This is a genomic window from Sorangium sp. So ce295 (genome assembly GCF_051527405.1).
Classification (GTDB): domain Bacteria; phylum Myxococcota_A; class Polyangia; order Polyangiales; family Polyangiaceae; genus Sorangium; species Sorangium cellulosum_B.
The window spans coordinates 10,386,231-10,616,916 of record NZ_CP150324.1 but is presented as its reverse complement, the minus strand read 5'-3'; the positions used below and the strand labels follow the sequence as shown (position 1 = coordinate 10,616,916).

At 71.1% G+C, this 230,686-nt stretch carries 172 protein-coding genes and 1 pseudogene (2 of these 173 only partly in view); 103 read left to right on the top strand and 70 right to left on the bottom strand.

What is annotated here, in order from left to right; genetic code table 11:
* Window positions 1-529, top strand: the 3' portion of a protein-coding gene (locus WMF11_RS40255) for a zinc metalloprotease (RefSeq protein ID WP_437545068.1). Its footprint begins 380 nt before the window's first position; 529 of the gene's 909 nt are visible here — the last part of the coding sequence; its start codon lies off the left edge, out of view; the stop codon is at window positions 527-529.
* A 75-nt stretch (window positions 530-604) separates the two neighbouring features.
* On the opposite strand, the gene WMF11_RS40250 is transcribed toward WMF11_RS40255, so the two are convergent.
* From WMF11_RS40250 to WMF11_RS40225, 6 genes are all read right to left on the bottom strand, one after another.
* Entirely contained in the window at window positions 605-1,372 is a 768-nt protein-coding gene (locus tag WMF11_RS40250; protein WP_437545067.1) for a hypothetical protein, read from the bottom strand.
* Between the two features lie 393 nt (window positions 1,373-1,765).
* Window positions 1,766-2,602, bottom strand: coding sequence for a CPBP family glutamic-type intramembrane protease (locus WMF11_RS40245; RefSeq protein ID WP_437904449.1), 837 nt, complete (start codon window positions 2,600-2,602; stop codon window positions 1,766-1,768).
* Entirely contained in the window at window positions 2,584-3,735 is a 1,152-nt protein-coding gene (locus WMF11_RS40240; RefSeq protein ID WP_437974576.1) for a peptidase MA family metallohydrolase, read from the bottom strand. The genes WMF11_RS40245 and WMF11_RS40240 overlap by 19 nt, the downstream gene beginning before the upstream one ends.
* Window positions 3,732-4,664 carry a hypothetical protein gene (locus WMF11_RS40235; protein WP_437974575.1) on the bottom strand — a complete coding sequence of 311 codons (933 nt, stop codon included), beginning with the start codon at window positions 4,662-4,664 and terminating at the stop codon, window positions 3,732-3,734. Before WMF11_RS40235 ends, WMF11_RS40240 begins: the two co-directional genes overlap by 4 nt.
* 58 nt (window positions 4,665-4,722) lie before the next feature.
* Window positions 4,723-5,721, bottom strand: coding sequence for an NAD-dependent epimerase/dehydratase family protein (locus WMF11_RS40230; protein WP_437545063.1), 999 nt, complete (start codon window positions 5,719-5,721; stop codon window positions 4,723-4,725).
* Between the two features lie 94 nt (window positions 5,722-5,815).
* Entirely contained in the window at window positions 5,816-6,952 is a 1,137-nt protein-coding gene (locus WMF11_RS40225) for a hypothetical protein (RefSeq protein ID WP_437904445.1), read from the bottom strand.
* Between the two features lie 210 nt (window positions 6,953-7,162).
* On the opposite strand from WMF11_RS40225, the gene WMF11_RS40220 reads away from it, so the two are divergent.
* On the top strand, window positions 7,163-9,406 hold the full coding sequence (locus tag WMF11_RS40220) for a cyclic nucleotide-binding domain-containing protein (RefSeq protein WP_437904444.1): 2,244 nt from the start codon (window positions 7,163-7,165) through the stop codon (window positions 9,404-9,406).
* A 76-nt stretch (window positions 9,407-9,482) separates the two neighbouring features.
* Here the strand turns inward: WMF11_RS40220 and WMF11_RS40215 are convergent, their stop codons facing one another.
* Both WMF11_RS40215 and WMF11_RS40210 read right to left on the bottom strand, forming a co-directional pair.
* The gene (locus tag WMF11_RS40215; protein ID WP_437904443.1) at window positions 9,483-11,174 is read right to left on the bottom strand and encodes a serine/threonine protein kinase; all 1,692 of its coding nucleotides are present in this window, start codon (window positions 11,172-11,174) and stop codon (window positions 9,483-9,485) included.
* 85 nt (window positions 11,175-11,259) lie between these two features.
* Window positions 11,260-12,228: a serine/threonine-protein kinase gene (locus WMF11_RS40210; protein WP_437545059.1), complete on the bottom strand. Its 969-nt coding sequence runs from the start codon at window positions 12,226-12,228 to the stop codon at window positions 11,260-11,262.
* 454 nt (window positions 12,229-12,682) lie between these two features.
* Here WMF11_RS40210 and WMF11_RS40205 point away from each other — a divergent pair, with 454 nt between their 5' ends.
* Window positions 12,683-13,393, top strand: coding sequence for a helix-turn-helix domain-containing protein (locus WMF11_RS40205; RefSeq protein ID WP_437974574.1), 711 nt, complete (start codon window positions 12,683-12,685; stop codon window positions 13,391-13,393).
* Between the two features lie 57 nt (window positions 13,394-13,450).
* Entirely contained in the window at window positions 13,451-13,969 is a 519-nt protein-coding gene (locus WMF11_RS40200; protein WP_437974573.1) for a hypothetical protein, read from the top strand.
* A 322-nt stretch (window positions 13,970-14,291) separates the two neighbouring features.
* Here the strand turns inward: WMF11_RS40200 and WMF11_RS40195 are convergent, their stop codons facing one another.
* Entirely contained in the window at window positions 14,292-16,112 is a 1,821-nt protein-coding gene (locus WMF11_RS40195; protein ID WP_437974572.1) for a PE-PGRS family protein, read from the bottom strand.
* Window positions 16,113-16,359: 247 nt separating this feature from the next.
* Between WMF11_RS40195 and WMF11_RS40190 the strand changes: the two genes are divergently transcribed.
* Both WMF11_RS40190 and WMF11_RS40185 read left to right on the top strand, forming a co-directional pair.
* Entirely contained in the window at window positions 16,360-17,490 is a 1,131-nt protein-coding gene (locus tag WMF11_RS40190) for a vWA domain-containing protein (protein WP_437974571.1), read from the top strand.
* A 301-nt stretch (window positions 17,491-17,791) separates the two neighbouring features.
* Window positions 17,792-20,065, top strand: coding sequence for a hypothetical protein (locus WMF11_RS40185; RefSeq protein ID WP_437974570.1), 2,274 nt, complete (start codon window positions 17,792-17,794; stop codon window positions 20,063-20,065).
* A gap of 135 nt (window positions 20,066-20,200) precedes the next feature.
* Here WMF11_RS40185 and WMF11_RS40180 read toward each other — a convergent pair whose 3' ends face one another.
* Window positions 20,201-21,037, bottom strand: a complete 837-nt coding sequence (locus WMF11_RS40180) for a ferredoxin--NADP reductase (RefSeq protein ID WP_437974569.1) — start codon at window positions 21,035-21,037, stop codon at window positions 20,201-20,203.
* Here WMF11_RS40180 and WMF11_RS40175 point away from each other — a divergent pair.
* The 3 genes from WMF11_RS40175 to WMF11_RS40165 all read left to right on the top strand — a co-directional run bounded on the left by WMF11_RS40175 (window position 21,036) and on the right by WMF11_RS40165 (window position 26,330).
* A complete protein-coding gene (locus tag WMF11_RS40175; RefSeq protein ID WP_437545052.1) occupies window positions 21,036-21,275 on the top strand; it encodes a hypothetical protein in 240 nt (79 codons plus the stop codon). The two genes, WMF11_RS40180 and WMF11_RS40175, sit on opposite strands and share 2 nt — an antisense overlap.
* Before the next feature lie 182 nt (window positions 21,276-21,457).
* Window positions 21,458-25,495 carry a hypothetical protein gene (locus WMF11_RS40170; protein WP_437974568.1) on the top strand — a complete coding sequence of 1,346 codons (4,038 nt, stop codon included), beginning with the start codon at window positions 21,458-21,460 and terminating at the stop codon, window positions 25,493-25,495.
* Between the two features lie 94 nt (window positions 25,496-25,589).
* On the top strand, window positions 25,590-26,330 hold the full coding sequence (locus WMF11_RS40165) for a Crp/Fnr family transcriptional regulator (RefSeq protein WP_437545050.1): 741 nt from the start codon (window positions 25,590-25,592) through the stop codon (window positions 26,328-26,330).
* Between the two features lie 119 nt (window positions 26,331-26,449).
* On the opposite strand, the gene WMF11_RS40160 is transcribed toward WMF11_RS40165, so the two are convergent.
* Window positions 26,450-27,097, bottom strand: coding sequence for a sigma-70 family RNA polymerase sigma factor (locus tag WMF11_RS40160; RefSeq protein ID WP_437974567.1), 648 nt, complete (start codon window positions 27,095-27,097; stop codon window positions 26,450-26,452).
* Window positions 27,094-27,720 (bottom strand): cupin domain-containing protein, encoded by a 627-nt coding sequence (locus tag WMF11_RS40155; protein WP_437974566.1) that lies wholly within the window; start codon window positions 27,718-27,720, stop codon window positions 27,094-27,096. Before WMF11_RS40155 ends, WMF11_RS40160 begins: the two co-directional genes overlap by 4 nt.
* Before the next feature lie 216 nt (window positions 27,721-27,936).
* On the opposite strand from WMF11_RS40155, the gene WMF11_RS40150 reads away from it, so the two are divergent.
* From WMF11_RS40150 to WMF11_RS40130, 5 genes are all read left to right on the top strand, one after another.
* A complete protein-coding gene (locus tag WMF11_RS40150; protein ID WP_012239792.1) occupies window positions 27,937-28,248 on the top strand; it encodes a hypothetical protein in 312 nt (103 codons plus the stop codon).
* A gap of 168 nt (window positions 28,249-28,416) precedes the next feature.
* Window positions 28,417-28,797, top strand: a complete 381-nt coding sequence (locus tag WMF11_RS40145; protein ID WP_012239791.1) for a dihydroneopterin aldolase — start codon at window positions 28,417-28,419, stop codon at window positions 28,795-28,797.
* A 43-nt stretch (window positions 28,798-28,840) separates the two neighbouring features.
* Entirely contained in the window at window positions 28,841-29,560 is a 720-nt protein-coding gene (locus tag WMF11_RS40140) for a molybdopterin-dependent oxidoreductase (protein ID WP_437904434.1), read from the top strand.
* 34 nt (window positions 29,561-29,594) lie between these two features.
* Complete coding sequence (locus WMF11_RS40135; RefSeq protein WP_437904433.1) at window positions 29,595-29,984, top strand: YidH family protein; 390 nt, start codon at window positions 29,595-29,597, stop codon at window positions 29,982-29,984.
* 186 nt (window positions 29,985-30,170) lie between these two features.
* Complete coding sequence (locus WMF11_RS40130; RefSeq protein ID WP_437974565.1) at window positions 30,171-31,241, top strand: hypothetical protein; 1,071 nt, start codon at window positions 30,171-30,173, stop codon at window positions 31,239-31,241.
* 637 nt (window positions 31,242-31,878) lie between these two features.
* On the opposite strand, the gene WMF11_RS40125 is transcribed toward WMF11_RS40130, so the two are convergent.
* Entirely contained in the window at window positions 31,879-32,592 is a 714-nt protein-coding gene (locus WMF11_RS40125) for a hypothetical protein (RefSeq protein WP_437974564.1), read from the bottom strand.
* 268 nt (window positions 32,593-32,860) lie between these two features.
* Between WMF11_RS40125 and WMF11_RS40120 the strand changes: the two genes are divergently transcribed.
* A complete protein-coding gene (locus WMF11_RS40120; protein ID WP_437974563.1) occupies window positions 32,861-33,076 on the top strand; it encodes a hypothetical protein in 216 nt (71 codons plus the stop codon).
* 343 nt (window positions 33,077-33,419) lie between these two features.
* Complete coding sequence (locus tag WMF11_RS40115; protein ID WP_437974562.1) at window positions 33,420-33,962, top strand: hypothetical protein; 543 nt, start codon at window positions 33,420-33,422, stop codon at window positions 33,960-33,962.
* 33 nt (window positions 33,963-33,995) lie between these two features.
* On the opposite strand, the gene WMF11_RS40110 is transcribed toward WMF11_RS40115, so the two are convergent.
* From WMF11_RS40110 to WMF11_RS40085, 6 genes are all read right to left on the bottom strand, one after another.
* Window positions 33,996-35,084 carry an AAA family ATPase gene (locus WMF11_RS40110; RefSeq protein WP_437904430.1) on the bottom strand — a complete coding sequence of 363 codons (1,089 nt, stop codon included), beginning with the start codon at window positions 35,082-35,084 and terminating at the stop codon, window positions 33,996-33,998.
* A 36-nt stretch (window positions 35,085-35,120) separates the two neighbouring features.
* A complete protein-coding gene (locus tag WMF11_RS40105; RefSeq protein WP_437974561.1) occupies window positions 35,121-39,080 on the bottom strand; it encodes an AAA family ATPase in 3,960 nt (1,319 codons plus the stop codon).
* Between the two features lie 191 nt (window positions 39,081-39,271).
* On the bottom strand, window positions 39,272-40,297 hold the full coding sequence (locus tag WMF11_RS40100) for an MvdD family ATP-grasp ribosomal peptide maturase (RefSeq protein WP_437974560.1): 1,026 nt from the start codon (window positions 40,295-40,297) through the stop codon (window positions 39,272-39,274).
* Window positions 40,294-41,286 carry an MvdC family ATP-grasp ribosomal peptide maturase gene (locus tag WMF11_RS40095; RefSeq protein ID WP_437974559.1) on the bottom strand — a complete coding sequence of 331 codons (993 nt, stop codon included), beginning with the start codon at window positions 41,284-41,286 and terminating at the stop codon, window positions 40,294-40,296. Before WMF11_RS40095 ends, WMF11_RS40100 begins: the two co-directional genes overlap by 4 nt.
* 51 nt (window positions 41,287-41,337) lie before the next feature.
* Window positions 41,338-41,574, bottom strand: coding sequence for a microviridin/marinostatin family tricyclic proteinase inhibitor (locus WMF11_RS40090; protein ID WP_437545041.1), 237 nt, complete (start codon window positions 41,572-41,574; stop codon window positions 41,338-41,340).
* Window positions 41,575-41,942: 368 nt separating this feature from the next.
* A complete protein-coding gene (locus WMF11_RS40085; protein ID WP_437974558.1) occupies window positions 41,943-42,161 on the bottom strand; it encodes a microviridin/marinostatin family tricyclic proteinase inhibitor in 219 nt (72 codons plus the stop codon).
* A 173-nt stretch (window positions 42,162-42,334) separates the two neighbouring features.
* Between WMF11_RS40085 and WMF11_RS40080 the strand changes: the two genes are divergently transcribed.
* From WMF11_RS40080 to WMF11_RS40060, 5 genes are all read left to right on the top strand, one after another.
* Entirely contained in the window at window positions 42,335-43,504 is a 1,170-nt protein-coding gene (locus WMF11_RS40080; protein ID WP_437974557.1) for an HlyD family secretion protein, read from the top strand.
* Window positions 43,501-46,437 carry an ATP-binding cassette domain-containing protein gene (locus WMF11_RS40075; protein ID WP_437974556.1) on the top strand — a complete coding sequence of 979 codons (2,937 nt, stop codon included), beginning with the start codon at window positions 43,501-43,503 and terminating at the stop codon, window positions 46,435-46,437. The genes WMF11_RS40080 and WMF11_RS40075 overlap by 4 nt, the downstream gene beginning before the upstream one ends.
* Window positions 46,434-48,692 (top strand): ATP-binding cassette domain-containing protein, encoded by a 2,259-nt coding sequence (locus WMF11_RS40070; RefSeq protein WP_437974555.1) that lies wholly within the window; start codon window positions 46,434-46,436, stop codon window positions 48,690-48,692. Before WMF11_RS40075 ends, WMF11_RS40070 begins: the two co-directional genes overlap by 4 nt.
* A 348-nt stretch (window positions 48,693-49,040) precedes the next feature.
* Complete coding sequence (gene treZ / locus WMF11_RS40065) at window positions 49,041-50,987, top strand: malto-oligosyltrehalose trehalohydrolase (protein WP_437974554.1); 1,947 nt, start codon at window positions 49,041-49,043, stop codon at window positions 50,985-50,987.
* Window positions 50,977-53,049 carry an amylo-alpha-1,6-glucosidase gene (locus tag WMF11_RS40060; protein WP_437974553.1) on the top strand — a complete coding sequence of 691 codons (2,073 nt, stop codon included), beginning with the start codon at window positions 50,977-50,979 and terminating at the stop codon, window positions 53,047-53,049. Before treZ ends, WMF11_RS40060 begins: the two co-directional genes overlap by 11 nt.
* A gap of 139 nt (window positions 53,050-53,188) precedes the next feature.
* Here the strand turns inward: WMF11_RS40060 and WMF11_RS40055 are convergent, their stop codons facing one another.
* From WMF11_RS40055 to WMF11_RS40045, 3 genes are all read right to left on the bottom strand, one after another.
* Window positions 53,189-54,406: a cytochrome P450 family protein gene (locus WMF11_RS40055; protein WP_437974552.1), complete on the bottom strand. Its 1,218-nt coding sequence runs from the start codon at window positions 54,404-54,406 to the stop codon at window positions 53,189-53,191.
* A gap of 176 nt (window positions 54,407-54,582) precedes the next feature.
* On the bottom strand, window positions 54,583-55,842 hold the full coding sequence (locus WMF11_RS40050) for a metallophosphoesterase family protein (protein ID WP_437974551.1): 1,260 nt from the start codon (window positions 55,840-55,842) through the stop codon (window positions 54,583-54,585).
* Between the two features lie 231 nt (window positions 55,843-56,073).
* Complete coding sequence (locus tag WMF11_RS40045; RefSeq protein ID WP_437974550.1) at window positions 56,074-73,932, bottom strand: protein kinase domain-containing protein; 17,859 nt, start codon at window positions 73,930-73,932, stop codon at window positions 56,074-56,076.
* Between the two features lie 16 nt (window positions 73,933-73,948).
* Between WMF11_RS40045 and WMF11_RS40040 the strand changes: the two genes are divergently transcribed.
* Together WMF11_RS40040 and WMF11_RS40035 are read left to right on the top strand one after the other, a co-directional pair.
* Entirely contained in the window at window positions 73,949-74,107 is a 159-nt protein-coding gene (locus tag WMF11_RS40040) for a hypothetical protein (protein WP_437974549.1), read from the top strand.
* Window positions 74,108-74,613: 506 nt separating this feature from the next.
* On the top strand, window positions 74,614-75,741 hold the full coding sequence (locus tag WMF11_RS40035; RefSeq protein ID WP_437974548.1) for a DUF4419 domain-containing protein: 1,128 nt from the start codon (window positions 74,614-74,616) through the stop codon (window positions 75,739-75,741).
* A 31-nt stretch (window positions 75,742-75,772) separates the two neighbouring features.
* Here the strand turns inward: WMF11_RS40035 and WMF11_RS40030 are convergent, their stop codons facing one another.
* The gene (locus tag WMF11_RS40030) at window positions 75,773-78,118 is read right to left on the bottom strand and encodes an AAA family ATPase (RefSeq protein WP_437974547.1); all 2,346 of its coding nucleotides are present in this window, start codon (window positions 78,116-78,118) and stop codon (window positions 75,773-75,775) included.
* Between the two features lie 512 nt (window positions 78,119-78,630).
* Between WMF11_RS40030 and WMF11_RS40025 the strand changes: the two genes are divergently transcribed.
* Window positions 78,631-80,301, top strand: a complete 1,671-nt coding sequence (locus WMF11_RS40025; protein ID WP_437974546.1) for a hypothetical protein — start codon at window positions 78,631-78,633, stop codon at window positions 80,299-80,301.
* 64 nt (window positions 80,302-80,365) lie between these two features.
* Here the strand turns inward: WMF11_RS40025 and WMF11_RS40020 are convergent, their stop codons facing one another.
* The gene (locus WMF11_RS40020) at window positions 80,366-80,911 is read right to left on the bottom strand and encodes a hypothetical protein (protein ID WP_437545026.1); all 546 of its coding nucleotides are present in this window, start codon (window positions 80,909-80,911) and stop codon (window positions 80,366-80,368) included.
* A 256-nt stretch (window positions 80,912-81,167) separates the two neighbouring features.
* On the opposite strand from WMF11_RS40020, the gene WMF11_RS40015 reads away from it, so the two are divergent.
* Entirely contained in the window at window positions 81,168-83,678 is a 2,511-nt protein-coding gene (locus WMF11_RS40015) for a PAS domain-containing protein (RefSeq protein WP_437974545.1), read from the top strand.
* Window positions 83,679-83,700: 22 nt separating this feature from the next.
* Here the strand turns inward: WMF11_RS40015 and argF are convergent, their stop codons facing one another.
* From argF to WMF11_RS40000, 3 genes are all read right to left on the bottom strand, one after another.
* Window positions 83,701-84,636 carry an ornithine carbamoyltransferase gene (gene argF, locus WMF11_RS40010; RefSeq protein WP_437545024.1) on the bottom strand — a complete coding sequence of 312 codons (936 nt, stop codon included), beginning with the start codon at window positions 84,634-84,636 and terminating at the stop codon, window positions 83,701-83,703.
* Between the two features lie 144 nt (window positions 84,637-84,780).
* Complete coding sequence (gene rtcA, locus WMF11_RS40005; protein WP_437904412.1) at window positions 84,781-85,800, bottom strand: RNA 3'-terminal phosphate cyclase; 1,020 nt, start codon at window positions 85,798-85,800, stop codon at window positions 84,781-84,783.
* Between the two features lie 52 nt (window positions 85,801-85,852).
* Window positions 85,853-87,079 (bottom strand): RtcB family protein, encoded by a 1,227-nt coding sequence (locus WMF11_RS40000; protein WP_437904411.1) that lies wholly within the window; start codon window positions 87,077-87,079, stop codon window positions 85,853-85,855.
* Between the two features lie 131 nt (window positions 87,080-87,210).
* Here WMF11_RS40000 and rtcR point away from each other — a divergent pair, with 131 nt between their 5' ends.
* The 5 genes from rtcR (at window position 87,211) to WMF11_RS39975 (ending at window position 94,643) form a co-directional block, all read left to right on the top strand.
* On the top strand, window positions 87,211-88,842 hold the full coding sequence (rtcR, locus tag WMF11_RS39995; protein ID WP_437974544.1) for an RNA repair transcriptional activator RtcR: 1,632 nt from the start codon (window positions 87,211-87,213) through the stop codon (window positions 88,840-88,842).
* A gap of 483 nt (window positions 88,843-89,325) precedes the next feature.
* A complete protein-coding gene (locus WMF11_RS39990; protein WP_437974543.1) occupies window positions 89,326-92,478 on the top strand; it encodes a hypothetical protein in 3,153 nt (1,050 codons plus the stop codon).
* Between the two features lie 14 nt (window positions 92,479-92,492).
* Window positions 92,493-93,551 (top strand): formylglycine-generating enzyme family protein, encoded by a 1,059-nt coding sequence (locus tag WMF11_RS39985; RefSeq protein ID WP_437974542.1) that lies wholly within the window; start codon window positions 92,493-92,495, stop codon window positions 93,549-93,551.
* A 59-nt stretch (window positions 93,552-93,610) separates the two neighbouring features.
* Window positions 93,611-93,949, top strand: coding sequence for an RNA repair transcriptional activator RtcR family protein (locus tag WMF11_RS39980; protein WP_437974541.1), 339 nt, complete (start codon window positions 93,611-93,613; stop codon window positions 93,947-93,949).
* A 79-nt stretch (window positions 93,950-94,028) separates the two neighbouring features.
* Window positions 94,029-94,643 carry a glutathione S-transferase family protein gene (locus WMF11_RS39975; protein ID WP_437974540.1) on the top strand — a complete coding sequence of 205 codons (615 nt, stop codon included), beginning with the start codon at window positions 94,029-94,031 and terminating at the stop codon, window positions 94,641-94,643.
* Here the strand turns inward: WMF11_RS39975 and WMF11_RS39970 are convergent.
* Window positions 94,562-95,191: a M16 family metallopeptidase gene (locus WMF11_RS39970; protein ID WP_437974539.1), complete on the bottom strand. Its 630-nt coding sequence runs from the start codon at window positions 95,189-95,191 to the stop codon at window positions 94,562-94,564. The genes WMF11_RS39975 and WMF11_RS39970 overlap by 82 nt on opposite strands.
* A 479-nt stretch (window positions 95,192-95,670) precedes the next feature.
* Here WMF11_RS39970 and WMF11_RS39965 point away from each other — a divergent pair, with 479 nt between their 5' ends.
* The 3 genes from WMF11_RS39965 to WMF11_RS39955 all read left to right on the top strand — a co-directional run bounded on the left by WMF11_RS39965 (window position 95,671) and on the right by WMF11_RS39955 (window position 99,678).
* Window positions 95,671-96,996, top strand: a complete 1,326-nt coding sequence (locus tag WMF11_RS39965) for a GDSL-type esterase/lipase family protein (protein ID WP_437974538.1) — start codon at window positions 95,671-95,673, stop codon at window positions 96,994-96,996.
* Between the two features lie 240 nt (window positions 96,997-97,236).
* Window positions 97,237-97,833, top strand: coding sequence for a TIGR00725 family protein (locus tag WMF11_RS39960; RefSeq protein WP_437545014.1), 597 nt, complete (start codon window positions 97,237-97,239; stop codon window positions 97,831-97,833).
* A 72-nt stretch (window positions 97,834-97,905) separates the two neighbouring features.
* On the top strand, window positions 97,906-99,678 hold the full coding sequence (locus tag WMF11_RS39955) for a serine/threonine protein kinase (protein ID WP_437974537.1): 1,773 nt from the start codon (window positions 97,906-97,908) through the stop codon (window positions 99,676-99,678).
* Window positions 99,679-99,714: 36 nt separating this feature from the next.
* Here the strand turns inward: WMF11_RS39955 and WMF11_RS39950 are convergent, their stop codons facing one another.
* Together WMF11_RS39950 and WMF11_RS39945 are read right to left on the bottom strand one after the other, a co-directional pair.
* Entirely contained in the window at window positions 99,715-100,494 is a 780-nt protein-coding gene (locus WMF11_RS39950) for a nucleotidyltransferase domain-containing protein (RefSeq protein WP_437974536.1), read from the bottom strand.
* Window positions 100,491-101,828 (bottom strand): DNA polymerase beta superfamily protein, encoded by a 1,338-nt coding sequence (locus WMF11_RS39945; RefSeq protein WP_437974535.1) that lies wholly within the window; start codon window positions 101,826-101,828, stop codon window positions 100,491-100,493. Before WMF11_RS39945 ends, WMF11_RS39950 begins: the two co-directional genes overlap by 4 nt.
* 293 nt (window positions 101,829-102,121) lie before the next feature.
* On the opposite strand from WMF11_RS39945, the gene WMF11_RS39940 reads away from it, so the two are divergent.
* Window positions 102,122-103,042, top strand: coding sequence for a transposase (locus tag WMF11_RS39940; protein WP_437974534.1), 921 nt, complete (start codon window positions 102,122-102,124; stop codon window positions 103,040-103,042).
* A 444-nt stretch (window positions 103,043-103,486) separates the two neighbouring features.
* On the opposite strand, the gene WMF11_RS39935 is transcribed toward WMF11_RS39940, so the two are convergent.
* The gene (locus tag WMF11_RS39935; protein WP_437974533.1) at window positions 103,487-105,013 is read right to left on the bottom strand and encodes a hypothetical protein; all 1,527 of its coding nucleotides are present in this window, start codon (window positions 105,011-105,013) and stop codon (window positions 103,487-103,489) included.
* Between the two features lie 60 nt (window positions 105,014-105,073).
* On the bottom strand, window positions 105,074-105,259 hold the full coding sequence (locus WMF11_RS39930) for a hypothetical protein (RefSeq protein WP_437974532.1): 186 nt from the start codon (window positions 105,257-105,259) through the stop codon (window positions 105,074-105,076).
* 528 nt (window positions 105,260-105,787) lie between these two features.
* On the opposite strand from WMF11_RS39930, the gene WMF11_RS39925 reads away from it, so the two are divergent.
* From WMF11_RS39925 to WMF11_RS39915, 3 genes are all read left to right on the top strand, one after another.
* Window positions 105,788-106,768: a TOMM precursor leader peptide-binding protein gene (locus WMF11_RS39925; RefSeq protein ID WP_437904398.1), complete on the top strand. Its 981-nt coding sequence runs from the start codon at window positions 105,788-105,790 to the stop codon at window positions 106,766-106,768.
* A complete protein-coding gene (locus WMF11_RS39920; protein WP_437974531.1) occupies window positions 106,765-108,156 on the top strand; it encodes a YcaO-like family protein in 1,392 nt (463 codons plus the stop codon). Before WMF11_RS39925 ends, WMF11_RS39920 begins: the two co-directional genes overlap by 4 nt.
* Before the next feature lie 123 nt (window positions 108,157-108,279).
* A complete protein-coding gene (locus WMF11_RS39915) occupies window positions 108,280-109,110 on the top strand; it encodes a SagB/ThcOx family dehydrogenase (RefSeq protein WP_437974530.1) in 831 nt (276 codons plus the stop codon).
* On the opposite strand, the gene WMF11_RS39910 is transcribed toward WMF11_RS39915, so the two are convergent.
* Window positions 109,111-110,004, bottom strand: coding sequence for an SDR family oxidoreductase (locus WMF11_RS39910; protein ID WP_437974529.1), 894 nt, complete (start codon window positions 110,002-110,004; stop codon window positions 109,111-109,113).
* A gap of 99 nt (window positions 110,005-110,103) precedes the next feature.
* Between WMF11_RS39910 and WMF11_RS39905 the strand changes: the two genes are divergently transcribed.
* The 7 genes from WMF11_RS39905 to WMF11_RS39875 all read left to right on the top strand — a co-directional run bounded on the left by WMF11_RS39905 (window position 110,104) and on the right by WMF11_RS39875 (window position 118,416).
* On the top strand, window positions 110,104-111,015 hold the full coding sequence (locus tag WMF11_RS39905) for a LysR substrate-binding domain-containing protein (protein ID WP_437974528.1): 912 nt from the start codon (window positions 110,104-110,106) through the stop codon (window positions 111,013-111,015).
* A 186-nt stretch (window positions 111,016-111,201) separates the two neighbouring features.
* Window positions 111,202-112,335, top strand: a complete 1,134-nt coding sequence (locus tag WMF11_RS39900) for a PAS domain-containing protein (RefSeq protein WP_437974527.1) — start codon at window positions 111,202-111,204, stop codon at window positions 112,333-112,335.
* A 232-nt stretch (window positions 112,336-112,567) separates the two neighbouring features.
* Window positions 112,568-113,212, top strand: coding sequence for a DUF2267 domain-containing protein (locus WMF11_RS39895; RefSeq protein WP_437904390.1), 645 nt, complete (start codon window positions 112,568-112,570; stop codon window positions 113,210-113,212).
* 250 nt (window positions 113,213-113,462) lie between these two features.
* Entirely contained in the window at window positions 113,463-113,762 is a 300-nt protein-coding gene (locus WMF11_RS39890) for a hypothetical protein (RefSeq protein ID WP_437904388.1), read from the top strand.
* A 35-nt stretch (window positions 113,763-113,797) separates the two neighbouring features.
* The gene (locus WMF11_RS39885) at window positions 113,798-114,535 is read left to right on the top strand and encodes a phytanoyl-CoA dioxygenase family protein (RefSeq protein ID WP_437904386.1); all 738 of its coding nucleotides are present in this window, start codon (window positions 113,798-113,800) and stop codon (window positions 114,533-114,535) included.
* A 112-nt stretch (window positions 114,536-114,647) separates the two neighbouring features.
* Window positions 114,648-117,398 (top strand): hypothetical protein, encoded by a 2,751-nt coding sequence (locus tag WMF11_RS39880; RefSeq protein ID WP_437974526.1) that lies wholly within the window; start codon window positions 114,648-114,650, stop codon window positions 117,396-117,398.
* Between the two features lie 145 nt (window positions 117,399-117,543).
* Window positions 117,544-118,416: a DNA-formamidopyrimidine glycosylase family protein gene (locus tag WMF11_RS39875; protein WP_437974525.1), complete on the top strand. Its 873-nt coding sequence runs from the start codon at window positions 117,544-117,546 to the stop codon at window positions 118,414-118,416.
* 13 nt (window positions 118,417-118,429) lie between these two features.
* On the opposite strand, the gene WMF11_RS39870 is transcribed toward WMF11_RS39875, so the two are convergent.
* Window positions 118,430-120,466, bottom strand: a complete 2,037-nt coding sequence (locus tag WMF11_RS39870) for a hypothetical protein (protein WP_437974524.1) — start codon at window positions 120,464-120,466, stop codon at window positions 118,430-118,432.
* A gap of 422 nt (window positions 120,467-120,888) precedes the next feature.
* Between WMF11_RS39870 and WMF11_RS39865 the strand changes: the two genes are divergently transcribed.
* The gene (locus WMF11_RS39865; protein ID WP_437904380.1) at window positions 120,889-121,179 is read left to right on the top strand and encodes a hypothetical protein; all 291 of its coding nucleotides are present in this window, start codon (window positions 120,889-120,891) and stop codon (window positions 121,177-121,179) included.
* 119 nt (window positions 121,180-121,298) lie between these two features.
* Window positions 121,299-121,751, top strand: a complete 453-nt coding sequence (locus WMF11_RS39860) for a LamG domain-containing protein (protein ID WP_437974523.1) — start codon at window positions 121,299-121,301, stop codon at window positions 121,749-121,751.
* A 182-nt stretch (window positions 121,752-121,933) separates the two neighbouring features.
* Here the strand turns inward: WMF11_RS39860 and WMF11_RS39855 are convergent, their stop codons facing one another.
* A complete protein-coding gene (locus tag WMF11_RS39855) occupies window positions 121,934-122,335 on the bottom strand; it encodes a hypothetical protein (RefSeq protein WP_437904376.1) in 402 nt (133 codons plus the stop codon).
* A gap of 873 nt (window positions 122,336-123,208) precedes the next feature.
* Here WMF11_RS39855 and WMF11_RS39850 point away from each other — a divergent pair.
* The 3 genes from WMF11_RS39850 (at window position 123,209) to WMF11_RS39840 (ending at window position 129,270) form a co-directional block, all read left to right on the top strand.
* A complete protein-coding gene (locus WMF11_RS39850; RefSeq protein ID WP_437974522.1) occupies window positions 123,209-127,171 on the top strand; it encodes a serine/threonine-protein kinase in 3,963 nt (1,320 codons plus the stop codon).
* Window positions 127,172-127,444: 273 nt separating this feature from the next.
* On the top strand, window positions 127,445-128,245 hold the full coding sequence (locus WMF11_RS39845) for a hypothetical protein (RefSeq protein WP_437974521.1): 801 nt from the start codon (window positions 127,445-127,447) through the stop codon (window positions 128,243-128,245).
* 122 nt (window positions 128,246-128,367) lie between these two features.
* Window positions 128,368-129,270 (top strand): LysR family transcriptional regulator, encoded by a 903-nt coding sequence (locus WMF11_RS39840; protein ID WP_437974520.1) that lies wholly within the window; start codon window positions 128,368-128,370, stop codon window positions 129,268-129,270.
* Here WMF11_RS39840 and WMF11_RS39835 read toward each other — a convergent pair.
* Entirely contained in the window at window positions 129,251-129,568 is a 318-nt protein-coding gene (locus tag WMF11_RS39835) for a putative quinol monooxygenase (RefSeq protein WP_437904368.1), read from the bottom strand. The two genes, WMF11_RS39840 and WMF11_RS39835, sit on opposite strands and share 20 nt — an antisense overlap.
* 507 nt (window positions 129,569-130,075) lie before the next feature.
* Between WMF11_RS39835 and WMF11_RS39830 the strand changes: the two genes are divergently transcribed.
* The 3 genes from WMF11_RS39830 to WMF11_RS39820 all read left to right on the top strand — a co-directional run bounded on the left by WMF11_RS39830 (window position 130,076) and on the right by WMF11_RS39820 (window position 132,021).
* The gene (locus tag WMF11_RS39830) at window positions 130,076-130,402 is read left to right on the top strand and encodes a hypothetical protein (protein WP_437974519.1); all 327 of its coding nucleotides are present in this window, start codon (window positions 130,076-130,078) and stop codon (window positions 130,400-130,402) included.
* A 554-nt stretch (window positions 130,403-130,956) separates the two neighbouring features.
* Window positions 130,957-131,196: an MbtH family protein gene (locus WMF11_RS39825; protein WP_012239717.1), complete on the top strand. Its 240-nt coding sequence runs from the start codon at window positions 130,957-130,959 to the stop codon at window positions 131,194-131,196.
* Between the two features lie 270 nt (window positions 131,197-131,466).
* Entirely contained in the window at window positions 131,467-132,021 is a 555-nt protein-coding gene (locus WMF11_RS39820) for a hypothetical protein (protein WP_437974518.1), read from the top strand.
* Between the two features lie 42 nt (window positions 132,022-132,063).
* On the opposite strand, the gene WMF11_RS39815 is transcribed toward WMF11_RS39820, so the two are convergent.
* Window positions 132,064-132,906, bottom strand: a complete 843-nt coding sequence (locus WMF11_RS39815) for a PfkB family carbohydrate kinase (RefSeq protein ID WP_437974517.1) — start codon at window positions 132,904-132,906, stop codon at window positions 132,064-132,066.
* Between the two features lie 517 nt (window positions 132,907-133,423).
* Between WMF11_RS39815 and WMF11_RS39810 the strand changes: the two genes are divergently transcribed.
* Together WMF11_RS39810 and WMF11_RS39805 are read left to right on the top strand one after the other, a co-directional pair.
* Complete coding sequence (locus WMF11_RS39810) at window positions 133,424-137,227, top strand: M23 family metallopeptidase (RefSeq protein ID WP_437974516.1); 3,804 nt, start codon at window positions 133,424-133,426, stop codon at window positions 137,225-137,227.
* Between the two features lie 213 nt (window positions 137,228-137,440).
* A complete protein-coding gene (locus WMF11_RS39805; RefSeq protein ID WP_437974515.1) occupies window positions 137,441-138,916 on the top strand; it encodes an ATP-binding protein in 1,476 nt (491 codons plus the stop codon).
* 80 nt (window positions 138,917-138,996) lie between these two features.
* Here WMF11_RS39805 and WMF11_RS39800 read toward each other — a convergent pair whose 3' ends face one another.
* Window positions 138,997-139,899, bottom strand: coding sequence for an MBL fold metallo-hydrolase (locus tag WMF11_RS39800; RefSeq protein ID WP_437974514.1), 903 nt, complete (start codon window positions 139,897-139,899; stop codon window positions 138,997-138,999).
* Window positions 139,896-141,080, bottom strand: a complete 1,185-nt coding sequence (locus WMF11_RS39795) for an acetyl-CoA C-acyltransferase (protein ID WP_437911072.1) — start codon at window positions 141,078-141,080, stop codon at window positions 139,896-139,898. Before WMF11_RS39795 ends, WMF11_RS39800 begins: the two co-directional genes overlap by 4 nt.
* A gap of 602 nt (window positions 141,081-141,682) precedes the next feature.
* Between WMF11_RS39795 and WMF11_RS39790 the strand changes: the two genes are divergently transcribed.
* Window positions 141,683-142,270 (top strand): peroxiredoxin, encoded by a 588-nt coding sequence (locus WMF11_RS39790; RefSeq protein WP_437974513.1) that lies wholly within the window; start codon window positions 141,683-141,685, stop codon window positions 142,268-142,270.
* A 261-nt stretch (window positions 142,271-142,531) separates the two neighbouring features.
* Window positions 142,532-144,685: a glucan endo-1,3-beta-D-glucosidase gene (locus WMF11_RS39785; protein WP_437974512.1), complete on the top strand. Its 2,154-nt coding sequence runs from the start codon at window positions 142,532-142,534 to the stop codon at window positions 144,683-144,685.
* Between the two features lie 214 nt (window positions 144,686-144,899).
* Here WMF11_RS39785 and WMF11_RS39780 read toward each other — a convergent pair whose 3' ends face one another.
* The 5 genes from WMF11_RS39780 to WMF11_RS39760 form a co-directional block, all read right to left on the bottom strand.
* A complete protein-coding gene (locus tag WMF11_RS39780) occupies window positions 144,900-146,645 on the bottom strand; it encodes a class II glutamine amidotransferase (RefSeq protein ID WP_437904356.1) in 1,746 nt (581 codons plus the stop codon).
* 23 nt (window positions 146,646-146,668) lie between these two features.
* Entirely contained in the window at window positions 146,669-147,700 is a 1,032-nt protein-coding gene (locus tag WMF11_RS39775; protein ID WP_437974511.1) for an alpha-E domain-containing protein, read from the bottom strand.
* Window positions 147,697-149,325, bottom strand: coding sequence for a circularly permuted type 2 ATP-grasp protein (locus tag WMF11_RS39770; protein ID WP_437904354.1), 1,629 nt, complete (start codon window positions 149,323-149,325; stop codon window positions 147,697-147,699). The genes WMF11_RS39775 and WMF11_RS39770 overlap by 4 nt, the downstream gene beginning before the upstream one ends.
* Window positions 149,326-149,378: 53 nt before the next feature.
* Window positions 149,379-149,846, bottom strand: a complete 468-nt coding sequence (locus WMF11_RS39765) for a response regulator (protein WP_012239707.1) — start codon at window positions 149,844-149,846, stop codon at window positions 149,379-149,381.
* Window positions 149,847-150,172: 326 nt separating this feature from the next.
* A complete protein-coding gene (locus WMF11_RS39760) occupies window positions 150,173-152,071 on the bottom strand; it encodes a chloride channel protein (RefSeq protein ID WP_437904353.1) in 1,899 nt (632 codons plus the stop codon).
* 273 nt (window positions 152,072-152,344) lie between these two features.
* Here WMF11_RS39760 and WMF11_RS39755 point away from each other — a divergent pair, with 273 nt between their 5' ends.
* Entirely contained in the window at window positions 152,345-152,713 is a 369-nt protein-coding gene (locus tag WMF11_RS39755) for a hypothetical protein (protein ID WP_437544954.1), read from the top strand.
* 99 nt (window positions 152,714-152,812) lie between these two features.
* Window positions 152,813-153,199, top strand: coding sequence for a hypothetical protein (locus tag WMF11_RS39750; RefSeq protein ID WP_437904352.1), 387 nt, complete (start codon window positions 152,813-152,815; stop codon window positions 153,197-153,199).
* Window positions 153,200-153,242: 43 nt separating this feature from the next.
* Here WMF11_RS39750 and WMF11_RS39745 read toward each other — a convergent pair whose 3' ends face one another.
* Window positions 153,243-153,947: a hypothetical protein gene (locus WMF11_RS39745; RefSeq protein WP_437974510.1), complete on the bottom strand. Its 705-nt coding sequence runs from the start codon at window positions 153,945-153,947 to the stop codon at window positions 153,243-153,245.
* 465 nt (window positions 153,948-154,412) lie between these two features.
* Here WMF11_RS39745 and glgC point away from each other — a divergent pair, with 465 nt between their 5' ends.
* From glgC to WMF11_RS39720, 5 genes are all read left to right on the top strand, one after another.
* Entirely contained in the window at window positions 154,413-155,681 is a 1,269-nt protein-coding gene (gene glgC, locus WMF11_RS39740; RefSeq protein WP_437544951.1) for a glucose-1-phosphate adenylyltransferase, read from the top strand.
* 197 nt (window positions 155,682-155,878) lie between these two features.
* Window positions 155,879-156,574: a metallophosphoesterase gene (locus WMF11_RS39735; RefSeq protein ID WP_012239701.1), complete on the top strand. Its 696-nt coding sequence runs from the start codon at window positions 155,879-155,881 to the stop codon at window positions 156,572-156,574.
* Window positions 156,575-156,697: 123 nt separating this feature from the next.
* Window positions 156,698-157,651 (top strand): 50S ribosomal protein L11 methyltransferase, encoded by a 954-nt coding sequence (locus WMF11_RS39730; RefSeq protein ID WP_437904350.1) that lies wholly within the window; start codon window positions 156,698-156,700, stop codon window positions 157,649-157,651.
* Entirely contained in the window at window positions 157,648-158,406 is a 759-nt protein-coding gene (locus WMF11_RS39725; protein ID WP_437904349.1) for an RsmE family RNA methyltransferase, read from the top strand. Before WMF11_RS39730 ends, WMF11_RS39725 begins: the two co-directional genes overlap by 4 nt.
* A complete protein-coding gene (locus WMF11_RS39720) occupies window positions 158,406-159,380 on the top strand; it encodes an alpha/beta hydrolase (RefSeq protein WP_437974509.1) in 975 nt (324 codons plus the stop codon). The genes WMF11_RS39725 and WMF11_RS39720 overlap by 1 nt, the downstream gene beginning before the upstream one ends.
* Before the next feature lie 9 nt (window positions 159,381-159,389).
* Here the strand turns inward: WMF11_RS39720 and WMF11_RS39715 are convergent, their stop codons facing one another.
* Together WMF11_RS39715 and WMF11_RS39710 are read right to left on the bottom strand one after the other, a co-directional pair.
* Complete coding sequence (locus tag WMF11_RS39715; protein ID WP_437974508.1) at window positions 159,390-159,512, bottom strand: hypothetical protein; 123 nt, start codon at window positions 159,510-159,512, stop codon at window positions 159,390-159,392.
* 16 nt (window positions 159,513-159,528) lie between these two features.
* Window positions 159,529-160,725, bottom strand: coding sequence for an endo-1,4-beta-xylanase (locus WMF11_RS39710; protein ID WP_437974507.1), 1,197 nt, complete (start codon window positions 160,723-160,725; stop codon window positions 159,529-159,531).
* A 400-nt stretch (window positions 160,726-161,125) separates the two neighbouring features.
* Here WMF11_RS39710 and WMF11_RS39705 point away from each other — a divergent pair, with 400 nt between their 5' ends.
* Complete coding sequence (locus WMF11_RS39705) at window positions 161,126-161,560, top strand: hypothetical protein (RefSeq protein WP_437904345.1); 435 nt, start codon at window positions 161,126-161,128, stop codon at window positions 161,558-161,560.
* Between the two features lie 75 nt (window positions 161,561-161,635).
* On the opposite strand, the gene WMF11_RS39700 is transcribed toward WMF11_RS39705, so the two are convergent.
* Window positions 161,636-165,685, bottom strand: coding sequence for a serine/threonine-protein kinase (locus tag WMF11_RS39700; RefSeq protein ID WP_437974506.1), 4,050 nt, complete (start codon window positions 165,683-165,685; stop codon window positions 161,636-161,638).
* Window positions 165,686-166,182: 497 nt separating this feature from the next.
* Between WMF11_RS39700 and WMF11_RS39695 the strand changes: the two genes are divergently transcribed.
* Complete coding sequence (locus WMF11_RS39695) at window positions 166,183-166,437, top strand: hypothetical protein (protein WP_437904343.1); 255 nt, start codon at window positions 166,183-166,185, stop codon at window positions 166,435-166,437.
* A gap of 164 nt (window positions 166,438-166,601) precedes the next feature.
* Here WMF11_RS39695 and WMF11_RS39690 read toward each other — a convergent pair whose 3' ends face one another.
* Together WMF11_RS39690 and WMF11_RS39685 are read right to left on the bottom strand one after the other, a co-directional pair.
* Window positions 166,602-167,774 (bottom strand): hypothetical protein, encoded by a 1,173-nt coding sequence (locus tag WMF11_RS39690; protein WP_437974505.1) that lies wholly within the window; start codon window positions 167,772-167,774, stop codon window positions 166,602-166,604.
* 62 nt (window positions 167,775-167,836) lie between these two features.
* Entirely contained in the window at window positions 167,837-168,157 is a 321-nt protein-coding gene (locus WMF11_RS39685) for a hypothetical protein (protein WP_437974504.1), read from the bottom strand.
* A 143-nt stretch (window positions 168,158-168,300) separates the two neighbouring features.
* On the opposite strand from WMF11_RS39685, the gene WMF11_RS39680 reads away from it, so the two are divergent.
* On the top strand, window positions 168,301-170,655 hold the full coding sequence (locus tag WMF11_RS39680; RefSeq protein ID WP_437974503.1) for a DUF3160 domain-containing protein: 2,355 nt from the start codon (window positions 168,301-168,303) through the stop codon (window positions 170,653-170,655).
* A gap of 66 nt (window positions 170,656-170,721) precedes the next feature.
* On the opposite strand, the gene WMF11_RS39675 is transcribed toward WMF11_RS39680, so the two are convergent.
* Window positions 170,722-171,192, bottom strand: coding sequence for an SRPBCC family protein (locus WMF11_RS39675; protein ID WP_437974502.1), 471 nt, complete (start codon window positions 171,190-171,192; stop codon window positions 170,722-170,724).
* Window positions 171,189-171,809, bottom strand: a complete 621-nt coding sequence (locus WMF11_RS39670) for a TetR/AcrR family transcriptional regulator (protein ID WP_437974501.1) — start codon at window positions 171,807-171,809, stop codon at window positions 171,189-171,191. Before WMF11_RS39670 ends, WMF11_RS39675 begins: the two co-directional genes overlap by 4 nt.
* Window positions 171,810-172,350: 541 nt before the next feature.
* On the opposite strand from WMF11_RS39670, the gene WMF11_RS39665 reads away from it, so the two are divergent.
* Both WMF11_RS39665 and WMF11_RS39660 read left to right on the top strand, forming a co-directional pair.
* Window positions 172,351-172,974: a hypothetical protein gene (locus tag WMF11_RS39665; RefSeq protein WP_437974500.1), complete on the top strand. Its 624-nt coding sequence runs from the start codon at window positions 172,351-172,353 to the stop codon at window positions 172,972-172,974.
* A 345-nt stretch (window positions 172,975-173,319) separates the two neighbouring features.
* A complete protein-coding gene (locus tag WMF11_RS39660; protein WP_437974499.1) occupies window positions 173,320-173,709 on the top strand; it encodes a hypothetical protein in 390 nt (129 codons plus the stop codon).
* 85 nt (window positions 173,710-173,794) lie between these two features.
* Here the strand turns inward: WMF11_RS39660 and WMF11_RS39655 are convergent, their stop codons facing one another.
* The 4 genes from WMF11_RS39655 to WMF11_RS39640 all read right to left on the bottom strand — a co-directional run bounded on the left by WMF11_RS39655 (window position 173,795) and on the right by WMF11_RS39640 (window position 176,154).
* On the bottom strand, window positions 173,795-174,082 hold the full coding sequence (locus WMF11_RS39655; RefSeq protein ID WP_437974498.1) for a hypothetical protein: 288 nt from the start codon (window positions 174,080-174,082) through the stop codon (window positions 173,795-173,797).
* A 27-nt stretch (window positions 174,083-174,109) separates the two neighbouring features.
* Window positions 174,110-174,721: an IS21-like element helper ATPase IstB gene (gene istB, locus WMF11_RS39650; protein ID WP_437974497.1), complete on the bottom strand. Its 612-nt coding sequence runs from the start codon at window positions 174,719-174,721 to the stop codon at window positions 174,110-174,112.
* 102 nt (window positions 174,722-174,823) lie between these two features.
* Window positions 174,824-175,084, bottom strand: coding sequence for a hypothetical protein (locus WMF11_RS39645; RefSeq protein WP_437974496.1), 261 nt, complete (start codon window positions 175,082-175,084; stop codon window positions 174,824-174,826).
* A gap of 5 nt (window positions 175,085-175,089) precedes the next feature.
* Window positions 175,090-176,154, bottom strand: a complete 1,065-nt coding sequence (locus WMF11_RS39640) for a ParB/RepB/Spo0J family partition protein (protein ID WP_437974495.1) — start codon at window positions 176,152-176,154, stop codon at window positions 175,090-175,092.
* A 1,181-nt stretch (window positions 176,155-177,335) separates the two neighbouring features.
* On the opposite strand from WMF11_RS39640, the pseudogene WMF11_RS39635 reads away from it, so the two are divergent.
* From WMF11_RS39635 to WMF11_RS39575, 13 genes and pseudogenes are all read left to right on the top strand, one after another.
* Window positions 177,336-177,548 (top strand): annotated as a pseudogene (locus WMF11_RS39635) (hypothetical protein); the annotation flags it as partial.
* 228 nt (window positions 177,549-177,776) lie between these two features.
* Window positions 177,777-178,418, top strand: a complete 642-nt coding sequence (locus tag WMF11_RS39630; protein ID WP_437974494.1) for a hypothetical protein — start codon at window positions 177,777-177,779, stop codon at window positions 178,416-178,418.
* Window positions 178,303-179,469, top strand: a complete 1,167-nt coding sequence (locus WMF11_RS39625) for a cytochrome P450 (protein ID WP_437979382.1) — start codon at window positions 178,303-178,305, stop codon at window positions 179,467-179,469. Before WMF11_RS39630 ends, WMF11_RS39625 begins: the two co-directional genes overlap by 116 nt.
* A 212-nt stretch (window positions 179,470-179,681) precedes the next feature.
* Window positions 179,682-180,011 (top strand): hypothetical protein, encoded by a 330-nt coding sequence (locus WMF11_RS39620; protein WP_437974493.1) that lies wholly within the window; start codon window positions 179,682-179,684, stop codon window positions 180,009-180,011.
* 4 nt (window positions 180,012-180,015) lie between these two features.
* Complete coding sequence (locus WMF11_RS39615; protein ID WP_437974492.1) at window positions 180,016-180,249, top strand: carboxymuconolactone decarboxylase family protein; 234 nt, start codon at window positions 180,016-180,018, stop codon at window positions 180,247-180,249.
* A 145-nt stretch (window positions 180,250-180,394) separates the two neighbouring features.
* Window positions 180,395-181,360 (top strand): L-histidine N(alpha)-methyltransferase, encoded by a 966-nt coding sequence (egtD, locus tag WMF11_RS39610; RefSeq protein ID WP_437974491.1) that lies wholly within the window; start codon window positions 180,395-180,397, stop codon window positions 181,358-181,360.
* The gene (locus WMF11_RS39605) at window positions 181,357-182,646 is read left to right on the top strand and encodes an SUMF1/EgtB/PvdO family nonheme iron enzyme (RefSeq protein WP_437974490.1); all 1,290 of its coding nucleotides are present in this window, start codon (window positions 181,357-181,359) and stop codon (window positions 182,644-182,646) included. The genes egtD and WMF11_RS39605 overlap by 4 nt, the downstream gene beginning before the upstream one ends.
* A complete protein-coding gene (locus WMF11_RS39600) occupies window positions 182,643-183,437 on the top strand; it encodes an ATP-binding cassette domain-containing protein (RefSeq protein WP_437904324.1) in 795 nt (264 codons plus the stop codon). Before WMF11_RS39605 ends, WMF11_RS39600 begins: the two co-directional genes overlap by 4 nt.
* Window positions 183,434-184,954, top strand: coding sequence for a glycine betaine ABC transporter substrate-binding protein (locus WMF11_RS39595; protein ID WP_437974489.1), 1,521 nt, complete (start codon window positions 183,434-183,436; stop codon window positions 184,952-184,954). Before WMF11_RS39600 ends, WMF11_RS39595 begins: the two co-directional genes overlap by 4 nt.
* Window positions 184,955-185,139: 185 nt before the next feature.
* Complete coding sequence (locus WMF11_RS39590; RefSeq protein ID WP_437974488.1) at window positions 185,140-185,484, top strand: hypothetical protein; 345 nt, start codon at window positions 185,140-185,142, stop codon at window positions 185,482-185,484.
* 1,363 nt (window positions 185,485-186,847) lie between these two features.
* Window positions 186,848-188,059 (top strand): saccharopine dehydrogenase family protein, encoded by a 1,212-nt coding sequence (locus WMF11_RS39585; protein ID WP_437974487.1) that lies wholly within the window; start codon window positions 186,848-186,850, stop codon window positions 188,057-188,059.
* 107 nt (window positions 188,060-188,166) lie between these two features.
* The gene (locus tag WMF11_RS39580; RefSeq protein ID WP_437974486.1) at window positions 188,167-189,525 is read left to right on the top strand and encodes an acetoacetate decarboxylase family protein; all 1,359 of its coding nucleotides are present in this window, start codon (window positions 188,167-188,169) and stop codon (window positions 189,523-189,525) included.
* Window positions 189,522-191,111 carry an FAD-dependent oxidoreductase gene (locus WMF11_RS39575; protein ID WP_437974485.1) on the top strand — a complete coding sequence of 530 codons (1,590 nt, stop codon included), beginning with the start codon at window positions 189,522-189,524 and terminating at the stop codon, window positions 191,109-191,111. The genes WMF11_RS39580 and WMF11_RS39575 overlap by 4 nt, the downstream gene beginning before the upstream one ends.
* Window positions 191,112-191,310: 199 nt before the next feature.
* On the opposite strand, the gene WMF11_RS39570 is transcribed toward WMF11_RS39575, so the two are convergent.
* The gene (locus tag WMF11_RS39570; RefSeq protein ID WP_437974484.1) at window positions 191,311-191,883 is read right to left on the bottom strand and encodes a GxxExxY protein; all 573 of its coding nucleotides are present in this window, start codon (window positions 191,881-191,883) and stop codon (window positions 191,311-191,313) included.
* Window positions 191,884-191,977: 94 nt separating this feature from the next.
* Between WMF11_RS39570 and WMF11_RS39565 the strand changes: the two genes are divergently transcribed.
* From WMF11_RS39565 to WMF11_RS39555, 3 genes are all read left to right on the top strand, one after another.
* On the top strand, window positions 191,978-192,460 hold the full coding sequence (locus WMF11_RS39565; RefSeq protein WP_437974483.1) for a DUF6444 domain-containing protein: 483 nt from the start codon (window positions 191,978-191,980) through the stop codon (window positions 192,458-192,460).
* A gap of 68 nt (window positions 192,461-192,528) precedes the next feature.
* Window positions 192,529-193,167, top strand: coding sequence for a DUF1294 domain-containing protein (locus WMF11_RS39560; protein WP_437974482.1), 639 nt, complete (start codon window positions 192,529-192,531; stop codon window positions 193,165-193,167).
* 538 nt (window positions 193,168-193,705) lie between these two features.
* Entirely contained in the window at window positions 193,706-195,025 is a 1,320-nt protein-coding gene (locus tag WMF11_RS39555) for a peptidylglycine alpha-amidating monooxygenase (RefSeq protein WP_437974481.1), read from the top strand.
* Between the two features lie 274 nt (window positions 195,026-195,299).
* On the opposite strand, the gene WMF11_RS39550 is transcribed toward WMF11_RS39555, so the two are convergent.
* The gene (locus WMF11_RS39550; protein WP_437904319.1) at window positions 195,300-195,848 is read right to left on the bottom strand and encodes a TetR/AcrR family transcriptional regulator; all 549 of its coding nucleotides are present in this window, start codon (window positions 195,846-195,848) and stop codon (window positions 195,300-195,302) included.
* Between the two features lie 298 nt (window positions 195,849-196,146).
* On the opposite strand from WMF11_RS39550, the gene WMF11_RS39545 reads away from it, so the two are divergent.
* The 4 genes from WMF11_RS39545 to WMF11_RS39530 all read left to right on the top strand — a co-directional run bounded on the left by WMF11_RS39545 (window position 196,147) and on the right by WMF11_RS39530 (window position 199,093).
* Complete coding sequence (locus tag WMF11_RS39545; protein WP_437974480.1) at window positions 196,147-197,217, top strand: NAD-dependent epimerase/dehydratase family protein; 1,071 nt, start codon at window positions 196,147-196,149, stop codon at window positions 197,215-197,217.
* Window positions 197,217-197,822: a hypothetical protein gene (locus WMF11_RS39540; protein ID WP_437974479.1), complete on the top strand. Its 606-nt coding sequence runs from the start codon at window positions 197,217-197,219 to the stop codon at window positions 197,820-197,822. The genes WMF11_RS39545 and WMF11_RS39540 overlap by 1 nt, the downstream gene beginning before the upstream one ends.
* Complete coding sequence (locus WMF11_RS39535; protein WP_437974478.1) at window positions 197,819-198,754, top strand: MBL fold metallo-hydrolase; 936 nt, start codon at window positions 197,819-197,821, stop codon at window positions 198,752-198,754. The genes WMF11_RS39540 and WMF11_RS39535 overlap by 4 nt, the downstream gene beginning before the upstream one ends.
* A 234-nt stretch (window positions 198,755-198,988) precedes the next feature.
* Complete coding sequence (locus WMF11_RS39530; protein ID WP_437974477.1) at window positions 198,989-199,093, top strand: DUF4215 domain-containing protein; 105 nt, start codon at window positions 198,989-198,991, stop codon at window positions 199,091-199,093.
* 45 nt (window positions 199,094-199,138) lie between these two features.
* Here the strand turns inward: WMF11_RS39530 and WMF11_RS39525 are convergent, their stop codons facing one another.
* From WMF11_RS39525 to WMF11_RS39510, 4 genes are all read right to left on the bottom strand, one after another.
* Window positions 199,139-200,068, bottom strand: a complete 930-nt coding sequence (locus WMF11_RS39525) for a hypothetical protein (RefSeq protein WP_437904313.1) — start codon at window positions 200,066-200,068, stop codon at window positions 199,139-199,141.
* 133 nt (window positions 200,069-200,201) lie between these two features.
* The gene (locus WMF11_RS39520) at window positions 200,202-200,663 is read right to left on the bottom strand and encodes a hypothetical protein (RefSeq protein WP_437974476.1); all 462 of its coding nucleotides are present in this window, start codon (window positions 200,661-200,663) and stop codon (window positions 200,202-200,204) included.
* Entirely contained in the window at window positions 200,660-201,397 is a 738-nt protein-coding gene (locus WMF11_RS39515; protein ID WP_437974475.1) for a hypothetical protein, read from the bottom strand. The genes WMF11_RS39520 and WMF11_RS39515 overlap by 4 nt, the downstream gene beginning before the upstream one ends.
* Entirely contained in the window at window positions 201,394-204,003 is a 2,610-nt protein-coding gene (locus tag WMF11_RS39510; RefSeq protein WP_437974474.1) for a TonB family protein, read from the bottom strand. Before WMF11_RS39510 ends, WMF11_RS39515 begins: the two co-directional genes overlap by 4 nt.
* Window positions 204,004-204,189: 186 nt before the next feature.
* Here WMF11_RS39510 and WMF11_RS39505 point away from each other — a divergent pair, with 186 nt between their 5' ends.
* The 8 genes from WMF11_RS39505 (at window position 204,190) to WMF11_RS39470 (ending at window position 210,980) form a co-directional block, all read left to right on the top strand.
* On the top strand, window positions 204,190-204,606 hold the full coding sequence (locus WMF11_RS39505) for a hypothetical protein (RefSeq protein ID WP_437974473.1): 417 nt from the start codon (window positions 204,190-204,192) through the stop codon (window positions 204,604-204,606).
* 326 nt (window positions 204,607-204,932) lie between these two features.
* Entirely contained in the window at window positions 204,933-205,703 is a 771-nt protein-coding gene (locus WMF11_RS39500; protein WP_437974472.1) for a hypothetical protein, read from the top strand.
* Window positions 205,704-205,798: 95 nt separating this feature from the next.
* A complete protein-coding gene (locus WMF11_RS39495) occupies window positions 205,799-206,284 on the top strand; it encodes a hypothetical protein (RefSeq protein WP_437974471.1) in 486 nt (161 codons plus the stop codon).
* A gap of 143 nt (window positions 206,285-206,427) precedes the next feature.
* Window positions 206,428-207,237, top strand: a complete 810-nt coding sequence (locus WMF11_RS39490; RefSeq protein ID WP_012239668.1) for a ParA family protein — start codon at window positions 206,428-206,430, stop codon at window positions 207,235-207,237.
* Window positions 207,212-208,045 (top strand): hypothetical protein, encoded by an 834-nt coding sequence (locus tag WMF11_RS39485; protein WP_437544912.1) that lies wholly within the window; start codon window positions 207,212-207,214, stop codon window positions 208,043-208,045. Before WMF11_RS39490 ends, WMF11_RS39485 begins: the two co-directional genes overlap by 26 nt.
* Window positions 208,042-208,959, top strand: coding sequence for a hypothetical protein (locus WMF11_RS39480; protein WP_437904306.1), 918 nt, complete (start codon window positions 208,042-208,044; stop codon window positions 208,957-208,959). The genes WMF11_RS39485 and WMF11_RS39480 overlap by 4 nt, the downstream gene beginning before the upstream one ends.
* Window positions 208,956-210,263 (top strand): hypothetical protein, encoded by a 1,308-nt coding sequence (locus WMF11_RS39475; protein WP_437974470.1) that lies wholly within the window; start codon window positions 208,956-208,958, stop codon window positions 210,261-210,263. Before WMF11_RS39480 ends, WMF11_RS39475 begins: the two co-directional genes overlap by 4 nt.
* A 111-nt stretch (window positions 210,264-210,374) precedes the next feature.
* Window positions 210,375-210,980: an HAD family hydrolase gene (locus WMF11_RS39470; RefSeq protein WP_437974469.1), complete on the top strand. Its 606-nt coding sequence runs from the start codon at window positions 210,375-210,377 to the stop codon at window positions 210,978-210,980.
* A gap of 57 nt (window positions 210,981-211,037) precedes the next feature.
* Here WMF11_RS39470 and WMF11_RS39465 read toward each other — a convergent pair whose 3' ends face one another.
* The 4 genes from WMF11_RS39465 to WMF11_RS39450 form a co-directional block, all read right to left on the bottom strand.
* Window positions 211,038-212,435: an MFS transporter gene (locus tag WMF11_RS39465; protein WP_437974468.1), complete on the bottom strand. Its 1,398-nt coding sequence runs from the start codon at window positions 212,433-212,435 to the stop codon at window positions 211,038-211,040.
* Window positions 212,436-212,758: 323 nt separating this feature from the next.
* Entirely contained in the window at window positions 212,759-214,564 is a 1,806-nt protein-coding gene (locus WMF11_RS39460) for a fatty acyl-AMP ligase (RefSeq protein ID WP_437974467.1), read from the bottom strand.
* Window positions 214,561-214,827, bottom strand: coding sequence for an acyl carrier protein (locus WMF11_RS39455; RefSeq protein WP_012239660.1), 267 nt, complete (start codon window positions 214,825-214,827; stop codon window positions 214,561-214,563). Before WMF11_RS39455 ends, WMF11_RS39460 begins: the two co-directional genes overlap by 4 nt.
* A 104-nt stretch (window positions 214,828-214,931) precedes the next feature.
* Window positions 214,932-215,921, bottom strand: a complete 990-nt coding sequence (locus WMF11_RS39450) for a helical backbone metal receptor (protein WP_437974466.1) — start codon at window positions 215,919-215,921, stop codon at window positions 214,932-214,934.
* A 171-nt stretch (window positions 215,922-216,092) separates the two neighbouring features.
* Here WMF11_RS39450 and WMF11_RS39445 point away from each other — a divergent pair, with 171 nt between their 5' ends.
* Window positions 216,093-217,445: a serine/threonine-protein kinase gene (locus tag WMF11_RS39445; RefSeq protein ID WP_437904300.1), complete on the top strand. Its 1,353-nt coding sequence runs from the start codon at window positions 216,093-216,095 to the stop codon at window positions 217,443-217,445.
* A gap of 220 nt (window positions 217,446-217,665) precedes the next feature.
* On the opposite strand, the gene WMF11_RS39440 is transcribed toward WMF11_RS39445, so the two are convergent.
* Window positions 217,666-218,265: a DUF2231 domain-containing protein gene (locus WMF11_RS39440; RefSeq protein WP_437904298.1), complete on the bottom strand. Its 600-nt coding sequence runs from the start codon at window positions 218,263-218,265 to the stop codon at window positions 217,666-217,668.
* A gap of 477 nt (window positions 218,266-218,742) precedes the next feature.
* Between WMF11_RS39440 and priA the strand changes: the two genes are divergently transcribed.
* A complete protein-coding gene (gene priA / locus WMF11_RS39435; RefSeq protein WP_437974465.1) occupies window positions 218,743-221,229 on the top strand; it encodes a replication restart helicase PriA in 2,487 nt (828 codons plus the stop codon).
* 48 nt (window positions 221,230-221,277) lie between these two features.
* Here priA and WMF11_RS39430 read toward each other — a convergent pair whose 3' ends face one another.
* Window positions 221,278-221,859 carry a hypothetical protein gene (locus WMF11_RS39430; protein ID WP_437974464.1) on the bottom strand — a complete coding sequence of 194 codons (582 nt, stop codon included), beginning with the start codon at window positions 221,857-221,859 and terminating at the stop codon, window positions 221,278-221,280.
* Between the two features lie 349 nt (window positions 221,860-222,208).
* Here WMF11_RS39430 and WMF11_RS39425 point away from each other — a divergent pair, with 349 nt between their 5' ends.
* Window positions 222,209-222,655, top strand: a complete 447-nt coding sequence (locus tag WMF11_RS39425; RefSeq protein ID WP_437544900.1) for a helix-turn-helix domain-containing protein — start codon at window positions 222,209-222,211, stop codon at window positions 222,653-222,655.
* Between the two features lie 12 nt (window positions 222,656-222,667).
* Here the strand turns inward: WMF11_RS39425 and WMF11_RS39420 are convergent, their stop codons facing one another.
* Window positions 222,668-223,309: an RNA polymerase sigma factor gene (locus WMF11_RS39420; RefSeq protein WP_437974463.1), complete on the bottom strand. Its 642-nt coding sequence runs from the start codon at window positions 223,307-223,309 to the stop codon at window positions 222,668-222,670.
* 515 nt (window positions 223,310-223,824) lie between these two features.
* Here WMF11_RS39420 and WMF11_RS39415 point away from each other — a divergent pair.
* The 4 genes from WMF11_RS39415 to WMF11_RS39400 all read left to right on the top strand — a co-directional run bounded on the left by WMF11_RS39415 (window position 223,825) and on the right by WMF11_RS39400 (window position 229,342).
* Window positions 223,825-224,742 (top strand): prephenate dehydratase, encoded by a 918-nt coding sequence (locus WMF11_RS39415; RefSeq protein WP_437904294.1) that lies wholly within the window; start codon window positions 223,825-223,827, stop codon window positions 224,740-224,742.
* A 291-nt stretch (window positions 224,743-225,033) separates the two neighbouring features.
* Entirely contained in the window at window positions 225,034-227,127 is a 2,094-nt protein-coding gene (locus tag WMF11_RS39410; protein ID WP_437904293.1) for a PPC domain-containing protein, read from the top strand.
* Window positions 227,128-227,553: 426 nt separating this feature from the next.
* Window positions 227,554-228,660, top strand: a complete 1,107-nt coding sequence (locus WMF11_RS39405; RefSeq protein ID WP_437974462.1) for a hypothetical protein — start codon at window positions 227,554-227,556, stop codon at window positions 228,658-228,660.
* Window positions 228,661-228,778: 118 nt separating this feature from the next.
* On the top strand, window positions 228,779-229,342 hold the full coding sequence (locus WMF11_RS39400) for a DinB family protein (protein ID WP_437974461.1): 564 nt from the start codon (window positions 228,779-228,781) through the stop codon (window positions 229,340-229,342).
* Between the two features lie 32 nt (window positions 229,343-229,374).
* On the opposite strand, the gene WMF11_RS39395 is transcribed toward WMF11_RS39400, so the two are convergent.
* On the bottom strand, window positions 229,375-230,686 hold the 3' portion of the coding sequence (locus tag WMF11_RS39395; RefSeq protein ID WP_437974460.1) for a bifunctional metallophosphatase/5'-nucleotidase. It continues 773 nt past the right edge of the window; the window shows 1,312 of its 2,085 coding nt (coding positions 774-2,085); its start codon lies off the right edge, out of view — the gene reads right to left on this strand; it ends in the stop codon at window positions 229,375-229,377.

The following is a 230,686-nucleotide window of genomic DNA, read 5'->3' as shown; positions in this document are numbered from 1 at the left end:
CAGCTTCACGCTGGCCTCCGTCGATCGGACGAGGAACGCGACCTGGTACACCATGTCGTCGGGCTCTTCGGCCGAGCGGCAGGCCAAGGCAGCGCTCCGCATTGGTGGGCCAGACCACCTCAATCTCTACACGGCCAATCCGGGCGGCGGTCTGCTGGGCTGGGCGACGTTCCCCTCGAGCTACGCGGCCCGTCCGACCGACGACGGCGTCGTCCTGCTCCATTCCACGTTACCCGGCGGCAATGCGGCGCCGTACAACGAGGGAGATACGGGGACACATGAGGTCGGTCACTGGCTCGGCCTCTTCCACACGTTCGAAGGCGGCTGCCACAAGAGCGGTGATGGCGTCGCGGACACGGCGTCGGAGCGCAGCGCCGCGTATGGCTGCCCGCTGAACAGGGACAGCTGCCGGGGAGGTGGGCTCGACCCGGTCCAGAACTTCATGGATTACACCGACGACTCCTGCATGGATGGGTTCACTGCAGGGCAGGCCGATCGCATGTCGGCGCACTGGGACACGTATCGTTGATCGGTGGGTGATGTGACGGCGGGCGGCGGGCGACTCCGCCGCTCGCCGGCCGGACAGGCGTCCGGCAGAGATCGATCACATCGACTTGATCTGGGCCCGGCGCTCGAAGCTCCGGCTCTCGGTGAGGACGCGCGGCGCGGGCTCGGCAGGCGCCGGCCCCGCGCTCGAGTCCCTGTCTCCCTGCGCCAGGCGCTGCTGGCGGCGGGTGCCGGCCTGTACGCCGAAGTACACGCCGAGGAACGTCACGACGCCCCAGCCGAGCAGGCCGACGGCGATGAGGCCGGTCTGGCGCGACGCATCGCCCCCGAGCTGGCTGATCTCCTCCATCGGCGCCGACAGCTTGCTCACCTCCTTCATCGGCTCGCGCAGCGTCGCGACCTGCTCCATCGGCTGCTTCAGCCCGGCGACGTCGCGCATCGGCGCGTCCAGGGCGGCGACGTCGCGCATCGGTGCGTTCAGGGCGGCGACGTCCGTGAGCGGGCCGCGGATGCCTACGAGGCTCTCGTTCATCGCGGCGATGGTGGCCTCCATCTGGCTCAGCCGATCCATCGACTCCTTGAGGCGCGCGGTCTCCCGCATGCTCTGCTGCATTGCGTCCATCGACCCCTTGAGCTCGGCCAGCCGCTCCATCGCCGCCTGCATCTCGGCGAGCTTCTCCATCGGCTGACGCAGCTCGGCGAGCTGATCGATGCTCTCCTGCGAGCTCCGCAGCGTCTGATTCGAATCCTCGATCGTCGCGCGGGTCCGCCGCATCTCCTCCGTCGTTGCCTGGATGGAGCGCGTGTTCGTGTCGATCATCGTCGCCATGCCGCAGCCCGTCGACACGAGCGCGAGCAGCATCATCGGCGCAATCCGAAGGATCCTTCCGCAGTGCATACCTGATCGTTGGTTCCTCGAAGGCGGCGCGTCAATGTGTGCTTGACGCGGTGCGCTGAAATATGACATAGCCGTGTCCGAGGGGTGAGGCGCTGTGGGACATCGCGCGCGTTCGCCCGCGATCCGCTTGCGCGGCACGTGCTCTCACGGCGCTGTGAAATGTCGGTGTCGGTCCGGTGGATGTGACGCGCCGAGCGCTGGAAACCCGACGCAGGCGGTGGGAAGGGGAGAGGCCGAGTGCGCAGCTGCGATGGACGCGGCGCCGCCAGCGCCGATGTCCGGAGCTACAACGCGGGTGCGTCGCGCTTCATGCCAGCGCGGCGGCGAGAGCTCCGTGGCGGCCGCGCGGGGCGGGGGCGCTCACCGCGCTGGACGGTCAGGCGGCGGGGCGCCGGCGCGGAGGGTGAGCGCGGCGAGGATCGCGAGCACGGCCGCGCCGAGCCAGGCGGGCGGGCCGGAGGCCTGCGTCCCCGCGGCGAGGGCGCCGTCGATCCACGTCGCGTCGAGCAGGGCGCCGCGCAGACCTGCGCCCGCGAGCGCGGTGAAGCTCGCGTGGACGGCGACCGCCGCGAACACGCCGCGGCCGCGCAGGAAGAGCGCCGCGGCGAGCGCGCCGAGCGCGGTCGCGAGGGCGAAGCTCGACGGGGACGCGCCCGGCGCGAGCCCGAGCGCGGCGCCGTGCGCGAGGGCGGAGAAGACCAGCGCGGGGCGGGGCGAGAGGCCGGCGCGCGCCGCGGCGGCGAACGGGATGCCGGTGAGCAGGAGCTCGTCGCGGACAGCGAGGGCGATGGCGCGCGCCAGGGCGAAGCCGAGGCTCGCCGAGGGCGCCCCGGCCTCGACCGTCACCCACCCCAGCACCGCGGAGACGCCGAGCGTGATCAGCACGGCGAGCGCGCCCAGCGCAGCGCCGAGCCCGACGCGACGGGCCAGGCGCGCGCGGCGGCCTGGGCCCTCCGGCTCCAGAGGGTCGGTCCACTGCACGCCGGCCCGCGCCGCGACGACGTCGGCGATGACCGCGCCGGCGAGCGCCGCCGCGAGCGGGCTCGACGACAGGAGCACGGACACGATCTGCAGGGCCGCGGCGAGGCCGATGAGCCAGGCCGCGCCGAGCGCGAGCTCCGTCAGGCGGCGCTGCGGTCCGGGGGGATCGCGCCGAGGAGGGGCCTGCTCCGTGGTGTTCAATGGAGCGTGTGCCACTGGCCGTTGTGCTCCACCTTCGGGACGTCCGCGTCGCCGTCGACCTCGTTGCGGTGACGCGCGCCCAGGGTGGCGACGAGCTGCACCGTGGACGGGCGCGCGGGCCGGTGGCGTACCTCCGACGCCGCGCGGAGCCGGCGGCGCGGCGCGGGAGGCGGCGGCGACCTCCGGCCGCGGAGCCGCTGCACGGCCAGCCGGCCGGAGACCAGCAGCCCGATCGCCAGCAGCGAGCCGGCCAGCACCGGGACGAAGCCGTAGCGGCGCGCGACGTTGGCGCGCCACGCGAGCTCGATCTCGCGGCCCGTCGAGACATAGGCGGCCCCGAGCGCGGCCTCGAGCGGCACGCCGCCGCGCACCTGAGCCAGCGCGCGCACGAAGCCCTGCCGCCGCTCGTCCTCGACGAGGAAGCGGACGATGTCGGCCGCCTGCGCGTAGGGCAGCGAGCCGGCCGTGTCCTCGGCGCCCGTCAGGTTCGCCTCGAGCTCGTCGAGCGGGAGGAGGCGCCCCCGGAGCGCGGCGACCGAGAGCTCCTGCGCGCGACGAGCGCCGCGGTCTCCGGCCACGTGGGCGGCGAACCCCTCGTGGAACCAGCGCGGGACGACGGCGCCGCCCGTCACCTCATCCAGGGCGAGGTGCGCGAGCGCGTGACGGAAGGATGCCTCGAGATCGGGCGCCTCGGCGCCGAGCCGCGGAGAGGCGCTCAGGACGGCGAGCCGCAGCGCGCCGAACGAGATCGCCGTCACGCGGCCAGCGAGGCCCCCGGGGACGAGATCGTCGAGCTCGGCGGGCACATCCGCGATCCGGACCTTCACCGGCGCGGTCAGCACGTCGCGGCCGAGCAGGGCGCCGAGCTCGGCGCGCAGGTCGCCGGCGCGGGCGATCAGCGGGCGGACACGGTCGCGGGTGGACGGGTGATAGGCGAACTCGATCCAGCCGAGATCCTCGGTGTGGTACGCCGGAGGCGGCGGCGGCACGGGAAGATCGGCGCTGCCGTCGCGCGGCGCGGCGGGCGCGTCGTAGACGCGGGGCGCGGCGCCGGCGAGCCGCGCGGGCGCGGCGATGATCGCGACGCAGAGGAGCGCGGCGAGCCTCAGCCCGAGCCCCGCTGGTCTGCGCCGGGAGGAGCGCGTCATGGCGCGATCCGGCCCCGGAGGTGCACGGTGTCGCCGTCATCGCCGCCCGTCTGGGCCAGCACCAGCACGACGATCCCGGTCGCGACGACGCCAGCGAGCGGCCCCCAGAACCAGGGGGAGCTCCACGTCGAGCGCCGCTCCGACGGCTCCGACGAGCTGGCGCCGCCGCCCGCGGACCCCGACGCCGCCTGGGCGACGTCGGCGCGAGGCCCGCGAGGTCCCGAGGCGCCGCGCGGCGATGAGGCGGGCGCGGTCGGCGTCGCAGCGGGACCCGCCGCGCCTCCGCGCCGTTCGTCTCCCGCGAGCAGCGCGCGCACGGCCGCGCCCGCGCCCGGCCAGCCGAAGATCGCCCCGGCGGGGGCGGCCGCGCCGTCGGCGGTCCGCTGGACCGTGGCGCCGAGCTCGAGCGGCGCGTAACTCGCGCCCGCGACCCGGAGCACGCGCGCCACGGGGTGGCCGTGCGCCGTGCTCACCGCGACGACGAGCGCCGCGCCCGCGCCCGCGCCGAGCGACGCAAGCAGCCCGCGCGCGACCGGCTCGGACTCGGCGCGCCCGGCGGAGCGGCGCACCTCCGCGAGCTCCTTCACGGCGGCCGGCGCGTCCGCTTGCGGCGGATCGCCGGCGAGCACCTGCGCTGTCGCCTCGTCGATCGGCGGGCGGAGCGCGGGGTCGCCGTAGATCGCGCGGGCGAGCGAGCGAGCCGCCTCGGCGCTCGCGTCGTCCACCGCCACCACGACGGCGCCGCGCAGGGCCGACCGTGCGGCGGGCGCCTCCGGCGCGCCGCGCGCAGCCTGCGCCGCCGCGCTGCCCGCGTCCGGCGCCGCCGCGGCGGCTCCGTCTCGAGGCGGCTCCTGGGCTTGCGCGGGCGCCGCCGTGAGGCCGAGCGCCATCGCGACGAGGCCCGGGGCGACCGGCGGACAGCGGGACATGCATTCACGGTACGGAGGCCGCGGGCGAGCGTCAAACGGGGCGCGGCGCGGCGTCACGTCACAGCCAGCCGTGCTCGCGGTACCAGGCGACCGCGCGGCGCGTCCCCTCCGCCCAGCTCACCTCGGGCGCCCAGCCGAGCTCCCTGCGGGCGTCGCTCGAGTCGCAGACCCAGTGCGACGCGGAGAGCTCGTTCAGCTTGTCGCGCGTGAGCATCACGGCCTTGCCGGTGAGGCGGCCGAGCCCCTCGCTCGCGAGCGCTGCGCCGCGCACGAGCGAGAACGGGACGCCGAGACGGACGAGCGCCCGCGCGCCGAGCGCCGCCTCCACGTCCGCCAGCATGTCGCGCCACACATACACGCTTCCGTCGTCGATGAAGTAAGCGCGGCCGCTCGGCACGTCGCTCTCGATCGCCCGGATGCACGCGGCGGCCGCGTCGGAGGCGTAGATGACGCTGAGCGTGTTCCTGCCGTCGCCGAGCATCGGGAGGAAGCGGCGCGAGACGCTCTGGAAGAACGCGAACGACTCCTGGTCGCGCGGGCCGTAGATCATCGGGGGGCGCACGACGACCACGGGCAACGCGCCCTTCTCGGCGAGGACCAGCCGCTCGGCCTCGAGCTTCGAGCGCCCGTAGCGCGTCACCGGGGCCGGGCGCGCGTCGGCGGCGATGGGGCGCCCGTCCAGGCTCGGGCCGATGGCGGCGAGGCTCGAGACGAACACGAACCGCCGAATCGCCCCCGCCGGCGCCGCCTTCGCCGCGTCGAGCAGGTTCCGCGTGCCGTCGACGTTGATCCGGAAGAACTCCGCCTCATCGCGCGCCTTGACCAGCCCGGCCGAGTGCACGATCGCGTCGACCCCCGGCGGGCCGACGACCGCGCGGCGGACGCTCTCCGCGTCCTCGACGGCGCCGTACGCGAGCTCGACCCCGCGCAGCGACGACAGGAACCTCGTGTCCGACGAGCGCCGCACCAGGGCGACGACGCTGTGCCCCTGCTCCACGAGCTGCTCGGCGACGTGCGAGCCGAGGAACCCGCTCGCGCCCGTGACCAGCACCCTCATCGATCCGCTCCTCCTTTCCGGTCCCGGCGCCCGCCGACGGCTCGACGTGGCGCCGGCGCTGGCGCCCACGTCGCACAGCCGGCGCGCGCGTCCATCACAGCGCCCGCTCGTAGACGCGGTATTTCTTGTGGACCCGGCCGCCCATCAGCCGGATGCCCGCGTTGATGGCGGCGTTGTCCTCCAGCGTCCACCCCAGCTCGCCGCCCTCCATGCCGAGCAGATGCGCCGCGCGGTTCATCTCGACGTAGAGGAAGGCGCTGAGCCCGGCGTAGCGCCGCACGTGGCGCCACTTCTTGCGGATGCCGAGCACGACGAGGCGCCCGCGCTTCGGGCCGCGCACGCGCAGCCGCCACAGCAGCTTGAAGATGCCGCCCGGGAGGAGCTTGCCGTGGAAGTCCTTGATCAGCTGGTTGAGGTCGGGCAGCCCGAGCGACACGGCGGCCGGCTCGCCGTCGATGAACGTGATCTTGGTGAGCTCGGGCATCAGGATGAGCCGCACGTCCTTCGCCCACTTGACGAGCTCCTTCTCGGTCATCGGGACGAAGCCCCAGTTGTCGCTCCAGGCGTCGTTGTAGACGTCCATGAGGATCCGGATGTCGCGGAGCAGGTTCTTCGGATCGCCGCAGCGCGTGTGCACCTCCGGCATCGCCAGGACCTCGGCGTGAGCCCTCTGCGCCCGGGCGGGGACGTTGCCGACCTCGTAGCCCCACGCGTAGAGGTCCTTCACCTTCTCGAGCCCCGCTTGCTCGATGAGCCGGCCCTGGTGCGGCCGGTGGTAGGGCATCATCATCACCGGCGGGAGCTCGAAGCCCTCGATGAGACAGCCGATCTCCTCGTTGGTCGAGAGCGAGTAGGGGCCCCGCATGCGCTTCATGCCGCGCGCGCGCAGCCAGCCCGCGGCCTCGGCGAGCAGCGCCCCGGCCGTCTCGGCGTCGTCGATCGTATCGATGAACCCGAACGAGCCGGTCTCGTCGCGGTGGACCCGGAGGTGCTCGTGATCGACCTGCGCGGTGATCCGGCCCGCTGGCCGGCCGTCCTTGTACGCCACCCACGCCGTCCCCTCGGCGTGCTCGAAGAACGGGTTCTTCTTCTTGTCGAGCCGATCGGAGATGTCCAAGTCGAGCGGGCGGATATAGTTGGGCTCACCCTCGTAGACGGTGTCGACCACGTTCAGGAAGTCCTTGAGGACCTTCTTGTCGCCCTTCCGGAGCTCGCGGATCTCGATAGCCATAGGGCTTGAGCCCGTACCTTCCGAGACGCGGCGCTGCAAGGGGCTCGCACCGACGTGGTCTCGGCCCGATCGCGGAGCGCCGCGCCCCGCGCGCCGCGCCGAGCCCTCGGCTTCGCGCGCGCCGCGCTGATCGCACGACGCCGCGCGCGCGAAGCCGGTAAGCTCTCGCGGAGGGCCTGTCCGGCCCCCGGCAACTCAGGTGGACGCAGCATGATGACCCCGAAGGAGTTCCAGAGGCAGTTCAAGCGGCTGCTGATGAGCCGTGTGGAGGGCATGGACTGGGAAGACAAGCTCGCCCGGGTCCGCCAGTACCTGCGCCAGCTCGAGGCGCGCCAGAGCCCGGAGGAGGAGTCGGCCGAGCTCTCGCCGTCGCTGGAGCTCATCCCGTTCGAGCCCGGCAAGCGGCCTGTCGACGAGGCGCTCTATCCGGGGCACGGGTGCAGCGAGCGCGTCGGCTGCATCAACACCTCCGGCGACCCGTCGGAGCTCGGCGACGAGGTGTGGCTGCTCTACCGGCTGCGCGACATCTACGCGTTCGTCGCCCCCTTCGAGCGCCCGTTCGAGGTGACCATGTCGGCGTGGTTCCTCCCCGCGAGCCCCGACGGCGGCGAGCCGTGCCCGGTGCCCGGCCTCATGGACGTGCCGCTCAGCCCGCAGATCGTCTCGACCTCGTCCTACCCCGTCCCGAAGCTCGAGCCCGCCCCGTGGAACTCGTTCCATCAGACGGTCTACGTGGCCACCATCGTGCCGGCGCGGCAGCTCGTGCCGCACCCCCCCGGCGAGGCGACCGGCGGCGGCTATTTCTGGGGCGACCTGCCCGAGTCGTTCCGGCGGCGCGTCACCGACGGCTTCGAGCCGTTCACGTTCGCGAGCCTGTTCCGGCAGCAGCTCCGCGTCGAGATCAAGCTCAGCGAGGCGGGCAGGACAGTCGCCTCCGAGTCGACGGACATCGAGATCTTCGACACCGGCCGCTTCGGCTCGCTCTACGCGCGCCTGCTCGACCGGCTGGTCAAGGCAGACACGGAGATCCAGCAGCGGGCGCTCGGGGCCGACGAGCTCCACGTCGGCTATCACCCGTGGTTCCCCGTGCTGACCATCGGCATGGACAAGGCGCTCCTGTACCTCCGGGCCATCCATCAGGACCTCGAGCAGCACCGGCGCAACCTCCCGGACCCCCGCTGGCTGCTCCGGGTGGGCCTCTACCTCGAGCTGCTCACGTGCCTCGGCATCTTCGAGGCCGTGAAGCACGACTACCCGGACATGCTCTCGCCGGGGGAGCGCGAGGCCTTCGAGGAGGGCGCGGCGTTCGCGCCGATCCGCGCGTCGATCGACGTCGCGGCGTGGGCGCAGGTCTGGGACATGCGGCACATCGCGCCGCGCGCGGCCGGCTTCTTCGCGGCCGGGCCCGTGAGCCTGACGAACCTGATGCGCAAGCAGAAGGCCACGCTCGCCTTCCTGCACGCCCACCACGCGGACCTGCAGAAGGCGATCGAGCTCGCCGGCCCCAACCTGTGGAACGCGCAGGAGACGTGGCACCGGGTGTTCCGCGACGCGGAGCGGGCCGTGCTCAAGAACAACGTGCTCGCGTTCCCGGAGCTCGCGCACCTCGATCCGCGGTGGCGCGACTTCGCGCTCTGGCACCAGCGGGGGGACATGCGGCTCTTCGGGCTCAACCTGATGCCCGAGGCGCTGACGGGGCTCTTCGGCGACCAGGACGGCATCTTCCCCGCGGCGTGCCGGCAGTACCGGAAGTCGATGAACGACGTCGCCCGGTGGGCCGCCGAGCGGAACCTCATGGATTACACGGGCGACGAGTGCATCCCGCGGAACGCGAGCCTGCTCGAGGCGTACATGGAGAAGAACCCGTCGCACCTCGCCGCGCTGCAGCGGCGCGACGGCCACGGGGCCGCGCCGTCGATCGAGCTCGAGGAGCCGAGCAAGGCGGCGCGGGAGGCGAGCGCCGAGGACCTCATGCTGCTGCTCCGGCGGACGCCGGTCTTCAAGCCGCTGCTCGATCGCGAGCTCCGCAAGCTCGCCACGAAGGCGCGCCGGATCGAGTACGGGCCGCTCGACCGGATCGTGCTGCAGGGGCAGCGGGACTCGTCGATGTTCGTCGTCGCGTCCGGCGCCGTCGAGGTCCTGGTGCGGCACGCCGACGGGCAGGACGCGACGGTCGCCGCGCTCGAGAAGGGCGCCGTCTTCGGGGAGTTCGCGCTGCTCACGGGCGAGGAGCGCACCGCGACGGTGCGCGCCGTCGACGAGGTGGTGCTCTACCAGATCACGAAGGAGGCCCTGCAGCCGATCATCGAGGCGCGCCCGCAGCTCGTGATCGAGCTGAGCTTGCTCATGGCGTCACGCCAGGCCCACCTGCGCGACGCGGCCGAGCGCTACCTCGAGGCCGAGGAGAAGGTGCGGAGCCTCGCCGGGCGCATCCGGCGGTTCGTCCTCGGCTGAGCGCGCTCGGCCCTTCGCGGCCGGCCTCGCGCTCGGCCCTTCGTAGCCGGCCGGCGTCGCTCGGCCCCCCTCGCGCTCAGCCCTTCAGGAGCCACGCGACGGCGTCGGCCTCCGCGGTGAAGAACGAGTACTCGGGCAGCCCCATGGCGGCCGACAGGCGGGAGATCTGCATCTTCGACAGCGCGCTGTTCACGAGGTTCGCCGCCTTGCGCATGCCGTGCTCGACGGCGTAGGCCATGGTCTGCTCGACGTACGGGCTCACCTCGGGCTTCTGCGGGGGGAAGTCCGCGATGTCGGCGAGCACGTACCAGGGCTTCCCGAGGTTGAGCAGCGTCGCCGCCTTCTGGCGGAACTCGTCGAGGTACGCCTTGCCCTCGTCGATGTCCCAGAACCCCCACACCTTCACGTGGAGGACCCCCGTCGACGTGTCGGGCCTGATGTTGAAGCGCCGCTGCGGGGCGCGATCGCGCTTCGACGTGAGCTCGGACCTCCTCGACGGCTCGCTCCCGGAGAGGCCCGTCCGGCCCGGCGGGTCCAGGGGGGGCGGCGTCCGGGGTCGGGTCTCCGCGGACTTCGAGGCGGCCGACGGCGCGGGCGGCGCGGAAGAAAACGAGGGAGGGACGGAGCGCGAGGGCGGATTGGGCGCCGACGGCGTGACGGAGCGCGAGAGCGGGCTGGGGTAGGAGGCCGGACCGGGGCGCGAGGGAGGCGTCTTCGACGACAGCTCCGGCACGGTGACGGTCGGCACCTCGGCGAAGCCCTTCGCCGTGCCGGGCTTCGAGGGCAGCGTCGGGTCGGTCGGGCTCGGGTTCGCGCTCGGCGCGGGCGCCGTCGGCTCCGGCAGGAGGATGACGCGCGAGGCCCGCGGGAGGGCGACGTCGAGCGCGGCGGCGAGCGCGCTGACCGCGACGGACGCGCGCTCGAAGCGGTCCTCGGCCTTGAGCGCCGTCGCCTTGAGGAACCAGCCGTCGAACTCCTTCGGCAGCGCCGCCGAGGACCGCCGCGCCGCGCGCGCGCTGGGCGCCTCCATCGCGCCGCGCAGGAGCTCCCCCGCGAGCATGTACGGGGACGCGGTCGCCTCGGCCTCCTGGGCCCAGTACGACTCGCCGACGAGGAGCGCGTACGCGACGTGCCCGAGGGCGTAGATGTCGGCGCGCGGGCCGACGTTGCGCTCGGCGCGGATCTGCTCCGGCGCCATGTACACGGGCGTGCCGAGCATCTGCCGCGTCAGCGTGGAGGCGTGGTGCTGCTCGATGACCTTGGCGATCCCGAAGTCGAGGATCTTCACGCACGGCGAGCCGTCGTCGCGGACCGTGACGAACAGGTTGTCCGGCTTGAGGTCGCGGTGGACGATGCTCGCCGCGTGCGTCTTGTCGAGCGCGAGCGCGGCCTGGAACAGGTAGAGCGCGACGTCCTCGGCGGGGAGGGCGCCGCGCTTCTTGACGAGGCTGCCGAGCTCCTCGCCGCGGAGCAGCTCCATGACGAGGAACGGGGTGCCGGTCTCCTCGTCGACCCCGGCGTCCGAGGTCCTGACGATGTGGTCGCTCTCGATGACGCCGGTGATGCGGGCCTCGAGGGAGAAGCGGGCGCGCAGCTCCTCGCTGTCGAGCAGGCTGGGCAGCATCACCTTGAGCGCGCGGCGCGTCGCGGTGACGTCGTCCATCACCTCGTAGACGGCGCCCATGCCGCCCGCCTTGATGACGCGCAGCACCTGGTAACGGTTGCGAAACCGCGTATTCGGCTGCAACAGGCCGGGCGAGGAGCTCATCCTGCGGCCCTCGGTTCAGGCATGGTTTGCACCACGCTACCAGCGCCGCTTCCCGCGTCGCAAGGCGGTCGGGTGAGGAACGTGCTCAGCGCGGGATCGCGCCTCCGGCGGCAGGCTCGCCTCTGGATCGATCGGCGTGGTCGAGGTGCGGCTCCAGCGCGCTCCAAAGCGAGCGGACGTCCTGGAAGCGCTCCTCGGGGGCCACGGCGAGCGCCCGCGCGACCCACGCGTCCACCTCGGGGAGCAGGTCGGGACGGAAGGCGTGCAAGCTCGGCCGCGGGCCGCGGGCGGCGGCGAGCAGGATGTCGACCCGGCTCGCGCCGGCGAACGGCAAGCGCCCCGCGAGCGCGCGGAAGAGCACCGCGCCGAGCGAATAGATGTCGATCCGGTGGTCGATCTCCTGGGGCCTGCCCTTCCATACCTCGGGCGCGATGTAGCTGGGCGAGCCGGGGATCGCGCCCTCGCGGGTGAGGGGGTCGGCCTGCATGACCTTGACAAGACCGAAATCGAGCAAGCGCACGCGCCCCCGTGCCGCCGTGCCGGCGCGGGCCGGCGCGCTCCCGCGGTGAGGGGAGGTGGAGGAAGGAACGCCCGTGTCGTGGTCGAGGACGAAGATGTTCGCGGGCTTCAGATCGCGGTGGACGATGCCGCGCGCGTGCGCGGCGTCGAGGGTGTCGACGATAGGGCGGAACAGCTCGCGGATCTCGTCGAGCGGGAGCCGCTGGTTCCGCGCCTCCAGCTGGCGCAGCGCCGTCTCGAGATCGCTGCCCTTCAGGAACTCCATGACGATGTAGAGGGTGCCGTCGGGCGCCTCGCTGAACGCGAAGACGTGCGTCGCGCTGGTGCCGGCCAGCTCCCCCATGGCGCGGGCCTCGCGCCGCAGGCGGGCCTTCAGGGCGGGATCGCTGGCGAACTCGGGCCGCAGGTACTTGACGGCGACGTGCGCGCCGGTTTCCTGGTCCAGGGCGCGGTAGACCACGCCGTGGCCTCCCTGACCGACCACCTCGATCAGCGTGTACCGGCCGTCGATCACGTCGTCGATGTCGTGGTCCATCGGCAAGCCCTCGGTGCTTGAGCGCGCTGCGTCAGCGTGCCGCACCGCGAGCCCAGGTTGTAGCCGCTTCGGCGCGCTGGCGGTAGGGACGGTTGGGCGCCGACCTGACGCGCCGGCCGGGGGCGGACCGGAGGCGGAGAGGGGCGGGGAAGCGCGGGCGCCGGGGGACGCGGTCCGCGGGTAGGCGCCTTCGGGGGAAGAGGCCTGCGGGGAGCGAGCCTGCGGGGAGCGAGCCTGCGGCGAAGCGCGCTTGGAGGAGGCGCGACCCTGCGCGAGAGGGCGAACGCGCCGAGGGGGGAAGTGAATGCGACAGGGACGTCACGGATCGGGTTCAGGCGATATCCTAGGAGTGACGGAAATTGCCTGATGATTGATCTCACTCATCATGACGCAGCGACGAATTTGGTTGGTTTGCCGACCCTGAGATCCCGTGTAGAGTGGCGCCCATCCTCCGATGAGAGCCGTCCGACAGAACAGCGACCCTCCCCGGGTGAACGGCGCGCTGCCGGTCGCGCTCGACGTGCAGCCGGCCAGGCCCGGCGCGCAGGAGCAGGAGCTGGAGGAGGAGTGGACCTATGAGGTCGCTCACCACGACTCGCCGCCGGATCTCACGCATGTCGTCGGGGAGAACCTTCGGCGTTTGAGGACGCGGCGCGGCCTCTCGCTGGAGCGGCTCTCGAAGATCTCCGGCGTGAGCCGTGCGATGCTCGGCCAGGTCGAGCTCGGCCGCAGCGCGCCCACGATCAACGTCGTCTGGAAGATCGCCCGCGCGCTCGGCGTGCCGTTCTCGGCGCTCGTCAGCGCTCGCTCGGCGAGCGGCCCCATGCTGCTGCGCGGGGATCGCGCGAAGCGGCTGACATCGCACGACGGCAAGTTCACCTCGCGCGCGCTCTTCCCGTTCGATGCGCCGCGAACGGTGGAGTTTTACGAGCTCTGCCTGGCCCCGCTCGGCGTCGAGAATGCCGATCCCCACCCGCCCGGGACGACCGAGAACATCGTGGTCTGTCAGGGGACCGTTGAAATCAGCGTCGACGGACAGCGGTTTCTGCTCGCGACGGGCGACGCGCTCGTGTTCCAGGCGGATGTCCCGCACGTCTACCGCAACCCGGCGAACGTCGACTCGCTGATGTACCTGGTGATGACGTATTCGCTGCCGGCGCCCTGAGGCGGGGCGCGCTCCTCGCCGAGGAACGGGGGAGGGCGGAGCCGCGCGAGGACGCCGGTGAGCGCCGACGCTCCGCTGCTCCGAGGAGGTTTGCGGCCGCGCTACTTGGTCATGGCGGGGGTGCACATCATCATGGGCATCCCGCCGCACATCATCATCATCGGCATCCCGGCCGACATCATCTTCGTCATGGCCTCGCAGCGCTCCTTCAGCATGTCCATCGACATGCCCTCGGGCGGCATCATCTTGCAGATCATTCCGTCCTTGGTCATCTCACACGACATCTTGCACATCATGGGCATGCCCATGCCCATCATGCCGGGCATCATGCCCATCATCGGCATGCCCATGCCCATCATGCCGGGCATCATCGGCATGCTCATGCCCATCATGCCGGGCATCATGGGCATCATCGGCATGCCCATGCCCATCATGCCGGGCATCATGGATGCGCCAGCGGCCATCTCCGGCGTCGACATCATGGGGTACATCGTCTGCGGCATCATGGGCATCTGCATTGCAGTGGTCATGGGGGCTCCTGTCGTCAGCGCTCGTTGCTCCGGGGAGCCGTTCTAGCCGGTCGGCGTGCCGTCGCAACGCGTTGACACGGGCGCCTGTCGCTTTGCTCCAGTCTAGCGGAGGCGCCTCCACGGCGTTGGAGGCGCCGGCGCCCTGGGCGGACGAGTATCCACGATAGCGACGGCCGCTCCGCCAGGAGCGCGCTGGAGCGAGGACTGGCAGGCTCGTCTGCTCCGGGAGCGATCGAGTCCAGATCGCCTTCAGGGGTCACGTCGCCGTCGACACGGCCGGCGACAACGTGCTTGCCGCCAGGGGCGCAAGCGCCATCGACTTCGGAGCACACGTGTGGGAAATGGCTTCTCGAGCTCAGCAGCGCTGATCAGTTGATCTGCAGGTTCGCGGCCGCCTCACCGTCTTGTCCCGCGCCCGCGGCGCCGCCGCTCGGGGTCGTGCCGCCAGCGCCGCCGTACCCGGGGGCGCCGGTCGAGCAGCTGTTGTCTCCGAACGTGAAGCCGACGCTCGCGGCTCGCGCCAGGCAGGCGCTCGGGCCACCGCCCCCGCCCGCGCCCGGGCCGCCGTCGCCGCCATTGCCACCCCTGCCGCCGACGCCGCCGTTGCCGGCGTCATCAGGACCGGGGCCGCCAGGGCCGCCGTTCCCTCCGAACTGCGGCGCTCCTCCGTTGCCGCCGCGGCCGCCGTTGCCGCCCTTTTCGGTCGTGATCTCGTTGCGGGAGACGACCACCCGTCCGGCCGCCGCGAAGATACCAAAGCTCCCGCCTCCACCGCGGCCAGCCTGGCCGCTGCGGCCTCCGAGCCCGCCGCATCCGCCGCTGCCGCCGCCACCGCCGCGATCATCAGGGAATACCGAGCACGAGCCGCCGCCGCCGCCGCCCGCGCCGCCGCCGCCGCCGCCGTTCGTTCCCTGCTGCCCGTTGGTGCCGTTCGCAGGCTGGTAGACGCCCGAGGCGATGCGCCCGAGATTCGCGCCCCCTGTTCCCGGCGTCCCTTGCGATCCTGCCATGCCCGGTGCGCCATTTTGTTCTGGCGAGGTGCGCGTCGAGCAGCTTCTCGACGCGATGCCCCCCGCGCCGCCCGCCGCGCCCTGGCTGCCCAGATGGCCCGCCGCTCCGGTGTTCGGGCCATGTCCGCCATATCCACCTTTGCCGCCAGGCTCGTCGCAGGTGGGCGCCGGGCCGGCATTGCCGCGGCCGCTGCAGTTGTGGCAGCCCTGCTCTCCCGAATTCCCCGCCGTCGCCGTCCCCACCATGTGCGCCGCCCCGTTCGTCCCCGCGGCGCCGGCCTGGCCCTCCTCCACGTTGATCTGGTTGAACCGCACGAAGAGATCCGCCGTCCCCCCGCCGAGGCGCACTCCATAGGTGCTCGCGCCGGCCGACGACGGGCTCAGCGCTTCTATCGAGAGGCCCTCGATGTGCGTCGGCTGCGTGATCGACGGCGCGTGGAACACCGTGCCTGTCGCGCGCACGGTGGTGGTCACCGAGGGCGTCCTCCGGAACTTGAAGTCAGCGTTGGCGTGATCGAACCCACCGTAGATGCTGATGCCGGACACGACCGTGATTGCCTCCTGGTACAGCTCGCCCGACAGGCAGATGGCCGGCACCGCGCCCTCCTGCGCCACCTGGATGGCCTTGGCGATCGTCTCCACCGGCGCGTCGCGCGTCCCGCTGCTGGCGTCGTCGCCCGTGCTCGCCGAGACGTAGATGCATTGCTCGACGAGCCCGTCGCCGCCGTCGCAGTTGTCGTCGATGAACTCGGCGTCGATCGGATCCTCGCCCGCCTCTCCCGCAGCGGTCGGCGTACACGCGTATTCACAGCCGCACTCGTCCCCCGTGAGGGGATTGCCGTCCACGTCGTGTGTGCCCGGCAAGCACCCCAGCGCGCATCGATCCGTGCCCCCGCCGCCGCCGCCGCCCGCCTCTTCGCTGCCCCCCTCTCCACCCGACCCGCCCTCACCCCCACCCGAGCTGCCCTCACTCCCGCCCGAGCCGCTCGTGGCGGCGGCGCTGCTCGATGACGCTGTCGTGGTGCTGCTGCTCACGGAGGACTCGCCGCCCGCGCCCGAGCCGCCTCCCGTGCCCGCGACCGGACCGATGGGGCCGTCGATCGAGCTGCTCTCCGCGCAGCCGATCGCCGAGAGCAATGCGAGCAGAGATGCCGTCTCGAGGAAGAATTGTGCGCGCATGCTTAATTCTGCACCTTCGCGCGCTTCTCGAAAAGACTTTGTCTTGCTCGTTCCCAACCATCATGGGGCTGTGTGCCACATTGCGGCTGGCATCAACAGCGCCTCCGCCCACGCCGTTATGTGCTGCGCCGGCGCGTGCCAGCTCACGATTCCGCGATTCGCCCCTCGCGCCTGTCACCGTCTCCGGTACTCTGTGTCTGCGTACCTTCCCGCTTCCGCGCCGTCCTCGCCGTCCTCTGTTCATCCCATGCGCCTCGAATCGCTCCACCCCACCTCGCTCGCTTCCATGGTTGGGCTCGCCGTGGCCATGGGGCTCCATGGCGCGTGTGCACCGGACTCAGGAGCTGGCCTTGTCTCGTCCTCTTCCTCTTCGGACGGAGCTGGCTCGGGCGGGACCTTTGATCCGGATGGCGGGCTGTCGACCGACGCGCCTGTCGAAGCCCTGGATCCGGACGCCGCGTGTGGCCTTGTCACCGAGGAGGCGATCGCGGTCCCGCTCAATCTCTACATCATGATGGACAAGTCGTCCTCGATGGCGGGCGACAAGTGGACAAGCGCGAAGGCCGGCCTGACGGCGTTCGTCAACAGCGCGAGGTTCGCCGGCGTGCGCGTGGCGCTGCGCTTCTTTCCGCGGGTGGCGGACGACGTGCCGGCCTGCGACCACGAGGCGTACGGGGAGCCGCTGGTCCCGTTCGGTCCGCTCCCCGACAACGCGGGCGCCATCGTCGCGGCCATCGAGGCCGAGTCGCCGAACGGAGCGAGCACGCCCGTCTATCCGGCGCTGGGCGGCGCGCTGCTCCAGGGCATCGACGTGGCGAAGAACCACCCCGGCGAGGCCTCGGCGGTGCTGCTCGTCACCGATGGGCAGCCCCAGGGGCCGGCGGCCCAGTGCGCCGGGGTGAACCCGGAAGACCCGGACGCCATCGCGGATCTCGCGGCGGCGGGCGCGCGCTACGGCACCCCCGTGCGCACCTTCGTGATCGGGCTCCCGGGCGTGAACCAGAGCTTCGCCAACCAGGTGGCGGCCGCGGGAGGCACCGACGCCGCCGTCCTCGTCGGGGCGACCAACATCGCCGTCGAGTTCCAGGACGCGCTCGCGAAGGTCACGGGGCAGGCGCTCCCGTGCGAGTTCGAGGTCCCTTCCCAGGTGGCCGGCGGACAGGTCGCGTTCGACGACGTCAACGTCCTCTTCGGGCTCGACGGCGCATCGCAGGAGATCTTGCCGCAGCGCCCCGGCTGCGACGGCCCGGGCTGGCGCTACGACGACCCGGCCTCTCCCGCGGCCCTCGTGCTGTGCCCCGCTACCTGCGAGGCCGCCAGGGGCGCTTCCATCGCGAAGATCCAGATCCTCCTCGGCTGCGAGACCGTGATCCTCTGACCGAGCGCAGCAGAAGGACCGCGCGATCTCGAAGGAGGGAGGGCGAGCTGCCGGTGTCGTGGAGATGACGGCGGGAGCGACGGAGAGGCCCAGGAACCCGCGGCGCAGACGCGAAGCGTCATGGGTGAGGCGGCTCACCACGCTGACGGCGTGGAGGCGCGGATCGTGGGGCCGGCACGAAGGCGTCGGACCGGCGCGCGCGGGCGGCGCCCGGCGGCGCCCAGCGCGGTGAGCGCCGCCTTGCAACTCTGCACTGCGCTTTGTGGACTCCGGGCCCCCAGAGCCGTAAGAGGACGGAACCATGACGAAGGAGTCCTCCCTCGCCGCCGCAGTCTCGCCGCGGCACGCCGCCCCCGCCGCGCTCCATCCCGCCCTGGTGCTGAGCGCCTACCTCGAGCCGCTCGTGCGCGGCCGGCGGGTCGCGGTGGTGGGTGACGCCACCATCGGCCTCGCCGACCGGCTGCTCCAGCGCGGAGCCCGCCTCGTCCATGCCTACGACCCGGACGCCGCGCGCGTCGCCGAGAAGCTCGCGCGGACGGCGCCCACCCGGCAGCCGCACCCGAACGTCGCCGTGTTCGAAGGCGACCTCGGCGTGCGCGACGGCGCCTTCGACACCCTCGTCATCCCCGATCTCTCGCTCTTCGGCGATCCCGCCGAGGTCGTCCGGCGCGCCCGACGCCTCACCGCCGCGAGCGGCGTCGCCGTCATCGCGTCGCCGAACCCGGAGGCCGCGCGGGGCCTGCTCCCCGCGGGCGCGCGCCGCGGCGCGGCGCCCGGCTACTACGCGCTCTACGACCTCGTGGCGCTCCAGTTCAAGCAGGTGCGGATGGTCGGCCAGGCGCCGTTCGTCGGCTACACGGTCGCGGAGTTCGCGCCGAAGGGCGAGCCCGAGGTCAGCGTGGACACGTCGATCCTCGACGCGTCCGAGGAGCCCGAGTGGTTCATCGCCGTGGCCGGCGAGCGCCTGCCCAGGCTCGACGCGTTCGCCGTGATCGAGCTGCCGTTCGCCGACTTCCCGGGCGCGAGCGCCGGCGCGTCGCCCGAGGCGCTCACCGAGGCCGAGGGCCGCGCTCAGCGGCTCGGGGGCGAGCTCGCGGAGCTGCGCACCCGGCACCAGCGCGACCGCGAGGACGCCGGGGTCCGCGCCGAGAGCGCGGTCGCCACGGCCGCGCGCCTCGCCGAGGCGGAGGCGGAGCTCGATGCCAGGGCGGCGCGCCTCCGCGACGTCGAGGCCAGGGCGGGCGACGCCCACGTCCGGGCCGAGCGCCTGTCGCACCAGATCCGCGACATGGAGGAGGAGCTCCGCAGCCAGCGCGATCGCGCGACCCGGCTCACCAAGCAGCTCGACGACGAGAAGCGGGTGCGGACCAAGGTCGAGCTCGAGCTCGGCATGATCCGCAACAAGCCGGAGATCGCCGGCGCCCGCGACCGCCTCGACGCCGTGACTGCCGACCTCGAGGCCGCGCGCGCCCGGATCGCCGAGCTCGAGGCGCGGCCCGCCGTGGCGGCGCCCGACCCGGCGCTCGCGGCGCGCGTGGAGGAGCTCGAGGCCGCCGCCGCGGGGGCGCGGCGGGAGCTCTCGAAGCTCACGTCGGAGCGAGACACGGCGCGCAGGCGCGCGCAGGAGAGCGAGCGCGCGCTGGAGGAGGCGCGGCGCGCGGGGGGGAGGGTCGAGGAGCTGGAGGCCGCCCGCGCCGAGCTCGCGCGCGACCGCGACCGGCAGAAGGAGCGGGCCGACCGGAACGAGCGCGAGAGCCGCGCGCTGGAGGACCAGCGGAGCGCCCTCGACGCGCGCAGGCTGCTGCTCGAGGCGCGGATCGTGGAGCTCGAGCAGACCGTCGTCGCGCTGGAGCAGCGGGCGTCGGAGCTCGAGAAGCGCGACGCAGGCGAGGCGGCGGCCGCGGAGATCGCGGGCCTCGAGGAGGCGCTGCGCGACCGGGGCCACGTCATCGCGTCGCTCATGGCGCAGCTGCGCGAGAGCGAGCGGGTGGGCAAGGAGCTCGTCGACGAGCTCGGGACGGTCTTCGCGTCGGCGCCGGCCGACGACGGCGGGCCGGGCCAGGCGGCGGACGGCGGGCAGGGCGGAGCGCTCGGGGGGCCGGGCGGGCCGGGCGGCGCGGTGGAGGCGCTGCGGCAGCAGCTCGACGCGCTGGCGCGGAGCGCCGCCGCGAGCGAGGCCGATCTGCGCGCCGCGGGATGGAAGATCGCGCAGCTCGAGCGCGAGCTGACCGAGGCGCGCGACACGGCCGGCTCTCCGCCGGCGCTCCACGAGGAGCTCGAGCAGGCGCTCGTCGCCGCGCAGGCGGAGATCGCCGCGCTGCGCCGGGCGGCGGAGCGGGACGACGTGGCGGTGGCGCGCGAGGACGTGGCGGTGGCGCGCGAGGACGTGGCGGTGGCGCGCGAGGACGTGGCGGTGGCGCGCGAGGACGAGGACGTGGCGGTAGTGCGCGAGGACGTGGCTGGCGCGCGCGGGGATGTGGCCGTCGTGCGCGACGATGTCGGCGTGCCGCCCGAGGTGATCGAGCAGACCGTGCTCCTCCAGCAGGTCGCCAGCGCTGTCGAAGCGATTGTGTGAGCCGCGGTCTGGACCGAGGCGGGCGGTGGCCCCGGTCCAGATCCGACTGCGCGGCGTGCGCGCCGCATCGACCCGCGCGTCAGCCGTGACGCCGACGCGGGGTCCCGGGCGCAGCCCGACGCGCGGCGCGCGACGTCACGCCGGGCCGGACACGTTCGTGCTCTCGGCCGGCGACGCGCTGGCGAGCGGGGAGCGCTTCTCGCCCGCGAAGGCCTTCTCCACGAGGTAGTCGCCCGGCTCGCCGCTGTTGCCCTCCTCGAAGCCGCGCGACTCCAGGAGCGCGGCGGTGTCGGCGAGCATCTCCGAGCTGCCGCAGAGCATCAGCCGGTCGTGCGCGGGGTCGAGCGCGGGCAGCGCCAGATCGGCGAAGATGCGGCCGGACTCGATGAGCGCCGTGATCCGGCCCTCGGTCTTGAACGCCTCGCGGGTGACGGACGGGTAGTAGCGGAGCTTGGGCCGCACGATCTCGCCGAGCAGCTCGTCCGCCGCGAGCTCGTGCTCGAGGTAGCGCGCATAGGCGAGGTCCTGCGCGCGGCGGCACGTGTGCGTGATGACCACGCGCTCGAAGCGCTCGTACGTCTCGGGGTCCTTGACGACGCTGAGGAACGGCGCGAGGCCGGTCCCGGTCGCGAGGAGCCACAGGGTCCGGCCCGGCCGCAGGTTGCCGATCGTGAGCGTGCCCGTCGCGCGCTTGCCGACGAGGATCGTCTCGCCGACGGCGATGTGCTGCAGGCGCGACGTCAGCGGGCCGTTCGGCACCTTGATCGAGAAGAACTCGAGCGTCTCCTCGTGGTTTGCGCTCGCGAGGGAGTACGCGCGGACGAGCGGCTTGCCCGCGACCAGGAGCCCCATCATGCAGAACTGCCCGTTCGCGAAGCGGAAGCTCGGCGAGCGGGTGGTCTTGAGCGTAAAGAGCTTGTCCGTCCAGTGGTGGACCTCAAGCACCGTCTCTTCTGTGTAACCGGGTACCATGTCGTTCATCCTTGTCGGTGCGAAAGCATCGCGGCGAGGTGGTTCGAAAGAGCGCGCTCCCCGATCAAGACAGCGGGGCGGCGCCGCGGTGCGCGAGCGCGCCGAGCTCTACCGCAAGGTCGTCTTCCATGAGTTCGCCGCTTCACATAGCAATGATGCAAATGATAATCAAGATCAGCATCGACCCATGGGGCCGTCCACGTTGTCGCGCACGATCTCGTGGCGCGTCGTCCTCTAGGGGCGACGGCGCTCCTTGACGATGCCCCTGGAGCCGCGGGCCACACGCCGTGGAGACCGCATGCTGCGGGTCGGGCGGCGACGGCGGGCCGGGCGGGGCGCTCACGGGCCGGGCGGGTCAGGAGCGCTGCGCCGCGCGGCGTCTCTGTGCGCACGCGGTCGCTCGCGCTAAGGACCGGGCCGATGCGCGCTCCTCGCCCCCTCTCCACGCTCGCCCGGCTCGCCGGCGCCGCCGCCCTGGCCCTCGCGCTCGGCGCCTGCGGCGCGGTCACCGCGTCCGGCGCGAAAGACCCCATCGCCTCGCTCCGCGACGCCGGCGCGCATTCGGCCGACGGCGAGGTCGTCGGCCGCTGGCTCCTCGGAGAGCTCCTGGTCCCGGGCGGCACGCCCGCCGGCGCCAGGGAGGCGCGCAAGCGCCTCGAGGGGATCGGCGCGAAATCGATGCTCGCGTCGCTCGGGCGCGCGATCGACGACGAGGGGCACGGCCGCAACGCGCGCGCGGCGGCGGCCTACCTCGATGCGCTGGACGCGGCCCGGGTGAGCGCGCACCCCGACGCCCCGCTCGTGGGCTGGTTCGCCGCGAACCGCCTGCTCGGCCTGCGCTCCAGCGTCGCGGGCCTCTGGAAGAAGTCCCGCGAGGTCGTCCTGCGCGCCATCGACCACCCGGGCAAGCTGGGCTGGCGCGCGCGCGGAGAGCTCGTCGAGTGGTGGAGCCTCGACGGGCTGCCCGACGAGGCCGCCGCGGCGCGCCCGGACGGCGCCGCCGGGACCGCCGGCGACGCCGGCGACGTCAGCCGCGCGGCGCCCGCCGTGCCGCTCATCGACCACGCGGCGCGCCGCTACGGGTGCATCGAGAACGCCCGCTTCGCCGGCCCGTTCGGCCACCTGGCCGCGAGCGACCACCGCGTCCACTACGAGGCGGAGCGCGCCGGCCCCTGGCCGCCCGTGTTCCCGCGCGATCCCCACCGCAGAGGCCCGCCGCGCGTGCTCGGCGCCGAGCGCCGCGGCTGCCAGCTCTCGGCCGTCGCGCCGGAGGGGCCCGGCGAGGGCGGGGCCAGGGGAGGCATCTTCTACGTCGAGACCTTCATCGACCTGCCCGCCGAGCGCGAGATGCTCATCGCCGTCCAGGGGGCCTACGCCATCCTCGTCGACGACGTCGAGGTGCTGACGCGCGACACGAAGCAGTGGGGGATCTGGCCCCGCTTCGGCGCCCGCCTGCGCCTCGGCCCCGGCCGGCACCGCATCCTCGCCCGCGTCGGGGGGCGCGACACCTCCATCCGCCTGCTCGCGCCCGACGGCACGCCCCTCGGCGTGGCCACGTCCGCCGATCCGACGCCGCCCTATTCGCTCGTCGCGCCCGAGGTCCTGCCAGATCCCAACCCCATCGAGCCGTTCCTCACGGCGCTCGGCGTGCCGCCGCAGCCCGCGCCGAAGGTGGCGCGCGCGCTCGGCCTGCGCGGCGCGCCCCCCGCCGACCGCGACGTGGGCGATCCGATCGCCCGGTACCTCGCGGCGACCATCGCGCACCTCGAGGGCCAGGACGACGTGAGCGCCGTGCTGATCGAGCCGCTCGTGGCCGATCCTGCGCGCGCCACCGGCCCCGCGCTCGCGGCCCAGGCGGTCTTCCTCGAGAAGGACCCGATCTTCCCGGCGTCCGACGGGCAAGATCTCGTGAAGGACGTGCGCGCGCGCGCCGCGGAGAAGGACCCGGAGCTCTGGTACCCCCGCCTCTGGCTCGCGCTCGAGGAGGCCGACAAGGTCGGCCTGTCCGAGATGACCCGCACGATCGAGGCCCTCGCCGACCGCTTCCGGGAGGTGCCCGACCTCCTGAAGACGCTCGCCGGGATGTACTCGCGCCTCGGCTGGCGCGTCGAGCACGTCCGCACCGTGAAGGAGGCCGCCGCGCGCTTCCCGGACGACATCGAGGTGCTGGGCGCCCTCCTCCGGATCCACGACGGCGACGGGCACATCGCGCAGGCCGACGCCCTCGCCGCGCGCATCCGGGAGCTCGATCCCGACGCGGAGATCGAGCTGGAGAGGGCGATCGATCGCCGCGACTACGCGGCGGCGATCAAGGAGCTCCAGCGCCTCGGCTCCGCCCGCAAGGACCGCAAGGACATCGCCGCGCGCATCGCCGATCTCCTGACCCGCGCGGGCAAGCGCGCCGAGTCGTTCGAGCAGCTCGAGCGCGCGCTCGCGAAGTCGCCGGACGACGCCGACGCGCGCCTGGCGCTGGCGGACGCGCGCTTCGCGCGGGGAGAGCGCGACGCGCTCCAGAAGGCGCTCATCGAGGCGATCCGCACCGGCGCCGACACCTCGGGCCTGCGCGACGCGATCGAGCTGCTCGACGGCACGACGGAGCTCAGCCCGTACCGGCTCGACTCGAAGAAGGTGATCGCCGAGCACGAGGCCTCGGGCGAGGTCATGCCGGGCACGGCTGCGCGCGTGCTCGACTATGCGGCCATGTGGGTGCACGAGGACGGCTCGGCGCGGATGCTCCAGCACGAGATCATCCGGATCCAGTCGCGGGAGGCCATCCAGGAGCACGCCGAGCAGCGCATGCCCGAGGGGCTCGTGCTCAAGCTCCGCACGGTCAAGCGCGACGGGTCGATCCACGAGCCGGAGTTCATCCAGGACAAGCCGACCGTGACGATGCCCCACCTCGAGGTGGGCGACTACATCGAGGTGGAGAACCTGTTCGTGCTGCGCGGCGACGGGCAGGGGGGCCTCACGTTCCAGGGCCCGCGCTGGTTCTTCCGCGAGGAGAAGGTCCCCTACTGGCGGAGCGAGTTCATCGTCGTGTCGCCGAAGAGCCGGCCGCTCGACGTGGAGGCCTCCGGCCCCGTCCCGGCGCCCGAGATCGTCGAGTCCGGCGCGCTCGTCACCCGCCGCTACCGGGTCGACAAGAGCCCCGCGCTCCCGGAGGAGCCGGCGAGCGCGCCGATCTCGGAGTTCCTTCCGAACATCCGCATCGGCTGGGGCATCCGCCTGGACAGCACGATCGCGCGCATGGTCGACGCGGCCGCCGACGAGACGCCGCGCGATCCGCGGCTCGTGCGCATCGCGCGGGCGATCGCGCGCACGCCGCTCGCCGCGGGCGGCGGCGAGCAGGGGAAGGCCGCCGGCGCCGCGCAGGACGCGCGCGGCGAGGGCGGCGGAGCGGCGCCGTCGAAGGACGAGCAGGCGCGCCGGATCTACCGGTGGGTGCTCGCCAACGTGGAGCCGGGGCGCGAGGACGACGGCCGCCGCGTCGTCATCGGCAAGAGCGGCAACCGGACCGAGGCGTTCCTCTACCTGTGCCGCCTGGTCGGCATCGACGCCGGCTACGGCGTCGTGAGCGACCGGCTCACCGCGCCGCCGCGCGGGCCCATGAGCGAGGCCGAGACGTTCAACGCGCTCGCCGTCCGCCTCGACACCGGGGACAAGCCCGGCGCTGGCGCGGTCCGCTGGATGTTCGTGCGCGACAAGTTCGCGCCGTACGGCTACCTGCCGAGCTCCCTCCGCGGGCAGCCGGCGATCGTGCTGAAGCCGGGGACGCCGCGCGAGGTGACGCCCTCGTCCGGCGCGCACGACGGCGTGGTCACGGAGGGCGTCGCCGAGGTGGCGAGGGACGGCTCGGCCTCGCTGACGATCGAGCAGCGCTACGAGGGCAAGCTCGCGATCGCGCTGCGCTCGGCGCTGGAGTCGCTCCCCGACGCCCAGCTCAGGGACGCCGTCGAGTCGCGCCTCCTGCCGCAGATGGTGCCGGGGGCGCGGCTCCAGGCGATCGAGATCAAGGAGCTGGGCGAGATCGATCGGCCGCTCACGCTGAAGATGAAGATCGCCGCCGCGAGCTTCGCGCGCGCGCAGGGTGGGGAGCTGGTCATCACGCCGCCCTTCGGCGTGCGCGTGGCCAGCCTCGCCAGCCTGCCGGTCCGCGAGACGCCGCTCTACCTGTCGGAGCAGATCGCGACGCGCTCGGAGGTGCGGCTCCGCGTCAAGCTCCCCGCGGGCGCGCGCTTGGTCACGAAGCTCGCTCCGTCGAAGGCGGACGACGAGGGGCGCGCCGTGCGTGTGAACGATCGCATGGACGGGGGCGCGCTGGTCCTCGATCGCTTCCTCGAGCTGCCCGCGGGCCGCGTGCAGCCCGATGCCTATACGAAGTTCCAGCAGTTCGCCCGCGCGGCGGACAGCGCGCTCGACCGGGACATCGTCGTGCAGCTCGACCGCGACGGACGCTGAGCGCTGCGCTCCGTTCGCCCTGCGCCGGGCCTCGGTCGCAGGGGATTCCTGTGTGTCAACCCACGCGGGATGGATTACTCTTTTGTTCCCTACCGTGAGCGATCTGGATTCCCAGTACGCGCAGGATGCTGGCCGCCAGCCCACGGATCCCGTGAAGGCTCGGGTGGCGCGCGCCTTCCGGCTCTGCTCGCTGTTCGCGCAGGTGGATCGCGAGGTGCGGGAGGCGGTCACGGACGCCGCGGTGCTCGAGGTGGTGGCGTCCGACGCGGCGATCTTCGAGCAGGGGGCCCCCGCGGACACGCTGGTGGTGCTCGGCCGGGGGCGCGCGCGCGTCGAGCGCGTCAACGAGGCGGGGGCCGCGTTCCCGCTCAGCTACCGCGGCACGGGCGACGTGCTCGGCGAGTCGTGCCTCGGCGGGCTGGAGACGCGGACGGAGCGGGCGATCGCGATGGATGAGGCCGAGGTGGTCCGGGTGCCGCTCGCGCTCGTCCGCGAGCTCTGCGCCCAGCACCCGGGGCTCGGTGGCGCGGTGTTCGCGCTGCTCGTCGCGCGGCAGCGGGAGACCGAGGACCGGATCGAGTCGATGCTCTTCAAGAACGTGGGAGGGCGCCTCGCCGAGTTCCTCCTGCACGCGGCGGAGCGGTGGGGCGTGCCGACGCCGCGCGGGACGCTGATCTCGGCGCCGATCACGCACGCGGAGATCGCCCAGGTGATCGGGTCGACGCGCGAGACGGTGACGCTGACGCTCGGGGCGTTCCGGAAGGAGGGGGTGCTCGACGCGGCGGGGCGGCGCCTCATCGTCAAGGACCGCGAGGCGCTCGCGCGTAAACGCTAGGGGCGGTCACCCGCTGCGGATACGGGCCCATCTCGACGTTTTCGGTGCTCAGCGCACTGGAGTGCGCTTCCGCGCCGAAAACGCCGATCTGGACCCGTCTCCTGTGCGGGTGACCGCCCCTAGGGTAGGCGTGCAGCGGAGCTGGGGAAGATGTCAGCGCGCGGCGGCTCCTGGAGCGCGGCGCGCAGCTTTTCCAGCGCGCGCGAGAGGCGGGATTTGACGGTGCCCACCGGCACCGCGAGGCGCTCGCCGATCTCCACGAGGGAGAGCCCCTCGAAATAGGCGAGCTCGAGCACCGTGCGCTGGTCCTCCTGGAGCGCTGCCACGACGCGCCTCACGCGGGCGCAGTCGGAGCCGAGCGCCGGGTCGGGGCCGCCGAGGTCGGCCGGGGCGTCGTTCTCCTCGCCGTCCGCGACCAGGCGGAGCTGCCTCGCCGATCGGAGCCGATCGAGCGCGCGGCTGCGCAGCCGCATCATGAGCCAGGTGCGGGCCGACCCGCGGAGCGGCTCGTAGGTGTGGGCCTTTCGCCAGACCTCCAGGCAGCAGTCGTGGACGAGATCCTCGGCTTCGGCGGGGCTCCCGAGCACCCGCTGGGCGAGCGCGAGGAGCGCGGGCGCGTACCGGTCGTAGAGGGCGGCGAGGGCCTCCCGGTCGCCGCCGGCGATGCGGACGACGAGCTCCTCGTCGCTGCCCGGCGCGGACGGGGCCGCGACGTGAGCCGGCGGCGCCTCGTGAGCGGGCGCGGGCCCGGTGCTCGCGGCGATCAAAGCGCCACCTCGATGCCGCCCTCGCCGACGATCGCGCACAGGCACGGCGCGTCGCCGACGACGGTCGGGATGGCGTGGATCGAGCCGGCGGGGCTGTGGAGCTCCTCCCCGGCGCGGACGACGCGCCCGTCGTCCACGGCGAAGGCGCCCTCGAAGACGAGGATGCGCTCGTCGCCCAGGTGACGGTGGCGCGGGATGCTCCCGCCCGGCTCGAGGCAGACGAGGATCGCGCTCGTGGTCGCGCGGCGCGGGCCGGTCGCGAGCGGCAGGACGCGCATGCCCGGCAGCACGGCGTTCATCGCCTCCGGCTCCGACAGCGCGTGGAGGGCGCGCCGGGCGTCGTCCGGCGCGACGTCGGTGAGGGCGGCGAGGCGCGGCGCCATCGGGGTGAACCGCTCCAGGCGATCCACCGAGGCGAAGAGCCGCGCGCGCAGGCGGCCCTCCGCCGGGACCGGCGGCAGCGCCAGGGCGACGGCCGCGACGGCGGCCTCCGCGTCGGCGAGCCGGCGCGCGCAGTCGCTGCAGGCGCCGAGGTGCGCTTCGACCTCGGCGTCGCGCGCCCGTCCCGCGCGGGCGAGGAGCGCGTCCTCCAACGGATCATCGAGGTGTCCAGCGAGCATCATCGGCGCCGCTCCTTCGAGGCGAGGTTGTGCCCCTGGATGAGTACGCGGAGGAAGGGGAAGCGGTTCCAGCGGACGTGGCTGGACGCCCCGGACGCGCGCCGGTGACGGCCGAGGGGCCGGCGCGCTCCGCGCCGGCGCGCGCGCCGTTCCCAGTTGACGTGGCGCACGAAGCGTCGATACGCCTTCGCGAGTCGACCCCGCAGGAAAGGACCGCTCATGCCGAAGCTCAGCTCCGGGACAGCCATCGCCGTCGCATTTCTTTTCGGTTGCTCCGCGTCGTACGTCGCGCCGCGCTTCCTGGTGCCGCCGGTGCAGGCGGGGACCGATCCGCCCCGGTGGGAGATTCGATGCGTGGACGTGGAGACCGCGCGCGTCAGCGACAGTCAGGTGATCGAGGTGACCACGACGTCCGGATGGAACCCGGTCCTCAAGCGGTTCGGGCAGGAAGGCTGGGAGCCGGTGCAGTTCCTGCGCAGCGAGATGACCGCGAAGATCGAAGCCGTGTGCTTCAAGCGGCCTCTCCTCTGACGCACGTGGCGCGGAGGAGCCGCGCGCCTCGGGGGCGGTCGCGCCGGGAAGGCCGCCCGCGCCGCCGAGACGGCCGCCGCGCGCCGGGAGGGCCGCGGCGAGCGGGCGAGCCTGCTGCCTGGCATTCTTGCGGCGGAAGCCGGCCGGAAGGCGTGCTAGGGGGCGCCGATGGAGTCCGCGATCCAGACGTACCGGATCCGCCTTGACGGCATCCGCTTTCGCGCCAAGCACGGCGTGTCTCGCGCCGAGCGCGACCTGCCCCAGGATTTCGTCGTGTGCCTGGAGGTGGAGCTCCCGGTCTCGCTGTTGCCTCGAGCGGACACGCGCGCGCGCGTCTTCGATTACGACAGGCTCGCGAGCCTCGTCGTCGAATCGGGCACGAGCGCGTCGTACAAGCTGCTCGAGACGCTCGCCGAGCGCATCATCGAGCGCGTGCTCGACGACACGCCGGCCCTCCTCGTGACCGTTCAGGTCAAGAAGTTCGGCCCCCCGACGTCGGTGTCGGTGGATGCCGCCTCCGTGGAGCTCTCGGGCCGCAAGGTCGGATGAGCTCGCTCTTGCAGGCGTCCAGAGCTCTCGCCATGGTCACGTCATGGGGGACGACGCGGGGCGGCGGGCGAGGTCGTTGATCGAGCGCAAGCAGGCGTTCGCCGCGCGGCAGGCGGCGCGCGGCAAGGGCGCCTTCGACGGGCTCGCCCCGATGGGCAGCGGGCCGCCGAACCGGCACGGGATGCCGAGGCTGCCGGTCGGGCAGCGCGAGGTGACGAGCTGGCCGGTGCTCGATCTCGGCGATACGCCGGACATCCCGACCGACCGCTGGCAGCTCGAGATCGACGGGCTCTGCGAGGCGCCGCGGACCTACTCCTGGGAAGAGTTCATGGCGCTGCCGCAGACGCTCGACGTGTCCGACTTCCACTGCGTGACCACCTGGAGCCGCCTGGACAACCACTGGATCGGCGTCCGGTTCGCCGCCCTCGCGGAGCGCGCGCGCCCGCTCGCGGACGCGCGCTTCGTGCTGATCGAGGCGAGCGACATCGCGCCCGGCACGCAGACCCCCTACACGACGAACCTGCCGCTCGAGGAGGCCATGCTGCCCGACGTGCTGCTCGTCCACACCTGGGAGGGCAAGCCGCTGCCGCGCGAGCACGGGGGCCCGGTGCGGATGATCACGCCGCAGCTCTACTCCTGGAAGGGCGCGAAGTGGATCCGGCGGATCACGTTCACCGCGGCCGATCAGCCGGGGTTCTGGGAGGTCCGCGGCTACTCGAACACGGCGTACCCGTGGTTCGACGATCGGTACGGCCGACGCTGAAGCGGGCGCCGCGCGACGAGGAGGGCGAGCCAGCATGCCGGGCGAGGAGAGCGTGAAGCGCACGGAGGCCTACGCGAGGGAGCACCTGGCCAACGAGCGGACGCACCTCGCCTACGTGCGCACGGCGATCGCGCTGCTCGGCTTCGGCATCACGCTCAACCGGGTCAGCCTCTACTTCCTGGAGGCGGGGCCGCCGGCCGCGCCGGGAGGGCCGCGGTCGTTGCTGCGCGAGGTCGTGGGCGTCGGCGCGGGGATGGTCGTGCTCGGGATGGCGCTCATCGCGTGGGCCGCGATGCGTTACCTGCGCGTCGCTCGCGCCATCGATCGCGGGGAGTACCGCCCCGACCGGACGGCGATCCTGATCTTCACGGCGGCGCTGTTCCTGGCCGGCGCGGCGAGCATCGCCTGGCTGTTCGCCTCGTGAGCCGGACGCAGTGCGCGTGCCCTGCTGGAAGGCTGCCTCGCCAGCGGCGCATTCTGGCGAAAACTTGCGTGACGGCCGCGGGCCCGACGCGGCATAGTGCGCGCCTCGGATGACAGGCAAACGACACCCCGGCGGATTGGGGCCGCCAGGGTGCCGCGCCTCAGCCTCGTGCCGGAGGACTGGAGCATGGGTAGGCCCATCGCGCCTTGGTTTGTTGGTTCCATTCTTCTCATCGGCCCAGCGACGTTCTTTGCATGTGGTGATGGGCCCTATATAGGCGGAAAGTGCGCGACCACGGATCACTGTCAGTCGGACGTGCAGTACATTCCAGGCGCGATCTGCGTCGATGAGCACTGCGTATGCGGCGACCCGGGTAAGGTCATCTGCTGCGCGCTCGGCGAGGAGAAGCCGGGTTGCTTCGAAGAGTGCCGCACCTGCGACGAGTGCGCGGAGGGCACGGCAGAGTGCTCCGGGGTGCCCGTGCCGCCCGGCCGCTGCGAGGGCGACGACGAGTGCCCCGGCCCGCCGGACCCGCGGTGCGGCGCGGGGAGGTGCGTGGACGGCGCGTGCGCGGTGGAGATCCACGACGGGCCGCTGGCGTCGCAGATCCGGGGCGACTGCAAGGTAGAGCAGTGCACGACCGATGGCCGTGTGGTCAGCGTGTCGGCTCACGACGTCTACGATGATGGCAACCAATGCACACTCGACGTCTGCGAGGTCGATGCGCCGCAGCATCTCCTGTTGAACGATGTCACCTGCCCCGCCTCGGGCGAGGGGCGGTGCCACGAAGGCGCCTGCGTGCAGTGCTTCGCTGAAGATCCCGCGCTGGCCTGTCCCGGCGGGCTCGCGTGTGATGGCGTCTGGTGCGTTCCGGGGCACTGCGAGAACGATGAGCAAGACGTGGGCCTCGGAGAGACCGGTTTCAACTGCGGTGGCCCGTGCCGCCCTTGTCAGGCGGGCGACCGCTGTCGCGCCGCCGCGGACTGCATGAGCGGTGTGTGCACGAGCGGGAGCTGCATGATCCCGAACTGCAGCGACGGGGTGAAGAACGGCCGCGAGTCCGGCGTCGACTGCGGCACGATCGCGTGCCCGCGTTGCGAGCCGGGCGGGGGCTGCAAGACCGGCGCGGACTGCAAGAGCGGGGTGTGCTGGGCCGGCGTCTGCGAGGCCCCCACCTGCACGGACGGCGTGAAGAACGGCGACGAGGCCGGCATCGACTGCGGCGGCGAGGGGTGCGCCGGGCCGTGTCCGGCGTGAGCGCGTCGGGCACCCTTCCGGGGAGCCATCGACAGGAAGGCGGCAATCGAGCGCTGTGCGGCTGGGGCGGGCGGTGCGTCTGGGTAGGCTGCGCGCTGCGGAGGGACCCATGTCGAAGCGCTTGGTTTCGCGGCTGGCCGGCGAGCCATTTGTCGTGCTAGCCCGCTGCGGCGAGGTGCTATCCGCCGCCTGTCTCCGCGACGAGCGCCTTCCGAGGACCTGCTGCGCCTGAAGTTTTCGGCGGCGGCACTGCGCAAGTGCCGAAGCCTGGCCGCCACCGCGCCGTCACGCCCGTTCCAAGGACATCTGGTGCGCGCGCCGGCCCTCGTCCCGCTGCCGCCCGACTTGACGCCCCGCGTCCCACACCTCGCGACCGTGTGTCATGGCGCGCACGGTTCCGGCTCCGAACGTCCCAGGGATCCCTGGCATGAACCTCGATTTCCCGCAGTAGAGTCAATCGGCGTCCCGTTCGCCCTCGTAGTTATCCCAGCCCTCGGGCGGTTCCGTTGCATTCGATGCTATGAGGGCCGCGCGGGCTGTCGCTTCAATGTCCTCCGGAACGACTTTCGATGGTTCCCACGTCGCGATCAATTCGCGCAACCTGAGAACGTAAGGCTCGCCCGCGATATAGGGCCGGTTATCCTCGTTTTCCGGTCGTCGCTTTGCGTCGGCGATGATCGCTAGATAGCCGTCGAGGGCCCGCAATGACTCCGCTCGTGATGGTATTCGCGGCGCCTTCGCCATTACCCGCGGTGCCGCTAGCGCTATGGTGACCTCCGCGAACCCGACCATGCCACAGAGGGCGTCCTGCGCTTCTTGGGGCACATCGACTTGCGTTGCGTTGTTCGGCTTGCTCTTGTCCGTCATTGAGTTTCCACCCGCGCATCCCGTTGCCATGATGACGACGCTGATAGCGATCGAGTGGTATGGCCGATGGATCGAGGGTATCGACCCATTCCTGTGCCATCTGCCACGCGACCGGAGCGTATTGCTCGATTAGCTGGTCGATCGTTGCTTGGTCAGCAGTCGCAGGATCCACGCCGCTGCTTTCGATGAATCCGGCGACGGCATAGCCCGCGTATTCCGAAACAAGCAATGTGCGGCTTGCTTCGTTGGGGTCGGCATTCTCCAGGTCGTCGATCGCGGCTTGTTCCTCGGGCGTGAATTCTGATCCGTCGGTCTGCTCGCCATTGTCGCCTGCATTGTCATCCGACGAATCCCCGCCCGCAAGGCTCCCACCATCATCCCCGTCCCCGGGACCGATTCGGATCACGCATGCCGGAATCAGTGCCGAAAACATCGCGGCGAGAATGCCTACGGCCCCGATTATCTGGAATGAGCGTCGACCCATGGCGAAACCTCCATGCAAGGGAAACGAGGCCACCACGGCACAAGGCCGAACGGAACGAAGCGACCGGCGATCCCGCGACGTGGAAGGGCTGTGCCGTCTCGCACGGTAGCGCCGACCGCCCCGAGGGCTGGACCCTGCGCCCGAGGGCTGAGACCGGCTTCAACTGCGGTGGCTGGTGCCGGCCCTGCCAGGCGGGGGAGCGCTCGAAAACCTTACTCCCGCCGGCGCCCGCCGGCCCGCCGCGAAGCGGCGCGGCGAGGCCGCGGCGATGCGCGATCGGCTCTGGACGCTCCTGGTCCGGCGCCACGCGGACCTGCGGAAGATTGGCTATTACTTCCACGGCGACGCGTTCGAGGACGTCACTCCGAAGCTCCAGTCGCGGATCGTCAAGGGCGCGGTGGAGGAGGAGGTCGACGAGGAGGAAGGCGACGAGGAGGCCGGCGACGACGACGTCGACGAGGAGCCCGCGGAGGTGTGGCCGTGAACGGCTCGCGACCTGAGATCATGGTTCCTCTCGCCTCATAGCCCATCGCCGCGGGGGGCCGCTCTCCGCCGCCCGCCGCGAGAACGCTCCGCCGCCTGCCTCCGCGGCGAGCGCCTCCCAAGAGCCAGCTGCCCTGCTCGACGCCGCGGAGGCGGCGCCGCTGCTTGGCGCCTGAGAGCACTCGCGCCTCGCAGGCCGGCGCGCGACGGGCGCAACCTCTGGACGGTACGACCCGCGTCCATCGGGACGTCCCCGCCCGAATCCCGGTTGACGTCCAATTTCACCATCAGTAGGACGGCTCGCGTCGTCGCGTCGCTCGTCCGCTGGGGAAAGGGGAGGTACCATGGGCACGAGAAGCTGGCAGAAGATCCCATGGGCGGTCGTGGTCGTCCTCCCGCTCCTCGCCGCACCGGCGCGCGCAGGAGCTCCCGAGATCAGCGCCGGTGCGAGCATCGGGTGGATTGAGATCGGCGACGATTATCGCCCCTCGGTGGGTCCACAAGCGGCGATATCGTGGCGCTTCGAGCGAGACTTCGTGTTCACGGTCCACGACCTGTGCACCATCCACCTGGGGCCCCAGCACGGCGGGCTCGGTGTCTACAATCAGACGTCACTCGACGTCGGCGTTGCGTGGGACGAAGGCAATTTCAGTCTGGGGCCATCGGTCGGGCTCTTCGACATGCCGTCGTGCGGCGCCGCCTGGTGCGGGCGCGTCGCCGGGGTGGCGATAGGCGGGCATGCGCAGGTCAACTCGTACTTCGCAGGGCCGCTGGGCTGGTCGACGAGCGCCCATGTGCAGTGGCTCGGCGGGGAGAGTCCTGTGCTTCCGGGCCAGGTGGCCTTCGTCGTCGTCGCCGGTCCCGTGCTTCGATGGATCATCGAATGAACACGAGCAGACCTCTGTCGTTGATGGCGGACGTCATTCGTCCTCCGCCGCGCCGCTCGCCAGCACCGTCTCTCCACCCTCCTTGCCAAGCTCGATGAGCCGGCAGGGCGTCGCCTTCCGGATCCGCTCCGCCAGCGGGCGGGAGTGCGTCGTGATCCACAGCTGGCTCCGGGATGCCGCGTGCACAAGGAGATCCCCGAGGGGCCCGAGCAGATCCGGATGCAGGCTCGTCTCCGGCTCGTTCAGCGCCATCAGCAGCGGAGGCCTCGGGCTCAGCAGCGCCGCCAGGAGGCAGAGATAGCGCGCCGTGCCGTCCGAGAACTCGCGGGCGTCGAGCGGCCGCGACATCCCTGGCAACCGGAGCTCGACGCGGAACCGCCCCTGCGTCGAGGAGACCTCGAGGGACGCGCCAGGGAACGCGCTGGAGACGGCGTCCTTCAAGGCGACCCTGTCGCCGATATCGAGGATCGTCGCCAGCGCCGCGGCCAGATCGTGGCCATCGGTGCTGAGCACAGGCGTCCGCACCCCGACCTGCTCGACCCGCAACGGCGCGCCGGAGTCGGTGCGGAAGTGGTGATAGAACCGGAAGTTCATCAGCTGTTGCCGCACCACCGAGAGCAACGGAAAGCGGTGCGGCTCCACCACCTGCGCCAGCACCGACTCCGAGCCCCAGAGCGAGAAGGGAAAGGTCACGCGGTGGCCGTCTGCGTCGCGCGCGAAGGCCGAGCCCGCGGCCCGCTCCAGCATCGGCAGGCGGCGGCGCTTGTCGAGCAGCCAGAGGTTCTCTTCCTTGATGTCCGGGTCCAGCTCGAACGGCCCTCCCGGCGGCGGCGTCAGCCCGCACTGGAGCTCGTAGACGAGCTGATCCAGCCGCACCCGCAGCGTCATCCGCACCGGGCCTTTGCTGCGCTGGCCGGCCCAGAGCACCGAGGGCATCCCCCCCTCCTCGGCCAGCGTGCGCGCAAAGGTCCCGCTCGCCGCGGAGCCGAGCAGCACCATGGTGCGATAGAGGTTGGTCTTGCCGACGCCGTTCGGTCCGACGATGACGTTGACCTGCGCGAGGGGGAGGGTCAGCTCGCGGATCGAGCGGTATCCCGCGACGTGGAGCTCCTGGACCGTCATCGCGCCCAGGATAGCCCATCGCGGTGACCGGCCTTGCTACCGCAGGCGGTGCTCGCGGAGCACGTCGGCCGGCACCGCCTCGCGCGCGAGCTCGCAGAGCCGCGCGTGGTGCGTGAAGAACAGCACCTGCGTCGTCCCCGCGAGCTCGCCGAGCACCGCGAGGGCAGCCCGGGCGCGGTCGTCGTCGAAGTGGATCAGGATGTCGTCCAGGATGAGCGGCATCGGCTCGCCCGTCCGCGCGTGGTGCTCGAGGCTCGCGAGGCGCAGCGCGAGGTAGAGCTGGTCGCGCGTGCCGTCGCTCAGGCCCGTCACGTCGACCTCGCGCTGCACCGGCGCCCTCGCGGGCTCCGCCGCTGCGTCCGCGGGCGCCTTCGCGGGCTCCGCCGCTGCATTCGCCGGCGCGTTCGCGGGCTCTACCGCTGCGTCCGCGGGCGCCTTCGCGGGCTCCGCCGCGCCGTCCGGCGCGGGCGCCCTCGCGGCCGCCGCCCCGCCGACCCCCGCGCCGGACGCCGCCGCGCGGACGCAGCGGAGGATCGCCTGCTCGCTCTCGTCGTAGCCCACCCGGAGGCCGGCGAAGGCGCCCAGCGTCAGGCGGTGGAAGAGCGCGCTCGCGCGCGCCAGGATCGGGCCCTGGTTGCGCTCGCGGTAGCGCTCGATCTCGCGCTCGAGCAGCACCGCGGCGAGGCGCGCCCGCACGTAGCGGCGCACCTCGCCGCGCAGGTGCGAGAGGCAGATCTGCGCCTCCGCGGCGGCCTCCGCGGCGCCCACCGTCGCCCGGAGGTGCTCGCGCTCCTGCTCCAGGCTCCCGAGCGCCCTGTCGATCCGGCGCCGCTCGTCCTCGAGCGCCGCGAGGCGCTCCTCCGCCCGGTCGAGCTCGAGCGCGAGCGCGTCCCGCTCCACCCCGGCGGTCTCCTGCTCGAGCGCGGCGATGCCCGCGCCCTCGCCCGCCTCGAGGAGCTTGCCCTCGTTCTCGACGAGCTCGCGGTCGAGCCGGCGCGCCTCGCGCGAGCGCTCCTCCGCCAGGGAGAGCGCGGCGACGTCGTCGGCGTCGTCACCGCCGCGCGGGACGCCCGCCGCCTCGAAGAGCTTGGCGAGGCGCGCCTCGGCGGCCGCGCGGCGCGCGTCCTGCTGATCCAGCTCGCGGCGCTTGTCGGCCAGGCTCCGCGCGATCTCGCCGCGCTCGCGGAGGTCGGCGCGCGCCTTGTGGTGGCGCTTGATCAGCTGATCGGCGGCCTGATCCGCCGGCAGCGGGGCGAGATCCGGCGCGTGCCGGGACGCGAGCTCCGCGACGTCGGCCCCGAAGGTCCGGGCGTCGCGCTCCATGCCGCGCACCCGGCGGCGCTCGTGGGCGGCGCTGTCCGCCTTGCGGAACAGCGCGCCGAGCTCGTCGAGGATCGCCGTGGCCTCGTCCGCGGAGGCGTCGCCGGGCAGGCCGAGCGGCCGCACGCCCTCGGCCCACTCGGCCCGCCACGCCTCGAGCGCCCGCGTGTGCTGCGCCTGCTCGCGCTCGAGGTCCTCGATCTCGCGCTCGAGCTCCTTGCGCTCCCGCAGGAGCTCCTTGCGCTCCCGGGCCGCGCCCTCGATGGCCGCGAGCTCCTGCTCCGCGGCCTCGACGAGCGCCGGGAGGCGCGCCGGCGCGTCCTCCGGCGCTCCGGCGGCGTCGCCGCGCGAGCCCGCGCCGGGCGCGTCGCCGCGCGAGGCGCCCGGCGCGGCGCGGGCGCCCTGGAGCGCCGCGTGGAGCTCGGCGGCGTGCGCCTGCATCCGGGCCCGCAGCGCCTCGGCCTCGGCCTCCGCGGCGCGCAGCCGGTCGACCGTGGCGGTCAAGGCCGCGTAGCGGCCGAGCCAGCCGCGCATCTCCTCGGGGGAGCGCGGGGCGACGCCCGCGGGCCGCCACAGATCGAGCCACGCGGCCTCGGCCTCCTCGGCCCGGCGCGCCAGCGCGGCGCGCTCCGCGGCGAGCTGCGCCTGGTCGGCCTGGGCCCGCGCCTCGTCCGCGAGCAGCCGCGCCAGGCGGGCGACCCGGTCGGCCTCGCGGCGCAGCCGATCGGCGAGGGCGTCGGCGGCGCGGACCAGGTCGGCGTAGTCGTCGGGCTTCCCCCGGGCGGCCGGCGGCTCGTCGCGCGCGGCGAGCGACGGCCTGCGCCGCCCCCCGGGCGAGGCGGGCGCGTCCGCGCCGAGGTCGAAGAGCGAGGCGGTGTGGATCGACGCGGCCGCCGCGCGGGCGCCCGCCTTCGCCTGGAGGGCGCGCACCAGCGCCTTGAAGGCGGCGTCCCGGCGCTCGCGCGCCTCCGCGAGGTCGGCCTCCGTGGGGACGGCGCCGGCGCGCTGGAGCGCGTCGATCTCGCGGGCGCTCTCGCGGAGGCGCGCCTCGATCTCGGCGGCGCGCTCGCCGAGCCGCTCGCGCTCCCGGGCGAGCGCGCCCCACTGCGCGGCCGCCTGGTCGACCGTCTCGGGGAGCGGGACGGGCAGGGCGCTCGCCTCGGCCGCGGAGAGCGGCCAGCCTTCGGGCGCGCCGCCCGCGTCGAGGCCCGCCCGCCGCGCTGCATCGTCGACGTCGAGGCGCGCCCGCCGCGCTGCCGCGAGGCCGAGCCGATCGCGCTGCGCATCGGCGTCGCGGGCGAGCTGCGCCGCCGCGGCGGCGGCCTCGCGGAGCCGGTGCTCGAGGTCGCCCTGCTTCTGCGCGCGAGAGAGCGCGCCTCGGAGCGGGGCGGGGTCCTCGCCCGGCGGCAGCTCGGCCAGCCTGCGCGCGCAGGCGTCGCGCCGCGCGCGGTGCGCGGAGAGCAGCCGCTCCACCTCGCGCGGCTTGGCCTCGGCGGCGCCGCGCTCGCGGGCGAGCTTCTTGATGCGCGCCTCGGTCGCGACGTCGACGCGCATCGCCTCCAGCCGCTCGGGGTCGTCGCCGCCGGCGAGCGAGGCGTCCCGCCCGAGCCTGCGGAGGATCGCGCGCGCGTCCTCCTCGACGCCGTGGAGCTCCGCCCGGACGCGCGGCAGGTCGACGGCGGCCTTGCGGTGGCTGCCGAGCCGGGTCACGAGGCCGTCGATCGCGCCCGCGTCGAGGTCGGCGAGCGACGCGGGGACCTCCAGCGCGGCGTGGCGGGCCTCGAGCTCCGCGATGTCGGCGCGGAGCCGCGAGGCCTGGGCGCTCGCGTCGGCGGCGCGATCCTGGGCGTCCTCGCGGTCGCGCTGCGCGCTCTCGGGCAGCAGGACGACGTGGCCGAGGGCGGCGCGCCGGCCGAGGATCGCGCGCCGCGCCTCCAGCAGCGGGAGCACCCGGAGCGCGCGCCGGAGCCGCTTGTCGGTCGACCGGAGCGCGCGCAGCTCCGCGTCGACGCGCTCCTGCTCGGCCCGCTGCTCGTCGATCTCCTGCCGCTTGCGCGTCCAGTCCGCGGGCGGGTGAGCGGCGCTCCTGGCCCCGTTGCGGGCCGCCTCGAAGGCCTTGATCGCCTCGTTGAGGGGGCGGGTCCTCGCCTGGGGTGTGAAGATCTCGTCCGCCTCCTGGCGCAGCGTGGCGAGCAGCTGATGCAGCCCCGGCCCGCCGAGCCCCGCGCCGAACAGGCTCTGACCGACGTCGCCCTTGCCCTGGAGCAGGGCCTCGGCGCCCTGGCGGAGCGTCTCGTGGGTGAGCCCGAAGGAGGTCCGGAACAGCTCCTCCGTCACGCCGCCGAGCACCGGCGCGAGCGCGGCGTCGTCGAGGGGGTTGTCGTCCGGGTCGCGGAGCGTCTTCACGCGCCCCTTGCGGCGGACGAGCGCGAGCGCGGCGTCGCCCCTGCCCGCGAGCCGGCCGCCGACGCGGAGATCGGTGTTGTGGTGCAGGTGGGCGTCGGGCGTGATGTGCGGGATGCCGTAGAGCAGGCCGCGGATCGCCCGGAGCGCGGTGCTCTTCCCGGCCTCGTTGGGGCCGTAGACGACGTGGAGGCCCGGCGACGGCGAGGAGAAGTCGAGCCGGAGATCCGTGAAGGGGCCGAACGCGAGGAGGTGGAGCTCTAGGATCTTCACGAGATCGCTTGCCGGGCGCAGGGGCGGTGCCCTCCCCTGAACGGATAGCAAGTGCGGAACCTCCGGGCGTTGTCAAGCCGCACCGCGCGGCGCAGGGGCGCGTTGCGCGGCGCCCGTCCGTCCGATGAGGGAGCGGCAGGCGGGCGGGCGGACGGCACCGAGCGTCCGCTCAGCGGCGCTGCGCCGCCGCCTCAGCGGGGCTGCGTCGCCGGCGTGTGGAGGAAGGCGCTCCACGAGCCGCGCCGCGGCGCCTTGCCCAGCAGGACCTCGGCGAGCGCCTCGCTGATCGGCAGCCCGGGGTTCCGCTCCAGCCAGAAGAACTCGCCGGACGGGTTGACCTCGAGGAAGACGTGCCGGCCGTCCGGCGTGCGGAGGATGTCGATCGCGCCGTAGTTGAGGCCGAGCTGATCCATCAGCCGGAGCACGCCCGTCTCGACGTCGGGCGGGAGCGTGTCCTTGCGCCAGGCGTCGATGAGCTCGATCCCCTGCCGGCGCCAGTCGACCTCGGCGCCGGGCGCCGCCTGCGAGTCGACCGAGGCCGTGAAGACGCGCTCGCCCACGACCGTGACCCGCAGCTCGCGCGCCTTCGGGATGTTCTCCTGGAAGGTCATCGGGCAGAGCGAGAGCCCCCGCATGTCCGCGAGGTCCTTGGCCTCGAGGGCGTTCGTGAAGACCACGTGCTCCTCGCCGTCGCGGTAGACGGCGAACGACGAGAGCATCTTGGCGATCACCCCGCCCGGGCAGGTCGCGGCGAAGGCCCGCGCCGCGTCCGCGTCGTTGGTCGTGAGCGTGCGCGGCGTGTCGAGGCCGACCTCGCGCGCGATGTCGAGCTGCACCTGCTTGTTCGACGCGAAGCGCACCGCCGGCAAGGGGTCGACCTGCGGGACGCGGAACGCCGCGAGCATGCCCTCCGCGGTCTGCTTCGCCTCCTGGATCGACGCGCTCCGGAGCTGCGGATCCATCGACGAGGGCAGCCTGGCGCCGTAGGCGACCCGGCGATACCAGACGGCGGTCACGTCGCCGAGGTCGAGCGCGCCGTCCCGGGTGGTCAGCGTGGAGCGGCCCGCGCCGTCCCCCGACGAGAGCGAGAGCCGCGCTCCCGCCGGGTAGGCGTCGGTGTCGAAGCGGAAGGCCTGGCCGCCCAGCCTGGCGATCGCGGCGGCGACGCGGTCGATGCACTCGTTGTCTTCGCTGTGCGTGATGATGAGGACTGTCACCGGTTCTCCGTCGGAGCGAGCAGCGCCTCCGCCAGCGCGTCGGCGATCGGCAGCCCGAGATCCCGCTCCAGCATGCCCCACTCGCCGGCGGGGTTCACTTCGAGAAAGACGTGCTCTCCGTCCGGCGTCCGGATGAGGTCGACGGCCCCGAAGACCAGCCCGAGGGCGCGAAGGAGCGCGCCGAGCTGCGCTTCGACGTCGTGCGGGAGGGCGTCCGGCTCCCACCCGATGCCGACCTCGCTCACGTCCGGGTGGCGCCAGTCGACAGCGACCGACTCGTAGCGGGTCGCGTCGAGCGCGCCCGGGAAGCACCGGCCGTCGACGCAGGCGACGCGGAGCTCGCGCGCCTTGGGGATGCGCTCCTGGAAGATCATGGGGCTCTGGCGCAGCCCCGCGAGGGCGTCGAGGTCGGCCTCCGAGACGGCGTGCGTGAAGACGAACGGCGCGCCGCCGGAGAGGCTTGTCGAGAAGGGCGTGAGCATCTTGGCGACCACGTTCCCCCCGAGGCGCGCGAAGAGGCCGCGGACGTCGGCCGGGTCGTTCGTCACCACCGTCTCGGGGATGCGAAGGCCGACCGACGCCGCCGCCGCGAGCTGGCGCAGCTTGTCCTGGGCGCGCTCCTCGGCCGCGGGCTCGTTGATCCAGCGCCGCGCGGGGAGCCCGCGCAGCCAGCCGGTCAGCGCCGCCATCGACTCGCGCACGCACGCGCCGCGGTACGCCTCGGGGATGCCCTCGCCGAGGTTCGGCGCCCAGAGGCGCCGGAGCCAGACCGCGGAGATCTCGTCTCCGCCGATCTCGGCCCCGGCGTCCTCCAGGCGGCGGCGCACGCCGCCCGGCCCGAGCGCCGTCGAGAGCGTGATGTCGCGAGGGAACCGGTCGACGTCCAGGCGGACGGGGCGAGCGCCGCGCCTTCGCAGCGCCTCCGCCACGCGCCCGATCCCGAAGTCGTCCTGTGAGTGCGAGACCAGGAGGACGCTCGCGCTCGCCATCGTCACGTCAGGGTGCCTCTCTCGCACGGGCGCGGGCGGTCCATGCGGTGCTCAGGTCTCGTCGCCGTCCGAAGGGTACTTCAGCGTGGTGTAGATGGGGTCCTTCCCGCCGCCCCCGCCGTCCTCCTGGTCCGACGGGTACTTCAGCGTCTGGAAGGGCGGCCTGCCGGCCTTGACGCCGGTACGGACGCGCTTCTGATCCTCCAGGAAGCGAGCGAAGAACGGCACCGCCTCGGCGTCGTCCTTCTGCTCCTGCTGCTCGGGCTCACGGTTGTCGATATCGGCCATGGGATACCTCCAGATGGTTGCGTTGCCGCGGCGACGGAGCCGCCGAGGGCAAGAGGGCTAACATAGCGAGCAGCCAGGCGGGGGCGCAAGCCCGAGCGCGATCTTCGGCGCTTTTCAGCACAATTGCAGCGGCTCGACGTCGCAATTCCGCCATCCCGTGATGCTGTGATTCCGCTGTTGCGGCGATCTTTCAATCACGGGCGCTCAAAGGTGTTGAATCGTGTTGAGCTTGGTTACGCGTGGTCGCGTGGTCGCGTGGTCGCGTGGTCGCGTGGTCGCGTGTTGTTACGGGGTTACGGGATGTTGCGGGCGATTTCGGTGGGTTCCGCTCGGCCGTGGGCGGTTACCCGCCGCGCGGCGTTCGCGGTTCACTTCACGGCCAGATCTTCGTCGCCGTCGGAGGGGTACTTCATGGTGACGTTCTCATCCCTGTCCGAGGGGTACTTGAGGGTCTGTTGGATGCAGCCGCCGGCTTTGACGCCGGTCCGGATGCGCTTCTGATCTTCCAGGTAGCGAGCGAAGAAGGGCACCGTCTCCGCCTGCTCCGTTTGCTCGTTCTGCTCGGAATCACGATCGATATCAGCCATGGGGGACCTCCAGATGGAATGGAATGACTATCTCGCGGCGGAGCCGCGGAGGAGAGCATTCATTCAATCGGTCCGCGCTGCACGTGAAGTTTTGCCTGGCTCATCGCCTTTACCCGGGCGATGGGTGCGACTTCCTGCGCATCCTTCGCTCGTGTACCTTGGCGCGACCCCTCATGCCCGCCGGGTTCTCACGCTCGATCCACGCGATCGCGACCGACGGCCATCGCGGCTCGATCGTCGGCGCCGCGATCGGCGCGCTCCTGCTCGGAGGCTGGCTCGCGTGGTTCTTCCTCGCGCGCGTCGGGCAGTACGAGGCGAGCGTGAGCGCGCGCCTCGAGGTGGGGCAGGCGGCCCACCGCGTCGAGGCGCCCCTCGGCGGGAGGGTCGCCGCCGTCCGCCTCGACCTCCTCGGGGCCGAGGTCGCCGCGGGCGACGTCCTCGTCGAGCTCGACGTGGAGCCGCTCCGCCGCGACATGGACGACAAGCAGGCCCGGCTCTCGGCCATCGCGGGGCAGATGGGGCCGCTCCGGGCCGAGATCGCGGCGCGCTCGCGGGCGCTGCGCGACGGGGCGGAGGCGGCGCGCGCGCGCATCGACGAGGCGAAGGCGCGGCTCAAGGAGGCGGAGGCGGGCGCGCGCTTCCAGGAGCTCGAGGCGGCGCGGGCCGTGCGCCTGCGGCAGGACGGGCTCGTGTCCGAGGCCGAGGCGGCGCGGCTCGCGGCCGAGGCGCTGTCGCGGCGCTCGGCGACCGAGGCGCTCGACCGCGCCGCCGCGCGGGCCGGCGTCGAGCGGCGCACGGGGCAGAGCGAGCAGCAGGCCGAGCTCGCGCGGCTCGACCGCGAGGCGGCCTCGCTGGAGGGGGAGCGGCTCGTGCTGGAGGCGACGATCGCGGGGCTGCTCGCCGAGATCGAGCGGCGCAAGATCCGCTCGCCGATCGCCGGGCGGGTCGGTGAAATCACGGTGCTGCGGGCCGGCTCCTTCGTGCGTGAAGGGGACGTCGTGGCCGCCGTCGTCCCGCCCGGCGAGCTCAGGGTGATCGCGGAGTTCCCGCCCTCCTCCGTCGGGCGGATCCGCGCGGGGCAGGCGGGGCGCCTGCGCCTCGACGCGTTCCCCTGGACCGAATACGGCACGCTGGCCACCATCGTCGAGCGCGTCGCCAGCGAGGCGCAGGAGGGCCGCATCCGCGTGGAGCTCGGCGTGCGCCCCGATCCCGCGTCGCCGATCCCGATGCAGCACGGGCTGCCCGGCAACGTCGTCATCGAGATGGAGCGCGTCTCGCCGGCGTCGCTCGTGCTGCGGGCAGCAGGGCAGATCGTGCGGGTCCGCGGCGGAGCGGACGGGTGAGCCAGGGGACGGCGGGCGCCGATCCACGATCCGCATCGGAGCGAGCGAGCGCCGATCCCCGCCGCCTGCCGCCGAGCCCGAGGCGGAGGCTCCTCGCGCCGGAGGTCGTGCAGACGTCGGCGATGGATTGCGGGCCCGCCACGCTCAAGTGCGTGCTCGAGGGCTTCGGCGTCGGCGTGAGCTACGGGCGCCTGCGCGAGGCCTGCCAGACCGACGTCGACGGCACCTCCATCGACACCCTGGAGGACCTCGCGGAGCAGCTCGGGCTCGTGGCCCAGCAGATCCTCGTACCGCCGGAGCACGTGCTCCTCGACGAGGCGCAGGCGCTGCCCGCCCTGGCGATCGTGCGGCAGTCGACCGGGCCGCTCCACATCGTCGTGATCTGGCGCCGGCACGGCGGCCTCGCGCAGATCATGGACCCGGGCACGGGGCGGCGCTGGGTCACGCGACGGCAGCTCGAGGCCGAGCTTTACCAGCATGAGCTGCCCCTGTCCGCGGCGGACTTCCGCGCGTGGGCCGCGAGCGACGGGTTCACGCGGCCGCTCGGGCGCCGGCTCGCGTGGCTCGGCGCAGGAACGCAATCGATCGAGGCGGCGCTGTCGGACCGGGACTGGCGAGCGATCGCCGCGCTCGACGCCGGCGCGCGCCTGGTCACGTCGCTCGTGCGCTCCGGCGGCCTCGGGCGCGGGCGCGAGGCCGCGCGCGTGCTGGGCGCGCTGCTCGACCGAGACGCCGAGGCCTCCCGGGAGGAGATGATCCCGCCCGGCTTCTGGACGGCGCGTCCGGGGCCGGCCGACCCGTCCGGGGAGGAGATGGTCCTCACGCGGGGCGCCGTGCTCGTGCGGATCCGCGGGCGGCGGCCGCTCAGCTTCGCCCGCGCGCCGGCAGGCCGCGAAGGCGCGCCGGGCGCCTCCGCTCCCGAGCCCCCGGCGCACGCCGAGGCGGCTGCTCGCGGCGGCGGCGAGGCGGCTCGCGGCGAGGCGGCTCGCGGCGAGGCGCGCCTCCCCCCCGACCTCGCGGCCGCCCTCGCGGAGCGCGAGATCCCGCCTGCGCGCGCGCTCCTCCGGATGATCCGCGAGGACGGCCTGCTGACGCCCGCCGTGCTCGCCGGCGCGCTCTTGCTCAGCGTCGCGACGGTGGTGCTGGAGAGCCTCCTCTTCCGGGGCCTGCTCCAGATCTCGAACGATCTCGCGCTGTTCGAGCAGCGCCTCGCCGCCCTCGTCGCCCTCGCGGCGTTCCTCGCGGTGGAGCTCGCCCTCGATCTCTCCCTGACGTCGGGGATGATCCGGCTGGGGCGCCACCTCGAGGTCCGGCTGCGGATGGCGTTCCTCGCGAAGATCCCGCGCATCGGCGATCGCTACTTCCAGAGCCGCCCGGCCTCGGACATGGCGCAGCGCGGCCACAGCTTGCACGTGCTCCGCGGCCTGCCCGCGTTCGGCGGCCAGATCGCGCGCTCGGCGCTCGATCTCGCGGTGACCACGGCCGCGATCGTCTGGATCGATCCCGGGAGCGCGCGCCTCGCCGTGCCGGGCGCCGCGCTCGCGCTGGCGCTGCCGTTCGCGGGGAACCGCGTCCTCGTCGAGCGAGACCTGCGCGTCCGCACCCACGCCGGCGCGCTCACGAGCTTCTACCTCGACGCGCTCCTCGGCCTCGTGCCGATCCGGGCGCACGCGGCGGAGCGGGCCGTGCGGCGCGAGCACGCGGGGCTGCTCGGGGAGTGGGCGCTCGCAGGCCGCGCGCTCCTCCGCGCCGCGCTCGCCGTCGACGGGGCGCAGGCGCTGATCGGCTTCGCGCTCGCCGCGTGGATCCTCGGCGATTTCCTCGCCCGCGGGGGCGCCCTCTCGCGCGCTCTCCTGCTCTTCTACTGGGCGCTCGCGCTGCCCTCCATCGGGCAGGCGCTCGCGAGCACGCTGCTCCAGTACCCGGGGCACCGCAACACGGCGCTGCGCTTGCTCGAGCCGCTCGGCGCGCCGGAGGAGCTGCGCGCCGGCGCCCCCGTGCGCGCGCTCGCGGCAGCGGCGCCGCTCGCGCAAGGGGCCGCCGGCGGCGCGGGCTGCGCGATCGCCTTCGAGCGCGTGCGCATCCAGGCGGCCGGTCACGTGATCCTCGACGGGGTGGATCTGAACATCGCGGCGGGCAGCCACGTGGCGATCGTGGGCTCGTCGGGCGCGGGGAAGTCGAGCCTCGTCGGGGTCCTGCTCGGCTGGCACCGGGCGAGCGAGGGCACGGTGCTCGTCGACGGCCGCCCCCTCGACGGAGAGCGGGTGCGCGCGCTGCGCGAGGAGACCGCGTGGGTCGACCCGGCGGTCCAGATCTGGAACCGATCGTTCCTCGACAACCTCCGCTACGGCGCGCCCGACGACGCGGCCGACTTCGGCGCCGTCGTCGAGGAGGCCGAGCTGCGCGAGGTGCTGGAGCGGCTGCCGGAGGGGCAGAAGACCCTGCTCGGCGAGGGCGGAGGGCTCGTCTCCGGCGGCGAGGGGCAGCGGTTGCGCCTGGGCCGGGCGATGCTGCGGAGCGAGGCGCGGCTCGCGATCCTCGACGAGCCGTTCCGCGGCCTCGACCGGGAGCGCCGCCGGACGCTGCTCGCCCGGGCGCGGCGGCGCTTCCGGCGCGCGACGCTCCTCTGCGTCACCCACGACGTCGGCGAGACGCGATCGTTCGAGCGGGTGCTCGTCGTGGACGGCGGGCGCGTGGTCGAGGACGGGGCGCCGTCCGAGCTCGCGGCGCGCCCCGGCTCGCGCTACCGCGCGCTGCTCGAGGCCGAGGCAGCGGTGCAGCGAGGGCTCTGGTCGAGCGGCGGGTGGCGCCGGCTGAAGGTCGCGCGCGGGCGCATCGCCGAGGCGGCTGGCGAGGGCGCCGAGGCGGCGAGGGCGGGCGCCGGAGCGCCAGCCGAGGGCGGCGGAGCGCCAGCGGAGGGCCAGCGGAGGTGACCGCCGAGGCGCAACCCGGGTGGGAAGCCCGGCCGGACGGGGCGGAGGCGCAACCTGGGTGGGGGGCGAGGCCGCAACCTGGGTGGGGAGCGCGGCCGGACCAGGCGGTCGACTCGCTCGGCGCCCTCGAGTGGCCGGCGGACCGCCTCGGCGACGCGCTCGAGGCGCTCGCGACGCAGGGCGGCCTCGGCCCGCGCGCGGTCGCGGCGCCCGTCCCGGCCGCCGGGCACCTCCGCAGCGCGGACGCGCTCGGCGCGTGGATCGATCAGGCTGCGGCGTACCTCGGCGTCGAGGCGGAGCCGATCGCGGCGCGCTACGACGAGATCGGCGAGGCGCTCCTCCGCGTCACGCCCGCGCTCGTGTGGCTGCGCGACGGCGGGGCGCCCCGCTTCCTCGCCGTCGTGGGGCGCAGGGGGCGGGACCTCGCTGCGCTCCGCGCCGACCGCTCCACGGCGCGCGTCCCGGTCGAGGCGATCGCCGGCCGCATCTGCCGCCCGCTCGAGGCGCAGGTGCTCCCGGAGATCGAGCGCGTCCTCGCGCGCGCAGCCGTGCGGCCGCGGCGGCACGCGCGCGCGCGGCGGGCCCTGCTCGACGAGCGCCTCGGGCCCGTGATCGTCGACGGCATCTGGAGCCTGCGCCTGCCGCCGGGCGCGCCGCTCGTGCGGCAGGCCATGGCCGCGCAGATCCCGCGCCGCCTCCTCGGCCTGCTCGCGGCCCACGCGGCGGGCTACACGCTCTGGATCCTGGTGTGGATGACCGTGGGGCGCAGCATCCTCGACGACCACCTCGACGAGGGGTGGCTCGTCGCCGGCGCGCTGCTGCTCGCGACGGTCGTGCCGCTGCGCCAGCTCATGGCGTGGATGTCCGGCCTCGTCGCGATCGACTCGAGCGCGCTGGTCAAGCAGCGCCTGCTCTCGGGCGCGCTCGCGCTCGACGCCGAGGAGGTGCGCAGCGAGGGCGCGGGCCGCTTCCTCGGCCGCGTGATCGAGTCCGAGGCGATCGAGGGGCTCGCGATGGGCGGCGGCGTCGCGGCGGTCGCGTCGGCGTTCGAGCTCGCGGCGGCGGCCGCCGTGCTCGCCCAGGGCGCGGCGGGCGCGCTCCACGCGCTGCTGCTCGCCGCCTGGGCGGCGCTGGTCGTCGCGCTCTGCGTGCGGTTCTACCGGCGTCGCGCGCGCTGGACGGCCGCGCGGCTCGCGATGACGCACGACCTCATCGAGCGCCTGGTCGGCCACCGGACCCGCCTCGCCCAGGAGCGCCACGGCCGCTGGCACCACGGCGAGGACGAGGCGCTCGCCCAGTACCTGCTGCGGTCGCGCGACATCGACCGGAGCCAGATCGAGATCGGCGCGCTGATGCCGCGCGGCTGGCTCATCGCGGGCATCATCGGCCTCCTGCCGCCGTTCCTCGCGGGCACCGGCTCCGCCGGGGCGTACGCGGTGGCGCTGGGGGGCGTCCTGCTCGCGAGCCGCGCGCTCCAGGGCCTGTCGGGCGGCCTGTCGAGCCTCGCCAGCGCGGTGATCGCGTGGGAGCAGGTCTCCACGCTGTTCCAGGCGGCCGCCCGCGGCGGGCCGCCGCCGCCGCCGCTGCCCCCCGACGCGGGGCGATCGCCGGCCCGCGCGCGCGCGGAGGACGCCGAGGCCCGCGCTGTGGTCCTGGAGGCGCACGAGCTGTCGTTCCGGCACAAGGGACGGGCGCGCCCCGCGGTCGTCGACGTCTCGGTGCGGATCGCGGCGGGCGACCGCATCCTGCTCGAGGGGCCCTCGGGCGGCGGGAAGTCGACGCTGAGCGCGCTGCTCTCGGGGCTGCGCGCGCCCGACGCGGGGCTGCTGCTGCTGAACGGGCTCGACCGCCACATGCTGGGCGCCGGGGCGTGGCGGCGCCGCGTGGCGGCGGCGCCGCAGTTCCACGAGAACCACGTCCTCGCCGGGACGTTCGCGTACAACCTGCTGATGGGCAGGCGCTGGCCGCCGAGGCCCGACGACCTCGCGGAGGCCGAGGAGATCTGCCACGAGCTCGGCCTCGGCGAGCTGCTCGGCCGGATGCCGGGGGGGCTGGAGCAGGTGGTGGGCGAGACGGGCTGGCAGCTCTCGCACGGCGAGCGGAGCCGGCTCTACATGGCGCGCGCGCTGCTGCAGGGCGCCGAGGTCGTCGTGCTCGACGAGAGCTTCGCGGCGCTCGACCCGGAGACGCTGGAGCGCGCGTTGCGCTGCGTGCTCCGGCGCGCGCGCACCCTCGTCGTCATCGCCCACCCGTAGCCGCGGAGAGCGCGCTTCATCGCCTTCCATCGCACGGTCGTCAAGCCCACTTCATGGCCTCTCCCCATCTCGATGGGTCGACTCCTGTCTCGCTCTATCTCTTTCGTGTTCTCGAACACGCGTCGTGGGCAAGGAGGGAGCCCAGCGGCGCGCGAGCTTCAGCGCGAGGTCACCTCGCGCAATTTCGCCACACAGACAGCGCTGACCTCGATGTCGGTTTGCCCCTGAACGCTCTCAGGCAGCTCCGTAAGGCACGTTGCGCTCGACAGCTGAGCAGTGACAGCGGTAGCGTCGTCATGTGCAGATCGGCGCTGGACGTCATCTGTGTTGCGCCTAGAATTCATTTCAATGCCGGAATTCAAGACGGAGAGGCGGTTGCCCGTTGGCGCAGAGGTGCTCGTCGGGAAAGGAGTCCACTTCCGTGTCTGGGCGCCGGCCAGGCGCAAGGTCGAGGTCGTCCTGGAGGCCGGGCCGGGGAGCGGCGGGGCCGCCCCGCTGCGGCCCGAGGAGGGCGGTTATTTCGCGGGGCTCGTCGCGTCCGCGGCGAGCGGCACCCGCTACAGGTTCCGGCTCGACGACGGCGAGGCGCTCACTCCCGATCCCGCCTCGCGGTCGCAGCCGGAGGGGCCGCACGGGCCCTCCGAGGTGATCGATCCCGGCGCGTTCTCATGGAGCGACGCGGCATTCCGGGGCGCCCCGCTGAAGGGGCAAGTCGTCTACGAGATGCACATCGGGACGTTCACCCGGGAGGGCACATGGGAGTCCGCCGCCCGCGAGCTGCCGGAGCTCGCGCGGATCGGCATCTCCCTGATCGAGCTGCTCCCCATCGCCGAGGTCCCCGGCCGCTTCAACTGGGGGTACGACGGCGTGAACCTCTTCGCGCCGACGCGCCTCTACGGCAGCCCGGACGACCTCCGGCGCTTCGTGGACGCGGCGCACCGCGCCGGGATCGCGGTGATCCTCGATGTCGTCTACAACCACCTCGGCCCGGACGGCAACTACCTCGGCCAGTTCTCCGGGGACTACTTCACCGATCGTCACAAGACGGACTGGGGAGCGGCGATCAACTTCGACGGCCCGCGATCCGAGGCGGTGAGGGAGTACTTCATCGCCAACGCCGGCTACTGGATCGACGAGTTCCACCTCGACGGGCTCCGGCTCGACGCGACGCAGAACATCTACGATGGCTCGAAGGACCACATCCTCGCCGCCATCGCGCGCCGCGTGCGGGAGGCGGCGAAGGGCAAGGAGACGTTCCTCGTGGCCGAGAACGAGTCGCAGGAAGAGTGGCTGATCCGCGCCGCCGAGCGGGGCGGCTACGGGCTCGACGCGATCTGGAACGACGATTTCCACCACAGCGCCAAGGTGGCGCTCACCGGCCGGAGCGAGGCCTATTACAGCGATCACGAGGGCTCGCCCCAGGAGCTCCTCTCCGCCCTGAAGCACGGGTTCCTCTTCCAGGGGCAGCGCTATCACTGGCAGAAGCAGCGGCGAGGGACGCCGGCGCTCGGCGTCGATCCGGCCCGCTTCGTCCTCTTCCTGGAGAACCACGATCAGGTCGCCAACACCGCGCGAGGCGAGCGGCTCTGTCAGATCGTGAGCCCGGGCAGGCTCCGGGCGATGTCGGCGGCCCTGCTCCTCGCCCCTGGGACACCCATGCTCTTTCAAGGGCAGGAGTTCGGATCCTCGGCGCCGTTCCTCTTCTTCGCCGACCACAACCCCGAGCTCGCCCCGCTCGTGCGCAAGGGCAGGGCGGAGTTCCTCGATCAGTTCCCGTCCTGCTCGGCGCCGGAGGTCCACGCGCAGCTCGACGATCCGAGCGACCCGCGGACGTTCGAGCGCTGCAAGCTCGATTTCTCAGAGCGCGAGCGCAACGCCGCCCTCTACGCCCTCCACGAGGACCTCATCGCGCTCCGCCGGCGCGACCCGGTGATCCGGGCCCAGCGCCCGCGCGGCGTCGACGGGGCCGTCCTCTCGGCCCACGCCTTCCTCCTGCGCTACTTCGGCGACGACGGCGACGACCGGCTGCTCCTCGTCAACCTCGGGCGGGACATCCATCGAGGGTCGTTGCCGGAGCCGCTCTTCGCCCCGCCTCCGGGGCGCCGCTGGGAGACGTCGTGGTCCAGCGAGTCCCCTCGCTACGGGGGCCAAGGCAGTCCACCTGTCATCACCGAGGAGGGCGTCCACATCCCGGGCGAGGCGGCGATCCTCCTCCACCCCGTGGTCGGGACGCCGGTGCCCGAGAAGACGAGCGCGAGCCCGCGCCCGGAGGAGCCCAAGAAGCATGTACGCTGACGAGATCTGCCGGAGGATGGTCTGGTCCCGGGGCACAGCCCCCACCTCGCAGGACGACGCCGAGCGCGGCTCGGACCCGCTCACGCGGGAATGGCTCGTCACGAACGGACTCGGCGGTTACGCGTCGGGCACCGTCTCCGGCGCGGTGACCCGCCGCTTCCATGGACTGCTGATCTCCGCGCTGCCGGCTCCCTTGGGCCGCACGATGATGCTCAGCGATCTCTCCACCCGGATCTTCACCGCGGAGGACAGGGTGTATCAGGTGGGCGGTCAGGAGCCCTGGCTCGACGACGGCGCCGCGCAGGTCATCGATCTCGCCGAGTTCCGCCTCGAGGCCGGGCTCCCCGTCTGGCGCTACGAGGGCGCGGGGATGGCGATCGAACGGCGCCTCCTCATGCCCCACGTGCAGAACACGGTCCATGTCACGTACACGCTCGTCGAGGGGACGGGCCCCGCGCGGATCGAGCTCCAGCCGTGGGTGAATTTCCGGCCGCACGAGGGCGCGCTCGATCGTCCGGTGGCGGGCCCCTATGCGCTCACCGTGGTCGAGGATCGCTACGAGCTCGCGTCGCCGGGCGACCTGCCGCCGCTCCGGCTGAAGGTCCAGGGCGCTCGGGCCGAGTTCAGGATCGAGAGCGCCCGCCTGCGCAACGTCCGCTACCGGATCGAGCAGAGCCGCGGATACGACGCCGTCGGCGAGTTCTACAGCCCTGGCCGCTTCAGCCTCGAGCTCCCGGTCTCCGGAAGCGCGACCCTGATCGCGTCCACGGAGGCCTGGGAGACGCTCAACGCCCTCTCCACGGACGAGGTGCAGCGCGCCGAGCGCAAGCGCCGGACGCGGCTCCTGCTCGCCGCGGCGCCCGAGGTCCGCACCGGGCCGGCGGCGGAGCTCGTCCTCGGCGCCGATCAGTTCCTCATCAGCCCCGCGGGCCGCGTCGAGGACGCCGCCCGCGCCCGGGCCGCCGGGGACGAGGTGCGCACCGTCATCGCGGGCTACCACTGGTTTACCGACTGGGGCCGGGACACCATGATCAGCCTCGAGGGGCTGACGCTCGTCACCGGGCGCCACACCGAGGCGGGCTACATCCTCCGCACGTTCGCCCATTACGTGAAGGACGGGCTCATCCCCAACATGTTCCCGGAGGGCAAGAACGACGGGCTCTACCACACAGCCGACGCCACCCTCTGGTTCTTCCACGCGCTCGATCGCTACCTGGCGACCACCGGCGATCGCGAGACGCTCCGGCTCATCCTCCCAACGCTGATCGACATCGTCGAGCACCACACCCGCGGGACGCGCTTCGGCATCCGCGCCGACCCGCAGGACGGCCTGATCCGCCAGGGGGAAGAGGGGTATCAGCTGACCTGGATGGACGCGAAGGTCGGTGACTACGTGGTCACGCCACGCCGGGGGAAGCCCGTGGAGATCAACGCGCTCTGGTACAACGCCCTGCGCCTCATCGAGCGCTGGACGCGCGAGTCCGACGGCGACGGCGCGGCGAAGCGCTACGGCGCGGCCGCCGAGCAGGTCAAGGCCTCCTTCAACCGGCGCTTCTGGTCCGAGAAGCACGGCTATCTCTACGACGTGATCGACGGCGAGCAGGGCGCCGACGACGCCTTCCGGCCAAACCAGCTCCTCGCGATCTCGCTGCCTCACCCCGTCCTCGAGCCCGCGCGCTGGAAGGGGATCGTCGATCAGGTGAAGGAGCGGCTCTGGACGCCCGTGGGCCTCAGGTCGCTCGCGCCGGGGCACCCGGACTACAAACCGAAGTACTTCGGCGACCTCCGCGCGCGGGACATGGCCTATCACCAGGGCACCGTGTGGGGGTGGCTCATGGGCCCGTTCATCGACGCCTGGCTGAAGGTGTATCCCACCGATCTCGCCGGGGCGCGGCGCCTGCTCGAGGGCTTCGCGCCGCACCTCGACGAGGCCTGCGCCGGCTCGATCAGCGAGATCTTCGACGCGGAGCCGCCGTTCACGCCCCGCGGGTGCGTCGCCCAGGCGTGGAGCGTGGCCGAGGCGCTGCGCGCCTACGCCCGGACGGCCCCCTCGGGGGGCTGAGCATTCCCTCGAATCGTTCTGGAAAAAGTTCACAGGGAGGCGGGGAGACGGGGAGTCAAACCCCAGAAATCTCCCCGTCTCCCCGCCTCCCTGTTCAATATCTCGTCAAAAACACCGACAGAACGAGGGATTGTCAGCCTCAGAATACCACAGGCACCGCCGCCGGGCCGCGGATCATGGGCCATTCGCTCCACACGATGTCGCGGGGCGGGACGGCGAGCTCGATGCGCGGCAGCCTCCGGAGGAGCGTCGAGAAGGCGATCGCCGCCTCGATCCGCGCGAGCATCGCGCCCAGGCAAAAGTGGATGCCGCCCCCGAAGCCGATGTGCCGGTTCGGCGAGCGGCCGATATCGAAGCGGTCCGGATCCGTAAAGTGCTTTGGGTCCCGGTTCGCGGCCAGGAGCCCCGCCGCGACGCCTTCTCCCGCCGGCACGCGGGCGCCGAACAGCTCGATGTCCTCGAGCGACCAGCGGATCGTCGAGAGCTCCGCCGGCCCCTCGCAGCGCAGCACCTCCTCCACCGCGGAGCCGACGAGCCCGGGGTCCTCGTCCAGCCGGCGCCGCTCCGCGGGGTGCGAGAGCAGGAGGAACATGCCGCTCGCGATGAGGTGCACGGTGGTCTCGTGGCCCGCGACGATCAGCAGGAACACCATGCTCGAGAGCTCCGCCGGGCTCAGCTTGTGCTCCTGCTCCTCGGCCAGCAAGAGGCCGCTGATCAGGTCGTCGCGCGGGGCCTTGCGGCGCGCGTCGGCGAGCGCCCGGAAGTACGCCGCGAACTCCTCCACCACCCGCTGCGCGCGCTCCACGAACTCGCGACCTTTCGCGGGCGCGAGGAGGACCTTGGTCCACCGGCGGAACCGGTCGCGGTCCTCGACGGGGAGGCCGAGCAGCTCGGCGATCACCGCGGTGGGGAGCGGAAACGCGAAGTCTGCCACGAGCTCCATCCGTCGCCGGTCGATCGCCGCGTCGATGAGCCCGTCCGTGATCGCCTGGATGCGCGGGCGCAGCCCTTCCATCATCCGCGGCGAGAAGGCCCGCTGGACGATGGCCCTGAGCCGCGTGTGATCCGGCGGATCGGCGTCGAGCATGTGCTGATCCATGAAGGTCGTGCGGTCGCTGAGCGGGAAATAACGCCGGCGCACCTCGTCGGGGAGCTTGCGGAAGTCGCGGATCAGGCGCGGATCCTTGAGGAGCTCCACGCAGTCGTCGTAACGCACGGCCACCCAGATGGGCACGTCGAGGCGGGGGTGAATGAGGCGATGCAGGCGCCCCGCGGCCCGCATGCGCGCGTAGATCGCGTGCGGCTCGGCGCGGCTGCTCGGATGGAACAGCTCCGGAAAAGCGTCCTGGTCGACCATGATTCCCCCCTTTCATGGCGTCCGGACGTTCGAGGTGATGCTCGCGTCACGCCGGATCGCGAGGTGTGCATGGTGGAGAACAGCGCTCCGTCAAGCGGCGGCCGGAGGGTTGCGCGCCGTCGACCGTCGAGCCGCGGCGTCGGATCTCGGGCGCGCCGCGGGAGCGCGCCCGACCTTCAGGGCGCGTCGCTCGCGCCGAGCAGCCGCGAGATCAGCGTGTGCTCCACGTCGTCGAGCGCCTCGCGCAGGAACGCCGGGTCGTCGAGGCGGATCGCGTCGTCCCCCTCGCGCGCCTCGACGGGCAGCTTGTTCCTGAGGCTCGCGAACTCGCGCAGCAGCGAGGACAGGCCCGCCTCGTCGTCGCGCAGCGCGCGCAGCGACCTCGTGAGCTGGCCGATCGCGTCGTCCCGCTCCTCGAGCGCGCCCACCTGGAGCGGCGAGATCGTCCGGGAGAGCACGCGCTCGATCCACAGCGCGCCGCCGAGATCGTTGGCGATCGCGCGGATCTGCCCCGTCCATCGCTCGAAATCGGCGCGGAGCGCGGCGTGCGCCTTCGTCGCGCCGCACAGGAAGACCCGCGCGGCCAGCGTGCGCCCGTCCGCCTCGGCGAGGCGCCGCTCGAGCTCCTCCCGCGTCAGATCCACGATGTCGTCGGCGCTCGCGGCCGGGGAGAGATCGACCTCGCACGCGCTCCAGCGCACGACGTCGAGGGGGCGGTGCTCGACCGAGGTGATGCGGCCGTCGTCCACCGCGACGAGGAGGGCGCCCTTCTCGCCGGTCTCGCGGGCGTGGCGGCCCTGGAGGTTGCCGGGGAACGCGATGTACGGATCGCGCGAGAGCACCTCCCGGGTGTGCACGTGGCCGAGCGCCCAGTAATCGTATCGCTTCCCGACGAGGGTGTTCAGGCTGCAAGGAGCGTAGTTGTCGTGGCCCTCGCGGCCGCCCAGGCAGGTGTGGAGCATGCCGATGTTGAACAGGCCTGCCCGCGCGTCCGGATAACCCGCGGCGAGATCGTCGGTGACGGCCTTGGTCGCGAAGCTCTGTCCGTGGACGGCGACCCCGAGCCGATCGAAGACGATGGACTCGGGGCGGCGGGGATCGAGCCGCCGGGCGTTCTCGGGGAGCTCCAGGTGACGCGTGATGTTGCTCTCGGCGTCGTGATTGCCATAGAGGAGCACGACGTCCACCCGGGCGGCGCGCAGGCGGGAGAGCTGCGCGGCGAAGAACAGGCCCGTGCTGTAGTCCTTCCAGTCGCCGTCGTAGATGTCGCCCGCGAGGAGCAGGAGGTCGACCTCCTCGGCGAGGCAGAGGTTCACGAGGTTCTCGAGCGCGCGGCGGGTCGCCCCGCGGATCTGCTCGACGGGGGCGCCCGGGTAACGGTCGAGCCCGCGGAGGGGGCTGTCGATGTGGAGGTCGGCGGCGTGGACGAACTTCATGGGCAGGCGCGGCCCGAGCTTAGCCGCTCGGCGCCGGGAGCGCTGCTCATCCGATGAGGATCGCGGTCGATGCCTCGCTGGCCGTCGCCGGGCTCGACCGCGCGAGGACAGCCCCGCACAGCGCCACCCGAGCTCGTCCTTCTTCGCGTCGAACCTGCTCGTCTTCTTCGGGCTGCTCTCGCTCGGCGCGCCGCGCGCGGAGCTGGGGTTCGGGGCGGAGCCCCGAGGGGACTAGCGGACGCACGTGCAGGCGGAGTGCTCGTCGTCGGGCCCGTCTTTGCCCTGCTCGCCCCTGTCGACCACCTTCGCGTCCATGCCGAGCTGCTGCAGGAGCTCGGTGACGAGCGCGATGGCCTCCCGCTTGTCCGCCTGCGTGCGCGGAGAGGACCAGGCGCCGCTCTTCTCGACCAGCGTCCGCACCAGGGCGTCGATCGGCGGGGGGATGGGGACGTCGCCGTCGAGGGCAGCCGGCGCGTCGGTCAATTGCGCGGCCGGCGCCTCGCGCGGTGAGCCGTGCGGCGTTTCGCCCGTCGCTACCGGCGTCGTGGCCTGTGCTGGCATCGTGGCGAACCAGCTCCGGGCGGGGGCCGCGTCGCTCACCTCGTCCATCAGCGAGCGCGTGCGGAGCTCCCAGAGCTGGCCCTGGATCTGGTTCATGAAGTCGGCATCCCGGGCGCCGTCGCTGTAGAGCTGACGGACGATGTCCACGAGCTTCTCGACCGTGCTCGGGTCGCGCGGCATCTCGTAGGCGGCGATCTTGGTCAGGCTGACGATCCCCAGATCGTTCTTCAACGAAGCCAGCGTCTTCCGGTCGCGCGCCGAGAGCTGACCGCGCGCCAGCGCCTCGGTGTGCTCCAGGATCATCAGCCCGAAGCGCTTCGCGTCCTCGTTGATGCGCTGCTGAGCCCCGTCGATGCGCTTGCTCAGTCCGAAATCGGAGACGAGGTATTTCCCGTCCTTGACCAGGACGTTATCGGCCTTGATGTCCTTGTGCAGGATGCCCGCCCTGTGCATCTCTGCATAGCTCCCCGCAAGGTCGTGGAAGATGCTGATGAGCTGCGTCCGGCTCGGCGGATTCTTCTGCAGGTGGCTCTCCAGAGACCCCTCGGCGGGATCGAGCACGATGTAGATCGAATCCCTGGCGACGAGCGCCTTCTGGAGCTTGACGACCACCGGCTCGGAGTCTTGATCCATGAGGTACATCTGGATCGCCGACTCGCGGAGGATGTTGTCGAGCTGCTCTCTCTCCTTGCCCACCTCCAGCTTGATCTTCTTGACGACGACCTTCTGCGTCTGTCCCTGGCTCTGGTGCTCGGCCAGCGCCACGTTGCCCGAGATGCCTTTTCCGATGACCTTCTGCAGCGTGTAGTTCTCGAGCGGCAGCTTGCCCGCCTTGACCGGCCTCACTCCGCTGTCGGAGATGCGCACGGGGCCGGACTGCGCCGCATCGGCCACCCGGGACGTTATGCCGCCTTCCTGCAGGCGAGCCTGTTGCGTCCCATCGATGAACTCGTCGATGAAGGCCTGCCTCGTGCTGATGGGCTGGTCGTCTTCCGCTTCCGCTTCCGCGCTGTGCACGGGGGTGGCGCTCGACAGCGCGCCCATGGCCCTGGCCTTGATCTCCGCCGGGGCACGGTCCGATTGCTCGGCGTGCTGCAGGAGCTCCACCTGCATCGGGCTCAACGCGCTCAGCGTGCGCTCGTCACCGAGCCCGCTCTCCACGAGCTCATAGGAGAGGTTCTTCACCTGCTCGAACAGCGCGTCGTAGCCCGGCGGCGCCGACGGCCCCGGCGCCGGCATGGGACCCACGAAGAACCCGTGCGCCAGCTGTATCTGCGCGTCTGAAGCCTGCTCCGCTGTGCCGTCTTCCGCCTGCGCGAGCAGCTGCTGCGCCAGCTGCATGGCTCTCGGGATGTCCTTGTCCTTCAGGGCGACCACGAGCGGAGACGGCTGTGACGCTGCGGGCTGCTCCTGGTCGCCAAGGGGCGCAGGGGCGTTCTGTCCGCCTTCAGGCGGCGAATCCGGCAACGCCCCCGCGTTGATCCCTTCGCGCAGGGCCCGGCTTCTCGCCTCGACAGCGCTCGCGTCGTCATGATGAGCGTAGGCGTCCGTCACCGAAACGGTGTCGTTCTCTCCTGACCGGACCTCCACCTTGGTACCGGGCGCCTGATGCACCCATTGCGAGCCGTCTTTGACGAGCGTCCGCCCGTCCTTGGTGATGGTAACGAGATCGTCGCGCCCCGTGATTCGCTCGACGAAGATCCCCTGCTTCTGGAGCTCTCCCATCAGCTCGCGCGCGAAGTCCGCGCTGTCGCACCCTTTGAGGCTCAGCGTCCCGAGCGCCTTCGCGCCGTTTTCCTTGAGGTGCGTCGCGAGCTCTGCCGGCGTCATGCCCCCGAAGCGGCCTGGGCTGCCGTGTGCCACGATGGTGAGCTTGTCGTTCGCGCCGAGCTCGCCCAGCTGGTCGCTCGACACCGGTCTGTGTCCATCTTTGCCCGCCAGGTTCTTGGCGTTGTCCAGGACCGCCTTGTCCGAGCCGAGCGCATAGACGCCGCCCGGGTTATCGCCCGTCTCGGCCGACGTCGTGGCCCGCGCTTGCTTGCCGGTGAACCAGCTCCGGGTGGGCGCCGCGTCGCTCAGCTCGTCCATGAGCGAGCGCGTACGGACGTCCCAGAGCTGGTCCTGGATGCGCTTCATGAAGCCGGCATCCTTGGGGGCCGCCGGGTCATCGCTGTAGAGCTGACGAACGATGTCCACGAGCTGGTCGACCGTGCTCGGGTCGCGCGGCATCGTGGAGGCGGCGATCTTGGTCGGGCTGAAGAACCCCATGTCGCTCTTCAACGACTCCAGCGTCTTCAGGTCGCGCGCCGAGAACTCTCGTGCCTTCGGAGCACGCGCCGAGAGCTGACCGCGCGCCAGCGCCTCGGTGTGCTCCAGGATCATCAGCCCGAAGCGCTTCGCGTCCTCGTTGATGCGCTGCTGGACCCCGTCGATGCGCTTGCTCAGCCCGAAATCGGAGATGAGGTATTTGCCGTCCTTGACCAGGACGTTATCCGCCTTGATATCCTTGTGCAGGATGCCCGCCTTGTGCATCTCTGCGTAGCTTCCTGCCAGATCATGGAAGATGCTGGTGAGCTGTGTTCGGCTCGGCGGGTCCTTCTGCAGGTGGCTCTCCAGAGACCCCTCGGCAGGCTCGAGCACGATGTAGATCGAGTCCCTGGCGACGAGCGCCTTCTGGAGCTTGACGACCACAGGCTCGTCGCCCTGGTCCATGAGGTACATCTGGATGGCGGACTCGCGGAGGATGTTGTCGACCTGCTCTCTCTCCTTGCCCGGCTCCAGCTTGATCTTCTTGACGACGACCTTCTTCGTCTCTCCCTGGCTCTGGTGCTCGGCCAGCGCCACGTTGCCCGAGACGCCCTTTCCGATGATCTTTTGCAGCGTGTAGTTCTCGAGCGGCAGCTTGCCCGCCTTGGCCGGCCTCACGCCGCCGTCGGAGATGCGCACGGGGCCGGACTGCGCCGCATCGGCCACCTGGGACGTTATCCCTCCGTCCTGCAGGCGAGCCTGTTGCGTCCCATCGATGAACTCGTCGATGAAGGCCTGCCTCGTGCTGATGGGCTGGTCGTCTTCCGCTTCCGCGCTTTGCACGGGGGTGGCGGCCGACAGCGCGCCCATGGCCCTGGCCTTGATCTCCGCCGGGGCAAGGTCCGACTGCTCGGCGTGCTGCAGGAGCTCCATCTCCACCGCGCTCAACGCTCTCTGCGTGCGCTCGTCGCCGAGCCCGCTCTGCACGAGCTCATAGGAGAGGTTCTTCACCTGCTCGAACAGCGCGTCGTAGCCCGGCGGCGCCGACGGCCCCGGCTCCGGCATGGGGCCCACGAAGAACCCGTGCGCCAGCTGTATCTGCGCGTCCGGCGCCAGCTCCGCCGTGCCGCTGCCCGTCGGCGCGAGCAGCTGCTGCGCCAGCGCCATCGCCCTCGGGATGTCCTTGCCCTTCAGGGCGACCACGAGCGGAGACGGCGATGGCGCTGCGGGCTGACGCTGATCGCCGCTGGGCGCGCGGTCTTGCTGTCCGCCTTCAGACGCCGACAGCGCGAGGGCCTCCCCCTGCTGAGCGCTCTCGTCCGTCGCATCGTGCGAGACCGCGGACGCATCGGCCCGCGTTTCGCCCGTCGCTGCCGGGGCCGTGGTGAGCCAGCTTCGGGCGGGTGCCGCGTCGCTCAGCTCGTCCATCAGCGAGCGCGTGCGGACGTCCCAGAGCTGGTCCTGAATGAGGTCCATGAAGCCGGCATCCTTGGGGGCCGCCGGGTCATCGCTGTAGAGCTGACGAACGATGTCCACGAGCTGGTCGACCGTGCTCGGGTCCTCCGGCTTCTTGTAGGCGGCGACCTTGGTCGGGCTGAAGAACCCCATGTCGCTCTTCAACGACTCCAGCGTCTTCAGGTCGCGCGCCGAGAGCTGACCGCGCGCCAGCGCCTCGGTGTGCTCCAGGATCATCTGCCCGAAGCGCTTCGTGTCCTCGATGATGCGTTGCTGGACCCCGTCGATGCGCTTGCTCAGCCCGAAATCCGAGATGAGGGACTTGCCGTCCTTGACCAGGACGTTATCGGCCTTGATGTCCTTGTGCAGGATGCCCGCCTTGTGCATCACTGCATAGCTCCCCGCCAGGTCGTGGAAGATGCTGATGAGCTGCGTGCGGCTGGGCGGGTTCTTCTGCAGGTGGCTCTCCAGAGACCCATCGGCAGGCTCGAGCACGATGTAGATGGAGTCCTTGGCGACGACCGCCTTCTGGAGCTTGACGACCACGGGCTCGTCGCCCTGGTCCATGAGGTACATCTGGATCGCGGACTCGCGGAGGATGTTGTCGAGCTGCTCTCTCTCCTTGCCCGCCTCCAGCTTGATCTTCTTGACGACGACCTTCTTCGTCTCTCCCTGGCTCTGGTGCTCGGCCAGGGCCACGTTGCCCGAGACGCCTTTTCCGATGATCTTCTGCAGCGTGTAGTTCTCGAGCGGCAGCTTGCCCGCCTTGACCGGCCTCACGCCGCTGTCGGAGATGCGCACGGGGCCGGACTGCGCTGCATCGGCCACCCGGGACGTCATGCCGCCTTCCTGCAGGCGAGCCTGTTGCCTCCCATCGATGAACTCGTCGATGAAGGCCTGCCTCGTGCTGATGGGCTGGTCGTCTTCCGCTTCCGCGCTTTGCACGGGGGTGGCGGCCGACAGCGCGCCCATGGCCCTGGCCTTGATCTCCGCCGGGGCAAGGTCCGACTGCTCGGCGTGCTGCAGGAGCTCCACCTGCATCGGGCTCAACGCGCTCAGCGTGCGCTCGTCGCCGAGCCCGCTCTGCACGAGCTCATAGGAGAGGTCCTTCACCTGCTCGAACAGCGCGCCGTAGCCCGGCGGCGCCGACGGCCCCGGCGCCGGCATGGGACCCACGAAGAACCCGTGCGCCAGCTGCGTCTGCGTGTCCGGCGCCAGCTCCGCCGTGCCGCTGCCCGTCGGCGCGAGCAGCTCCTGTGCGAGCTGCATGGCTCTCGGGATGTCTTTGTCCTTCAGCGCGAGCACGAGCGGAGACGGCTGTGGCGCTGCGGGCTGCCGCTGCTCGCGGCTGGACGCGGGGGCGTGCTGTCCGTCTCCAGACGTCAGCGGCTCCAGAGACGGCGCCTCGACCTGAGGACCCATGGCGCTCGCGTCGCCAGTTCCGGTTCCATCGCTCGCGGGCGCGGCGACCATGAACCCGCTCTTGCCCGCCGTGGGAGCCTGGCTCGTGGGAGCGACCTGCGAGGGCGACTCCACGGCTGGAGACGTCGGTGGCCGGTGCCAGCTGCCGGTGAGGATGTTGGGGAAGTACTCCCCCATCCTGTCTTTGCGCACCACGAACGGGAAGGTCTTGCCGTAGCTCGAGATCGGAACGACGTAGGCGTCCGCGCCGTCGGGGGTCGTTGTCGTCTCGATGGGGCCGGCGATCCTGACCTGGTGCAGCCCCTGGTTCCCGAACGAGCTGGCCGGATCGCTCCAGGCGCTGAGGTCCTGGTCCGATCCTAGGTTGTCAGAGCCAGGCGCGTACTTCTTGGCCTCGGCGCCCACCGGCGCGGCGAGGACGATCCCATGGACGAACGGCCCGCTGCCGCCGTCGTCGAACAGCCTGTTGATCGCGTCGATGTCGTATTCGCCGTCCTTCGACGACATGACGTTGACGTCGTTCGCCTCGAGGACGTCGCCGAGGATGCCGGTATAGGCCTCCTCGCTCATGGGGAAGTCGCCGCGCTTCAGGCGCACGCCGTCGCCCGCGAGCTGGTCCTGCTTCTGGGCGAAGCGCTCGTCGAGGCCCCCTTCGACCTCCTTGACCCACGCGTCGTACTCGTCCCTGGAGCGCGTCTTCCAGAGCTTGGGCAGCGCCCGGGCGAGCATGATGTCGAGGCGCCTGTCGCCGTAGTCCTTGCCCGTGTGGCTCGACATGCGCTCGATCTGCCTGACCCTGCCGCCGAGCAGGACGTTGCGATCCGGGTCCTTGCCCCGGGCGATCTCCTCCTGGCTGGAGGTGACCGGGATCGAGCCGCCTGACGCCAGCGGGTAGGGCGTGGTCTCGAACAGCGACCTGAAGACGTCGATGGCCTTCATGGGGTTGTTGTGCAGGACCGCCTCGGCGATGGCCGTGAGCCCGCAGAAGGCGAAGTCCCGCTGCTCGATGCGCTCCGGCTGCTCGAGCAGCGTCTTGGCCCGCTCCTTGAACTCGCGGGGCATGCCGTCGATGCGGTCCACCAGCGACTTCAGGTAGCTCGTCGGATCCGTGTCGCCGGTCTCGAGCGCGCGGCTCGTATACTCGTCGAGGGCGCTCCCTCGCAGCCCGCGCTTCATCCCCATGTCGGTCAGCTCGGCGAGCGACGGGGCCGGCGCCGAGGACTCGCCCGGCGCGGTCTGAGCGGCGGCGCCGCCGCCGGGCTCGACGAGGGGACCGCCCTTGCTGGGCGCGAACGATTGAGCTCCGCCGGAGGGATCGGCCTCCGGCGCGGTCGGCAAGGAAGAGGCCTTGGCAGGCGGCGAGGGAGGGGTCTTTTCGACCCTGATGAGCTCGGTGAAGGCGATCTTCACCTGATCCTTGGTCGCGGATAGATCCTTGAGCGCCTTGAAGTACTGGCTCAGAGCCGAATCGGGCTTCTGTGTGTCGTTGATGTACTCCCCGATGAGCCGGTCGGGATCACTCTCCTGGAGCTTGCTCGAGATGTAGTCCTGATTCTCGGTATACAGTTTGTTGAGCTCGTCTGGAGTGTAAGGCTTGTCCTTGAATTGGGTGCTTCCCTTGGGCTTGAACCTGCGCTCGCCCTCGCCGTAAATTTGATCTGCCTTGTTGAGCTTGACCTCGATCTTGCGGCCTTCTTCCCTGGGCGACTCGAGCGTGCGGCCCAGCTTCAGACCGGCTATCTCCTCAAAGAGAGTCCCCATGTTGTTGTGGATATAGTTCCGCTTCCAGCTCTGGAGCCCTGCACGTCCATCGATCTGTCGCCCGACGAGCTTGGCCCGAGCCGCCGCGTCGTCCGCTCCGTCCACCCCGACGAGGTCCTCTGACCCCGGGAACTTGTTGCTGATGCCCTTTCCGACATGGAAGTAGGGCTTGTTCTGCCGCTCCTTGTCCATGCCGTTCACGCTCTCGAATCCGTTGGGTAACGATGTCTTGGATCGGAGGTACTCGAAGACCGGCATGGGGAGGCGGTTCGGTGAGAACTCGACGACGAGCACCTCGTTGGGCCCGACGCTGGCGATGCGCTTCGGCGCTTCCGGATCCTCGATGTTGATCACCGTCGCGCGCGGTGCGCCGTCATCCTTGAGGAGCCGCTGATTCAGGCGATCTACGAGCGGCTCCCAGCCCTCTTTGTCGAAGGTGTCGCTCTCATCGACGACGAGCCGGAGCCCGCTCTCCCATACCCCTCTCAGCATCTTCTCGAGCGTGGCGATCTCGTCCTTGTCCGTCCACCCCGCCGCGCCGATGATCGCGCCCTTGTCCTTGAGATCCGTCTCGGCGCCCTTTTCATCCTGCGCGTACAGGACCCCTGTGATGAGGTTGAACAGCTCGAAGATGGCCGCTTTCGACTCGTTCCCCGTGCCGAACCCGTAGACGACCATGGTGTGGGTCTGCGGGCTCTCGTCCTTGCTCTTCGGGGTCTGGTCCAGGAAGGCGAGCACGCCGGGGGTCTTGGCCGCGGCGTTGCTCTTCTCGAGCTCCTCCTCGATCATCGCTCTCGGATCACCCGGCTCCGTGGTGTCGTAGATGTAGCCGAGCCCGGCGAGCGCATCGACCTCGTGGAACCGCTCTTCGTTTGCGCTGTCCCGGTAGGTGACGCCCCGCAATCCGCTTTCGCGGTTCCAGTCCATGGGCTGGAGCTGGACGAAGGAGCGGACGCCGAGCTTGGTCAGGATGTCTTTCGGCTTCTCCTCGTTGTCCATCGCGCCGGTGAGCCCGTAGTTCGCTGGGTTCCGGTCGGTCAGGGTCTGGAACGTCTTGAGGCCCATGACGTTGACCCGGAGCCCCCCGGTCTCGAAGCGCTGGGTGGCCTCGCCGTTCTCGTCGAAGCCCGGCAAGAGGCTCGTGAGCTTCGCCCGGTTCAGGCCGTATTTCTTGCCGCCGGCCTTTACGTCCTCTTGCGCGGGGTCGTCGTCGCTCTCGTTGGAGTCGTCGTAGACGACGTCGAACTCGCCGGTGAAGCCGAGATGGACGAGCCGCTTCATGAGCTGCACCGAGGCGGACTGATGGCCGTTGCCGGGCGCCCGCGGGATGAAGATCCTGAGCGTCGTCTGCTGCTTCAGCACCTCCATGGCCTCGGCCTCGAGGTCCGCGGTGCTCGCGTCGTCGGCGCCGGTGGCGCTGGTCTCTGTCGAGGTGGCGAAGAACCCGCTCTTCTTGTCCTGGAGCTCTTGCGGCGGCTGGGTGCGGGGGCCGAGGAGCTCGTGGAGCGCGTCCTTCCCTTTCTGCTTCAGGTCCTGCTCGAACCTCTCGGCGCGGTCCTTGAGGGTCCTGGCCCAGTTGGTCCCGAGCTTGCCGAGGTCGACGGTGCGGGCGTTCTTGGTGCTCTCGTCGCCGATCTTGTCCTGCTTGAGGCCGCCGACGCTGGAGATTGGGTTGGCGGTCTTCTCGGTGGAGCGCCAGTTGTGGGGGTAGGCGACGGTGCTGGGCGCCCCGGGGCCGGTGGTCTCCATGCCGATCTGGAGCGCGCCGGGCCTGCCCGGCTTGGGCGGGCGGTAGCCGATGAACATGTGACCGTGGGCGCCGTCGGGCAGGATGACGTCGCCGTTGAAGTCCTTGAGGCCGAGGCCGCCGACGGCGAGGTTGATGCCGTACAGCTCGGTGTCGTCGAACTTGGTCTTGAGGGCGGCGAGCTGGCCGCCCTGCTCCTTGAACTTGCCGTCTGCGAACGAGACGTGGTGCGTGCCGATGAGGCGCTTGAACACGCCGGGCATGGGATTGCCCTTGTTGTCGGTGATGCCGAGGTGCTCCGTGAGCGCGTAGGGAGCGTTGCCCGCGGGGATCTGGATGTTGACGCGGCCGCCGTGCGACAGGAGCTTGGCGACGGGCACGTCCTGTAGGGGGACATGGCTCTTGGCGGCGCCGTCGTAGATCTCGGCGCCTTCCTGGAGCAGGTGGAAGACGTTCTTGAGCACCTCGAGCGACTGCCCGTGCCGCTCGACGACCTCATCCTTGGAGAGCTTCTTGCCCTCGGTGAAGGTCAGGGTATTGAGGAGCGTCTTCGGAGCGAGCACGGCGCCCTTGTTGATGGCCGTGGTCGCATCGTCGTTGGGCTCGGTGTACTCGAGGGTCTTGGACCATTCCTCGATGATGCCCTGGTCGATGAGCCTCTTGAGCTCGTCTCGTCTGGCCGGGTCGGTCGTATGCCTGGCCTCCATGGACAGGGCCAACGCCGCAGGCGGGGTACCCTCGAAGCGCTTGCCGGCCTCGCCGCCGTTCATCTGGCGCGAGACGTAGCTGGCGAGCACCACCTTGCTCGCCTTGTGGAGCTTGTGGAAGCCGCGGAAGCGCTCGGGGTTCTTGGTTGGGTCGTCCGACAGGTACTGCTCGATCTGGTCGTGGGTGAGCATGCCCGAGGCGTTGAGCCAGCTCTGCCCCTGGGGGGTCGAGGAGAGCTGCTCGAAAGCGCTCCACTCGGCGTCGCTGAGCAGCGGTCCCCTGGGGAAGCGCCCGCCGAGCTGCTCCTTGGCCGTCGTGGGGTCGGGAGGGAAGCCGCTGGCGCTCAGCGGGCCCTGGATCGCGTAGAGACCGTGCTTGGCCCTGTCGCGGCTGAGGGGGCCGGTGTCGGTGCGCCAGAGGGTGTTCTTGACGGCCTTGTCGACGATCCAGGTCACCTCCTCGACGGGGGTGGAAGTCGCCGGATCCGGCGCTCTCTCCGACGGCGGCTCCGCTTCTTCCTGGATCTCGTCGAACTGCGATTGCAGGTCGGCTGCCCTGTCCCCGCTGCCCGAAGCGGGGTTGTACCCGCCCCGCCTCTCCGCCGGGTCGCTGGTCTGGCCGTCACCGAGGCTGTTCGGGTCGGCGTTCGCGGCAGGATTGAAGCCGGTCGTGATCGCGCTCGGGCCCACCGCGGACGGCCGGTTGCCGGCGCTGCGCGCGATGTTCTGGCGGATGCGCTCCCAGGAGTCCCGCCCCTGGGTGACCAAGCCCGGGAGCTCGTTCTTGAAGAAGTCGCGCACCTCCTGGGTCAGCTGCGCCCTCGGCGCGGGGTTGGGGTCGTGATAGGACGCGTAGGTCTCGGCGAACCACTCTTTGGGCGTGGAGAACTGGTAATTGGAGACGGCGTTGGTGCGGGCGCTTTCGCGGTAGCTGACCCAGTTGTCGTAGTGGTCGACGTGGTAGATGCGGCCGTCGTGCGCCAGCTCCTCGGCCCCGCCGTCGGCCAGCGTCCAGGGCTGGGCCATGGCGATCTTGACGGTGCGGACGGCCCGCTCGAGCTTGTCCTTCAGGTCTGGGTCGATGGAGACGAATTTCGCGGGAAAGCTCTCCAGGGGAGCCATGTCCCTGCGCCGGTATTCCGGATCGAGGAGGGAGGCGAAGCGCTCGAGCACGGAGAAACCGTCGGGATCGCTCCGCCCCTCGTCGTCGACCTTCTGCTGCGCCTGGTCGTCGGTGATGCCCACCTTGGCAAAGATGGCGCGAGCGACGGTCTGGAATCCCCGCGAGTCGGAGTGCTCCTGCCAGCCGCCGAACCGGTCTTCCCCGGCGAGGCTCCTCCAGTCGACCAGCTTGTCGACGGAGTGGGCGACCTCGTGGCGTATCGTCCACTTGAGCAGGTTGCCGTTGGCGAGCACGTCGGACACGCCGCCCATGACCTGGCGGCGCCCGGTGATGCCGAGCGCCTGGTCCTGCTCCTGGCTGATGCCGGGGTAGTCGGCCAGGGCGCCGCGATCCATCAGCTTTCGCTGCCAGTTCCAGCGCCGGTTGAGCCGGCTGTAGATGAAGGTGGGGACGTTCGGGGGATTGACGATGTTGATGGTGTCGGTCTCCTCGTCGTACTCGCTCGCCGATTGCTCAGAGGAGAGGGCGCGGATGACCTTCCGCAGCGTCGGGCTGCCCGTGACGTGCTCGGGCGGCAGCTCACCGAGGGCCGTCTCGATGTGGTCGAGCATCTTGTGCGAGAAGTGCTTGCCGTCGGCGCCGTCGTCCGGTCCGACCTGCAGCTCGTACTGCTCGGACAGCGCCTGCTCGCGCTCCGCGGCGCCCTTGTTGGCGAACAGCCCGCCGAGCCCGTGTCCTCCGGTGCCGAGCGGGTCGCCGCCCCCCGTGGTGAGCTGGGTCCACGCATCGGCTTTCGGTGTCCGGCTCCGGGCGGGGTCGTTCGCGGCCGGCGCTTGCGATGGGAGATAGGTTCCGTAGGTGAAGACCGGGAAGAGCGACGGCAGCAGGTCCTTCTTCACCTTGATGGAGAAGCTCTGCTGCCAGGTGTGCAGCGGGACGACGTAATGGTCGCCGTCCTCGGTGATCTTGCCGTTGATGACGACCTGGTGCGCGCTCGACGTTTTGCTCGTGACCGCCTTGTCGAACGGCGTGGCCGTGGTGGGATCCTTCGCGGACTGCCTCGCGCGCTCGACGAGCCCGTGGCCGTCGAGGAAGTTGGCCAGGGCGAACGGCGCCTGCTCGGGCTTCGCGAGCGCGTCGTTGATGCGGCCCACGTCGTAGTTGTCGCCGGCGACCATGATCTGGGCGTCGCCGCCGAGGATCTCGGTGAAGATCGTCACCAGCGAATCGGCCGAGATCTGCAGATCGCCGCGCTTCTTGGACGGCCCCGTCGCGTCCTTGTCCCTCGTGGGCGCCTTGTCGAGATAACCGGGGATGGCGCGGGCGGTGTACTTGGCGTCGGCCTGGTACTGGTCGGGGGCGAGCTTGCTCAGCATCTTGCCGAGGCCCCGGGCCAGGAGGTAATCGAGGACGTGCTTGTCGGACCAGGCGCGCCCCTTGCGCGCGACGTCGGCGCGCTTGGCCCCCGCCTTCTTGACGCCGTTCTGGAGCAGCTTGTTGCCGATGGGGGCGTCCTTCAGCGGTAGCTCGCCGCGGATGACGCTTTGGATGGGATCGTCGGTCGCCTGGGCGCTCGTCGTCGCGCGGCGTTCACTCTGCGTGTCGAGCGAGAAGTCGGCGATCTGCTTGCCATCGCGATCGAAGAGCTTGCCGGTGAACTCGGCCGCGACCACGCGCGCGAACCCGGCCAGGTCGGACACGAGCTGCGTATGGAGCACGCTTTGCAGCGCGCAGATGGCGAACTCGTTCTGGGAGAGGGAGCCGGGGTCGTCGATCAGCTCCGCGAGCCTGTCGACGAGCGATCCATCCACGCCCTGAGAATGCATGAGGTCGCCAAGGAGCTTCTTGGCGTCCTGCTTGTCCGCGGCGGTGGCCGGATGAGACCAGGTCTTGCTGGCGTCGATGAGCGTCTGCAATGCGGCCTGGGTGTTGGTGTTGCCCAGGCCCTCGCGGGCGCCGTCGCTCTCCCGGACCGCGCTGTCGCTCGGTGCGCGCGTGACGTCGCGCGGGGGCCTGTCCTTGGGTGCGCGCGTGACGTCGCGCGGGTCGCTGGATGGGGCTGCGGTCGCGATGGTCGCGGCGAGGCCCACGGTGACCGCGCTCTGGCCCGCTGCGCTCGAGCCGGCTCCGGGCGGCTGCCGCGGCTGGTTGCCGGCGCTGCGCGCGATGTTCTGGCGGGCGCGCTCCCATGCGTCCCGCCCCTGGGTGACCATGCCCGGGAGCTCGTTCTTGAAGAAGTCGCGCACCTCCTGGGTCAGCTGCGCCCTCGGCGCGGGGTTGGGGTCGTGATAGGACGCGTAGGTCTCGGCGAACCACTCTTTGGGCGTGGAGAACTGGTAGTTGGAGACGGCGTTGGTGCGGGCGCTTTCGCGGTAGCTGACCCAGTTGTCGTACGGGTCGACGTGGTAGATGCGGCCGCCGTGGGCCAGCTCGTGGGCCCCGCCGTCGGCCAGCGTCCAGGGCTGGGCCATGGCGATCTTGACGGTGCGGACGGCCCGCTCGAGCTTGTCCTTCAGGTCTGGGTCGATGGAGACGAATCTCGCGGGAAAGCTCTCCAGGGGAGCCATGTCCTTGCGCCGGTATTCCGGATCGAGGAGGGAGGCGAAGCGCTCGATCACGGAGAAACCGTCGGGATCGCTCTGCCCCTCGTCGTCGGTCTTCTGCTGCGCCTGGTCGTCGGTGATGCCCACCTTGGCAAAGATGGCGCGAGCGACGGTCTGGAATCCCCGCGAGTCGGAGTGCTCCTGCCAGCCGCCGAACCGGTCTTCCCCGGCGAGGCTGCTCCAGTCGACCAGCTTGTCGACGGAGTGGGCGACCTCGTGGCGTATCGTCCACTTGAGCAGGTTGCCGTTGGCGAGCACGTCGGACACGCCGCCCATGACCTGGCGGCGCCCGGTGATGCCGAGGGCCTGGTCCTGCTCCTGGCTGACGCCGGGGTAGTCCGCCAGGGCGCCGCGATCCATCCGCTTTCGCTGCCAGTTCCAGCGCCGGTTGAGCCGGCTGTAGATGAAGGTGGGGACCTTCGGGGGATTGACGATGTTGATGGTGTCGGTCTCCTCGTCGTACTCGCTCGCCGATTGCTCCGAGGAGAGGGCGCGGATGACCTTCCGCAGCGTCGGGCTGCCCGTGACGTGCTCGGGCGGCAGCTCACCGAGGGCCGTCTCGATGTGGTCGAGCATCTTGTGCGAGAAGTGCTTGCCGCCGGCGTCGTCGTCCGGTCCGACCTGCAGAGCGTACTGCTCGGCCAGCGCCTGCTCGCGCTCCGCGGCGCCCGTGTTGGCGAACATCCCGCCGAGCCCGTGTCCCCCGGTGCCGAACACCTTGCCGAGCCCCTCCGGTTTGGTGCGCGCTCGCGACGGCCGATCCGTCCCCTGGTCCGGTGTCGCGGAGGTTGCGGCGACGTCCCCCGCGCTGGCTGCGGGCGGCTGCATCCCCGTGGTCATGGCGGTGGCCGGGTTCCGGGGGCGCCGCGCGGGCGGCTGTGTGGTCACCTGCTCGACGGGTGTGGATGTCTCCGGATCCGGCGTTCGCTTCGACGGCGGCTCCGCGGAGTCGTCGTCGTCCTCGTCCTCGTCCTCGGAGTCGTCGTCGTCCTCGTCGTCCTCGTCGTCCTCGTCGTCCTCGTCGTCGTCGTCCTCGTCGTCGTCCTCGTCGTCGTCCTCGTCCTCGTCGTCGTCGTCGTCGTCCTCGTCGTCGTCGTCCTCGTCGTCGTCCTCGTCGTCGTCCTCGTCCTCGTCCTCGTCCTCGTCCTCGTCCTCGTCCTCGTCCTCGTCCTCGTCGTCGTCCTCGGAGTCGTCATGGTCCGAGTCCGAATCGCGGTGGTCCTCGTCGCCGTCGTCACTGCTCTCGTCCTCGTCCCCCGGCGGAGCACGGCGATCGCCGCCCAGCGAACCTCGCTCGGGGCGATCCGACCCATCGGACGATTCGTCGGACGATTCGTCGAGCGACTCGTCGGACGACTCGTCGGAGGCGTGCGGCGCGGTATCGTGGGTGTCCAGCTGCGAAATATCGCGCGGGCCGACGAGGTTCTTGATCGCCTCTGTCGGGTTCTCCGTCACGTCTCGCGCGAACTGGTCCGCTCGTTCCTCGAGGGGCCCTTTCCAATCGTCCCCGAGCTTGCCCAGGTCGACGGTGCGGGCGTTCTTGCCCTTCTCGTCGCCGATCTTGTCTTGCTTGAGACCGCCGACGCTGGAGATGGGGTTGGCCGTCTTCTCGGTGGAGCGCCAGTTGTGGATGTAGCCGACGGTGCTGGGCGCGCCTGGGCCGGTGGTCTCGATGCCGATCTGGAGCGCGCCCCGCCTCCCCGGCTTGGGCGGGCGGTAGCCGATGAACACGTGCCCGTGGGCGCCGTCGTTCAGGATCACGTCGCCGTTGAAGTCCTTGAGGCCGAGCCCGCCGATAGCGAGGTTGATGCCGTAGAGCTCTGTGTCGTCCAGCTTGGACCTGATCGCGGCGTACTGCCCGCCCTGCTCCTTGAACTTGTCCTTGCCGAGCGAGATGTGGTGCGTCCCGAAGTCGCGCTTGAACACGCCGGCCTTGGGTTGACCGTTCCCGTCGGTGATGCCGAGGAACTCTGTCAGCGCGTAGGGCGGGCTGCCCTTGGGGATCTGGATGTTGACGCGGCCGCCGTGCGACAGGAGCTTGGCGACCGGCACGCCCTGGAGCGGGACATGGCTCTTCGAGCCGGCGTCGTAGATCGCGGCGCCGGCCTGGAGCAGGTGGAAGGTGTTCTTGAGCACCTCGATCGACTGCCGGTACCGCTCGAGGGCCTCGTCCGTCGAGAGCGACTTGGGCTCTGCGAACGTCAAGCTGTCCTTGAGCGTCCTCGGAGCCAGCACGGCGCCCTTGTCCATGGCCTCGATCGCGGCGTCGTTGGGCTCGGTATGCTCGAGCGTCTTGGCCCATTCGTTGGCAATGCCCTGGTCGATCTGCTTCTTGAGCTCGTCCCTCCTCACCGGGTCGGTCGTGTGCCGCGCCTCCATGGACAGGGCCACCGCCGCCGGAGGCGTGCCCTCGAAGCGCTCGCCGTCATCGCCGCCCTTCATCTGGCGCGAGACGTAGCTCGCGAGGACGACCTTGCTCGGCTTGTGGAGCAGGTGGAAGCCGCGGAACTTCTCGGCGTTGTCGTTCGAAAGGTACTGCTCGATCTCGTCGAGCGGCAGCATGCCGGAGGCCTTGAGCCAGCGCTGTCCCTCAGGGGTCGAGGAGAGCTGCTGGAAGGCGTCCCACTCGGCATCACTGAACAGCGTTCCCTTGGGGAAGCGCTTCCCGATCTGCTTCTTCGCCTGCGCGGGATCGGTGGGGAAGCCGCCGCTGGTCAGCTGGTCGGCGATGCTCGGGATGGCACGCTTCGCCTTCTTGCGGCTTACTCTGCCCGTCGGAGTCCGCCATGCGGACTTCGTGACGGCCTTGTCCGCAATCCACGTCACCTTGCCGCCCTGCGCAGGGTCAGCCGTGGTGGACGAGCCTCCCGGCGGCGGTCCCGAGCGTCCAGACCCCGGCTGCCGGGAGCCCTGCCCCGCGGGCGGTGACTTCGAGGTAGAGGACTCGGCGGGCGTGGGCTCCGCGGTGGAAGCGGGTTTTCCGGCGGGGGTGCTCTTCGCGCCGCTCTCGCCCGTCTTGGGGGAGGGCTGAGCTGACGTGCTGTCCTTCGCGACGGTCTCGTTCGCGGGCGTCCCCCCGGGCACGTCGCCCCCCTTGGGAGCCGTGCTTCCTGGCGCCGTCGCCTTGGTGCTCCCCTGGGGACCCTTGCCGAGGTCCTGAATTGGCTGGTTGGTAGGCTGGGTGGAGCCCTTGGGGAGGCTGCCGTCGGTAGGAGCGGATTGAGGCCTGACGGTGGCCTCGGTGGTCCGTGGCTGTGTGGTCGAGCTGCCCTGGCCCTGAACTGGCTGGTTGGTAGGCTGGGTGGGGCCCTTGGGGAGGCTGCCATCGGTAGGAGCGGATCGAGGCCTGACGGTAGCCTCGGTGGTCCGAGGCTGTGTGGTCGAGCTGCCCTGGCCCTGGATTGGCTGGTTGGTGGGCTGGGTGGGGCTCTTGGGGAGGCTGCCGTCGGTGGGAGCGGATCGAGGCCTGACGGTGGCCTCGGTGGTCCGAGGCTGTGTGGTCGAGCCGCCCTGGCCCTGAAGTGGCTGGTTGGTAGGCTGGGTGGGGCTCTTGGGGAGGCTGCCATCGGTAGGAGCGGATCGAGGCCTGACGGTGGCCTCGGTGGTCCGAGGCTGTGTGGTCGAGCTGCCCTGGCCCTGAAGTGGCTGGTTGGTAGGCTGGGTGGGGCTCTTGGGGAGGCTGCCATCGGTAGGAGCGGATCGAGGCCTGACGGTAGCCTCGGTGGTCCGAGGCTGTGTGGTCGAGCTGCCCTGGCCCTGGATTGGCTGGTTGGTGGGCTGGGTGGGGCTCTTGGGGAGGCTGCCGTCGGTGGGAGCGGATCGAGGCCTGACGGTGGCCTCGGTGGTCTGTGGCTGTGTGGTCGAGCCGCCCTGGCCCTGAACTGGCTGGTTGGTAGGTTGGCTGGGGCTCTTGGGGAGGCTGCCATCGGTAGGAGCGGATCGAGGCCTGACGGTGGCCTCGGTGGTCTGAGGCTGTGTGGTCGAGCTGCCCTGGTCCTGAAATGGCTGGTTGGTAGGCTGGGTGGAGTCCTTGGGGAGGCTGCCATCGGTAGGAGCGGATCGAGGCCTGACGGTGGCCTCGGTGGCCCGAGGCTGTGTGGTCGAGCTGCCCTGGCCCTGAAATGGCTGGTTGGTAGGCTGGGTGGGGTCCCTGGGGAGGCTGCCGTCGGAAGGAGCGGATCGAGGCCTGACCGGATCCTGCAGGTTCCCGGCGTTGGAGGGCGTCGGCCTCGGCGTCGCGGTAGGTGAGCTTGGTGCGCTGGTGGGTGCTCGGCCGACATTGGCGCTATTGTTGCCGGTCGTCGTGCTCCCGACATGGCTCCCTGATGGACTGTGCGGCGTGGCCGCCGTCGTCGTCGTCGGGCCGGGCGAGCTCGGTTTGCTCGTGCTCTTCCGCGTGACGGGATCCCAGCCGGAGAAGGGGTCTGGCTTCGGGGTCGGGCTGGGAGCCGCGGCCTGGTTCACGGCGCTGGGCGCGGCCGTGCTGCTGGACGTGCTGCCGCCGTCGGTCAGGGGATGCGCGAAATTGCCCGCGCTCTTTACCTGGGCGCGCAGCCCCGAGCGGACACCTGTGGCTTTCGACGGCGAAGGCGAACGGCTGCGCGAGGAGCTGCGCGAGGAGGGCATGCGCCATGAATGACGCGAAACTCATGCGCTGCCAAGCGCCTCGCTCCTCGCCTGGAGGCGGGATATGCGGTGCCATGTCACCCTGCTCGGCCAGCAGCGATCTCTCCGGATCCGCCTTGTGGACCGGGAGATGCCCGCACCTTCGCGCCATCGTGGCGGTCCCCTGGGACCGAATCCGCGCATGCCTCCAGGGCGACGTGGCGACAAGCCTCGCGATTGCGGTCGGTCCGCCGAGCAGGTAACCTGGCGCTCTGATTGCACGCACTGATGTGTCAGTTTTGCCGGAATGTTCCGCTGTGGGTGAGCGTTTGCTGCCTCTCCGCTCACGCATCTGACGCACGGCCGTGCGTCGGCGCGCCCGACGAGGTCGAGGTGCTGCCGAGGCGATTCCAAGGTTGAGCCCGCTGCGCGGCTGCCGCCGGTGCGAGTTGTCTCGCGCGGCGCGCTTGTGTACGAGGTTCTATCTACGGCAGCGCTGGCCCATGAAGCCGTTGCGCAGGGCCAGGAGGACGAGGAGCCATGAGCGTCACGACGATCGACGTTGCCGGGGTCGCGCCTTCGACGGCGCCCTTGCCTGCGTTCGACGAAGAAGCTTCGGTGCAGAGCCTGCTCGTCTCGCCGATCGAGGCCGCCTACCGCCATCGCCTGCCGCTCGTCGGGTGCACGGACGTACATCCGCTCGTCCAGGCAGCGTACATGGCCTTCACCCAGCGCTATCCGCTCGTGCTCTCGCCCGACGTGATATGGCTCTGCCTGGCGCGCGGGCTCACGCTCCACATCGCCTCGAACGAGGCGCAGCGGCGCAAGTTCATCCGGGAGGACCGCGATTTCGAGCTGACGCTCGACCGGCCTGATTTCACGCTCGGCCAGGTGAACCCGTGGCCCATCACGTTCTCGGAGCTCTCCGCCCAGACCGCAGCGCAGGTCGGCGAGCTAAGGGAGCTCCTGGCAGCCGCCTTCTCGACGACAGGGCCGGTCGAGCGGGTGGCCTCGGAGCTCACGGTGACAACCCCGCTCGCGCCGCATTTCGAGTGGGAGCCGCCGTTCCCGGCCGACATGGTGTTTCCGACACCCGGAATCCCGCGCATCTACCTGATGGGTACGGCGGATGACTGGCGCTCTGTGCGGCAGCGCGCGGAAGCGTTCGGACCGGTCGGCGCGGAGCGCTGGACCCGCGCGCTCCTGCCCGTGCTGGACCAGATCGTCGCCTCGGCGGAGGGGCGAAAGCCCCCGGATCCGGCGTTCTGGCGCGCCTTCTTCCGGTACGAGAACGCGGCGGACGAGCTCACCGGCTGGATTCACGTGCTCTTCCCCTACCTCCGCGCGTGGCCCGCAGATCACTTCGTCCCGAATACACACCTCGACGACTGGCTCGAGCGGTGGACGGCGGCGGATGCTCGGCGCAACCCGCTCTTGGCGCTGGCGGAGCCGCAGGGGCCGGGGTTGGCTCGGCTCCCGCCGGCGCTGGCGAGCGCGCCGCTGCGGCTCGTCGACGCGCACCGCCAGGAGCACGCCCTGGAGCTCATCAGCGGGCTCATCGGCGTCACACAGGACCCGCACTCGCTCGCGCTCATCCCGGAGTTCGTCTGGGCCATCTTGCACGAGGAGCCCGGGGCCGCGCCCGACGAGCCCATCGAAGCGGGCTGAGCGCCGGCCGACCGCCGCTCCCCCCCTTCGTCTACCCGAACCGCACCTCGAGCCCCGCGCCCCCGCCCGCCACCACGACCTCTCGATCCCTGCACGCCGGATCCTCCGCCATGCGCGCCGCGATCGGCGTGATCACCCGCTCCTCGATCACCCGCTTCAGCGGCCGCGCCCCGCGCCTCGGATCGAACCCCGCCTCGGCCAGAAAGGAGCGCGCCTCGGGCAGCACACGGAGCCTCAGGTTGCGCCGCACGAGCCCGGTGCGCGCCTCGGCCTTGGCGAGCTCGAGATCGACGATCCTGAGCACGCTGTCCCGCCCGAGGCCCCGGAACTGCACGACGTGGTCGATGCGGTTCACGAACTCCGGCCGGAAGTGCTCGCGCACGCCCGCCGGCGCCGCGCGCCGCGCGCCCGGGGGCAGGGCGCGCTCGTCGTCGCCGCCGAAGCCGACAGGCGCCCGGTCGGCGACGCCGAGGTTCGAGGTCATCACGATGAGCACCATCCGGAAATCCACGTGGCGCCCGTCCTCGTCCGTCAGCCGCCCCTCGCCGAGGATCGCGAGCAAGAGGTCGAACACCTCGCGGTGCGCCTTCTCGATCTCGTCGAGCAGCACGAGCGACAGCGGCTCCTGCCGCACGCGCTGCGCGAGCGTCGTCGCGTCCGGCCCCGCCGCGAGCAGGCGCGCCGACGAGCCCGGGAGCCTGTACTCGCTCATGTCGAGCCGGATCATCCGCCCCTCGTCGCCGAACATCGACCGCGTGAGCTCCTTCGCGAGCTCCGTCTTGCCCACGCCGGTCGGGCCGACGAACAGCAGCGTGCCGCACGGGCGCTCGGGGTCGTTCATCCCGGCCTTGAAGCGCGCCAGCACCCGCGCCGCCGTGTCGCACGCCTCGTCCTGCCCGATCACGCGCCGCTTCAGCCCGCGCGCGATCGTCTCGGCGCTCGCGGGGATCTCGTCGGCGATGAGCTCGATCGGCAGCCCCGAATGGCGCGCGTAGGCCTCGGACACGTCCCGCGGGTACAGCACGCGCGAAGGCGCCGCTCCGGCCGCCTCCGCCTCCCCGCCGGCCCGCGTACCGGCCTCCTGAGCGAGCCAGTCGAAGAAGCGGAACGCTTTGCCGGGGAAGAGCACGTCGCGCCGGAACATCGCGAGGTGCTGCACCAGCCGCTTCTTGCCCGCCGGGTGCAGCCGGACGCGCGTGTCCTTCCGCGCCTCGTACTCCGCGAGCAGCGCCGGCACCGCGGCCGCGTCCGGCTCGCGCAGCCGGACGATCTGGAAGCACCCCACGAGCGAGGCCGCGCGGCGCTGGCACGCCTCGAGCTCCGGCTCGGTGCACTCCGCGATGAGGCTCACCTCCCCGGTCCGGAGCGCCGGCAGGAACACGTCGCCGATCGACGCGCCGTCCGGCTGCGGCCGCAGCAGGGGCAGGAGCGCGCCGACGTGGAGCAGATCCCCCTCGTGCGACAGCTCGCCCACGAGCTTCAGGCACCTCGCCTGCCACATGCCGAGGTACTTCATCCCGGCGAGCAGCCTGTCGGCCGACGTGCTGAACAGGCCCGGCGAGCCCGCGCGCGCCTTGTCCCTTCGCCACGCCGCGAACCGCCGCGCCAGCCGGTGGACCCAGGTCGTCTTGCCGACGCCCGGGCCGCCCACCAGCAGGATCGACGGCATCGACGTGGCGCGCGCGCCGTGCGCGGCGCGCGCCGCGTCGAACAGCGGCAGCGCCTGCTCCAGCTCCTCGGACTCGCCCACCGCGAGCGGCAGCCGCTGGCGCGCGGCCTTCTCGACGAGATCCTCGGAGACGGCGTGCAGCGTGGGGCGCTCGTCCTCCGGGCGCCGAGCGCTCCGCCCGGCGCGCTCCATCCGGCGCGGCGACCACGGGCGCACGTACTCGTCTCCCTCCCGGCGAAAATCGAAGAGCGACCGCGGGGACTCGCCGAGCAGCGCGCTCGTGACGAGCTGGCGGAGCACGTCGGGCGCGATCGAGAGATCCTCGAGGACCACGGACCAGCCGAAGCGGGGGAGCATCACGCGGACGCCGCCCTCGGCGAGCTTGCTCGCGAGGTACGTGAGCCGCAGCGGGATCTGGCGCCGGCCGACGACGGCCGTCCGCTTGACCGTGGTCTGCGGGTGGACATCGACGTCCAGCGAGCGGACCTCGAACGACTCGTCCCACAGGTAGCGATCGAGATCGTCCTCGTCCGTGGCCAGCCTCGCGTGGAGCTCGACCTCGATCGCGCGCAGCACCTCGTCCTCGGAGGCGCCATAGGCGGACGGCGCCGGCCGATCGAAGAGGAATGCCCACGTGCGCAGGAGGATGCCGGTGAAGCGGCCATCGTGGTGGGCGATGAAATAGACGCGGAGCGATTTCTTGGTCATACGGTGGCGGTGGAAACGCGCAGCCTGACCGCGCGAGCCTATCACACCCGGGCAACACCCCGCGCCGGGAGCGTCGCTGCGTAGCCCGGCCGCGCTGCTGGTTGTTTCATTGCGCGCGCCGTCGGTTCATTGCTCCCCTCTTTCATTGCGCCATTGTGCCGATTCCGCCGCAGTCGTCCGCGCAGCGCCCGAGGAGGCCTGTCCAGGCGCGAGGTGGAGCGGCGCCGGAAACCGCTGACGGTCGACTCAATGTCAGATCAACTCCATGCGCCGTGGTGACGGCGTGCGTCAAAGCGGCCGCGCGCCGCGACGCAGGAACAACCGTGCTGCATAATTCTGGCGGTGTGGAGATGTGTAATCTCATCCACCCTGGTCTCCTCGGGAGGTGTAGAGTGGTGTTCATGCCGCAAACGCCTTATCTCACGACGCCTCGCCGCCGCGCGGCTCGAGCCGCGTTTTCCTTGTTCCTATCGCTTGCCCCGCTCGTGGGGGCCGTGCCCGCGAGCGCTGCTGTGACGCAGCTGGATGGCACGCGCCTGCCCACGGCGGTCAAGGAGGCCGAGCTTGGCCTCGTGAGGAGCCGGGGCTTCGAGGAGGACGCTGTCACGCTTGAAGGGCTCTTCATGCACCGGGACGAAGACATCGATCCGCTGGCCGACGCGAGCACGGAGCCAGGTGTCTTCTCGCCGCTCTGCGGGTTCTCGGGAGAGCTCGTGCTGCGCGGGGGCGGGTGCAAGGTCGCGTTCGGCTGGTACAACGCGACCGCGAGCGGCGTGCGCCCGCCGGACAACCAGATCTACGAGCTGATCCCCGCGGACACCTCAACGGCGTTCGACTGCGACGACGACGACTTCTGCCCGCTGGCCACGATGGAGACCACCCAGACGGGGCAGCACGGCTGGACGCCGCGGCAGTTCTCGGCGGCGGACATCCGGAGCGATCGGCGGTACCAGGGCGGCCTGGTCGGCTTCGCGCTGATCGGCAAGGCGGGCACCTACTGCACCCAGACGAAGTTCTCGCAGCGCGAGCTGAACACCGTCTGCACGAGCTGCACGCCGAACGCGCCGTGGGTGACGACGCTGATCTACACGTCGACCGCCGAGCCCGACGCGTTCTATGTCGCCTTCGAGGACCTGCCCGTGACCGCGACGAGCTGGAAGGGGAACCAGGGCGGGTACGAGAACGACGGCGATTTCAACGACTTCGTCTACTACATCACGGGCGTGACCTGCAAAGGCGGCGGCGAGGTCTGCGACACGGGCCTGCAGGGCGCGTGCGCCGTGGGCAGGACGGGCTGCGCGACCGAGGGCGAGGTCGAGTGTCTGCCCGTGCTCGAGCCCGGCGAGCAGAAAGAGACCTGCGACAACATCGACAACGACTGCGACGGCGAGGTCGATAACGGCGAGGGGCTCTGCAACGAGGGCTTCGTGTGCAACCGCGGGTCGTGCGTGCCGTACTGCGGGCGCGGCGAGGTGGTCTGCGACCTCGGCCTCGTCTGCAACGACGACGGCTTCTGCGTGGAGCCGGCGTGCGTCGACAAGGAGTGCACAGGCGGCCAGATCTGCGTCGGCGGCAACTGCGTGGGCGGGTGCGACGGCGTCGTCTGCCCCGCGAACCAGGAGTGCCAGCTCGGGCGGTGCGTGGATCTCTGCGCCCACATCGAGTGCGAGGAGGGCGCGGTCTGCGAGCGCGGCATCTGCCAGTCCAACTGCGGGTGCCGCACCTGCCCCGCCGGCAAGGTGTGCGCGCCGCAAGACGGTCGCTGCGTCGACGCCGGCTGCGAGGGAAAGACGTGCGCCGAGGGGCAGGTCTGCGTCGCCGGGAGCTGCGCCGACGCGTGCGCGGGCGCCGTCTGCCCCGGCAACGCCCCGTGCGTCAACGGGGTCTGCGGCGAGCCGGTGGTCCACGGCGGCGCCGCCTCCGCCGCGAGCGGGTCGAGCGGACCCGACGTGGGGCTCGACGATCCGGTGGATCTGACGACCGGCTCCGGTTCCGGTCCCGGCTCCGGCTCCGGCGGCGCGAGCGGCGGCGGCACGGGCGGCAACAAGCCCGACGCGTCCTGCGCGTGCCGCGCGGGCGCGACCTCGGAGGCCTCGCCGGCCAGGGTCGGCCTGCTCGGGCTCGGTCTCCTGCTGCTCGCCGGCCGCAGGCGCCGCGCGCGCCGCGCCGCGAGCCGCCCGTAGGCCTCGCCCTGGGGCGCGCCGCGGGCCGTCCGCGAGCCGCGCCCTGGCCCGCCGCGCGCCCGCGTCACCCCGCGGAGCGCGCGGCCATCGCCGCGACGAGGCCCCCCACGATGGCCGCCAGGACCCACGCGAGGCGCGCGCCGAACGGTGACGCGGCCGCGGCGCCGGCGGGGAGCGGGAACACCACCGAGCGCACCCGCCGCGACTCCGCGTCGACGAGGAGCACGCCGTCGACGTCGAACGCGACGCGGTACTCGAGCAGCTGCCGCCGCGTCGCGGGCGTGTCGATGCGCGGCGCGAGCCGGCCTGTCTTCACCTCGGCGACATACCGCCTGGGACCGTGCGCCACGAGGTAGTCGGCGCGGAGACCGACGCTGACCGGCTCGCCGTCGATCTGGACTCCGTACGAGACCGCGACCTGCCGGCCGACGATGGTGTAGCCGAGCTCGCGGAGGAGCGCCTCGGCGCGGACCTCTCCCGCGGCGCCCTGCTCCCGGCACCGCGAGAGCCGGCGCCGCTGCCATGCGCGCCTCCACGCGAGCCGGAGCGTCTGGACCAGCCCGAAGGCGAGCGCCGCGCCGGCCACGGCCAGGAGGAGCTCGGGCGGCATGTCGCGGAAATCCACGCTGCGCGGGTTTGCTCAGGAATCGGGATACCGGGCCAAGTTTTCTGCGCCGGATCGCCTGCGGCTTGGCTGGCGCGCATGTCCAGGCGCTCCTATGACTGGGCCGCAAGAGGCATACCGCCTGCTCGTGCTCTGGTGTGGTGGCGCCGTATTCCAAGAGCGTGCCCGGCTGATCTGGTCAGGGATGTACACCCATCGTCCGCGAGAGCACCCCCCTGCTGGATCCGAGGGTCGTCTGCCTGTGATCGAACACGAGGAGAGGCACCGTTCGCAGATCCGCGCGCTGACCGAGGCCAGCCGCGCGCTCGCGTCCGCGTGTTCGGCGCCCGCGATTCAAGAGATCGTCCTCTCCGCGGCGGCGCGCCTGAGCGGCTCCGGCAGGGCCGTCCTGATCCTGGACGACGAGGACGGCCGTCCGGTCGTGCGAGCGGCGCTGGGGCTCGATCCGGCGCTGCTCGCCGAGCTCTGCGGCCGCCCGCTCCCGAGCGCCGACGACGGGATGGCGCGAGCGCTGGACGGGGCGACCCACGTCGCCGCCGCGCCGCTGATCGTCAGCGGCCGTGTCTCTGGCGTGCTCGCGGTCGAGCGGGGCGCCCCGGCCTCCGGCGAGGATGCCTGGCTGCTCGAGGCGCTCGCCGATCACGCCGCGGTCGCGCTCGCAGGCCTCGCCGATGGCGCCGCGCGCGCAGGCGCCGGGGAGCCCCACGCGCGCCTGGAAGCGGACGCACGGGACGAGCGCTATCGCCTCCTCGCTCGAGCGATCAGGGACCCGATCTGGGACTGGGACATCCGGACGGATCGGGTCGAGTACAACGAGACGTTTTACGAGGTCTTCCGTTATGCTCCCGAGCAGACGGCTCGGACAGGCGCCTGGTGGATGAGCCGCTTGCTGCCCGAGGATCGCGACCGCGTGGTGCGCGGCTTCGAGGAGCTCTTTCGCGGCGACGCCGACACCTGGTCGGCGCAGTACCGCGTGTACCGTGGCGATGGCTCCGTCGCCCGGGTGTTCGATCGCGGGGCGGTGCTCCGCGACGCGTCCGGCAAGGCGATCCGCATGGTCGGATCGGCGGTCGACCTGAGCGAGCGGTTCCGGATCGAGAGCGCGCTCCAGGACCGGGAGGATCGGCTCCGGCTGGCCACGTGGGCGGCGGACGTGGGCACGTGGCGGGTCGACCTGGAGACGCGGCACGACACGAGGGACGCGAGCCTGAACCGCATCCTCGGCCTGGACGAGCGCGAGACGACGCAGCCCATGGGCGACTGGATGAGCCGCGTCCACCCGGACGATCTCGAGGCGGTGATGGCCATGCACGAGCGGAGCGTCCACGAGCGGTGCATCTACGACATCATCCACCGCGTCGTCCGCGCCGACGGGTCGATCCGGTGGGTCCACGATCGCGGGCGCATCGTCGCCGATCGGGACGGCTCCCCGCTGTTCCTGACGGGCGCCGTCGTCGACATCACCGAGCTGAAGCAGCTCGAGCACGAGCGCACGGAGCTGCTCCGCCGCGAGCAGCAGGCGCTCGCCCAGTCGGAGAAGGACCGCATCCGGGCCGAGGACGCGAACCGCATGAAGGACGAGTTCCTCGCGACGGTCTCCCACGAGCTGCGGACGCCGCTCACGGCGATCCTGGGCTGGGCGCGGCTGATCAAGGACAAGGGCCTCGCCCCGGAGCGCGTCAAGCAGGGCATGGCGTCGATCGAGCGCAACGCCCACGCGCAGGCGCAGATCGTCGACGATATCCTGACGGTCTCCCGGATCATCACGGGCAAGCTGCGGCTCCGCACGATCGCCGTGGATCTCGCGGCGGTCATCGAGGCCGCCGTGGACACCATCACGCCGACGGCGAAGGCGAAGGAGATCGAGATCCGCGTCGAGCCGGGCGAGGGGCTCAGCCACGTGTGCGGCGACCCGGATCGCCTCCAGCAGGTCATGTGGAACCTGCTCTCCAACGCGGTGAAATTCACCCCGAAGCGAGGGCTTGTCACCGTCCGGGTGGGGCGGAGCGACGCCCAGGTCGCGATCTCGGTCACGGACAACGGCAAGGGCATCACCACGTCGTTCCTGCCGTATGTGTTCGACCGCTTCCGCCAGGGCGACTCCTCCCCGACGAGGGCTCACGGCGGGCTCGGCCTGGGGCTCGCGATCGTCCGCCACCTCGTCGAGCTGCACGGCGGCACGGTGGAGGCGGAGAGCCCGGGCGAGGGGGGAGGAGCGACGTTCACGGTGACGCTCCCCCTGCCCGTGGCCCCCTCCGCCGCGCACGAGGGGACGCCGTCCGCGCCGGGGCGCGCCCCGCTGCGGAGCGGGGAGCCATCGCCGCTCTTCGGCGTTCACGTCCTCGTCGTCGAGGATGAGCCGGACGCCCGGGAGATGATCGCGTTCTTGCTGGAGGGAGCGGGCGCGCGGGTCACAACGGCCGGCTCGGCGAGCGAGGCCATGAGCGTCCTGGAGCGGCTGAGGCCCGATGTCCTGCTCAGCGACATCGGTATGCCGGGGGAGAGCGGTTATGCGTTGATCCACCAGCTCCGCGCGGCGGGCCGGGACGAGATCCGGCGTATCCCCGCCGTGGCCCTGACCGCCTATGCCCGGATCGAGGACCGGAGGAGGGCGCTGGCGGCCGGCTTCCAGAAGCACATCGCCAAGCCGATCGACCCTGCCGACCTGGTGCAGGTCGTCGCGGACCTCACGGGCCGCTCGGGCGGCGACGGGCCCCCCGCCCGCTCCCGGCGCGGCGCCCTCCTCGGTTGACCCCGCGCCGCACGCGGCCGCTCTAGGCGAGCTCGACGCCGAGCAGCCACAGCATGAGTGCCTTCTGCACGTGCAGCCGGTTCTCGGCCTGATCCCACACGCGCGAGCGCGGCCCTTCGAGCGTCTCGTCGTCGATCTCCTCGCCGCGGTGCGCCGGCAGGCAGTGCAGCACGATGGAGTGCTGCGCGGCCTTCGCCATCACCTTGGCGTCCACGGTCCAGCCGGCGAACGCGGCGCGGCGCTTCTCCGCCTCGGCCTCGTGTCCCATGCTCGCCCACACGTCCGTGTTCACCACGTCCGCGCCCGCCGCGCCCTCGCGCGGGTCGTGGGTGATCGTGACGTGGCCCGTCTTCCGCGCGCGCTCGACCTCGTCCGCGGGCGGCATGTACCCCTCGGGCCCGGCGAGCACGAGGTGGAAATCGAAGAGCTGCGCCGCCTCGAGCCACGAGCGCGCCATGTTGCTCGCGCAGTCGCCGAGGAACGCGATGCGCCGGCCGGCGATGCCGCTCCTGTCCCCGTTCGCCGCGAGCGCCTCCTGGATCGTGAAGACGTCGCTCAGCACCTGCACCGGGTGGCCGTCGTCCGAGAGCGCGTTGATCACCGGCACGCTCGCCTCCGCCATCTCGAGCAGGCGCGCGGTCGACGACGTGCGGAACGCGATCGCGTCGCAGTACCGGGCGAGCACGCGCGCCGTGTCGCGGATCGGCTCGCCGCGGGCGAGCTGGCTGCCCTGGGTGCTCAGCACGACCGGCTGGGCGCCGAGCTGCGCGATGCCGACCTCGAACGACACGCGCGTGCGCGTGCTCGCCTTCTCCAGGACGACCGCGATGGCCCGGCCGGCGAGCATCGTCGTGCGCCGCCCTTTCGGCTCCTCCTTCAGGCGAGCGGCGAGCCTGAGCACGCGGTGCGCTTCGGCCAGGGTCGTGTCCGTGATCTTGAGGTAATCGCGCTTCGCCATTGTCCCGCCTTCCGCGTCGCCGCCGTCCGGGCGCGCCGCCGCGCCGCGGGCAGCCCGCGACGCAGGGCGCGCCGTACGCCCGTCGTGATGTGGCACAACCGGGACGCCGACGTCAATCGGCCGTGGATCCGCCGTGGACCGCGCTCAGCGCCAGATCTCGATCTGCCACGCCGCGTCCGAGATCTGCGCGACCGACGCGCGGATCCCGAGGAGATCTCGGAGCAGCCCGAGGTGGGTCGTCGTGTGGGATGACGGGCGCACGGTCCGGAAGGCGCCGCGGCCCGCGAGGGCGATCGGCAAGAGCAGCTGATCGGCCAGGTGCTCACCCACGGGGACGCCCGCCGCGAGGTAGTCGCGCGCCTCCTCGGCCGCCTTGGTGGCGACGGACTCCGCGCGCACGCCCTTCACCCCGAACCCGGTGAAGACCTCGGTCACGTGCTCGCTCTCGACGGCGATGGTGAGCACGTTGCCCGGGCCGTTCCCGCCCTTCAGCACGCTGGGCTTGAAGCAGTCCGGCTCCCAGCCGAGCACCGCCGCCGCCGCGTCGAGCTCGCGCACCGCGATGGCGCCCGGGAGGTTCGACACCGTCGCGACCGCCCGCCGGCCGCGGATCTCCCCGCGCTCGAGGAGCTCGAGCGGCGCGAGCGCCGGCGCCGGCGCGATCGAGACGCGGGCCACCCCGCCGCCGGCCGGGTAGAAGCCGGGCGTCACGAGCGTCGCGGTGACGTCCGGCCCCATCCTCCGTACGAGCGGCAGGTAGGCGAGGTCCAGGAAGTCGAACGGCGGCGCCAGCGGGTTGTGCGTGCCGCCCTCGAGCGTGAGCGCCGACGGCGCGGGCGCGCGGAGCAGCGCCGGCAGGACGGTCTGCAGCACGAGCGTCGTGCTCCCCGCGCTCCCGACCTGGAACGTGTGCTCGCCGGGGACGATCGCGGTCGGTCGAAACACGATCTCCTGCGACCCGAGCGACGCGCCCGACACCTCGGCGCGGCCGATCTGGGCCGCGGCCCGGACCGAGGTCAGGTGTTGCCGCATCAGGCCCGGGCGCGCGCGGCCCTTGCGGATCGAGGTGATACGGACGGGCGTCTGCGTGATCAGCGAGAGGCCGAGCGTCGTGCGGAGGATCTGGCCCCCTCCCTCTCCGATGGATCCATCGATGGTCAGCATGGCGGTCGGCTCTCCCCTAGAACAGCGATATCACGGCGCCGGGGCGCGCGGCTCACCCCTTCACGCAGACGACCTGCCGCAGCGTGTGGACGATCTCGACGAGATCCTTCTGCGCCCGCATCACGTCGTCGATCGGCTTGTAGGCCGCCGGCGTCTCGTCGATCACGTCCTCGTCCTTGCGGCACTCGACGCCCGCGGTCGCGGCCTCGTGGTCCGCGACGGAGAAGCGGCGGCGCGCCTCGCCCCGCGACATGACGCGGCCCGCGCCGTGGCTCGAGCTGCAGAAGCTCTCCGCGTTGCCGAGCCCGCGGACGATGAACGAGCGCGCGCCCATGCTGCCCGGGATGATCCCGAGATCACCCGCCTGCGCGCGGACGGCGCCCTTGCGGGTCACGAGCACGTCCTTCCCGTAGTGGTGCTCGCGCGCCACGTAGTTGTGGTGGCAGTTCACCGCCTCCACCGTCGCGTCGAAGGGCGGCAGCTCGCCCGAGCCGCGGAGCGCCGCGATCACCTGCGCCATCATCAGCTCGCGGTTCACCGCCGCGAAGTCCTGCGCCCACGACACGGCCTGCATGTAGTCGTGGAAGTGCCTCGTCCCGTCCGGCAGGTACGCGAGGTCGGCGTCGGGCAGGTTGATGAAGAAGCGCCTCATCTCCTGCTTGGCGAGCTCGATGAAGTAGCTCCCGACCCGGTTGCCGACGCCGCGCGACCCGCTGTGCAGCATGACCCAGACGCGGTCCTCCTCGTCGAGGCAGAGCTCGATGAAGTGGTTTCCGGTCCCGAGCGTGCCGAGGTGCTCGATGGCGTAGCCGCGCCCGATGCGCGGGTGCTTCTCGACGATCTGCCGGTACCGCGGCTCGAGCTCGGCCCACGCCGCGACCTGGGCCGGGGGCGGCGAGCGCCACGCGCCGCGATCGTTCTTCCCGCCGTTGTCGGTGCGGCCGTGCGGCACCGCGCCCTCGATGGCCGTCCGGAGCCCGCGCAGCGCGTCCGGCAGCTGCGACGCGGAGAGGCTCGTGCGCGCCGCCATCATCCCGCAGCCGATGTCGACGCCCACCGCCGCCGGGATGACCGCGCCGTGCGTCGCGACGACGCTCCCCACGGTCGCGCCGATGCCCTGGTGCGCGTCGGGCATCACGGCGATCCACTTGTGGATGAACGGCAGCGCGGCGAGGTTCTTGAGCTGCGCCTCCGCGGCGGTCTCGAACGGCACGCCGACCGTCCACGCCTTGATGGGCACGCCCGAGTCCGTGGGGATGACGTTGTAGCTTCGCTCCATGGCAAGATCTCCGGTGAGGGGTCGCTCTGCCTTCTGCGTATCGCACGGCGCGTGCCACTCGAAATCCAGGCGATCACGGGCCGCTGGCCCTGCGGATTAGACCTGTGTATAAAACGGTTAGAGAACATTCTATGACGCGCAAGACGACCGTGGTCCTCGGCATGCTGGGCCCGACGCTGGACACCGGGAAGACGGCGGAGCGCTGGTCGCGCTGGCGCCCGAGCGTGGCGCTGTGCCAGCACGAGGACCTGATCGTCGACCGGTTCGAGCTGCTCTACCAGCGCCGCTTCGAGGGCCTGGCCGAGACGGTGATGGGCGACGTGCGGCGCGCCTCGCCGGAGACGGACATCCGCGGTCACGTGGTCGAGGTGGACGATCCGTGGGACTTCGAGGCGGTGTACGGCGCGCTCCACGACTTCGCGAGGGCGTACCCGTTCGCGCCGGACCGGGAGGACTACCTCGTCCACATCACGACGGGCACGCACGTCGCGCAGATCTGCCTGTTCTTGCTCACGGAGTCGCGGTACTTCCCGGGTCGGCTCATCCAGACGTCGCCGCCGAAGCGCGACCGTGAGGAGCTCGCGGCCGGGTCGTTCACGATCATCGATCTCGACCTCTCGAAGTACGACCGCATCGCGTCGCGGTTCCAGAAGGAGCAGCGCGAGGGGGTGTCGTTCCTGAAGAGCGGTATCGAGACGCGCAACGCGGCGTACAACAAGCTGATCGAGCGGATCGAGCACGTGGCGATCGCGTCGCGCGCGCCCATCCTGCTGATGGGCCCGACGGGGGCGGGGAAATCGCAGCTCGCGCGGAAGATCTACGACCTCAAGAAGGGGCGCCGGCAGGTGGGCGGCGACTTCGTGGATCTGAACTGCGCGACGATCCGCGGCGACGGGGCGATGTCGGCGCTGTTCGGGCACACGAAGGGATCGTTCACGGGGGCGCTCCAGGACCGCCCGGGGCTCCTGCGCAAGGCGCACGAAGGGGTGCTGTTCCTCGACGAGATAGGGGAGCTGGGCGCCGACGAGCAGGCGATGCTGCTGCGGGCGATCGAGGAGAAGGCGTTCTTGCCGGTCGGCTCGGACAGGGAGGTGAGGAGCGAGTTCCAGCTGCTCGCCGGCACGAACCGGGATCTCGCGCTGGAGGTCCTGGCGGGGCGCTTCCGCGAGGATCTCCTGGCGAGGATCAACCTGTGGACCTTCCGGCTCCCGGGCCTCAGGGAGCGGGTCGAGGACATCGAGCCGAACCTCGATTACGAGCTCGACGCCTCGGCGCGGCTGCTCGGCGTGCGGATCACGATGACCCGCGACGCGCGCGCGCGGTTCCTCGGGTTCGCGACGTCGCGAGAGGCGCTGTGGCCGGGCAACTTCCGGGACTTCAACGCGGCCGTGACGCGGATGGCGACGCTCGCGCCCGGGGGGAGGATCGGGGGGCCGATCGTGGAGGAGGAGATCGGGCGGCTGATGGAGGCCTGGCGGCGAGCGCCCGCGGCGGGCGGCGCGGCGGGGGAGGGGGGCGACGGGGACGAGCTCGTTGTCGCGGCGCTCGGCGCGCGCCGGGCGGCGGCGCTCGACCCGTTCGATCGGGTGCAGCTGGCCGAGGTGCTGCGGGTGCTGAAGGGCGCGCGGTCGCTGTCGGAGGCGGGACGGGTGCTGTTCGCGGCGTCGCGGGCGAAGAAGAAGAGCGTCAACGACGCGGACCGGCTGCGGAAGTACCTTGCGCGGTTCGACATCGACTGGAGCGAGGTGGCAGGGGGCGCGTAGAGAGGGGTCTCCCTCTCACGGGGCCAGGACCGAGCCCGGGCAACGACGTCGCGGCGCCGAACCGTCGAGAGCCGCGCGCGACCGATGCGCGACGCTCCCGCGGGCCGTGCCACGCCGCGGGCCGTGACATGTCACGCCGCGGGCCGTGACATGTCACGTTGCGGCCCGTGACATGTCATGGAGAACGGGCCTCACAGCGCGGCGGGTGGCTCGTCGTCCAGCGCGTGGAACGCGACGGATCGAGACTTTTCGCGCCCTCTGCGCCTGGCACATGGAGTGCTACGTGCCAGTCCGAGCGGCCGAGAAACAGCGTTTTCCACAGCGGCCTGTGCTCACGGGACGACAATGGCAAAACACGAGAACATCAATCTACCGGAGCGCACCAGGTTGTGTCCTTCTGCCGGTGGCAGAGGAAGGAGCACGACGAACGACGGTTCAAGGATCCAGGCGCGGCTCTCACGGGCTTTGGCGCTGGCGGCGAGCGTGAGCGTGGTGGGCTGTGGTACGCCCGAGGGGGAGGCCCCCGAGCAGGCCGCGATCTCCACGGCCAGGCAGGCGCTCTTGAACCAGTTCGAGATCGCGCTGGGGTTCCCAGCAGGCTTTTCACAGAGCAACGTCGCCCTCCATGCATCGCAGTCGCTGCGCATCGCCGGCGGGGTCACGCTGCGCGACGTGAGCGGCGCGCCAGCGCCGGCGGTGAACGTCGGCACCGGCCTCCTCGAGGTCAACGCCGCGACGAAGACAGGGTCGCTCGTCAGCGGAGGCAATGTCTGGCTCGGGAGTCAGACGGAGGCCACCGGCACGGTCCAGGCTGCAGGCACCATCACCAAGCAAGCCGGCGCAGCGATCGTCGGGACCGAGCTTCCGGCAACGCCCCTCGGCCCGCTCGGGAACCTGCGCTTCACTGTCGACTTCCCGTCGCTCGTCAGCGTACCGCCCGTCGGACCGGACACGACCTCGTCGCTGGCCCCGGGAGGTTACGCGAGCGTCTCCGTCGGCTCTCGGAGCACGCTGGATCTCAGCTCGGGCACGTACTATTTCGATCAGCTCCAGATGCAGCCTCAGTCGATCGCCCGCCTCGACACGTCGGCCGGCCCGGTGATCGTCTATGTACGCCAGCTGCTCGATTTCAAGGGTAGAGTTCAGTTCGTCGGCCCGGACAGCAGCTTCTTCCTGGCCTACCTCGGGACCGGGACCGTCTCGCTCGAGGCCGCGTTCAACGGGACCCTCGTGGCGCCCAGCGCGACCCTGCGCCTCGCGCCGGTCGGGTCGCCCGGACATCGAGGGTCGTTCTTCGGGCAAACGGTCGAGGCCGCCGAGGCGGGCTCCACCGTCACGTTCGACCCCTTCGACCACTGGTACGATGTCCTGAACATTCACCCGGTTGTCGAGTGCGTGCGACGCTTCAAGCACCCTGCGGGGGCCGCGCTCTTCGGCTACGAGAACGAGAGCGACTTCCCGGTCACGGTGCCGCTCGGCCCGCAGAACCAGCTCGTCCCCGCGGGAGGCGTGGCGCCGCCCACGACGCTCTTGCCCGGGGTGCACGACAAGGTGTTCTTTGCGCCCTTCGACCTGAGCGGCAGCCTCTCGTGGCAGCTCGCCGGAGAGACGGCGACCGCGAGCTCGTCCAGCCCCGCTTGCGACCTGGGAGATGTCCCCCCGGAGCCAGAGCCCGCCCCGCCGCTCGCCCTCGTCCCGATCGAGCGTCCGGGCGTGTCGCTCGCGTCCTTGAGCGTGCAGCTCGCGCCGGAGGTGACGACGTCTGCCACGTCCCACCTGGCCTCGGAGGTGTATGGCGACTTCGTGGGCCCGCAGGTGGGCAACACGAGCAACGAGGAGGCCGGCCCCGCCGCCTTCACGTTCACGGTCACCTCGCTCGACTTCGATGACGGCGAGGGGCTGTGTGGCACGGTCGATCCGTTCGTCGCCAGGCTCGTCATCGACGGCCAGGACAAGGGTCAGACGAGCAGCGGCACGGTGCAGGTCGCCCGCGAGCGGGCCACGGTCCACGTCTCGGTCGACGTGGACGACGACGACGCATGGTTCTGCCTGGGGGACGACGACCTCCGGGACTACGGGTTCGACGTCGACCTGTACACAGGCGCTACCGGCGCGAACGAGACGTGCATCGACGGCGGCCGCATGTGCTTCACCGCGACGCCGATCGCGAGCCCGGACATCTGCTTCGACTGGAACGCGCAGTTCGTCGACTCTGGCCCCTGGGCTGGCATCGGCAGCGAGGACTACCTTCCCGGCAAGGAGATGCAGCCGGTCCCGGCGAGCTTTGCGCGCTACCAGATCACGATGTCGAACTCGACCGGCGTGCTCTTCGACCGCGGCGGCGTGCTCGACGGCGACGGCTGCGTTCCGAGGCCCAAGCTCCCCGTCCGCTCGCACTGGCAGCTGGGCACCGACCTCCAGATCGCGACCCGCGTCATCAGCCAGCACTGCCTGGACCCTTCGGGGACCAACTGCGCCATGAACGGCTCAGCGTTCACCGGGGCCAACGTCGTCGTGCGGCAAACCGGGCAGAGCGGGCCGGCCTCCATCTGCGCGATCTACGCGGAGGACCTCGGGAGCGTCACCGACGCGACGTGCTCGGCCCACCCGATCGATTGGCCCACGATGCCCCCCGCGCCCCTCCGCCCGGCCTTCGTCGAGCACAACTCGATCACCCGAGCCGGCGCGGCGATCAGCCAGATGCTCAAACGTGAACACGAGAGCGATGGGGAGCTCGGCATCGTGCGTGCGATGATTGATCATCGCTACGAGGGCAATGGTCGAGTCGAGATCGTCGTCGACGAATATTGCGAGATCGACGATCCCTGCACGGAGGAGACCCTCATGACGAGCTGCAGGAGCCGGGACACGCTGTTTCTCGAGCCGGATGGACTCGCCGCTTCGTCGACCCGCTTCAAGTACGTCGTCGCGCACGAGTTCGGTCATTTCATTCAGGGCAGTGGTCAAGGGCTGATGAGGCCGGAGTACGGCTGCGCGGGCGACGCCGACCAGCCCGCGCTCTGCCGCTGCGATGGCGTCCCGCCCGATCAGCGGCTCCACTGCCTGCAATCGCTGGAGGAGCCGAACGCCGCGCAGGTCGAGGGATTTGCTCAGTACTTCGCGGCCAAGGCCTTCAACGCCGACATGGAATCCGACTGCACGTTCGTCTACTACAAGCCGATGTCGACCGCGGAGTGCATGCCGGGAGTGACCGATTGCGCGTTCGATCAGGACACCGGCCTCTACATCAATCAGCCGCCGATCCCGGTGAGCTGCAAGCAGGCGGTCCGGTGGCGCAACACGCACTGCGTCGACGGGAGCTCGTCCCCCGACCTCCTCTCGTTCGGCACCGAGTACGACTGGCTGGAGTTCCTCTACGGGGTCGACAGCCATCCGACGCCGGAGTTGCGCTGGAAGATGACGGATCTCTTCAACGCCTACGTCGCCGCGTGCAGTGAATCGGAAGAGAACGTCGAACCTTGCACCGGCAAGCGCGTCAGCTGGAATGGCGGACCGGGGCACGACAGCCTGGTCGACGGCGTCGCCTTGCTGGTGACCGTAGGGCTCAGGACGCCGGCGGCAGCGCAGAGCTTCGAAAACCTGGGTGACGAGTTCGGGGTCAGCAACGTGCCATGAATACGAACGCTCCGATGACGTGCGCGATTGGCGTCGCTCTCTGGGCTCTCCTGGTCGTACCCCTCGGCTGCCAGCCCGGGGCGGAGCACCGGGAGCCGTCCGTCGTGCCTGCCAGCAACATGGATCCGGTCGGTCCGGAGGTGACCGGCTGGGAGGTCGCCTCCGCCGATGGATCCGTGTGCCGGCATCCAGCGGTGGTGGCTGAATGCGCGAATGGTTGGTGTCGCGTTCCGCCGGGCTGCTTCATCATGGGCTCGCCGGAGAGCGAGCTCTGGCGTGGTGAGTACACCGAGATTCCAAGGGCGGTCACGCTCGAGCGCGGGTTCGAGATCGGGCAGTTCGAGCTGACGCGCAAGCAGTGGTCGGAGCTCGTCGAGCTCATGCCGGAGAAGCCGGTGAAGGTCCAGGATGGTACGGCGACCTGCGAGGACGACGCGTGTCCGCTCCGGTATGCGACGTGGTTCGAAGCCCTGCTCTTCGCGAACCTGCTCTCCGCACGTCACGAGCCGCCCCTCGCGCCCTGCTTCGAGCTCTCCGAATGTCAAGGCGAGCTGGGCCGCGGCGTGATCTGCGGCCGCGTGGGCCTCGCGGGCGACGCGGCGAGCGTCTACGAGTGCGAGGGCTATCGCCTGCCGACGGAGGCAGAATGGGAGTACGCCGCGCGCGCGGGGACGAGGACGGCCTACTACGGAGGTGACATCACCGGAGCGAACCCGGACGCGCGCTACGACCCCGAGCCGAACCTCGAGCCCATCGCATGGTATGACGTGAACTCGGGAGCGCGTACGCACCCCGTGGGGACGAAGCGGCCCAACCGCTGGCTCTTGTTCGACATGCTCGGCAACGTCGTCGAGTGGACCAGCGATCGACCCGTCTTTCACGATGCCGAGGGGCCAGTGACGAACCCTGCCACGGAGATCACCCTGAGGACCGACGGGACAGATCTCCGCGTGACCCGAGGCAGCAACGCCGCGGGTTCGCGTTTTCAGCTGCGAGCGGCCAGCCAGAATTACCCCGCGTCGGACGCGGTGCACCGAGGCGTCGGCTTCCGTCTCGTCCGGACGATCAAGTGAGGCTCAGCCGCCGGGCGCCTCGTGGCGGAGGGCCCCGTCCTGTGTTGCTGCGATCTCTGGTGCAGCGAACTGGGCTTTACCGGTTCATTCACGTCACGACGGGCACGCACGTCGCGCAGATCTACCTGTTCTTCTTCACGGAGTCGCGGTACTCCCCGGGTCGGCGCATCCAGACGTCGCCGTCGAAGCGCGACCGTGAGGAGCTCGCGGCCGGGTCGTTCACGATCATCGATCTCGACCTCTCGAAGTACGACCGCATCGCGTCGCGGCTCCGCTCACCTCGGGTGACAGAAGATCCTCTGTGCGATCCCGTACCCTCGGAAGAGCGACGCTATACCCCCACGTTGCCCATGCATCCAGGGCGCCGCCCTCCCTCAACAGCGTGCGCGCCCGGTTGACGGCGGCGCAAATGGGATGATATCCGTCCAATGGGCCAGCTGGGCGCGCCCCGGCGGCGCGGGTCCGAACGGAGGTCAGATGAAGCTCTACTACTCGCACAACTCTAACCCACGTCTCGCCGTCGCTGTGGCGCGGTACGTCCAGGCGCCGGTGGAGTTCATCCGCGCGGCCCCGTTCGCGCCGGACCAGATCGAATTCTTCCGAACGCTCAACCCCAACACGCGCGTTCCGATCCTCGTCGAGGACGGCGCGCCCCTCTGGGAGGCCGACGCCATTGCCTGTCGCCTGTGTCAGCTGACAGGCTCGGACTTTTGGCCCGCGCCCGCTCGTCTGCCGGAGCTCTTGCGCTGGCTGAGCTGGGCGCACCAGCATTTCAATCCGCCGGCGAGCGCGCTCTACTTCGAGTACATCGTCAAGCCCACGTTCACGACCGACCGAGCAGAGCAGTCGATGATGGACCAGCACCTGAAGGAGTTCCGACAGTTCGCGGAGGTCCTGAACGGTCTGCTGAAGGGCCGCCGCTGGCTGATCGACGACAAGCTGAGCTATGCCGACTTCCGCGTGGCCTTCGTCTTTCCGTATGCCGCGCGCGCGCGGCTGCCCTTGGCGGACTACCCCGAGGTGCAGCGGCTGTCGAACCAGCTGGACGAGATCGAGGCGTGGCGCGAGCCGTTCAAAGGCCTGGAGGGATGAGATGAGGCGTCCGCGGGCCCGAAGATGGCGCGCCAGGTGTGGCGCCGGAACATGCCCTCGATGCCATCGTTCATCAAGAGCTCGTTGCGCACGATCTTCTGCTCGAGCGTGAGCGCCTGTTCGTTGAAGCGCTCGAGCGTGAATGCCATGCGCTCGCTCTCGATCCACAGCGCGAGGGGGAGCGCGGCCGCTGGCGCGAGCGCGTAGTAGGCGGTGTAGTCGGGGCTCGTGACCCCGTTCATGCGGTGCACCCCCGCTCGCTCGAGCAGGCTCAGGGCATCGAACGGCTTCATGTGACGTGAGCCCCGGTACGTCATGTGCTCGACGAGGTGCGCCAGCTGGCTATAGCCCCGCGGATCATCGCGGCTGCCGATCTCGTATGCGACGAGGACGGCGACCGTCGGCTGCCTGTGATCTTCCTCCAGGAGCACCTCGAGGCCGTTGGCCAGGCGGAAGTGGGCGGCGCTCTGAGCCAGGCCCTCGATACCTCCCGCCGCCGAGCGGGCGCCCGGAGCTCCCGAGGGGTCCGCCGCTGCCGCGAGGGGCATGGCGACCGCCAAGAGCCCCGCCACCAGCGCTGCCGCCCTCGATCGTCCCGGCGCGCGCAGTCTCGGCTCTTGCTTGGCGTTCACTGGTTCACCCCTCGCGTGCCGTCTCCTGGCGCATGGACGCTGGAACTGTCGTCTGTGTCAAGCGCGCCGTATGGGGCGGTGTCGCCGGAGCGCCCCCCGACGGCGCCGCTCGTCGCTCGCCTGGCGTCGTGCGTGCTGGCCTGTGTGGGAGCGCTCGACGTGGATGCCGTCCGTCGCGAGGACCAGCCGTCCCGCCGGCGCCACGGAGAACATCTCTGGATATTTACCGTTTCAGTTGATAATTCCTCCCGACGGCACATTGCCATTAGCTGCTGCGAGCTGTGATGTAGCGAACGTGACTTTACCGGTTCACTTCGTCGGCGCGGATCGATGACGGAGGTGTTGATCGTGGCGCCGAACTGCCCCAGAGTGCCCGGCGCTGGAGGTCAGTTTCGATGGCTTTTCGTTCATTTCACCAGTCACCTCTCCTGGCCCTTGCGCTGGGGGCGGTAGTCCTCCTGTCGGCCTGCTCGGATGACGACGGCGGCGGCTCGTCAGCGAGCTCCGGGGGCACGGGCGGCTCGTCGGCGAGCTCCGGGGGCTCCGGGAGCACCACCGCGCAGGGCACGGGCGGCGCGGGCGGTGGTACGGGCGGCGCCGGGGACACGGGTGGCGGCGGCACGGGCGGCGGCGGCGGCACCGGCGGCGGCGGCGGCGCCGGCGGCGGTGCGGACGCGCAGGGGATCGTGCCCAATCCCATCATCTCCCGCGGCAAGCCGGCCTTCGCCTCGGGGGGGACGGCGTCGGTGATCAACGACGGCAAGTACAGGTCGGCGGGGACCTGGATCGCGGGCAAGCCCACCTCGGCCGCGCCCGCGTGGGTCGCCATCCAGGTCGGCACCGGGTACGAGCGGCTGCTCCTGAGCTGGACGGCCTCGTACAACTACAACTACACGGACGTGCAATACGGGGCGCCGGGCGCCTACCGCGTGGAGACGTCGAGCGACTCCACGAACGGCTCGGACGGCACCTGGACGAAGGTCGCGGAGGTGACCGACAACCCGGTCCGCACGCGCGCCCACAGCTTCGATTTCGACGGCAAGAGCTGGGTCCGGCTCGTCGTGACCGCGGCCCCCGCGACGACCGACGACACCGGCGTCCAGCTCGACGAGATCGACGTGCACGATATCTCGAAGGGCGCGGAGGACACGTGGTTCTTCCTCGGCGACAGCATCACGGCGTACGCCTACGACCGCGACACCCCGGCCACGCAGCCGAGCTTCGCCGAGAACGTGCACGCGGCGCACCCGGCCCACTATCCGGCGATGATCAACGGCGGCATCGGGAGCGAGCTCACGAAGAGCAGCGACAAACCCAGCGCGCTCGATCGCATCGATGATGTCCTGGAGCTGAACCCCGACTTCCACTACTTCGCCATCGGTTACGGCACCAACGACTCCTGGGGTCAGACCGACCCGAGCACCTTCAAGGCGAACCTGCAGCAGATCATCGACAAGATCGAGGCAGCGGGCCGCGTCCCGGTGCTCGCGCACATCCCGTTCTCGCCGGACGGCAACCACGACGCGGTCCCTGTGTTCAACGAGGCGATCGACGCGCTGACGGAGGAGAACGGCCTCCCTCCTGGGCCGGACCTGTATACGTGGTTCAAGGACCACCCCGACCGGTTCACCGACAAGGTGCACCCGGATCCCGCCGGACGGGTGGCCATGAACAAGCTCTGGGCCGACGCCGTGGACGGCCTCTACCCGGCCCAGCGGTAGCGCGACCACGCGACCACGCGACCACGCGGCGCCGGCGCGAGCCTTGACTCCACGCGGCCGCGGGGGCTAGCTCGATCCGGCGCACGAACGGCGGCCCGGGGAGCACTGCCCTCGGGTGGGCTCGGCCGGCCCGCGCCCTCCAGGGTGGAGCATCTGGTTCGGGAAGATCGAACAGCCCAAGCTGGGTGATCAGCTCCTCGGCCGGCTGAAGAAATGGCGGGCGCCGGAGCGGGAGCCGTGATGGACGACGATCGGGACGAGCGAGAAGAGGAGGACACGAAGCGGGACATCGCTCCCTACGTGCCGCGCCGCCCCGTGATGGCGGTGATCGGCAACGGCCTCGCGGTGGACGCGGCGACCGAGGTTGTGTGCGTCGAGCTCGGGCGGCGCGCCGTGGAGGCGGGGTTCCGGCTGGTCACCGGGGGGCTGGGGGGCGTCATGGCCGCCGTGTCGCGCGGCGGGCGCGAGGCGACGACGTGGCGCGACGGCGATATCCTGGGGATCCTGCCAGGGTACGAGGCGTCCACGGCCAACCCGTACGTGGACATCGTCGTGCCGACCGGCATGCAGATCGGGCGCAACATCGTGGTCGTCGCCATGGCCGACGTGGTGGTCGTCGTCGGCGGCGGCGCGGGCACGCTGAGCGAGATCGCCGTCGCCTGGCAGCTCGGCAAGCCGCTGATAGCGCTCGCGGCGAGCGGCGGCTGGGCGAGGCAGCTCGCCGGGGGGCGCGTGGACGACCGGCGCTCGGATCGGATCGTGTCGGTCGCGAGCGCGGAAGAGGCGGTGGCGACGGCGTGGGAGACGGCGGGCCGCGGCCGCGGCCGGGGGGCGTGACAGGGCGCCGCGCGCGCGGCGCGGCCTCCGCGCGAGCCGGCCGCGCGGCAGCCCGTGCTAGCCTCCGCGCCGATGTCGGAAGCGGAAGAGGACGAGATCCAGCGGCTGAGAGCCCGCGTCGGGACGATCCTCCACGGAAAATGGCGGATTGACGCGCTGATCGGGGCGGGGGGAATGGCCGCCGTCTACGCGGCCACCCATCACGTGGGGCACCGCGTGGCCATCAAGATCCTGCACCCGGAGGGCGCCGTGTCCCGGGAGCTCCGCGCCCGCTTCGAGCAGGAGGCGCTCGCCGCCGCGCGGCTCGGGCACCCGGCCGCGGTGCAGGTCCACGACATCGACGTGACCGAGCGAGGAGAGCCGTTCCTTGTCATGGAGCTGCTCGACGGAGAGAGCCTCCGCGAGCGCGTGTTGCGGCTCGGTACGATCGATTCGATCGAGCTCCTCGCCCACATGGACACGCTCCTCGAGGTCATCAAGGCAGCGCACGACGCCGGGATCGTCCACCGGGACATCAAGCCCGACAACCTCTTCGTGACCCGCGATGGGCGGCTCAAGGTGCTCGATTTCGGGATCGCGCGCATGAAGCAGGGCGGCTCGGGGCTGAAGACGCGGACGGGCGCGGTGCTGGGCACGACGAGCTACATGGCGCCCGAGCAGATCCTGGGGAGGAACGTGGACGGGCGGGCCGACCTCTACGCGGTGGGCGCGACGATGTTCACCATCCTCGCGAACCGTCGAGTCCACGACGACGATGGGCTCACCGAGGGAGAGCTCCTCGTAAGGAGGAGCACGACGCCGGCTCCTCCGCTGTCGACGGTGGCGCCGGGCGTGGATCCGCGGGTCGCGCGCGTCGTGGACCGCGCGCTCGCCTTCCAGGTCGAGCGTCGCTACCCGGACGCGCAAACGATGCTCGCCGACGTGCGCGCGCTGCGACGGGGCGAGGAGCCGCCCTTCGCGACGGGGGAGCTGGCCAGGATGGACGAGCGCACGCGCGCGTACGGCCGGGCCATCCCCGACGGGCCGCCGGTGGGGGCGCAGTTCCCGAGCGCGAGCCCGCCGGGGGGGGTGATGCCGGCGGCGGTGGCCGCCTCGACGGGGGCTCCTCCGGGCCAGCCTTATCCGGGGGCGGGAGGGGCCGCGCCCCAGGGGCGGGGGCCGCGCGCGCCGGGAGCGACGCAGATCGCCGTCGTCGGCGGGGTGGGGGCGCTCCTCTTCTGCGTGGGAGTCGGCTTGGTGCTGCTGCTCTGGCCCTCCCGCGACCAGGGCGCCGGCGACGCTGGCGACAGCGGCGCGCCGGTGTCCCTGCCGGATGCCGCGCGGGCCCGGAGCGCTGCGGCGCTCGCTGTCGACCCCGCCGGCTGCCCGCCGGGCGTGCCTTGCACTTGCCCGGGCGGCAGTCCGGGGAACGTGCCGGTGAGCTGCCTGCTGACGTGCGGCGACGCGCCCGGCTGCAGGCCGAGCTGCTCCGATCGAGAGAGCTGCGCGAGCCACTGCGCCGGTGACTGCCAGTCTTCCTGCGCGAGGAGCAAGGGGTGCAACACGACGTGCGCTGACGGCTGCTCCACCGACTGCCGCAACGCGGAGACGTGCCAGGTCACCTGCGGCGCAGGGTGCTCGATCACCTGCGAGGACGTGAACAAGTGCGCCCACGTCGTGGGCGACGGGAGCGTCGTGAGGTGCAATCGGGTCGGAGGGTGCCAGGTGATGTGCATGGGCTCCTGCGCGGTGGCGTGCTCCAACGCCGGGGGAGGATGCCAGGTGACCTGCGTGGGGCAGGGGCGCGCGGTGAAGTGCGGCGACGGCCGCAACGCGTGCGGGGACGGCTGCTCGCTGCCGCGGTGAGACCGGGCTGGCGTGCCCGTGAGCCCTCGCCGCGCCTCAGAGCCGCGCCTTGCGCAGCGCGAGCAGCCAGTCGTTGAGCTCTCCCTGGTTGGGTGGCTCCTCCGGCAGCACGGCGTGATCGCGGGCCGCCTCGAGGGTCGTGAAGGCGCGGGCGATCTGCTCGGCCCAGCGCTCGGCGATTTCGGGAGCGAGCGGCGCCTGCTCTCCGGCGCGCTTGGCCTCGACCAGCTCGCGCGCGGCGCTGAAGCCGTAGAGGTCGAGGAGCGCGGTGACGTCGGTGACGATCTCGCCCGTCCGGAGGGCGTGGGCGCCGGTCAACGTGGTCCTGAGGACGTAGAGGAGCTTCTTCGCCGACGAGCGGCCTCCCGCCTCCCACGCCCGGAGCTGGCTCGTGGCGAAGCCGACGTAGTGGCGGAAGATCCGGCGCGAGAGCGCGGCGGCGACGAGCGGGCGGAGCGAGGCGAGGTCGGGATCGACGTGGAGCTGGAGGGGGCCGAGGATCCGCTCGATGTAGTTGCCGTTGCCCTGGAGGACGCCGATGAGGACGGGGTGGAGCTCGTTCGAGGTGTAGTCGATCTCGACGCCGTCGATGACCTGCATCCGCTCGGGGCTCGCGTTGCCGCGGTGGAGGCCGAGCAGCTTCTCGGTCGGCTCGACGTGAACCGCCTTGAGGTCGAGGTCGCTGTCCGGCGAGGGGAAGCCGTACGCGTGCGCGCCGCTCAGGGCGATGACGAGGTGCGAACGCTTGGCCTCCTCCTCGGCGATGACGCGCGCCGCGACCTCCTGCTGCTTTGCTTCGAGCACCTGGGGGTTCATCCGTCGTCCTTTCTCTCCTCGTTGCCGGGCGCGGGGTCGTTGCCGGGCGTGGGGTCGTTGCCGGGCGTGGGGGCCGCGTCTCCGTCGTCCCAGGTTGCGACCGGCGCGGGGGGAGCGTCCTTGCCGAGGGGGCCGGGCTCCGCCGCGAGGTGCCGGCGGGCGATCGCCTCGCGGACCCGCCGGAGGAGCATGTCGGCGCGGGGCACGTCGGGGTGCGGCGGCAACCTGGTTGTGAGCCGCGCGGCCTCCAGCTCGGGCGTCATCGACTCGGCGAGCTCGATGGTGCGATCGAGCGGCCAGGCGCCGGCCTTGATGGCGAGGAGCGTCTCGCGGAGATCGCCCTGCACGACCAGGTCGACCTCGCCGTCGCGCAGCCAGCGGATGGCGGTCGCGATGAGGCGTACCAGGTTGTAGGCGTTCTTGGGGCGGAGGTCGCGGGAGAGGTCGAGCGACGTCCTGTCGGCCCGGGCGAAGGCCGCGAGCGAGGCGAAGTCGCGCGCGGGCAGCAAGCCCTGGTCGTGGAGCGAGCGGTAGAGCTGCTTGATGTACTCCTTCGCCTGGAGCTCCCGGTCAACCTGGGTCGGCGCGGCGCGCGGGCTGATGGCGGCGAGCTTCCGGGCGACGTCGTCGAGCGCCAGCGAGGGGTCGTCGGCGAGCCACTCGAGCACCCGTTCCCGGTGCTCGGCGAGGCGGTGCGCCTGCGAGAGCCGCTTCAGCTGGGAGAGCGCGTAGCGGCCGAAGCTGCCATAGATGGCCGAGGAGACGAACGCGTCGCGCGCCTCGAGGATCCAGGCGCCGATCTCGTCGCGCGCCTCGGCGGTGCGGACGAAGAGCAGCTCGAGGGTGTTCGGGTCGGCGCGCAGGGCCTGCCGGATGGCCTTCTCGACCTCCCAGTACGAGGCGCTGCCGTCGGCGCTCACGAGGTCCCGCGGGGGCTCGGCGAGGCCCGTGGTCCAAGGGAAGGGGAGGGCGAAGACGCCGCGCCGGTCGGTGTCGGACCCCTCGTTCGCGAGCCCCCACGCGCGCGACCCCACGACGGCCTCGAGGACGATGGCGGGCAGGAGCGCGTCCCAGGCGGCGCTGCGCCGCTCCGCGTGCCGCACCTGGCCGGTCTTGCGCGGGACGAGCTCGTCCCGGCGGTAGCGGACGACGCCCACGCCGACGAGCATCACGTCGAGCTCGGCGCCCGCCGAGCCGACGACGCGCCCGATGGCGCCCTGCGGGACGCGGCGCTCGCCGAGGACGCGGTCGACCCGGGTTGTCACCTCGGTGCCGTGGGGCAGCGGGACGGCGAGCGGATCGAGGTGGGTGAGGCCGCGCAGGCGGAGCTCCATGAGCGGACGCTACCATGACAACGGCATGACGACTCGACCCAGGTTGGGGGCGACCGACCGACCCGGCGGGCCCACCGGGGCCGACCCAGGTTGGCAGTGGGCCAGGCTGGCAGTTCGAGCTTGGCGTCCCGATTCGGGTCGGACTACTAACCGCAACCCAGGTCGGGCTAGCGTAAGCAATGGCTCCAGCTAAGGTGGCGGACCGCCAGGCGGCCGCCACCCACGAAGCTTGGCGAATCGGCGAAATGATTGGCGAAAATCCCTGGCACGGCACTTGTCTTGTTGCGCCTGTCATGAGCCAGCCCCGCGAGATCGCTGCCGGAGCCACCTACCTCATCACCCGTCGCGTCCTGCGCCGGCACCTGCTCTTCCGCCCGGATGCGGCAATCACCCAGCTCCTGGTCTACGTGCTCGCGGTGTCAACCCGCCGTTACGGCATCAAGGTCCATGCGCTCTGCGCCATGTCAACGCATCTGCACCTGGTCGTGACCGACTCGAGGGGCGTCTTGCCGCGGTTCTTGCAATTCTTCCATCGCATCGTCGCGCTCGGCACGAAGGTGCTTCGCGGGTGGGAAGGCCCGGTGTGGGACCACGAGGCCACGAGCGTGGTGCGGCTGCTGACGCGCGCGGCGGTGGTGGAGAAAATTGCTTATGTCATGGCGAATCCTGTCGCCGCTGGCCTGGTGCAGCATGCTCGCGAGTGGCCGGGCGCCAAGGTGGACGTGGACGACCTCGGTCGCGGCGTGCTGCGCGCGGCACGGCCTTCGGTGTATCTCGACCCGGAAAACCCGCAGTGGCCCGAGGAGGTGACGGTCTCGCTCGCGCTGCCGCCGGCCATCGAGGAGGACAGCGCGGAGGGCTTTCGCCAGGACGTCTCTGCCGAGCTCGAGCGCCAGGAAGCCCGGGCCCGCGCGGAGGTGCAGCGGCAAGGACGTCACTTCTTGGGCGCCGAGAGAGTCAGTAAGGTGTCCCCTTACGAGCGCGTGACGAGCTTCGAGCCGCTGCGCGACGGCAATCCAACGTTTGCGGTTGGTCGCGAGCAGGGAGACGCGTGGCGAATCGCTGGTGCCGCTGTGCGTGCATTTCGAACGTTGTACCGTGCGGCACTCGAGCGATGGCGTGCTGGCGTACGCGACGCCGTATTCCCCGCGGGGACGTGGTGGATGCGCACGTTTCACGGCGCCAGCGTGGCCGACGTCGTGCTCACGATGTAGAGCCACAGCGGCGGCGCTGCAGGAAGGCGGGCGGGACGGGCGAGGGCATCCGTGCCTTGTCATGGGGCGCTTCCGTCTGGGCCGGCGGTGTAGGCCGCAGATCGTCGTGCGGCACTGTACGCAATGGGATGTGCAGGGACGATGCCGTTCCGAATGTGTAGGAGTGGGGACGGAGGGGTTGCGATCGGCTCTGCGCGATCGAACGGGGAGGTTCGTCCGGGAAAACGAACAATTAGCCCAGCTTGGCTTTAAGTTCGCCTGGCCGGGGTCCGATCGTGACATGAGTAGAGTTCAGCTGGGCTGAATTGCTGCGTTGCCGCAGCTCAACCAGGGGCCGGCGGGCAGGCGTGCAACCTGGGTCGGGTTTGCAGGTTGGGCAACCTGGGTCGGATCGGGCCCAACCTGGGTCGGGTCGCCGCAACCTGGGTCGGGTCGCCGCGGCCGTCACCGCTCGATCAGCAGCACCGGGCTGCCCGAGAGGGCGAGCGTCACTTTGCCGCCGCTCGCGTCGGCGGAGGTCTTCGCTCCGTCCCACGCGTGGACTTCGAACCCCGTTGCCGTCGCGAGCTCGACGCTCGCGGACGCGTCCTCCGTGCCGCTCGCCGTCACGGCCCAGAGCGCGAGCCGGCGCTTGCCGTCCTTCGTGAACACGGCGCCCCGAGCGCCCCCCGGCAGCGCGAGCTCCCTGGTCGCGCCGTCATCGTAGGACGTGCCGAAGAGGACATCGTTGAGCGTGGTATATGCCTTGCCGAGGTCGGTCTTCGTCGCCTCATCCACGCTAGCGAGGGCGCCGACGTCGTTGTAGAGCCCCATGTGCGCGAACACGTCGTCGCTCCCGTCCTCGCCGTTCGATAGAATGAACCAGTCGACGCCGCCGATGCCGCGCGCCTGCGCCATCGTCATCATCTTGATGAGGTAGTTTCGCGCGTACTCCGGGCTCCCCACCTCCGGGTACTCCGGCGTCCGCGCGAGCGGCGCGCCGTTCTCCGAGACATTCCACCCCTGCACCTCCGCCCCGGCGTCGGCGAGCGTCGCGGCGAAAGCGTCCTTCGACGCGAGGAAATCGTCGACGGACGCATCCGAGCTCTTCGGGCTGAAGATCGGATAATAGTGAAAATCGAGCACGTCGATGTAGGCGCCGCCCTTCTCCGGGTAATCTGGCGTGACCGCCCCCCCGTCGGGGTTGTCGGTGTAGCGCAGGATCGCCGAGAGGAACGAGGGGTATCCGATCCCCCCCGTCGCGATCCGCGCGTTCGGATCCGCCTTGCGCGCGGCCTCCTTCGTGACGCGCAGCATTCGTATATAGTCAAATATCGATCCGTTGAACCGGGGGAGATCGGCGGCCTTCGGCGGTTCGGTCCTCCAGGTCTCGGTGACGCGCCAGTCGGCCACCCAATCGGGCTCGTTCCACACGTGCCACAGCTTGACCCAGGGCTTGTAGGCGTCGACGGTCCGATACACGTAAGAGGCCCACGCATTGCTCGGATTCACCGTTCCATCGGCCGAGAAGATCGGCTCGTAAAGGCTCTTCGGGATATAGTACTCGTTCTGCCAGTCCTCCGCGTCGGCCGGCGCCACCGTCAGATCGACCGACTCGGAGCCGATGAGAAATCCGATATGGTCCGCCATGCCCAGGGACGCGTACGATTGAATGTCCCCGACCTCGATCTCGTATCCCCACCTCGCGAGGTGGGCCGCTGGCAGCTTGATGCGGAGGCTGCGGACGCCCGCTCGCGCCGCGAGCGTGGCCTCCTTGTCGTCGCCCCAGTCCACGTTGCGGTGGCCGAGGTTGGCGCCATAGCGAAACGGGTGAGAGAGCCCGCCGTCCCCGCCGCTTCCCCCGTCTCCCGCGCTTCCGCCTCCCCCGGAGCTGATGTCGCCGCCGCCCGACGCATCGTTCCCCGGCGAGTCGTCCCCCGAACCACATGCAACGACAGCTGAAGCGCACAGCAGAACGGACCATCGACGCATGAACATTCTTCCTCCAGGCAGATCCCGGGAGGCCAGCGTAAGGGAGTTTCGCGTCCAATTTCAGGAAATCTGCGAAGCAGATTGCACCGCGCGCTCCCAGGGGCCGTTCGCCCGCTTTACAGCGGCGGGCACGCCGAGGTCGAGGACGCGCTCTCGCCGCCGGTCTCCGTGGGCGAGGTGCAGGAGCGCGAGGTGCTCGCCCGTCTGGCTCGTGCCGCCGCGCAGGTTGGCGATCCTGGCTGACACAAGCGCGTCTCCCACCGGGCGCGCAGCGCGCCGGTGGGGCATTGCTCGATCGCGCAGGAGGTTGCGCGTGCTTGTCTTCCAGCTCGCTCGGCCGGCCCTGTGGTGGCCGAGCGAGAGTGCCCGCTCTTCTCTGCGGTTCATGGGTCTCGAGACGAGACTGGGCACACCCTCGCGGCTGGCACATCGCTTGCGATGGTGACCAGATGTAACCGATGGCAGACAGGAATCGAACATGACCGACAGCTGATCGAACGATTCCAGGACCTCGCGTCGGGAGAGGGCCTCGCGGAGAGCCAGCTCGGCGCAGGCGTCCTCGATGTCGAGGCGGTCGGCCGAGCCGTCGTTGAAGAAGGTGTGTCGAGCGATGGGCGGCTGAAATCTGGGGCTCCTCGTCAGATGAGGAGCCTCCTTCGGCGATCCATTGATTCCTGACGGGCTCTGCCCCGGTCATCGTCCTGCGTGCCAGCGCTGGCGGCGTGGTGATGCCTCGTCGCCAGCTCCGCAGCGCGAAGAAGCTGACGAGCGAGTATGAACAAGCTAGACGACGTCCCCGAGTTCCCCTGTGTCAAGACCTGGTATCGGGTCGCGATCACCGATGATGCGGTGATCTTCCAGCACGGAGAGAGGGCGCTCTGCTTTCAAGGCAAAGCCGCGAGCGAGCTGCTGCCGGTGCTGCTCCCGATCCTCGATGGAACGCGTACGGTCGAGCAAGTGATCGAGTACATGGGAAAATCCATCGAGCCCGCCACCGCGAACGCCTTGCGGTTGCTGGCCGAGAAAGGGGTGCTCACGAGCGGTTCTCCCGTCGGGGCCTCGGCGCCGCGGCCCATCCGGGAATCGGCCCGCTTCCACGCGGCATACCGCGATGACGAGCCGGAATCCCTCACGCAGCAAAGGTTGAGCGACGCCAGCGTGGCGGTCGTCGGTGCCGGCGTTCTCGCCGACGAGATCGCGCGCCAGGTGAGCCTCTCCGGGGTCACGGGCGTGCAGCGGAGGTCGTTCGATGCCGACGCGGGCGACCTGGCCTCGGCGGACCTCGTCGTGGTCGCTCCGGATCGAGGCGAGCTCGATTGGGTGGCGCGCTGGAACGCGGAAGCGCTGCGCCGGCGGTTCCCCTGGATGCAAGTGCTCGCGTACGACAGCCGGTTCTCCGCGGTAGGCCCGCTCTACCTTCCGCACGCAACCTGCTGCTACGAGTGCTACCGGCTGCGCCTCGCTTCGAACGTCGCGTATCGCGGACAATACTGGGCCCTGGAGCGCAGCACGCCCAGCTTCCCGCTGCCCTGCGCCATGCTGGCGATCGTGAGCGGCCTCGCCGCATTGCTCGTGGCCCGCTGGATCGTCTCGCGGGACCCGCTCTTGCCAGGGCGGTTTTACGCGGTCAGCCCAGGTCAAACCGTCCGCAGCGACACGCACATGGCGTACCGCGTACCCCGGTGCTCGGCATGCAGCGTCGCCGCGAGCGCCCCCAGCCCCTGGTACGCCCTTCAGGCAGGAGCCGAGCCATGAACAGGTTTGCTCCGCTCCGCTCCCGGGGCGACGAGCTGGCGCGTGGTCACGTCACGCCGAGGCGTGCGCACCGCACGCCGCTCGCCGAGGTCGCCCGCAGGCTGCGCACCCTCGTGTCTCCGTATACGGGCGTCGTGCGCGACACCGTGGAGCTGCTCCGCGCTCCGGATGACTGCCGCTTCTTCAACGTTGGCGCCCGCACGGGCGACATGTCGGATCTGGTCGGCGCGCCGAGCGAGGTCATGTCCAGCGCCGTGCATCCCGATCGAGAGGCGGCCTGGGTGGCGGCGGTCGCCGAAGCCGTCGAGCGATATTCGTCGTTTTACGTGCCTGCAGGGGATCTTGTGCTCTCTTCGTATGAGGAGCTGGACGGAGCAGCGCCGGAGCCGGAGAGCTTCGCCCTGTTTCATCCATCGCAGTACGCGTCGAGCGACTTCCCCCATGTGCCCTTCACCTCCGGCACCCGGGTCCGGTGGGTGCGTGGCTGGTCCATCCAGGATGGGATGCCCGCGTGGCTGCCGGCGCAGCTGGCGTTCATGGGGTCACACCTCGCGCGCGGCGAGCCGCAGATCGCCTACGCGACGAGCAGCGGGACCGCGCTGGGCGGTACGCTGGAAGAGGCTGCGTTCAGCGCGCTGATGGAGGTCATCGAGCGAGACGCGTTCATGCTCGCATGGAACAACCGATTGGAGCTGCCGCTCCTGGATTGGCAGGGAGACGACTCGCTTCGTCATGACGAGCGCGTGGTTCCGGCCCCAGCGGGCATTCACTGTGCCGCGCTCGACGCGAGCGTCTTCTTCCGCGTGCCGACCGCCATCGGCGTGACGCGATGCACCCTGGCCGGGCAGCCCGCGCTGACCGTCGGCGCTGCCAGCGCGGCGACCGGTCAGGAGGCTGCGCGGAAGGCGCTGCGCGAGGCCTTCCAGACCAGGGTGCTGGCGAAGCAGCTCCTGAGCGCTCTGCCCAGGGGACGGCGCGCCCTGGAGGCGCATCAAGTCCGCACGTTCGACGACCATGCGCTCTACCATGCGCTGCGAGAGAACTCCGCGTCTTCCGCGTTCCTCGATCGAAGCAGAGAGCGGCGCCACCTCGGCGACGTGCCCCCCCTGGAGGGTACGGACGTGCTCGGTCAGACCGCTTCGGCCGTGCGAGCGCTCGCGCGGCGAGGCGTCGGCGCGTACCTCGTCGACATCACCTCGCCGGATGTGCGCGACGCCGGGCTGTGGGTGGTGCGCGTGATCTGCCCGGAGCTCTGCCGGCTCGACGCTCCGCATACCGCGCGGTTCCTCGGCGGCAAGCGGCTCTATCATGCGGCGTACGAGGCGGGGCTCCGCGACCGGCCGCTCTCGTTTGCAGACATCAACGTCCATCCGCACCCGTTCCCGTGAGCTCATGCGAGAGAGGACGAGCGGGCGTCCTCCACGGCGTCCGTCGTTGAACGAGCTGAAGAGACGGATCGCGCTGGACGGCGGCACGGCGCCGTGGCGCGCTGACTGGGGCAACTGGGGGACATGATGAAATTGAGTCAAGCCGATGCGGTCACGGTCAATGTCGTGGAGCTGGTCTATGGAGACCAGGTGGAGCTCGATGATCCGGCGGAGACATACCATGAGGCTTCCAAGATCCATCCGGGCATCCTTGGCGAGGAGGCGGCTGGTAGGGCGCTCCTGGAGACGAGCGCGCAGCTCCAGCGCTCGACGGCGAGGTCGACCAAGCGGTACGTGCTCGGCGAGGCGATTCGACTGCCAGGACCGGCGCTGCCCGATGTGGGCCTGACCGCGCTCCTGCGGGAGCGCAGATCGATCCGCCAGTTCAGCGGCGCGCGCATCGACCTGCAGGCGCTCTCGAGCCTCGTGTACGCCGGGTACGGCATCACCCACACGGTCCCCGCGAGCCCGATGACGATGCGGACCGTCCCTTCAGGAGGCGCGCTTTACCCCCTGGATCTCTACTGCGCCGTCCTCGGGGTCGACGGGGTTGCCTGTGGCGTGTACCACTACGACCCCTTCGAGCACGCCCTGGAACAGGTGCGGGCTGGCGACTGCCGGGAGGAGATAGGCGGCTCCATGGTCGCTCCCGGGATCGTGATGGGCGCGAGCGTTGTCCTGCTGATCGCGGCGATGTTCAGGCGAAACCGGTTCAAGTATGGCCTCCGAGGGTACCGGTTCGCGCTGATCGAGGCCGGGCATCTGGCGCAGAACGTGCTGCTGGCCTCCCAGTCGCTTCAGCTCGGCGGCGTTCCGCTGGGCGGCTACTATGACCGCGGCATCGACGATCTCCTCGGCATGGATGGGGTGAACGAGTCTGTCGTCTACACGCTCGCCATCGGTGTTCCCGCCTGATCAGGCCTCGACCGGCGCGAGCAGCGCTGCCCGGTGGCGTGAAACGTAGCTCCGCACGTCCTCCGCGGGCTTGCCGGTGAGCTCCTCCACCGCCCTCGTCGCCACATCGAGCGTTCCGCGGGCGATCGCCTCGTCGAAGGAGGCGAGCAGCCCGGCGATCGCCGCGGGCATCCCGGCCTTCTGCATGCCTTGCTCCAGCACATCACGCGGCACGGGGACGTACTGGATCGACTTGCCTGTGACGGCCGAGGCGATCTGCGCGAGCTCGCGCTGGGACACGGCCGCCGGCCCGGTGATATCGAGCACGCGCTTGCCGTCGAAATCGGCCGCCAGGGCCGCGGCCGCGGCGCGGGCGCAGTCCTCGCGCGTGACATACCCGGCCTTGCCGTCGCCGGCCGCAGCGACCAGCTGGCCCGTCGCCAGCGCGCGCCGCAGCGAGGGCACGAGGAAGTCCGTATAGAGGTTGTTGCGCAGGACGGTCGCGCCGAGCCCGCTCTCCGCGAGGGCGTCCTCGGTGGCCTGGTGGTCGGGCGCGATCGTGATCGGCGAGCCTGGCCCGGGGTTGGTCAGCGACGTGTAGACAACGTGCCGCACGCCCGCCTTCACCGCGGCCTCGAGCGCGCTCCGGTGCTGCGCGATGCGCCGGCCCGGGCGGTCCAGCGCGTCGGTGCTGATGAGCAAGAGGCGCGCCGCGCCGGCGAACGCCTCCGCGAGCGACGCGGGAGCATCGAAGTCTGCGCGCCGCACCTCGACGCCGCGGGCGCGGAGCTCGCCGAGCTTCTCCGGGTGCCGGGTCGTGACGATGAGCGGCCCGGCGCCCTGCGCCAGCAAGAGATCGACGACGCGCCGCCCGAGCTGGCCGTTCGCGCCGGTGACGAGGAGAGGCTGAGACATGGTGAGAGCTCCTTGTGACGAGGTGGAGCGGATGTTTGCCTCTGTCTCGAATCTGGTGCAACACGCAGAAACTGGCTACTGTGTGCCGGAATGGGAACAATGGATCTGAACCACCTCTCCGTCTTCGCGGCGGTCGCCGAGACGGCGAGCTTCACGGAGGCGGCGCGCCGGCTGGGGGTGCCCAAGTCGACGGTCAGCCGGGGCGTCGCGTCGCTGGAGGCGTCGCTCGGCGTGCGGCTCTTGCAGCGGACGACGCGCAGCGTGGCGCTGACGACGGCCGGGCACGCGCTGGTGGACCGCCTCGGCTCGCGGCTCAAGGCGCTGACGGAGGCGATCGAGGGGCTCCCGGAGCTCGAGGACGAGCCGTCGGGCACGCTGCGCCTCACCGCGACGGCGGACTTCGCCACCGAGGTGCTGGCGGAGATCCTCGCCGCCTTCTGCCGCCGCTACCCGCGCATCACGGTCGAGATGGACCTGTCGACGCAGCCCGTGGATCTGGTGAAAGAGGGGTACGACGCTGCGTTCCGGTTCCTCGCGAAGCAGCCGCGAGACTCGACGCTGGTCGCGCGCAAGGTGGGCGAGCTGCACCTGCAATTCTACGCCTCGCCCGCGTACCTGGCCGCGCGGGGGACGCCGAGGACGCTGGAGGATCTCGCGGGGCACGATGGCGTGTCGCTCATCAAGACGAGCCCGTTCGGGCGAGACGAGGTGTCGCGCGCCCGCGCGCGGCTCCGCGTCCGGTGGCTCGTGAACGACGGGTTCTTCGCGCGCGAGGTGGTGCGCAACGGCGGCGGGATCGGCCTGCTCCCGACCTTCCTCGTCCAGCAGGACGTGCTGGCCGGAGCGCTCGTCCGCGTGCTCCCGCGCTGGACGGCGCCGACGGGCGGGGTCTTTCTCGTGTTCCCGAGCGGCCAGCACTTGCCGAGGAAGACCGTCGCGCTGCGCGATCACGTGGTCGAGGCGCTGCGGGTGCAGCTCAAGGCGCGCGCGGGCCGCGCCGGTGAGGGCTAACGCTGCATCGGGGTGTCGCGAACATTACACGCGTGTTGGACCCACGGCAGCGCCGCGACGAGATGGGATCCGCGCCTCCCCGCGGGCGCCCCTTAAGGCTTGATTTGCCGGCAGGTCGTGAGGTTAGGTTGCGCAGCCGAGGCCGCCGGCGCATCGCGGGCGGGGCACCTGAACATGAGCGCACACGTGGACACTCTCGCGCGATCGCCGCTCGCGGTGGTCGAATACGGGCTGGATCTGGCGATCACGGCGTGGAACGAGAGCGCCGCGCGACAGCTCGGGTTCTCGAGGCAGGAGGTGATGGGTCGATCCATCGTCGAGCTGCTCCCTGTCCCCGAGGGCGCGGGGTTGTGGCGGCGGCTGCTCGACGAGGACAGCGGGGAGCAGCGCCTGCGTCACACCCGGAGGGACGGGCGCGACGTGGCCGTCGTGTGGGTTCATCACCGCGTGCTCGATGCGCGGGGCGAGGCGGTTGGCGTGATGTGCATCGGCCGCGATGTGACGGCCGAGATCGAGGCGTCCAGGCGTCAGGCGGAGCACCAGCACATCCTCCGTGCCCTCGTCGAGAACCTCGATGTCGTCGTCTGGGCCTGCGATGCCAGCGGCGTGTTCACCTACTACGACGGCAAGGCGCTCGCGGCGGCCGGCATGAAGCCAGGACAGCTCGTGGGGCTGAACAATTTCGACATCTACAAGGAGCACCAGACCGGGGGGTTGCGCAGGGCGCTTCGAGGGGAGCCGATGCACAACGTCATGGAAGCGGACGGAAAGCCCATCGAGAACTGGTTCGTCCCGGTCCGGGGGGAGGGGGGCGAGGTGGACTCGGTGGTCGGCATCACGCTCGATCTCACCGAGGCACGGCGCGCGGAGAGGGAGCTCCGGGAGCGGCTGGCGATCATCGAGCGTCAGCAGCAGGTCATCCGCCAGCTCTCGACACCCATCCTGCAGGTCTGGAAGGGCGTGCTGGCGCTCCCGATGATCGGCGTGGTCGACAGCGCGAGGACGGCGGAGGTGATGGACAGCCTGCTCCAGGCGGTGGTGCGCACCGGGGCCCGCTATGCGCTGCTGGACCTGACCGGGGTCGAGGCCGTGGACACGAAGACCGCGAGCTACCTCGTCGATCTCGTCCGCGCGATCCGGCTCCTCGGCGCGGAGGGCATCGTCACCGGGATCCGGCCGAGCGTCGCCCAGACGATCGTCTCGCTCGGGATCGATCTTGCCGAGATCACGACGCTTTCCGACCTCCAGGCGGGTCTGAAGCATTGCATCGGGCTCACGCTGCGCGAGGCGACCCGAGGCGGGGGCCCCGACCCAGGTTGAGGTCGGGCGCCCCGACTCAGGTTGGGGTTGAGGTCGCCGGTTGGGGGGTCGCCGACCCAGGTTGGGGTGGGACGACCGACCCAGGTTGAGGTCGCCGGCCACCCAGGTTGGGGTGGGACGACCGACCCAGGTTGAGGTCGCCGCAGGTTAACGTTACCGGCCGGACCCTCCTCCCCCGGGCACGCGCCTGGCACGGGCCTCGCAAAGGATCGTCTCCGGAAGGAGGCCCCTCATGGATTACGACCGCTTCGTCGAGGAGGTGCAGCGCCGCGCCGGCTTCGAGGGCCGCGATGAGGCCGAGCGTGCGATCGCAGTGACAGCACGGACGCTCGGCGAGCGGCTGCTCGTGGAGGAGGCGGCCGCGGTCGCCGGTGGGCTGCCGGGTCCGGTCGCCGCCGTGGTGCGCGGCGCCACGTACCAGGGCGACTTCGATCGCGACGAACTCTACGACCGCATCGCCCGCCGCGAGGGCGCGCCGCGCGGCTTTGGCATGGAGCACGCCCAGGCCGTGTGCCAGGTCATCGGCGAGGCGCTGCCCGAGGCCGAGCGCGTGCGGCTCCAGCGGCACCTGCCCGACTGGGCGGACCTCTTCGCGCCGCGCTCGGCTGGCGCACCCCCGCCGCGGCCGGCGCACGCCGCGTCTCCGCCCGAGACCGGCCAGGGCTCGACGCTCGCAACGGGCCGGCCTGGAAGCCGCCACCCCTTGAGCGAGGCGCGCCCCGAGACGGCCCATGCGCAGTCGGTCGCCCGATCGGATGATCCCCACGCGGATACCAAGCTATCGAGCAGCCCGGGGCTGACGCAGGAGCGCCTCCGAGAGACGCTGGCTGACGGGCGCCCCGGCCCCGAGCACCCCGTCAGCGAGACGCAGCGCTGAGGCCCTCGTGGCGCGTGGATGGCCCCACCCGGCGCGAGGGCCCCTGGCGCCTGCTTGACAGCGGCCGTGCTCCCGCGAACACTTCGTCTCACGGGCTGCTCCGAGCCCGGCTCCTCGCTCGCCGCCGGCACGGCTCCGCGAGGGGCGAAGAGGGCGCTGCCCTTCGGCGGTCTTCGCTCGTGATGCTGCCGCTCTTCCGTCGGTGCCGGCCGACAAGGACCGATCTCGGCAGATCACCTGGACAGGGCCGATGGGGAACCGCCACCACCACAAGAAGCTGCGCGCCGACGTCCGCGCCAGGATGGCCCGGACCGGCGAGAGCTACCAGAAGGCGCTCGCGCAGATCCTCGACGAGCGTTCCACGCCGAAGGCGGCGCGAAGCATCGATCTCGTGCCGATCGATTACTTCGGCGCGCCGGCCGCGCTCGCGACCTTCGAGATCGCGGGGCGGCTCGCGTGTCTCGTCGTCTCGAGCCGCCACCGCCCGCGGCCGTTCCCTCAAAGCCCCCTCGTCGCCCTGGCGATGCGTGGGCCTCGGGCCATCCATTGAGTGATCTCCGCGATCCCCCGTATCGCGAGGTCAAGATGAGCACGTCAACGAGAGATCGAATCGACGCCTTTCGCGCGCAAGGCTTCTTCATCATGCGCGCTTTCCTCGACATCGCCGAGCGCGCCGAGCTCCGCCGCGCGTGCGACGCCGCGCTCCTCCGCACACGAGCGCTCTCCCGGGAGACGGGTCACTCGACCCCCAGGATCTCGCTCCTCACGGACGGCGCGACCTGCTTTCAGGACGATCCTTGCGCGCTGGAGCTCATCTCCGCGTTCGTCGGCTCCCGGCGTGTCTGCGAGCTGCTCGCCGGCCTCTCGCGTGCGGGAGCGGGAGAAGGAGAGGAAGACGTCCCGCGCCTGAAGGACGCGCATTACTACCACGAGCAGACGAGGCGCGACTGGGACGGGGACTGGCACCGAGACAGCCAGTTCGGCCAATCCGATCCAGAAATCGAGCGCGCGATCATCGCGACGACGACATCGGTCCACTTCAGGGTGGCGCTGGAAGACGACGATCGGCTCGAGATCGTCCCCGGCTCCCACGCCCGCTGGGACACCCCGGACGAGCTCCGGATCCGCAGGGGCGCCGACCGGACCACGCCGGACATGCCGAACGCCGCGCGCGTCGTCTTGCGCGCCGGAGACGCGTGTATCTTCCACGCGTGGTCGATTCACCGAGCAACTTACCTTCGGGCTCCTCCACGTCGCACGATCGACGCCCTCTACACCTTCGCTCGTCCGACCGTGCGTCGGTGGGCGCCGCCGGCGATCTGAGGTGCGGCGAGCGCCGCCGCGGCCTCCGCGCGCGTGACCGGCGCGCGATCGGCGAGCAGGCACCCGGCGAGCTTACAGCAGCCGCGCGCGAGGTCGCCTATCCTTGCCGCCCATGGCGCCCCGCCTGCCCCTGCTCCACCGCCTCGCCGGCGGGCTGGAGACCCGCCCCGTCAAGGCCGCGATCTCGCTCCTGATCCTCGTCTCGGTCCTGCCCATCCAGGGCCTCGACGAGCAGCTCCGCCCGTATTTCCTGGCGATCTTCGGCGTCGAGCTCCTCTTCCGGGCCGTCCTCCTCCACCAGCGCGGGGACGGGCGATCGCGCCTCGACGTGCTCCTCTTCGCCTTCGACATCATCGCCTGGGTCAGCTTCCTGCCGCTCGAGCGGATCCTCGACGCGCACGCCGCCCACGCCCTCCCCATGCTGCGGCTCTCGCGGCTCTTCCTGCTCCTGCGCTTCACGCGCGAGATCGCGATCGACCTCTACGCGATCATGACGCGGCGCGAGCTGCTCGAGCAGTTCGGGCTCGTCACGCTCGCCGTCTGGGGGCTCGCGTTCGGCTCCTCCGTGCTGCTCAGCCACCTCGCGATCACGCACGACTACGATGGCCGCGGCCCGACCCCGGACACCGACTTCATCGACCGGATCTGGTGGTCTTTCCGGCAGATCGAGAGCGCCGACAACCTCGTCGAGAACCTCCGGGTCCACCCCGTCGTGGCCGTCGTCTCGCTCGGCCTCACCATGGTGGGCGTCTTCATCACGTCGTTCATCATCGGCATCGGCGCCAACGTGGTCGACCAGGTCGTGCGCGCGGCGCGGCGGCGGCCGGTCCGCTACGCGGGGCACGCGCTCGTGATCGGCCCGGTGCACGAGGCCGAGATGCTGGTGCAGGAGTTCGTCCGGCTGTACGAGCGCCACCGCGCGCTCCGGAGCATCCGGCTCGCCGAGCTCTGGCTGTGGCTCATCCGCCGCGGGCCCCCGCCGACCCGCCACGCCCTGCCGCGGATGGCGCTCCTCGGCACCGAGGACGACCCGCCCGCCTACCTCTACGCGCCGGGGATGCGCTGGGTGAGCTACCGCCAGGGGGACAGCGCGCAGCCGGAGGCGCTCGAGCTCGTGGGCGCGGCCGAGGCGAAGCGGGCGTTGATCCTCGCGCGGCCCGACGCGGGGCCCGACGCCGACGCCCTGACGGCGATGACGCTCTCCTCGTTCCGGACGCAGAACCCGCACGGCCACGTGTTCGTCGAGGTGCAGGAGAGCAAGAACCGCGATCTCATCCAGGAGGTGGGCGGGCCCGGGACACATCCGCTCGACATGCAGCGGTTCCTCGGCTTCTTCCTCTGCCAGCACCTGCTCACGCCGGGCGTGGAGTCCCTCTACACCGACCTCATGACCGCGGACGGCTCCGAGTTCTACACGCACATCTTCCTGGGCGAGGAGGCGGCCGGAGCCGTCGGCAAGCTCGGCAAGGCGCCGAAGCACGAGCTCTCGTTCTCGGACATGGCGCGCGCCGCCTGCGAGAAGCAGGTGATCCTCGCGGGGGTGTTCCTCGGGGACGAGGCGGCGGTGCCGAAGCGCGAGGAGGGCAAGCTCGTGTCGGTCGAGGGGCTCGTGCCGTGGCTGAATCCGCTGCTCGATCCGCCCGAGGGGTCGCCGGCGTGGGCCCTCGGCGCGCGGGCGGGCCGGGTGCCGGCGCAGCGGCTCAGGGGGCTCATCGGCGTATCGGCGACGTATGCGCCGCTCCTGGACTACGGGCGAGAGCTCTACAGGGGGCGGGGGATCGAGCGCGCCGCGGCGCCGGACGGCGCGACGGCGGCGCACGCGTGGGCGGCGAAGCTCTCGCTGCACCTCGGCGAGATCGAGCGGGTGCTGATCGTCGGGTACAGCGCCGCGCTGCCCTCGCTGCTGCACGCGCTCGCGCGGTTCGTGCCGGGCGTCGAGGTGACGCTGGTCCTCGGGGAGCGCGGGGACGAGCGGATGCCGCTCCCCGATCGGCTCGCCTCGCTCGGCGTGACGCCCGGCCCGGGCGGCGCGCCGCCGGGCTCGGACGGGGCGATGCTCTCGCTCCCGCGCGGGGGCAGCGCGACGGTGTACACGCAGCACGGGCACGACCTCGCCTCGCTCGCGGTCCGCTGCGTGGCGCGCGGCGCGCCGCTCTCCGCGGCGGTGTTCCTGAGCGAGCCCGAGGGGCTCGATCGCGACGCCCGCACGGCGATGCGGGTCATCCGCTTCGCGCGGGCGCTGGCGAGCCGGGAGCTCGCGCACGGCAGGGCGCTGCACGTGCTCGCGGAGTTCTCCTCGGTGGCGAAGGGCGAGCACGTCCGGAGCCTCCTTGCCCCCGACAAGTGCGGCCTGGCCGTGCGGGTCAGCCTCGTCAGCACCGAGCGCATCAAGAACTATTTCATGGTCCACAGCGCCTTCGTGCCGGGAGTAACGGCTCTTTACGATGAGCTCCTCGGCGAGGGCGGGCAGGACCTCGTCCGCATCGAGGCGCCGCCGCCCGACGAGGCGGGGCAGGCGGGCGGCGAGCTCCGCTTCGACGACATCCGGTCGGCGCTCGAGCCCCGGGGCGCCATCCCCATCGCGCTGGAGCTCGAGGAGCCGAAGGAGGACCAGCCCGGCGGCGCGAGCCCCGTCGCGCAGCGGGGCTCGCGCCGGGGCGCGAGCCATGTCGCGCCGCCGGGCGAGCGCAGGGTCGTGCACCTGAACCCGCCGCCGGAGAAGGCCTTCAAGACGGCGCTCATCCGCGTCGTGTACGCGCTCGCACGGCGCCAGGATCTCGTGATCCAGGGGGCGCAGCGGCCGAGGCGGGGCGATGCCGGCGAGGCCGCGCTCGGCGAGGAGTCCCCGCGGATCAGCGCGTGATCAGCGCGTAATCAGCGGGTAATCAGCGGGTAATCAGCGCGTAATCAGCGGGTAATCAGCGCGTAATCGGCGCGCCGCCGCGCCTCTTTTTCGCGCCTCGCCCGAAGTCGCGCGATCTTCGCGGCGAGATCTGTATCCTGGAGGCGTGCCCGAGCGCCCGGACCTGGAGTACGTCGTTCCGATCCTCGCGCGCGAGCTCGCGGGCGCGGCCGTGGCCGCGGCGCGGGCCGAGAACTCGGTGGTGCTGCACGTCCTGCTCCCGGAGCGCCTCGACGCGCTCTTGCCGGGCGCGGCGATCCGGCGCGTGGCGCGGCGGGCGCACGCCGTGGTCTTCGAGCTCGACGGGGCGCGCGCGTTCGATCTCGTGATCTCCCCGATGCTGGCAGGGCGGTTCTCGATCACGCGGCCAGGAGAGACGCGGATTCCGACCGATCTCGCCTTCTCGCTGACCCTCGGGGACGGCCGCGAGCTCAGGGTCCGAGACGACGTGCAGATGAGCAAGGTCCACGTGCTCGCGCGGGGCGATTTCGACAGGATCCCCGGGCTCCAGCGCGTCGGCCTCGACGTCCTCGATCCCCGGGTGTTCACGCAGGAGGCGTTCCGCGCCGCCGCGCGCGGGCGGCGCGACCTCGCCAAGGATTTCCTGATGGACGGGACGGCGCTCGACTCCATGGGAGACTCGTACGCCGACGAGGTGCTCTTCGAGGCAAGGATCCACCCGAAGGCGACGGTCCAGAGCCTCTCCGAGGAGGAGACCGACCGCCTGCACGTGGCGATCGCCCGTGTCCTCGGCGACGCGACCCGGACGATCGCCCGGCGCGCGCCGGCGCTGGACGAGCGGCTGCGCGACTTCCTCAAGGTCCGCGGGCGCCCGGGCCAGCCGTGCCCGCGCTGCGGCGACAAGCTCCGTCGCGCGAGCGTCCACGGGCACGACGCGATCTTCTGCCCGGCCTGCCAGCCGGAGGCGCGGAGGAGCGCAGCGGGGGATCCGCGCCGCGCCCGGCGGGAGCCGGGCTGAGGCGAGGCCGGCGTCACAGCGCTTCCGGCAGCGGCTCCGGCGGCGCGAGCCCCGCGCTCTTCGCCCTGCACGGGACGCTCACGCCCTGACAGCCGCACTGGTTCTGGCCGCCGTCGGTGATCTTGCCCGCCGTGCCGCTCTCCGTCTCGACGTTGAGATCGATGAAGTTGCACTCGATGGTGCTGCGCGCGAGCGCCACCGAGGCGCCGAAGCTCGCGACGGCGGCGCCGTCGCTCGCCTCGATGCGCACGCCGGTCAACGTGGCCTCCGAGTCGCCGGGGTCCTTGACGATCGTGACGCCGTTTCCCTGGAGCCCATCGGCTGAGCTCCGCGTGCCGCGGACCGTGGTCTCCTCCAGGGTGGCCACGGATCCGAAGAGGGCGAGCCCCGAATCGACGCTCTCCTCGACGAGCGACGACCGGATCACGAGGCCGCTCCGCCCGTCCGGCGCGTCGAGCGCGTGGACCTCGATCCCCCGGCCGAAACGCCCGTCCGACGCCTGCGGGAGCGTGCGGCGGACCGCGACCCGCTCCAGCGTCGCGTCGGCGCCCTCGATGAAGACACCCGCGGTGCGGCTCCCCTCGACAACGGAGCCGCGCGCCGTGACGTCGCCGCGCAGCGGGCCCCGGGAGGCCACCGCGAGCCCGACGCCGTGCTTCCCGTCCGCGTCGCGCGGCAGGGTGTTCCGCACGAGCACGCCGTCGAGCGAGGCGTCGGAGCTCAGGATCGCGACGCCCACGTAGCGGCTCTGCTCGACGACCACGCGTTGCAGGGTCGCCTCGGAGCGCAGGCCCTCCTCGAGGTCGGCGGCGATGTAGATGCCCCACCCCGTCGCCAGCTTGTCCGGGTAAGGCCGCGTGTCGCGCACGACCGTATCCTCGACGACGGCGGACGAGCCCTGGACCCAGATCCCCGCCTCCTCGTTGGCCTCGAGGACGCTGCGCCTCAAGGTCACCTGGCTCGGCTGGCCCCGGCTGTTCCGGATGGCCAGCACGCCCATCCCGGCGGCGTTGGTGTCGATTCCGGTGCTGTCGCGGATCACGCTGTCCTCGACGAGCGCCTCGGAGGCGATGAGGTACACGCCGGTTCCGTGGCTCTGCTCGACGATGGATGCGCGTATCGTGATCGAGGCGGCCGTGTTGCCCTCTCCCCTGTTCGCGCCGACGCCCGTCCCCTCGACCTCGCCGGACTCGAGGGTTCCTCGCACGACGGACGACTCGAGGGCGAGCTCGGCGCCCGCGCTGTGCGCGCCGACCCGATGGGCCCCTTCGACGAGCGAGCCACGGACGGTGAGCGCCGCCGGGCCTTGCGCGTTGTCCACCTTGATGCCCTGGGCGCCCGCGCCGGCCACCCAGACCTCGTCGATCACGACGCCGCTCGAGCCCGAGACCAGGATACCTTGCCCCGCGCTGCGGATCGCGACGCCCCGTATCTCGGCCGCGTCGGCGCCCGCGCCGACTTCGATGGCCGCGGCCGTGTCCGGCCCTGCCCCGGCGATCTCGACGAGCGCCGGGCACCTCCCCCACAGCCGTACTGGCTTGTTGACGATCACGTCCTCTGGATACGTCCCCGCCGCGATCGCGACGACCGCGCCGGGCGCGGCCGCGCGGAGGCCCTCGCCGACGGTCGTCCACGGCCTCTCCGGCGTGCCATCGGAGTCGCCCCCTGGATAGGCGCCGTCGACGTGTTGTGTCCCCTCGTCCAGGGCGATGTCGCCCCATGGCGCCTCACCGCACGGCGCGACCTCGCGACAGGCGGTCTCCCCCGGCACGGCCATCGTCCCCGCAGGGCAGGGGGCATCCGGCAGGACAGGCGCGCACGCTCGGTCGCCCGGCGTGAAGCGGGCGCCGCAGGCCTCGGGCGGGATGCCCGCGGGCTCGCACCCAGAATCGGTCGTGCGCTCGCCGGCCGCGCACCCCGGCGCGGCCGCCCCTCCTCCTCCGTCGCCGTCAGGCGTCGCGTCCGGCCGAGGTGGGGGGGCCTCCCTGTCGCAGCCGGCCAGGAGCCACGTCGCCGTGAGCAGCAGGAGCGGAGCCCCGTGTCGGTCCATGAATCCGTCCATGAACCGGAGCACGACGTCGAGCAACAGTCTACTTGTCGTCCACCACCGTAAAAAAACGCCGGCCCGTCCGCGCTCACGGTCTTCTCTTTGCTCGAACGCGACCCAGGAGACGCGGAGGGTTCACAGGAGAGAGCAGCGAGCGACCGCCATGCACTCCGCGCCTCTTCTTCTGCGCCTCTGTGGTGCATTTTTCTTCTCACTGCATCGTCGCGTGGCGCGCCGGCGCGAGTCGAGCCTCCGTGCGAGGCACGGTGACAGGGAGCGGCGTTCTGAGCTACGCTGAGCGCCCCGTAGGAAACGCAGCATGCTTTGCAAATCTTATCACTCTGCACATCGCCTGGCCGGCATCGCCGTGCTTCTTCTGTCGCTGCCTGGCTGCGCCCTCGACACGAGAGGCACAGGCGGGTCAGGTGAATCCGAAGCTCAACCCGGAGGACCTGGCGGCGATCCCGCTGGAGAACCCGGCGGAGCCATCGCCGGACAGCCTGACGGCGCTCCCGTCGAAGAGCCGGGCGGCGCTCCCGTCGAAGAGCCTGGCGGCGGGCCGGCGGAAGAACCCGGCGGAACGCCGACGGAAGAACCCGGCGGCGATCCGGTCGAAGAGCCCGGCGGGGATCCGGTCGAAGAACCCGGCGGCGCTCAGGTCGAAGAGCCTGGCGGCGCTCCCAAGCCGCTGTGCGGGGCGGCAGCTCCATCGCTGATCGCGTGCTTCGCGTTCGAGGGGAACCCCGACGACGCCTCGCAGCATCACTTCACGCCCGAGCGGGTGCGCAGCCTGCACTACGCGCCTGGCCGGGCCGGGCAGGCGCTCTCGGTGAAGATGGGGAGCAAACTCTACTTCCGTCACGACGCCGCATGGACCGCCTCCGCGATGACCATCGATGTCTGGATCAACCCCTCCTCTCTCCCCGAGAAGCGGCGATACACCGTGATCGACAGCGGCGGGAAGCCTTCGCTCTTCCTGATGCCGGGCGGACAGATCCGCTGCACCATGGGCGTCGAGCGGAACGTGGCTTACCCCATCGTTCCCGGGCAGTGGACGCACGTCGCCTGTCTCTCTGATGGCCAGACGCAGAGCCTCTACGTGAACGGCGTCGAGGTCGACCGGAGCCCCTCTGGCCCGGTGATCGCCTCAGGCGAACAGCCCGTCCACATCGGCTCGGACGAGCCCTCGGGGGAAGACGAGTTCAACGGGCTGCTCGACAGCCTCCGCATCTTCGGCCGGACGCTCACGCCCCAGGAGATCTGCGCGGCTGCCGGCGGCGGCTGCTGATCTGCGCCGTCCGGCGCGCACCCGACGGGGGCTCTGGCCCGCGGGCCGGCTTCATGGCCGGCGCCGCTCAGCGGCAGGCGAGCCCCGGCGTGACCGGCCAGGGCTGCCGCAAGGAGGCGCGCTCTCGGCGCGCGCAAGGAAGAGGGGAGGGAGGGAAGAGGGCTAAAGAGGAGAGAAGCGCCTCAGAAAGCGGCGTCGCGGAGCTTCTCTTTGTACTCCGCCTTGTACAGATCGTGGCAGGTCTTGCAGCTCGCTTTGGCACCGTCGATGTCGCCCTTCTTGGCCTTCTCGATGCCGTCGTTCGAGATCGCGACCCACTTGTCCATACCCTTCGGCGGCCTCGCCGCCACGTACTTCAGCGCCTCCGCGATCTTCGCGCCGTCGCCGCTCGTGGTCGCCGACTGCATCACCGTCTTCATCCAGCCCTGCATCGGACAGGCCTTCTGTCCTTTTGCACCGCAGCCGAAATCCTTCTTCTCGGCGACGGATGCGGGGAGGTCCGCGGTCCCGCCAGCGGCCCACGCGGCTCCAGCAAAGCCAATGCCGACGGTCATCAACACGGCACTCATCAGCTTCTTGCTCATCGACATCCGACGTCTCCTGTGGGTAAGGGCAAGCGCAGCGAGAGACATTGCAGCTCCGCGGGTGGATGTCAACAGCCACCTTGGTCGCCGAGCCAGCTCGCGAACGCCACCCAGGCGGAGACGGCGTCGGGGCACAAGATCTTCATCACAAACGCCGCCGAGGCGAAGATAACGTCAGGAGAGAAAAACTTCATTCATGATGTCCGCCCAGCGCCGTCTCCGTCCTCGCTCGCACCGCGCGGACGTCCTGACACCACGCCGCGGGCGGAGGTGCCGGGCCGCCGGCGAGCGCGCCTCGGGGCCGCCCTCTGGATGCGCGCCGCCTCCTTGCCGCTCGAGCGCCCACCCTGGGCGCCGTGGGCGGCGTCTCGCGTTCGTCGATGGCGCAGGCGAGGTCTCCTCGCCGGCGCGATGACGAGGTCCGCGATGCGCCAGACCGACCCATCGACAGGACGCGACTACGTAGCTTATCGACAGGGCGCGATGCGCCCTTGGATGCCTTTCAGATGCCTTGAACCGAGCCCGCAGAACACGGCACCCGGGGCGCCCTCTCCGGCGCCGGCGCCGTTCCCCCATCACGGGCGCCCTCGTTGTCGACGATTTACCCGCGCTCGGCGCACCACCCGGACGGCCTGCGCACACGCACGTATCCGTCGAGAACCCTCGTTCGCGCCGGCGGGCGGCCAGCGCGTGCGCGGAGCCGGTCCTCCCCGAGCGCCCCGGCGTGTTCTTCGTGAGACTCCAGCCCTGACGCGCCGCATCGCGCGTTCGATCCGGTCGCGACCGCCGTGGAGGTGAGTCGCCATACCATCCCGGGCCTGTATCCAGACCAGGAGGGGGGCGCGCGTGATATCGCTGGATTCACGGCCGTTGATGCGCGTCGGAGAGATCGTCGACGAGCGGTTCCAGATCGAGGGCCTCGCGGGCTCGGGCGGGATGGGGCACGTCTACCGGGCGCGCGACCGGCGAAGCGGCGACACGGTGGCTCTCAAGGTGCTTCGCCGCGCCGACAAGGGTGAGCTCAGCCGCTTCTCCTGCGAGGTGGAGGCGCTCTCGGCGCTGCGCGTCCCCGGCGTCGTCCGGTACATCGCCCACGGCGTCGCGGCGGGCGGCAAGCCGTATCTGGTGATGGAGTGGCTCGCCGGGGAGACGCTCGCCGAGCGCATCGCGCGGCGAGGGCTCACCCCCGCCGAGAGCGTCGACGTCGTCGCGCGGATCGCGGAGACGCTCGGCGCCCTCCACGGGCAGGGCGTCGTGCACCGCGACCTCAAGCCGAGCAACCTGGTCCTCGTCGAGGGGCGGCTCGATCGCGCGATGGTGCTCGACTTCGGGATCGCGCGCTTCCGGATCGACCAGCAGCTCACCCTGCCGGGCACCGTCCTCGGGACCCCGGAGTACATGGCGCCCGAGCAGGCGCGCGGCGAGCGGCGCGTCGACGCCCGCGCCGACGTGTTCGCGCTCGGCTGCGTGCTCTTCAAGTGCCTCACCGGGCGCGCCGCCTTCCAGGGCGCCGGGGCGCTCGCCGTGATGGTCAAGGTGCTGCTCGACGAGCCGCCGCGCCTCCGCGAGGTCCGCCCGGACTTGCCGGACGACCTCGACGCCCTCGTCACCAGGATGCTCGCGAAGCAGCCAGACGGGCGCCCCCGCGACGGCGCGGCCGTCGCCGAGGAGCTCCGCGCGATCGACCTCAGCCGCGCCGGCGCGGCGGATGGCGCCTACCCTGCCGCGCTGGCGCCCGTCCTGGAGCTCACGAGCAGCGAGCGGCGCGTCACGTGCCTCGTGCTCGCGCACGAGCGCTCGGCGCCCGAGGAGGTGACGCGCTCGCAGGAGGAGGAGCACGCGCGGGCGACGGGCCGCGCCGACGAGCTCTACGCGCTCGCCGAGCGCTACCAGGGCCAGATCGAGCTCATCGACGCGAGATCGCCGCTGCTCGTGCTGACGAGCGCCGAGGCGGCCACCGATCTCGCCGCGCAGGCCGCGCGCTGCGCGCTGTCGCTGCGCGCATTGCTCGGGGGCGCGCAGGTCTCGCTCGTGACCGGCCGGGCCGAGCTGACGTCGCGCATCCCGATGGGCGAGCTCATCGACCGGGCGGTCCAGCTCCTGCCGTCGCGCGGCGAGCCGGGCGCGGTCGCCGCGGTGCGCATCGACGAGGTGACGGCGGGGCTGCTGGGCGGCCGGTTCGAGACGAGCTCCGAGGGCGGCGCGCGCTTCCTCCACGGGGCGCGGGACGACCTCAAGGTGACGCTGGCGCCGGCGCTGCTCGGCAAGCCGGTGGCGTGCTTCGGGCGGGAGCGGGAGCTCGCGGTGCTGACCGCGGAGCTCGATCGGAGCATCGAGGAGTCGACCTCCGGCGCGCTGCTGGTGGTCGCGGCGGCCGGCATGGGCAAATCGCGGCTGCGGCAGGAGTTCCTCGAGACGGTGTCCGCGCGCAACGCGCGAGCGGCCGACCGCGCGCGCGGCGGGGGCGACGCCGACCTGGCGGACGGCGCTCCCGTGGAGGTGTGGGTCGGGCAGGGGGACCCGATGAGCTCGGGCTCGGCGTTCGGCCTCCTGTCGCGCGCGCTGCGGGGCGCGATGGGCATCGTCGACGGTGAGCCGCTGGAGGAGCGGCGGCGCAAGGTGAGGGCGCGGGTCGAGCGGCACCCGGAGCTCGACGTCGGGCGCGTCAGCGCCTTCCTTGGCGAGCTCCTGGGCGCGCCGTTCCCGGACGACGACATCCGGGTCGGCGCGGCGCGGCGCAACCGGCAGCTGATGGGCGATCAGCTGCGGCTGTCGTGGGAGGAGTTCATCCGGGCCGAGTGCGCGAGGCAGCCGGTGCTGCTGATCCTCGAGGACCTGCAGTGGGGCGACCTGCCCACCCTGACGATGGTGGAGGCGGCGCTCCGGAGCCTGCGGGATCTGCCGTTCCTGGTGCTGGGGCTGGCCCGACCCGAGGTGCACGAGGCCTTTCCGGGGCTGTCTCAGGGGCGCTTCGGCAACCAGATGATGCTGCCGCCGCTCACGCGCCGGGCGAGCGAGCGGCTGGTGCGGGCCGCGCTGGGCGACGACGCGCGCGCGGAGCTCGTGGCCACGCTGGTGGACCGGGCGGACGGCAACCCGTTCTACCTGGAGGAGCAGGTCCGGGCGGTGGCGGCCGGCCACGGCGCGGACCTGCCGGAGACGGTGCTGGCGATGGTGCAGGCGCGCATCGAGGCGCTCGACGCCGAGGCGCGGCGCGTGCTGCGGGCCGCGAGCGTGTTCGGCCAGGCGTTCTGGCCGAGCGCGGTGAGCGCGCTGCTCGGGGGCGCGGTGGTGACGCGCTGGCTCTCGGAGCTGGAGCGCCGCGAGGTGGTCCACCGGCGCGGCCCCGGGCGGCTGCGGGGAGAGGTCGAGTACCGCTTCCGGCACGCGCTGGTGCGCGAGGCGGCGTACGGGATGCTGACGGAGGCCGACCGGCGGCTGGGCCACGCGCTGGCGGGCGCCTGGCTGGAGGGCGCGGGCGAGCCCGACGCGATGGCGCTCGCGGAGCACTTCGAGCGCGGCGCCGTGCCCGCGCGGGCCGCGGCGGCGTACCTGCGCGCGGCGCAGCACGCCCTGGAGGGCAACGATCTCGGCGCCGCGATCGCGCGGGCCGAGCGCGGGCTCGAGTGCGCGCCGGAGCCCGCGGTGGTGGGGGCGCTCCGGCTGGTCCAGGCCGAGGCGCACATATGGCGGGGCGACCTCGCGCTGGCCGAGGAGCGGGGGACGGACGCGGCGCGGCACCTCGCGCCCGGCTCGGCGCCGTGGTTCGCGGCCGTCACGCAGGCCGTCGCGGCCGCGAGCAAGCTGGGCGGCTTCGACCGCGTGGAGCGGTGGATGGGCGCGGCGGTCGTCGCGCCCGCGCTGGAGGGCGCGGGCAGCGCGAGGAGCACGTGCCTCTGCGCGGGCGCGGCGACGCTGGCCTTCGCCGGCCGCCCTGCCGTCGTGGACGCGCTCATCGCCGCGGTGGAGCGCGCGCTGCGTGACGGGTCTGCGACGGGCGCGGAGGTGGTCGCGGGCCTCCACAACGCGCGCGCTTTCCGCGCCATGAGCGAGGGCGATCCCAGCGCCTGCGTCACCGGCCTGGAGGCCGCGCTGGCCGCGTTCGAGCAGGTCGGCGACCGGCGCAACGCGTGCATCACCCGCGGGAACCTGGGCTATTCCTACGGGGAGCTCGGCGATCTCGGCGGCGCCGAGGCGGCGCTCAGCTCCGTGGTGGAGGCCGCCGATCGGATGGGCCTCTACGAGGTGGTGGCGGCCGCGCAGGCCAGCCTCGGGCAGGTCCTTGCCTACCTCGGCAGGCTCGCGGAGGCGCGGGCCGTCGCGGAGGCGGCCCTCGCCTCGAGCCAGCGGTTAGGCGACCCGCGGGCCGAGGTGGTGTCGCGCTCGTACCTCGCGAAGATCGCCCTGCTCGCCGGCGATTTCGCGGGCGCGGAGCGCGAGGCGCGCCTCGCCGAGACGCTGGAGAGCGCGTCGCCGTTCCGCGTCACGGCCATGGCGATCCGCGCCCGGGCGCTGATCGGGCTAGGGCGCGCCGCCGAGGCGCTCGCGGCCGCCGGCGAGGCCCTGGCAGCGCTCGAGTCGCTCGGCGGGATCGAGGAGGGCGAGTCGATGATCCGCCTGGTCCACGCGGAGGCATTCTCCGCGGTCGGCGATGAGGCCAGCGCCGCCGCCGCGATCTCCGCTGCGCGCGACAAGCTGCTCGACCGGGCGGAGAGCGTCCGTGACCCCGAGTGGCGCAGGCGCTTTCTCTCACACGTTCCGGACAACGCCCGCACCCTGGAGCTCGCAGCGCAGTGGGTCGGAGCTGTCGGAGCTGGGCGGAACTGTCAGAGCTGAACGTGATTAAATGTGGCTGAGCGTCGCTGAACGTGGCTGAACGTTGCTGTCCCACGGCGGAATCCGCGGAGGACGTGCAATTAAATAGCTGACAGTCGAAGTGGTTTGCCGTACCCTGGTCATTGACGTGGAGAGTTCCCGGCCGTCGTTGTGTTGAGCGACGCGCCGGAGGGCGTGCTGCGATCGGGGAGCGTGGGCGCTCCCCTTGGCTCGCTACCGAGGTCTCATCACGTGAAAACCAGTGCTGTACTTGGGTGCGCAGGCATCCTTCTCGTGGCTACCGGCTGCGTCGCGCCCGAGCAGGCGCTCGAAGCGGGGGATGAAACAGAGGAGCTCAGCTCGACCGCTGACGCGCTCGCGAGCGGCAACGCGCTGAGCTTCAATGCGCTGAGCTTCAATGCGCTGAGCTTCAATGCGCTGAGCTTCAATGCGCTCAGCCACGCCGCGCTGAGCAGGGACGCGGCCTCCGCGCTGAAAGATCCCAGCGAGAGGGGCGATCTCTTCCGCACGCTCGTGAAGTACACGGTCAGCTGCGCGCTCAAGGAGTCGCAGTCGTTCCGGTTCTCCTGGACCGACCGCGCGGGCGTGACCCACAAGGAGGTCTATCCCGGACACCTCGGCCTCGCGCCCCGGTGGGACCGGCGCCCGCTCGACGACGAGGGCAAGCGCATGGTCTCCGCGTGCCTCGCCGCCCACACGAACCGCTATGAAGTCTCGGTCAGCATCTCGATGCGCTCCCGACAGAACCCGCTGCATCACGAGGTCGGGTGCGACGAGCTCGACGATTACCCTCATGTCGAAGGGGCCTTCTGGGGGAACCTCTTCACGGAGACGCCGTACCTGCGCGCCTGTTACAACCCGGCGAACGTCGATGTCGCGCGCGCGGCGAAGCGCGACTGCGCCGCCGGCCGCCTGGACGCCGACGGCGATCTCGAGGGCTGCGGGATGATCGAGATCGTCGGGCGTTGCAAGGAGTCCTGCGGCAAGCTCAACCGCTCCGGGGAGTATTACAAGGAATGCGATGATCCGGAGTTCGGCGAGACGCGCTATGTGATCACCACCGCGCTGCGGTGACCCTCGCCCTCCCGGGGAGGGGGGCCGCCGGTCGTCTTCTCCCTCGGCAGCCATGATCGGAGCCGAGCGAACGCGCCGCCCTCCCTGGCGCGGGCGGCGTCGCCGGGCGAAGATGCGCGGCCATGGAGATGCATCAGGTCCGGTATTTCCTTGCGGTGACCGAGACCCGCAGCTTCACGCGCGCGGCCGAGCGGTGCGCGGTCTCGCAGCCCGCGCTCACGGCCGCCATCAAGAAGCTCGAGGAGGAGCTCGGCGGGCCGCTCGTCCTGCGCGAGCGCGGCGGCGCCAAGCTCACGGCGCTGGGGCAGCGCGTGCTGCCGCGGCTCCAGCGGCTGCGGGACGAGATGCAGGCCGTCCAGGTGATCGCGGACAACCACCGGCGGCTCAAGCAGGTGCCGCTCCGTGTGGGCATCCTCTGCACCATCGGGCCCGCGCGGCTCGCGGGCTCGCTGGCGGCGTTCCGCGTGGAGGCGCCGGGGGTGGAGCTGGAGATCGCGGTGGCCGTGCAGGGTGAGCTCCTGCGGCGGCTGGAGGAGGCCGAGGTCGACGTCATCGTCTCGAACCTCGGCGACGCTGTCCCGGACTGGTGCGTTGTGGCGCCCCTCTACGAGGAGCGCTACGTCGTGGTCCTCCCGCCTGGCCACCACCTGGCCGGGCGCGAGGGCCTGCGGCTCGAGGATCTGGACGGCGAGCCCTACCTCGATCGCCTCGCCTGCGAGATGCGCGAGCAGGTGACGGGCGTGTGCGCCGCGCGGCGCGTGGACCTGTACGCGGCGTACCGGACCGATCGGGAGGACTGGGTCCAGAGCCTGGTCCACGCGGGGCTGGGTTTTGCCTTCATGCCCGAGCACTCGGTGCTGCTGACGGGCGCGTCGCAGCGCCCGCTCGTCGATCCGGCCCTCCGTCGCACCGTCGCGCTGGTGCGCTCGGGCGATCGCACGCCGGCGCCGGGCTTGCAGCTCTTCTGGGACGCGCTGCTCTCGCGCGCTGCCCGGGCGCGGCCGGTCAACCCTTCGCGGCGATGATGTCCACGTGCTCGATGACGGGCGGCGCGGCGAGCAGCTCCGGCGCCTTGGCCATGAGCGCTGCGGCGATGCGGCCCGCGAGGTGCTCCTTGCGCCCCACCTCATCCGCGAAGGTATCGAAGATACCGAACGTCGACGTCCCGATGCGCAGCGCGAACCAGTGAATCGTCCGCGGCTCCTCGGCGGCGAGGCCGACGGCGGAGCGGAGGAGCGCCTCGACCTCGGCCTCCTTGCCGGGCTTGGCCTCGATGCGGGCCAGGAGGGAGAGCGTCACGGCGGTCGGGGAAGCAGCGGTCATGAGATCCTCCTCTTCGGCGGCGCACGGCGCGCCGCGCTTCGGTGAAGAGAGTTGTAACGATCGGCGTCCGGCCGACCATTCGATGTTCTGGATGGATCCATCAGCGCCGTGGATGGGCGCTTCACCGGAGGGATGGCCGCGACCCTCCGCCATGGCGGCGCCACCCCCTGAGGTGGAGCGCCCCTCGGGTCCTCCCGTGTTTTCGCGCGGGCATGGGGTGTGCTCGAGGCCGAGCGTCATGCCGACGCTCGAGCACAACGCCCTCGTCGAGATGTTCCGCGAGCACCCCGAGCTCGCGCCCCACTGGCTCGCGACGCTCTTCCACCTCGATGTGCCGCCACACACCTCGGCCGGGGTCGTCGAATCGTCGCTCGACCAGCTCATCCCGGTGGAGTTCCCGCGCTCGTTGCGCTTGGCCGGCTCGACCAGGAGCAGGCGATGGTCTATTTTCAGGTCATCTGGAGCGGGTTGCGTGAGCCCATGCGGCGGGCTCTGGAGGCGTTGGTCATGGAACGGCAGATCGAAGACGAGGCGAGGTTTCCGTTCGTGCGGGAGCTGATGGATCGCAGCAAGCTCGCGGGCCTACGTGAGGGCGAGCTCAAGGGCCTACGTGAGGGCGAGCTCAAGGGCCTACGTGAGGGCGAGCTCAAGGGCCTACGCGAGGGCGAGCTCAAGGGCAAGAGGGACACGCTGCTGCGGCTGCTTGCGCGTGCAGGGATCGCGCTGACCGCCAACGAGAGCGCGCGTATCCACGCATGCGCGGACATCGCGATCCTCGATCGCTGGATCGATAACGTCCTCGGGGCGAAGACTGCGACCGACGTGCTCTCCTGACTGGCGCGCCGATGGCGAAGACAGGCGAGGAGATCCTCTCGCTCCAGCGCGTCACCGTGGAGGCGGGCACCTGCTATTGGCTCGCCGTGGACCCGAGGAAGGCGAGCCCGTTCGAGCGCGGGTAGCTCGTCCTCGACGAGATCACAGCGACGCTCGACCGGCTGTTCGACGATGGCGTCGAGGACGAGAGCGACGCGAGGCTCGCCAAGCTCGGACAGGCCCACGGGGTGACCCGCAGTTCGCCACCCGCCTTCCCCCGCCGCGCCCACCCTTCCCGCTCCGGCCTGCTGCGATGCCAGCACGACACTACATGCGCTGAGGCTCCTTGCCTGTTCCCGCGACGTGAGGCGTCGATCGATGGTGGAGCGGGTCCATGGGCCATCGGTCTCGCTGGCGTGATGTCGTGACACGGGCATCGATCCCGGCGTGATGCCGTCTCGGGCGGAGACGGCCTGATCCTGCGATCCGTGCTCGGAGATTCCGGCTCGACGGCGCGGGGACCGAGGTTATGGTGCGACCCCGCAGCGCAATCGGGCCGACCCGCGGAGGGGAAGATGAACCAGGAAGAGCGGCAGGACGCAGCCACCTATCGCGTCGTCGTCGATCACGAGAAGCAGTACACCGTCTGCCCGGTCGAGCGCGCGATCCCGAGCGGGTCGCGGGAGGCCGGCAAGCAGGGATCCATCATGGAGTGCCTCGCTTACATCGAGCAGGCATGGGAGCGCCTGCGCGCCCCGGAGGAGGGATGCGCCCCGGCGGAGGTCGCCCGAGCGCGCGCGGAGTGGCTCTCCTGACGCCGCGATGAGGCGAGGATGGCGGCGATGGCGGGGGCGACGTGGCCATGAAAGCGGAGTCCGCGCCGTCCGCCCGGTAGCCTGGTCAGGCTGGACCGGGCAGGCTGGATCAGGAGCACGCTGGCTGGACGGAGGTCCGTGCGCCATGGGGGCATGCCGAAGCGTGCCAACCTGGGCCAGAGGGGAACTCCCGCGCTCGACGCAGCTGCATGAAACAAGGCAAGGATCGCCGCGGAACGGCAATTGCTGAGGGCAGGCCCGGAGGAGCTGATGCGTCACATCTCTCTCGTCGGTATTGCCCTCGTTGTGCCCCTGTTCATCGGCTGTTCCTCGCACGTGGACCTCGACGCTGATAGTGCTTCAGCGAGTGGGTCCGGAGGCGCGCCGAGCGGGGAAGGCGGCGCGCCGAGCGGGGAAGGCGGCGCGCCGAGCGGGGAGACGATGGTTTCGCCCGGGTGCCCGAGCGAGGTGCTTGTCGAGTCGACAGCGTGTCCTGAGATCGGGAAGACCTGCACGTACACGACGGGCGATTGCGTCCTCGTGTTCGAATGCAAACCCAATGAAGGTGATCCCGACGATATCTATAACAGCTGCGCAGCGCGGCCGGCAGCCTGGCTCAAGACGGAGCAATCGGCGTGCGGTGGATGCTCCGGGGCCAACGCGAGCTGCGCTCCGTGCGAGGGCGCCAGCCCAGGCGAGCCGTGCGATGCTGTCGGCTATGCTTGCGAGGACGATTTCGGGGGCGGCAACTGCGGTGGGGCGATGCGCTGCAAGCAGGACAAGACATGGGCTGCATCAACGCTCTACCCCTGGTGCTGCATCTAGGGTACAAGCGCCGGGATCCCGCCCCGCAGAGGTGGACCCGAGTCACGGCGCGATAAGCGCCGTCTGCGTCTCGATCGGATCGATCCCGCGCAGCACGGCGGCGCCGTGCGGTCCAGCGAGGCGACAGGCTTCCTCGACGGGGAGGCCGTGGGCGAGATAGAAGGTGAGCGCCCCGGCGAAGCTGTCGCCGGCGCCGTACTCGCCGAGGACGCGGTCCGGCGCGGGCGGCGCGTCGACCAGCGCGGCGCTCCCCGGGCGGAGGACGCGGATGGGCCGCGGCCCGTCGGTGAGCACCAGCGCGCCGGGGCAGGGGTCGTACGCGTCGAGCGGGGCGTTCTCGCGCGGATCGGAGGCGCTGCCGATGACCACGTCGGGGGCGATCGCCGCCGCCCGGAGCGCCGCGCCCCGGCGGGCGGTCACCACGAGGCGACGCGCGGCGCGCGCGAGGCGCAGGCTCTCGGGGTCGGCGCCGGTGAAGTACACGGCGTCGCAGCCGGCGAGGATCGACCAGGGGAGCGGGTCGGTCGCGGCGGGCTGGAGCGGGGCCGCGGTGACGAGGATGGTGCGACGGCCGTCGGCGTCCACGACGACCACCACGCGCGGATGATCCACGGCGCGCGCCGCCGCGTGGACGTGCACGCGCCCCGGCGCGGCGCGGATGCGCTCCTCGACGGCGCGCGCCGCGGCGTCGTGCCCGAGCGCGGTGAAGAGGTGGATCTCGGCGTCGCTCCGGCAGAGCTGCGCGAAGGCGAGGCCGCCGCCCCCGCCGGGCAGGAAGCGCGCGTCGAGCAGGTGAACGATGTCGCCCGGCTGGGGGACGCCCTCGGTGCGGCCGAGCGTCACGTGCTCGACGTGACCCACGACGGCGATGCGCGGCGCTGCCATGCCGCTCGACATAGCACGGCGGTGCCGCGCCGCGCGGGCGCCTCCTGGCCGCCGCCCGGCCGGAGCACGCCCGCGTCCCCGGCCCCCCGCGCTCCCCGCCACGCCCGGCGACGCCCCTCGCCGGCCATGCCCGCCACGCCCGGCGACGCCCCTCGCCGGGCATGGCCGGCGGCGCGCGGGAAAAGAGGATCGGTGCCTGTCAGAAGCCGGACGGCCGCGGCGTAGGAACGGGGGTGGCCGTCGAGCCACACCCGATCCGCGCCCTCCTGCGCGCCAGGGCCAGCCGCCGTCGCGCGCTGGTGAACGGAGACGCACGCGCGACGGCCGCGCGACGCGCGACGCGCTACCGGCAGCGGCGCGCTGGCGGGAGGGCTTTGTCTGCCCGGCTTCTCATCAACGATCCATGTCCAGAGGAGATCAACACCGTGCTTCAACACGCATTCGATAGATCCATCCGGTACCCTGCGCCATGCCTCGCCGCCGCGCTCGTCGCGGGCCGCGGGAGGACGGGCGCATCATGAGGAGGCTCTGCAAAGGCGCGCTCCTCGCGGCGCTCGCCGTCGGGAGCACCATCGCGAGCGCGAGAGACGCGCGGGCTGCAGAGGGCGCCACCGCCTTCTGGAACAACGCCGTCGAGGTCGAGGTGTCGGGCGGCGCCCTGACCCGCGGCCCGGGCTGGGGCTGGAGCGCCGGCGCCTCGTCGGTCCAGCAGATCGAGGCGGGCGACGGGTTCGTCGAGTTCTCCACGAACGAGGCGAACCGGACCAAGATCGCCGGGTTGAGCCACGGCGATGAGAGCCAATCGTTCTGGGACATCGATTACGGGGTGCTCCTTCGCGCCGACGGGGGCGTGGAGATCCTCGAGCAGGGGTACGGAAAAGGCTACTTCGGGACCTACCAGGCCGGCGACGTCTTCCGCGTCGAGGTGTTCGATGGCCAGGTGCGTTATCGCAAGAACGGGGTCGTATTCTATACGAGCCACACGGAGCCCACCTACCCGCTCGCGCTCGACGCCAGCCTGCACGACGAGGGCGCGACCGTCACCAGCGCCCAGGTCACGAGCTGCGCGGCCGGCGACGAGAGCTGCATGCCGCCGGGGTTCTGGAAGAACGTCCGCTACGCCCCGGCGAACGGGACCTTGCTGACGCGCAGCCCCGGCTGGGGCTGGCACGCCGGGGCCTCGTCGGTCCAGCAGATCGAGGCCGGCGACGGCTTCGTGGAGTTCTCCACGAACGAGGCGAGCCTCGACAAGATGGCAGGCCTCGGCAACGGCGACGCCGATCAGGGCTTCGGGGACATCGACTATGCGGTCTTTCTGCGCGCCGATGGAGGCCTGGAGATCGTCGAGCAGGGGTACGGGAAGGGCTACTTCGGGACGTACCAGGCCGGCGACGTCTTCCGCGTGGAGGCGTTCAGCGGCCAGGTGCGTTACCGCAAGAACGGGCTCGTGTTCTACACGAGCGCCACGGCGCCCACCTACCCGCTCGGGCTCGACACCAGCCTGAACCACGAGGGCGCGACCATCACAAGCGCCCAGGTCGCGAGCTGCGCGGCCGGGGACACGAGCTGCATGCCGCCGGGGCTGTGGCGGAACGTCCGCTATGTCACCGCCAACGGAGGCGTGCTGACGCGAAGCGCCGGCTGGGGCTGGCACGCCGGAGCCTCGTCGGCCGAGCAGATCGAGGCGGGCGACGGGTTCGTGGAGTTCTCCACGAACGAGGCGAGCCTCGAGAAGATGGCGGGCCTCGGCCACGGCGACGCCGATCAGGGCTTCGGGGACATCGACTATGCGGTCTTTCTGCGCGCCGATGGAGGCCTGGAGATCGTCGAGCAGGGGGTTGGACAGGGGTACTTCGGGACGTACCAGCCGGGCGACATCTTCCGCGTCGAGGTGTTCAATGGCCAGGTGCGTTACCGGCAGAACGGGATGGTATTCCACACGAGCAACACGGCGCCCACCTATCCGCTCGGGCTCGACACCAGCCTGAACCACGAGGGCGCGACCGTCACAGGCGCCCAGATCATGAGCTGCGCGACCGGGGACGAGGGCTGCATGCCGCCGCAGGAATGGAAGAACGTCCGCTACGCCACGGCGAACGGAAGCCTGCTGACCCGCGACGCCGGCTGGGGCTGGCACGCCGGGGCCTCGTCGGCCGAGCAGATCGAGGCGGGCGACGGCTACGTGGAGTTCTCCACGAACGAGGCAGACCTCCAGAAGATGGCGGGCCTCGGCCACGGCGACACGGACCAGGGCTTCGGAGACATCGATTACGCGATCTACCTGCGCGACGACGGGGGCCTGGAGGTCTACGAGCAGGGCGTTGGACAGGGATACTTCGGGAGCTACGAGGTCGGGGACGTCTTTCGCGTCGAGGTGTTCAATGGCCAGGTGCGCTACCGCAAGAACGGGATGGTGTTCCACACGAGCACCACGGCGCCCACCTACCCGCTCGGGCTCGACACCAGCCTGGACCACGAGGGCGCGACCGTCGCCGGCGCCCAGGTCGTGAGCTGCGCGGCCGGGGACACGAGCTGCATGCCCCCCGGGCTATGGCAGAACGTCCGCTATGCCACCGCCAACGGAGGCGTGCTGACGCGCACCGCCGGCTGGGGCTGGCACGCGGGGGCCTCGTCGGCCGAGCAGATCGAGGCGGGCGATGGCTATGCTGAGTTCTCCACGAACGAGGCGAGCCTCGAGAAGATGGCGGGCCTCGGCCACGGCGACGCCGATCAGGGCTTCGGGGACATCGACTATGCGATCTACCTGCGCGCCGATGGGGGCCTGGAGATCTACGAGCAAGGGGCTCTACAGGGGTACTTCGGGACCTACCAGGCCGGCGACGTCTTCCGTGTCGAGGTGTTCAATGGCCAGGTGCGGTACCGCAAGAACGGGCTGGCGTTCCATACGAGCCTGACGGCGCCCACCTATCCGCTCAGGCTCGATACCAGCCTGAACCACGAGGGCGCGACCGTCGCCGGCGCCCAGCTCGTGAGCTGCGCGGCCGGGGACACGAGCTGCATGCCGCCGGGGTTCTGGAAGAACGTCCGCCATGCGCCGGCGAGCGGGGGCTCGCTGGCGCGCGCCGCCGGCTGGGGCTGGCACGCAGGGGCCTCGTCGGTCCAGCAGATCGCGTCGGGCGACGGGTACGTGGAGTTCTCCACGAACGAGACGAACCGGTACAAGATGGCGGGCCTTGGCCACGGCGACGCCGATCAGGGCTACGGAGACATCGATTACGCGATCTACCTGCGCGGCGACGGGGGGCTGGAGATCTACGAGCAAGGGGTTGGACAGGGCTACTTCGGGACCTACCAGGCCGGCGATGTCTTCCGCGTCGAGGTGCAGAGCGGCCAGGTGAGCTACCTGAAGAACGGGGCCGTGTTCCACACGAGCAGCGCGGCGCCCACGTACCCGCTCGAGCTGGATACCAGCCTGTACGACGACGGCGCGACCCTCACGAACGCGTCGGTCTCGGGCGCCGGCGGCGGGGGGGGCCCGACAACCGGCTGCGGCGAGGTGGGGCCCGGCGACGAGCTCAGCGGCACGAAGGTGCCCACGTTCTGCAATCACCCCACCACGATGCCGAACGGGGATGCGCCGCCCATGGGGCAGTACTTCGGCCATACGTGCACCTCGGTCGTGCTCCAGACCGTCTATTACACGCACACCTCCGGCAACCACAGCGGGCTCGATTTCTCCGTCCCGGCGCGCAGCCCCTTGTACTCGGTCGGCTATGGAAAGGTCATGTGCGCCGGGCGAGACGCCTGCACAGGCAGGTACCCCACTGCCCGGGGCGCGCCTTCCCAGATCGATCTCACGATCCGCTATGGCTCGGTGTACGTCATCTACGGGCACGCCGCGTCGAGCCTGGTCGCCGAGGGCGATCTCGTCGTCCCGGGGCAGGAGATCGGCGAATCGTCGGACTGGCCAGGCAACGATCACCTGCACTTCGAGGTCCGCCGCGTCGCCGACAACAAGGCGCCGAACCCGGTGCCCTTCTTCTCGTCGGCCCTCCGGAGCTATCTCGAGGGCACCGTCACCGACGCGCACTTCTGCACGGGGCACTTCGATGATCAGGCGGACGTGGGGTTCACGGCGACCACCCAGCTCGACGAGCGGCCGTGCACGGACGCGAACGACGGCACGACCGGCCCGATCCGCTGCCAGGGGGTGTGCGACTACAGCCCTGCGGACTGCGAGGTAAAAACCTACGGCGATGGGCGCAGGGAGGTGCACGAGTACTGCAGCGTCTTCAGCTGCGGCGGCGGCACATTCGCCTGCGGGCTCCGCCGGAACACGGCCGCCCAGGCGTGCCAGTGACACCCGCGCCGTGACGCCGCCCATCCTCGGCCAGCGCTGTCGAGCCGAGCTCGCCGGCGCTGCCGTCTGGCCGGCCTCCACCCTCCGCCATGGCGCCGTCACCAGCCGCCGCGGAGACGCGCCGCGCCCGCGGGCGAGCGTGGAGGGCCGCGCCGCTCGGGGGCGGCGGTGCGTACGAGTTGCCTCGGGCGCGAAATCGGATCAATCGACGCCATGGAATCAGCAGTGGCGCGGCGCGCGCCAGAGCTCGGCTCCTCGAGGCGGCCAAGCCTGAGCACGCTCCTCGGGATCGCGACGTTTCTCCTCACGGGCGCGGCGATCGCCGTGGTCGCCGCGCTCATGGCCGCTGCGGCGACCATGCAGCAGGCCACCGGGATCCTCGGCGACGCGATCGAGAGCGTCCGCCTGGTGCACAGCCTGCAGATCGACCTCCTCCGCGATGCACATCAGATCCACCGCGGCGCTGGGTCCGCCAGCGGCGGGCCGATCTCCACCTTCCACGAGTGGGAGATCGAGCTAAGGGAGGGCCTTGCGGAGGCTCACCGTCACGTGAGCAGCGAGGAAGAGAGCGGCGTGCTCGTCGACGCAGAGCGGCGCGTCGACGAGTACCTCGTCGGGCGTCGAGCCGGCGATGCCGGCGGCTCACCCCCCTCGCCGGATGCGCCGGCGCCCGCCACCGATTCGCTCGCTTTCGATGAGGCGTTCAAGGCCCTGGACCGCCTTGTCGAGATCAACCTCCATCAGGCCCGTGAGTCCCAGGCGCTCATAGAGCGTCTGGGCCGGCGCGCGACCACCGCCGGCGTCGCGGCCGTCATCTTCTTCATGGCGGGCGCGTCCCTGGTCCTCATCAGCGCGCGGCGGCTCGTCTACGGCCCCGTCGTCGCGATCCAGGAGGCGATCGGCCGCTACGGCGCGGGGGACCGCGCCGCGCGCGCGCCGCTCGTCGGGCCGCGCGAGCTCGGGGACATCGCGCGGGCCTTCAACAGCACGGCAGAGTCGCTGGAGCGCCAGCGTGAGGCGCAGTTCGCGTTCCTCGGCGGCGTGGCGCACGACCTCAGGAACCCGCTCTCGGCGCTCCGGCTGTCGGTCGGCTTCGTCAACGACGGAGGCCCCCCATCCGAGCCGCGCGTGCAGCGGACCATGGCGCTCGTCGGGCGGCAGGTCGATCGCCTCGAGCGCATGGTCGGGGACCTCCTTGACGCGTCGCGGATCGAGGCGTGCAAGCTCGACCTCCGGGTCGAGGATCGCGACCTGCGCGAGCTCGTGCAGGAGGCGGCCGAGCTCTACCGCCCGGTCTCGCCGCAGCACCCGATCGAGCTCTCGCTCCCCGAGGCGCCGGTGCTCGTCCGCTGCGACGCGGCGCGGATCCAGCAGGTGCTCAACAACCTCCTGTCGAACGCGCTCAAGTACTCTCCCACCGGGGGCCAGGTCGACGTGGCGGTCCACGGCGGCGCGGGCCGCGCCGAGATCGCGGTTCGCGACCGCGGGGTCGGGATCGATCCGGCGGATCTGGCGCACCTCTTCGAGCCGTTCCAGCGCCTCAAGGCGTCGGCGGGCGCGATCCCGGGGACGGGCCTCGGGCTCGCGGTGGCGAAGCGCATCGTCGAGGCGCACGGCGGCCGCCTCCTCGTCGAGAGCGAGCCGGGCGCCGGCTCGGTGTTCCGGGTCGAGCTGCCGCGTGCGTCCTGATGGGCGAGGCGGTGCACGAGGCCGCGGCGCGCGAAGCGCGACGCCTCCACGAAGTGACCCCGCTCCGCCCGGCCGTACGGTCAGGCGCCTGCCCCCGCCGCGCGCCGCCATCGGTCCTCGCGGCGCACCACCCGCCCCTCGCGCTCCAGCTTGATCAGGTGAGCCTCGAGGCTCAGCCGCGCGAGCGGCCAGACGAGCGGCGCTGTGTCTGCATAGACGACCGGCAAGAGCGCCTCGATCGGCGTGCCGCCTGCGCCGCCCGCGCCGGCCTCGCTGCCTGCGCCGGCCTCGCTGGCCGCCTCGAGCGCCGCGACCACCAGCCGCTCCCGCCCAAGCCGGTGCGCGATGTAGCGCCGGAACAGCGCCTCCGGCGCGCCGATCGGCCCGCCGTGCGCCGGCAGCGCGACCCGCGCCCCGAGCCCCGCGAGCCGATCGAGCTGCGCGAGGTACTCCGCCATGTCGCCCTCCCGGGGATCGATCAGGATGGTCCCCTCGCCGGCCACCATGTCGCCGCAGACCAGGGCGCCCTGCGCCTCATCGAGGAAGCAGAGGTGGTCGGGCGCGTGCCCCGGCGTGTGGAGCACCCGCAGCGCCGTCGGCTCCGGCCCGCCGAGCCGCACCACCTCCCCGTCCGCGAGGCGGCGCGCGAGCGGGACGCCCGGGAGGCGCGGGGCCGCCTCGGCGTGCCCCCAGACAGGCAAGCCGAGCTCGGCCGCGAAGAAGCGCGCGCCCCCGACGTGGTCGGCGTGGTGGTGGGTCACCGCGATCGCCTCGATCGACCGCCCCTGGGAGGCGAAGCCGCGCGCCCAGGCGAGCCACTCGCGGCGCTCGTCCTCGTACGGCGTGGCCGGCTCGACGAGCAGCACCTCGCCGCCGCCGAGCGCGTAGCTGTTCGTGTGGGTCGCGGGCGGCAGGGTCGGCGTGCGCGCGGGGAAGGCCTCCACGCCGCGCACGCCGGGCCCGACGGGCTGCGGGCGGATCACCGCTCCACGACGACCGCGAGCGCCTCGCCGCCGCCGATGCAGAGCGTGGCCAGGCCGCGCTTCGCGTTCCGGTCCTTCATGGCGAAGAGCAGCGTCGTCAGGATGCGCGCCCCGCTCGCGCCGATCGGGTGGCCGAGCGCGACCGCGCCGCCGCGGACGTTGACCTTCTGGGCGTCGAGCCCGGAGAGCTTGTTCACCGCGAGCGCCACCACCGCGAACGCCTCGTTCACCTCGAAGAGGTCGATCTGGTCCGTCGGGATGCCGAGCTTCTTCGTCGTGTTCGCGATGGCCGCGGCCGGCGCCGTCGTGAACCACTCGGGCGCCTGCGCGGCGCCGCCATAGCCCACGATCCGCGCGAGCGGCGTGAGCTTGTGCTCCTTGACGGCTCGCTCGCTCGCCAGGACGAGCGCGCTCGCGCCGTCGTTGATCGACGACGCGTTGGCCGCGGTGATCGTCCCGTCCTTCTGGAACGCGGGCTTCAGGGACGCGAACTTCTCGGGCTTGCCGGCGGGCGGGCCCTCGTCCTCCTTCACGATCACGGCGTCGCCCTTCCTCTGCGGGACGGAGACGGGCGCGATCTCCGCGGCGAAGAGCCCCTCGCGCTGGGCCGCGACCGCGCGGCGAAAGCTCTCCTTCGCGTACTCGTCCTGCGCCTCCCGCGAGAAGCCGTGCTCCCTGGCGCACGCGTCGCCCGCGGTGCCCATGTGGAAGTTGCCGTACGGATCCCACAGGCCATCGTGGATCATGCCGTCCACGAGCTTGCCGTCGCCCATGCGGTAGCCCGTGCGCGCCTGCGGGAGGTAGTAGGGCACGTTCGACATCGACTCCATGCCGCCGGCGACGACGACGTCCGCGTCGCCGAGCGCCACCGTCTTCGCGCCGAAGATCACGGCCTGGAGGCCCGAGCCGCAGACCTTGCTCACGGTGGTGGCCGGCACCTTGCTCGGGATGCCGGCGAAGATGGCGGCCTGCCGGGCCGGAGCCTGCCCGATACCGGCGGACAGGACATTGCCGAGGAACACCTCCTCGACGGCCTCCGGAGACAGCTTTGCCCGCTCGAGCGCCGCCCGGATGGCGACCTCACCCAGGCGGGGGGCGGGCAAGGGCGAGAGTGCGCCCTGGAACGCGCCGATCGGCGTCCGGGCCGCTGCGACGATGTACACGGGGACGGGCAGGGTCATGATCTCCTCCAGCAGCGCTGATGCCATTTCATTCGATGACGCCAGCCATGCGCCTTGCGAATGTGCCTTGGGTACCTCGGTTGCCCTGGGGGGGCAAGCCGGCCCCGGCGACGCTCCGCTGCCTGCGCGGTCGCGCGCGCGGTGGCCTGCGCGGTTCGTTCGGTTCGCGGTTCGCGGGTTCACATCATCATCGAGCGCCCCCCTGCGTCGCTCCGCCGGCCGGGCTCTTCGCGACCGGGCTCTTCGCGATCCCCTCGAGATCGTATGTCACCACGCAGTCGTCCGTCGCGCCCGCGCGCCGCGCCTCGCGGGAGGGGCGCCGCGGCCGCGCGCAGGCGCGGGAAACCGGGAGTGGAGCGCGCCGTCGTCGTGCGGCCGCTCTCGGACGGAATCCAAGCTCCGCCCGAGCCGGATCCAGGCTGGCCCTGAGCGCCCGCGCCCTCCGGGCCGGGGCCCCGCCGACTGAGCGCGGCGCGCGGCGACGCTGGCGCGGGCCGGGGGGCGCTATGTGGTACGCCGGGGACGTCGCGTGATATCGTGCGCGCCGATGGGGAAGGGGGGCTGTCCTCCCTGCGCCCGGGCGGACAAGGAGCGAACGAGCGATGGTGAATGCTGGCGATCGTGCCCCCGATTTCTCTCTCGAAAGCGACAGCGGTAAGACGGTGGGCCTCGCGGATTTCCCGGGCAAGACGGTCGTCCTCTACTTCTATCCAAAGGACGACACCCCCGGCTGCACGCGGGAGGCCCAGGCCTTCTCCGCGGCCCTGCGCGCCTTCGCCGATGCCGGCGCCGTCGTGCTCGGCGTCTCCCGCGACTCCGTCGAACGCCACCGGAAGTTCAGGGACAAATACGATCTCGGGGTGACGCTCCTCAGCGATCCGGATCTCGCCGCGCACAACGCCTACGGCGTCTACGGCGAGAAGTCGATGTACGGCAAGAAGGTGATGGGCACCATCCGGAGCACCTTCATCATCGGCCCCGATCGCGCGGTGAAGCACGCCTTCAGCGCCGTGAAGGTCGACGGACACGCGGACGAGGTGCTCGCGCTCGTGCGCGGAGGCGGCAGAGGCGAGGCGCCGCCCGCGCCTGGAGCACGGGCGACCGCGAAGAGCGCGGCCAAGGCGCCCGCGAAGAGCGCGGCCAAGGCGCCTGCGAAGAGCGCGGCCAAGGCGCCTGCGAAGACGCGATAAAGGACCCCAGGAACCGTCGGACAACGACATAGCCGACTCGGGGCGTGCGGGTCGTCGATCGCCTGATGGATGGCATCGCGAGGGCCTCCGGCGCGGGGACGGCGGGCTCGCCAAGCTGGACGGGCCCGGCGCTTCATGAAAGAATCTGTACCGTTGCTTGCAAATCGATGAAACTACCACGACACCAGGGCTCATCTCTCGATCCGCTTCGCGGCAGGTGGAGCGATGAGCGCTGGAGCGAGGGAGCGAGGGAGCTGGATTATGATGTTGAAGCATCCGATGCTACGGACTTTTGCTTTGCTGAGCTGCCTCTCCGCGATCGCCGCGTGCGGCGACGATGAGCCGCCGCCCAAGGTGACCGAGGGCGACGGCGGCGGAGGCAGCGGGGGGGACGGCGGCGGCGGCACCGGCGGCACCGGCGGCGTGCCGGTCGAGACGTGGGATCTCGACCGCAGCAAGCCGCTCTCGGACGTCGCTCCGGAGTTCATGGAGGCGGAGCACCCGCTCGCGCCGGGCGCCGTGCTGGCCGATCTCAAGGCCCCGCTCCCCACGAACGCGACCTGGATGAACTTCGCTCTCGGCGCGGGCGATCAGCGGATCAACGCCGCGCCGTACGACCTCAAGGCGGTCCGACAGGCGCTGTCGATCTCCCGGCCCGACGTCGTGGTGCAGAGCACGGCCGTCACCTCGGCGGACCTGACGCAGCTCGCGCTCAGCGCGCGTCAGGCCTTCTCTGGCCACACCGTCAAGTCGGCCGATCTCCTCTCGGTCACCGTGGAGTGGGCGGCGGAGGGCGGCACGATGACGGCGCCCATCGTGTACGGGATGCCGTACGTGACGGCCACGTACGACGGGCTCGCCCCCTCCGTCCGCGCCGGCGACGGCGTGGCGATCACCGAGGTCAACGGCGAGTCGACGAGCCCCACAACGGTCACGGGCGACCGATTCGAGATCTCGCTCAACAACGGTCAGACGTGGGTGCTCTATGCGTTCCCCGAGATCAGCCTCGAGTGGGACGCCCTCTCCATGACGGCGGACGAGCCGTACGAGGGCTCGCTCCGCCTCGCGCTCGTCCCCGGGCCGAACGCCGCGGCCGCGCTCGACGACCACGCCGCCGTCATCCCGGTCGGCGGCGACATCGAGGCTTCGGTCACCGAGGACAACGCCACGGTGCGCTTCGTCTGGAAGACCGAGGGCGAGGGCGATCTCCTGACCATGGCGCTGCCGCACCATCTGGATCACCTCGATATGTTCAAGACGGCGGACGTCTCGTACCCGACCGTGATCGGCCAGATGAAGGGCATCTCCGGCGCGAGCTGGGAGCTCGAGTACCCGCTCAGCACGATCGGCTGGGACGCGCCGCGCCGCGCCTCGGACGAGTGGGGCGAGGCCATCATCGCGGCCCTCGAGGAGGACAAGGGCTTCATGCCCGACGAGGCGGTCGCCGGGACAGACCCCTATTTCGGGGGCAAGCAGCTCGCGAAGCTCGCGCGCCTCGCGCAGATCGCCGAGGTGGTCGGCAAGGCGGATCTCGCGGAGGAGCTCAGGGCGCGGCTCAAGTCGCGCCTCAACCCGTGGCTCAACGGCCAGAACGACAACCCCCTCGTCTACGACACGACCTGGGGCGGCCTCGTGACGACCAAGGGCCTGACGGACGAGGCCGCCGACTTCGGCCAGGGGTATTACAACGATCATCACTTCCACTACGGCTACTTCCTCTACGCGGCGGCCGTGCTCGCGAAGAGCGATGAGGCGTGGCGCGAGGAGTACGGGGACAAGGCGCTCTGGCTCGTCCGGGACATCGCCAACCCGAGCGCCAAGGACACGTTCTTCACGCCGTTCCGCAGCATGGATTGGTTCAGGGGCCACTCGTGGGCGTCAGGGCTGTTCCCGTTCGCGGACGGCCGCAACCAGGAGTCGACCTCCGAGGCCGTCAACGCCTGGTACAGCATGCAGCTCCTCGGTGAGGCGCTCGAGAACGAGGACGTGGAGAACCTCGGCCGGGTGCTCCTCGCCATGGAGACGGCCTCGGCGCAGACGTACTGGCAGGTGACCGCGGACAGCACCGTCTACCCCGAGCCGTTCAAGAACAAGGGCGCCGTCGGCGTGCTCTGGTCCACGAAGGCCGACTTCGGGACGTGGTTCGGTCCCAACCCCGAGTACGTCTATGGGATCCAGCTGCTCCCGATCACGCCGATCTCGGAGTCGCTCATCTCCAAGGACTGGGTCCAGGACGCGTGGCCCGAGATCTCGGAGACCACCGCGACCGCGGAGGACCCCTGGAAGGCGTTCCTGATCGCGGCGCACGCGACCGTCGACAAGGAGGCCGCCTGGGAGGACGCGCAGGCGCTCACCGCGCTCGACGACGGCCTCAGCCGGACCGCGCTCCTCTACTGGATCGCCACGCGGCCCTGAGCCGGCCGCCCTCCCCATCGAGCGCCCGGCGGCCGTGAGCCGCCGGCGCTCCTCGAGCGGTTTTCAGCTGAGCCTGGTACGAGCGTCGCAGAGCGGCGGTCACCCGCACAGGAGACGGGTCCAGATCGGCGTTTTCGGCGCGGAAGCGCACTCCAGTGCGCTGAGCACCGAAAACGTCGAGATGGGCCCGTATCCGAAGCGGGTGACCGCCGCTCTAATCGATCGGCTCGACCCGCACGTCGACCGCGAGGCGCTCCGCGCCGCCACCCACGTAGATCGTGCCCGAGGTCGGCGTCGCGTCCACGTAGTTGCGCCCGACCGCGACGCGGATGTGATCGGTCTGCGTGAGGATCCCGTTCGTCGGGTCGAAGCCCTTCCACCCGATCTCCGGCAGGTACACCTGGACCCAGGCGTGCGACGCCTCGCTCTGCCGCTGGTTCTCGTGCTTCGGCCCCGTGTAGATGTACCCGCACACGTAGCGCGACGGCACGCCGAGCAGCCGCGTCAGGCAGATGAACAGGTTCGTGAAGTCCTGGCACACGCCGCGGCGGTTCGCGTACACGTCGAACGCCGTCGTGAACAGGTTGGTCGACCCCTGCTTGTACTCGTACTCCTCGAAGATCGACGCGTTCAGGTCGAGCAGCGTGTCGAGCAGATCGTAGCCGTTCCGCTCCACGAAGGTCATCGCGTACTCGATGAGCTCCGAGAGCTCGCTCTCGGCCAGCTCCGGCGGCAGGAGGAACGGCTGCAGGATCTGGCGCTGCCACGGCATCCACACGAGCGGGATCGTCGACCGCGCGCGCAGCGGGCGGAAGCTCAGCGGATCGGTGTCGAGCAGCTCCACCCGCGACCTCGACTCGATGACGAGATCATGGAACGGCGTGTCGAGCAGCACCCGCCGCGCGCGGTTGCCGAAGACGTCGTCGTACTCGCGCTGCTGGCCCTCGACCGACACCTCGATCTCGTTGTGCAGCAGCGTCTGCAGCCGGTCGTGCGCCGGCGTCAGCCGCAGGAGATGCGTGCTGCGCTCCACCGCGGTCGCGTAGTGGTACGACGTGCGGTGCACCACCTGGAAGCGGCGGATCGCCGCGTGCACGGGGCGCCGGACCGGCCGCGACGAGAGCGGCGGCGTGGACGACGACGGCTTGCGCCGGTCGGTGCGCGGCGACGCCGTGGCCCGGAGCGCCCCCTGCCGCAGCACCACGAGGTGCCCCGGCGGCACGCGCTTCCAGGACGCCGCCCGCCCGCCCGCGTGGACCTTGAGCTCCTCCGACGAGACGATGACGCCCTTGCGGCTCTTGACCCCCCGGCGCGTCAGGTCGACCTCCAGATCGTCGTCCCCGAACGCGAGGCGCTCGTACGGCGGCAGCACCTCCCACAGGAACGCGTCCCCCTCGCGATCGCGATCCGCGTAGACCACCAGATCGCGGCCGTCGGCCAGGACCGTCGTGAGGGGGCCGTGCTCGTTCATCTCGTCGAACCAGTCGCGCAGCACCGCCGGATCGATGTCGCCGATGCTCCGGAGGTTCTCCGACGCCATCCAGCGCATGAGCTCGCACAGGATGAGCTCCGTGTCCGTCGAGCCGACCGGCTGGAAGAGCGATTTCGGATCGACCTCGATCCGGTCGACGAGGCTGCCGCTGTGCGCGAACAGCCAGTCGCGCCCGCCCCAGCTCCGGCTGAACGGCTGCGTGTTGGCGTCGTTGACGCTGCCCCACGTCGCCGTGCGGATGTGCAGCACGAGCAGCGACGACTCGAGGTGCTCCCACGCCTTCACGAGCTCGCTGCGGATGCTCCCCTGCGGCGGCGCCGGCTCCTTGAGCACCGAGGCGCTCGGCTCGCCGCCGGGGTAGTACCCGATGCCCCAGCCGTCAGGCAGCTTGCGTCCGGGCTGCAGGCAGGTGAGATCGAAACATGGGGCGAGCTCGCCCTCGAACGACATCGCGAGGAGATTCGGCATGGGTACGTCGGCGACTCTGGCGGCTACTGGCTCGTGACCGTGGGGTTGCTGTCGGGCGGCCCGTAACCGAGCAGCTCACGACCGATACCGTCGCAGATCATCGCCGTCTCGTCGACCACATGGGTGAGCGCCGCGTGGACCGCCATCGGGTCGAACGGCTCGGTGGCCCTGTCGGCCACCCACTGGTGCAGGAGCTGGAGCCGCTCGAGGCTCTCGCCGCCGGGGAGCGCCACGCTGTCCGGCGGCCGGATCTCGCAGAGGCGCGCGAACGCCGCGTGGACGCAGTGCCGGATCGAGCGCGGGAAGCGCGGCTCGTACAGGAGGAACTGGGCGACAGCCTGCTCGCTCACCTGACCCTGGTTGAGCTTCATGAACGGCTCGAACCCGGAGCAGGCGCGGAGGAGCGAGAGCCAGAGCGCCGTCTCCACGACCCGGTGCTGCCTGCGCAGCGCGCCCTGCGCCTGCGCGCTCATCTCCGACGGCGGCGGCAGGTTGGTCAGGGCGTGGTGGTGCACGTCGAGCGTGCGCGCCGTCTGCCCGACGCGCTCGAGCAGCACGCCGAGCCAGATGAAATCGAGCGGCGTGTCGTTGAGCATCGTGCTCTGCGTGAGCCCGAGGCAGAGCTGTGTGAGCTGGCGTACGCGCCGGTAGAAGGCGTAGCGGCTCGACCCGAACTCCTCCCGCGCCTCGTCGCTGTTCACCCAGAGGTGGAGCTCGTTGACGGTCTCCCACACCTCGAGGCTGACGACCTCCCGGATCGACCGCGCGTTCCAGCGCGCGGCCGAGATCGAGCTGCGGAGGCTCGTCGGGTTGTCCTCGTCGAAGCTCATGTAGCGCTGAACGAGCTCGCCGTCGGCCGCGGCCTCCTCGCCGTGCTCGGCCCCGAAGTGCTCCTTCTGCCCGGCCACGATGATGACCGGAAGCCAGCACTGCTGCGTCGGGATCTCGGCGTCGAGCGCGAGGTTCTGCGTGACGGCGAGGATGCGGGCCATGTTCTCGGTCCGCTCGAGGTAGCGGCCGAACCAGAAGCAGTGATCGGCGACGCGGGAGATCACGGGGCCTCCGGGGGGGCAGAGCCCGGCGCGGCGCCGGGAGGGTCGTTGTTCGCGGCGGCGGGGCTCGCGTCGGAGCCGCCGACCGAGGGCGTGCGCTGCCCGTTCTCCCCTGGGCCCTTGAGGACCCAGGTGTCCTTCGAGCCCCCGCCCTGGCTCGAGTTGACGACGTAGGAGCCGGCCACCAGCGCGACGCGCGTGAGCCCGCCGGGCAGCACCCACGCGCCGTCGCGGCCCGTCAGCACGTAGGGGCGCAGGTCGAGCCTCCTCGGGACCGCGGTCTTCGTGGTCGGGTCCCAGGTGGGGCTCGTCGAGAGCTCGATCCGGTGCTGGGCGATGTAGCGGCGCGGCGTCGCCTGGATGCGCGCCCGGAACTCGTCCCGCTGCGCGGCGGTCGACTGCGGCCCCATCAGCATGCCGTAGCCGCCGGCCTCGTCGACCGCCTTGACGACCAGCTGGTCGAGGTGGTCGAGCACGTAGCGCCGGTCGTCGTCGCGCATGCAGAGGTAGGTGGGGACCTGCTCGAGGACCGGCTCCTCGCCGAGGTAGTAGCGGATCATCTCCGGCACGAAGGGGTACACGGCCTTGTCGTCGGCCACGCCGTTGCCGGGCGCGTTCGCGAGCGCGACGTTGCCGGCGGCGTAGGCGCGCATCAGGCCGCGCACGCCGAGCATGCTGTCGGGGCGAAAGGCCTCGGGGTCGAGGAACGCCTCGTCGATGCGGCGGTAGATGACGTGGACCCGGCGCGGGCCGCGCGTCGTCCGGACGAAGACCTCGTCCTGATCGACGAACAGGTCGGGGGCCTGCACGAGCTCGAGCCCCATCGTGCGCGCGAGGAAGCTGTGCTCGAAATAGGCCGAGTTGTAGGGCCCCGGCGTGAGCACGACGGCGCTCGTGCCGCTCGGGCTCGCGGGCGACACCGAGCGCAGCGTCTCGGCGAGCCGGGCCGGGTAATGGTCGACCCGCTGCACGCGCGCCTTGTCCAGCAGGTGCGGCAGGACGCGCTTGCTGATGAGCCGGTTCTCCAGGACGTAGGAGACGCCGGACGGCGTGCGGAGGTTGTCCTCCAGGACCCGGAAGGTCCCGGCCGGATCGCGGATGATGTCGACGCCCGCGATGTGGATGCGCACGCCGCCCGGGGGCCGCAGGCCGTGGACCTGCTTCAGGTACTGCCCGGAGCCGAGCACGAGGTCCCGGGGGACGCGCTCCTCCTTGAGGATGCGCTGGTCCCCGTAGACGTCGTCGAGGAAGAGGCCGAGCGCGCGGACGCGCTGCTCGAGGCCCCGCTCCATGTGGGCCCAGTCCGCCGCGGAGAGCATCCGGGGGACGAGGCAGAGCGGGAAGATCTTCTCCGCGCCGCGCTGATCCGCGTAGACGGAGAACGTGACGCCCTGGTTGAGCAGGGCGAGCTCCGCGAGGTGCTGCGCGCGCGCGAACTCGTTCGGCGCGAGCGCGCCGAGGAGCGTGGCAGTGCGCAGGAACTCGGGGCGAGGAGCGCCGTCTCGACCAAACAGCTCGTCGTAGGCGCCGGGGAGGGGAGTGTAGCCGGCGAAGAGGCCGGCACCCGGGTTCTCTAACAACACTGGAGTGAAGCTACCGCCGGACGGCCCTGGAGGTCCATGGGCCATTTGCGGTTTCTGCCGCGATGGAGGCAGTGGCGCGGTCGGCTGATCGACGCGGCCTACTCGGCGTCGAGGATTTGCCGCTCTCTGGAGCGCGTGAGCTCGTCGACCGCGGCGAGGAAGGCGTCGTAGTCGATCGGCTTGGGCAGCACCCGAGCGACACCGAGGCTCGTCGCGTCATGTTTTGAAGACGCGGATGAAACAATGACTGGTATACGGGCCGTCTTCTCGTTGTGCCGGAGCGCCGTGAGCAGGCCCCAGCCGTCCATCACCGGCATCATGATGTCGACGACGAGCAGATCCGGCGGCGCGATCTGGTCGAGCAACGCCAGCGCCTCCTCGCCGTTCGAGGCGCAGCGCACCTCGTAGCCGCCCTCGCTCTCCAAGATCATGCTCACGACCTCCTGGATGTTCGGCTCGTCGTCCACGACGACCACGAGCTTGGCGCGGCTGTTCGGCGCGCTCGATCGTGTTCGTACTTCCGCGTTGCGCCGCACCGTCCGACCTCCGAGCGTATCGACAAGCATGCCGTTCTCCCCTGCGCTCTCCGGACCCCGAATTCTCCGGATGAACGAGAGTATTCCCCACGCGCTCCGTTCCGTCGCTGCGTGGAATCCAAGATTGAAAGCTCAGGAGACTCCCGAAAGCGGTGGGGGCCGCAGGCTTGCGTCATTACGCCCGAACCACGATCGGGCGCGCGGCGCGACCAGGACATCCGCGCGCGCACGTCCATGAGACGCGCGCGTCGCCCGCGTGGGCGCGCGAAAGCTAGCCATTCCCGAATTTCCAGGACGAGCGCGCCATGCGTGCGTCGTGCGTCGTGCGTCGTCGTCGCTCGCCTGTCCCGAGATTCCTACTGTCCCGCGCTCTCGAGCTCCGCCGTCGCGTCGTGGTAGGCGCGCGTGACGTCGGATTCGTCCAGGATGCCGACGATCTTGCCCTCGGCGTCGGTGACCAGGAGCTCTCGCACGCGCAGCTCCAGCAGCACCTGGAGCGCGTGGTGCAGGTCCTCCGCTTCGCTGACCGACGCGGGGCTCGCCATCATGTCGTGCGCGATCGCGAGCCCCGAGAGCTCGGGGCTCGTCGCGGTGGCGCGCAGGATCTCGGCGTCGATGGTGCCGACGACCTTGCCGTCCTCGGAGAGCACGGGGAAGGTGTCCTGCCACTCGCACGCCGCGATGCGCTCGACGACGATCGAGGCGGGGGTCCGCGCCTCGAACGACACGAACGGGCGGCTGCGGATGACGATGTCGGCGACGCGGATGCTGCGGAGCACGTCGACGATGAGCTCACCCCGGTGCGCCGGGGACTCGCGCTTGGTCGCGACCTGCGCGCGGTACAGGGTGCTGTGCCGGAGCGCCACGAAGGCGATGCCCTCGCAGAGCATGAGCGGCACGAGCAGGTCGTAGCTGCCGGCGAGCTCGCAGACCATGACGAGCGAGGCGATCGGCACATGCGCGATCCCGCCGTAGAACGTGCCCATCCCGACGAGCGCGAACGCGCCGGGGTCGATGCGCGGATCGCCGAGCAGGAGCTCCGCCGCGCGCCCGAAGGCCCCGCCCGTGAGCGCGCCGAGCACGAGCGAGGGGCCGAAGTCCCCCGCGCTGCCGCCCGAGCCGACGGTGAGCGAGGTCGCGACGATCTTCGTGGCGAGCAGCACGAGCAGGAGCTGCACCGCGGTCCACCCGCCGGGCAGCCACGAGGCCCCCGTGATCGCGATCTGGGCCGCGCCATACCCCGCGCCCAGCATCCCGAACCCCTCCCCCGGCCTGGCGAAGCGCGGCCCGAGGAGCATGAGCAGCGGGGTCACGAGCGCGCCGAGCGCGAGGCCGCCGAGCGCGGGCTTCGCCCAGGGCGGCAGCGGGATGCGGTGCACCGTGTACTCCACGGCGTGCAGCGTCCGGAGGAAGACCGTGGCCACGAGCGACACGACGAGCGCGAGCGCGGCGTAGAGGGGGAGGTGGCTCGGGATGAACGGGTAGCGGGGAGCGTGCGCGAAGAGGGTCGACTCGCCGAAGAAGTAAATGAAGACGGAGTACGAGACGACGCTCGCGAGGATGGAGGGGATGAGCGCGTCGGCCTCGAAGTCGTCGCGGTGCAGCACCTCGACGGCGAGGAGCGCGGCCCCGAGCGGCGTCCGGAACACGGCCGCCATACCCGCGGCCGCGCCGGCGATGAGCAGGATCCGCCGCTCGCGCGTGTCCACCCGGAGGGCGCGCCCGATGATCGAGCCGAGCGCGCCGCCGATCTGCATCGTCGGCCCCTCGCGCCCGCCGGACCCGCCGCAGCCGAGCGTGAAGATGGAGGCGAGCGCCTTCACCACCGGGACGCGGCGGCGGACGATGCCGCCCATGTGGTGGAACGCCCGGATGAAGGCGTCGCCGCCGCCGCCGCGGGTCTCGGGCGCGAGCGCCGTCGTGAGCACCCCGCCGACGAGGGCGCCGAACGCCGGCAGGACGAGGACGAGCCAGGGCCGGAACGCCCCGACGTGCGCGCTCGAGAGCACCGCCTCGCCCTTGGCGCGGAGCGGCTCGTAGCCGGTGACCGCGATGAAGAGCTCGTGCTCGGCGAGCTCGAGGGCGGCGAAGAACAGCGAGCCGGCGATGCCGGCCGTGACGCCGACGAGGATCGCGTGGAGCAGCACCCGACCGACGAGCTGGAACGGGATCAGCCCCTGCGCGCGGGGGATCGGCGTGCGCGCCGCCCCCGTGCGGCTGGGGCGTGATGGGGAGTACTCGCGGGACGACATCATGATCTCGTGGCCCAGGGCCTCCCCCCCCTCGAGCGATGGGCCTGGCAGGAGCGGTAGCTTCCCTGATCTTCGGCGGGTTGCCGCCTGAAATCGCCGCCAGGATCGCCGTCCCCGGAGGCGCCCTCGCGGCGTCGGCCTCCGCTCGGTCTACGTTCGGCTTCCGTTCGGCTTCCGCGCGGCTTCCGCTCGGGCCTCCCGCGCTCCATGAGCGAGGAAGGAAGCCTGGCGCGGGCGCGGCATCCGGACCCGCCCGAGCCCGGACGAGGTGGAGTCATGACGACCGATCGGAGCACCGTCGAGTACGGCACCCTCATCACCGGAGACGCGAGCGTCACGATGGGCGACGCGGCCGTCCAGACGACGGACGAGAGCGTCCGCACGACCGCCGAGACCGTGGTGACGCCCGTCGTGGCGCTCGAGCTGGCCGCCGAGATCCTGGCGGGCTCGCTCGGCCCGCTGATCGACGAGGATTACGTGCAGGGCAAGACCCGGTTCCGGGACGTGCTCTGCGACCGGATCGACATCTCGCAGCTCGAGGCGGAGGAGCTGGTCGACGACATGGAGCGGTCGGGGCGGATCCGTTTCATCGGCGTGGCAGAGGGCCGGGGGTGGCACATCCAGCAGGGAGCGGGGGTGCGTTGATGGCCGCTGTCTCGCGCAGAAAGGCGGGCTCGCCGGTGGTGCCTGACGAAACAATTCCCTTGCCGGCGTACTCGACTCGTGGCCTACGCTGAGGCGCCTATGGAGGACGGTACGAAGCCGCGCAAGGCTGTGGTCCCGAGCGCTCCGCCCGCGCCGCTCGTGATCGTGGCCGGTTGTCCTGCCGAGCTCGTCGCTGTGTGCAGGGAGGCGGGGGCCCGGCTCGGGGTGACGGTGCGCGAGTGCGATCTGCGCTCGCTCCGGGCGACGAGCGCGGCGTCGCACCTGTACGCCGTGATCGTGGGGGAGGAGCTGTACCGGTTCGATCGGGAGGTGTTCGACGCGATCATCCGCCAGGCGCCGGCGTCGCTGGTGCGCGTCGATCGCCGGGAAGCGGACGACGCGTCGGCGCGGCGGCTGCTCGTCGATGCCGTCTTCGAGTCGGCGGCGACCGAGCCGAGCAGCGGGATCCGGTCCACCCTGACGTGAAGCGGCGCGGCGCGACGTCGCACCGCCGCCGCCAGCGGCTGCGTCAGGGCCTGCGCTTCATGCCGGGGAGGGTGGCCTTCTCGGGCGGCGGCTCGAGGTACTCGATCTGCTCCGCGGACAGGATGCCGTACTTCGGGTTGGCCGCCGCGCCGCCTGTCGACTTCGTGAACGTCACGCCGTAGGTGCCGGTGACCTTGACCTTCGCGCCGACGGCCGGGATCGGGTTCGGCAGCTCCTGGCCCCAGAACTCGTCCGTGAGCTTCGCCTCGCCCTCCTTGCCCCGCGGCGCTTTGTCGATCGCCTCGATCATGCTGTAGATCTGCGCGAAGTTCGACGCCCAGCCCATGACCTCGATCATGTCCTTCGTCTCGCCCTTCTCGTCGGCGATCGCGAAGCTGGGGACCGGCGCCTTGCAGTCCGGCGGGTCACCCTTGCCCGTCTTGTGCACCGCACAGGCGGGGGCCTCCGCGAGGTTCGTCTTGACGATGTAGCCGACGATCGAGAGCTTCTTGCCGTTCACGTCCTCGAAGTGGACGCGGCTCCGGAGGTCGTGCGTGACGCCCCAGACCGTGTAAGCGTCACCCTGCTTCTTGTTCTTCGCGGGCAGCGTCGGCACCGCGGGCAGGGTCGCTTTGCGGCCGCTGAAGGCGGGCTTTGCCGTGTAGGGCTGCTCGTCCGTTCCGCACCCTGAAGTGCCCGCGACGAGGAGGATGGCGGCGAGGAGGGGTCGACCGAATCGGGCGTTCATGGCATCTCCAAGGTCAGCGTGACGGGCACCTCCAGCAGGAAAGATCCAGCTCTGGAATAGCCCTCGGACAGCGGTGCGCCGCGTGCGGGTCAGGCGCCTCTCGCATGCGCGCGCGACGGCGGAAACGGCTAACACGGCCGCGAGTCGATCGTAAAGAGAAACGGAGACGTCCCCCTCTCTTCATCGATCCTCGTCGCGCGGCAGCGCGCCGCGGCGGAGGGCGGGCGGAGGACGGTAGAGCGCGACGGGCCGCCGCCGGCGCCGCCCGATCGCGGGGCGGGAGGGCGCGAGAGGCGGGCTCGGCGAGGCGCGCCGCGCGACCCGCCCAGGCTCAGCCCGGCGCCGCCAGGCCGGGTTGCGCGGGCCTCCGCGGCGTTCTCCCGGTCCCGGGGTTGCCTCGAATACGCGAAGGACGTGTTTCCGCTCTTCGCGATGGCAACATCGATCGAGTACCCTCTCCGTCCCATGCGCGAGACGACCCTGCGCACCGCTTTCGAAGCCTCGAAGGTTTTGGTGATGATCCTTGCTGGCGGCGAGGGCCGCCGGCTCGGCCCGTTGACGCACGACCGGGCGAAGCCCGCCGTGCCGTTCGGCGGCCGGTACCGGATCATCGACATCGTCCTCTCGAACTTCGTCAACTCCGGGCTGCACCGCATCAAGATCCTCACGCAGTACAAGAGCGCGTCGCTAGACGAGCACATCGCCCGAGCTTGGCGCCTCTCGCCGATGCTCGACAGCTTCATCGAGACCGTCCCTGCGCAGCAGCGCACGGGCAAGAGCTGGTTCAAGGGGTCGGCGGACGCCGTCTACCAGACCCAGCACGTCATCACGGACGAGTCGCCCGAGCACCTCTGCATCTTCGGCGGCGACCACGTCTACAAGATGGACGTGCGCCAGATGCTGCACGATCACCTGTCGCGCGACGCGGAGGTGACCGTCGCCGCCATCCCGGTGACGAAGGAGGAGGCTCGGTCCTTCGGCGTCATCGAGTGCGACGAGTCGGGGCGCATCCTCGCCTTCCACGAGAAGGTGCAGGATCCGCCGAGCATGCCCGGCAGGCCGGGCATGTGCCTCGCGTCGATGGGCAACTACATCTTCAAGACGAAGGCGCTGCTCGACGTCCTCGAGCACGACGCGGCGACCGAGGACAGCGCGCACGATTTCGGGCGCGACATCATCCCGCGCATGGTCCAGAGCGGCAGCCGCGTCTACGTCTACGATTTCCACGAGAACCTCGTCCCCGGCGAGGACGAGGGCGCGGGCTACTGGCGCGACATCGGGACGATCGACGCGTACTGGGCGGCCCAGATGGATCTCGTGAGCATCCAGCCGGCGTTCAATTTCTACAACCCGCGCTGGCCGATCCGGACCGGGATCAGCCACGACCCGCCCGCCAAGTTCGTCTTCCGCGACGAGGCGAACGCGCGCGTCGGCATCGCCACGGACAGCCTGGTCTCGCTCGGGTGCATCATCTCCGGCGGCAGGATCCACAGGAGCGTGCTCTCGAACCGGGTCCGCGTGAACTCCTTCAGCCACATCGAGGAGTGCGTGCTGTTCGAGGACGTCAAGATCGGGCGCCACGTCAAGCTCCGCCGCTGCATCATCGACAAGGACGTCGAGATCCCCGCCGGCGCCGAGATCGGCTTCAACCTCGAGGAGGACCGCAAGAAGTGGTTCGTCAGCGAGGGCGGGATCGTCGTGATCCCGAAGCGCGCCAAGATCGACTCCCCGTAATGCGCCTGACCAGGGCCGAGCGCGGCGCCGTCCGGGTGGCCGGCGCGTAACTCTCCTGAATTGCTTGTAAAATTCCGATCGCGGCGCGCGGCGATCGCCGCGCGCTCGCCGGCGGGGCCGCGCGGTCCTGCCGCGTCCGCGGGGACGGGCCTGGGCGCCCCCCATGGAACGGGCGTCCCTGCTACGTTGGGTGTGCGATGCCGCGCACGATCATCATCGGTGACGTTCACGGCTGCCGGGACGAGCTGGCGCGGCTGATCGAGCACGTGGGCCTCGTATCGGGCGATCGGGTCGTCATGGTCGGCGATCTGATCGTGCGCGGCCCTGATCCGTGCGGAACGCTCGATCTGCTCCGGGAGGTCGGCGCGATCTCGGTGCGGGGCAACCACGAGGATCGGCTGCTCCGCTGGCGTGCCGGGCGGAGCGATCCTCGCGGCGAGCCGCTGGGGGAGCTCTCGAAGGAGACCGCGCAGCAGCTGCGCAAGCGGGACTGGGCGTGGCTGGAGACGCTGCCGTACTGGCTGGATCTGCCGGAGCACGGGCTCCGTGTGGTCCATGCAGGGTTGATCCCCGGGCTGCCGATCGAGCGACAGGATCCGCACACGTTGATGTACGTGCGCTGCCTCGGCCGCTACGGCGAGCCGGTCGAGCGCCGCGGGGGCAAGACGCTGTGGGGCCAGACGTACCAGGGCCCGCCGCACGTCGTGTTCGGCCACAACGCGCGGAGCGAGCCGCAGATGCACGCGTGGGCGACCGGGATCGACACGGGCGCGGTCTACGGGGGGCGCTTGACCGCGATGGTGCTCCACGACGGCGAGCGCGTCCCGCCGCCGGCGGCGCGCTCCGAGGTTCTGGTCTCGGTCCCGGCGCGGCGCCGTTACGTGGGGCGTTAAAAATGCTCCGCGTCTTCCAGCGGTTCCGCGCGATCGGCCGCGCCTCTCTGCGGGAATTTCGTTAGGCTCCCGTCCGCGCCGCGGCCGCTCTCCAGGCCGGCGGCCCGTCACGGAGCAAGCCAGGTGGAGCCTCGATACCCGTTCGTTGCAGTCGATGTCCCCGAGCCGGAGGCCGACGAGATCGGCGCCCTGCTCTTCGAGCTGGGCGCCAGCGGCGTCGAGCAGCGCGACGAGCAGACCCTCGTCCGCGGCGCGCGCTCGGGCCAGGTGACGCTCGTCGCCAGCTTCGAGGCGCACGGCGAGGCGATGGAGGCCATCGCGGCGCTCGGGGAGCTGTCGCCGCCGCTCGCCGCGCGGCTCGAGGAGGTGGTGGGCGACGCCTGGCGCGACGCGTGGAAGGAGCACTTCGCGCCGTTCGCGCTGACGCCCACGATCACGGTCGTGCCGCCGTGGGAGGAGCGCGCGCCCGAGCGCGAGGGCGAGCGGGTGCTCCTGCTCGAGCCGGGCAGGGCGTTCGGCACGGGGCTCCACGCGACGACGGCGCTCGTGGCGGAGCTGCTCGACGAGCACGCGGCGGAGCTCCGCGGCCGCGAGATCCTCGACGTGGGCACGGGCAGCGGCATCCTCGCGCTCGTCGCGCTGCTGCTCGGCGCGGAGCGGGCGGTCGCGATCGACAACGACGAGGACGTGATCGAGGTGGTCCTCGAGAACGCGGCGCGCAACGGCCTCGAGGGCCGCATCGAGGCGAGCGCCGGCGTCGTCGAGGGGGTGACGCGGCGGTTCCCGTGGGTCGTCGCGAACATCGAGGCGCGGGTGCTGCGGCCGCTGGCGCCGGAGCTCGCGCGCGTGCTCGAGCCGGGCGGCCGGCTGATCCTGTCGGGCATCCTCGAGAGCGAGCGCGACGATCTGATCGCGCGGTACACGTCGCTGCCGCGCCAGCTCGAGCACGTCGCGACCCGGCCGGATCCCGCGTCGCCGGGCGGCGATCGCAGGGCGGGGCGGGGCGACGCGGGCGGCGAGGGCTGGGTGGCGCTCCTGTTCCGCGCGCCGGGCGGCGCGGCGTCCTCGCCCGGATGAGCGGCCCGGGGCTCTTGCGGGTGCCGCTCGGCGCGATCGCGGCCGGCGTGATCGCGCTGCCGCCCGAGGCGGCGAGCTACGTCGTGCGGGTGCACCGCCTCCGCGAGGGGGATCGGTTCGTCGTGTTCGATCCGGAGCTCGGGGTCGAGGCGGAGGCCACGCTCGAGTCGATCGGCCGCCGCGGGGCGGAGGCGCGCATCGACCCGCCCCGCCCGGCCGCGCTGCGGCCAGGCCGGCGCGTGACGTGGATCCAGGCGGTGGGCAAGGGCGACAAGATGGACGCGGTGGTGCGCGACGCGACCGAGCTCGGGGCGACGCGGATCATCCCGGCGATCTCGGCGCGGAGCGTGGCGCGGCCCGCGGAGGAAAAGAGCCAGCGCTGGCGCCGGATCGCGGTCGAGGCGGCGCGCCAGTGCGGCCGCGGGGACGCGCCCCGGGTGGAGGCGCCGATGAGCCTCGCGGCGGCGCTCGCCGAGGCGCAGGCGGCGCCGTCGACCGAGGGGGGCGCGCTGGGGATGTGCCTGGATCCCTACGCGGAGACGCCGCTCGGCGCGCGGCTGGCCGCGCTGTCGCCGGGCATGGAGGCGGCGTTCGCGGTCGGGCCGGAGGGCGGGTTCACGCCGGAGGAGCTCGGCATGTGCGCGGCGCTCGGGTTCGAGCGGGTGCGCCTCGGCGCGCTGACGCTGCGCACGGAGACGGTGTGCGCGGCGGCGCTCGGGGCGCTGATCGCGGTGAGCGACGCGCGCGCGGGGTGATGGGGCGGCGGTCGGCGAGCGGCGCGCTGGCGAGCGCTGGTCGCAGCGCCAGCGGCTCGTCGTCGCGCGGCGCGGCGCGGTGGATCGCGGCGTTGCTCGGCGCGCTCGCGGTCGCGCTCTGCGCGTGCAGCAACACGGCAGACGCTCCGAGGAGCGCGCGCGCGCCTGCGCCCGACGCGGCCGCGCTCGAGCCAGCGGAGCCCGGCCTCGTGCCCGCGGCGCCGGCCCCGGCCGTCTCCGCGGCCGCGACCGCGCCGTCCGAGCCGGCGCCGTGGCCCCGAGCGCGCCCGCCGCGCGTCGAGACGGACTGGTGCATCGACGGCGTCGACGCGCTCGACGAGGAGACCTGCTACGTCCTGCCCGACGCGCCGACCCGGACGCTGCTGCTCTATTTTCACGGCATCGTCCCGCCGGGGAAGGAGAGCCAGCAGAAGACCAACTTCGAGACGGTCGTGTCCCGCGCCGCACGGCGCGCGGGCGTCGCCGCGCTGATGCCGCGCGGCAAGGTCGGCCTCGCGCCGAAGGGCTACGCGAGCTGGTGGGGCTGGCCGACGGGCGGGCGGGCGTACGACGAGCACGCAGCTTCGTTCGTCGCGGTGTTCGCGGAGAAGCGGAGGAGGCTCGAGGAGATCGCCGGGGCCTCGTTCTCGCGGGTGTACGTCGCCGGCTCGTCGTCGGGCGCGTACTTCGCCGCGGCGCTCGCGCTGCGCGGCGGGATCGACGCCGACGGGTTCGGCGCGATGTCCGGCGGGGGAGGCCGCGCGACGCCCGAGCTCGCGACGCTCGCCCCGAGGCCGTTCTACATCGGCTTCGGCGCCCACGACACGGTGGGCGGCTCGGCCCGCGCCCTCGCGGGCGTCCTCCGCGGCGCGGGCTGGCCCGTGCGCGTCGCCGAGCACCCGTTCGGCCACGGCGCGAAGGAGGTGTACCTGGACGAGGCGTTCGCCTTCTGGCGCGAGCACGAGGCGCGCTGATCCCGCGCGTCAGAACTGGATCCCGAGCGTGTCCTCGCCCCACGACAGCCCGCCATCGAGGTGCTCCGGCGATGCCGTCTCTGACCCCGAGACGTAGGTCACGGTCGTGCGCGCCAGGGAGCGTCGCGGCACGGTCGTGCGAGGGAGATCACTCGCCGCGACCGAGGAAGTCCATCAGCCAGGTCATTGCCGGCCGCATCGTGCCGTCCGGGTACAGGAGGCCCGTGCTGTCCCTCCAGGTGGAGCCGACGACGTAGCCCCAGAGGGTGATGCCCTTCACGGCGCTGTGGTTGTAGAACATCGGGAACTGCTCCTCCATCACCCTGCGTTGCTCGTCGTCGTCCGCGAGGTCGATGTCGTACTCGGTGATGTACACGGGCAGGCCCGTGGCGGCGAGCCTGTTGATGTAGTGCATCACGGTTCTGGTGCTGATCTTGTACGCGTCGTGGGCCTCCGCGCCGAGGCCGTCGATCGGGGCGCCCGCCTCCAGCGCCGCCTTCACGATCTCGACGAAGTGGTTGTGATCGCTCTCGTACTCGATGTTGTTGTAGTCGTTGAGGATCAAGGTCGCGCCCGGGCAGAACTCGCGAGCCCACTTGAAGGAGTTGACGATCCAGTCATAGCCGCTCTCGCCGGCGCCTCCGATGGCGTTCATGAAGGGAGGCACGGTGTGGGGCGGCGGCTCGTTGACGACGACGATGTACTTCGTGTCGGGGTACCGCTCGCAGAACGCCTGCATCCAGTCCCTCACGGCCTGCCGCTGCTCCTCCGCGGGGAGGCTCGTGAGCCAGGCCGCCTGCGAGGCACCCCACACGAAGCTGTGCTGCATGAAGGGGATGTCGTTGTCCTGCGCGTACTCGTAGATCGCGTCGAGCCTGCTCCAGTCTCGAACGCCGCGGGTCTTCTCGACAGAGGGCCACTTGCCCTCGTTCTCGGGCGCGATCTGGTTCCAGTGCTGGATGAAGCCGTCGCGCACCTGGCCCCTCGTCGTGATGTTGCCGACGAACTTGCCGGTGCTGCCGCTCGAGCCACCCGACCCGTCGCTGGAACCGCCGGCCCCGGAGCTGCTCGGTCCGGCGCCTCCGGCGCCTCCGTTGCCGCCGTCGCCGGAGCCGCCCGTACCAGAGCCCAGAGCGCCCGTGCTGCCCGTGCCGGCTCCGCCGGCGCCCGTTGCGCCGGCGCTGGCGCCATGGCCCCCCGCTCCCGTCGTGCTGCCCGCGCTCGACGAGCCGCTCGGGCCATCGTCAGCCTTGTCCACCTTGCCAGAGCAGCCGGAGAGGGCCGCGATCCCGAGTGCGATCGAGATCGTGCCGCACAGCCATCGAGAAGAACGGTTCTTGTTCATGCCAACCACCCGCAAGCTGAAGGATCGTGACCGGTGACTCCCGGAGCGGGAAAGCCGAGGGGAGCAGCGCGAGGTAGAGAGCATGCGCTCAGCGCCACGCACGCCAGACAGACCGGCCCCCGGAGTTCCCGTTGCCCCTCGGATCTATCACGACCCGTGCGGTGGAGCGATCCTCCACGGTCACGAGCGCGGGCGAACAGCGTGAGGAGCGACGCGGCGCGCCGCACGCTCGCGGCGCTCCCCCGGCGGGTGCGGCTTGGTCCTCGGCGCTGCGTCCGCGAAAGTGCTCTTGCGCGCTCTGACGTGGCCTACACGGGGGCTTCCATGGGATGGCGCGCTCGGCGTTCTACCATTCGCTCGGGGCTCGCGGTAGAACGCGAGGTCCCTCAGGTAAGACAGCATGATCTACAGCTTCCCAAGCTATGTGCCCGGCATCGCGATCGCCATCGCGGTGCTCGCCGCGTCGATTGGCGTGCTCCTCCTGTGGAGGCGTCAGCCGCTGGTGGTTGCCTTGATCGCATTCGGAGTTTCTGCGGTAGCGGGTGGCCTCTTCGCGCCGATGCTGGCGATGGATCGGGTCGTCCTCGACGACGAGAAGCTGGAGCAGACCACGGGGTTCTGGTTCGCGCCGACCGTGAAGGGATTTCGTCTCGCCGAGGTCGAGTCCGTCGCGATTGGCACCGCCAGGGATAGAAAGAATCGCGAGATCGAGGTGTGGATTGTGAAGGGGAGGGACGGCCAGACGCGAGAGATCGACCCGGGTGATCTCTGGGAGATGAACGGTCAGGACATCCTCCGGCGATTGAGAGAAAAGGGAATCAACGTCAGGCGATGAGGAGAGTCGTGCTTGTCTCGCGCCCGGTGTCGGTGACCGTCGCTGAGGCGCGGAGGTCGCACGGTGCTTGAGGCCTCAGCCGAGCCACGCCTCCGCGAGCGCCAGCAGCCGAGCGTTCCCGGGGACGTTCTCGAGGAAGCACCGCCGGATCTCTGCATCCGGGATCCGGTCCGCGCGCGCGAGCAGGTCCGCGCGCGCCGCCGCCAGGGCCGCGCGCGCCGCGTCGGTCGACCCCGCTGCGTGGAGCGCCTCGGCGTGCACCAGCGTGAGCCCGATCCCCTCCGGGAGCCTGAGCCCGAGCGCTTGCAGGCGCGCCACGACGTCCTCGGCGAGCGCCGCGGCCTCCGCGGCGCGGCCTTGGGAGAGCCTCACCTGCGCGAGCACCGTTCTCCCCCAGTCATAGGCCATCGAGGGCATCGGGAGCCCTTCGAGCCCCGCGAGCGCCTCGCGCTCGGCCGCGGCGAGGTCGCCGCGCCGGCAGAGCAGGCTTGCGTGCAACAGGCGCGTCTGTTTCTGAAGGAACCGATCCTGCTGTGCCGCGTCGGCGCTGGCGAGGTCGGCGATATCCGCGATCGCCTCGTCGAGCAGGCCGCGCGCGTAGAGCAGGGCCGCGCGCCACCACCGGGCCATCCGTCCGCTCAGGTCGGCGCGGGAGCTCCCCTCGGGCAGGAGGGCGCGCAGGAGCTCCTCGGCGCGGTCGTGGACCCCGAGCTCGACGTAGACTTGGGCCATGCTCACGCGCGCGGCTTCCACCGGCAGCCGCATCCCCGCCGCGTCGAACGCGGCCTCGGCCTGGCGCAGTAGCTGGAGCGCCGCCCAGGCGTCGCCGTGAAGGAGGCGCGCCTCGTCCGCCTGCATCATGCGCCGCTGGCCGGACACAAGCAGATCTCGGCAGCCGAGCGATTCGTCGAGGCGATCGAGCCGCGCGCGGCAGGCCTCGGCCAGGTCACGTCGCTCCACGAGCATCAGCCACGACCGGGCAAACCACAGCGCTTGCGCGAAGGCTGCGGCCGCCTCGGGGTCGGGGTCGATCGCGAGGAGATCTCCAGCGACCAGCTCGATGCGCTCCGCCGAGCGCTCCTCCAACGCGTGCCATAGCAACTCGGCCGTCACCAGGCACCAGTTCCGGCTCCCCGGTCGGGTGAGGCGCTGCACCTGCTTTGCCAGAGCGCCAGCCCGATCCTTCTCCCCTAACCAGCGGAGCGCCTCGCACTGAACGAGCCGCAGCGCCCCGTGGAGCTCACCCTCGGCGCCGCACTGCACGCCGCGCTCCGCGCGCTCGATCGCCCCCGCTGTGTCGCCCCCGCGCAGGAGCAGCTCCGCCGCCTCCAGGTAGCGAGCCGCCGCCTGGGCGCGCTCGCCGCCGCGCTCCAGGTGCTCGGCGAGCACCCCGGGATCGCTCTCGCCCGCCGCCGTGAGCCACGCCGCGGCCAGCTTGTGCCCGAGCGCGCGATCGGCGTCGGTCAGGGTCGCGTACGCGCCCTCGCGCAGCAGCGCGTGGCGGAACGCGAGCTCCTCCTCGCCCGGAAAGCGGCTCTCGGCGCGGCGCTCGACCACCTCCCGCGCGACGAGCGACGCGAGCGCTCCGCTCACCGGCGAGGCGGGCTCGCCGCAGGGCAGGTGCGGTGCCTCCCCAACCCAGGTCGCCGCGCCGGTCGCGGGCAGGGTCACGTCATCGCCCCCGGGCGGGGGACCGCCCTGGGCCTGAGGAGCGAGATCGCCGCCGAGCAGGCGCCGCGCCCCGCCGGCCCAGAACACCTCACCGAAGACGCTGGCCGCGCGCAGCACCCGCCGCTCCGCCGGATCGAGCGCGCTGATCCGCGCGTGCACCATGGCCAGCACGGTCTCCGGCAGCGCCTCTCCGCGCCCCTCGCTGACCGCGCGGATGAGCTCCTCCAGATAGAACGGGTTGCCGGCCGCGCGCTCGACCAGCTCGGCGATCCGGGTCGCATCCACGGCGTCGCCGAGCGCGTGCAGGGCGAGCCGCTCGGCCGCGCGGCGCGGCAGCGGGGCGAGCCGGATCTCCTGGACGCTGCGCTCGGCCCACAGCCCGGGGAAGCGCTCATGCACCTCGGGGCGCCCGAGCGCCAGCACGAAGAGCGGTCGATCCTCGAGCCGGCGCAGCGCCTCACCCAGGAGCCGCACCGAGGGCAGGTCGCCCCAGTGCAGGTCGTCGAGCGCCAGCAGGATCGGTCGAGCCTCGACCTCGGCGGCCACGAAGCGCTCGAAGGCGCGGGCGATCTGCTCCGCCATCGCCGCCGGGTGCTGGCGCGCCGCGCGGAGGGCGGGGCTCTCCTCGTCGGGGAAGGGCGCGCCCGCGATCTCGCCGAGCATCTCCGCGACGCGGCGCTGCTCGGCCTCGGGCACGCGCCGCGCGACTCGTGCGCGGATCCGCGCCTGCCGCTCGCCGAGCGGCGCGCCGGCCAGCGCGCCGGTCGCGCAGCGGATGGCCTCGCCCAGCACCCCGAAGGGCGCGCCCTCACCCACCACGTCGGCGCGGCCCGTCCAGATCTCCACGTCGGGCCGGAGCGCGCGGATGCGCTGGAGCGCCTCGTCGCAGAGGCGCGACTTGCCGATGCCCGGCGGCCCCGTCACCAGCGCCGCCCGGGCGAGCCCCTCGCCGGCGCACTCCTCGAAGAGGTCCACGAGCGCGCGGATCTCGCGGTCGCGGCCGACGCACGGGCTCTTTCGCCCGAGCAGCGTGCGCGCGCCCCCGCCCGCCTCCCGCTCGCCGTGGAGCTCGAAGCCGGCCGGGCCGCGCCGCACCTCGAAGCGGGGGTCGAGCAGCGCCCGGGTCACCTCGTCGAGCATCGCGACGCCTGCCGCGGGCGGCGCGCTGGCCACCATGGTGGCGGCGCGATCGATGAGATCCCCGACCGGCGTCTGCCCGGTGAGCTCCGCGCGCCCGGTGACGACCGCGATCCGCGCCGCGCCCCCGCTGTCGTCGAGCAGCGGCCCCAGCACCATCGCGCACCGGGCCGCGCGCGCGGCCTGATCGGTCGCGCTCCCCTTGCTCTGGAGGCTCACCAGCACCCCGCCGCCGGCGAGCTGGTCCACCCGGCCGCCGAGGCGGGAGATCGCGGTCTCGAGGCGCCGCTGCCGCGCCGCCGGCACCTCGGAGGGCAGCGTCTCGCCGGCCGCGCCGGCGGTGCCCGCCGGCACCTTGGAGGGCAGCGTCTCGTCGCCGGCCGCGCCGGCGGCGCCCGCTGGCGCCGCCATGACCAGCGAGAGCACGCGCTGCTCCCCCGCGGTGAGCGCCGCGCCGGGCACCGGCGCCGGCTCGCCGCCCTGCGCCCCGAGCGCGCGCAGGGCCGCGCCGACCTCGGCGGCGCTCGCTGGCCGGGCCGCCGGGTCCTTGGCGAGCATGCGCGCGACCAGCGCATCGAGCGCCGGCGGCGCGTCGGGCCGGAGCTCGCGCACCCGCGGCGCGGGCTCGAGCAGCAGCCGCGCCAGCACCGCGAGGAGGTTCGCCCCCGCGAAGGCCGGCTGGCCGGTGAGGCACTCGAAGAGCACGGCCCCCAGCGCGAAGACGTCGGCGCGCGCGTCGGCGCGCTCGCCGCGGGCCTGCTCCGGGGCCAGGTAGCCCGGGGTGCCCATCACCACGCCGGTCCGGGTGTGCAGGCTCGTCGCGCCGCTGAGGCGCGCGATGCCGAAGTCGATGAGCTTGATGCGGCGCGGGTCGCCGCCGACGAGGAAGATGTTCGAGGGCTTGATGTCGCGGTGGATCACGCCGCGCGCGTGCGCCGCGGCGAGCGCCTCGGCCGCGGCGAGGGCGAGGGCCACGCTGTCGTCCACGCCGAGGCCCGCGCGCGCGATCCGCGCGGCGAGGTCCTCGCCCTCGAGCCACTCCATGGCCAGCCAGCGCTGCCCCGCGTCGGTCACCCCCTGGGCGACGAAGCGCACGATGCCAGCGTGGCTCAGGCCGGCGAGGATGCCGCACTCCGCGGCAAAGCGCTCTTCCTGGCGGTCGCCCTCGCCCGCCAAGAGCTTGAGCGCGACCGGCTCGCCGCGGGCGCGATCGAGGGCGCGGTAGACGAAGCCCATGCCGCCCCGGCCAGCCTGGCGCTCGATCACGAAGCGCTGGGCGAGGAGGTCGCCCGGCTGTGCGCTGGCTGGCGGCAGCATGGCGAGAGGATGGGGCAGGGGTGCAGCGCGGTCGAGGGCGCGGCGCCGCAGCGGAGAACCCCACAGCGGCGCCGCTTTGAGCTGGCGGCCTTGGCGCGGAGGTGCCGTGAGCTCTGATGGGGGCGACTGCTACTTTCCGCCATGGCGCCGCCACCCCCTGAGGTTGAGTTCTCCTTGGGTTCTCCAGTCGTTTCGCGCCGGCATGGGGTGTGCTCGAGGCCGAGCGTCACGCCGACGCTCGAGCACAACGCCCTCGTCGAGATGTTCCGCGAGCACCCCGAGCTCGCGCCCCACTGGCTCGCGACGCTCTTCCACCTCGATGTGCCGCCACACACCTCGGTCGGGGTGGTCGAGTCGTCGCTCGACCAGCTCATCCCGGTGGAGTTCCCGCGCTCGTTGCGCTTGGCCGGCTCGACCAGGAGCAGGCGATGGTCTGTTTTCAGGTCATCTGGAGCGGGTTGCGTGAGCCCATGCGGCGGGCTCTGTAGGCGCTGGCCATGGAACGGCAGATCGAAGACGAGGCGAGGTTTCCGTTCGTGCGGGAGCTGATGGCTCGCAGCGAGCTCAGGGGCCTACGTGAGGGCGAGCTCAAGGGCAAGAGGGACACGCTTCTGCGGCTGCTTGCGCGGGCCGGGATCATGCTCACCGAGCGCGAAAGTGCGCGCATCCAGGCATGCACGGACATCGCTACCCTCGACCGCTGGCTCGATAACGTCCTCGGGGCGAAGACCGCGGCCGACGTGCTCTCCTGACGGTTGACGGATGCGGCCCAACAACCCAGCAAGGCGATGAATCTGACGGGTCTTGCTCGTGGATTGTCGCCGCATGTGGCCGAGCTCAGGGCTCCCCCTCCTGCGCCAGATATTACCGAACGGCTACGAATGCTGCCAAGCTCCCCGGGTAGCTCGACGTCGCCTCAGCGCCAGCGCGCCAGCTCTTTGACGTCGATGCGATAGACCGGGCTGATCCGGCCCTGCTGCGCGGGATCCGGGCAACGCAGACCGGGGATGTCGTCGGACGAACCCAGCTGGGGGAACCTGTTCGCCAGCTGGCCCCTGTTCGGGCCGTCCGGCTTGCGGTTGTATTCCTTCAGCAAAAACGTCACGAACTCGGCTTCGGTCCACGCCGGATCTTGCGAATCGAACGTGGTGAAGCGCGGCTCGCCGCTGACGTTGCCGAGGTAGACGGCATTGGCACCCTGCCAGGTGGCGAAGGAGCTGTCGTGGTGGCGCTTGACGTAGTCCGGATGATTGTAGAAATACACCCAATCGCCGGGGCGCAGCTGGTCGACGGAGTCCACGGCCAGCGCCACCCGCAGCTTGCTCACGCTGCCCTCGTCTCCCGGCGCGACTTGCACGATGTCCTCGGTGACCCCGTCGAGCGCCGCCGTGCCGACCGTCTTCATGAAGGCGCGCAAGAAGCAGATGTGCAGCGCGCTCATGCACTCGATGGCGATGGGATGGGCGTCCCAGGTGAACAGATCCTCGAGGGCGGCGGACGCGCTGAAGTCCTCGGTGTTGGCGAAGTTCATGGTGGTGGAGTGGGCGGGGTGGTCGTCGTCGACGGGCGCGTCCGCCATCCACGACCGCTCCGGGAAGCGATAGACACCGCGATCCCATTCGTTGGCGTAGATGAAGCGTCGATCCTGGCCCAGACGTTGCGCGGTGTTGAGCTCGCGGAGGCTTGCGATCATCCATTGGCCGAACAGAGCCTCTCGGTGCTCGACCACGCAGGTGCGGACGATGTCGACAAGGTCGCGTGCCCGGCCTTGCATGGGCTTCGAGCGGGCGTGGTTTCTGGCCAAGCCCATGAGCAACTTGCGGCGATACAGCCAGGCCCGGTCTGCGTACTGGGGCGCGATTTCACCTTGCTCGACCTTGATCAGGCGCCGGACCAGGGGGCGCCGCTCGTTCTGGCTCTTTCGCGCCTTGTTGAGCACACGGCGGATGTGCTGGCGCTCGGCGGGCCAGTCGGTGTTGCCGGGCGGGGCCGTCGTGTGGTCGAGACGGACGAGCTCCTGGTCGATCCGGTCGATGCGCCGCTGGCAGCGCGCGGCTGCCCGCAACAACACCGCCACGCTCAACGGCACGCGCGCACCCGAACCGCAGCGACACTTGCCCACGCAGCCGCGATCGGGCGCCGTCGCATCGCTTACCCGATCACCAGCTCGTCCGCGATGGCCTGCGCCTTGGCCTCGCTGGTCACATCCCGAGCGCGGAGCGTGGCGACGAGCGCCGCGTACTCCGGTCGTTCCTCGAACGAGTCGCCGAGCTCGAAGCACAGATCCACATAGCTGGTCACGTGGGCCTCGAGGTGAAGCCCGTGGCCCGCCGCCCGCTGGAGCTGCGCCTTCAGGCGCTCAATCAGCGTCTCGTCGTTCGTGCTCCAGACCTGTTCCGGATACATCACCCGCACGCGTTCGAGCAGGCGCGGCATGAGCTCGGCGTCCGAGCGCCGGGCCAGGAGCTTCATTGGCTCGCGCCGGATGGTCAGCACGCCGCAATTACGACGGCTTCGTCAACGCGCGTCGAGGACGATAGGCCCGGAATCCGCTTGTCGGCTCGGAGTGCTGGCACACCGGTTGCTTGTCTGTGGCGTTGGCACACATGGAGTGGATGAAACCCGCGATTCGAGCGTCGTTCGGCCTGGGGCCGTGGCACAACGATCCGGGTTTGGCACACCGGCACACCAGCACCTGTGCCGCCAAAGGAGCAAGAAAATCCGTGCACACCCAACGAATTCTCTCCACCCTGGTCAGCATCGGCTTGCTGGCGGCGTGTTCCGGTTCCACCGAACCGGGCGGGTCGGGCCCCGCAGGTCCCGGCGACGAGCGTCCCGAAGAGGTCGGAACCCAGGTGCAGCTCGAGCTCGACTCGGTCGTCGCGACCGAAGTCGAAGCCCAGGTGGCCACCGCCAAACAACACGACGCGGTATCCCTCCAGGAGGCCTACGCGGTCTCGTTCTCGAACGATCTGGGCTACGGTCTCACGGACGTTCAGAACCTCGATCTGATCCAGCGATCGGAGCTGGGCCTGAATGACGCGGAGCTCGAGGTCCTGGCCGCGAACGGCTTCGTGGTCTCCAGTCGACTTGCCTATCCCAGCTTTCCCTACGCCTACGCTGCCATCTATGTGCACGATCTGCCGGTCTTCGTGAGCGGCGACATGGTGCTCGAGGCCATGCACCGTTCGTACGACGACATCTTGCAGGCCCTGGAACAATCCGTCTTGATCCCGCGTGTCACCCGCTTGCTCGACACGATGCGTGCTCGCCTGGCGTCCGGAGATTCCGGGCTCTCGCAGCAGGCGGCAGCCGACGCGGACTTCTACCTGACCGTCGCGCGCAGCCTGCTGATGGGAGCGCCGAGCGAACCCGTGGCGGGAGCCAGCAAAGCTGAGATCGCGTCCTTCCTGACGCACGCCGAAGCGGCCGACGGAGAACAGCAAAAGTCCATGTTCGGCGTTCCGCGCCGCTTCGACTTCTCCCAGTTCAAGCCTCGGGGCCACTACACGGACACGGTGGCGCTCGAGCGCTATTTCCGCGCCATGATGTGGATGGGACGCATCGATTTTCGGCTCATCGAAACCATGCCCGACGGTTCGCGCGTCTTCTGGCGCCGTCAGCTCGAGGCGGCGCTGGCGCTGCGTGACTTGATGGATGCCGCGGCGCTGGAAGACTGGTCGGGCATCGATCGAACCATCACCGCGTTCGTGGGTGAGCACGACTACATGATCGTGCCCGAGCTGGACGAGCTGTTGCAAGGCCTGGGGGTGTCCGATGCGAGCGGGCTCGCTGCCATTGATGACACGACGATCGCTCAGGCGATCATCAACGGGCGCTACGGCGAGCAGCGCATCGCAAGTCACATCATGCGAAAGGACGGCGGCGATTCCACGTTCCCGCTCAATGCGAGCTTTGCGTTCTTCGGGCAGCGCTACGTGATCGACAGTCACGTGTTCTCCAACGTGGTGTACGACCGCACCGCGACACGCGTGGTCCCGAACCCGCTCGACGCGGCGTTCGCCGCCCTGAAGAACGACCACGCAGTGAGCCTGCTCGCGCGTGAGCTCGAAGAATGGAGCTACGCCGGCGATCTGGCGGCCGTTCGCGTCATCGCCGACGCCCACCCTCCATCGTACTGGGAAGGCAGCCTGTACACGTCCTGGCTCGGGGCGCTGCAGACGCTCTCGGCGAACGCCACGACCCTGGGGCCAGCCGCGGAAGGTCTGCCCAGCGTGGCGCGCAGCGAGGCGTGGGGGCGCCGTTTGCTGAACACCCAGCTCGGATCGTGGGCGCAGCTCAGGCACGACACGATCTTGTACGCCAAGCAGTCGTATACCGGCAGCAATGGCTGCGACTTTCCGGATGCGTACGTCGAGCCCTACCCCGAGCTGTTTCAGAGGATCGCCAGGTTCGCCGGCCAGGGCCAGGCCTTGGTCGATACCCTCGACTTCAGCTTGAACGGGAACAACGCGTTGGGGGAGCAGGTGAGCGCCTACTTCGGCACCCTGTCGCGCATCGCGACCACCTTGAGTGAAATGGCGGAAGCGCAGCGGACGGGCATGCCCCATTCGGAGGAGCACCTGACCTTCATCAAGCAGGCAATTCACATCGAGGGCGGTGGCAGCGGCGACCCCTGGCAAACGGGCTGGTACAAAGATCTGTTCTTCGATCCCGTCGACGGCTTGAAGAGCGACCCGACCATCGCCGATGTGCACACGGACATCGGAGGCGACCTGCCGGTCCCGCGAGCTCCGTCGGTGTTGCACGTGGGCACCGGCAATCCACGCATGATGGTCATGACGGTCGATACCTGCCAGGGTCCTCGCGCGTACGCGGGCGCGGTGTTCGCCTACCACGAGCACCTGGCGGAGGGCTTCACCCGACTCACCGACCAGGAATGGGCGCGGAAGCTGGTTCAGGATCCGCCGGCCGATGTGCCTTGGATGGCGCCGGTGCTGGCGGAGTAGAGACCGGCGCGGCAAAGGCCTCGGCGCGCAGGGCTGCGCCGAGGCGCGCTCGAACGCCGGCACCCTTCACGACCGCTCGCGCTCCAGGTTCTCGCGGAGCTTGCGCAGTCCGTCGCGCGCTCGGCCGCGCATCACGCGGCGCAGGAGCGGCAGCGCAAGCCAGCGAAACCACCACCGCTGATTGCGGCTGACCATGCGCCACGCGACGCGCGTCCCGTCGCCGGAGAGCGCCGCGAAGTCCACGCTCATGCGGGGCAAGAGGAAGCCCTCACCTTCGGTCACCAGACGCTCCCCGACCCGAGCCTCCTTCACCTCGATGTCGATCGTGCCGGTGCGCCCGAAGGGCATGCGCACGGTCTCCTGGTAGCGCTTGCCGACCTGCCCGTGCTCCAGCGTGTCGAGCTCGCGCATGGCTTCGACGCCCGGGAACCAAGCCGGGAAGTTCTCCATGTTGGACACGTAGGCGAACGTTTCGTGCAAGGGCCGGCCGATCTCCACGGAGCCCTGCGCCAAGAGCTCCGGCTGCGCGCCGCTCACGAGCGCCTCCTCGGTGCCGTCTTGGTCTCCATCGGCCTGAGCAGGCTCTGCTCCACGATCCGACGCATCGCGCGGACGTAGCGCGGCCGCGACCAGCCCCGCTCCTCGATGAGCTCCTGCCAGTTCCCGATCGACAGGAGGGTGGCCAGGAAGTCCGCCGCATCCGACGCCGACCATTCCTCGGCCAGCGCGCCTTCGGCCTGAAGCCGCGCCACGAAGCCCGCGCAGACGCCCGTGAAACCGCGCATGCGGTCGCGCCACGCGAGCTCCGCGTCCTCGTCCGTGGCCCGCGCCGCCCGCATGGCCCGCGCCACGTCGGTGATGTGGGCGACGTAGCCCGCCCACGCGCCGATGAACTCGGAGAGGATCGCGCGCGCGTCGGGGGCGCGCTCGCACTTCCGGACCAGGTCGGCGAACCCATGCACCTCGTCGACGTGGCGCACCAGCGCGACCAGGAGCTGGGTCCTGGTCTCGAAGTGCAGATAGACCGCCTGGCGCGACACCCCGGCCGCCGACGCGATCTCCGCCATCGAGACGCCGCGACGCCCCGGCTCGGTCACCAGCCGGCGCGCGGCCTCGAGGATCACAGCGCGGGTTTCCCCGTCCTTGCTTGACATGGTGTCAACATGGGGCATAGTTTACACTGTGTCAAGTACGACGGGCGCGCCGGCGGCACGGCGCGCGCGGGCGACCGCGAAGGACTCGGGGCACTCTGCCGCTAGAGCGCGGAATAGGTTGAAGCGTCATTGAACCTCGGCACTTATGCAGCCTCCGCTCTCCGAGCGGTGGAGCGCCTCAAGACTCTGGATCGTTGAGGTGCGCCGGAGATCGAACGAATTCGTGGCGGATAGGACGAGCAATCGCGTTCCGCAAAGTCAAGATTCTCGGAGCCGTTCCTGACTCGTGCAGTCCGATTCTACGAGCTCATTGACAGAACGGGGCTTCTGCGATCAGGCAGGTCTTCCACGCCTGAAACGGCTGGGATTACCGCGACGTAGCACCAAGCGGAAGGCATCTTACCGTATAGCTGTACCCTGCTGGCTCTGCGCGGCTCGACGCCAGGACCTTGCGATTGGCTTGCTCGCTCCTGTCACTGTTGGTAGCTTAGGACGGATGATGACGGCCTCACTATCGATATTTGGACGAACCCCCCGTCGGTTGGCGCTCAAGACGTTGGCCTTCGTCGTCTTCGCTTCAGGATGTGGAGGAGGCGAAGCTGCGGACGACTCGCCCAACTCTGGTGGGCAAGGTGCGGGTTCGGGTGAAAGTGCCAGTGGCGGGCAAACCAGCGAAGCGAGCGGAGGCACTACCAGCGGAGCGAGCGGAGGCACCACCGGCGGTACCGGCGGATCCGGGCTGTCCTCGGGCTCGGGGGGAGGGGAAAGCGATGGGGAGTTCTTCATCACAGCGATCGTCGACGGCGTTGAACGCCGCATGACGACCCACCTCTATGGCGCGGTCATCCCGGACCGCGAACCAGAGCAGATCGCTTTGGCCGCAAAGGACGATCCGACGGCCATCCAGGAGATCTGGCAGCTCCAGTTCGAGCATGTAGCGGGTACCCAGGAGCACGCCTTTGCACACTATAAAGAGCACGACTTCTCGGCGGTGTCCGCATGGCAGCAGCATCCCATCACCCTGCATCTGAACGCCACCGCCCCCGATGTGGGCGACGTATTCGAAGGAACGTTCGAGGGCACCCTCATCACGGACAGTGCTGTTGGTGCCACGGTCGAGGTCACTGACGGTCAATTCCGTATTCGTCGCGTGAATTCCTATTGAGCTTGCCCCGCCCATTGCTCAGAAGGAGCTCCGGACGTCCCATCTTTAGAGGAGCTCCAGCGCCACCTCGGCTTGGTGGCAAGCTGGCGGGCACCCTTGGCTAGGCATTTCCCGCGTCCAGGCCGTGTGGCCCATGTGCGCAGAAAGATTTCCTGTATCGGCGGAGCTGCTGCCGGATCGCTCGTCGTCGGCTTCGGCGCTCGCCAGAAATGACCCACCCATGCTCGTCAGAAATGGTCCGGGCGCGGATCAGGGATCGTTGCGTGGACTGCGAGCGCGGACTTGGAGCACGCGAGGCGTAGCGCGCCGACGCAGGCCTCCGCCGGTGCTACGCTCGCGCCCACGATGCCCTCCGCTCTCATCCCGCCCGAGTACGCCGGCTGGTGGCGGATCACCGAGACCGGCACGTGGGTCAACAAGCACCTGGACGACCTCGGCCCGGCCGTGATCTCGCTCACGGGTCACGGCGATCGGCTCCGCATGCACTGCCTCCTCGCCTACGTCACCGCAAGGTTCACCCGGGGCGGAATGTCGTTCACGTGGGAGGGAGCCTGGGAGTACGACCCGATGTCTGGGACCGGCCGAGCACGGCTCGGGAAGGACGGGCGGCTCACGGGGACGATCAAGATCAAAGACGGCGACGAGTCCACGTTCGTCGCCGAGCGGATCGAAGAGCCCACCGAGCCGATCCCCCAGCCGCCTTCCTACCGTGACAAGTGGCGTCGGAGGTGGTGATGGGCTCGGTTCGGAAACGCGTGCAGCGCGCAGGCGAGGGGGAGCTCGAGGTCGGACTCGAGGAGGGGAGCCACGGAGGACGGCGCTAAAACGGGATCTCGTCCGGCTCGACGGGGCGCGCGGGGCGGCGATCGCCGTCTGCCCCGGTGAGCAGCTCGCGATAGGCCTCGATGGCGCGGTGCAGCTCGCGGATCCCGTCGAGCAGACGGCGGGCGGCGCGCAGGCCGGGCGGCGGATGGAGCACGGTCACCTCGGGCGGCAAGAGCAGCTCCGGGTGCCGCGCGACGAGGACCTGCACCGTGAAGAGGAGCGTCGCGTCGATGAGCGTGAGCGGCTCGGGGACGTGCAGCGAGATGGAGTCGGAGCGGAGCATGGGACACCTCCGGATATGGTGGAAACATCAACTCTGGGGGTCGCGCAGCGACGGGCCGTCGATGCGGACGGTGTGACACTGGTGGCGCAGGCGGCTGAGCAGCGCCTCGACGAGCGACTTGTTGCCCAGGAAGTTTGCCCACTCCGAGTAATCCAAATTGGTCGTGATGATCGTCGGCCGACGTCGATACCTCTCCTCCATCAGCTTGAAGAAGATGTTGGTCTGCTCGGGCCGTAGGTTCAGATAGCCCATCTCGTCGATCACCAAAACATCGACGCGCGCGAGCCTGTTGATCAGCTTGCGGCTCGATCGGTCCGCCAGCGACGCGTACATCTCGTCGAAGAGGTCCTGCGCGCGGACGAAGAGGCCGCGGTGACCGTTCTGTAACGCCTTCAGCAACAGCCCCGTGGCCAGGCCCGTCTTGCCGACGCCGGTGGGGCCCATGAAGACGATGTTCTCGGCCTTGGGCACGAAGTCGAGCTCGGCGAAGCCGCGGATCTGGCGCTGCGTGACGCCGGGCTGGCGCTTCCATGAAAAGGACTCGATCGTCCACTGCTCCGGCATCGAGGCTTGCTTGATCCGATACGCCAGCACGCTCTCCTGCTGGTGATGCCACTGGGCTCGGAGCGGCGCGCCCACATCTCCTGGTGCGACAGGCCGTCCTTGTCCGCGCGTGTCAGTTCCTCGTCGAACAGCTCGGCGATCTTGCCGAGCCGCAGCGACCTCAATAGCTGCGCGATCTCATCCGTCATCGTCGTCCTCCGATCCGGGGGTGTCGTCGCCCTCGGGCGCCTGTTCGCCGTCGGGTCCGTCGTGGCCTTGCTCGTCGTCTCTCCCTTCCTCGCCCAGCAGCCCTCTGGCGACCTCGGGCGGCAGCGGGAAGAAGTCGCCGGCGACGTGGCGCAGCACCAGCCTCTCGAGCCGATCCATGTCGTCGAGCCCGTAGTACGTCGCGATCCGCACCGCGGCGAGCAGCGGCTCGCGCGGGTAGTCGCGCATCATGGCCGTCAGCCTGCGCGGGGCGCGCAGCGACCGGCCGCGCCGCTCGAGCAGCGCGACATACGAGACACTCGAAGCGGGTGAAGCGCGGATAGAGCTGGAAGAAGAGCATGCGCGAGCAGCGCAGCGCCGCCCGGCCCGAAGTGGTATTGCCCGACCGGCGCGGGCGGCTCATGCCCGATGCCGTGTCGCCGGCAGTACGCCGTCAGCGCCGGATACGACAGCTTCGCGCCGGCCTCCCGACGCGCCTGTGAGAAGGCGTGTCGGCTCTCGTCCTGCTCGGACGCGAGCAATCCACGCAGCTCGCCTCGCCGCGTCCGCTGGTGGACCCGGGCCGCGATGCCGCTCAGCGCGCCGAGGTCGGAGAGCATCTGCTCTGCCGGCGTCGCCGGGCGTGCTTTCGCTCGCCCTGCCTCCTCGTGCGCCCGCACGACCAGCGCCGGGTCCTTCACGATCAGCGCGCGTCCCTCGGCATTCGCCCCGAGCCATGCCGCGTGCACGATCGCCATCTGCCGCGTCGTCAGCCGCAGCGGCGCCACCGCGTCTGCGAGCCGCTCGCCGTCAGCGCGGTTGGCGCGCGCCAAAGGCACAAGGTATGTCATGGCCGCGTGCGCGCCGATCGCGCCTGCGCGCACGTGCGCGTGCACCGACTCCGGCAGCTCCGCGACCAGCGCTAGCCGCCGGCTCACCCAGCTCTGCGTCCGGCCGAATCGCTTGCTCAGCTCCTCGTCGCTGAGCCCGAATCGCTCCCGCAGCTCGCGAAGAAACCAGCCCTGCTCCAGCGCGTTGTCCGCGTTGTCCGCGCGCAGCATCCGCTCGAGCAACAGCGCCTCCGCCTCGCCCAGATCCCACGTCGTCGCCCGCACCGTGTCCTGCCCGAGGCGACGAAGCAGGCGCACCCGCTTGTACCCGTCGATCACCACGTGCCGCGCGCACGACACCGGGCTCACCACGATGATCGGCGCTTGCTGTCCGACCTCCGCGAGCGACGACAGCAGTCGCCGCTCGCCCGCCGGGCTGCGGCCGCGGAGCTCTTCGTAGCGAAGGTCGAGCTGGTGGAACTCGAGATCCATAGGGCACCGGGACGCCGCGGCTCGGCGGCGCGCGGCCGACCCTCGCACACCCCGGGTCGGGTCTTTTCGGCGACCCCCGGGATGTCCGCCCGTTTCTCATGAAGTATCCAGGACTTGCGCCGGCCTCTGGTCTTGCGCGGCGCCCACCAGGACTCTGCCGAATACCCCAAGGAAATCCGCACCTTGGACCCCGAACTGGTCTTGCGCGATGTCCCAGGGAAGTCGGTCGAGCGGCGGCGGCACCCGCAGCGGCGCAGGCGGCGGCGGCACGATCGCCGTCCGCTGCTTCAGCCGCCGCGCTACGAAGTAGTCCGGGTTGCGCTCCCGCCACGACACCTGCGTCTTCTTCCGCCTCGCGGCCTGGCAAGACGGCGACGAGCACACGTGCTGCCGATCGCCAACGCGAGGATCAGGCTGGAACCACCGACGGCAGACCCGGCACGGTCGTGCACGACGCATTTCCCGAGCGTCGCACCTTGCTCCCGGTCACGGTCCGCGCGCACCACCGCCTCGATCGCGAACGCGCGGGCTGCGCGCTCGACGGGACCACCGTCAGCCGGAGGGTGGACCATTTTTCGCGAGCAGAGGTGGGTCAATTCTCGCGAGCGCTGAAGTCCCCATCATCGGTTCCGCGCTCGGGGCGCTGGCGGGGTGGCTGGTCTCCGGCCTGGGCAGCGTCATCTTCGCGAACTGCGACGGACCGGTCGCCGCCGGAGTCCACGCTTTCACGATCGACGATATCCAGCGGGGCACGACCGGCGGCGTACAACCGATTCGCTTCAACGACGATCAGCCCGGCGTGGACTCGCCGACGGGCTGTGGAAGCAACTCGCACTACTCCGTGGCAGGATCGGTCAGCCTCGTCGGGGCTTCGGCCGGGATTGACATGCCCTACAGCGGCGTCTTCGCCAAGACGAACGACGACCTCGTCGCCTGCTGGGGATATGCCCGCAGCGACTTCGACGCCTTCGTCAAGGAGCATTCGGACAATGGCTACGTGCCCGTCATGTTCCGCAATCACGTCGTTCCGCACTTCGTCGACGGCGGGTGGGCGACGATCATGCGCAAGCCCTCCCATCGTCCCACGCCGGTGGACTGGGTCTACGGGTATTCGCGCCAGGACTTCGACAAGATAAGGCGTCGAGCTCTACGCGTCGGGTTACCGAGCGAGCTCGGACTTCGACCGGCGAGCGGGGGAAATGACGCGACAGGGCTACCGGATGGTCCTCGTCAACGGCTACCGAGGGGCCGACGGCGAGGTGGTGTGGAATGGGATCTGGAAGCGGGATGGAATTCCGGCGAATGCCGTGTGGGGCTGGGCGCGACAGGACTTCGACCGGGAGGTGCTGAGGAACCAGAAAGCTGGCCTGAAGCTGGTCGGCCTGGACTGCTGATCGGCGAGGCGAGCCGCGCGCGGTTCCATGCCTCGTTGCGGCGATGGCCTCGTTGCGGCGGTGAGTTGACGTGACGTCCACCGGGAAACACGGCCCCGGCGGCTGACCTTCGATGGCCTCGAGACGGCGGCCTCCCTCGCGCCCTCGCGGTAATTCTCGATTTGAGGCAGCCTCTCGCGGTCGCCGTGGGTCAGCGCTCTTCGACCACCCTGGTAGCGCCTTGCGAGCGTGGGTACGATCCGCCGGACTGCGATGCCCCGACGTTGCGCTATCCTCGCCGGCGTCCCCGTCGCCGAGCCCGCGGTGATTCGCCTGCGCGAGGCTCGCATCAACGCCCTCGTTGGCGCGCCGATCCCGCTACCCAAGGTGAAGAAGTTCCTCGGCGATCTCGGCTTCCAGGTCAGCCCCCGGGCCGACGCGCACACGCTCGACGTGGCGACACCGAGCTTCCGCCCCGACATCGGCGGCGAGGCCGATCTCATCGAAGAGATCGTGCGCGTGTGCGGCCTCGACGTCGTCCCGACGCACCTCACGGCCATCCGCCCGCAGGCGCCGCGCGCGACGCTGGTGCTCGAGAACAAGCGCCAAGGGGCGGTGGTGGCGTCGGTGAAGGAGCGCTTCGGCGCGGTGCTGCGAGCCTGGAATCACGCCGCCGCCATCGCCCGGCTCTCTGGTGAGGTGCGCCGTTCCACGAGATCGGCGATGATGGCGCGCCCCCTACTTCTAAGAAGGAGCCCTCATGGGACGTCTCAACCTGCTCGCGCCGGAAGTTCGCAACGACCCCTATCCCCATTACGCCGAGATGCGGCGCTCCTCTCCGGTCTGCCAGGTCGAACCTGCGGGCATGTGGGCCGTCAGCCGCCACGATGATATCGCCCGCGTCTGCAAGGACACAGAGGCATTCTCCTCCGCCGGGATGCGCGTCCTCGCCACGCACCCCGGGATCGAGCACAACCCGCTCGCCGAGTCGATCCTCCTGATGGACCCGCCCGAGCACACCAAGGCCCGCGCGCTCGTCAGCCACGTCTTCGGCGCCTCGGCGATCCCCCGGCTCGAGCCCCTAGTGCGCGCGGCCGCCGTCGAGGCTGTCGAGGCCATCCGCGCGGGCGGCGTCGTCGACTTCTGCGAGGTCATGGCCACGCGGGTCCCGGCCACCGCCATCGCCGCGCTGCTCGGCCTCGACGTGGAGCTGCGCAACCAGATGAAGCGCTGGTCCGAGGGCTTCGAGAGCGTCAATCCAGGCATTGCCCCCGAGCGCATCCCCGAGGTCAAAGCGACAATCGCGGCCATGGAAGGCTACCTGGTCGAGGTCCTCGAGTCTCGGCGGCAGGCCCCCAAGGACGACCTGGTGAGCGATCTGCTGGCTGCGCAGCTCGACGGCACGGCGTTGAACCAGGAGGAGATCGTGAGCTTCCTCTGCCTCCTCCTGGTCGCCGGCCTGGAGACGACAAGCCACCTGCTCACCAACACCGCTCGTTTCCTGGTTCATCACCCCGACGTGCACGACCGCGTGCGCCGGGACCCCGCCCTGATACCGGCCCTGATCGAGGAGATGTTGCGCTTCGATCCGCCGGCGCACGGCATCGTGCGGCTCGCGACGGCAGACGTGGAGATCGGGGGCGTCCCCGTCGCGGCGGGCTCGCTCGTGCTCTTGCTCCTCGCGTCAGCCGGGCGAGACGAGAGCAAGTACGAGGCCCCCGAGCGGTTCGACCTCGACCGGCCCAAGCAGCTGAACATGGCCTTCGGGCACGGAGCCCACTTCTGCATCGGCGCGGTGCTCGCCCGGGCCGAGGCGCGCATCGCGCTGGAGGAGCTCTTCAAGCTGCCAGGGCGCTTCGAGGAGGTGGAAACGGAGCACACCTGGAATACGAGTCTGTCGGTGCGCGGGATGGTGCGTTACCTGATCCGCTACGTGGGCTGACGAGGGCCCCCGCCGGGTAGTGCTCAAATTTGCCCGGAGAGAGTTCACATGAAGGCGGAACGGCGGGAAGATCATTGATCTTTCCTTCCCGCCTTCCCGCCTTCATGTTCAATTTTGAGCACTACCACCCGTCGTGGCGGCGCGCGCGCGGGAGATGCCGCTCGCGCGGCTTCGTGTGGTGAGCATCGATTACCTGGTGGTGGCGGGGGGGCATGTCCGCGGGCGGGATCGACGTGGCGATCGGGCTGCGGAAGCGCGACCCTGGGCTGCGCGTCGCGCCGCTCTACCGGGACCCTCCCGGGTTCGCGGCTGCGGCGATGGCGGCGGCGGGCAGCGACCTGGTGGCGTTCATGCCTCGCCGCGTCGCCGTGGCGCTCGGGTCGCACCTCGCGGTCCGGATCGTGGAGCTGCCCGTGGAGGACCTCGGGCACGAGATGTGGCTCGCGTGGCATGAGCGGACACACAAGGATCCGGCGGCGGCGTGCCTGCGGAGGGTGATCCTCGATACGCTGCGCGCGGTGGACGGGCCTGTGTCAAGGTGAAGCAATGCGCATTCCCGAGTATTACGGGCACGTAGCCCCCGATGGCTACCGACACCTCTGGACGGAGTCCCTCACCCGCCTGTCGGAGACGCACGCGCCGGATGATGTCTTCGCGGAGGTGCGGGCGGTCTTCAACGACAAGGAGCTCGTGGATCTGACCATGGCGATCTCCCTCATCAACGCGTGGAATCGGCCGGGGGCGGGCTTCAGCGTCGAGCCCGGCGCCGTCGAGGTGTGATCGGCAAGTCGCCGCTCGCATCCCTGCCGGCCGCGAAGGGCGACGCAGGGGGCGCTCGGCCACCCCGGGCCGGGGATCCATGCTTGACGTCCGCCGCTCTCCTCCCAATGGACGCGCTGCGCAGCGCTCCCTCAAGGAGGTCCTGTTGAGCTCCACATTCGCGGCGGACGCGTACCCTTCACCCGATGAGCGCGCTCGGTTGCGCGAGAGCCTCACACGATCGCTGCCCGAGATCCCGCCCGTCTACTTCTACGACGATCTCGGGAGCGAGCTGTTCGAGCAGATCACCCACCTCGGGGTCTACTATCCGACGCGCACGGAGATCGGCATCCTCGAGCAGCGCGCCGGAGACATCCTGCGCGCCGTCCGGCCGCGGCGCATCGTCGAGCTGGGCAGCGGCGCGGGCCGCAAGATCCGCATCCTGCTCGACGCCTGGCGGTGGGTGGGCGGCGGCGAGACGTGCACGATGCTGGACGTGAACGGGCTCTTCCTGGAGACGTCGATCAGCCGCCTCCGCACCGACTACCCGGAGTACACGTTCCGCGGCGTGATCGGTGATTTCACCACCGACCTGCCGCGGCTCGGCCGGGGCGGGGGGCGCCTCGTGGTCTTCCTTGCGGGCACCATCGGCAACCTCTACCCCGACGAGCGGCGCGCCTTCTTCCGCGAGGTCGCGCGCCTCATGGAGCCGTCGGACGCGCTCCTCGTCGGCGCCGATCTGGTCAAGGATACGGCCCGGCTGGAGGCCGCGTACGACGATCCGGAGGGCGTGACGGCGGCCTTCAACCGCAACGCGCTCCGCGTGATCAACCGGCGCTTCGGGGCGAATTTCGCGCCCGATGCGTTCGCGCACCGCGCCTTCTACGATGCGGCGCGGGCGTGGATCGAGATGCGCCTCGTGGCCACGCGGCGGATGCGCGTGCAGATCCCGGCGCTCGATCTGCGGCTCGATCTCGAGCGCGGCGCCGAGATCCGCACCGAGGTGAGCTGCAAGTTCACGCGCGACTCGCTCCAGGCCTCGGCCCGGGCCGGAGGGCTCGTGGTGTCTTCGTGGCACACCGATCCCGACCAGCTCTTCGCGCTGGCCCTGCTCCGGCGGAACGACGCGTGACGGAGGCCTCGTTCGAGGCGCTCCTCGCCGCCGCGTGGCGCCGCAGCGACGATCTGTTCGCGCTCGTCCCGGAGGCGTCGATGGGGCGTCGGCCCATCGCGCTGCGACACCCCTTCTCGTTCTACCTGGGGCACCTCCCGGCCTTCGCGTGGAACCAGATCGGCCGAGGCGTCCTCGGGCTCGGGCCCATGCGGAGCGATTTCGACGTGCTGTTCGAGCGCGGGATCGATCCGACCGACGAGGACGGCGCCCGCGCCGCGTCGAGGGACGCGTGGCCGGCGATCGCCGAGGTGATCGCGTACCGCGACGAGGTCCGCCGCGCCGTGCTGGCGCGCATCCCCGACGTGCTCGCGCGCGCCGAGGACGTGCTCGGCGCGCGGGGGCGGATCCTCCAGCTCGTGATCGAGCACGAGCGGATGCACCACGAGACCCTGATGTACATGCTCCAGGAGCACGGCGCCGCGCGGCGCCCCGACGGCGCGCCCGCGTTCGTGGGCGGCGGGGGGCGCGCGGCCGAGCCCCGGCGCGTCCCGGCGGGCCGCGTGGTGATCGGCGCGGACTTCGAGGCGATCCCGTTCGGCTGGGACAACGAGTTCGGGCGCGCGGAGATCGATGTCCCGGGCTTCACCATCGACTCGTTGCCGGTGCGGAACGTCGATTACCTGGCCTTCCTCGAGGCGATGGAAGACGGCGCGCGGGCCGCGCTCACGCCCCGTACGTTCGTGCGCCGCGGAGGCGGGCTGGCGGTGAAGACGATCTTCGGGCCGGTCTCCTTCGAGGTCGCGTCGGGCTGGCCGGCGCAGGTCTCGGGCGAGCAGGCGCGCGCCTACGCAGCCTGGCGCGGTGGGCGCCTGGCGACCGAGGCCGAGCTGCGCCGCGCCGCGTTCGGCGAGCCGAGCGGCGGTGTGCGCGCGCGTCCGTGGGGGCACGCGCCGGGCGAGCCGCGTCATGGCCAGTTCGGCTTTCGCGGATGGTCGCCGGTGCCGACGGGCAGCCACCCGGACGGCGCCAGCGCGTTCGGCGTCGAGGAGCTGGTGGGCAATGGCTGGGAGTGGACGTCCACGCCCTTCGCGCCCTTGCCCGGCTTCGTCGCGTACGCCCGCACATACCCCGGGTACTCGGCGGACTTCTTCGACGGGGAGCACGACGTCGTCTTCGGCGCCTCGTGGGCGACCGACGAGGGGTTCCTCCGGCCGAGCTTCCGCAACTGGTATCGCCGGGACTATCCCTATGTCTTTTCGAGCTTCCGGGTCGTACGCGAGGAGCCACGCTCTCGGCGGCGATGATCGAGCTCGAGCAGGTGACCAAGCGCTACGATGGAATCGCCGCTGTCGACAGCGTCTCCCTGCGCGTCGCGCCGGGCGAGCTGGTGGTCCTGCTGGGCGGGTCGGGATCGGGGAAGACCACGACGCTGAAGATGACGAACCGGCTCATCGAGCCGAGCTCGGGTCGCATCCGCGTCGAGGGCGAGGACGTGACCACCGTGCCGCCGCACGCGCTCCGGCGCCGCATCGGCTACGTGTTCCAGCGGCTCGGGCTCTTCCCGCACCTGACGGTCGCCGAGAACGTGGGCATCACGCCGGCGCTCCTCGGCTGGGACGCGAGGCGCATCCGTGGCCGGGTGGACACGCTGCTGGAGCTCGTCGAGCTGGATCCAGCCGAGGTCCGCGATCGGCGGCCCGACGCGCTCTCCGGCGGCCAGGCGCAGCGCGTGGCCGTGGCGCGGGCGCTGGCGGCCGAGCCGGGCGTGCTGCTGCTCGACGAGCCGTTCGGCGCGCTCGATCCGATCACGCGCGAGCGCCTCCAGCGATCGTTCGCGCGGGTGCGCCGGAGCCTGGGGTTCTCGGCGATCTTCGTCACGCACGACGTCGTCGAGGCGCTGCTCCTCGGCGATCGCGTGGGCGTCATGCGCGGCGGGCGCCTCCTGCAGCTCGCGCCCGGCCGCGAGCTGGTGCGCGCGCCGGCCGACGACTACGTGGCCGATCTGGTGCGCGGCCCGCTCGAGCAGGCGCGCGCCGTCGAGTCGCTGATCGCGGGCGCGCCCGCGCGAACGATCGCGGGAGGCGACGCTTCGTGAAGGAGCAGCTCGCCCTCCTGCCGCGCTACCTCGCCGCCCACCTCGGGCTCACGCTGGTCGCCCTGGCGCTGGGCGTGGCCGTGAGCGTCCCGCTGGGCGTGCTGGTCACGCGATCGCGCCGCCTGGAGGGGCCGGTGCTGGGCGTGGCGAGCGTCGTCCAGACCATCCCGAGCCTGGCGCTCCTGGCCTTCATGGTGCCCGTGCTCGCGGCCCTGGGCGCGCGCAGCATCGGTTACCTGCCGGCGCTGATCGGCCTCTTCCTCTACAGCCTCTTGCCGGTCCTCAGGAACACGGCGGCCGGCCTCTCGGGCCTCGATCCGGCGGTGATCGAGGCCGCGCGCGGCGTGGGGATGACGCCCCGCGAGCAGCTCCGCCGCGTCGAGCTGCCGCTGGCGCTCCCGGTGATCGTGGCCGGCGTGCGCACGGCGGCGGTGCTGACGGTGGGCACCGCCACGCTCTCCACGCCGGTCGGGGCGCCGAGCCTTGGTGACTACATCTTCAGCGGGCTGCAGACGCGCAACACCACGGCCGTGCTGATCGGCTGTGTGGCCTCCGCCGGGCTCGCGCTGGTGCTGGACGGCCTGGTGCGTGGCCTGCTCGCAGGCGTCACGCGCCACAGCCGGCGCCTCGTGCTGCTGTGTCTCGGCGGCTTCGCCGGGCTCGCGGTCTTCGCGGCCACCCCGGTCGTGCGCGCCCTCCTCGCGCGCGATCAGGTGTCCATCACCGTCGGCGCCAAGACCTTCACCGAGCAGTACATCCTCGCCGGCATCGTCGCCGGGAGGATCGAGCGCGCCGCCGGCGTGCCGGCGCGGACGCTGGGATCGCTCGGATCGACGGTGGTGTTCGACGCGCTGAAGAGCGGCGAGATCGACGTCTACGTCGACTACTCGGGCACCCTCTGGGCGAACGTCCTGAGACGGAGCACGGAGAGCGCGGACCGCGCGTCGGTGCTGGCCACGGTGGAGAGGGAGCTGCCCGATCGGTACAACGTCCACGTGGCCGCCGCGCTCGGGTTCGAGAACACCTACGCGCTCGCCATGCGGCGGCCCGAGGCCGAGCGGCTGGGGATCCGGCGCATCAGCGATCTCGGGGCGCGCGCGCGGTCGCTGCGGGTGGGGGGCGACTACGAGATCTTCCAGCGGCCGGAGTGGCGCGCCCTCGAGCGCGTGTACGGCCTCGCGTTCCGCGAGGCGCGGAGCATGGATCCGTCGCTGCTCTACGAGGCGCTGCGGGCGGAGCAGGTGGACGTGATCACCGCCTTCTCGACCGACGGGCGGATCATCGTCGACGATCTGGCGCTGCTGGAGGACGATCGCCGGGCCATCCCGCCGTACGACGCGCTCGTGCTGGTGAGCGATCGGCTCGCGCGCACCCGCCCGGAGGTGCTTGAGGCGCTGCGCGGGCTGTCGGGGACGATCGACGCGGAGAAGATGCGCCGGATGAACGCGGCCGTGGACGAGAAGAAGGGCTCGCCGGCCGCGGTGGCCGCCCGTTTCCTCGATGAATTGCGGCGCTGAATTCTTCTGCGCTGGGCCCCCCGCGGGCCGGCCGTCGGGGCTCGCACGTTTGGCGCGGCGCGATCGGCCTTGACGTGGAACGCGCGTTCCAAGGCCGTCGGCCCATGTCGAGGGGTATCGACGTCGTGGGTTGGCGCGGATGCGCCAAGCAGACGGAGCTCGGGGCGGATAGGCATGTTGGGAACGTGGCGTCCGCAACCTGGTCCCCGCAGATCCCCGCAGGTGCCGACCGCACCGGTCCCACCGGTGACGTCGGCGCATCTCCGCCGTCGCCTGCGGGCGGTGGCACCCACGCGATGATCGTGCAGGACGTGGCGCGGGTGCAGAACCGGATCAAAGCGTTGCTTCGTTCGCGCGGCGTGGCCGTGGCGGGCAAGAGCGTGTACTCGGAGAAGGGCCGCGAGGAGTTCTTGGAGAAGTTGCCCCACGCGAGCCGCGGGGCGGCGACGGTGCTCTACGCGCAGTACGATGCGGTCAAGGCTAAAGACTCGTCTCACGCGTGGAGTTGTCAATCCCCAAGAGGGGTGTGATCGCTGGCGCAGCAGCTGGAGACGAGCAAGGTTCGAGGGTGAGTATCCATGCTTGTTCTGGCCCAGGCGCGGCGATCGGAGGGGAGCTGTCTTGACACTCCGTTCCATAGAAGGGCAGGCAAACGTGTTCCGCAAAGTCAAAATTCTCGGAGCCGTTCCTGACCCGTGCGGTCCGACGGTACGAGCTCGTTGACAGAGCGGGCCTTATGCGCACAGGCAGGTCTTCCATGCCTGAAACGCCTGGGATTACCGCGACGTAGCACCAAGCGGAAGGCATCCTACCGTATGGCTGTACCCTACTGGTGATTGACGATGATTGAGATGACGCGACCTGGATCGCACCCGCCGCGGCGAGCCGCGTGGCAGGGGGCGCTCCTCCGACACGCCGCGGAGACCGGAGCGGCCGCGGGCGCCCGTATGGCGCCCGCCTCGGCCTGCGATGGCCCGTGGCGCGTCGTTCGATGGTACTACGCGATGGGGGGCGGATCGGTTTCGCGATGTTCGCGCGCGCCTGCTCGATCGTGCGCGGGAGGAATTTTTTAGCGTGCGGCGGTCTAGCCTCGCTGCCCTTGGGGGCCAAGGCGACGTCGTGGCAGTCGCGGGGGCACCGGGTCGAGCACCACGTGGCGCAGCTCCTGCCCGCCTTGGAGCTCGAGGCCGTCGAGGCAGCGTCTGGCCCTGGGGCGACAACCGCGGGGAAGAGGACGAGCATCGCGCCCGGACCGAGCCCCGCGAGCGCCGAGCTCACCCGGAACCAGAAGGAACCAGAGGCCGAGGAGCAAGCTCTCGCGCGCACGGTCACTTGCATGCTTGCGCCGATTGACGCACTCGCCCTGCCGCTGAAGCGTTGACACGCGACACAGGGCGCTGCTAAAGGCCTCGTATAGGACGAGCGTTTCGTGGGCGTGCGTTTCGTGTCTTAGCCTCGCGGCTGCCGTTGTTATCGCTTGCGGCATCGACGATCGTCGTGGCCGCGCCGGGGTGTGGTTGGCCGTCTTCCAAGCCGAAGGCCGCGATGTCGCTGGGCTGTAGCGAGGATCAGCTCACGATTCAGCCGAACACCCGGCAGCGATGACCAAGTAAGCTCCGACGTCGCTCCCCGCCTCGCCTGGACAGCATTGGGGCCTTGCGGCGCAGAGCCGATACTGCGCCAGGGGCCGAATCGCGAGGCCCGGCTCGTCTGCAGCTGCAACATCCCTGCACGGTGCCCATGACGTCGTGCCGCGCAGTTGGGTTGAGAAGGCCGGGCCCGCGTGGGCCCGTCTCTGGCTAGCCGATGACCACGGCGTGATGTGGACCTCAGGCCTTGCGAAACCGCGACAGCCCTCCCTATACTCCAGCGCTCTGCTCCAGGTCGGCGCGCGTGGCCAAGGAACTCGACATCGTCCTCTTCGGTGCCACCGGCTTCACCGGTCGGCTGGTCGCGGAGTACCTCGTGGCGCGGCGCCCAGGCGTGCGCTGGGCCTTGGCGGGGAGGAGACGGCACAGGCTCGAGCACGTCCGGAGCGGGCTCGCCGCCCTCGATCCCGCCGCGGGAGCTCTTCCCATCCTCGTCGGCGACAGCCTCGATCGCGGCGCCATGGACGACATCGCCCGCCGGGTGCGGGTCGTGTGCAGCACGGTCGGGCCCTACGCGAAGTACGGCGATCAGGTGGTCGCCGCTTGTGTGGAGGCGGGCACGTCGTACTGCGATATCACCGGCGAGACACACTGGATCCGCAGGATCATCGAGGCCCACCACGCCCGCGCCGAGGCCACGGGGGCGCGCATCGTGCATTGCTGTGGGTTCGACTCGATCCCGTCGGATCTCGGCGTGCTCATGCTCCACGAGCACCTCGCCGCGCAGGGAGATCGGCTCGCCGCGGCGCACGGCCGCGTGATCCTGAAGACCCCGGGCGGCCTGAGCGGCGGCTCGGTCGCGACCCTGATGTCGATCTTCGAGAACATCGGCGATCCGGCCGTGTGGCGCGCGCTCATCGATCCGTATGCGCTCGATCCAGAGGGCAGCCCCCGCGGCCCGGACTGCCGCGACTTCAAGGCTCCCGGACGCGACGCAGGCAGCGGGGGCTGGACGGCTCCGTTCATCATGGCGGCCGTCAACACGCGCGTCGTGCGGCGCTCGAACGCGCTCCTGGGACACGCCTACGGCCGCGACTTCCGCTACGACGAGGCCATCAGCACCGGCGAGGGCGTCGCAGGGCTCGCGAGGGCGGCGGGGATCTGCGCGGCGCTCGGGGGCGCGAGCGCGCTGGCCGTCGTCCCGCCAGGGCGAAAGCTGCTCGGGCGACTCCTCCCGGCGCCGGGCGAGGGGCCGAGCCGAGAGCAGCGCGAACGGGGGCGGTTTCGCCTCGAGATCCATGCGAGGAGCGCGGCCGGAAAGAAGCTCACCGGCGTGGTCGCCGGGAGCCACGACCCCGGGTACGGCGGAACGGCGATCATGCTCGGGGAGGCGGCGCTGTCGCTGGCCCTCGACGACCTGCCGGCGCACGGGGGCGTCCTCACGCCCGCGGTCGCCATGGGCACGAAGCTCATCGAGCGCCTGCGCGCGGCGGGTGAGACGTATCGAGCGGAATGAGCCCGCGCGTGCAAACCCGAGCGGCGGCTACACGCCTGCCCCTTTCGCTTGACCGCCGTAACAGCGCATGTACCTGTCATTCTCACCTCTTGCCCTGAGAGTCATCCATGGCAGACAAAACGGACGAAGTCGCCTCTCAACAACAACAACCAAGAAAGCTGCACGAGCGGATACTGGAGGGGCTCCCCCGTCCCCAGACAAGCTCGCGCAGCCACAAGGCCGTCGGCAAGCTCGTCCTCGCCGCGACGAGCGAACCGCTCGCGAGGGTGGAGCTGGAGCTGTGGGATCGCGACGCCCTGAGGGGCGATTTCCTCGGCCGCGGCATCACCGATGCGCATGGCGCGTTCGAGATCTACTACAACCCGGTCGACGCCGGGCCGTTCGACCGCCCCGACCTCGACCTCCGCGTCATCGAGCGCTCCGAGCAGACGCGCCTCGTCGTGCAGGCCTTCCATGGCGTCGACGACGTGCAAGAGCTGGTCTACGACTTCGGGACATGCCGCCTCGCGCGCGCGCCGCGGCCTGCTCCGCTCGATCGGGCCGCGCCTCCGCGGGATCGCTTCAGGTCGTCTCCCCTGGGCATGCCGAGCGCGCATCCGCTCTGCCTGCCTCCCCCTTATTCGCTGGCGCTGCGCGCGCGTCTCTTCCTCGTCGACGTCGATCCGGGCTGGCTCAGCGCGGATATCCCTCCCTGCCTGGGTGTCCTCCCCGGCCTCGAGGGCAAGGCGCTATGGGGCGTGATGGATTACTCGTCGGCGTTCTCCTCCTCGGATCCCACGGGCGCGGTTTACCCCTACCGGGAGCTCGTCATCGGCTGCTTCGTGCGTGAGCACGCGCGGATGAGCGAGATAGGGCTCTTCATCAACACCATCTATATCTCGAGCGACGTGATGATGGTCACCGGGCGCGAGATGTATGGGTTTCCGAAGAAGCTGGCGGAGATCGCCATCGGCAGCGACGGCATGGAGGTGCGTCGGCCCGGCCTCGCGCCAGGAGAGACGGCCGGGAACGTCCGCCCGATCGAGCTCGTGCGTGGGACGTGGCATGTGGGCGCGAAACACGAGTCCTTCGTCGACCACGTGGCTCGCGCGGTGGCGGACAAGGCCGCCGCGCTCGGCGCGCGGGGAGCGGCGCTGGGGATGAGCAGCGTCTTCGAGCTGCCCTTCTATACGCACCAGGTCATCCCGACCCCTGCGGGCGACCGTTCATGCGTCTCGCGGGTGTGGCGCACGCCTCTCCACGACGTGCGTGTCTCCCGGGCGGAGCTCCTCTCCGCGGCGCGGTTCGAGATCGGGCCCTCGACGGTTGACCCCATCTACCTTCTCGCGCCGGGTAACATGCCGGTCGTGGAGGCGACCGCCGGCGTGGAGATGGACGTGAGCTTCGTACTCAACGAGGGGGAGATCGTCGCGCAGTACAGCCCCACCTCGGCGCCGGCCGCGTCGTCTGCCGAAGTCCGGCCGTGACGGGGACATCGTCGCGGGTCGTCGTGGTAGGCGCGGGGCTGGCCGGGCTCACGGCGGCGATCTGCCTGGCGGAGGCAGGCGCCAGCGTCGTGCTGGTCGAGGCCGCCGATGTCGCCGGCGGGCGCCTGGCCACGCTGGACACCGTGGGTGTCCGATGGCGCGGCACGGCGATGCAGTTCCCCATCGAGCACGGGCTCCACGGCGTGTGGCGGCAGTATCGCAACCTGCGCCGCCTCCTCGCCGCTCACGGCCTCGATCGGTGGCTGGTCGACGCTGGAACGCAGGAGCTCATCGTCGACTCGCCCAAAGGCGTCGCGGCCGTCGACATCGGCGCGTCCGTGCGCGGCTCGCGCCTGCCGGCGCCGCTTGCGCAGTTCCGCCCCTGGTTCTCTCCGCCATTCGCTTACGACACGCTCACGGCGGGTCCGGTCGCGTTCGCGCGCATGCTGGGGTGCCTTTCTCACGCTCTCGCGTTCGACCTCGCCTCGCCCGACGACGTCGCTGCGTACGATCACGCGAGCGTGGCGACCATGATCGCGGACTGGCCGCTTTCGTTCCAGCAGCTCTTCGAGTCCTTCTCGCACTCGATTTACTTCGAGGAGACGCACGCGATCAGCCTCGCCGCGCTCTTCACCGGGATTCACCTTTATCTATTGAACGACCGGCGTGATTCGCAGTTCGATGTCTTCGCCGCCGACTCCGAGCAGTGTGTGATCTCGCCGCTCCTCGCTGCGATCCGCGGGCGAGGCGGCCAGGTGCTGCTCGGCGCGCGCGCGACCGGGTTGCGGATCGAGGGGCGGCGCGCGACCGGAGTGACCATCGACACGCCGCGAGGGGCCGAGGCGCTCCCGGCCAGCGCGGTGGTGGTCGCGCTCGATCCGGACGGGCAGGAGCGGCTTCTTGCGGGGACGCCGCTCGCTTCGGCCTGGGGCAGCCCTCGGCCGGCCGGGCTCCCGAGCGTCGTGGTGCGGCTGTGGCTCGCGGGCGCTCCGCGGCCGGAGCGCGCGCCCTCCGGGCTGCTGGTCGACGCTGTGGCGAGGAACTTTTTCTGGCTGCATCGGCTCCAGGAGCCATTCCGCACCTGGCACGCTCGCACGGGAGGCGGCGTCCTCGAAGCGCACCTTTACGGAGACCTGGCCGTGGGCGTGCAGACGGTCGAGGACGCGGCCCTGGCGCAGCGAATCAAGGCGATGGTACGGCGGATCTGGCCCGAGGTTACGGGCGAGATCGTGCATGCCCACGTGCAGCGCAATCCACCGACCCAGGTCGCGCTGCGCGTCGGCCAGATGGCGCGGCTCCCCGCGGTGATCACCGCGCTGCCGAACGTCGCGCGCTGCGGTGACGGCGTTGCTTGCGGATCGCCGGCGATGTTCCTCGAGCGCGCCTGCCTGACAGGTGTCCTCGCGGCCCGGGCGATCGTGCCGTCGCTCGGCCTCTCCCAGGAACGGATCCCCGCTCCCCTCGATCCGCTCCCGCCTGAGCGCACCGTGGCTGCCGTCCGCGCGGTTTGCCGTGTCATGCGCGGGCTCTTGCCGCTGAACCTCCGCTCGTATCGGCTCCCCTCCAGGCGCGCGGGTCGCGCGTGATGCGCCCCCCAGCGGAAGGGAGCGCAATCTCTGCTTCCTGCTTGGGGCCTTCATCGGCTACTGCGTCGGCGCGGGCTGCGCCTCTTCTGCCTTCCGGCGTATGCCGGAGAGAGCCCCGCTCCGGCCCGGCTACGAGCGGCGGCGTCTGTTCTACTGGCTGCACTCGTACCTGGAGCACGTCTGGCTGTTCGGTAACCGTTCACGACCCGGAGGCACCGTTCCCCGCGACGATGCCCATCCATGTCTTGCCGATGAGGTCGCCCTTGCTCTCTCTCGGATGAAGAATTATGTTACATGAAGGCGGGAAGTGGTGATTTGGATTATAGCTGAGTCGGCGCAGCCCGTGCCGTAGGACCGCGACATTGAAAGTGACGACAAAGGCGGCCGGTAGCCTGGTGAGCCTGAGATAGGTCAGCGCCTGTGCCTCGTGTATGGGCAGTAACCGCTCCACCGCCTTCACCTCGACAATCAGGCAGCTGCCGACGACGACATGGAGACGATAGCCGCACTCGAGATGCACTCCCTTATAGACGAGCGGGAGCGGACGCTGGCGCTCAAAGCTCAGGCCGCGAAGCGAAAGCTCATGGCAAAGGCATTGCTCATACGCCGACTCAAGCAGCCCAGGGCCGAGATGTCGATGTACTTCGATGCACGCCGCGATCACCTCCGCGGAACCATCCTCAAATCTTCCCGCCTTCCCGCCTTCATGTGTCATCTCTTCTCTATCGACGCCGGCTCCCAGGAGTTGCGTTGCGCCCACTGCTTTTTGCAAGCCCTCGCCGCTCGAACTGGCTGATCCAAAGCGCCATGGCGGAACATGCCTGCTTGCTTGCACGAAGCCGCAGAACGACTATATATCGATCATTGTGGCACGTTCCTTTTGGGACGATCGCATCGACGAATCGGAGCGAGAGAACCTCGAGCTCCGTGCCAAGATCCGCGAGCAGCAGGCGGTCATCGAGACACAACAGAAGACGATCGCCGTCCTCGAGCAGCGTATCGAGCAACTGGAAGCGCGACGACGCGGGTTGGGGGCTCTTCTCGCGCGGAACTCGGGCAACTCGTCGTGCCCTCCCTCATCCGATCCTCCCGGCGTGCCGCCGCCCGCGCCACCGAAGCGAACTGGCCGCAAGCGTGGCGGACAGCCGGGGCATGCGAAACACTCCCGACACCGGGTGCCCCCGGAACGGGTCAACCGGACCATCGTCGTCAAGCCCGAGGTGTGCCGGCGGTGCGGCGACGCCTTGCATGGTGACGACCCTGCTCCCCACCGCCATCAGGTGATCGATGTGCCGCCGCCCCCGCTGGCCGCGTTAGGATGGTGCACGGAACACGGCCCCATCCGGTGACCCCGGTGGGGCCGCTGACGGCCCCGTCGCACCGAGCTGACCCGGCGCCCGTACTTCGAGGAGACCCCATGCGCAACACCGGAAAAATCGTCCGCTGGCTGGACGACAAGGGCTTTGGCTTTATCGCGCCGGCCGACGGTGGCCCCGAGGCCTTTGTGCACATCAAGTCGCTGCCGCGCGGCCAGCGCCCCGCGGTGGGCGCGACGGTCCGCTACCGTGCGGCTCGCGACGCGCAGGGCCGCGTCCGCGCCGAGGACGTCGAACTGGCCGGCGCCAGCGTCAGCCTGGGCCCGGCGAGCCGCGCCCTGCTGGTGGCGCTGCCCTTCCTCGCGCTGGTGACAGCGCTGGCCGCCCTGGGGCGGGTGCCGCGTGTGCTGCCCTGGCTCTACCTCGGCGCCAGCCTGGTGACGCTGCTGGTCTATTACAAGGACAAGCGCGCCGCCGAGCGCGGCGCCTGGCGCACGCCGGAGCAGACCCTGCACCTGCTGGCGCTGGCCGGCGGTTGGCCAGGCGCGCTGTATGCGCAGCAGTGGCTGCGCCACAAATCCAGCAAGCGCTCCTTCCGCGTCGTGTTCTGGCTGACGCTGGCGCTGAACGTCGCCGGCCTCGGCTACCTGGCCTCCGACCATGGCGCCGGCGTCCGTGCGGGGATCGACCGGGGCACGGCACTGCTGGCCGCCGACCGGGATGCCCCTGCCCCTCATTGACTCCCCGAAACTCCCATGAGCGCTACCCCCATCCATGGCGCTGCCCTATGACGACGACCGCTTCGATAAGCCTGCCCTCCGCGGCCGTACACCACGACGGCGGCGCGCCACGGCGCGTTCGGCCCGAGCACGCCGCTGAGCCTCCGTAGCGGGCTCGGGCGCGCCCCGTCGATGGATCCCCGCGCGCGACCCTGGTCCGCAGCCGAGCTTTGACCAGCCGGCACCGCGCCTCCTGGCGCGCGAGCGCCTCGATACCTTTCGCGTGAGCGCACCGTTGAACATTCTCGGAGCGAGCGGGCACTCACCGAAGTAGCACCGACGCCAGGTCGCCGGCCCGTCCGTAGACCTGGGTCGCCGGTGCTCTCACGCGCCAAGTCTCCTGCTGTTCTCGGGAGCTCGCGGCGCGCGTGCTTCTTCCACCCGATTCGACGGCGTTCTTCGGAATCTCGGTCTTCGACCGCCCTTCCGAAACGCTGCAGATCAGCGCTCGATCCCCTCGAACGCCGATTCAGGTCGCACTTTTGCCCGAGGAGCTCGCATGAATCGTAGTCATTACTTGTTCTCGGCGCTGTCCTTCCTATCCGCTCTCGTGGTCGTCGCGTGCAGCGACGCCGAGAAGGGCAGCAGCGGCTCATCCGGCTCCGGTCCGGAGAACGGCGACGCGGAAGCGCTGCCGTGCGACGTCGACAAGATCCTCTCCACGAAGTGCCAGACCTGTCACGGGGCGTCCCCGAAGTTCGGCGCGCCGTTCCCGCTGGTCGACCGGAGCGATCTGGTCGCGCCCGCGGTGAGCGATCCCAACAAGAAGGTCTACGAGCTCGTCGCCGCACGCGCCCGCGACACCGCGCGCCCCATGCCTCCGCCCCCAACCGAGCCCCTGACCGCCGCGGAGCTCGCGATCTTCGATCAATGGATCGCCGCCGGCATGCCGGCCGGTAAAGACACGTGCGTCGACCCGGGCGACGGCGGAACCCTCAACCCTCCGACCCTGAGCTGCACACCGGATGTCCTGCTAGCGCCGTCCGCGCCTTACGTCATGCCGAAGGACGTCCAGGACCAGTATATGTGTTATGGGGTCGATGTAGAGATCGGCCAGAAACGACACCTCGTCGGGGTCGCGCCCCGCATCGACAACAGCACCATTGTGCACCATATCCTGCTCTTCAAGGCGGATGAGGCGTCTCCCTCGACGCCCACGCCGTGCGATGGGGGCGACATCATGGGGCCTCTTCTGGCCGTCTGGGCGCCCGGCGGCAAGGCCACGGAGCTGCCGCTGGAGGCGGGCTTCCCGCTGGAAGGCACGGCACACTTCACAATCCAGGTGCACTACAGCAACATCAAGGGCCTCGACGGGCAGCAAGACAGCACCGGCTTCGACGTCTGCACGACGACGGAGCTCCGCCCCAACGACGCCGGCATCTTCATGTTCGGCACAGAAGACATCAACATCCCGCCTCACGGCTCGCTCGACGTGAGATGCGATTACCAGTTCCCGCAGGATATGGGGGCGATTTCGGTGATCGGTGTCATGCCGCACATGCACACCCTCGGCAAGCACCTGTCGAGCAACACGGTGCCCACGGATGGCAGCGAGCCGAGCAACCTGGGGCTCGCCGATCCGTGGAACTTCGACAACCAGATCTGGTACGACAACGATACCATCCTTCGAGGCGGCGACACCGTGAGGACGCGTTGCGCGTGGGACAACCCGGGCAACCGTGCCGTGAAGTTCGGGGACCGGACGCAGGATGAGATGTGTTATAATTTCGTGATGTACTATCCGGCTCAAGAGCTGGAGTCAAAGGTGGAGGACTTGACTTCTCCGACGGAAGACGTGTCCTGTGTGACGACAAGATAGACCAGCTCGTGCAAGACGCGCGGGTATAGCTGTACCCTACTGAGCTCGTCCAAACGGCCGGATGGCGAGGAATGGCCCGGGAGAAAGCCGCACAGGGCTCGCACCCGGGTCAACCGCTTCATGAGCGCCTGTTCCTGCCGCGCCAGCTCCACCGGCGGCAACCATCGTTCCACCCGTGCACCTCCGGATGCGGACGAGATCATGGCCCGGCGAGGCCGTCGAGCGCTTCCATCGAAGCGCTCGGGATCACCGCAAAATCAAACGGATCGGTTCCCTAGGCCTTTCCAAAGAGCTCGCGGAAGAGCGCGTCGAGCGCCGCCCGGGTTGTCTGCCGACTTGGCGACGTGCCCGTCGGGCTCGCGACGATCGAGAGCGCGAGCCCCTGGATGACGGCCCAGACGTGCTCCGCGGCCTGTTCGACCGGCACACACAGCGCATCGCTCTTCGCGCAGCGCTCGATGCGGTGCCGCATCAGCGCGTACGCCTGCGAGAACATCGAAGGGAGCTCGACCGCACGCGCCATGACGGCCGCCGTAACTGCTGGATGCGCGACGACAAATTCGAGCACCTGCTCGCAGCTCGCGCGGAGGTCCGCGACGGGATCGGACGTCTGCGCGAGCGCACGCTTCTTCGCCATGAACTTCTCGAGCGCGACGGCATGGACCGCCGACAGGAGCCCGTCACGGTTGCCGAAGTGATGGTAGAGGGTCGGCATCGTGACGCCCGCTTCCTCGCAGACCCGCCGTGTCGTGAGCGCGGACGCTCCCTCCTCTTCGAGCACGCGGTACGCGACGTCCAGCAGCGTATTCTTCACATCGGCCATCGATGGAGGGTAGCACAGCTACCCTGGCGCCCCATCGGCTTTCAGCTCCGACATAGCGCCGTCGCGTCCGAGCAGGCGATCGTGGATCGGATGTCCGGTCTTCGATCGCATCGTCGGCAAGGGCGCCGCACGATGGACGCGCCCTCAAATTCCGTCCTAGTTGGAAACGTGCGCTCGGCAGCCTCTTCGCGACGCTCCCGAGGCGCCCTCAGTAAATAATATAGCGACGCTATAGACGCAGCGTATAGCTGTGATATATTAACTCTCGCCGGCCGACACCGGCAGGAAGAGTGCAGAGATGGCCGAACTCATTTTCGTCACTGGAGGTAGCGGCTTCGTAGGCGCCGCCATCATTCGGGCAATGGTCTCCGCGGGGCACCGCGTGCGTGCGCTCGCGCGCAGCGAGGAGAGCGCCCGAACCGTTTCATCGCTCGGCGCCGAGCCGGTCCCAGGCGATCTCGACGACGAGCGGTCGCTCGCGGCGGGGATGCGGGGTTCGACCGTCGTCGTGCACGCCGCCGCATCGCTGACCAGCGGCGTACGCTATCGCGACCACGAACGGACGAACGTGGAAGGCACGCGAAGGGTACTGACCTGCGCGCGCCAGGCCAAGGCTCGGCGGTTCATCTACGTCAGCGCGGCGTCCATCGTCGTCGAGCCGGGCCGCCCTACCCACGGCGACGAGACGCTCCCCGTCGTGCATCACCGGTCGATGCCGTACAGCGCGACCAAGGGCCTCGCGGAGAGGATCGTGCTGGAGGCGAACGTCAGCGAAATGTCGACCGTCGCCGTCCGCCCTCCGTTCCTCTGGGGCGAGGGCGCACCGTCGATCGGGCACATCGCCCACGCGTTCCACGAAGGACGCTTCATGTGGATCGGTGGCGGCGAGTATGCCTACAGCGTTTGCCACGTCGACAACCTCGCAAGCGCGGTCGCCCGCGCCGTGGACCATGGCCTGGGCGGAAAGGCCTACTTCGTGACCGACGACGACGTGACGAGCATGCGTCAGTTCTTCACGGACGTGATCGAGGCGACGGGCCAACCGGCCAAAGCGCGGGCCGTCCCGTACTGGTTCGGAGCCCTGCTGGCGCGGATGATGGGCCTCGTCTTCGCGCTGTTCAGACCCGGCAAGCAACCGCCTCTCAGCCTCGAGACCGTTCGGCTGATCGGCAAGCGCCTCGAGCTCTCGAACGCGCTCGCGAAGCGCGAGCTGGGCTACGTGCCCGAGGTTTCGCGCGAGGTCGGCGTTTCGCGATTGCGAGCAACGGCGTCGAACAAGCTCGTCCGACACGGCTCGACGCACGCCGCGGCGCTCAGACGGCTCGGCAAGCCGTACGGGGACATCGTCGACGGGACGGAAGAGGGCTAGTGTTCACCCCTCGGGTTCGAGTCCGCCAGCCCACGATCGCGATCGCAGCGGCATTTGTGATCGCCTCGATCTTGAATCCTCAAGCGGCCGGCGCGGTCGAGACGCCATCGGCGCAGCAGCCTTCCCCGCGCGTCCTTCCAGCTTCCGAGGTTCTGTGGCCGCTGCTGCAATTGGTGCCCAGTCCTGAGATCACTTTCGGCGACGGGAGAGTGTCCGGAGGCCTTCGGTGGGAGCTCAGTCCATTTCTCTACTCCTTCGGGCTTCGCGAGCCGAGGACGCGCGTTCGCGCATTCTTCGTCCCGCCTTCGGCTCGGTTCACGGGCTCACTCGAGCTCGTGGGATCGGCCGAATACGCACCCGGGCCGCCTGAAACCAGCGACTGGGTCGGCCGACTGGGCGTGCGCATCAACGTGCCGCTCGTCGAGCGAGGCGAGGCGCTGGCCTTGTCCGTGGGCACCGCGGCATTTCTGAGCGATGGCCACGTACGCCCGTCGTTCGACGTGGCCTTGTTGACGTTGTTCGGAGCGTGCGGAGTGCGCGCCACGTTCTCGCCGGAGCTGGCGGGACGCCAGGTGATCGTGACCCTCGCGCTGAGGTTCTTTTGAAGTCGCTGCACGCCCTGCCGGCCGTCCTCCTGCTTGGTTGCGGCTTTCCTTTTACGTCGACAGCCCGAAACCTCTCGGCGTTGACGGCCACCTCATCGCCAGCGCCCGTGCGCTCGTTGCCCGAAACATCGGCGGCGGGCGTTTCCGTGCTCTGGGTGGGCCATGCGACCGTCCTCATACGAATGGGCGAACGCTATGTTCTCACCGATCCGGTATTCTCACACACCGTCGGGATGCTCTCTCCGCGCCTCGTCGAGCCGGGCATGCCAGTGAATGAAGTCCCGAAGCTAACGGCGACCCTTGTTTCGCACCCGCACTTCGACCACCTCTCGTTTTCGTCGCTCGACGCGCTCGGCGAGCGGACGGGCACCCTTCTTGTGCCTCCTGGGATCCTGGACTACCTGCCGAGGTTTCCTTTTCAGGAGCGTGGCCTCGGCACCTGGTCATCCATCGTCCTCGATGCAGTGAAGATCACGGCGGTACCCTTGCTGCATCCGGGCGGGCGATACGGTCTTGACGAATCCTCGTGCGACGACTGCGCGACGGGATTCGTGCTCGAACACAACGGATGGACGATCTACTTCGGCGGCGATACTGCTTACTCCCCGACCCACTTCGAGGAGACACACCGGAGGTTCCCTCGAATCGACCTCGCGATCCTCCCCATCTGCCCCATCGCTCCTCGCGATTTCATGCGCAAGACGCACATGGATCCGGGCGAAGCGCTTCGCGCCTACCGAATCCTTGGCGCCAGGTGGATGATGCCGATCCACTTCGACACCTTCATCAACTCCGACGACGTCAGGGGCGACTGCTTGAACGAGCTTCACGCGAGCATGGACCAGCTGGGCATCTCCTCGGACGCAGTCGTCGAGCTGAAGATCGGAGAGCGGCGCGTTCTTCTGGAGCGGATCGTACCTCGCGACAAGTAGCCTGGAATTCTCTGCGCCCGTCGACTTCGCGTGGGTGCACATGGCGCTGCGCCGGCCCGGCGTGACGCGGCAGCTGCTGTGGACCGAGTACGCGGAGCGGAGCGGCGTGATCTGCTCGGTCATCGCGGGCGAAGGCAGGGAGGGTGAGCCGGGCAATGATGCGCCGAGCTTCCGCGCGAACGCCGGCGTGGTGGGGAACGACGGCGCGGACGCGCAGCGGGGAGCGCGGGCGCGGTGTGCGGAGACGGCGTGGTGGAGCCGCCGCGGGAGCAATGCGACGACGGCAACACGGATGACGGCGACGGGTGTACGAGCGATTGTCAGATCGGCCCGGCATAGCGCCGTGAGCCTCGTGGGGCGGCGCGGCCCGCCGCTTTCAGCCGATCACGGCAGCACCTTGCGCGTCGGGCACTCGCCGTCGCCCTGGAAATCGCCGAGCGTACGCGCCTGCGCGACGACGTAGTCGTACGCCGTCTCGATCGGGTCCCCGGGCACGGTGATGTTGTACTCGTCGCCGAACACGTCGGTGGCGCTCACCTGCTTGAGCTCCTCGATCGTCGTCTCGCCGTCTCCGTCGAGGTCGCAGTCGGCGACGTACTGCGCGTAGCGCTTCGTCAGCTCCACGCCGGTGGTGATGTTGTCGAAGAACCAGTGATCGCCGTGGATGGTCGGCTTCACGGCGACCGTGCCGCTGGTCGGCACGCCGAAGCCCGTTATCCCGTCCTCGGTCGCGCAGTCGTCGAACGACGTCCCGGCCGAGAAACCCCAGCGGAAGCGCACCTCCTCCGCGGGGACACACGTGTCCCCGGGCGGCGGGCACGACTCGCCGCCCGCCTTCTCGATGACGCCCTCGAAGAACACCGAATAGCCGTTCTCCACCATCAGGGCCACGTCGTCCTCCTTGGTCGGAGGCAACGTCTTCACCCCCTCACGCGCGTTCGGGAGGTCGAAGCCGAAGTGGTTCCAGCGCACCGCGCTCACGTCCTGGAACTCCGCGATCACGTACCGCGTGGCCGGGGCGTTCTTGAGGTCGAGGACGAACACCGAGGGGTCGACGAGCGTCTCGCCCGCGTCCGTGCGCCCCGCGCGCACGTTGCCCACCGTCACGAGGAACTGCGTGTACGTGACCTTCCAGCCGTCGGCGATGTTCTCCTCTCCCGTGCCCGGCTCGAGGCCCTCCGGGATCGTGTCCTCCGGCTCCACGAACACCTGCACCGTGCCGGTCTCCGACGTCGCGCCGTCGTCGCCGCACCCGGCGACGAGCGCGAGCGCGCAGGCCGCCACCACGAACCCTGTTTCTCTCATTCTCTGCATGATCGAGCTCCTGAATCGTCCAGAATCCGCCGTGATCCGACCGAGCGCGCACGGGCGCGCCCGGCGAGCACAGGCCCGCGCTGCGTCGCGCGCCCCGCGCCCGCGTCGTCTCTTGTGATGAGGCCGAGGGGGATCAGGCCGCGGGCGGGGAGCTCTTCGGCGCCAGGATCAGCAGCGGGATGGGCCGGACCTCGGACGAGGACCGGAGCGAGGCCGGACAGAGCACCTCGAGCAGCGTGGCCTCGGCCACGGGGTGCACGGGCGCGCCGAGCTGGCCGCGCAGGGTGAGCACATCGCAGTGGTCGTCGTCGAGGTGGCCCTCCGCGGCACGCTCGGCGACCTCCGCTCCGGGCGAACGGCGCTCGGCGACCTCCGCTCCGGGCGGGCGGCGCGCGGCCTCGTGCAGCGCGGCGGCGGCGGCGACGTGCACGAGCTCGCCGTGCTCGCAGCGCGCGTGGCGGACGAGCAGCGCGTGCGAGAGGCCGCACAGCTGCGCGAGCAACGCGAGCACCACGAGCCAGCGGGCGCCCCAGCCGGCGCGGGGGAGCGCCCGCGCCGGGCCGGCGGCGCCGCCGCCGCCGCGACGGCGCCTCATGGCGCGACCGCCGCGTCGATCCAGCGGAGCTCCGGCAGGCGCTGCGCGGTCATGGCCTTGACCAGCACGTTGTGCGCCTGCGAGCCCGGCGCGATCGCGACCTCGGCCGCGCCGCCCGCGGCCAGCTCGTCGAAGTCGACGCGCGCGATCCACGTGGCCACGTCGAAGCGGACCACCAGGCGGACCGGCTCGGCGCCGACGCGCGCGTCGAGCCCGATGCTCGGCACGGCGTTCTGCCCCGGGTTCTGTGGGACGGCGTCGACCTCGGCCACGAAGTCGAGCACCTGCGCGCCCCGCGTCGCGCGCCCGCGCAGGCGAGCGGAGTGGCCGCCGGGGGCCTCGGGCGCCGGCGTGGGCGACGCCTCGGTCAGGAACCAGTGGACGCCGTAATCGAACGACGCGCTCTGGATCCGCCCCTCGAACCCGTGGACCCGGCCGAGCGGCTGGGGGGCGGGATCGAGCAGGTCGACGCGCGCGATCGAGATCATCTCGGCGACGGCGGCGTCGCAGAGCGTCGCCGCACCGCCGGACGCGGCGCAGAAGTACACAGGCCCGAAGGCGACCGTCGCCTCCTCGAGCTCGACCGTCCACGCGCGCGCGGCGATCGCGCCGGGCGGCGCGGCCTCGGCGATCGCGTCGTAGGAGACCTCGGGCTGGCTCGTGTCGGCGCAGCCGATCGCGGGCGCCGCGAGGAGCAGGAGGAGGGCGCTCGGCGCTGCCAGGCGGTCGTTCATAGGGAGAGCGTCACGTTGCCGAGGATCGTCAGCGGCGGCCCGGCGCTGATGTGCCGCGCCGGCAGCCGCGACGGGACCGGCGTGGTCGGCCAGCTGGAGACGAACGAGTACTCGGCGTCGGCGTACTCGGCGTCGAGCAGGTTCTGCGCCTCGACCCCGACCTCGATCCAGGGCCGGGACGGCGCGTCGCCGCCCCCCGCGCCAAGGCGCCGCCGGAAGGCGAGGGACGCGTCCATCACGAAGACCGGCGCGGCGCGCTGCGCCCTCGGCAGCGGCTGCGGCGAGAGGAACGTCGCGCCGTAGCCGAGCCGCCCCTCGACGGGCGCGCCGGCGATCGCGACGAGCTCCCGCCGGAGCGAGAGGTCCGCGCGCACCACCACGGGCGGCACGAACGGCAGCGGCTCCCCCGGGACGTACGACGGGCTCGGGTCCTCGGGCGTCGGCGCGGGCGGCGCGTCCTTCGTGGCGTGGGTGAACGTCGCGCTGACGGTCGAGACCAGCATGGGGCTGGGCGCCGCCTGAAAATAGAGGACGACCCCGCGGCGGGTCGTCGGCCCGATGAGGCGCATCCTCCCGCCCTCGGTCGGGTCGGCCTCGACGTCCTCGGAGAGGCGCGTCTCGTAAGCGGCCGCGGTCGCGCTGAGGCCCCCGCCGGGGCGCCACGTCGCGCCGACCTCGTAGCTCCTCACGGCCGTGAACGGCGCGTTCTCCCCGTCCTCGAGCCACAGCGCCTGCGGCGAGCGGTAGCCGTGGCCGTAGGACGCGGAGAGGCGCAGCCGGGGCAGCGGATCGACCTCCAGCGTCGCCCGCGGGCCGAAGGCCACGCCCGCCGCCGTGCGCCGGAACCCCACGATGTGCGTCTCCTTCTGGGCCGCCGGGATGAAGTTGCCGAGGCGGTCGTCCACGTCGAACACGAGCAGATCGGCGCGGAGGCCGCCGCGCAGGCGCGCCCAGCGCGCCGGCTCGAGCAGCACGTCGCCGTGCACGCCGATCCCGGTCAGCTGGATCGAGGCGTCGATGCGCCGATCCCACGTCTCGTTCTGGGGTTGGTGGACGAGGTTCTGCGCCTGATCGATCCAGTCGGTCTGCACCTCGGCGCCGAGCGCGGCCTGGCCTGTGAGCCAGGAGGTGACCGGGGCCTCGGGCGTGCTGTAGGTGAAGCCCCCGCCGAGCGCGGCGTCGTGGTTCGACTGCTCGAAGAGGTCGCCGCGGCCGGTCCACGCGGGGCGCTCGCGCGAGCGCTGCATGAAGCCGGTGAAGTTCATCCGGCTCCGGTACCCGGACGCCATCGTCCAGAGCCACGCGCTCTTCCGGGAGCCGTCGTCGTCCGCCCGCTCGACGAGGAGCGCGAGCTGGAGCCGGGTCGCCGCGGCCGACTGCGAGCGCGCCGAGACGTCGGGGTAGGCGTCGTGGAAGTCGACGCGCCCCGCCTCGATGTCGTCCCGCCGGAGCACGCCCGCGAGGTTCGCGCGGGCGCCGTGCGCCGCCACGTGGAGCAGCGCCGAGTACTCGTCCGGCAGCGGCACGCGGTACTGGCCGACCGCGCCGCCCGAGACCGCCCCGCGCGTGCCGTCGCCGAAGCCGTCGGTCGCGCGCACCACGGCGGCCCCGAACGTGTCCTCGGACTGCGTCTCGGGCGCCCAGATCGCGAGCAGCCGCCGGGTGCCGAACGAGCCGAGCGTGCCCTTCAGCAGGAGCCCGCGCTCCTCGACGCCGAGGTCGAAGTACGCGCTGCCCGCGATCGCGAAGTCGCCCTGCTGCGGATCGTAGACGCCCTCGACGACGCGCAGCGACCGCACCACCTCCGGGATGATCACGCCGAGGTCGGCGTAGCCCTGGCCGTGCACGTGCGAGCGCTGGTTCAGCGGGATCGGCCCGACCCGGAGCTCGATGTCCTGGCCGTGCTCGGCCTCGAAGCCGCGCAGGAAGATGCGCTGCGCGACCGCGTCTCCCTCGGGGTGCGCGATGTGGACGCCGGGCGCGGTGCGGAGCAGGTCGGCGGCGGTCGCGTGGGGCGCGGCGGACAGCGCCGCGCGGCCGATCCGGAAGTCGCTCGACGCGCGCCGCGGCGGGTTCGGCCGGCCCTGCACGTGGATCTCGATCGGCTTGCCGGGCTCCGCGACGGCGTGGGGGCCGGCGACGCCGCCGGCGAACTCCTCCACCGGCGCCGGCGGGGCCTTCGGCGGCGGCGCCGGCGCGGACGCGGGCGGCGCGGGCTCGGCCGGCGCCGGCGCGGGCTCCTGCTCGTGGGGGCCGGGCGCGAAGTGGAACGGCACGCGGATCCGCGCCCGCAGCGGCGCGCCGCCGCGCATGGCCGGCGAGAAACGCCACCGCCGCACGGCCTTCATGGCCGCGTCATCGAACGCCGCGCCTCCGGACTCGGCCACGACCGCGTCGCTGACCGTGCCGTCCTTCTCGACCGTGACGAACAGCGTGACCGTCGTGTCGATGCCCTCCGCGAGCCGCTCGGGCGGGTACTCCGGATCCACGTGCTCGAGGATCTGCGGCGCCATGGGCGCTTCGGGCCGCGCCTCAGGCTGCCCGAGCGCCAGAGGCGCGGCGAGGGCGACCGCCGAGAGGCAGCAGAGGAAGGACGGCCAGCGCATGAGCAACCGAGCTCAACGCGACTACCACGCCGCACAGCGGCGCCGCAAGCGCCGCACCGCCGCGCGGCGCGCGCAGACGACGGCGACGGAAGCGCGCGACGTCCGCGCGCGCGGCTTTCCGGCGACAAGTCGCGCCGGTGCAGCGGCGGTCTCGCCGCGGGGCGCGGGGCCGTGTATCGTCTCGTCATGCCGAATGAGACGCTCGTCCAGGCGGTCAAGACCATCGTCGCCCTCGCGCGCGGTGGCGACCTCGACGCGGCCTACAAGGGATACCGCGACCTCTTCCAGAAGCCGGAGTTCCTCAAGCAGCGCCCCGAGGATCAGCGCCAGGTGCTGCGGCTCATGATCCTCGCCAAGGGCGTCCCGTCGACGCCGACCGAGGCGATGATCGACGCCCACCGCGCCGCGGTCCCCGCGCTGACCGAGCTCGTGTCGATCCACGGAGATCCCGGCGACCACGAGCTCCTCGGGCTCTGCCACGTCGTGCTCGGCAACGTCGAGAGCGCCGACAAGATCTTCCGCGCCGGCCTCAAGCTCGAGCGCGAGCGCAACCCGCAGAGCGATCTGTGCGGCACGCTGATGAAGCGGATCTCGCTGCTCTAGCTCCGTACGTCCGGTTCAGCGCGTCCGATCGAGGGGGCGCCGTGCTCGCGTGCCTTGAGGCGCCTCGCCTTGCGGCGGGGCGCCTGCAGCAGCCTGGATCCACGCCGAGCGCGGAGCCTGCACGGTAGCGCGGGCGACGGCGGCGGGGCGCTCCCCTGGGGGGATCGCAGGCCGTCCGACGTGACATGGCGCGCGTGCGTGACGCTCCTCGTGCTCACGCCGCGTGAGATCCTCGCTTCGTGGCGTGGGACGTTCGCGTCCGGATCGTGGCTTTGCCGCCGCCGTCTCCTTCGGCAATGGCCTCGCGGACCGGTTAGGGTGACCTCATGAACAACGGGTGGACGGCGGCGGGTATGGTGTTCTATGGCTGTTTGGCCGGCTGCGGTGGTGCTGAAACGTCACCGGGAGACTGGAAGCAGGTGCTTGCGTCGCTCGATGGCGAGCCGGCGACCTTCTCCTTCTCCTACAGGGCCGATCCGCCGGATGGAGCGATCGTGCGCGCTGCCGTTCATCAGGGGGGGATCGACGCGCCGTGCAGCTTGTACTCCGGATCGGAGACCACCAACGGGGACCTCTGGTATCTATCCGTCACGGCGAACAGCGCGCGCTCCGGCGCCTTCGACATCGTCCCGCAGATGAGCGGAGGGGACGGCTTGCCTGAGCACAGGGACAGCGCGCTCGTGCGCTTGATCGACGTGCGCGGCTGGGAGAAGAGGCGGGTCTACACGGCGCTCTCGGGGACGGTCACGCTGGCGGACGTCCCGCTGGACCTGGAGGAATGGGCGGAGGGGCGGCCGATGGTGATGGACATATCCGCCTCGTTCCCGGACCAGCCCATGCAGAGCCTCGGCTGCTCCGGGGGAGGGAGCGGTGACGGGAGCATGTCTGTCCATCGATGCGAGTGCGGCAGGGAAGACGGCACGACGGTCACCTGCACGCCGGATATGCCAGGACAGGACTGCTGCCTGCGCGACGCCGGTTCGGGCGCGGGAGCGCAGGTCCGGTTGAACGCGGTGGCCCAGCAATGCCCGGACATGTGCAGCTTCACTGATCCGGGGCTGGCCAGGCACTGCCGGGCGCTGAAGGGTGGGAACTGAGAGTCGGGGGAGCGTGATGCCTTGGCGGACTGTCTTCGCTTGCTCCGGGTCGCCCGTACCGCCAAGCGCTCAAGAAGACCCTAACCACGCGTCAGGTGAGCATGAAAATTGGGTGGAGTGCCCTTGCTTGTATCTGGGTCGTCGGTTGCGGCGCGGGGCCGTCGGACGGAGACGGTTCCGCGGGAGGGTCGAGCCGCTGCAATGGCGGATGTGAGCGCGACCTCTGGCCGAGGCTCATCCTCGGGATCAGCGGCTCGACGCCAGAGGCGGAGCTCGACGTGGTCGTCCTGGCGGAGGGAGACCGCTCGGGGGAACGCGAAGCCCACCTGGGAGGGTGCCCGACGTCGCTCCCGGCACGGTATCTCTGCTCGTACGGCATCCTGTCGAGCCCGAACGACAGCACGATGACGCTGACCCTGACCCTGAAGGGCAGCGGGGCCTCGGAGGAGGTCGTGATCGACCTCGCGGAGTATAACTACTGTGGTCGACAGATCAGCTATCTGCTGGTCGAGCATGACGGAGCTTCGCTGATAGCCGGTGAGCCGACGCTGATCTCCCCCTGTCAATCGATCCCCGAGTGAGCGCGCGGACCGACCAGCGCCGCCCCCCGCGGGCGTGGCCGGCCCCGCCCGTGCCACGACCCGGAGTCGAGACTGGTTTCGGGCGGCTTCCGTCCTGTTAGGATGCCCCCTGGGCGCCATCGCTGCGCGCCGTCAGGGAGTCCATGCACGTCATCGCGGTCGCGAGCCAGAAGGGCGGCGTCGGAAAGACCACGATTTCCCTCAACCTCGGGCTCGCCCTCGGGCGCGCGGGCAACCGCGCGTTGATCCTGGAGCTCGACGCGCAGGGGAGCCTCGGGCTGTCGCTGGGCCTCGCCGATCGCGCGCGGCCGGGCGTCGCGGAGCTGCTCACGGGCGCCGAGCGGCTCGAGTCGGTGCTGCTCCGGACGCGCGAGCCGGAGCTCCAGGTGCTCACCGTCGGCCGGGTCGATCCAACGACCGTCGCGGGCTTCGAGGACGCGCTCGCCCGCGGACCCGTGCTCCCGAGCGTGCTCGCGAGGCTCTCGCCGGACTTCGACATTGTCGTCGTCGATTGCCCCGCGGGGCTCGGCAAGGTCACGACGCGGGCGCTCGAGGTGGCGACGCACGCGCTCCTGCCGCTCCAGGCCGAGCCGCTCGCGCTCCGCTCGATCGGCCAGCTGCTCGCGGTGATCGATCGCGTCCGCGCCGAGAAGAACCCGCAGCTGTCGCTGCTCGGCATGGTGCTGTCGATGTTCGACCGGCAGGCGTCCGCGTCGCTCGACGTCGCCGAGACGCTCTGGACGAAGTTCCCCGACGGGATCATCCTCGACACGGTCATCCCGCGCGACGAGGCGTTCCTCGAGGCGTCTCTCCGCGGGGCGCCGCTCCTGCTCATGCAGAAGCGCCCTCCGCCGCTCGCGCGCGTCTTCGATCAGCTCGCGAACGACGTGCTGGTTCGCCTGGACCCCACCTCGCCGGACGATGACGATGGCCCGATCTCGCTCCTCCTTTGATGTCGACGGCGCCGTCGTCACCGCGGCGGCGCTGGTCAAGCGGTCGAAGTCGCGGAGGCCTCGGGCGGCGTCGGTCGCGCCCGCGGCCGAGCCGCTCGTGTCGTTCGAGTCCCGGCCGCCGTCCTCGCGGGCGGAGCCGGAGCCGATGTCCTCGTCGCCGCTCTCGCCGTCGTTCGAGGAGCTCGCGCCCTCGAGCGATCTCCTGCCCCTGTCGAGCGCGGGCGTGGGCGGCGAGCTCGGGCTGCGGGGCGCGCTGCCCTCGTCGGCCGACGACGTCGACTCGCGGCGCGGCTCGCCGCTCGACCTGCGGCCCCTGGGCTCGCCGCCCTCGTTCGCGGCGGCGCGCGAGCCCCTCGAGGAGCGGCTCGACGGCGCCATCGAGGCGCTCTCGGCGGGCCGGGCGCCGCGCTTCCCGGACCTCGCCGCGGCGGGCGGGCCGGTCGCCCGCTGCGAGCGGGTGATCGAGTGGATCGCCGAGGCGACGGGCGCGACGGACGTGTTCCTCGCGGACGCGGCCGGGCTCCCGTTCGCCGGCGCGATCCGCGACACGGAGGCGAGGCTCGCCGCCTCGGGCCTCATCGCGTCGGCGATCGGCTCGCTCGTCGCGGCGCTGCCCGGCGCCCCGTCGCAGCGCTTCGAGCTCTGCGTCGGCGACGGGCCGTTCTTCCAGCTCATCGGGTTCCAGGTGCGCTCCGCCGCGTACATCGTCGGCCTGATGCGCCCGGGCCCGCTCACGCCGCGCGAGGCGCACGCCGTCCGGATCGCGTGCCGTCACGCGATCGACGCCGCGGTCGGGGTCGTCGGTTGAGCGCGGAGCACGGCGAGCCCTCGTTCGGTCGTGACGTCGAGGCCGGCGCGGGCGCGCTGGACGACGACGACCCGCTCGCGCCGATCGCGCTCGACGGCATCGGCTACGGCGTCGGCGGCCTCGACGCCATCGTCGTGTTCCACCTCGGCGACGCGCGCGTCCACGCCGTGTTCGTCCGCGAGGGCGCGGCCCTGTCTCCGAGCGACGTGGCCGCGGGGCTGCGCGACGCGTACCTCGGGAGCCAGCTCGCCGCGCAGCGGCTCGTCCCGGAGCGGGAGGGCTCGATCCGCCCCGCCCGCAGCCGCGGCGCGCGGTCGTCGAGCAAGCCGCCGCGCTCGCAGGGCCGCGCCGAGGAGCTCCCGGACCCCGTGGTCACGCTGGAGCTGAGCGGCCGGACCGTCCTGCTGCGCCGCGTCCGCGCGTGCGTCGTCGCGAGCCTGTTCGACGGCACGATGCCGCTCGGCATGGCGCGGCTCGTGGCGCAGCGGCTCGCCGCGACGCTCGCGCCCGAGCTGCCGCTCGAGGAGCCGCCCGAGGAGATGCTGAGCGACCCGTCGGGGCTCTTCGAGGAGCCGCTCAGCGCGGACACGGTGGACGATCTCGTGCGGGGCGTCGCGCGCTCAGCGCCGCCGAGGGGCTCGTCCAGCATCCCGTCGCGCCGGACCAGCGGGACGCCGCCGCCCGTCGATCCGCCGTCGGCCGAGGTCACGCGGATCCAGCGGCTGCTCGCGCTGCTCGAGGCGCGCGCGCCCGAGCCTCACGTGGCGCGGCTCCGGCTCGCCCTGCGCGCCGGGCTGACGCCGCTCGCGCTCGAGCACCCCGACGGGCTCGGCGCGGAGGCGATGGTGCTCGTCGAGACGGCGGTCGCGGACATCCTCGGCCTGGAGCGCGCCGCGCTGCGGAGGCTCCTGTGACGGCGCTCCGGCACGGCCTGCGGGGCCGCATCGACGGCCCGCTCGGCGATCTGGTCGGCCCGATCGTCCCCCACGGGCTGCTCCACGTGGCCGATCAGCTGGTGATCGCGCACTCCCACCACTTCGCGCTCTTCCTGGAGCAGACGATCTTCGACGCGCTCGGCGGGGAGAGCCGCGGCGTGCGCCGGCAGGCGGCGTTCGAGGCGGCGCACGCGCTGCTCGGGCCGCTGTACGAGGACCGCCACGGGGCGTCGCCGCGGGAGAAGCTCGAGCTCGCGGGCGAGCTGTTCGCCGCGATGGGGCAGGGGCGTCTGCGGTTCGAGGTGAGCGCGGAGGGCGGCGCGGTGCACGCGGACTCGCTCTTCCACGGGACGAGCTTCCTCGCGAAGTACGGCGGTCGGATCCAGAACCGGCTGGCGGTGGACGCGTTCGCCTCCGGCTACTGCGCGGCCGCGGCGAGCCTCGCGTTCCCGTCCGACTGGGGGCGGCTCGACGCCGACGAGGTGACGTGCGTCGCGCGGGGCGACGCGGCCTGCACCTTCCTGCTGACGCGGCGGTCGGAGCGGCCGCGCTTCGGCGAGGCGCTGACGCGCAAGCAGATCGAGGCGGCGCGGGTGCGCTGGGAGCCCGAGGGCGGGCCTCTCTCGCGGGCGCAGCGCGTCGAGGGCGCGATGCTCGAGGAGATCGGGGCGCTGCGGTCCGACGAGCGCGGGCTGATCTCGGCGTACGGGGTGAACGTGGCGCTCTTGCCGGTGGGGTACATCGATCAGAAGACGTTCGACACGGTGCACCTCATCGAGCGGCGGTCTCCCGAGCTGGTGCCTGTGTTCGAGGCGCTCGTGCGGGAGGCGGCGCAGACGGGCGCGTTCCACCTGCTCGGGGGGATGCTCTCGTCCTCGTCGTTCGAGGCGGCGTGCGGCCCGGTGGGCAGGGACCAGCACGAGCGCCTCGAGCAGCTGCTCGGGCTCGCCCGCGCGCTCGGCTGGGGGGCGCTTTCCGCGCCGGAGTTCCAGCCGGGCCGGGCGCTCGTTCTGCGGGCGCCGATCACGCACGAGAGCGCGTATTACGCCATGAAGCACGGGTCCACGGCGCGGGCGCGGCTCCTGTTCCAGCAGGGGACGGCGCTGGCCATCATGCAGCTCCTGCACCGCGTCGATTTCGGGACGGTGCGGCCGATCGACGCCGAGACCTACGGTGGGCTGTTCAAGATGGGGACGCGGTTCCGCGTGCAAGAGACGAAGTCGCCGCTCAGGGGGGATGGCGCGTGCGAGGTGCGGGTGGAGGCGGTCGAGGACAGGTGGTGACGTTCACGTTCGCCCGCGAGCAAAACGAAGCACGAGGTTCTGAACGGCGGACTCTCCGAGGTGGCCGGCGCACCAGCGGGAGGCCTGCCGATGTGCTACGAGGTGCGGCCCATGCCAGGACTCGTATTCCCCTCAGGCTCGTTTGCAGCTTATCTCTTTGATTGTGACGGGACGATCGCGGACTCCATGCCGCTCCATTACCAGGCCTGGCTCGAGGCGCTCGCCCCGCATGGGTGCGAGTTCTCCGGCGAAGATTTCTACGGCTGGGCGGGCATGCCGACCGACCGGATCGTCGAGCGCCTGAACGGGAAGTACGGGCTGCGGATGCCGGTGGCCGAGGTCTTCGCCGTGAAGGAAGCGGCGTACCACCGCCTGATACCGACGGTGCGAGGCGTGCCTGAGGTCGTGGCCGCGCTCCGCGACGCTCCTCCGGGCGTGAAGCGCGCCGTCGTCTCGGGGAGCCCACGGGCGTCGGTGGAACGGACGCTCGAGTTCCTGGGCCTCCGCGGGTACATCGACGAGGTCGTCGCGGCGGAGGATTACGCGCGACCCAAGCCGGCGCCCGACCCGTTCCTCGAGGCGGCGAAGCGCCTGGGCGTCGAGCCCGCGCGGTGCCTGGTCTTCGAGGACGCCACGCTGGGGATCCAGTCTGCGCAGGCGGCGGGCATGCCGTGGGTCTTCGTCGATCCCCGGGCGCTCGCCGCCGAGCGTGGGTGAGCGGGGCGGAGCGGGCCGGCGGGGGATACCTCGCCTGGCTCGCGTGGAGGCCGCGCGTCAGTGGGCCGCCGCGCGCCGCTCGGGCCGCGCGTTCCACACCCGCGTCGCCAGCGCGAAGCCGACGAGCGCGACCGGGAGCATGGCCGCGGGCCATGGCATCCAGTTCCCAGGGTGCTTCGCCGCGTCGCCCGAGGGCAGGATGCTCGCGTAAAGGAACGACTGCGCCGCGGTGCCCAGGTAGACGAAGCCGTCGATGATGCCAGTCGCGACGCCGGCGTTCTTCCTCCCGCCGAAATCCATGCTCGCGGTCCCGGACAGCATGCCGTGGACGCCGATCACGCAGAGGGACATGAACACGACGGTCCACCCGGCGATGGGGAAGCTCAGCGTGAAGAGGACGACGACCGCGCCGAGCACGAGGCCCGCATACAGCACCGAGGCCACCGGGCCCCGGCGCGAGTCAAAGACATGATCGGAGATGAAGCCGGCGAACACGCCGCCCAGGATGCCGGCGATGCAGAGGAGCACGCCCCAGTGCGCCGACACGAAGCCCGCGAGCCCGGTCTTGTCGGCGAAGATGAGGTACCACTTCATGACGGCGTTGCGGAGGAAGCCGCTGCAGAACTCGATGGCGACGATGATCCAGATGACCCGCTGCGAGAACATGCGCCGTGCGACCGCGATCGCCCCCAGGCGCTCGCCGGTGTCGCCCGAGGACGCGTCGGCTGTATCGAAGTCCCGGAACCCCGCCTGGCCCGGCGTGTCGCGGATGAGGAAGACGTCGAGCGCCAGAAAACCGAGCAGCAGCAGGGCGGGGACGTGGAACACCCACGGCATCGGCAGGTGCTTGGCGATGAATCGACTCCAGTCGTAGGCGAAGTAGAGCCCGAGCGAGATCAGGATACCAAAGACGCCGCCGAGCATCCCGCGCTCGCGGACGTGGAACCAGGGCGCGTTGACCTTGACGATGGATACGGCGCCGAAGCTCTGGAAGTACATGTTGGCGGAGAAGAGCACCGTCATCGTGGTGATGGCGGCGCCGTGGTCGAGCCGCCCTTCCTGGGCGAGGCGGACGGCCACGCCCAGCAGGACGTTCATGAGCGCGGATCCGCCCGCGGCGATCAGGATGGTGGCGCGCCCGCCCCAGCGGTCGGTGAGCGGCCCGTTCAGCAGGAAGGCGACCCCATAAACGGCCGAGCCCCAGCCGTCGATGTTCCCGAACTCGTGCTTGCTGACGAGGTGCAGCGCGTCGAGCTCCGGCGCGTTGGCGGAGAGGTTGTACCGCCCCATGTAGAGGAAGGCGTACGTGAGCCCGAGCGGAAACCAGTTGAAGAACCGCCGGCGCCGGAACTCCTCCGAGTGCCCGAGATCGATCTTCGGCAGCCGCCGCATGACGACCGCGATGGCCGCGAGCAGGAGCACGATCGGCAGCAGCTGATTGAGCCACACGGGCATGGACGCCCTTCGACGATAACGGCCGCCCGCACGAGCGGCCATGCCTTCGCGCTTCCCCCGCGCGCCCGCTCGCTCGAACTCCGTCCGTGAGGTCCCAGCGCATGCAGTGACGTGTCGCTGTCCTGAGAGCTGCCGGAGGGGGCAGGGAGCGCGTGCGGCGCGCGTGGGGACGGGCCGTGTCTGAGCATGGCCGGTGAATCGCCCCTCAAGGGCGGTTCACCGGCCATGCGAGTTCGGCGGGGCCCCGCGCGCGCCGCACGCGCTCCCTGCCCCCTCCGGCAGCCCCTGCAGTCTCCAGGGCCTCTTCCGAGGCCCCTCCAGGATCATCCCCCCCGCCCGCGGAAGATCGCGTGGCGGAAGAAGTTGATCTGGCTCTTGGCGAACTCCTTCGCCGCGTCCAGCCGGTCCCCTTCGCGCGACGAGCTGCGGATCAAGAGCTCCCCGTTCTCGTAGAGCTCCCGCGTCTTGCTCCGCTGGAGCTTCCCGCTCGAGGTCTTCGGCAGGATGCCCGATCCGACCGCCACCACGTCATCGACGGTGAGCCCCATGGCCTGCTGGACGACGCGGCGCACCTCGCCCTTCAGCGCCTGCTTCTCCTGCTCGTCCGACGCCGGGGTCTCGAAGACGATGACCACGCGCTCGCGGTCGTTGTGCGGCTTCATCGTCCCGAACGCGATCACGTTGCCCTTGCGGACCCCGGAGACGCGGCTCGCCTCCCACTCGAGATCCTGCGGGTAGTAGTTGCGCCCGTTGACGATGATGACCTCCTTCGAGCGCCCGCAGATATAGACCTTGCCCTCCGCGAGGTACCCGAGATCGCCGGTCCGCAGCCAGCCGCCCGCGAACGCCTCCTTCGTGAGATCCGGATCGTTGAAATAGCCGGGCATCACGCTCGGGCCCCGCAGCCGGAGCTCGCCGACCTCGCGATCGCCGAGCGGGCGGGCGCTCTCCGCGTCGTCCGACGCGAAGGCCGCGATCTCGTGCCCCTCGAACGCCGACCCGCACTGCACGAGCGACGAGGCGCCCTCGCTGTCGGCCGGGACGGGCGTCGCCTTGCCCTCCTTCCAGAGCGTCTCGCCGTCCACCGCGTCGATCTGCAACCCGGCCCCGAGCGCGCTGAACGACACCGCCAGCGTGCTCTCGGCCATCCCGTACGAGCAGACGAACGCCTTCTCGTCGAAGCCGACCGGCGCGAACTTCTCGGCGAACGCGCGCAGGTTGTCGGCCCGGATCGGCTCGGCGCCGCACCCGGCGACCCGCCACGTCGAGAGATCGAGCCCCGCCATCTCCTGCTCTCGGATCCGCTTCACGCAGAGCGCATAGGCGAAGTTCGGGCCGAACGACACGTTGCCCCGGTGGCGCGTGATCGTCTCCAGCCAGCGCACCGGGCGCTTCAGGAACAGGAGCGGCGGCAGGAACGTGATCGTGTTGACGTAGTAGAGCGGGGCGATCACGAAGCCGATGAGCCCCATGTCGTGGTAGAGCGGCAGCCACGACACGCCCGTGTCGACCGACCCGCGCACCGCCAGGCCGAGATCCACGATCGCCCGCACGTTCGCCGCCAGGTTCGCGTGCGTGAGCACCACGCCCTTCGGGCGCGACGTCGAGCCGCTCGTGAACTGGAGGAAGCACACGTCGTCGAGCTCGACCTTGACCGGCTTGAGCTCCTCGCGGGCGCCCCGGAGGCCCTCCACCGCCACGATCTGCTCGAGCCCCGGCGCCTGCGCCTGGATCGTGCCGAGCATCCGCTTGATCTCGGCGCTCGTGAGCAGCACCTTGGCGCCGCTCTTCGCGACGATGTGCAGCGTGTTCTCGAGGTAGCCGGTCAGCTTGCCGAGGCCGGTCGGCGGGTAGATGGGCACCGGGATGACGCCCGCGCGGATCGCGCCCAGGAAGGCGAAGATGAAATCGGCGTTGTCCGGCAGGATCAACGCGACGCGATCGCCCTTCTGGAGCCCGAGCGCCTGGAGCGCGCCGCCGAAGCGCGCGCTGGCCCGCTCGATGCCCCCGTGCGTGAAGAACGGCTCGTTCTCGCTGGACTCGTCGATGAAGCGATAGCCCGTCTTCGTGCTCGCCGCTGCGTCCTCGATCGCCTGCGCGACCGTCCGCGGTTTCCAAACAGCCGTCATCCCGAGAGCCTTCCTTCGTTCTTGAGCCGGAGCTCGATGGCCTTCACGACGTCGGCGACCGTGTCGACCTCGCGCAACATGTCGTCGGGGATCGAGAGGTCGAACTTATCCTCCATATCCGCGACGATCTCCATCACTCCCAGCGAGTCGAGGCTGAGGTCGGCGACGAGGTGGCTCGACTCCTCGATCTTTACCTCGCCGGCCGTGTGTCCTTCCAGGAGCTGGATGATCTCTGCCCGCAACGTCTCCCGTGTCCACGTCATCCTACGTTCCTACCCCAACTGCGGCGTGGCGAGGAGGGGCTTGCTCGGCCGCAAGGACGCGGGAATTCGGCGTCGCGCCCCCTGACCCGACGCTGGCGCGTGCATCAGGGACGGGCGGCGTCGACGATCTCGCGCAGCCGACTGAGCCCCTCGAGCGCCCGCGCGCCGTACCACATGAGGTCCTTGCCGTCGCACCTGATCACGTGGCCCCGGCGGGCAGCGGGGATGTCGAGGGAGCGAAATATTGCCGCGTCGGCGTCGCTGAAGGCGTGCGGCTCATCGGGCAGCAGGACGAGCTCCGGGGCGCGGGCGATCACCTCGTCGAGGGTCACGCGGGGGTAGCGGAGGTCGCGGCCCTCGACGCGCTCGGGGGGCAGCGGCGGCGCCTTGCCCAGGTCGGCCGCGAGCGGGTAGCGCCGGGGCCGATCCTCGAAGACGTTCTGCGCGCCCACGAGATCGAGCATGTCGGAGAGGAACGTGTCGCCGTGGACGGTCATCAGCGGGTCCATCCAGATCGGGACGAAGGCGCGGATCGGCGGGCGCTCGCGGCGCTGCGCCTCGGCCGCGGCGTGGGCGCGGTAGGCGGCCGCGACCAGCTCGCGCGCTGCGGCCTGCGGCGGCTGGCCCGGGGCGCCCTCGGCCGGGGTGGCGGGCGCGCCGGGCTTCGCCGCGGCGTGCCCGAGCAGGCGCGCCAGCCGGGCGAGGTGCGCCACGCCGTCGGCGACCCGCTTCGGGAACGAGACGAGCACCCGGAGCCCCGCGGCGTCGAGGCGCTCGATGTCGCGCTTGCTGTTCTCCTCCTGGTTCGCGACGACGACGTCGGGCTCGAGGGCGGCGATGCGGTCGACGTCGGCGTCCTTCGTGCCGCCGACGAGCTCGATGCCCTCGACGTCCTCGGCGGGCGCGACGCAGTAGCGGGTGCGGCCGACGAGCCGATCCCGGGCGCCGAGCCGGAGGAGCGAGTAGGTGTCGCTCGGCACGAGCGAGACGATGCGCCGCGGAGGGGAGCGCCACTCGTGCTTGCGCCCCCGGTCGTCGACGATGCGGATGAACGACCCGGCAAAGGCCGCTCCCCAGCCTGCGCTGAACGCCATGCGCCGGATGTAGCCCGCCGCCGCGCGCGCTGCACGTGAACTGACGAGGACTGACGTGAACTGACGTGAACTGACGTGGACCGCGCCGCGCCTGAGCTGCGCGCCCCGGGGCCTGAACAGCGCCGCGTCCACTTAGTTGGCCCGCCCGGGCGAAGTCTGCGACGACGGCTCGTGCAGATCGATCGCCTCGATGTGCGTCGCGGAGGCACGCTCCCGTACCCGCCTTCCGGCCTGCCCGCTCTCCCCCTCGGCGCCGCGCGCGAGGAGACACCCCGCCGCCGGGCGGCGCCCCGCGGGGGGCGGCTGCTGCCGTGCCAGATCGGCCGCTACACGCTGTTCGATCACATCGGCCAGGGAGGGATGGCCGATCTCTACCTGGCCCGGGTGCGCACGGACCTCGGCGCCGCGCGCCTCGTCGCCATCAAGGAGGTCGCCCCGAGGTTCGCGCACGACCCGCGCTTCGTCGAGATGCTCGCGAGCGAGGCCAGGCTCGCGGCGGGGCTGCGCCACGCGTCCATCGTGCAGGTCGAGGACCTCTGCCGCGAGGACGGCTCGCTCTTCATCGCGATGGAGTACGTCGAGGGCCTCGACCTGCGCGAGCTGCTCCGCCGCTGCGCGCGCCAGAAGGTGAAGTTCCCGGTCGCGTTCTCGCTGCTGATCATCGCCGAGGCGCTCCAGGCGCTCGCGTACGCCCACCGGAAGGGCGTCGTGCACCGCGACGTCTCGCCGTCGAACGTGCTCCTGAGCTTCGAGGGCGAGATCAAGCTCTGCGACTTCGGCATCGCCCGCGCGCACGAGCGCTGCGGAGCCATGGACGAGGCGCTGCAGGGCAAGGCCGGCTACATGAGCCCCGAGCAGGCCCGGGGCGAGGCGCTCGACGCGCGATCCGACGTCTTCGCGGCGGGCATCCTGCTCTGGGAGCTGCTCGCCGGCCGGCGGATGTACAGCGCCGGCGCCGCGCTCTCCAAGGAAGCGGCGCGGGGCGATCTGCTCGAGCTCGCGCGGCGCGCGTCGATCCCGCCGCTCGTGGAGCGCGGGCTCCCCGACGAGGCGGCGCTCCACGCGATCGTGGCGCGGGCGCTCGCGATCGCGCCCGACGAGCGCTACCCGAGCGCGGCGGCGATGCTCCAGGACATCGCCGCCTACGCGGCGGCGGCCGAGCTGACGGCGAGCCCGCTGCGCTTCGGGGCGTGGCTGCGCGACAACTTCGGCGCGGAGCTGGTCGCGCCCCGCCGGGCGCGCGAGCGCGCGGTGCGCGCGCTGGAGCTCGGTCCGCCTGCGGTGATCGAGCCGATCGCGACCGCGGCCATCGCGCCGGGCGCGGGGGAGGCCGTCACGCCGAGCGCGATGGACATCGGCGCGCAGGGCGCAGAGGCCGCCGCGCCGGCCCTGGCCGAGCCCCCGCCCTGGGTCAGGGCGCAGCCTCCGCTCGCTCGCCCGCGGCAGCGCTGGCTCGTGCACAACGCGCTGCTGTTCGCCCTCGCCGCGCTCGTCATCGCGGGCTGCTATCTCGCGGCGCGCTAGAAGCGACAAACGGGTTGAAACCACGAGAAAAAGCAAGAGTTTCACAGGGAGGCGGGGAGGCGGGGAGCGAGAGACGGCAAGAGGGAGAAGTTCATTTTTCTTCCTCCCCGCCTCCCCGCCTCCCTGTGAAAATTCTCCGGGTTTCAACGTGATGGGCGTTCCAGCGCCCGCTCGGGCGAGGAGAACGTCGCGCCTCGCTCCCGTCCGGCGCCCGTCGCCGTCAGCCCGCGTCGGCGATCGGCGCTTCGGGCACGGGCACCTGCATCTCCGGCCTCCGCTCGCACGCGTCGGTGCCGATGCCGACGCCGTAGCGGTAGATGAGCTCTCCGCCGAGCCAGCCGCTCGCCCCCGCGAGGCCGAACCCCGCGGTCGACAGCGCGATCCCGAGCGGCCGCAGCCCGATCGCCCGGGAGGCGAGCGAGGCGCCGTACAGGCCGGCGATCGCGAGGTTCACGGCGCCGTGGACGAAGCCGATCCGCTTCGCGGGGCCGAGGGTGGTGCTCCAGTCGGCGAGCCCGGCGAAGGTGGCCACGAGCGCCCCGCCGAGGCCGATGGCCGCGGTCGCGTCCGCTCCCCGATCGAGACGACGCCGCCTGCGGCCGACGCCGGCGAGATCGAGCACCAGCGCGCAGGACCAGGCGCCGATGGGGATGGTCACCAGCACCGGGTGCAACGGGTGCCCGAGGAACTTGCCATGCAGCACCTTGGCGACCGTCGGCGCTCGCCTCAGGACGGACTGGATGCCGCGCTGAAGCGGGTCCGCGATCCGGTCGATCCAGTCCTGCTCCTCGATTCCCCCCAAGACTGCGGTTCCGATCATGTTCCCCTCCTCCGAGGCGCGTGGCTGCGCGGATTTCCAGCGCATGGCGCCCGCCCCGCCGAGCGTCCAGCGGTGAACCCCTGACCGGATCCGGAGCAATCGGCGGACCCCGCGGGAGCGGGTCGGGCGTTCCCATGCCCTCCCGCGGCGCGTGCCGCTGCGACGCTCGAGCAGGCCGCGCAGTGCGCTTTTGCAATGGTGCTTTACCGAAATTTCAGGTTCGAAATCGACGAGCGCCCCATCTGAAGTGAAATACGTTCGAATCGCGAATCCCGCGGATGGCATGGACGGTGCTCTATGTCCGGCCAGCGCTGCCGGCGCGGCCTTCCCCCCCCCGAGGCCCCGGCGGCGCTTTTTTTTGGAGTCTTTCCTTTCGGGCCCGGCGCGGCGCCCGCGCGCACGCCCTGCGTTCCTCGTCCCGGGCGGCGTTCTCTGGTATCTCGCCCGTGCCGCGCTGCGCGCGGCCTTCCCGGAGCGATGCCCCTCCTCGCCGACGTCGCGGTGCCCGTCCCGCTCTCGCAGGCCTTCACCTACGAGGTCCCCGCCGCGCTCGCCGGCGAGGTCCGACCGGGGGCGCGCGTCCTCTGCGAGTTCCATCGGCGCAAGCTGCTCGGCGTGGTGCTCGCCGTCAGCGAGCGCAGCGCGGCCATCGACCCGTCCAAGATCAAGCCGCTCGCGGCGCTCGTCGACGCGCGCCCGGCGCTGCCGGCGGAGCTGCTCGCCTTCCTGCAGGAGCTCGCCGCCTACTACTTCGCGCCGATCGGCGAGGTGCTCCGCCTCGCGCTGCCGGCGATCGAGCGCGAGCAGGTGCGCGCGCTCAAGGCCCAGGGGGAGCTCGGCGGCGTCCTCGACCTCGGCCGCGCCAAGCAGGTCGGCGGCCGCAAGGTCGCGTACGCGAGCGCGACCGACGTCGTCGAGGAGCCCGGCACGCTCCGCGGGCAGGCCGCGGCGGTGCTCGCGCTGCTCCGGGCGAACGGCGAGCAGCCGGTCGCGCGGATCGAGGAGCGCTTCGGCAACGCGCGCAGCGCCCTGAAGAAGCTCGCCGAGCGCAACCTCGTCGCCCTGGACGAGCGCGAGCCGCCGCGCGACCCGTTCTTCCGCCGCGCCGAGGAGCGCGACGTGCCCCCCGAGCTCAACGCGGCCCAGGCCGAGGCTGCGGCGCGCATCGACGCGGCGCTCGCGGCGCTCGCGCCGTCCGGGGGAGGGGAGCACCCCGCGAGCACCCAAAAGGAGCCGCGGCCCGCCGGGCAGGAGCCGCGGCCCGCCGGGCAGGAGCCGCGGCCCGCCGGGCAGGAGCCGCGGCCCGCCGGGCAGGAGCCGCGGCCGAGCGCGTTCCTCCTCTTCGGCGTGACCGGCTCCGGCAAGACCGAGGTGTACCTGCGCGCCATCAAGAGCTGCCTCGACCGGGGCCGCGGCGCGCTCGTCATGGTGCCGGAGATCGCCCTCACCCCGCAGCTCGTTGCGCGCTTCCGCGCCCGCTTCGGCGACGAGCTCGCCGTGCTGCACAGCGGGCTGAGCGACGCCGATCGCCACGCGATGTGGGCGAGCCTCCACGTCGGCAAGGTGCGCGTCGCCATCGGGGCGCGCTCCGCGCTGTTCGCGCCGGTGCCGGACCTCGGCCTCATCCTCGTCGACGAGGAGCACGACGGCTCGTTCAAGCAGGAGGAGGGCGTGCGTTACCACGCGCGCGACATGGCGCTGCTCCGCGCCCACCGCGCGGGGGCGGTGTGTGTGCTCGGCTCCGCGACCCCTTCCATCGAGTCCGTCGCGCTGGTGCGCCGCGGCAAGCTCGCCGAGCTGCGCCTGCCGGACCGCGCGCACCGCGAGGCCAGCCTCCCCGAGGTCTCGCTCGTCGATCTCCGCCGCTTCCGCGCCGGCCCCTCGGGCGATCCGCTGATCTCCTTGCCGCTGCACCGCGCGCTCGAGAAGACGCTCGCGGCGAAGGAGCAGGCGATCCTCTTCCTGAACCGCCGCGGCTTCGCGCCGAGCGTCGTCTGCGGCTCGTGCGGGACGCTGACCACGTGCGACGCCTGCTCGGTCGCGCTGACGTACCACCGCGGGCGGCGCCGCGACCCGCGCCCGCCTTCGCCGGGCGGCGCGCCCGCGCCCGCGGCGCCGCTCGACGAGCGGCCGGAGGGGGGGCGGCTGCGCTGCCACTACTGCGACTATGCGGGGCCGCTGCCGGACCGCTGCGGCGCGTGCGGCGCGCGGAACCTGCTGCTCGAGGGGCTCGGCACCGAGCGGCTCGAGGCCACGATCGCCGGCTCGTTCCCGGAGGCGCGCGTGGCGCGGCTCGATCGCGACGTCGCCGGCAAGGATCGCTCGCAGGCGATCCTCGCGAGGATGCGCGAGGGCAAGATCGACATCCTTGTCGGCACGCAGATGGTCACGAAGGGCCATGACCTGCCCAACGTGACCCTGGTCGGCGTTGTGAACGCCGACGCCGCGCTCGGGCTGCCCGACTTCCGCGCGGCCGAGCGCGGCTTCCAGCTGCTCGTGCAGGTGGCCGGGCGCGCGGGGCGGCGCGACCGCCCCGGCCGTGTGCTCATCCAGACGCGCAACCCCGAGCACCCGGCCATCGCGTTCGCCGCGGCGCACGACGTGCCTGGCTTTCTCGAGCGGGAGATCCGCGAACGCGAGGAGGTGGGTTATCCGCCCGCCACGCGCCTCGCGCTGCTCCGGATCGACGCTGTCGACGAGAGCGTGGGGCGCGGCGCCGCGGCGAAGCTCGCGGCCCACGCCCGCACCTGCCCCGAGGGGGCCGCCCGGCGCGTCGAGGTGCTCGGCCCGTCGGCGGCGCCGATCGCGCGGCTGCGCGGGCGCTACCGGTTCCGGGTGCTCCTCCGGGCGCGCGATCGCGGTCCGCTCCGGGGGGCGCTCGCGGCGCTGACCGGGCTGATAAGGGATGGCCTTGACCGGAACGCCCGGGTGATCATCGACGTGGATCCGGTCGCCATGCTGTGACGGGCGATCCCCGGGAGACGGGCGCGCTCGCTGCGCCAGCGGCGCTCTCTATCGAGATCCACGCGCGGTGAGCTCGCCGAGCGCGTCGCGCGACGCGCGCGAGAGCCGCTCGAACTCCGCGCCCAGCCAGTCGAGGAACGCCGCGTCCCACGTCGGCCCTTCCGGGCGGGACGCGACCGCCTCGGCGAGCTCACGGTCCCAGCGGCCGTAGACGTCCCGGAGGAGCGCGTGCGCCCGGCGGCTCTCGGCGGACGCAGGATCCGCCTGGCCGTCCGTGCGCTCGGCGAAGGCGTCCTCGCAGAGGAAGTAATTGCATGTCGCGGCCCGCCGCTCGGCGGGGACGGAGCAGCCGCGCGCGCCGTGATAGACGCACTTCGATTGCCGCGGGGCCGTGCGCTCCTCCCGCTTCCGCACGCGCCGGAGCTCGAGTCCGCGGCTCACGGGGAGCAGGTTGCCTGCGGCGATCTGCTCGAGCAGCCAGCCGCGGCCGTCGAGGGAGACGATGCGCCCGATGTCCGTCCAGTCGAGCTCGGGCGGGCTGACGCAGCACCCCGCGGGGCCCTGCGGGCACTGGGCGCACAGCGTCGAGTGCAGCCGGGTGTGCTCTCCTGAAAGCTCCAGACGGATCATCGAACCCCTTGCCGTCCCCCGGAGGGGTCGAGACACGCGCTCGAACCAGCGCACATCCTGCCAGCGAACGCGCCAGGAATGACAGAAGCGCCCCGCGGCTGCAACCGACGCAACCGACGCAACCGACGCAACCGACGCTGACCCCGCGTCGACCCGAGCGGCGGCCAAGCGCCCCTCCTCACCGGCATAGCGATCGAGAAGCGCGAGAACTCGCACTCCCGGGCGCTCTTGGAGGAGCTGAATCAGTTAAAGTAAGTAACGGACATCGACGTGCGCCCCCGCGAATGCAGGGTGAAGCGTGCGATCGTCCTTTTCCGGCCGCGGCGGGAGTTGATAGGCTGCGCCGGCCATGAGCGATGCGCTTCCCAAGGAGGTCGGTCGAGCCATTCGCGTGCTCCGGCAGCTGCACGGGCTCACTTACGCCGAGTTCGCCGAGAAAGCGCGCCTCTCGGCGACCTACCTGCGGCAGGTCGAGCGCGGCGAGCGCGATCTCGGGCTCGGCGCGCTGGCGCTCATCGCACAGGGGCTCAACTGCGATGCTCGGCTCCTCCTGCCCGGCGACGGGAGGAGCCCGGTCTCCGCGGTCGTCGCCGATCGCTTCGATCGCGCGCCCGAGGCGCTCCAGGAGGCGCTCCTCTTTCTGTTGATCGAGCCCGACGACTCGCCGAAGAAGCAGGCCATCCTCGCGCTCATCAACGAGGATCCGGATCGCGCGCGGCCCCGCTCGCGGCCTCGACCCGAGGAGCGCGGGTCGCGCGGCTCCGCCCCCTCGTCATCGAACCGCCGCGGGCGATGAGCCCCTGAGCCGTCACGTCCGCGCGGACCAGCCCGCGACGCGAGGTGGCCCGGCGCCGGACTCCGGCCGGCCGCCGCCCGGCGCCTCTGCTCCGGGCATCGACGCGAGGCGCCGCATGGCCAGCTGCTGAAACGCGGCGAGCGCTCGGCTCCGCCGCTTGTACGCCGTCGAGAGGGGGATTCCCGCCCGGCTCGCGAAGTCCGCCATGGGCACGCCCTCGATGTCGTGGGCCGTGAGGATCGCGCCGAACTCGGCGTCGAGCTCGCGCAGGACCGCGCGCGCGAACAGGCGGTCGCACGCCGAGATGATCTGCTCCTCGGCCGAGGGCTCGTCGAGCTCTGCGTCGAAGTCGTCAGGCAACGGGTCCTCCCTCCGGCGCCGCTCGCGCAGCCCGTAGTGGGACGCGGCGTGGACAGCGATCTTGTTCAGCCAGCGGTCGGACGGCCCGAGCTCCGGATCGTAGTTCCCGAAGCTCTCATGCGCCGCGAGCATCACGTTCTGGGCGATGTCCCAGCGATCCCGCCGCGGGACCCCGAGGAGGCGAAGCCATCGGCGCACGAGCACGATCGTTTTCTTGTTGAAGATCCGCCAGTAGGCGCCTTCTTTGTCGTTCGGCGGCCCTGAACCGTGGCCTCCACGCCCCGTTCCCGACATCGCGTAACGATCGTTATCACAAGAAACGGAACTTGCAAAATCTGGTCGGGGCGATCACAGGCAAAATTCGATCGAAAAAGTGGTCGAATGTGTGTTCGTGTGGTTATCTCCTGCGCCACCCTCCGCCTGCGCAATTGCGCGCATGCAGGCCGAATCGCTCGGGAAAGCGCCGCTTGACGATGGTTCTCGGGATGTAACGATCGTTCCTCACCTGAACCGCGTCAGGGGGCCTTCCGGCATCGTCGGCAACGATGGTGCTCCCGCCTGGCTGATGAAGCGCGATCGCCACGCGGGTGGGCTCGGCGGCTGCCTGGTGCACCGCGGGGGCTGGCGCCTCCTCGCGCGGGCGGACGCCGCCGCTTTCCTCGCTGGACGCCGCCGCATCGCGCCGGTAGACAGGCGGCGCTCGATGCACAGCTTCCATCGAAGGATGCCGGCCCCACGGCGGAGCGGCGCGCCCTGCGGGGGGCGCATCGCGACCGTCCGCGCGGGCGCCGGCGAGGCGCCCATCGCTCATGTCGGCTGACGCGGGGAAGCCAGGGACGGCGCGCGGCGACGACGCGGCGCCCGCGGAGAGCGACGCGGCAGGGGCCCCGGCGCAGCGCCGGCGGGTCGCCTACTTCGGGCGGCCCGGGACGTTCAGCCACGAGGTCGCGTCCCGGCGCTTCGGCGCGAGCGCGGACCTCACGCCCCGGCGCACCATCTCGGAGGTGTTCGACGCCGTGGCCGGCGGCGCGGCGACCTACGGCGTCGTGCCGATCGAGAACGCGCTGGGCGGCCCGATCTACGACACCGTCGATCAGCTGATCCGCCGCGAGGGCACGGGCGCCGCGCTCGCCGTGTGCGAGGAGCTCTCGCTGCACGTCACGCTGTCGCTCCTCGGCAGGGCGGGCGTGGCGCCGAAGCGCATCTATTCGCACTTCGTCCCGCTCAAGCACTGCGGCGACTGGCTGCGCGAGACCTACCCTGACGCGCAGATCCTCGAGGCCGAGAGCACCGCCGAGGCGGTCGAGCGCGCGGCGCAGGACGGCGAGGCCTGCGCGATCGGCAACAAGGGCGCGGCGGCCATCTACAAGCTGGAGATCCTCGTGCCGAAGCTCGGCGCGAAGGGCGAGAACATCACGCGCTTCTTCATCGTCGGGAGGGCCGCGGAGCCGCCGGCCTCGGGGGGGCGGACGCTGCTCCTGTTCGGGCTGGACCACCGCCCGGGCGCCCTGGTCGCGGCGCTCTCCGCGCTCGGGAGACACCACATCAACCTCACGCGCATCGTCTCTCGCGCGCTGCCGGACAGCCCTGAAGAGTACCTCTTCCTCGTCGAGTGCGAGGGCAGCACGGAGGAGCCTGCGTTCAAGGAAGCCCTCGCGCTGCTCGAGCAGCACGCGACGGGCGTACGCTCGCTCGGCTCGTTCCGCGTCAGCCAGAAATACGAGTAGGCGCCCCGGGCCGACCCGACGACGATCGCCGAGCCGCGCGGTCATCGGACGTACGCGCGGCGCGGCCCGTGCGTCGGATGACCGCGAGTCCACCGCGGCGGACGCGCGCCAGCCGCTCGTCGCGTGGGCGCCCCCACGCGCGGGGAGAACAACGCCGCTGCGAAGATGGGAATATCTTCGCGCGGGGTATCCCGCGTGACTCATGCGCTCTTTTCAATAACCACTTACCCCTCGCCTGTGACTAGAACGCTCGGCAGGTGCGGTCTCGCACTCCTCACTAGGCAAGGTGTCATGGATCTACATTGGCGATGGCTCTTCGTGGTGGTGCCGGCGCTCATGGGTTCTCTGGAAGCGTGTGATGTGGACCCATGGGAGTCGGAGTTGACGGTCGAGAGCGAGGTGCAGAGCGGCGGGGCGAGCCAGAAGCGCCTCCCCGCCGGCGCGAGCTGCAGCTGCGATGCGGACTGCGACGGCGAGGCGGCCGTCTGCATGCTCGGCATCTGCATGCAGCGCGCGGAGGGGCTGTGTACGGCGCCGAACAGCGAGGAGGGCTGCGCGCCCGGCTCTCGCTGCTTCGACACGGACATCCTGACCGACTCGGGGGTGTGTTATCCCCTCTATGATCCAGAGACCTGCGATGGCGTGCAGAGCCGTCATGGCCTGTGCTCTCCCCGGCGCGGCGACGGGTGCAACGCGGCCTGCGGCGCGGCGTGCGCGGAGGACACGGTCGGCGCCGGGGAGATCGGCGCGGCCTGCGACGCCGACGAGGCGTGCTCGCTGCGCGGCGCGACCTGCTATCGTGACGAGGATCCCTCGGCGCCGAACGGCTGGGTGGAGGGGTACTGCCTCGCCTTCGACTGCGAGAGCGACGACGAGTGCGGGCCAGGCGCGGGCTGCTTCCCCGCGGCGGAGGGCGGCTCGCCCGTGTGCATGAGCACCTGCGGCAGCGATCTCGACTGCCGGCCTGGCTACGTGTGTCACACCGTCGACGGCGAGGGCAGGTCGGCCTGCTTCGCGGGCTGCGACGGCGCGTCGACCTGCCCGGAGGGCACGACCTGCCTCGGGGAGCTCTGCGTATCGGACGATGTCGCGTGCTCACTCGACGTCCCGTCCGGCTGGTGTCCGGAGGGCAGCTCCTGCGATGGCGGCGCGTGCCGCAAGGGCCCCTCGGCCTGCGGCGCCGAGGGCGACGCCCTCGAGCCCAACGACGACCTGGGAGCCGCGGTGACAGCGCCCATGGGCGTCACGAAGGACCTCACCCTCTGCGAGGGGGACGAGGACTGGTTCAAGATCGTGGTGCCGGAGCGGACCATCGTCCGCGTGGGCATCCGGTTCCGTCAGGCCGCCGGGGACATCGATCTGGTGGTCTATGACGGCGTGGGCCGCCTGCTCGGCGCGCGCGACGGCGCGCAGTACCCGTACTCGTACCGCGATCAGGAGACGGACACCGAGTTCTACGGGTTCTACTCCGAGCGGGGTGGCGCCGAGTACTTCGTCCGGGTCGTCGGTCACGACGGCGCGCAGAACGTCTATGGCCTGGACGTGACGTCGACTCCGTATGTCGACGGCCCGAGCTGCGTGGACGCCGGCTTCTCGTTCGACGAGTGCGCCGGCTTCGGCGAGCGCGGCGGCGGGCTCTTGCCGTTCCCGTTCCCCGACCTCGACGACTCGGTGGTCGGCGGCGGTTACATCTGGGAGACGTTCAGCAATTACCGCTTTGCCCGGCGCGAGCTCATCATGCTCGTCCGGGACGCCCTCGCGGAGACGCTGCATGCGTTCCCGGGCACGACGCCGCTCTCGCTGATCGACGTCTGCCAGATCAACGGCGTCACGCCCGGCTACGACGTCGACAGCCCCCGTCACCCCGAGTCGACGCACGACCAGGGTGGCAACATCGACATCGCCTATTTCCAGACGGACGGATCGAACGATGGGGAGATCATCTGCGGAGACGGGTCGAAGCATGAGGACGGGTACTGCTCTTCGGCGGCGAAGCGGAAGCACATCGTCGACCTCGAGCGGGAGGCGTTCTTCATGGCCAGGCTGTTCCGCTCGCCCCGCACGCGCGTCATCGGCGTGGACAAGGTCATCGCGCCGTTCCTGTCGAGGACCGCGGCTCGGCTGAACGCGCTTCCGGCCCGGGATCGGCGGAAGATCACCGACGACGAGCTCGCGAGCTTCTCGGACCGGATGGCGTACGGCGAGGGGTGGCCGTATCACCACCACCACATCCACCTCAGCATGGACTGGTGGCCGAAGAAGACCGCGGCCGGCGGCGGCACGCCGGAGGCGTCGTTCGCGGCGCCGCCCGCCATCCATCGTTCGCCCGCGCTCGCGGCCGAGCAGCGGATGGTGTGGCCACCCCGGCCCGCGATCGTGCGGTGAAAGGTCGCTTGCGCGACTCACATCCCTCCTGGAAAAGTGCGCTGTATCCACAGCGCACTCATGCATCGAAGGATGCCTCGTCTTACTCCACAGCCGCTGGCTGCGGGGCCCTCTACGAGGCGACGTGCAACAAGCAACCGATGCCGGCCTGAGCCATGGGATTCCCTGCGGTGATCGAGGTTCTTCGCACGTGGATCCAGGGGGGCGTGCAGGCCCCTGTCACCCTTGATACCTGACGCGCCGATGCGCGTGAAACGGCAGAGGATAACTACATAAAGGCGGGAATATGGGATCAGCTCGGGTCCCGCCTTCCACGCCCCGCGCCGCCATGCTTTACTGTCGCCGTTCTTGGGAAGATGTTGCCGCCTTTTCGGCGCCTTGTCCGCCGGACGGACAGGTCATCGACCACCTGAGGAGAGCTGCTTTATGAGCAAGGAACGAGATACCGAGACCCAGGGCCCGTTGTTCAAGGTCGTTGACCGGCGGCAGGCGCTCCTGGGGCTGGGAGTGATTGCCGTCACCGTGTCGTGCGGAGATGGCAGCGAGTCGGAGGACCCCAGCGGCGCCGGCGGGGGCTCTGCGAGCTCCGGGGGCAATGGGACCACGGCCTCGGGTACCGGAGGAGGCGGGTCCGACCCCGGCACCGCCACGTCGAGCTCGAGCGGCGCGGGACCGGCCACCTCCACCACGGCAGGCACGGGCGGCTCGGGCGAGGGAGGCTCCGAGCCGGGCACGGGAGGCGCGGGAGGCAGTGGCGGCAGCGGCAGCGGCGACGGCCTCCAGGCACCGCCGTTCGACGATGTGCCGATGTGCAGGGCGATCAACAAGACGGACGGCGCCGGTCAGGGCCCCTTCTTCATTCACGAGCTCGAGAAGAACGACGACATCTCCCTGATCCGGCAGGACATTCGTGGTCGCTACAATGAGAGCGCGCCGGAGGGTGTGGAGATGCACCTCCACCTGCGCGTTGTCGACCTGAGCGCGCCCGGCTGCGATGGCAAGGGCGTCGGCCTGCCCGATGTGGACGTCTACATCTGGCACACGGACGGGCAGGGGTTCTACAGCGGCTTCGGGACGAGGGGTGCTGCCAGCGAGCAGAAGCCCGACTCGCCCTATGCGGGCAGGCCGGGTCAGAACGATCTCAACAACACGGACCGTTTCTGTCGCGGCGTGCAGACCACGGACGCAAACGGCGTCGTCTCGTTCCGCAGCATCTTCCCCGGCTGGTACAACGGCCGCGACGTTCACATCCACTTCGTCTGCTTCAAGAAGGGGTCGATGTCGAAGGGTCGCACCACGTACCAGGGTGGAGACCACATCTTCACGACGCAGTTCTACTTCGAGCCCACCTTCACCGACTCCGTCCATACCAAGTACGAGCCGTACAAGGCGCGCACCACCGGCAGCCTGGCGAATTACTACCAGGGCGCCATCAAGGCCGACGAGGCGGGCAACAGCGGCCTCCGTGCCAAGGCCGTGATGGAAGGGGACATCGTGATCGCCCAGATGCAGATCGCGGTGAATCCGGGCTAGGCAGGGCGGGCTCGCTCCCTCGAAGAACAGTACGGAAGGGCCTGCTCGGCCGCGCGGTCGCATCTCGGTGCGCGGCGCGGGCAGGATGAGGGACGGCAGGCATGCTAGGGTCGGGGCCATGAGACGTGATGGCCCTGACGCCGCTCCCCCGTCGATGCCCGGCGAGGTCGGCGGCTACTTGCTACGGCAGTTCGAGATAGCCTGGCAGCTCACCAGCTTTCACCTCGACGGGCTCTCCACCGAAGAGTGCTTGTGGCGCCCTGCTGACCAGGGATTGCACGTTCGTCAAACCCCCGATGGCCAGTGGCGCGCCGACTGGCCGGAGCACGAGGGCTACGATCTCGGCCCGCCGAGCATCGCGTGGCTGACGTGGCATCTCGGCTTCTGGTGGTCCATGGCGCTCGACCACGCCTTCGGCGACGGCGCGCTCACGCGCGAGGACGTGACGTGGCCTGGCGACGCCGGCGACGTGCGCGCGTGGATCGGAGGGCTTCAGGGCCGGTGGCGAGCGGTGCTCGAGCAGGCTACCGACGACGACCTGCGCTCGACGCGACGGACGCGGTGGCCTTTCCAGGACCGCCCGTTCGGTGACGTCGTCGCGTGGGCCAACGTCGAGCTCACGAAGAACGCCGCCGAGATCGGCTATGCACGCTTCCTCTATGCACGAAGGCCGCGCGGCTAGGGGGCGAGCTTGCGCGGCTCCAGGAGGCCCGATTAGGGCACGCTCGTGATCCGATCGAGCGCGGGCGGGGAGACGGGCGAGTTCGCCGCGAAGTAGTCCCGCAGCGCGTCCAGATCCAGCGCGCCGCCGAGCCGGTCGGTGCCGTCGTTGAGCACGGTGAAGCCGTCTCCGCCCGTCGCCAGGAAGCTGTTCACCGTCACCCGGTAGGTCCGCTCCGCCTCGATCGGGACGCCGTTGAGCTGGATCGAGGCGTTGTCGACCTTCGCGCCGACGGGCGCGCTCTGGCTGTAGGTGTACGTGAAGCCGTTCGAGACCTGCAGGATCACGCTCCGCAGCACGCCCCCCGCGTCCACCCGGAACTGCTGCTCCAGCAGGGTGTCGATCTCCGCCCCCTTGAGGGTCATCACGACAAGGCTGTTGCCGAAGGGCTGCACCGCGAACACCTCGCTGAACGTGACCACCCCGTCGCTGACCTCGGTCGACGAGGCCGCATAGGTGAGGTCCGTGCGGACGCCGCCCGGGTTCATGAACGCGATCTCGGCACCGCCGGTCCTCGGGTCGCGCGTGGCGGCGAGCTGGGCGTCGGCGATCACCGTGCCCATCGGGAACAGCCCGGCGCCCATGGCCGGGACCGTGCGGTCGAGCGTCGCGGTGATGGTGCCGATCTGCACGTTGGCCAGCGGCGCCGCGAGGTCCTTGTAGCGCGTCACCAGGGTGCTCACGCCCGCGTCGGGCGCTTCGCGCGTCACGATGACGTTGTTCGCCGTCTTCGCCGTCACGTCGCCCGTGCTCTTGCTGATCTCCAGATCGATGTCCGTCACCAGACGGCCGAACGACGCGGCGCTCGTCACGATCTTGTCGCCGAGGATGCAGTTGTACGCCTGATGGGTGTGCCCTGAGACGATCACGTCCACGGCGGGGTCGATGTTCGTGGCGATGTCGACGATGGGGCCAGAGAGGCCCGGGCACTCGTTGAAGAGGCCTGTGGGGAGCCCTCCCTCGTGGAGCAACACGACGATCGACTCGATGCCCTGCGCCTGGAGCTCCGGCACGATGTCGTTCACCGTGTCGACCTCATCCATGAAGGACAGCCCCGCGACGCCGATCGGCGTCACGATGGACGGCGTGTCCTCCAGCGTCATGCCGATGAAAGCGATCTTCACGCCGTCGAACTCGCGGATGTCGTAGCGCGGGAAGAGCGTCCTGCCGCTCGTCGTGTCCACGACGACGTTGGCGGCGAGGAACTTGAAGTTCGCGCCCGGGAAGAAGGTCCCGTCCGTGCAGCCGTCGGCCGGGCTGCACCCGCCGTACTGCATCCGGAGGAGCTCCGCTGTGCCCTTGTCG

Coding starts and splice junctions, on each gene's coding strand:
- WMF11_RS40250 (WP_437545067.1), bottom strand. CDS start 1,372: ATGATGCTGCTCGCGCTCGTGTCGACGGGCTGCGGCATGGCGACGATG.
- WMF11_RS40240 (WP_437974576.1), bottom strand. CDS start 3,735: ATGACGCGCTCCTCCCGGCGCAGACCAGCGGGGCTCGGGCTGAGGCTC.
- WMF11_RS40235 (WP_437974575.1), bottom strand. CDS start 4,664: ATGTCCCGCTGTCCGCCGGTCGCCCCGGGCCTCGTCGCGATGGCGCTC.
- WMF11_RS40230 (WP_437545063.1), bottom strand. CDS start 5,721: ATGAGGGTGCTGGTCACGGGCGCGAGCGGGTTCCTCGGCTCGCACGTC.
- WMF11_RS40225 (WP_437904445.1), bottom strand. CDS start 6,952: ATGGCTATCGAGATCCGCGAGCTCCGGAAGGGCGACAAGAAGGTCCTC.
- WMF11_RS40220 (WP_437904444.1), top strand. CDS start 7,163: ATGATGACCCCGAAGGAGTTCCAGAGGCAGTTCAAGCGGCTGCTGATG.
- WMF11_RS40215 (WP_437904443.1), bottom strand. CDS start 11,174: ATGAGCTCCTCGCCCGGCCTGTTGCAGCCGAATACGCGGTTTCGCAAC.
- WMF11_RS40210 (WP_437545059.1), bottom strand. CDS start 12,228: ATGGACCACGACATCGACGACGTGATCGACGGCCGGTACACGCTGATC.
- WMF11_RS40205 (WP_437974574.1), top strand. CDS start 12,683: ATGAGAGCCGTCCGACAGAACAGCGACCCTCCCCGGGTGAACGGCGCG.
- WMF11_RS40195 (WP_437974572.1), bottom strand. CDS start 16,112: ATGCGCGCACAATTCTTCCTCGAGACGGCATCTCTGCTCGCATTGCTC.
- WMF11_RS40190 (WP_437974571.1), top strand. CDS start 16,360: ATGCGCCTCGAATCGCTCCACCCCACCTCGCTCGCTTCCATGGTTGGG.
- WMF11_RS40185 (WP_437974570.1), top strand. CDS start 17,792: ATGACGAAGGAGTCCTCCCTCGCCGCCGCAGTCTCGCCGCGGCACGCC.
- WMF11_RS40175 (WP_437545052.1), top strand. CDS start 21,036: ATGTCGTTCATCCTTGTCGGTGCGAAAGCATCGCGGCGAGGTGGTTCG.
- WMF11_RS40180 (WP_437974569.1), bottom strand. CDS start 21,037: ATGGTACCCGGTTACACAGAAGAGACGGTGCTTGAGGTCCACCACTGG.
- WMF11_RS40170 (WP_437974568.1), top strand. CDS start 21,458: ATGCGCGCTCCTCGCCCCCTCTCCACGCTCGCCCGGCTCGCCGGCGCC.
- WMF11_RS40155 (WP_437974566.1), bottom strand. CDS start 27,720: ATGATGCTCGCTGGACACCTCGATGATCCGTTGGAGGACGCGCTCCTC.
- WMF11_RS40150 (WP_012239792.1), top strand. CDS start 27,937: ATGCCGAAGCTCAGCTCCGGGACAGCCATCGCCGTCGCATTTCTTTTC.
- WMF11_RS40145 (WP_012239791.1), top strand. CDS start 28,417: ATGGAGTCCGCGATCCAGACGTACCGGATCCGCCTTGACGGCATCCGC.
- WMF11_RS40140 (WP_437904434.1), top strand. CDS start 28,841: ATGGGGGACGACGCGGGGCGGCGGGCGAGGTCGTTGATCGAGCGCAAG.
- WMF11_RS40135 (WP_437904433.1), top strand. CDS start 29,595: ATGCCGGGCGAGGAGAGCGTGAAGCGCACGGAGGCCTACGCGAGGGAG.
- WMF11_RS40130 (WP_437974565.1), top strand. CDS start 30,171: ATGGGTAGGCCCATCGCGCCTTGGTTTGTTGGTTCCATTCTTCTCATC.
- WMF11_RS40125 (WP_437974564.1), bottom strand. CDS start 32,592: ATGGGTCGACGCTCATTCCAGATAATCGGGGCCGTAGGCATTCTCGCC.
- WMF11_RS40120 (WP_437974563.1), top strand. CDS start 32,861: ATGCGCGATCGGCTCTGGACGCTCCTGGTCCGGCGCCACGCGGACCTG.
- WMF11_RS40115 (WP_437974562.1), top strand. CDS start 33,420: ATGGGCACGAGAAGCTGGCAGAAGATCCCATGGGCGGTCGTGGTCGTC.
- WMF11_RS40110 (WP_437904430.1), bottom strand. CDS start 35,084: ATGACGGTCCAGGAGCTCCACGTCGCGGGATACCGCTCGATCCGCGAG.
- WMF11_RS40095 (WP_437974559.1), bottom strand. CDS start 41,286: ATGGCGAGCGCGAGCGTCCTCCTGGTCTCGCACTCACAGGACGACTTC.
- WMF11_RS40090 (WP_437545041.1), bottom strand. CDS start 41,574: ATGGCCGATATCGACAACCGTGAGCCCGAGCAGCAGGAGCAGAAGGAC.
- WMF11_RS40085 (WP_437974558.1), bottom strand. CDS start 42,161: ATGGCTGATATCGATCGTGATTCCGAGCAGAACGAGCAAACGGAGCAG.
- WMF11_RS40080 (WP_437974557.1), top strand. CDS start 42,335: ATGCCCGCCGGGTTCTCACGCTCGATCCACGCGATCGCGACCGACGGC.
- treZ (WP_437974554.1), top strand. CDS start 49,041: ATGCCGGAATTCAAGACGGAGAGGCGGTTGCCCGTTGGCGCAGAGGTG.
- WMF11_RS40060 (WP_437974553.1), top strand. CDS start 50,977: ATGTACGCTGACGAGATCTGCCGGAGGATGGTCTGGTCCCGGGGCACA.
- WMF11_RS40055 (WP_437974552.1), bottom strand. CDS start 54,406: ATGGTCGACCAGGACGCTTTTCCGGAGCTGTTCCATCCGAGCAGCCGC.
- WMF11_RS40050 (WP_437974551.1), bottom strand. CDS start 55,842: ATGAAGTTCGTCCACGCCGCCGACCTCCACATCGACAGCCCCCTCCGC.
- WMF11_RS40035 (WP_437974548.1), top strand. CDS start 74,614: ATGAGCGTCACGACGATCGACGTTGCCGGGGTCGCGCCTTCGACGGCG.
- WMF11_RS40030 (WP_437974547.1), bottom strand. CDS start 78,118: ATGACCAAGAAATCGCTCCGCGTCTATTTCATCGCCCACCACGATGGC.
- WMF11_RS40020 (WP_437545026.1), bottom strand. CDS start 80,911: ATGCCGCCCGAGCTCCTCCTGGCCGTGGCCGGCGCGGCGCTCGCCTTC.
- argF (WP_437545024.1), bottom strand. CDS start 84,636: ATGGCGAAGCGCGATTACCTCAAGATCACGGACACGACCCTGGCCGAA.
- rtcA (WP_437904412.1), bottom strand. CDS start 85,800: ATGCTGACCATCGATGGATCCATCGGAGAGGGAGGGGGCCAGATCCTC.
- WMF11_RS40000 (WP_437904411.1), bottom strand. CDS start 87,079: ATGGAGCGAAGCTACAACGTCATCCCCACGGACTCGGGCGTGCCCATC.
- rtcR (WP_437974544.1), top strand. CDS start 87,211: ATGACGCGCAAGACGACCGTGGTCCTCGGCATGCTGGGCCCGACGCTG.
- WMF11_RS39985 (WP_437974542.1), top strand. CDS start 92,493: ATGACGTGCGCGATTGGCGTCGCTCTCTGGGCTCTCCTGGTCGTACCC.
- WMF11_RS39975 (WP_437974540.1), top strand. CDS start 94,029: ATGAAGCTCTACTACTCGCACAACTCTAACCCACGTCTCGCCGTCGCT.
- WMF11_RS39970 (WP_437974539.1), bottom strand. CDS start 95,191: ATGCCCCTCGCGGCAGCGGCGGACCCCTCGGGAGCTCCGGGCGCCCGC.
- WMF11_RS39965 (WP_437974538.1), top strand. CDS start 95,671: ATGGCTTTTCGTTCATTTCACCAGTCACCTCTCCTGGCCCTTGCGCTG.
- WMF11_RS39960 (WP_437545014.1), top strand. CDS start 97,237: ATGGACGACGATCGGGACGAGCGAGAAGAGGAGGACACGAAGCGGGAC.
- WMF11_RS39955 (WP_437974537.1), top strand. CDS start 97,906: ATGTCGGAAGCGGAAGAGGACGAGATCCAGCGGCTGAGAGCCCGCGTC.
- WMF11_RS39950 (WP_437974536.1), bottom strand. CDS start 100,494: ATGAACCCCCAGGTGCTCGAAGCAAAGCAGCAGGAGGTCGCGGCGCGC.
- WMF11_RS39945 (WP_437974535.1), bottom strand. CDS start 101,828: ATGGAGCTCCGCCTGCGCGGCCTCACCCACCTCGATCCGCTCGCCGTC.
- WMF11_RS39940 (WP_437974534.1), top strand. CDS start 102,122: ATGAGCCAGCCCCGCGAGATCGCTGCCGGAGCCACCTACCTCATCACC.
- WMF11_RS39935 (WP_437974533.1), bottom strand. CDS start 105,013: ATGCGTCGATGGTCCGTTCTGCTGTGCGCTTCAGCTGTCGTTGCATGT.
- WMF11_RS39925 (WP_437904398.1), top strand. CDS start 105,788: ATGAACAAGCTAGACGACGTCCCCGAGTTCCCCTGTGTCAAGACCTGG.
- WMF11_RS39920 (WP_437974531.1), top strand. CDS start 106,765: ATGAACAGGTTTGCTCCGCTCCGCTCCCGGGGCGACGAGCTGGCGCGT.
- WMF11_RS39915 (WP_437974530.1), top strand. CDS start 108,280: ATGATGAAATTGAGTCAAGCCGATGCGGTCACGGTCAATGTCGTGGAG.
- WMF11_RS39910 (WP_437974529.1), bottom strand. CDS start 110,004: ATGTCTCAGCCTCTCCTCGTCACCGGCGCGAACGGCCAGCTCGGGCGG.
- WMF11_RS39905 (WP_437974528.1), top strand. CDS start 110,104: ATGGATCTGAACCACCTCTCCGTCTTCGCGGCGGTCGCCGAGACGGCG.
- WMF11_RS39895 (WP_437904390.1), top strand. CDS start 112,568: ATGGATTACGACCGCTTCGTCGAGGAGGTGCAGCGCCGCGCCGGCTTC.
- WMF11_RS39890 (WP_437904388.1), top strand. CDS start 113,463: ATGGGGAACCGCCACCACCACAAGAAGCTGCGCGCCGACGTCCGCGCC.
- WMF11_RS39885 (WP_437904386.1), top strand. CDS start 113,798: ATGAGCACGTCAACGAGAGATCGAATCGACGCCTTTCGCGCGCAAGGC.
- WMF11_RS39880 (WP_437974526.1), top strand. CDS start 114,648: ATGGCGCCCCGCCTGCCCCTGCTCCACCGCCTCGCCGGCGGGCTGGAG.
- WMF11_RS39870 (WP_437974524.1), bottom strand. CDS start 120,466: ATGGACCGACACGGGGCTCCGCTCCTGCTGCTCACGGCGACGTGGCTC.
- WMF11_RS39860 (WP_437974523.1), top strand. CDS start 121,299: ATGGGGAGCAAACTCTACTTCCGTCACGACGCCGCATGGACCGCCTCC.
- WMF11_RS39855 (WP_437904376.1), bottom strand. CDS start 122,335: ATGAGCAAGAAGCTGATGAGTGCCGTGTTGATGACCGTCGGCATTGGC.
- WMF11_RS39850 (WP_437974522.1), top strand. CDS start 123,209: ATGCGCGTCGGAGAGATCGTCGACGAGCGGTTCCAGATCGAGGGCCTC.
- WMF11_RS39840 (WP_437974520.1), top strand. CDS start 128,368: ATGGAGATGCATCAGGTCCGGTATTTCCTTGCGGTGACCGAGACCCGC.
- WMF11_RS39835 (WP_437904368.1), bottom strand. CDS start 129,568: ATGACCGCTGCTTCCCCGACCGCCGTGACGCTCTCCCTCCTGGCCCGC.
- WMF11_RS39830 (WP_437974519.1), top strand. CDS start 130,076: ATGGAACGGCAGATCGAAGACGAGGCGAGGTTTCCGTTCGTGCGGGAG.
- WMF11_RS39825 (WP_012239717.1), top strand. CDS start 130,957: ATGAACCAGGAAGAGCGGCAGGACGCAGCCACCTATCGCGTCGTCGTC.
- WMF11_RS39820 (WP_437974518.1), top strand. CDS start 131,467: ATGCGTCACATCTCTCTCGTCGGTATTGCCCTCGTTGTGCCCCTGTTC.
- WMF11_RS39815 (WP_437974517.1), bottom strand. CDS start 132,906: ATGGCAGCGCCGCGCATCGCCGTCGTGGGTCACGTCGAGCACGTGACG.
- WMF11_RS39810 (WP_437974516.1), top strand. CDS start 133,424: ATGAGGAGGCTCTGCAAAGGCGCGCTCCTCGCGGCGCTCGCCGTCGGG.
- WMF11_RS39805 (WP_437974515.1), top strand. CDS start 137,441: ATGGAATCAGCAGTGGCGCGGCGCGCGCCAGAGCTCGGCTCCTCGAGG.
- WMF11_RS39795 (WP_437911072.1), bottom strand. CDS start 141,080: ATGACCCTGCCCGTCCCCGTGTACATCGTCGCAGCGGCCCGGACGCCG.
- WMF11_RS39790 (WP_437974513.1), top strand. CDS start 141,683: ATGGTGAATGCTGGCGATCGTGCCCCCGATTTCTCTCTCGAAAGCGAC.
- WMF11_RS39785 (WP_437974512.1), top strand. CDS start 142,532: ATGATGTTGAAGCATCCGATGCTACGGACTTTTGCTTTGCTGAGCTGC.
- WMF11_RS39780 (WP_437904356.1), bottom strand. CDS start 146,645: ATGCCGAATCTCCTCGCGATGTCGTTCGAGGGCGAGCTCGCCCCATGT.
- WMF11_RS39770 (WP_437904354.1), bottom strand. CDS start 149,325: ATGGCCCATGGACCTCCAGGGCCGTCCGGCGGTAGCTTCACTCCAGTG.
- WMF11_RS39765 (WP_012239707.1), bottom strand. CDS start 149,846: ATGCTTGTCGATACGCTCGGAGGTCGGACGGTGCGGCGCAACGCGGAA.
- WMF11_RS39760 (WP_437904353.1), bottom strand. CDS start 152,071: ATGATGTCGTCCCGCGAGTACTCCCCATCACGCCCCAGCCGCACGGGG.
- WMF11_RS39755 (WP_437544954.1), top strand. CDS start 152,345: ATGACGACCGATCGGAGCACCGTCGAGTACGGCACCCTCATCACCGGA.
- WMF11_RS39750 (WP_437904352.1), top strand. CDS start 152,813: ATGGAGGACGGTACGAAGCCGCGCAAGGCTGTGGTCCCGAGCGCTCCG.
- WMF11_RS39745 (WP_437974510.1), bottom strand. CDS start 153,947: ATGAACGCCCGATTCGGTCGACCCCTCCTCGCCGCCATCCTCCTCGTC.
- glgC (WP_437544951.1), top strand. CDS start 154,413: ATGCGCGAGACGACCCTGCGCACCGCTTTCGAAGCCTCGAAGGTTTTG.
- WMF11_RS39735 (WP_012239701.1), top strand. CDS start 155,879: ATGCCGCGCACGATCATCATCGGTGACGTTCACGGCTGCCGGGACGAG.
- WMF11_RS39725 (WP_437904349.1), top strand. CDS start 157,648: ATGAGCGGCCCGGGGCTCTTGCGGGTGCCGCTCGGCGCGATCGCGGCC.
- WMF11_RS39720 (WP_437974509.1), top strand. CDS start 158,406: ATGGGGCGGCGGTCGGCGAGCGGCGCGCTGGCGAGCGCTGGTCGCAGC.
- WMF11_RS39710 (WP_437974507.1), bottom strand. CDS start 160,725: ATGAACAAGAACCGTTCTTCTCGATGGCTGTGCGGCACGATCTCGATC.
- WMF11_RS39705 (WP_437904345.1), top strand. CDS start 161,126: ATGATCTACAGCTTCCCAAGCTATGTGCCCGGCATCGCGATCGCCATC.
- WMF11_RS39700 (WP_437974506.1), bottom strand. CDS start 165,685: ATGCTGCCGCCAGCCAGCGCACAGCCGGGCGACCTCCTCGCCCAGCGC.
- WMF11_RS39695 (WP_437904343.1), top strand. CDS start 166,183: ATGGAACGGCAGATCGAAGACGAGGCGAGGTTTCCGTTCGTGCGGGAG.
- WMF11_RS39685 (WP_437974504.1), bottom strand. CDS start 168,157: ATGAAGCTCCTGGCCCGGCGCTCGGACGCCGAGCTCATGCCGCGCCTG.
- WMF11_RS39680 (WP_437974503.1), top strand. CDS start 168,301: ATGAAACCCGCGATTCGAGCGTCGTTCGGCCTGGGGCCGTGGCACAAC.
- WMF11_RS39670 (WP_437974501.1), bottom strand. CDS start 171,809: ATGTCAAGCAAGGACGGGGAAACCCGCGCTGTGATCCTCGAGGCCGCG.
- WMF11_RS39660 (WP_437974499.1), top strand. CDS start 173,320: ATGCCCTCCGCTCTCATCCCGCCCGAGTACGCCGGCTGGTGGCGGATC.
- WMF11_RS39655 (WP_437974498.1), bottom strand. CDS start 174,082: ATGCTCCGCTCCGACTCCATCTCGCTGCACGTCCCCGAGCCGCTCACG.
- WMF11_RS39645 (WP_437974496.1), bottom strand. CDS start 175,084: ATGATGCGCGACTACCCGCGCGAGCCGCTGCTCGCCGCGGTGCGGATC.
- WMF11_RS39640 (WP_437974495.1), bottom strand. CDS start 176,154: ATGGATCTCGAGTTCCACCAGCTCGACCTTCGCTACGAAGAGCTCCGC.
- WMF11_RS39620 (WP_437974493.1), top strand. CDS start 179,682: ATGTCCGCGGGCGGGATCGACGTGGCGATCGGGCTGCGGAAGCGCGAC.
- WMF11_RS39615 (WP_437974492.1), top strand. CDS start 180,016: ATGCGCATTCCCGAGTATTACGGGCACGTAGCCCCCGATGGCTACCGA.
- WMF11_RS39600 (WP_437904324.1), top strand. CDS start 182,643: ATGATCGAGCTCGAGCAGGTGACCAAGCGCTACGATGGAATCGCCGCT.
- WMF11_RS39580 (WP_437974486.1), top strand. CDS start 188,167: ATGGCAGACAAAACGGACGAAGTCGCCTCTCAACAACAACAACCAAGA.
- WMF11_RS39560 (WP_437974482.1), top strand. CDS start 192,529: ATGCGCAACACCGGAAAAATCGTCCGCTGGCTGGACGACAAGGGCTTT.
- WMF11_RS39555 (WP_437974481.1), top strand. CDS start 193,706: ATGAATCGTAGTCATTACTTGTTCTCGGCGCTGTCCTTCCTATCCGCT.
- WMF11_RS39550 (WP_437904319.1), bottom strand. CDS start 195,848: ATGGCCGATGTGAAGAATACGCTGCTGGACGTCGCGTACCGCGTGCTC.
- WMF11_RS39545 (WP_437974480.1), top strand. CDS start 196,147: ATGGCCGAACTCATTTTCGTCACTGGAGGTAGCGGCTTCGTAGGCGCC.
- WMF11_RS39525 (WP_437904313.1), bottom strand. CDS start 200,068: ATGCAGAGAATGAGAGAAACAGGGTTCGTGGTGGCGGCCTGCGCGCTC.
- WMF11_RS39520 (WP_437974476.1), bottom strand. CDS start 200,663: ATGAGGCGCCGTCGCGGCGGCGGCGGCGCCGCCGGCCCGGCGCGGGCG.
- WMF11_RS39515 (WP_437974475.1), bottom strand. CDS start 201,397: ATGAACGACCGCCTGGCAGCGCCGAGCGCCCTCCTCCTGCTCCTCGCG.
- WMF11_RS39510 (WP_437974474.1), bottom strand. CDS start 204,003: ATGCGCTGGCCGTCCTTCCTCTGCTGCCTCTCGGCGGTCGCCCTCGCC.
- WMF11_RS39505 (WP_437974473.1), top strand. CDS start 204,190: ATGCCGAATGAGACGCTCGTCCAGGCGGTCAAGACCATCGTCGCCCTC.
- WMF11_RS39500 (WP_437974472.1), top strand. CDS start 204,933: ATGAACAACGGGTGGACGGCGGCGGGTATGGTGTTCTATGGCTGTTTG.
- WMF11_RS39490 (WP_012239668.1), top strand. CDS start 206,428: ATGCACGTCATCGCGGTCGCGAGCCAGAAGGGCGGCGTCGGAAAGACC.
- WMF11_RS39485 (WP_437544912.1), top strand. CDS start 207,212: ATGGCCCGATCTCGCTCCTCCTTTGATGTCGACGGCGCCGTCGTCACC.
- WMF11_RS39470 (WP_437974469.1), top strand. CDS start 210,375: ATGCCAGGACTCGTATTCCCCTCAGGCTCGTTTGCAGCTTATCTCTTT.
- WMF11_RS39465 (WP_437974468.1), bottom strand. CDS start 212,435: ATGCCCGTGTGGCTCAATCAGCTGCTGCCGATCGTGCTCCTGCTCGCG.
- WMF11_RS39460 (WP_437974467.1), bottom strand. CDS start 214,564: ATGACGGCTGTTTGGAAACCGCGGACGGTCGCGCAGGCGATCGAGGAC.
- WMF11_RS39455 (WP_012239660.1), bottom strand. CDS start 214,827: ATGACGTGGACACGGGAGACGTTGCGGGCAGAGATCATCCAGCTCCTG.
- WMF11_RS39450 (WP_437974466.1), bottom strand. CDS start 215,921: ATGGCGTTCAGCGCAGGCTGGGGAGCGGCCTTTGCCGGGTCGTTCATC.
- WMF11_RS39440 (WP_437904298.1), bottom strand. CDS start 218,265: ATGATCGGAACCGCAGTCTTGGGGGGAATCGAGGAGCAGGACTGGATC.
- priA (WP_437974465.1), top strand. CDS start 218,743: ATGCCCCTCCTCGCCGACGTCGCGGTGCCCGTCCCGCTCTCGCAGGCC.
- WMF11_RS39430 (WP_437974464.1), bottom strand. CDS start 221,859: ATGATCCGTCTGGAGCTTTCAGGAGAGCACACCCGGCTGCACTCGACG.
- WMF11_RS39425 (WP_437544900.1), top strand. CDS start 222,209: ATGAGCGATGCGCTTCCCAAGGAGGTCGGTCGAGCCATTCGCGTGCTC.
- WMF11_RS39420 (WP_437974463.1), bottom strand. CDS start 223,309: ATGTCGGGAACGGGGCGTGGAGGCCACGGTTCAGGGCCGCCGAACGAC.
- WMF11_RS39415 (WP_437904294.1), top strand. CDS start 223,825: ATGTCGGCTGACGCGGGGAAGCCAGGGACGGCGCGCGGCGACGACGCG.
- WMF11_RS39410 (WP_437904293.1), top strand. CDS start 225,034: ATGGATCTACATTGGCGATGGCTCTTCGTGGTGGTGCCGGCGCTCATG.
- WMF11_RS39405 (WP_437974462.1), top strand. CDS start 227,554: ATGAGCAAGGAACGAGATACCGAGACCCAGGGCCCGTTGTTCAAGGTC.
- WMF11_RS39400 (WP_437974461.1), top strand. CDS start 228,779: ATGAGACGTGATGGCCCTGACGCCGCTCCCCCGTCGATGCCCGGCGAG.